Source organism: Pseudomonas sp. GW821-FHT03C07 (assembly GCF_059420925.1).
In genome coordinates this window covers 533,317-729,364 of record NZ_JBWKUQ010000001.1, presented here as the reverse complement: position 1 = coordinate 729,364, position 196,048 = coordinate 533,317, and the positions used below count along the sequence as shown (strand labels likewise).

The following is a 196,048-nucleotide window of genomic DNA, read 5'->3' as shown; positions in this document are numbered from 1 at the left end:
TAGTCATAAACATACCCGTTTGCCTATCCCTTATCTTAAGGGGGGAACGGTGTCCTGTCTTTCATGGGGCTCGTTCAGTCACATCGTTGCCCACCACCATGACCAGCTTGCCTGAAAAGGTGCCGTCATCCAGGGCCACTGCGCTCTTGCACACCAGCAGGCTCGCCGTGAGTACCAGAAAAGTGAGTTTCATTATCGGTCCTCCTGCAGAACAACACTGTGGTCATTGGGCAATCTCACCACTTGATACTCAAGACCTTGGGAGACTGCGGAGAGCACCGTGGTCCATTTCAACGTCTGCGGATCAAACCAATCGGTATCGTAGTGCCCGCCATTCGGTGCGCGGGCTTCGACGACCCAGCCTTTCATCACCAGGTCGTCGCTCACCGCAAGCACCCTGCGGTTCTGACCAAAGGCAGGCAAGCCGGTGTTCGGTTGACGCAACCAGTGCGCACCATCGAGGGAGGATATCTCCATCGGATAAGGGCCATCACTTGCCGCAAGGGGCAATGTCCCAAAGCGCACGACTCGCCCGTCCGCCAGGATAAGGGAGGTGGCCTGGGTGAAAACACTGAGGGCTGACTCGCTCCAGCGCCCATGCTGCGGGTCGAATGTCACATAGGTAGCGGTACTGTCGAAATCCCCCAGGTACTGGAATTCATCCACCGCCTCAGGCCGCTCGGAGTCCGGCGAAAACAGCGCCAGCCCATGCGGTTGGGATTCGCCGCCGACAAAGACAATTCGCCCGTCGCCTATCTGGCGGATCTGCATCGGGTCAGTGGCCGAAGGCCGGCGCAGGTGCTTGAAAGCCGGCCACGCCACCCGCTTCAGGGATGCAGGGGTAGTACTGCTATCCAGGCTGATCTCATGAATTTCGCCTGCCGCATTAACCTCCAGCAGGTTACCGTTGGCCAGGGTCGTCAGCGCATTGATAACCGAGGGCGCTGTGCCATCGACGCGCTGCCATTGCGGGGGATCGTCAGCCTTGCCGGGGGGAAGCCACTCCATCAGGTAATGCTGCGGGGGATCGCTTTTTCTGAAATTGTCCAGGTTGCCATCCATTATCAGCACGCCGCCATTGAAGCGGTACGCCCGGCCCCTGTCGTGAGCGGCCTGCATGGGCGATACCGTGCCCAGACGGCCGGAGGTGTCGATGCTATCAACCACATTCAGGCCTGAACCGCCCATCACCATTGCCGGCTCGCTTGCCGTCGCCGGCAAAAAAACCGCGCCTTGCCGGTGCAGCGACAACAACTGCGGCGGCACCGCAACGGCTTCCTGGCGAGGGAAGAGCGTCTGGCGCAATGCAACCGGATAAAGGCTCTGGTCCCCCAGGCATTGAGAGTGCTCAAAGGAGCCTGATTCAGCCCAGGCATAGAGGCGACCAGCCGCCTGAAATGGAAAAACGGCGCACCCGCCGTATTGTGAACTCATACCGGACGCCAGCACTTGCCACGTGTCACGCTCGGGTTCATACCCCAGAATGTCGCCGCTAGTGCCTGCAATCATCATCAACAGGCGGCCATCACTGCCGGGCAAAACCATCGCACGATGCCCGGTGTTGCCAGAAGGCATGGGGGCCGCCGGGACAAAGCGGCCCGTTGCGGGGTCCAGGCGCTCTACGGTCCGTGACCCGTTGCTCCCCCCCGCCAAATGCGTAAAGCCACCGGAGACAAGCACACCGCCATCGGCAAGGGCCGTGGCATTGAGCTCGGACCGTGCCTCAAGCATTCTCGGGCCGTCACTCCATTGGCCGGTCTTTACATCGAGCACGTAGGTCTGGTCACGACAGGCATTACAACCACGGTACGGGTCATCGCCGCCTCCAAGAATCATCAAATTGCCTGGGCCAACAGTGGCCAGGCCATAATCGTTTCGGTAGGCAACCGCGAGCTCGGGCATCTGCGTCACCTGCAGGGTGCCGTCGACCACGCTGATGGTCTCTACGTGCAAATGACGATCGGCCTCCGTGCGCCAGACGTGGCCCAACATGGAGGGGGACAGCACGACCTTTTGCGAAGGCGGCTGGGACTCGCGGTATTCGATGACATGACCCAGCGACTTGCCATCATTGGCGACAAACCCGAACAACGCCATCTGGCGCCCCGGGCAGGAGTCGATCCACAGCCCAACGATGCCCGTGGGCAACCGTGCCTGCCATTGCAGCAACGCATTTTCCGTAAGGCCATCCATGACAATCGGGCGCTGCGTCAACTGGCCTGTCACGGGGTTCCAACTGTCCAACGTCGTGGGGGCTGCCACACAATGGTAATCGGTGGACGACCACTTCCGGCCATCTTGCCCAAGCCACTGAAAAGCCCCGGAGGCATCCGGCGTCATGGCGCCGTCGCCGGTGATATGCACCGAAGGCAATGGCGCAAACGGCAGCGTCTGGGCAACACCTTCGGCCCCGTGGGCAAGGGCCCCCGTCAGTATGCACAACAGCAACCCCGCCAGACCAAGCGGCAGACGGACTGACAAATCCCTGATCATGGGACTTCCTTATTGAGAACGTTGGTTGATCGCGTCGATAGGACGCTGTGCCTCAGCCGGCCAGCGGTTGAGTCAGTGAAGTGTCACCGGGAGTTTCTCGCGCCCGCCCTGGGTCCAGCTGCCCGACAGGCTCCCGTCGGCCGTAACCCTGAGGTCGAACACCCCGGATCCCCCATCGGCAGGATCAAGGCGCAGTAGAATATGCCCCGTGCCCATTCGGGTGAGTGTTAGCGGAATGTGCTGTTTGTCGCGGTTGTAAAAATAGAACGGCTGCCCGTCGCCGAAGATCATCAGGCTGATCGGCAGCTTGTCACCCAGCTCGCCGACATAGAGCCCGTCATGCAAGCCCGTGGTGGCCCTCAAGTCACAATCCGTCTGGTGCGAGAGCAACAGACAGCGACCGTAAGAAGTCAGGCCGGGGGCCAGCTCGGCGTAAGTCTCGCTATACGGCAAATCCATGAGGTCATCCAGCGCCTGGATCACGTGGGGGAACTCACACCCCTGAAGCAAGGTCAGTTTGCCGCCCGCCAGGTAGAAATCATTACGGGTCAACTCGCCGCGAATCATCCGTACACGACATTCCCTGTAACTGCTGCGCTGAGTCTCAGAGTCTTCATGACCGTCATCCGATCCCGGCGAAGAGTCGGCCCTGTCCGGCCTTTTCAGGAGTTCATCGATAGCTGCCAGACGCGCACGGAGCATGCGCTTGTCCAGGCGCCCCATGGCGGCGGGGGTGAGCAGATCGACAAGTTCGATCCGCTCGCCACTCTGAAGATCGAAGACCACTGGCCGACTGCTGTAACTGGGATGAGCGCCCATATAGTAGTCATTCAATTCCAGCGACAGATAGCCCGGTGCTTGATCCAGAACGGAATAACTCAGCCCGACGGTACCAGTTTCCGGATCCTGCTTTTCAAATGGCGATCGCGTGTACTTGCCATCTATCAGGCCTAACTGACTGTATTGCAGCCAGTTATTGATGCGCAGCGCGACATTCGCTGGCGTACCGACTATCAGAGGAGTGGCAAAATCATCCGCTTTTTCCGGATAGAGACGGGATTTCAACTGCTCCACCTTGAGCGCTGAAAAAACCAAGCCAGGCCAAAAAATACTCAACAGCGCAATCAGAGCGAAGGCTCCACGCATGACTCACCACTCCCTGGGCCTGTGCGCGACAGTCTAGCAAGTATTCATGTCCGGATGGGGCCTCTGGCGGTGCCACGAACGAAGACAGTGTAAGCCGCCGGGCTATCCAACAATAGCTAGAGGTGCGACTTGACTCCCCGTTACCTGAAATACGTTCTGGATCCTTACAAACTCAAGGAGTTCGAACATTACGCCCACCTATGGATTCCCCTGGTGAGCTGGTTTGGGGGGCCACATCACGACTGCTTCCTCCACCGCGAAGGCCGTCCGTGCCAGTTCCACATTGAGTGCAGTCAGCGACTCGTGTTGATGGGTGTTGTGGTTCAACTGAGTCGTACACTACCTTGGGTTTCTTGTCTCGGTCCGAGCAGGTGTCAGGCAATTGCCTGTGGGGCTTTGAAAGTCAATTGAACGGGAAGTCTCGCTTCCCGTTCATCAAGCGTTTGAACGCGGTCAGCCGTTGACGCTGACTACCTGTCCATCCAGTACTGAGTCCATCCTCAGCTGTGCCAACTCAATCAGATGCACCACACCCATCGCCACCTTGCGGTTCGAACCGGTCTGGTTGTCGGCGTGCTCATAGGCCGTGGCCGCCGCGGATTGCAGAATTGAGTAGACGTTGGCCAGGGCGCCTTCCTGGTTCCCGGGCTCATGCAGATGATCATGCAACACGGTGACAGGCGTTGGATTGGCACCTGCCTTCGGACCGAGGTTGTAGTGAGACAGCGCCCGGTCGGCGATATGAGGGTCGATGCTTTCGATGTTTGAGGTTGCAGGCGGATTGGGGGTAGGTTTGAACATGTGGCGTGACTCCAAGTCAGTCAACGAAGTGAGCCGCAACCATCGCTACTAAACGATTTAAAGGTGGCGGCCGAACGCAGGTTAGTAGACCGGTGACTAGGCCCGGCGCGCACGAATGCGCCCTGCGCACGGCCACCATAAAGCGCAGGTCGAAAGACATCGCCTTGCTGAAGGGGGCACTTTGCGCCTAGTCAAACGGCGGGCTACTAAACCCGATCACTGATGAGCAGTGACGAGTCGAAGCCTAGCCGCGAGATCAGGCGCAAACAAGCGGTCAGGATTTTCTAGGAAATTTCACTCAAGGGAAAGAGAGTTCTCTTGCCTGCCACTGAAATTGCTTCGGTGAGAGGCCGCGAGTGCCACTGGGCATATGGTCGATCACCACAGGTGAAAGAGACCGCTAGCTGGTCGCTACCTGGAGACGTACGGACTGTCTGCTCTGGAAATCAGTTTCTGAACAGTGGCGGCCAGAAGCAAACACTCTGAACCACCGAAACCTCGCGTACAGCCGGTCGAGATCGTATTGAAGTGTACGATGAGCCAGTATGTTCCCAGTCGTGCAAAGTGGACTTCCATATCCGCCTTCCTGAACCGCCTGACCGCTGCGCCCGGACCCTGGCGAACGAGACCAGCAGAGTAGTCACACCAATCAGGGATGCGCTATCCACTATCCTTGTGACTCAAGCAAACCTTTAGGCCATTCCCAATGAACAGCTTCCTGGCGCAGGCACAAAACAACCAGTGGTCGAACCGGCGATTGCTTTCCGCATGCTTCGCGTTAAGCCACGAGGAGTACGTGGCTGCACGAACGAGCTTCTTTCCCTCTATCGAACGAACGCTGTTGCATATATTGGACGTGGATCAGTTCTACCTCGCAGCACTGGAGCTTGATCTGGAAGGACAACGTAAGGAACTCCCTTCAGATTTATCGATTCATCAGATAGCGCAGCTTCAATCGGCGATAGACATCCGACTGATAGCTTATTGCGAACGGTTGGATGAGAACTCATTGGGTCGCCAAGCAGAGGTTGTGCGGGCGGAGGGCATAGTACTGGAGCGGGTCGACCGCCTACTGCTGCACCTATTCCAGCATCAGATCCATCATCGGGGACAAGTTCACGCGATGCTGTCCGGCACCCGTGTTGCACCTCCACAGCTTGACGAATTTCACCTGGATGGTGATCTACCACTACGAGCTTTGGACGAGGATCGGCTTACCTTCCCTCCGACGAACGTTCCATTACGCCCAGCCCCTGACGTTCCCAGCTGAGAGGCCTCACCGCATATGACTGGACGGCTAAACACCTAGCACGTGAGGGGGACTGGTCGAGTCAATAGTGCCAAATTTCTCGCGGGGTATAGCGATCCGAGCGAGGGGATCGCTGGCAAAATTGTTAGTCCACTGTGGGTCGGTTGCCGCTGGCAGAAAACGGCCGACTCTGTTGAAAAAGTCGCTCGGCCGCAGAAATGGGGGCCGACTGTTTTTCAACAGCATCGGCCGCAAGCGGCCAGTCACTCGGAAGAGAGCGATTTCGTGGGATCTGGCCGATTGCGTCGTGTAGCGTCGCTCGAGCTAATGGGTAGTCTGATGATCAAAGGCTGTTCCAGTGCATGATGAACTGCGTCGAGACAGCACCGATCTTGATCCAGCAGAACCCGCCAGGGCGATAGTTACTGCACGTTTTTCAGCTTGATTACATCACCGGAGACTTTGGTGGTGTAGCCGCTCAGGACCCAGGCCCAGAACCAATTTTCCTGCACTTGCGTATTGATCATCGCATCGCCCCCCTTGGCCTCGATTGCAGCGTTCTGGGCGCGGACGAAACGGCTGTTCTGGCGGATCGGAATCACACCGAACAACATCAGGCCAGTGGCGGTTGCTTCGCTGTGACCCACCACGGTGTATTGGCTGCTGTCATAGTGCGGCGAGGTTATCGGGGCTCCGGTGCAACCCGCCAGAATCAGGCCGAAAACACCACCGGCTACAACTTTACTGAGGTACTTCACTGAACAACTCCATGGCAGAAATCCCAGGATCCAATTCCGGGGGGCGACACTCTACCCGCCCCGCTGGCCATTTGAAAACAATCGATTCGAAGCGGGCCAAAGGTCAGAGGCTGCTTCTGGCCGTTTTCTGCCTGATGCAACAGGCAGCTATGGGTCGATTGTTACCGTTACAACTTGGGCGTCCGCTCAATGTAACGGAGGCGGGGTCCCACCAAAAGATTAGGTTCTGTACGAAATTCGAGGAAACCGCCCCACGCCCCCTATGGCATTGAGATTTTGTAGAGTTGGCGGCTATTCAAGGAAAGGAATCCTGTGATGGCAAAGCGTTATGAAATCTCTGATGAAGCCTGGGATCTGGTCGCGGATCTTTTCACTGAGGGGCGCCACAGAGGTCGGCCTCGTGTTGATGATCGGCTAATGCTCGACGGTATCCTCTGGATCCTCCGCTCCGGGGCGCCCTGGCGAGATATGCCTGAATGTTTGGGCCCTTGGTCAACGGTTTATCAGCGGTTTCGAGATTGGCGCAACCGAGGAGCGTTCGACAAAATGCTCAAGCGATTACATCTCAGGCTGAATGAACAGGGCCTGATCGATTTGCAAACGTGGATGATCGATTCGACTGCAGTACGCGCAACCCGAGCCTCGTCCGGTGCGGGAAAAAAAGGGGGCTTGATGAGCCTGATGAGCATGCGCTTGGCCGCAGCCGTGGGGGACTGACGACCAAGATCCACATGCTGAGCGACGCCAATGGCGTGCCGTTGCATTTCCTACTATCAGGCGGACACGCGAGCGACATTACCTATGCTGAACCATTGCTCGACGGCGCCAGTATTCCTGGCCGGCGCGGTCGCCCCCGCACGCGCTGTCGTTGGTTGCTTGCCGATAAGGGGTACGACGCCGAGGCATTACGTCGATACTGTGATCGTTATCGGATGCAGTCTGTGATTCCGTTGCGCATCATGAAGCGCAAGCCCAAACCGGGTTTGCCGAGATTGTTTGATAGACCCAAGTACCGTCAGCGCAACATCATCGAGCGTATGTTTGGATGGCTGAAGGAAAGCCGTCGAATCGTGACACGCTTCGACAAGCTCGCAAAAAGCTACGCGGCAATGCTCTCCCTAGCCTGTGCCATGCGGTGTTTACGGCATCATTTTTTGTACAGAGCCTAGGAGTAAAACTAAAAATTAAGGATATTGAACGGCTAAAAGTAGCAGCTACTTCTATCGGCCGAACCCCGCACTGGTTGATCAAGCAAGCAACGCTGGACTGGCTGTCTCGGGTCGAGACTGGGGCTGCGGTTGCCGATTTAATAGGTATAGACCAAGTCGATGATGATAACCAAAAACATAGTGTGCGAAATAGAAGTCAAGAATAGTTTAGGTGATTTAAAGTGGGATTTGCTCTTGTGATTTGCTTCATCTCCACGTGCATAGGAGCCGGTTAATTCTATTGGCGACCAGGCTCAGAAACCAGATCACAGTAACTTGCATGAAGCCAAGCGCTTTAATAAGTTGCGGAGGCGGTAGGGTTGACCTGTCGCCTAGCATTAGTCTGCGAGAGATAACACTTTCAACGCCTGGAGCGGCAGCGCCCCGCCGGTTTTGATGGTCTTGGTGACGATATAGGTGAAATAGCGCTCGATTCCCAGGTCTTCCAGTAGTAACTGATCAATAAAACGCTGGTACTGATCAATGTCCGGCGCCTGGATCATTGCAATGTAATCCACACCGCCTCCAGTGGCGTAGCAGAACTCCACTTCGTCCGCAGCGCTCATGCGCTGTTCGAACCGGCGCATGTCGGATGCCGTGTGCCGGGCCAAGGTAATTTCCACCAGCAACCGTTGTCTTTTGAATACCTGGTTCCAGTCGATCAAGGCGCGGTAACCCTTCACCAGGCCCGCGCTTTCCAGCTTGCGCACTCGCTCCCAGGTCGGTGTCACCGACAGGTTGATGGCCTCTGCCAGATTCGACTTGGTGATACGCCCGTCCTCGGAGAGGATCCGCAGGATGTTCAGGTCATAGCGGTCTAACTTGTGCATCGTGAACGAACTCCGAAAGCGCAGGGGTGAGTGTCAGGCCGACTGCAACGCTCTCGCAACGGCTGCTTCAAACGGCGAAATCCCGGCTATCCGGGGTTTCGCCGTTTCTTTAAAACGCTCAGCGCCTTGGGAGACTCAGACCAGCACTTCACTGGCTACTTGATCGACCGCACGTTTGGTGATGTCGACGATCAGGTCGGCCTCTGCCTCGGTCAGGATCAACGGCGGGGCGAAGCCGAGAATGTCGCCATGGGGCATCGCCCGGGCGATCATGCCGAGTTCGAGACATGCCGCCGAGACTTTCGGGCCAACCTTCAGCGCGGCATCGAACGGCGTGCGCTGCTCACGATCCGCCATGAACTCGACCGCTGCCAGCATGCCGTCGCCACGCACTTCGCCCACCAGAGGATGCCCTTCGAGGGTTTCACGCAAGCGGCGATTGAGGTAGCTGCCGACTTTATCGGCGTTGGCCGTGAGGTTTTCTCGTTCGAGGATATCCAGGTTGGCCAGGGCCGCCGCCGCGCAAAGCGGATGCCCGGAATAGGTCCAGCCATGACCCATGGCGCCTTGGGATTCGGATGCCTTTTCGATGACGTCCCAGACTTTCTCGCCGACGATCACCGCCGACAACGGCGCGTAGGCGCTGGTCAGGCCTTTGGCCGTGGTGATCAGGTCCGGACGCATGCTGTAACGCTGACTGCCCATTTTCGAACCCAAGCGGCCGAACGCGCAGACCACTTCGTCGGCGATCAGCAACACATCGTATTTATTCAATACCGCCTGAATCGCCGCCCAGTAACCGGCAGGAGGAACCACGATGCCGCCGGTGCCCATGACCGGTTCGCCAATGAACGCGGCGACGGTATCGGGGCCTTCGGCGAGAATCATTTTCTCCAGCTCGTCGGCGCAATAACGGACAAAGGCGGCCTCGTCCATACCGGCGGGGGCTTTGCGGTACCAATGTGGGCAAATAGTGTGTTTGACGCCTTGCTCCGGCAGGTCGAAATGCTGATGAAACGTCGGCAATCCGGTGAGGCTGCCGGTCATGATGCCCGAGCCGTGGTAACCCCGATCGCGGGAGATGATTTTCTTTTTCTGCGGACGACCCAACACGTTGTTGTAGTAGCGCACCAGTTTGATCTGGGTTTCGTTGGCGTCGGAACCGGACAGGCCGTAATAGACCTTTTTCATGCCCTCGGGCGCCCAGTCCATGATTCGACTCGACAGCTCGATGATCGCCTCGGTCGAGTGACCGACATAGGTGTGGTAGTAGGCCAGTTCCTTGGCTTGCCTGTAGATCGCGTCGGCCACTTCGGTGCGGCCGTAGCCGATGTTCACGCAGTACAGACCGGCAAAGGCGTCGATGAATTCGCGGCCTTCATGATCACGGATGCGGATGCCCGAGGCGCTCTGGATGATGCGTCCCTTGAGCGCGCCGCTGGCGTGGTCATGGGCGTGGGTCGAAGGGTGCATGAAGTGTGCGCGGTCTTGCTCAAACAGCGTGTCGAATTCTTGGGTCATGATAAGTCTCCTTAGAACTGGCCTTGATGGTGCAGGCAAAAGTATTTGGTTTCGACAAAGGCTTCGAAGCCCTCGGTGCCGCCTTCGCGGCCCAGCCCCGAGGCTTTCATGCCACCGAACGGGATCGGGTGGCCGGTGAACTTGACGCCGTTGACCGCGATCATGGCGTGGTCGAGGCGGCGAATCAGGGGGTAGATCAGGTCCAGGCGGTTGGAACAAATGTAGGCCGCCAGACCGTATTCGGTGTCGTTGGCCATTTCGATGGCTTGCTCCAGTGTGTCGAACGGCATCACCCCTGCAATCGGCGCGAAATTTTCTTCACGGTAGATGCGCATTGGCGGCGTGACATCCGCCAGCACGGTCGGCTGGTAAAACAAGCCACCCAAGGCGTGAGCCTCGCCGCCCACCAGGCGTTGCGCGCCCAGCTTGAGTGCATCGGCCACACGTTCGGCGGTCACGTCAAAAGCGGCCTGGTGCATCAGCGGGCCGATATCGACCTGTTGTTCCTGCTCGCCGATCAGCGCCGGGCCGACCCGCAGCTCACGCACGGCGGCGGCGAAACGACTGAGGAACGCCGGGTAAATCGAGCGCTCGACCATGATCCGGTTGGCCGCGCAGCAATCCTGGCCGGAAGTCTGGAATTTGGCTTCCACCGCGACCTTCACCGCCAGTTCCAAGTCGGCATCGGCGCAGACAATGAACGGCGCATTGCCGCCCAATTCCAGCGCGACCTTCTTCACGTCCTGGGCAGCTGCTTGCAGTACCAACTTGCCGACCCGGGTCGAGCCGGTGAAGCTGACCGAGCGCACGCGGCTGTCCTGAACCAAGGTTTGCATGGCCATCTGCGGTTCGCCCAGCACCACGTTGAACACGCCCGCCGGGAACCCGGCTTCTTCCGCCAGTTGCGCCAGGGCCAGCGCCGAATACGGCGTTTCATGGGCCGGCTTGATCACCACGGTGCAACCGGCGGCGAGGGCGGCAGCGGCTTTGCGGGTGATCATTGCCGAGGGAAAGTTCCACGGTGTGAGCAGTGCACAGACGCCGACGGGTTCCTTGACGGTGCCCAGGTGCGCACCGGGAATATGGCTGGGAATATTCTGGCCGTAGAGGCGTCGCGCTTCTTCGGCGAACCAGGGGATGAAGCTCGCGGCATAGGCGATTTCACCACGGGACTCGGCCAGGGGTTTGCCTTGTTCTTGGCTGACAATGCGCGCGAGATCTTCCTGGTGCTCAAGGATCAACGCGGCCCAGCGTCGCAGAATCGTGGCGCGGGCTTCCAGGCTCAGTTCGCGCCAGCCTGCAAAGGCCCGGTGCGCCGCATCGACTGCCGCGACAATCTGCGGTTGATCGAGCAACGGCACATGGCCAATCAATTCATGGTTTGCCGGGTTGTGCACGGCGATGCTGCGACCGCTGTCACTGTGGACCCAATGCCCGTCGACGTAGCACAGGGCCTTGAACAGCAGCGGGTGTCTGTAGCTCATTGCGTTCACTCCAACTTGTCTGGGTAGGACTCATGCTAGGGCAGGGCGGGAACGGTAACTGGAGTTTTGGCGGGGGGACGGCAGCGGGTTTTTTCTGATTACAGGCCGTCAAACAGCGGTTTTTGCGGTGAGCGGGCAAACCCGCTCAGCGCAAAGTCTGCGGCGTTACTGAGCGGCTTTGGCCGTGGCCACCCAGCCATCCATCGTTGCCTTGTTTTCACTCATCCAGTCATCCGCCAGCTTGCGGATGTTACGTTCGCTGGAGCCGTCCTGGCTGATGGTTTTTTCCCAATAGCTCCAGGTGGCCTGGGGAAACGTCATCTGCTCCACCAGCGCCTTGATGGCCGGGTTGGCCGCGACAAATTGCTTGTTGCCGATGGCGTACCAGTTCCACGCGGCCATGGCCATGCGGCAAGGATCTGCACCGCCGGCGCAACCGGTCACCCCTGGGGTCAACGCCGAAACGCTGCTCGGCACATTGCCCGGCAGGGCATCGAACGGTGTCGGCAGCCAGACCACGTCCTTGCCCGGCACCATGGTGTTGGTCATCCATGACGGTGCCCAGGCATAGAAAAACACCGGCTCGCCGCGTTTCAGGCGCGCGACGTTTTCGAACATCAGCGCCTCATATTTGCCGCGCACAGGGTTGACGGTGGCCTTGAGGCCGAACTTGTCGAGTTGATAGTCGACCACATCGCCGCAGCCCCAACCTGGGTCGCAGCTAATTAGGTCAGCCTTGCCGTTCTTGCCGAACAGCCCCGCGATCTTCGGGTCCTTGAGCTGATCCAGACTGGTGATGTGGTAAGCGTCGGCGGTTTTCTTGTCGATCATGTAGCCGTTGTAGCCGGCGCCGGTGATAGAACCGCCGCCCACTACTTCGGTGCGATCCTTGACCTTGTCAAAGCTGGGTTGCAGCTGGGGCAGGGTCACGTCCATCGACAGGTCCAAGTCGCCCTGGGCCGCCGCTGGGAAAAACAGCGTGGTGTTGACCGTGCTCAACTTGGTCGCATAACCCAGGCGCTTGCTGGCTTCGATGGCGATTTTGGTGATGACGTAGTTACCGCCGGTGCTTTCCGACTGCACAAAGCGAATGGTCTTGCCTTTGCCGGGCAGGTCGTCGGCCATCACTTGCGTGCAGGCCAGACCAACCAGGGACAACGTTGCTGCAAATCCAAGCAAGGCTTTGAATGGACGCATCATAATTTCCTCTTTTTTTCTCGTTATGGTTAAGGGTTGGCAGTCAACAACGGGCATTTAGGATTTCTTTGTTGTTATGCGTTTACCGGTCGGGGATTGAGTAGGCGCTTGAACAGCGACTTGCGTTTACGCACGGACGGTTGCGCGAGTTTCTGGGTGATCCGGTCGAGCATCATCGCCAGCAACACAATGGCGATCCCGCCCACGGCGGCGCGGCCAACGTCCATGCGCCCGAGGCCCTGCAACACCACCAGGCCTAGACCTTCGGCGCCGATCATCGCCACCACCACCGACATCACCATGGCCGTGAGCACGGTCTGATTGAGGCCGCCGAGGATGGTCGGGATCGCCAGGGGCAGCTGGATTTCCCAGAGCATTTGTCGGCGGTCCGCACCAAAGGCGTGGCCGGCTTCCACCAGTTCGGTGTCCACCATGCGGATGCCCAGGTAGGTGAAGCGAATCAGCGGTGGGCAGGCGGAAATCACCACCGCCACTTCACCCGACACCGTGCCGACGCCGAACAGCATCACCACCGGCACCAGGTACACGAAGGTCGGTGTGGTCTGCATGATGTCGAGGATCGGCCGCATCGCCTGCCAGACCCGTTCGCTGCGGGCGCACCAGATGCCCATGGGAATCCCGACGACCATGCAGATCACAATCGCCGTGGTGATCAGCGACAAGGTGGTCATGGCCTCGTCCCAGACACCCAGCACGGCAATCGCCACCAGCGCCGCAGCACTGAACAGCGCCACCCCCAGGCTCGCGGCACGGTAGGCCACGAGGAACATGAGCAGCACCATGATCGGGAAGGGAATGGCGTGGATCAGCGAGTCGCTCAACGCCAGCAAGTGCTCCACCGGCCAGCGAATCGCCAGGAACATCGGCCGCAAATGAATGCCCAGCCACTCGACGCCCTGGCTGATCCATTGGTCCACGGGGAAAACCGCGATGTCTTCTGAACTAAGCATGATATGCAACCTCCGCAGCGCTCGGGCGATGGGACGCGACGCTGGCAATGCAATCGAGAATGTGGGCGCTGCTCAGGGTGCCGATAAACAGCCCCTCGCCGTCGACCACGGCCACCAGCAGGCCCGGCTTGAGTAGGCGCGCCACTTCCACCAATTTGGCGTTGCCCGGCACGCTGACAAACTGCGGCGACAGGCGTTGCAGCGCATCGGCGCCGCCACCGACGGCCAGCAATGCGGCGGAATCGAGCACGCCGACCGCTTTGCCGCTAACGTTGAGGACGAACGCACCGGCGCTGTCATTGCCGACCACCCGGGTGTCGCCCTGGACCAGCAAGGTGCCGGCGGTTTGCATGATCGACAGGGCATCGAACAACCGTGAACGGTCCACATCCCGAGTGAACGCCGCGACATAATCGCTGCCCGGATCCATAACGATTTCCTGGGGCGTGCCCTCGCGCACCACTTGGCCGTCGGCCATGATCGCGATGCGCGTACCCAGCTTGAGGGCTTCCTGGAAGTCATGGGTGATGAACAGAATGGTTTTCTTCAGGGTGCGTTGCAGGCGCAGCAACTCGTCCTGCATCTCGGTGCGGATCAGCGGATCGAGGGCGCTGAAGGCTTCGTCCATGATCAACACGTCAGCGTCGGTGGTCAGGGCACGGGCCAGGCCGACCCGCTGGCGCATGCCGCCGGACAGTTCGTGGGGATGGTGATCGGCCCACTTGGCCAGGCCCACGACTGCCAGCACTTCTTCGGCGCGCTTGCGGCGCTGGGCCAGCGGCACGCCCCGCAGCTTGAGGCCGAATTCAGTGTTCTCGATCACGGTTTTGTTCGGCAGCAGGGCGAAGTGCTGGAACACCATGGAGATGCGCGTTCGGCGCACTTCGCGTAACTGGCTTTCGTTGAGGGTCACCAGGTCCTGGCCGTCGAGCAGGATCTTGCCCGCCGTCGGTTCGTTCAAGCGATTGATGCACCGCGCCAGGGTTGATTTGCCCGAGCCGGACAGGCCCATGATCATGTAGATCGCGCCACTGGGAATGGACAGCGATACGTTATTGAGGCCGACCACTGTCGCCGTCTCGGCCAGGATCCGGTCTTTGCTGGCCCCGGCCGTTAAGAGCTGCATGGCCCTCTCTGGCGCCGAGGAAAAGACCTTGTAGAGGTTCTCAATCTTCAGTCGTTCGCTCACCAATTGCCTCCAATTGTTATTTTTCAATCTGCGGAAAACTTCATGTATAGAAATTTTTGGGCTACTGGCAGTTAAAGGTCATTCAGTCACGCAAGGGTGCAGTCTCAAAAACTTCTTGTTGTTCAATGGCACTTACAGCATGAGCGGCGTGGCGAGTGCAACGCCGAGACGCCAGTCGGTTGCCAAATCATGGCCGTTCGTCCTGGCTCATGCTTTCCCGTGCTTTGCGGGCGATGCGGAAGGCTTCGACACCCGCCGGGACGCCGCAGTACACCGCGATCTGTGTAAGGGCGGCACGCAGTTCGTCGTCACTGAGGCCGTTGCGTATTGCCCCGCAGAAGTGGGGGCCGAACTCGTCCATCCGCCCCAGCGCCGCGAGCATGCCCAGGTTCAGCAAACTGCGTTGCTTGAGATCGAGGGCGTCGTCGGTCCAGACCATGCCCCAGCAATACTCGTTGAGCACGTCCTGGAAGGGGCGGGAAAAATCATCGGCCTTGCCCAGGGCCTGATCGACATAAGCGTTGCCCAGAACTTGGCGGCGAACGGTTTCGCCTTGGGCCTGTAATGATTTATCCATGGTGTGTCTCCGAATCAGTCAGAAAATCGCGCATGAGTGCTGCCACCTGCAGTGGCGCTTCGATCAGGATGCAGTGCCGCAATCCCGGCAGTATCTTCAGCTGTGAACCCTGAATGCGTTCGTGCATCAGGTCGGCCATTCGCGGGTTGGATCCCGAGTCCTCGGCGCCCGTGGCGATCAGCGTCGGGCAGCGGATCTGCGCGAGCTGTTCACCGAAGTCCGACTCCGCCAGTACCCGATAAGCCGCTGCGTAACAGCCCGGATCGTTGGCGGCGTTTTGCTCGCGCAAACGGCTGACGACGTCGGGATGACGCGCCTGAAAGTCTTCGGTCAGCCAGCGCGACAACGACGCTTCGTAGTGGGCGACCGGTGCGCCGGCCTGCAACGCCGCCAAACGCTCCTGCACCCGCTCACGCTCTTGAGCGTTACGTCCGGCGACGGTCGACAGCAACACCAGGCGGCGGATGCGGGCCGGGTGGGTCAGGGCCATGCGCTGGGCAATCAACCCGCCCAACGAGAAACCGGCCAAGTCGAAGCGGTCGAAACCGACATGGTCGGCCAGGGCCAGGGCTTCGCCCACCAGATGATCGATTTCATAACGGCCCTGGGTGTGCGACGACTGGCCATGACCGCGCAGGTCGAAGGTCAATACGGTGAACTGGTCTTTCAAACCTTTCACCACTTCGGTCCAAGCCTCAAGGCTTGAACCGACGCCATGGATGCACACCAGCGCGCGCGGCCCCCGGCCATCGATGCGATAGTTGAGCGTCACGTTGGCCACGCTGAAACGTTGTGCGTCGCTCATGGCGCTTACCCCGCAACCTGTTCGCAACGTTTGGCGCGTTCGCGTTCGGCGAACACCGGCATCACTTCATCGATAAACAGGCGCAGGGTCTGTTTCTGCAATTCGAACGGCAGGTTGAAAGTCAGGCCCAGGCAATACTGGTCGACGCCGGCGGCTTCGTAATCGAGCAGTTTCTCGATGATTTCTTCCGGGGTGCCGAACATCAGGTTGCGCCGAATGTTTTCCGGGTTGTAGTTGTCCTTGCCTTTGACGCTTTCAAATGGCACCGGCTCGGGGAAGCCGTTGTGCACGGTGCCGATGTTCTGCATCAGGTTTTCGAAGGCGCGGCCAAAGTCCATGCTGTGCTTGACCGGACGCTCCCAATCGCTGGCGTTGGCGTAGACGCAGGTGCGGCGCTGCATCATGAAACGTGGTTGCGGCACTTCGGGGTGATCGGCCACGGCCTTGTTGAATTTCTCTCCGAGTACGGCGATTTCCGCGGCCGGTAACGAGAGAGGGGTGGAGAGGATGTTCGCGCCGATGCTCACCGCCCAGTCGAAGGTACCTGGATCCCGTGCCGCGACCCAGATGCGTGGGTGATCCTGTTGCAGGGGTTTGGGCACCGCTGCCGTCAGCGGGAATTTCCAGTAGTGGCCGTCATGGGCGTAATCCCCGGACCAAAGCTTTTGCACCGCCGGCACCAGTTCTTTCATGTAACCCACGCCTTCCTGCTGTTGCAGGCCGGGGGTCATGCGGTCGAATTCATACTGGTAGGAACCCCGGGCAATACCGAACTCAAGGCGTCCGTTGGTCAGGTGATCGCACAAAGCCGCTTCGCCCGCCAGGCGGATCGGGTGCCAATAAGCAGCGGCCAGCGTCGCGGTGCCCAGGCGAATGCGCTCGGTGTGCTGGCCGAGCCAGACCAGGGTCTGGAACGGGTTGGGCGCGATGGTGCATTCGAGGGTGTGATGCTCCGAGGTCCACAGGGTTTCGAAGCCGCCTTCATCGGCGATCTTCGCCAGTTCCAGCAGGTTGGCCATGACGGTCTGCATGGGCACGTCAGGGGAAAAGCGTTCCATGCTCAGGGATACGGCAAATTTCATAAGATGCTCCTTAATGACTTGATCAACGCAGGCGAATGACGAAGGGGTCTTGCATCTCGCCGGAGTAGTCGATGACCACGTTCTTGGCCCGGGAAAACTCGCGCATCACATCGAAGCCGCCGCGACGGCCATAACCGCTGTGCTTGAAGCCGCCATTGGCGGACATGTAGGCCGAACTGCGGTAGGTGTTGATCCACACCGTGCCGGCGTCGATCCGGCTGGCAAAACGCATGGCACGGTCGATGTTCTGGGTCCAGATGCCCGAGGCCAGGCCGTAGTGCGTGTCGTTGGCCAGGCTGAGCATTTGTTCTTCCGAGGTGAAGGGCATCACGCCGACCACCGGGCCGAACAATTCGTCGCGCATGAAGGGCATGTCATTGGTGGCGTTGGCCATTACGGTTGGTTCGAAGTACCAGCCTTCGGACAGGTTAGCGGCGTTGGGGCGCTTGCCGCCGATGGAGATCTGCGCGCCCTGTTTGGCGCCGCTGGCGATGTAGCCTTCGAGTTTTTGCAGTTGGGCTTGCAGCGCCAATGGGCCGATGTCGGTGTGTTCTTCCATCGGATGGCCAACGGTGATGCGTTGTGTGCGTGCGACGAGGGCTTCGACGAACCTGTCGTAGATCGGCGCTTCGACGAAGCAGCGCGAACCGGCGACGCAGCTTTGCCCGGCGGCGGCGAAGATGCCGGAGACCACGCCATTCACGGCCTTGTCGATATCCACATCGGCAAACACCACATGCGGTGACTTGCCGCCCAATTCCATCTGGCACGGAACCAGGTTGTTGGCGGCGTTGCCAGCGATCCGCCGACCGGTTTCGGTGCTGCCGGTGAACACGTATTTGGCGATGTCCGGATGACGGGTCAGGGCATCGCCGGTGACCGCGCCATTGCCGGTGACGACGTTGACCACACCGGCTGGGAAGCCGGCCTCGATGATCAATTCGGCCAGGGCCAGGGTAGAGGCGCTGGCGTGCTCCGACGGTTTGATCACCACGGTGTTGCCGATGGCCAGGCAGGGCGCAAGGGTCCCGGTGAGCAGCATCAGCGGCGAGTTCCATGGGGTGATCATGCCGACCACGCCGAGGGGTTCACGGCTGCTGTAGTTGAGCTGGTTGAGCTTGTTGACCGGGATTACGTCGCCTTGCAGCTTGTCGGCCATGCCCGCGAAGTAGATGTAGGCGTCGGGCAGGGCGCTCATCTGGGCGCGCATCTCGCGCAGCAGCTTGCCGTTGTCGCGGGTTTCCAGTAGGGCCAGTTCTTCGGCGTGTTCGGCCACCAGTTGCGCCAGGCGATAGAGCAATTTGCCGCGTGCAGTGGGCGTCATGTTGCGCCATTGCGGGTCGTTGAAAGTCTTGTGGGCCGAAGCGACGGCACGGGCTACGTCGGCGGCATCGGCCTGGGCAAATTGGTACCAGGATTGGCCGGTAGTGGGGTCGAAGCTGTCGAAGTAAGTGGCGCTGTCGGGGGCGACGAAGCGGCCGTCGATAAACAGGTTGAGGCGATTGCCCTCAAGGGCACTGACCGTGGTTTTCATGCAGGCGTCCTGTGCGTATGGATCAAAGGGATTCGTGGGCCAGCGCGGGTTGCGGCGGCATGGCGTTCTCGATCATCTCCACCCGGCCGCTGTCGGCGGAGCCGGTGTAGATGCCGAACTGCTGGTTCTTGCGTTCACGGGCATAGCGGCGCACCACCGAGCGCAGTTCGTTGACCGGCATCTGTTCGATGGGCAAGTCGTCCAGTGGGAAGAAACGCAGGGTGTCGGGCAACTCGAGGTCGGGGTCGAGGTTGTCGAGTTGCGCGCGGTAGATCAGGAAACCGGGATCGGTGTCATCGACGTCGAACACCGAGTACAGGAAGGTCGATTCCAGCTCGATCGACAGCGCGGTCTGGCCCGCATCGATAAAGCCCTTGCGCTTGCCGGCCACGGGCAGGGTCCAGCCACCCTTGCCATCGGCGCGGAACAGAATCGCGTCGCCGGCTTCGATCAGGTAACCGATGATCATCTTGTGCGAGGCCAGCCAACTGGCCGGCAGCGCGTCCTGGATGTTGGCGTAGCGACCGCGGCAGAAACACAGCGGCAGCTTGGGGCTGGTGCCGAAGGCGCGGACCTGGCCGATCAGCACCAGGTGGTCGCCGGCATCGATGCGCTGGTCCACGGTGCAGTCGAACCAGGTCAGGCTGTCTGTGAGGATCGGTGCGCCGGTGTGGACCTTGTCGTGATTGACGGTATGGAATTTGTCCGGCGACTTGGAGGCAAATGTCCCGGAGACATCGACCTGGCCTTCGTGCAGCAGGTTGACGGCGAAGTGCTCGGTGCTGGCGAACGAGGTGTAGCTGGCGGCGGATTTGCCGACGCACACCAACAGTAGCGGCGGGTCGAGGGACACCGAGGTGAACGAGTTGGCCGTCATGCCCCGTGGATTGCCGTCGGCATCATGGGTGGTGATGACCGTCACTCCGGTCACGAAGGTGCCGAAAGCCTGACGCAAGGCGCCCGGATCGACGGCTGCTACGTTGGCACTGACCATGGTGCTCGGCATCGGAGTACTCCTGTGTTCAAGGCGTGTTTCTTTTGTGGTTTAAAGCAAGCCTACGGGGAACAAAACGCTTGGGCTTGCATCGATCGGGAGCAACCGCAGCAAAAGTTTTGCTGCGGTTCAAAGCAGTGATCAGTCCTTAGTTCGCTCGGCTTCCATTTCCGCCATGTCCTGATAGCGGTCGGCGATGCGCGGGTGAGGGCGCGAGCCGTCGGCGGCGCCGATAGCGATCAGCACTTCGTCCGGCCCCGGGGCATCGGCGATCTGGAAATTGGCGGTGAGGAAGTGCGAGCGCTTGCCGGTTTCGCTTTTGTGCACCATCGGCAGGGAGAGCAGGGCCCCGGGTGCATTGCGGGTGTTGGTGAAGCTCAGGTAGGCGGTGCCGTCCACGGCTTCGCGGAACAGGTTGCCGAAGCGCAGGGTGTGGATCAGGCCCGAGGCGTGCTCGATTTCACCGTTGACCCCGACAGCGGCGGCCTTGCCGAAGGCTTCGACCTGGTCGCCGGGCATCAGCGCGATCAGGCGGCGTGTCATTTCGTAGCCCAGGCCCGGCGCGAGGCGCAGGATCTCCGGACGCAGGTTTTCGACGAAGCCCTGGCCGGCCCAAGGGTTTTTCAGCACGGCGGCGACGACGATCAGGGTGATTGGTTTGCCGGCGTCCTTGCCGCCCTCGATAAAGGTTTCCTCGATAAAGGTGCAGTACTTCCTGACGCCCAGATTCTCTAGATTCATGATGACTCGTTGCCTTTGTAGCGATGGGTTGTGGCCTTAGGCTAGGAGCAAAGGAAAACAGCGTCTTCCATGGTTCAGGCGTACAAATGAGCTGGACATTGCTCGTAACCGGAGCAAGTATCAGGTCGGCCTGGCACGCTAGTTTGCTGCCGTGATCTCCACGTTCAGGTGAGCGCCTTGAATCGAGAAATGCAGATACTGTCGTTGCGCGATGTGGCCAGTCAGATCAACTCTGGCGGCGATCTGCAATCGATGCTGCACCAACTGGTCTACGCAAGTTGTCGCCACACCCACTGGACCATGAGCTCGATCATGGCGATCGATATGGACGCCGGTTTTGGTCACGTCATCGCCCGCCATGACCCGACCCTGGTGCAGCGGCCGCTGGTGGATTGCTGGGAGCTGTCGTCCAGCCCGGTGATGACCGCTCTGCAACGCAATGAGCCGGTATTCATCCGCGACGTGCGCGAATGCGAGTACCCCGGTTATCGCAGCGAATCCCTGGAACGGGATTACCGCACGGTGATGGTGATGCCGATGAACTGCACCGACTTCGACGGCCGGCCCATGGTGCTCAGCGTGATCTCCCGCACGCTCATGGACGTGTCGGAGGAAGACCGGGTGTTTCTCGGCATGATCATCCACCTCGGCGCCATTGCCGTGGAGCGTCAGCGCCAACTCGAAGCCGAACGCCGCGCCGCCGAACGCATGCAGCAGGCGTTGCACGTGCACACCACGCTGCTGGAACACGTGCTGGGCGGCGGTTCGGTGACGTCGCTGTCGCTGATGGTCGGCAACCAATTGCCCAATCCGGTGATTGCCGTGGACTTCACCGCCAACCAGGTAGTGGCCGGGCGTTCACCGGACACCGCGCTGTTCGATGACAGCGCCTGGCAGGCTGCGGCCGCCGGGGTGCTGAGTGCGCAAATCTCCAAGGCCGCCCATGAAAGCCTGCGCAGTGCCCTCCGGAGCACGGTCAATTTATTTCTCGACGACGGCCAGCGACAGTTCACCCTGCGGGCGCAGATTGAGCCGCTTATGGTCGATCACGAATTGGTGGGGGCGCTGGTGCTGTTTCCGGTGGCACAGCCGCTCAACGAGCTGGACCTGATGATGCTCGAAAGCGCCAAGTTCGCCCTAAGCGTGCAGATGATGCGCAGCTTTATCCGCTTTCGCTTCGAAACCCGGACTCAGACCGAACTGCTGTTCGAAGTCCTCGAAAGCCGATGGCGCGACGCCGATGATGTCCAGCAGCGGGCGCAGCGCCTGGGCATCAGCTTCGACACCGCGCAGCAGATGATCATTGTCGACTACGGTGGCAAGGCCCGGGAAGTGAAGAACCTGCACCACAACGTCTCCCGGATACTGCAGCGGGCGGGGATGCAGGGGGCGGTGATCATCGTCGACAACGGACTGGTGTGCCTGGTGCCGGCGGAAGGAGAAAAGGGCCGGTTGGCCAAGGTCAAACGGCAGATCGCCGAGGACCTGGCGCATTACCTTGGGGTTGAGCCGATTCTGCTGGCCAGCGGGGTTTGCCGGTTGTTGGTGGATTATCCCGCTGCCTGGGAACGCTGTCGGCGGTTGATCGAGATTGCCCGTTCATTCGGTCGCAGCGGGCCGATCTCTAATCAGGATTTTGGCCCTATTCCGATGTTTGTCGCTGCGGTGGGTGGGGAAGATATTCGCACCTTTGTCAATGACAGCGTCGGCGCCATGCTGGCCCATGACCGCAAGCACCACACGCCCTACATGGAGACCCTGACCGCCTATCTGCGCGAGAGCTGCCGCAGCCAGGCGTGCGCGGATGCGATGGGGGTGCATGTGACGACGCTGCGTTATCGGCTGGCAAGGATTCAGGAGCTATTCGGCATTGATGTCGAGACACCGGAGCGGCGGTTTGCAACGGAGTTGGCGATTCACCTACAACAGGTAATTGATAACTAGTCGCGCTATCAGATGCATCGGGTAGTCGTATGCGGCCCTGTTAGTGAGCACGTATTGCATCGTGCACTTATTTGAAACACAAATGTTCCAATCGGGTAGCTCGTTCAATAACCGTCTGCCGCTCTGTGCTGCCAGCGAGCGCCGATAACCTTCAGCTTCGGAGAGTGCAGCTCAATCCAACCCTGAGTTATTAAGCCTCGGCGATGGATAGCAAGCTTTCGAATTGGCGTGGTATTTGCCTGCAGTTTCGGCATTCGTATGTCGTACTTGGGGAAGTGAATGTCGCTATCAAGCAATTCCATGCAGTTATCCTCCGCCGAAAAGCACTGGTTACCCTGGTTTGGCAAGACCGGGAAACTGGCAATGAGCTGGTCCTGCCGACTCAATCGGTCTGCCTACCCGGTGATTGAGCAGACATTCGAGGCTATTGCCGAAACCCGGGTCAAATTGCTGCACAACTGGACTCGGGAGCAGTGGGAGCACCTGGCCGAACTGGTCGCGACCCTTAGCCATGACTTCTCCCATCTCGACAATCATCCGCTGCTGGACAAGCTCGGCCAGGCCGAGGACTTTTCCGAACTCTTTGTCGTCGATACAGGTGGCGCAGTCATCGCCTCGACCTGGAGTGGCCATGGCAAAAGCAGCCCCTGCAATCCCAAAGCACTGGCCGAAGGTTTGAAAGCACCGTTTCTCCACGGCCCCTACAACGATCCTCTGACCTTGCAGATTGGTCCCTCATCATCGCGCTTTCACGATGAGGTCACGCTGATGTTCTACCAGCCCCTGAAGATTGACGGCAAAGTCCTTGGCTGTCTCTGCGGCCGCGTGCCGAATGATGTCTTGGGTGACCTGATCCAGCGTGAGGCCGGGCATATTTTTGCCGAGTCGGGGGATAACTATCTGTTCATGGTCCAGTCGCGCTTCGATCCAACGATTCAGCCGGGTATTGCCCTGTCACGTTCACGCTTCGAGGACGGTACGTTTACCCACGGCGAGAACCTCAAAACTGGTGTACGGACTCCCTGGAAGACCGTGCAGGTGCAGCGCCACACTGAACTGGAACTGCGCTTCACCGACCCGGCGACCCAGCAACTGCACCCTGGCGTGCGGGAAACCATTCGCAGCGGCTCCAATCTGTTCGTCACCTATCCCGGTTACTCGGACTATCGACACATTCCGGTGGTCGGCAAGGGCGTTACTTTCCAACTACCCGGTTCGCCTGACCGCTGGGGCATGATGTGCGAGGCCGATCTGGAGGAGGTCTATCGACGGCGCTCGCTGAGTTACGGGTTGATGAAACCTTACCTGGCAACCATGGTTGGCTTGTTCGCCTGCAATTTCCTGGTCCAGCACTACAGCGGTCTGGAGCAGAGCCTGATCGATGCTTGCGAGACTTTGAGCATGCTGGCGGCTGCGGTCTTGTTCAGCACTTTTGGCCCGAAGCGGTTGGCTGCACGCCTAAACGAAATGACCGGTGTGATCAGGACCATCGCTGAAGGCGAGGGTAATCTGCGTCAGCGCCTTGATACCACGCGGATGGCCAACGACGAGACTGGAGATATGGGCCGTTGGATCAACAGTTTTATCGACCATCTGGATGCAGTCGTCGGGCAGGTGATCAAGGCCAGCCACAGCGTTGGCAAGACCAACCAGCTGATGCTCGGCCGCAGCCAGGAAGCCAGCCTCACCTCCGGCGAAGTCGCGGATGCGGTGCATCGGATGATGATTATTGTCGAAGAGCAACTGGGCGAGATCCAACAAGCTTCGGTCAGTGCCGAACAAATGAAGCAAGCGATGGACGAAGTGGTGAGCCAAGCCCGCGAGCAATTTCTCGCGGTACAGGTGGGGACTCAGTCAATTCGCGATGTCGTGGAGCGCTCTTCTTCGAGCGTGCAGTTGCTTGACAGCCGGATGGCACAAATCGGCAATATCACCGGCCTGATCAGCGACATCACCAATCAGACCAACCTGCTGGCGCTGAACGCCGCCATAGAAGCCGCCCGCGCCGGCGAACATGGTCGGGGTTTTGCGGTGGTAGCCGATGAAGTCCGAACCTTGGCCTCGCGTACATCCCGCGCCGCCGACGACATCCGGCAGATGGTCGAAGGCCTGCAAAGCGAAACGCAAAAAGCTGTGGGTTTTATGGAAAACGGAGTCAAGGATGTTGATAACAGCCTGCGCCTGGCCGAAGAAGCATCCTCGGAAAATGTGCAACTGCATCAGGCAGTGGAAAGCATGTTCAGCATCATTCAACAGCTCAATGAACGCAGCCTCGACTATGGCAAAACGATCAAACAGGTCGACCAGTCGTCCGCAGAGATGCGCGCGACAGTGATCGTGCTGCAGACCAGTGCGGAAACGGTAAGGCTCGATGCCAATAAACTGCAAAAGTTGGTGGGACTGTTCGAGGTGAGCAGTAGTATCCGACAAAGTGCTGCTTGAGGCTTTGCAGTGTACTTCAGAGCACGACAGATCGGTGAAGAGTATGGAGTTGATCCGGGCCGCCATCGATGCGCTTGGATCATGTCTTTTGGTGAGGGATTCAACTATTAAAAACTGAAATATTGCTCACTCTCTAGCTGTGCGGCGAGTACATCGGTGCTCTAGTTAGTGTTGGGTAAGGAGCGTTTTTCAGGGGTGGGTTGCGGCGTGGCAGTTACCTCATCGCTTTCTTGCTTGTCCGGTATTGGCTTGAGGCTCTTGGCGTCGAGTGGCAGGCAGGCATGGCTTTTTGAGGGCCGCACTGGTGTGACACTTAGCCTACGCTTGCCAATCTGGCGATCACCCGGTCGCGTATCAATGCGCCGAACACACCCAGTTTTCCACTGAAAAAATGATCCGCGTCCGGTATGACCATGACCGGTGTCTTGCTCAATGCCGCCCAGCGCAGCGTGTTATACAGCGGTGCATCCTCATCCTGTTCGCCATGGATGAGGTAAGCGCCAGAAATAGTGGGTGTGTCGTAGTTGCGGCGCTCCTTTACCTCGCCATAGGGCAGGCCGCATAACACCAGGTTATCGCAAGGCTCGTCAGCGGGGCCCATTGCCAAGGCTGCTTTTGCCGCGACATAAGCGCCAAACGAGAAGCCTATCAATACCAGCGGGAGAGGCCCTTCGGTTTCACGAATGTGCTTGATCAGGCAGAGCGTATCTTGTGTTTCCAGCTCACCAGCGTCGAAGGTCCCCGCCGAATTGCCCACGCCACGAAAATTAGGGCGATACACGCAAACGCCTGCGCTGACCAATGCGCGCATGATAGTGAACGGCACCTTGTGATTCGCGTTTCCACCCAACAGAGAGTGGGGATGCAGGACCAAGGCACTGGCCCTGACCTGCTCCGGTCTATCCAGGAAAACTTCCAGATTTCCGTTGGCACCCTGCAGAAGTTGGCTCTTTGTTGTCATGCTGTCGTGCTTCCTGAAGCCGTTCGGAGCTTATGACCGTCATCGTTCAAAAATAAAGGCATGCATGTGAGAGAGGTGAGCGAGCCCTGGGAGAAATATACGAGTAGCAGGGGGAGATGTCTTGTGACTTTCATGAGCCATTTTTCCGGTATGACGCACAGGCTGATGGTGGGGCGTGCGCGCTGTCCGTGTAGGCGTCGATGTTGCAGCGCTTGCTCAGAGCGCTGCATGCCCGGGATTAACGAGTGGTTGAGGGTACCCTGAGGTTGGCTTCTGCAGGTTTGAGCAATAACCGCGCGAGAGCTGGGGTGAGGATCAAGGCTCCGAGCATGTTCCAGATAAACATGAAGGCTAGCAGGATGCCCATGTCGGCCTGGAATTTGATCGGCGACAACACCCAGGTGGCGACCGCCACGCCCAGGGTCACGCCGGTCAGCACGACCACTTTGCCGGTGGAGAGCAGGGCGGTGTAGTAGGCGTTGGACAGGCTTGCGCCTTGCCGCAGGTTGGCCAGGGTAATGCTCAGAATGTACAACGAGTAATCCACGCCGATACCGACCCCCAGGGCGATCACTGGTAGCGTGGCGACCTTCAGGCCGATATCCAGGCCGACCATCAGCGCTTCGCAGAGTATCGAGGTGAGCATCAGCGGCAGCACGGTGCAGATCACGGCGCGCCAGGAGCGGAAGGTGATCAGGCACAGCACGATCACCGCCAGGTACACCACCAGCAGCATTTGTATATTGGCGCGCTTGACCACGATGTTGGTGGCGGCCTCGATCCCGGCATTGCCGGCGGCGGACATGAATTGCAGCTCAGCCGTGTTGTGGCTCGCGGCGAAGGTTTCGACGGTGTTGGCGACGCGGGTCAGGGTGTCGGCCTTGTGATCGGAGAGGAACACGTTGACCGTCAGCAGGTCGCAGTTCTGGTTGAACAACTCCCGTGGCGCGCGGGTGATGATGGCGTTGAGCAAGCCCTGGTTGCGGGGGATTTCATACCAGCGCAGGTTGCCTTCGTTCATGCCGGCCGCCGCCTGTTTGCTCAAGGCTGCCAGGGAGCTGGTGGAGACCACGCCAGGCAATTGTTGCAGGCGCGCTTCCAGGGCATCCACGGTGACCAGGGTGTTGTAGTTGGCGCAGTAGAAAGGCGGGGTCTTGACCATGACCACGTACTTGTCGCTGCTGGCCGCATAGTTACCGACCATGAACGCGTTGTCGCGGTTGTAGCGCGAATCCGCACGCAGTTCCGGGGCGCCGGGGTTCAAGTCGCCGACCTTGACGTGCAGGCTGACGGCAAAGCCGGCGATTCCCAGCAGCGCCGCCACGGCAATCGCCCGTCGGGCCCATTTCAACTCGGTGAAGCGGTCGAGAAACGCCCACAACGGATGGCGCCGGTGCTGGAGGTCGCTCAGGGCCAGGCGTTCGGCCCGGGCTTCGCGTTCGGCGGCGCGGCGGCTGACGCCGGTGAAGGACAGCAGGATCGGCAGCAGCACCAGGTTGGTCAAAACCAGCACCATCACCCCCAGGGTGGCGGTGATCGCCAGGTCCTGGATCACCGGGATATTGATGATCATCAGCACCGCAAACCCCACGGCGTCGGCCATCAGCGCCATCAGCCCGGTGAGGAACAGCCGACGGAAGGTGAAGCGTGCGGCCACCAGCTTGTCGGCACCACGGCCGATGTCCTGCATGATGCCGTTCATCTTCTGCGCGCCATGGCTCAGGCCAATGGCAAACACCAGGAACGGCACCAGGATCGAGTAGGGGTCCAGCTGATAACCCAGGGTCGGCAACAGGCCCAGCAGCCATAGCACGGCGATCAGCGAACAGGACAGCACCAGCAGGGTACTGCGCAGGCAGCGTGTGTACCACAGCAACACCAGGGCACAGATCAGCAGGGTGCCGGCGAAGAACACCTGCATCAGCAATAGGCCGTCCATCAAGTCGCCGACCACCTTGGCGAAACCGGTGATGGCGATGGAGTAACGGTCGCTTTCGTAGTGATGGCGCAGTTGTTCCAGGCGTTGCGACAGGGCGTGGTAATCCAGCGGGGCGCTGCCTTGGCTGCTGGTGTCCTGCAGCGGCAGCAGGATCACACTGGAGTGCAGGTTCGAGGCCACCAAGCGGCCCAACTCTCCGGAGCGTTCGACGTTCTGGCGGACCTGATCGATGCTCGCCGCCGAGCCGTTATAGTCGTCGGGGATCACCGGCCCGCCGTCGAAGCCTTCTTCGGTCACGCCGATCCAGCGGGTGGCCGGGGTCCACAGGGATTTCATGTAGGGCCGGTCGACACCGTCGACGAGGAACAACTCGTCGTTGATGCGCTTGAGGGTGTCCAGGTACTCGGCATCATAGATGGTGCCCTGTTTGGCTTCGAGGGCGATACGCAGGGTGTTGCCGCCTTCGCCCAATTGGCCACGGTATTTGAAGTAGTTTTCGATATAGGGATGACCCACCGGGATCATCTTTTCGAAGGCGGCGCTGAGCTTGAGGTGGGTGGCCTGATACCCCAGCACCGCGCTGATCAGCAGACACAAGGCCACGACCAGGGCGCGATGGTTGAACAGCAGGCGCTCCATCAAGCCGCCGGAGCGTTTGTCGAACAGCAGCGGTTCAGGCGCCGTGTTGCTGTGAGGGTCGATCACTTTACTGTTCACGGGCGCTGCTCCGCTGGCTGTCTCTGAGGGAAAAGGCGATAAGCCCATGGGCACCGGCGGCCACCAAGCCACCGCCGGCGGTCTGGACCAGGCCATTGAGGGCGGTGTTCTGCCCTTGGGCGGTGGCGCTGAAGCTGCGGCCGTCATCCTGGCTGCGCAGCACCCGCCCGGTTTCGTCCACCAGCAACAGGCTGCCGTCGGCGCTGGCCAGGCCAGCGGTGAGCGTCACGGGTTGGTTGTTGGCGATGTTGCTCCAGCTGTTGCCTTGATCTTCGGAACGGTAGATCTTGCCGCGCAGGCCGAAAGCCAACAGATGGTTCTGGTGGCTGGCGAGCAGGCCGAACAAAGTGCCATTGGCCGGGATCTCGATACGACGAAAATGCCCGCCCTGGTCGGTGGAACGCAGCAGCAGGCCTTGTTCGGCAGCGATAAACAGCGTGCCTTGCAGGTCCAGGATGCCGTATAGGTGCAGCGCCGACGGGTTGTCCAGGCGCGCACTGATGGACTGCCAGTGCTGGCCGCCATCCAGGGTTTCGAAGGCCAGGCCGTAGGCGCCAACGACGAGGCCGTGCTGTGGGTTGAAGAAGTGCACGGCCAGGAAAGGTTTGTCCGGACCGTCTTCCAGCAGCCGTTGCGCGTCGTCGATGCGTTGTTGCGCCTCATCGCCCGGAGTTTCGGCCAGTGCCTGGTTGGCCGCATCCAGCGCCAGTCGGGCGGCCTGGTTACCGTCCAGTTGCAAGGTCCAGCTCAGGCCACCATCGGCACTGTGCAGGATCACCCCGGCATGCCCTACCGCCCAGCCTTGATCGGCGGAGGGAAAGGTCACCTGGGTCAGGGTCACGCTCACCGGCGAGGGCATCTGTTGCCAGGACTGGCCGTTGTCTGCGGAGCGCAGGATAAAACCGCGCTCTCCCACTGCCACCAATGATTGACCGGCTCGGGCCACGCTGAGCATCAGTGAGCGCGGAGCCAGCTCGCTGTGCAGCGCCCGACGTTGAAAGAGCTCGGCCTCGCTGGCGGATTCGGCCTGGGCCAGCGGTGCCAGGCCCAACAGCAGGGCCAGCGCAGTGCAGGGGAGGTGGGGGACAGTGCGTTTGAATAGGTGCATGGACATCTCTACCTCGACAATCCGGGAATGGGGCCCGCCAGGTGCCGGCCCCATGTGCTGCGTCACAGAGTCAGCGTGCCGAGCCCGAGGCCACGGCGTTGCCGCTGAAGAAGTTCTCCGGCTTGCGCGGCACGACTTTGTAGGTCTCGCCGTTGAGGCCCTGAACCACGCTGTAGGTCTTGGCCTGCAGGTTGTAGATGACCACTGGCTTGACCACCACGGCCGGGATCGACGGCACCACGAACGGCAGCGCCTGGGTTACGCGCCACAGCTTGTCCTGGGCGTCGTAGCCGTCGGCCAGGGCGATGGTCCAGCTGTCTTCGTCGATGTAGAAGCGCCGTTTCGGTACGGCATGGCGCTTGCCGGGGGCGACGCTGGCTTCGACTTCCCAGACCCGGTGCAGCTCCCAGCGCATCTTGCTGGAGTTGAGGGTTTTCTCGGTGAATACGTCATCCGGCTTCTCGGCGTGGAACTTGTTGAGGTTGTACGGGATGTACATTTCCTTCTTGCCGATCAGCTTCCATTGGTAGCGGTCCGGATGGCCGATAAAACCATGGACCTCGTCGAAGTAGTTGGCGCCGGAAGCGACGAAGTCGGGTGTGTCGTAACCCACGGTCGGCGCGCGGCGCACGCGGCGCTGGCCCACCAGGTACTGCCAGGCTTCACGGGGGTTGGCGGCATCGATGCTGTCGTGGGTGACGAGGGACTCACCAGCCTTGAACGGTGGTTCGTTGGTGAGAAAACGCAGCAGTACATACTGGCCGGACCACTTCTGCGTGTCGCCATCCTTGTAGTAGTACGGGTATTGCCAGTTCTCCACGCCCCGACTGGCCAGGGTCCGCGAGCCATCGGAGTTACCGATCATGTTGCGGTAGCCGTGTTCGATGGACTCGGCTTCAGTGCGCAGCAGGAAGTTCCAGATCAGCTCGTTACCGTTGGCCGGAATCGGGAACGGTACGCCACCGTAGCAGCCCTGCACCGACAGGCCGTTCTGAGTCAGTTGGCACTGTGTGGCGTTCTTCTGGGTGTTGTCATAGGTCCACTGTGGCGCGGCGGCGCTGCGGTGGCTCGGGTAGACCTCCAGGTGGAAGGTGTCCGGGTACTGCTCCAGCAGGGCGCGGGTGCCTTCGTTGAGTTTGTCGGCGTATTGCGCGGCATTCTTCGCGGTGATCTGAAACAGTGGTTTTTCACCGGGGAACGGGTCGGCCGGCACATCGCCGAACTTCGGCCCGGGCACGTCCTGGGTAAGGCCGCCGGTCCAGGCTGGGATGCTGCCATCCTTGTTGCCGGCTTTCTCGGCGCCCATCGGCGTCAGGGTGGTTTTCAGGGTCGCGGCCTGTTCGGCGGACACCGCGGCCAGGGCCTGGCCCGAGACGAGGCTGAGCAGGGCCAGGGCAGAAAGAAGGGGGGCATGCTGTTTCATAATTGTTCTCCGGAGCATGACTGGAATCAGAACGTGCGTTGAATCGAGAGCGCGACGAAGTCGCGGTCTTTCATGTTTTGTTTGAAGGTGTAAGCGTTGCTGGAGTCGATGATCGGCCCGCCGGCCCCAAAGAAATTGGTGTAGCTGAGGGAGGCATACCAGGTCTTCTGGTAGTCGGCCTTGAGCCCGAATGTGATGTCGCCACCGTGTTCCGGAGAGAAGGCTTGCGGGGTCACCGAAGAGCGGCCGTAAGGGGTGTAACCGACGTTGATCGGCAATTGCACATCGACCCCGGGCATGACCTGGAAGTACTGCGGCTCGAAGGTGAAACGCAGTGAGTAGGCGTCACGTGTGGTGTTGGGATCCAGCTGGTCGGCATTCTCCTTGATGCTCAAGCGTCGGTTGAACGCCAACTCACCGGCGAAGGACGCCGCATCCCAGATTTTATTGCCGCCGTAGACGTTGATCATCGACACCTGGGCGTGCAACGAGTTACCGATCGGGTATGCGGGATTCCTGTCGTTGTCGGCCCCCATGCCGGTGATCACTACGCCACCGGTGGCTGCCAGGGGAGTATCGACCCGCATCGACAGCTCGCCGGCGACATTCGCCTCACCGGCCTGGGTACTGAAGCTGGCGCCGAAGACCTTGATGTCCTGGGCATAGACGTCGACGTAAGTGTCGTTGTCGCCGGGGATCAGTGCAGCGGGGCGGAAGTAGAAAATCGGGGTTTTATCGTGGTACTTGGCGGCGTAGAGACCGAAGTCCCAATCGTCGACGCTGAATTTCAGCTGGGCACCGAACTGGCCCGAGTTGCGTGCATTGATACTGCCGTCATGCACCAGGACCCCGGTGGGAAAGTAGACACTTTCGGCCCCCGCGCCGACGAAATCACCGCCGCTGAAATAGCTGCCGGAGCCCGGCAGGCGGGTTTTCTTCCACTCGAATTGGTAATAGGCGCCGACGCTGACGCTATCGCTCAGTTGCCAGTTGCCGGACACCTGCTTGGTGGGCAAGAGGATTTCCTTGAACTGCGAACCGGGCACCGATTGCAGCTTGACCAGATCGACGGTGGATTGCGCATTGGCGATGCCGTTGGCGCCGAAGAACAGGCTTTCACCGTAGATCTGGGTGAATTGCCCAAGACGCCCGGAGACCCGGGTGTCACCCACATCACGGGAGCCGTAGACGAACGCATCGAGCACTTCGGCCTTGCGTCCGTGGAGGTTGCGGGTGGCGTCGGTGAAGTGATTGTTGGGCACGCTGAGGGCGTTGGCGGTGCCCGGCGAATTGTTGTCGTTGCTCTCGTTGTACACCGAGTCGTACCAGGCGGCGCCGCTCAGGCGCGCGCCGACATCCTTGTAGTGCACGTCCAGGTCCGACAGCCAATCGAGGCGGTTGGAGATCAGGCCGGTACTGAAGTTACGGTCGCCGTCATCCATGTTCGGGTTCGGGACCGAGGTGCCGGGGCCGCCAGAGACACTGCCCTCGCGACCCTTGACGCGAAAGGCGTTGCTGTACTTGAGCGTGTTGGTCCAACTGGTGGTGAGGTCGGGGATACCGGTATCGAACTGAAAAGCAACGGCGTTGACCGAGGTGCACAAGGCGATGGCAGCGCCGACGGTACCGGTGGCACGGGCGAAGTACTGTGGACGGCCCGGGCGGCTGTGGAGTGTTTTCATGGTGACCTCTTCTGCTTTTTTATTGTTGTTAAGCGAGTCGATTCAGATGTGCGGCAGCACTGAACAGCGGTCTGGCGGTGGAGCGGCTCCGGTGAAGCGCGAAAGGTGGTGATCAGGTCTCCTGAGGGGTGGGGTAACTGGCTTTTGTTGCACGGATTGTTATTTTGTGCATTATTAACTTTAATTTGCCCTAAAAATGAATTTGTGCACAAAAAATAAATCCGCTGTTTTGCAAAGTCAAGGAAAACCGCAGGCTCTACCAGGCCAGGGGCGATTTCCTTGATTCCCGTTATCTGCCCAGGAAAAACAACAATGCGAAAATTGCCCGGTGTCCTGCGCCGTCCTTTGTCCATCAGCGCCTTGCTGATCACGGGGTTCAGCCTTTTATGCGGCTTGACCGTGGTCTTGGCCGGCACGGCGGCTTATGCCTTGCGGGCGGTGGTGGAGGGGGAGGAGTGGCTGGAGCAAGTCAACGACCTGCACGCCGGAGTGCTGAGTGCCCGTGCCGCGGAAAAAACCTACCGTGTGGAGGGCGCGGACAGCGCCCGTGAGGAGGTGCTGAGCACCCTTCGGGGGATGATCAAGGTGCTTGACGGAGGATTTGCCGACAGTCAGTCATTGCTTCGGGCCAGCCAGGAATACCTTGACCAGTTCGAGCGTTTCAGCGTCACGCGTGAGCGCACGCTGGCCACCCAGGGCAGCATGCAAAGCCAGGCTGAAGCGGCCAAGGGTGGTTTTGAAGGGGTGGAGCAGGACCTACTCGAAGCCTTGGGCGAGACCATTGGTCAAGGCAAGGCCAACCTCGATCTGGTGACTCAGGCCGATAACGCCATGGCCTTGATGCGCAAGTTGATGGCCGTGCGCAGTAGTGAATGGGCCTTCGCCAGACAACCTGACGCGGTGCATTACGACCAATGGCTGTTGCTGATGAGCGACCTGCAATCCTCGACCCAATCCCTGGCCAATGGCGCCGCTGAGGTTCAACATCAGACCCTGGAAGCGGCCCTGGAGTCCTTGGGTGGCTATCGTCAGGCCTTTGAAGAGTTTCGCTTGCGGGCCCAGGAAAGCCGCGTCAGCGAACAGATCATGGACGCCCTGGCACAGCAGATGCTAGCGGATTTCACGACCTTGAAGCAGCAGGTGATGGCGCACCAGAGTGCCTTGGACAGGCAGGCCTATTCCGGGTTGCTGGGTATGACCTTGCTGGCATTGGTGTTGAGTGCCGGCGCGGCGGTATTTATTCGTCGGCGCATTGTCGCGCCGCTGCGTTACACCGCCCGGGTGGCCGGCGATGTGGCGGCGGGCAGCCTGAACCAGTCCCTGGAGGTGACACGCCGGGACGAGCTGGGTCAGGTGCTGTTGGCCATGCAGGGAATGACCCGTAGCCTGCACGAGATCATGAGTCGTATTGGCCAGGGCAGTCACCGCCTGACCCTGGCCTGTGGTGAGCTGTCCTCGGCCACCGCTGCCGCCGAGCGGGGCGCCCGGGAACAATCGCGGGAAGCCGACAGCACGGCCGCGGCCATGCAGCAGCTCAATGCCAGCCTGGTGCAAGTGGCCCGGCACACCGAGCGCACCCTGCAATCGGCGGATGCGGCCCGTAGCGGTTACGAGGCCGGTGAGCGCGACGTCGCGGCAGTGGCGCTACAGAGTCGCGAACTGGCCGGGCAAATGGAGGGGGCCAGCCAGACCATGCGGCGCCTGGATGAAGAGAGCGGGCGCATTGCCGGAGTGCTGGAGGTGATTCATGCATTGGCCGAGCAGACCAATCTGCTGGCGTTGAACGCTGCGATCGAAGCGGCGCGGGCGGGTGAGCAGGGCCGGGGTTTTTCCGTGGTGGCCGACGAAGTCCGGCATCTGGCCAATCGCACCCAGGAAGCAGCGGCGCAGATCGGCACCATGACCCAGTCCCTGCAACGCCAGACCAAGGGCGCGGTGCAGGACATTGAAATTGCCCGGGAGCAGGCCCTACTGAATCAACAACTCTCGGCCCAGGCCAGCGTCGCCCTGGCACAGGTGGCCGATAACCTGAGCATCATGCACGGCCTCAACCAGCAGATCGCCCATGCTACCCAGGAGCAATGCCAGGTGGCGCAGGGGGTGGGGTTGAGTATGCTCAAGGTTCGGGAAACCTGTGAGCGCAACCTGTCCAGCAACCAGCAGTTGGGTTCGGCGAGCAAGGACATGGAGCGACTGGGACAGGAGTTGCACGATATCCTGCAGTTTTTCCGTCTGTCCTGAGGCTTTTCAGTTCAAGAGTAAATTGCACAAAGTGTTTTTTGCGCATAAAATTGCCAACAGTGCAATATCTATCAGGTCCATGAACATGCTCAGTAATCAAAGCGGGTCGTTGATCGAAGTGGCGTTGCAGCAGATGAAGAAGTCCATCATCTGCTGCGACCTGGCTCCCGGCGAAAAGCTTAAAGTCGCCGAACTGTCCAAGTCTTACGGCTTGAGCAGTTCGCCGATCCGCGAGGCGCTCAACCGCCTTGCCCAGGAGGGCATTGTCGAAGCCAGCGAAAACAAGGGCTTTCGCGTGGCTGGGTTGTCGGTGGCGGATTTCGGTGAGATCACCCACCTGCGCTGTCTGCTGGAGCGCGAGGCCTTGGCCAACGCTATCGCCCACGGCGACGATGCCTGGGAAGCCGATGTGCTCGGCGCCTATCATCGCCTGAGCCTGGTGGAGAAGAAGCTCAGTGGCTTACCGGTGGCCCTGGATGATGATTGGTCGGAGCGGCACAAGGCGTTCCACTTCGCCTTGTTCTCCGCCTGCCAGTCGTCACTGCTGCTGCGCACCATCGATTCGTTGTTTGATCGGGCCGAACGCTACCGGCGTTTCTCGGCCCTGCGACGCAAGGTCGAGCGGCATAAGGGTAACGAGCACAAGCGCCTGATGGACGCGGTGCTGGCGCGTGATACCGACAAGGCAGTGGCCTTGCTCGACAGCCATATCACCGAAACCCTGAGTCGGGTCACCGATGCCTTGTTGGGACAGCATTCCACCCTGCAATAAATCCGGACCAAAAAAAAGAACGCCGCGCCAGTGATCCTGGCGCGGCGTTTTTCATGGGGGTTAGCGGTTCAGTTCCAGCAGCAGACGATCGATCAGGGCCCGCGCCTGATCTTCGCTGCTGGCGCTGCCGAACACATAATGGTCGGGACGCACCAGCAGCACCTTGCACTCATGCTCTGCCATCCAGCGGCCGAGCAAGCCCTCTCGCTCCTGATAGTGATTCGCTGAATCGCCGACAACGGGCGCCTTGTCCACCAGTTGGACGATCTGCAACGGCAGGCGTTTCAGGCCCTCGGGCAAGCGCCGCAGCAGGTTGTCGGCGGCGAAGTCGGCGGCCAGCACCAGGCGCAGGCTTTGCCCGGTGAAACGGTCGAGCAAACCTTGTTCGCCGTCGCGGTTGCTGACCCAGGGTTGCGGGAACAGCTCTCCGGCAGCCGGTGAGCTGTCAATCAACCCGGCATTCAGATGTGGGATCAGCGATTGGCGGATCATCCCGTCGGGGGAGGTGCGCATCTGCTCCAGCAGGCGTTCGTCACGCTCCACGGCCTTGTGTGGATCGCGCTCGCAGATGGTTTGGCCGAAGGTTTTGGCCACTTCGGTGGTACGCCGTACATGGGGCTCGCGTTCGGCCTGGTAGCTGTCGAGCAGGCCCGGGCCGGCCAGGTCACGGCCGACCAAGGCCAGTTTCCAGACCAGATTCAATGCATCGCGAATGCCCTGGCACATGCCCTGGGCCAGGAACGGCGGGGTCATGTGGGCGGCGTCGCCGAGGAAGAAGATGCGTTCGGCACGCCACTGGCGCAGGATCAGCGCATGGAAGCGGTAGCTGGAGGCGCGCCAGATCTCGTAGTCCGCCGTCGGCAGCCAGCGCGAGATTAGCTTGCGGATCGACTCGGGCTGGGCAATGTCCGCTGGTGATTCGTCAGGGTTGATCATGAACTCCCAGCGCCGATGGCGGCCCGGGCCGACCACGAAGGTGCAGGGGCGTTCGACTTCGCAGTACTGCACATTGGTTTCCGGTAGGGAGCTGCCTGCGCCCTCGTTGAGCAACACGTCCACCACCAGCCAGGGTTCATCGAAGGTCAGGTCCTCCATGCCCAGGTCGAGGCGAGTGCGAATCGGGCTGCTGCCACCGTCGCAGGCCAGCACATGGCGGGCGCTGCAGCGGTGCTCCTGGCCCTGGGCGTCACGCACCAGGACTTCGGCCTGTTGGTCCTGGGACTGCACGTCCAGTACTTCGGCCCCCAACTGCACCTTTACGTGGGCGTAGGTGTCGATCCGCGCCCGCAGCGCCCGTTCCACCGGGGGTTGCGAGAACACGTAATTGGGCGACCAGCCCAACAGGTGCGGTGGCTTGGCCGCGTCGATACGCTTGATCAGGCGCGCGCCGCTGGAAAGGTAGTGTGAGGCGCGATAGGGCATGGTGTGGCTGGCGATGGCGTCGGCCAGGCCGATATTGTCCAGGGTGCGCATGACTTCATGGTCGAAGCCCATGGCCCGCGGGTTTTCATAGATGTCGGGGGCCTTGTCCAGGACCAGGGTCTTGAGGCCCCAGAGGCCGGCCAGGTTGGCTGCCGTGGCACCCACCGGGCCCATGCCGACAATGATCAGATCGTAATCCATGTTGTGCTCCATCTTCTTGTTGTTTTACCCAGCTGAGGCCGATAGGGAAATACCTCAGGCCTGGGTGTAGGCGGTTTTGACCGTGGTGAAAAACTCGACGGCATGGCTGCCCTGTTCCCTCGGGCCGTAGCTGGAAGCCTTGCTGCCGCCGAAGGGCACGTGGTAATCCACTCCCGCAGTGGCGGTGTTGACCATCACCATGCCGCTCTGCACCTCGTGCTTGAAATGCGTGGCGTACTTCAGCGAGGTGGTGCAGATCCCTGCCGACAGACCGAAGGGTGTGTCATTGGCCAGTTGCAAGGCGTGCTCGTAGTGATCGGCAACGATCACGCAGGCGACGGGACCGAAGATTTCCTCACGGGCGATGCGCGCCTGGGGATCGGTATCGACAAACAGCGCCGGGCTCATGAAGTAGCCGTCGGTGCCACGTTGCAAGGCTTCACCGCCCCAGGCCAGGGTAGCCCCTTCGACTTTGCCGATGGCGACATATTCCAGGTTCTGACGCAGTTGCGAGCCGTCCGCCACTGGCCCGATCTGGCTGTCCGGAGACAGCGCATGGCCGACTCGCAAGCCCTTCAGGTGTTCCGTCAGCGCAGCGACAAAGGCCGGGTAGATCGCCTTCTCGACAATCAATCGCGACGACGCGGTGCAGCGTTGCCCTGTGGAGAAATAGGCGCCTTGCACCGCGCATTCAACCGCATGGGCCAGGTCGGCATCGGCCAACACCACCAGCGGGTTCTTGCCGCCCATTTCCAGTTGCAGCTTGGCAAAGCGCGCGCCGGCGACCTGCATCAGCTGGCGTCCGGTGTCCTGGGAACCGGTGAAGCTGATGGCCTGGACGTCCGGTGCTTCGAGAAGCGCCTGGCCGACAATGCTGCCTCGGCCCATCAGCAGGTTGAAGGTGCCGTCCGGCAGTCCGGCGCGGCTGATGATTTCACCCAGGGCCCAGGCACTTCCAGGCACAAGGTCGGCGGGCTTGAACACCACGCTGTTGCCGTAGGCCAGGGCCGGGGCGATTTTCCAGGCGGGTATGGCAATGGGGAAATTCCACGGGGTGATGATCCCCACCACACCTACCGGCCGACGCAGGATGTCGATCTCGATGCCGGCGCGCACCGAGGCCAGGTGCTCACCACGCAGGCGCAGGCATTCGCCAGCGAAAAACTTGAAGATCTGTCCGGCGCGCATCACTTCCGCCGTGGCTTCCGGCAGGGTTTTACCTTCTTCCCGTGCCAGCAGATGGCCGAGCTCGTCCCGGCGGGCAAGCAATTCGCTGCCGACGAAATCCAGGGCATCGGCCCGTTGCTGCGGACTTCTGGCCGCCCAGATCGGTTGCGCGACCCGCGCGGCCTGGATGGCGTTGCGCGCGTCTTCGGCGCTGGCCTGGGCATACAGCCCGACCAGATCATGGATATCCGAGGGGCTGAGGTTTTCCCTGACTCCGCAGCCTTCAATCCACTGTCCCGCTATCAGATTCTTATGCATGGCATGGCTCTGAGTGCATATGTGGGCGACCGGCCCGACGCCGGTCGCCGCCAGGAGGCTTACCAGCGCACGCGCTGTTCGGCGATTCGCTCGCTGATGGATTGCATCCACTCGGCACGGGTCTGGAATCCGGGACGACGCAGGCACATGGCGTGGGTCTGGGCGCGGATCAGCTCAGTGCTTTGCTCCAGGTCCAAAGGTTCGCGGCACGGCTGGGCGGTATAGAAGGGCGAGTCGACGTACATCTCGATCGGGTTGCCTTCCGGGTCCTTGAAGTACAGGGACCAGGCGTTGCCATGGTCAACCTGGTCAATGGGCCCGATGCCGTTGGCCTTGGCGAACTGGTAAAAACGCTGCAGGTCTTCCAGGGAGTCGAGCAGGAAGGACAGCTGGTTGATCGGGTTGAAAGGCAGGTCCACCGGCTTGCCATCGAACAGCACCAATTGATGGTGGACTTCAGGATTTTGGGTCATGAAAAACAGGCGGTGGCCGGTGGACGCCACGCCTTTGTCGCTGACGACAAAGCCCAGCTTGCTGCAATAGAAATCGACCATGTTGTCTAGGTCGGCGCAGAAGGTCCCGGTGTGGGTGAAGTTGATGCGCGGAAGGGTGTTCATGCTTTGCTCCTGATTCTTGTCATTGTTTGTGCGAAGCGGGCTTCAAGCCTCGTCGATCACCGGGTTGGACAAGGTGCCGATCTGGGTGATCACCACCTCGAAGATGTCCCCGGGCTTGAGGAAAATTGGCGGCGTACGTTTGAAACCGATGCCGCTCGGGGTGCCGGTCGCCAGGATATCGCCCGGGTTCCAAGTCAGGGCCTTGGAGACGTAGGCGATCAGCGTCGGGATATCGAACGCCAGGTCGCCCAGGGAACCCTCCTGTAGCTGTTCACCGTTGAGAATGCCGCGAACTTGCAGCGCGCGATAGTCAGCAATTTCATCGGCGGTTACCAGCCATGGGCCAAGGGCGCCAGTGCTGCGGAAGGTCTTGCCCATGCCGTACTGGTGCGTGTGGAACTGCCAGTCGCGCACGCTGGCGTCGTTGAAGCAGGTGTAGCCTGCGACGTGCTCCATGGCGTCTTCCACGGCGATATGCGCGCCGCCTTTGCCAATGACCACCGCCAACTCTGCTTCAAAGTCGAACTGCTCGGAGACGGTCGGGCGCAGTAGCGGCTCGCCATGGGCCAGCAGGGTTTCGGCGAAACGCTGAAAGATCACCGGGTACTGGCCGACCTTGCGTCCGGCTTCTTCGGCATGGGCCACATAGTTGATGCCGACGCAGATGACCTTGCCCGGAGCCGGGATCACCGGGTCCAGGTGCACGCTGGCCAGGGGATAGTCCGGCGCCACTTCAGCGACCCGGGCCCGGGCCTGCAACAGCAGTTGTGGATTGGCCAGCAGTGCCGCCAGGTTGTCGACTCCGGGGAATTGCCGGCCCAGGTCGATGACCTGGTCGTCAACCACTGCGCCAAAGCAGGCTTGCTGGTCATGGTGATAGGAGATCAGTTTCATGGAGTGCTTTTCCTTTTTGTGCATAAAACATAATTTCTTGCACCATACATTACAAAATGCATATTATGGAAGCCCGCCAAGCAACTTCTTACAGGCGGGTGCCTGCCGGAGATCAAGCATGTCGTTGGTGAAGATCCGCAAATTCAAACTGGATATAGAAGAAGTGCATCATGAGGGCGGCCCGGTGGTGGCGGAGCCGTTGTTGATCGCGGTGGCCGTGGCGGTGGTGGAGAATCCCTATGCCGGGCGTTATGAAGAAAACCTGTTGCCGTTCATGGAGCAACTGCGGGCCCTGGGCAGTGAATTGTCCCTGCGCCTGATCACCGCCCTGGGCGGCCCGGAACGGATCCAGGCCTATGGCAAGGGCGCCATCGTCGGTGAGGACGGTGAACTGGAGCATGGCGCGGTGTGGCACGAGGCGGGTGGCTGGGCCATGCGTGAAGCGTTGGGCAATCCCAAGGCCATCGTCCCGGCGGCAAAAAGCATCGCCGGGCCCGGTTCGCGGATCATGATCCCCCTTGGGCATATCCAGGCGGCGTATGTGCGCAGTCACTTCGGCGTGGCCGAGATGAGTCTGTGGGACGGTCCGCGCCGCAACGAGATCGCCTTCGGCCTGGCCATGGCCACCGGCGGGCGGATCCACGCGCGTATCGGCGGTCTCGCCGCCAGTGACGTCAAAGGCGAGGATGGCCTGCGCTGAGTCCCACGAATTCTGTATAAAAGGCGTGCCTGTCTGATTCAGGCCGCCGCCGAGAACAACAACAAAAAACGTTGGAGAAAGTCATGAGTCCGAAAATGATGCGTGCAGCACGTATGTACGAAGGCGGCCAGCCGATGCAAATCGAAGAGGTACCGGTGCCGGCCATTCGCCCCACAGAGGTGCTGGTGAAGGTCGCCGCCTGCGGCATCGTGCCCAACCTGCACAATATCCTGACCAACTGGGTCACCTGGTTCCCTCATCTGCCATTGCCGAAACTTCCGGCGATCTTTGGCCTGGACCCGGCCGGGGTGATCGAGGCCGTGGGCGATCAGGTCTACGACTTCAAGCCCGGTGATCGGGTCTATGTCAATCCGGCGCGTTACTGCGGTTCGTGCCGCGCCTGCCGTGCCGGCAATACCACCGGTTGCAGTGCCTACACCTTCAACGGTTATTTCGGCTTTACCCCGCGCAGCCCGAGGATGTTCGAGGATTACCCTTACGGTGGCCTTTGCGAATACATGCCTGCACCGCAGTACAGCCTGGTGCGGCTGCCGGATAACCTGGGCTTCGAAACCGCCGCGCGCCTGGGTTACCTGGGGACCGCCTACCGCGCCTTGATCAAGGCCAATGCCGGTCCGGGCAGTACGATCCTGATCAACGGCATCACTGGCACCCTTGGCCTGGGAGCCGTGGCGCTGGCGTTGGCGATGGGGGTACGCAAGATCCTCGGCACCGCGCGCAACGAGACGCTGTTCCAGCGGGTCAAGGACCTGGCTGCGCCGGGACGTATCGAAATCCTTTCCCTGGGTTCCTGCCCAACCCACGAGTGGACTGACCGGGTCACCGGCGGCGAAGGCCTGGATGTGGTGATCGATGCTCTTGGGCCCGGCGCTCCTGCCGCGGGCCTGGTGGACGCCATGCGCGGCCTGCGGCGCGGCGGGCATCTGGTCAATATCGGCGCGGTAGCGGGTGAAGTGCCGCTCGATCTGCACTGGATGATGGACAATGATATCCAGCTCAGCGGTTCGGCCTGGTTCACCACCGGCCAAGGGCAGAACATGGCTGATATGGTGGAGTCCGGCGCACTGGACCTGTCGTTCTTCGAGCACAGCGTGTTTGCCCTGGAAGACGTCAACCAGGCCATCAGCGGGATCGAGAATCGCCAGGGTGGTTTCGGCAACTTCGTTATTCGTCCTTGAATGGCGCGAGGGCGCGGATAGTTCCGTGCCCTCGCCATGGGCTGGGCAGGAGAAAGCACAATGCAGATACGTAGAGTGGTCACCGGTCACGATGGGCAGGGCAAGTCGGTGTTTATCAGCGACGCCTGTGCCCCCCGGGCCAAGGATTTCAGCGATATTCCGGGTTATGGCTTCAGCTTGGTCTGGCTCGCTGGGCCGGCGCTCGACGGCGATCAGAGCACACTGGGCGGCTCGTTGTTGCCGGGGGCGGGTGGTTCGTCCTTGCTGATGATCAGCCTGCCGCCGGATTCGGTGATGGCTGCGCCAGTGGACCCGCAACGGGCGTTTGGCGAGATGCTCGAAGCGTTGCCGGGGCTGATCGAGTGCTTCGAACCCGAGGTGCCGGGTATGCACCGCACCCCGACGATCGACTATGTAGTGCTGATCGAAGGTGAATTATGGCTGGAGTTGGATGACGGCCAGGAACGCCTGGTGCGCAGCGGCGAGGTGGTGATCCAGAACGGTACCCGCCATGCCTGGCGCAACAAGTCCGACAAGGTGGCCAAGGCCGCGGTCTTTATGCAGGGCCTGGGTCGTTGAGCTTTGGCTTGGGACTGGGTACAAACGATTCGCCAGGAATGCCATCCATGACAGCAACTATCAATATTCTGGGTTTATCCGGCAGTCTGCGTCGGCAATCGGCGCACACGGCGGTGCTGCGTACGGTGGCCGAAAGGTTGCCCGATTCGGTGCGACTGAGCCTGCATGGACTGCAGGATATTCCGCCCTATAACGAAGACCACGATGGCCCCCACGCGCCGCCGGCGGTGGTCGCCCTACGTGCCGCGGTGGCCGAGGCCGACGGGCTGTTGATCGGTTCGCCGGAGTACAATCACGGCATGTCGGGGTTGTTGAAAAACGCCTTGGATTGGTTGTCCCGCCCCCATGGCCATTCGGTACTGAGCGGCCGACCGGTGCTGACCTTTACCGCCTCCCCGGCCTTTACCGGTGGCGTGCGGGCTCATCAACAACTGAATGAAACCTTGTGGGCCATCCAGGCGCAACTGGTGGTCTATCCGCAGATTGTGATTGGCGGCGTGACCGGCAAGGTCCAGGACGGATTTCTGGTAGACGAAGCCGTTGAGCAGTTTTTGATGGGCGGGATTGAGCGGCTGATTCAGACAGCCCAGGCTCAATCCAGTACTTGAGCCGAGTAGGGACACTTGTTCTACGAGTGTGTTGAGAAATCGACACACGATCGTCCACCCGGTCAATTTATGGAGACGGCAGCACCGTTGGTAGGATCTCCTTCAGAAAGCATCTGTTTGAGGCATTCTCGTTCTTCGGTTCCGGGGAGCACGCCAGTTGTGGTCGCCTCCAGCACGGTGATGCCCTCTGCGTTGAGTACCCTGACTTCGGCTTTTGCATGACCACGTTCATCGATGTCAACGATCAGCCAGTGGCAGGCGATCGACTCTCCCGGGTAAACCGGCCGTTTGAATGCAAGGTTCATCCCCGTCGCCAGCCAACCGATTTGCCCGCCAATTTCAGTGATGAGACTGGCTGTGAGCAGGCCATGGGCGATGGGCGTCTTGAACCTGCGCAGTTGCGCATAGCGTGCATCACAGTGAACCGGATTGTAGTCGCGAGAAATTTGCGAAAATTGACGAATCTCCTCATCTGAAAAACAGCGGAATATCGTGAACCGGTCGCCTATCTGTAAACCTTCAGCTGCGCGTTCTCTGGGGCTCTTCATAACGATTCCCGCGCAGTTAAAATGTGTGTTCGGGACCTGGGAACGTTCCTGCCCCCACTTCAAGTGCAAAGTCCCTTGCCGCCGTGTGAAGCACTGAACGAAGGTCAGCGTACTGTTTGACGAATCGCGGCAAGCGACCGGTGCGCAGTCCTGCCATATCCTGCCAGACCAGCACCTGGGCATCGCATTGGCTACCTGCGCCAATCCCGACGGTAGGAATTGAAATGGCTTCAGTGATCGCTCGCCCCACATCTCCTGGCACCATCTCGATCAAAACAGCAAATGCACCCGCTGCTTCAAACGCTCTGGCACTGTCTATCAGGCGCTGCGCATCTTCGCCCCGACCTTGAACACGATAACCACCTAGTTGATGTTCCATCTGCGGCGTGAAGCCGATGTGAGCCATGACGGGAATGCCGGACTGAACGAGTTTCTCGACCTGAGGCAGCATTTCAACTCCTCCCTCGAGTTTGACAGCATGCGCACCGCCTTCCTTCATGAACCGGACGGCGGTATGGAAACATTGCTCCGCCGAGGCCTGATAAGAGCCGAAAGGAAGATCGGCGATCACCAGCGCCCGCCGTGTCGAACGGCTGACCGAGCGAACCAGAGGGATAAGTTCGTCGACAGTGATGGATAGGGTGGATTCATTACCATAGACATTGTTGGACGCAGAGTCGCCGACTAACAGGACGGGTATTCCCGCTTCCTCGAAGATGGCTGCGCTGTACATGTCATACGCAGTGAGCATCGCCCATTTCTGGCCCTCTACTTTCATCTGTTTTAGATGGGGGATCCGGACGCGCGGTGCCTGGGAGACGTCAGAGGTACCGCCATATGGTGAAGACTGATCGGTCATGGTGTCGCCTCGTTTAAAAATGGATTAACCCAGCATTTGCTCGGTGAGCAGAGCGATCGCGATGATGATCATCGCTGCGCCGGAGAATCGGCTGACGAAACGAGCCGCAGCTGGACGTGCCTGCAGGACCACCTGTGAGCCAAATCCGACCAGCAGATAGATCACGCCGCAACTGACCGTGTGGATGAACCCCAGTGCAATCATCTGCATCGGAACAGACCAGACAGCGGTGGCGTCGGTGAACTGAGGCAAAAGCGCCAGGAACAGCAGGAACACCTTCGGATTCAGCCCGCTCACGCAAAGACCCTTGATCGCCCAGCGCTTCCAGGACCCCGACGTCTGAACATCATCAGAGTGTGGCGTAGCGGGGCGGGCAAGCATATTTAGACCTAACCAAAGCAGATAGCCCGCCCCGGCAACGGTCAGTACGGTCAAGGCAGTGGGGTGGTTCGCAACCAGCGTGCCGATACCACCGGCAACAATCACGGTCGCGATCAAATGGCCGGACACGAGCCCGCCCACGGCGGGTATGACGACTCGGCCCTTCATACCCGCCGAAATCGCATAGGCCCAATCTGCGCCCGGCGTGATAACGAATAGAATCGACACTGCCCAAAAGGCAACAAAAACGCTCAAGGTCATGGTGCTACCCACCTCTGCTGCTGCTGACACACCGCGTGCTGCATCGTCCGGCTCCGGTAATTATTGGTGCGAGGAAGAATAATGAATTACTGTTAAAATTTACTTCCAAAGATAATCATCTGATTGCTGAAGATGGGGAGATTCTTCCAGATGGATAGGATTGATCGAAAGATTCTTTCTGAGCTGCAAAAGGACGGTCGCCTTTCGGTCACCGAATTGGCCGAGCGTGTGGGGCTGAGTCTTTCCCCTTGTCATCGACGAGTACGGGCACTGGAAGAGTCGGGTGTATTGCTCGGCTATAGAGCACAGCTGGACCCGGGTGCATTGGGCTTTAACTTTTCTGCCATGGTGTTTGCTACATTGCGTGAGGGGAACAGACAGGCTGTCGAGGCTTTCGAGGCGGCACTGGTTGACATCCCGCAGGTGGTCGATGCCCAAAGGTTATTTGGGGAACCGGACTATCTATTGCACGTCATCACTCAGGATTTGCCAGCATTTCAACGGCTTTATGATGAAAGCCTATCGACGTTGCCCAATGTGCTGCGGCTGACTTCGACACTTGTTATGAAGCGGGTTGTACAGGATAGGCCATTGCCTCTATAGCGCTGGATGCAGGCGAAAAGGTATGGGGGGATACCCGTGTGTGAGCGTGAGGTGGAAAATGTCCGCTTTTGGCCCAGGTTGTGTGAAAACATTGCCGATGGATCAAATAGCATAAGACAAACAACCTTAGGTCTTTCACACTCCATCTAAAGTGGGCCAGGAAAAAGACATGCCTTCACGTTTGGCATCCAGCTACCCAGATGTTCAACATGCATTGGACGCGATCATTCCAAGCAAAAAATTGGACGTGGCTACTCGAATTGTCCTATGCGCCGCCAGTGACGCTGCCAGTGACGCCGGGCTGGACCCAGCAGGCCCAGCGCAACGTCGAGTTGATGTGGCTGACGGGCCGTTTGGCTCCAGATTTCAAAACCATCGCCGACTTTCGTAAGGATAACGACAAGGCTATTCGCAGTGTCTGGTCTGGTAGGGGCAAGTCCACTCATAGCGCTCAGACGTGATCGCGCCTCATCTCCGCCCATTCAATCAACGCCTGGATTGACGGCCCGAGTGCATGGCCAATAGGCGTGAGCTGATACTCCACCCGAGGTGGCACCTGCGGGTACACCGTCCGGAGTACGATACCGTCCTTTTCTAGCTGCTTAAGCTGTTGGATCAGCATCTTCTGATTGATCCCCTCGATCAATTTCTCCAGATCCGAGAAGCGAAGCGCGCCCTTTGCCGCGAAAAGCTGGCACAAGATGATGATCTTCCATTTCCCTTCCAGTATGCGAAGAGTTTCAGTCGTCGCCTCAGCCCAATTTCTTCGATTTTGTGGATCGTCGCAGTTCCAGTCTCGTCCCATTTCTTTCTCGCAAGTGAGTTACCCACCTTTTGGTGTGTACTTACCATTATCTCATGAGCACCCTAAACTCGGTGCAAGGCAATCAATTAACGAGGTTTAGCCATGAAAATCGGCATCATCGGAACCGGAAATATCGGGGGTACCATCGCCCGTAAGCTTAGAGCTGCCGGTCATGAGATCCGTGTCGCAAACTCTGGAGGCGTCAACGGCGTTCGTGCGTTCGCCGAAGAAATTGGAGCGGAACCTGCAGATATTCGAGGCGCGGTAGATGGGGTGGATTTGATCGTACTGTCGATACCGCTACCTGCGTTGAGCGCACTCCCTTCTGACCTGTTTACCTCTGTGCCTGACAGCGTCCCGGTGGTGGACACCAGTAATTATTACCCTGGCTTGCGTGATCCCCACATTGCTGAAATCGATCAAGGGATGACGGAAAGCGTCTGGGTGACTAAGCAAATTGGGCGTCCTGTAATTAAAGCTTTCAACAATGTGCTGGCCTATACCTTGGCAGAGCTAGGTCTTCCGGAGGGTACTGAAGGTCGCCTGGCGGCAGCGGTAGCGGGTGACGATCACGAGGCCAAAGAGACGGTAATGTCACTGGTGAACCAAGCTGGCTTCGACCCGGTTGACGGCGGTTCTCTTGAAGAGTCTTGGAGGCAACAACCGTCCACACCGTGCTACTGCTGTGACTATGACGCTGAAACCATGCGCAGGGCTCTAGCGGTGGCAGTTAAGGGACAGGCAGCAATAAAGAGAGATGAACTGCCCCAGCACTTCGAGTGGCTCGGGCCGAACCCAAGCCATGGTGATCTTGTAGCCATGAACCGCTCCTTCAACCCGCTGGATTGACGTTCGCCAAATACGAGCGACTCAAACAACACCTGCCTCTTTGGAAGGTTAACGGCTCCAGTGCTGGGGTAACAGTAGCTCGACCTCGCTTGCTCGATGTGTAGGTAGGCGGGTCAGAACGTCCTTCAAGTAGGCATACGGATCATGCCCATTCATGCGTGCCGACTGGATCAAACTCATGATCGCTGCCGCTCGTTTGCCGCTGCGCAGCGACCCGGCGAACAGCCAGTTCGAGCGCCCAAGTGCCCACGGTCGTATCTGGTTTTCGATCTGGTTGTTATCGATGGGCACAGCCCCATCGTCCAGGTAGCGCGTCAGCGCTACCCAGCGTTTCAGGCTGTAATTGAGGGCTTTGGCAGTGGCCGAGCCGTTGGGCACCAAATCGCGCTGGGCCAACATCCAGTCATGCAGCGTGTTGATTATCGGCGCGGCCTTTTCCTGGCGTATTCGCCAACGATCCTCATCGCTCATGTCTCGGGCCTGCCGTTCAACTTCGTACAAGCCGCCAATCGAGTGCAGCGCCTGTTCCGCCAACTGACTTTTCTTGGCTACATGCAGATCGAAAAACTTGCGGCGGGCATGGGCCATGCAGCCGATTTCAGTGATGCCTTTTTCGAAACTAGCTTTGTAGCCGGCGAAGTCATCGCATACCAGCTTGCCGTTCCAGGCTCCCAGGAAGTTGCGCGCATGCTCTCCCGCCCGACTCGGGCTGAAGTCGTAAACCACGGCCCTGAGTGCCGAGAATGGCGTGGTGCCGTAGGCCCAGACGTAAGCCCGGTGAGTTTTCTTCTCGCCTGCGGGCCATTCGGGATGAACTGAAACGCCGACGCCACGAGTCTGTTCAAGTCGTGGGTCAGTGGCTTACCCGGGTGGTCACGGGATACTTCAATTACCACGCGGTGCCGGGAAACCTGATACGTCTTGGTGGTTTTCGGTTGGCGGTATGCCGTCTATGGCGGCAAGCCCTCACACGTCGCAGCCAGCGAAATCGGCTTCAATGGTCACGCTACGGACGCCTTGCCGATCTCTACATACCTAGACCCAGAAATGCACATCCTTACCCTGAGGATCGCTTCGCGTCACATACCCGAGGCAGGAGCCGTATGCGGTAGTTCCGCACGTACGGATCTGTGCGGGGGGGTGGCAGGTAACTGCCATCCCTACCGCGACCCGTGCGCCGGCTTCGGATGCCTGGAAAAACCGCTAGATGACCTTCATGCCTGCCGCCGAGCGCGGCAGGTAAACCCGACTCCTGGAAGGGCGATGGCGTCTTGAGCCCTGCTGCAGTAAAACTCAGATCTCTGGGGCTGACTGATGTATTTCAGTGACGGACATAGTGAATGTCAGCTTGGATTTACCGCCGTTTGAGTAGGCGTGTGGAAGGTCCGTTTTGGCCACCGCGGAGCAACCGGCATTAATGATCAGCTCTGTCTCGCCTACTTTGAATTGAAGGGTTCCTTTCTCTACGTGGAACAATTCAAAAGTGCCCTGCGGGTGTCCTGACGACGCAAATGACTCCCCTGGAAACATCTCCCAGCGCCATAGTTCAATCATGTTGGGCCCGGTTGTCCCGGCAAGAAGCCGCGCTGAACCTCCAAGGCTCCCGGTCCAAAGGGTCGGTATATCCTGACTTTCGATCAGGTGGGCAGAGGGGGTATCCGCCACATTCACAACATCCGCCACCGAAAGACCTAGCGCTGCGGCGATTTTGCACAGGATGCCGATGCTTGGGTTGGCGGTGCATTTCTCTATTTCGACGACCATCCCCTTACTGACACCTGAGCGACGAGAAAGCTCGTCCAAGGTGATCTTCTGCTTTTTTCGCTCATATTTGAGCTTGCGGGCTACAGCTTCGCTGACAGCCTGAGCATCAGCACCTGGCTCGGTCGATATATTGACTTTTTTGGTCATTGGTCGCTAGCATGTGATGAAATTTAGGGTTCAAGGGGATTCTCTGATGCTGTCCGTACTGCCGTCAATCGACCAAGATGTTGCCAATCTGGCCCCTGAGTTCAGAGCGTTGAGCATTGTGGTCGAAGCTGCGCCAATTACCAATCCGGACATCGCCAGGGAAGCTTTGGATCGAGCCTGTCAATCGGTCGCGGCAGGCGGCGCCAGTTGGGCGGACGCTCACCTGGCGGCCTGGGCGGATCTCTTCCGAAAATTCGGTGCCAAACCGCAGCGTACCCCTTGTTCGGCTGAAGCGCTGCGCAAGCGGGTGCTGCGTGACGGCAGCCTGCCGAGCATCGATCCGGTGGTAGACCTCTACAATGCGATCAGCATTGAGTATGCCGTCCCTGTCGGGGGGGAGAATGTCGAAGCCTATGTGGGGTCGCCACGACTTGCTGTCGCTGATGGCAGCGAACCCTTTGACACCGTGAAAGAAGGCGCCCCTGCCCATGAGTACCCTGATTCGGGTGAGGTCGTCTGGCGGGACGACAAAGGGGTGACTTGCCGCCGTTGGAATTGGCGCCAAGGCGTCAGAACACGACTGAGCGCTGATGCAAAGCACATGTGGTTCATTCTCGAAAGCCTGCCAGCCATGCCACTTGAGGCGTTGACGGAAGCCGGTGACAAGCTGATTGAAGGCTTGCAGCTGATGATGCCAGGTGCGCAGATCGAGAGCGCACTCATTGGTTCGGATGTGACGATTTAATTGCAGAGTCACACACGGGAGGCATGAACCATGTTTACCGGCCTTGGCGCATTTCCTTTGACGCCCATGAATGAGCAGGGGATAGACGAAGGAGCCTTTATTCGTCTTGTGGAGCAACTGGTGGCTGCGAAAGTGGATTCCATTGGTGCGCTCGGATCCACTGGCAGCTATGCGTATCTTTCTCGCGCTGAGCGCTCGCGAGTCACGCAACTGGCGGTAGAGGTTGCCGGGAATATCCCCGTCATGGTCAGCATCGGGGCCCTGCGCACGCGGGATGTCCTGTTACTGGCAGAGGACGCGCAAAAGGTCGGAGTCAAGGCATTGTTGCTGCCACCGGTTTCTTATCAGAAGCTATCGGCAGAAGACGTTTTCTCGTTGTACGAAACGGTCGCGGCCAATATCTCCATCCCGCTGTGCGTCTACGATAATCCTGGTACCACGCATTTCGAATTCACTGACGAGCTCCACGGGCGTATTGCCCATTTGCCGAACGTACGCTCCATCAAGATCCCTGGCGTTCCTGAAGCGCCAGATCAGGCAAAATCACGAGTCGATCGTCTTCGAGCGCTGATTCCGGAACATGTGACTATCGGGATCAGCGGTGATGCGTTTGCCGCAACGGGTTTGAATGCAGGCTGCGAAGCCTGGTACTCGGTCATGGGGGGCTTGTTCCCCAAGACCGCACTGGCGATTACCCAGGCAGCGCTGTCAGGCAATGTCCAGGAGGCGATACGTCTATCAGATCGTCTAAAGCCTCTGTGGGCGCTCTTCAGGCAATTGGGGGGGAGCTTGCGTGTTGTGGCAACTGCCGCGGAGATTCGTGGGCTTTGCACCTCCCCGAGCCTGCCTTTACCGCTCAAGGTGGTGAGTGGAGAAGGGCGTCAGCGAATTGCTTCAGTGATAGACGAGCTGGAGCTGGGTTAAGTCGGCTGCGGCGAATACGCTGGATTGGTCGAGGTGTGCCATGTGGAAAATGGCGCACCTCATCACGGCTGAGCCTTAGCGTTTCAAAAACGTAGTGAAATGGTCTTTATGATCCTTAAGCACCTCATGAGGCAGGATCGTTGCGACGCTGCCTCGATGCTGTAGCCCATGTGAAAGTACATGGGCAAGAATTTCCTCTTTACTCATGTCTCCAGACTTCCCATCGGTGAAAGTAAATACCACTCGCTCGGTCAGCTGCGGGCCAGTGATTGTACGGGTGTACTCAACAAACCACTGATTCGCCTTCGCAAAACTCTCTTCAAGCCGATGCAGGTCTTGTCTTTTTTCGGTCACTACCGAGTCAAATTCCTCGGGTTCTCCTTGCAGTCGGGCAATGAATAGCTGGTCAACAATGTTGATATGAGCCAGCCAATAAAGTGCCTTCTCCATTTCTGTTGGAAAACGCTCTGCTGCGGGAGCTTTCAAATACTTGAAAAGCTCCTCCTCGGACCATGACTTGTACTTGTAAAGCGGGTGAAGAATATTCGAGGCACTCATAACAGACTCCTGTTTTTCCCAAAGTTCTTGCTGCCCTGCGTGCGCCTGACGATAGAGCAGGTGGGTCCCCCTTGATCGTCGTGGAGGGAGGCGCAGGTGGCTAGGCGCAACTGGACAGGCGGAATAGTCACTATATTGACTTTTTTAGTCAATGGGTGATAGTTTGAATGGGCGGTGATAGGAGCTTTCAGGGCCGATGAGCAAACCCATCCAGCCTGACACGGACGGTGTGCGAGACACCGATCCATATTGCGCTTGCTGATGAGAACAACCTCGTTCAGTCCCCTCAGAAGGTCCCGGCATTGCCCGGGAAAGGCCCGCAGTAGCAGTGAATTTCAGTAGGGCACCGTCTCGGGGACAGATGGCAGTGCTCAGAGATGGCGAGAGGGTGTCTCAAATCATGAAGTACGTCAGCACACGGACGCCTGGTAAAGAGTTCGAATTCAGCGAGGTCCTGATGGGCGCTTATGCCCCGGATGGAGGGCTTTTTGTGCCACATAAGGTGCCTCGCTTCAAAAAAGAGGACCTTCTGAAGCTTGAGTGGTTGCCATTTAATGAGCTGGCACGTCATGTAATCGAGCCTTTCATGGGCAATTACATCCCTCAAGATGAGCTGTCTCGAATGCTTGAGGAAACATTTGAACGCTTCAAAAGTAAAGCGGTTGCTCCACTTTACCAAACGGCCAGCAACGAGTGGGTTTTAGAACTGTTCCATGGCCCGGCGGGCGTTTATCAAGACTTCGGTCTCCAATTGATGTCGCGCCTGGTTGAGTACACCTTGACAAAGTCAGGTAAGAACGCGCTGGTCATCGGTTGCACCGGCGGAGATACAGGGGCCGCGGCTATAAAAGCCTTCAATGGTATGGATGGCGTAACAGTGATTGTTCTGCATCCTTCCAAAGGAACCACGGAGGAGCATCGACGTCGTTTATTGACCACGGCAGAAGGGAATATCGTTAATATTTCTGTCGAGGGTGATTACTCGGATTGTCATCGACTCTGTGAAAATATCCTGCGAGGAAAAAATGAAACCGGCCAGCAACTGATTTCTTTTAACTCAATAAATTGGGTTCGGGTGCTTGCGCATCTTACATTCTATTTCTATTCGGCCCTTCAGTTGGGCGCACCCAAAAGAGAAATTGCCTTCAGCGTGCCCACCGGAAATTTTGGTGCTCTTTATTCAGGTTATATTGCGAGAGAGATGGGGCTGCCCATTAGGCAATTGATTGTCGCCACGAATGCCAACGCAGGTTTGCATAAATTTTTACAGTCCAATTTTTATAGCCGGACAGAGATCTGCAATACCAAGACGCCCAGCATGAATGTGTCGTTGGCCTCGAATTTTGAGCGGCTGCAATGGAGCATCCTCAATCGATGCGGTGACAAAGTGGCGCGGAATATGGAGCTGCTGGAGGGTAATGGCCAGATTCAATTGGAGAGGGATGAGTGGCTGGAAGCACGCAAGCTGTTTGATTCTCTGGCGGTCGAGGACGCAGAAACGTTTCGTAGTATTCATGAAGTATTTGTTCAAAATGGCTATTTGATCAGCCCTAACACGGCGATTGGATTGCGAGCGGCCCGCGTCAGCAGGCGCAGTTTGCTGATCCCCATGATCTGCCTGGCAACTACCCATCCGGCAACAGCAGCCTCAGTCCTTGCAGAAGCGGATGTGCCCCTTCCGATCAAAGGGGCGAGTGCTCAACCCCTGTCCAACGACCTATGTATTTCAATTCCCAATGATGTCGGCATCCTTATGGAAGTCATCAAGGATATATCCAAAGACACGATGTCTCGCTCGCGATAGGCCTGGAGTCAGAGATGAAGCGCGTTTTAGATAAGGTCGATGAAAAAATACTGGAAGAGTTGACGCGTAATGCGCGGCTTGCTCATAACGACATTGCGCTGAAGGTCAATTTATCTCGAAATGCCGTCAGGCTCAGAATTGAACGGTTGGAGCGGGATGGATATATAAAAGGCTATACCATTGTAAAAGGCGCGCCGACCTCCGAGGTGGGCCCTATTAATGCCCTGATCTTTGTGTATCGAAAAGACCGGATGCGTGGTGCGGATGTGGTGCGTTCAATTGTGGCAATACCTGAAATTATCTCATGCAACGTGATGAGTGGAGACCTTGATATCGTATTGACAGTCGAAGCCAGCAGTTCGGACCGTATTCACCGGGTGTGGAATGATATTTCAGCATTGCCGGGGGTTCTTAATACGGTCACGTCGTTTGTTCTGTCTTGTACCAAGTGACGCGTTAAAAGGCAAAATGCCTCGGCTGCGAGCATTTTGCTCGTAATAATGGTCGGTTTGCCATATTCGGATGAGCACAGCAGCAGCTTAATATTTCGGTACCGAAAACATAACAATGAGGCCCTTGTCGTGACTGAATATAAAATTGCTCTGCTTGGCTTTGGCGGCGTCAACCGTGCTTTAGCTCAACTCATTGCCGATAAGAACGAGCGTTGGGCTCATGAGTTGGGTTTTACGCTGAAGATTGTCGGGGTCAGTGATCTTTTCCTGGGGTCCATCATCGACAAGAACGGTTTGAATGCCAAGGAACTGGCCGCTGTTCCAGCGACCAAAGGCGCTTTCCGCACTCTGCCAACAGGGAGTGCTGAACCTGCCAATGAGACCGTAATCCGCTTCTCGGGCGCTGATCTTGTTGCTGAAGCCACCTTCACCAATCCTGTGGACGGTGAGCCCGCCACCACCTTCTGTCGCTGGGCTCTGGAAAAAGGCATCAGCGTCGTCACGACCAACAAGGGGCCAGTGGCGTTGCATGCCGAGAGTCTGAAAAAACTAGCCGAAAGCACCGGGGCGAATTTCGAATTCGAAGGCTCGGTGATGAGCGGTACTCCAGTCATCCGCCTGGCTCAGGAGTTACTCGCTGGTGCGGAAATCACCGAGTTCAAAGGGATTTTGAACGGTACATCGAATTTCGTACTGTCCAGCATGGAAACGGGTCTCGATTTCGCAGATGCCGTCGCTAAAGCCCAGGAGCTGGGTTACGCAGAAGCTGACCCAACGGCAGACGTGGAGGGGCATGATGTTCGCCTCAAAGTCGTGATTCTGGCGAACGAGTTCCTCGGTGCCAAGCTGACCCCGAGTGATGTGTCGTGCAAAGGCATCTCGCAAATCACTGCCGACGATATTGCCGAGGCCGCAAAGTCGAAGGCTCGCTGGAAACTGATTGGTAGTGCTCAAAAGTTGAAGGATGGCTCCGTTTCAGCCTCGGTGAGTCCTCAATTATTACCCCTGGATGATGCGTTGGCAGGTGTGAGTGGCGCCACCAATGCAATTACGTTCAGCACCAATATTCTCGGCCCCGTAACGGTTTCGGGGGCGGGTGCCGGTCGATATGAAACGGCCTTTGCATTGCTTTCCGACATCGTCAGCATTCATAAGAAAAAAATCAAGACAGGTAAATGATCATGAATAGCTTGAGTCTTTCGCTTGCTGCTGATTATAAAGCCATAACAGTCTTGAGCCCTTATGACGGTTCGACGGTCGGTGAGGTGACCGATATTCCGGCGTCATCGGCCACCATGATCATTGAGACAGCAAAGCTAGGCGCACAAATGGCCAGGGAGTTGCCGAGGCATGAACGTGCTCGGATCCTGGAAAAAACGGCGGCCCTGGTTGAGCTCGATAAAGAGGCATTCGCCAGTCTGATCGTTGCAGAGTCTGGAAAGACGCTTAAGCAAGCCAGGAAAGAGGTTCTGCGCTGCGTCAACACGTTGAAACTGTCTGCCGAAGAGGCCAAACGCAATGCCGGCGAAGTCATCCCATTCGACGCTTATGTTGGATCGGAGTCCCGCCAAGGCTGGTTCACCCGTGAGCCACTGGGGGTGATTGTTGCGATTACGCCGTACAACGACCCTCTTAACCTGGTAGCCCATAAGTTGGGGCCTGCGATCGCTGGCGGCAATGCTGTTGTTCTCAAACCCTCGGAACTCGCGCCGTTATCAGCCATCAAGTTGGTCGGTTGCCTCAATGCCGCGGGCCTGCCTACCGAGGTTGTTTCCATCGCCACGGGTGGGTCGGCTTTGGGCAAGGCGCTCGTCGCCCATCGTGCGGTGCGTATGGTTTCCTTCACGGGCGGTTTTGTGACCGGTGAGCAGATCTCCCGCAACGCCGGCCTCAAGAAATTGGCAATGGATCTCGGCGGCAATGCCCCAGTCATCGTGATGGCTGACTGTGACCTGAACGAAACGGTTGAGTCTTGCGTGTCAGGGGCATTCTGGGCGGCTGGCCAAAACTGCATCGGTACTCAACGAATTCTGATTGAAGCAACGATCTATGACGCCTTCAAAAAGCTCTTTGTTGAGAAGACAAGTGCTTTAGTCGTCGGGGACCCGGCTGACGAACGAACGGATGTTGGCCCAATGATCACTGAAACGTCAGCAAAACGTAGCGAAGAAGTGGTCAATGAGGCTATTGATAACGGGGCCAACTTGTTGATTGGCAACGTACGCCACGGTTCGTTGTATTCACCCACAGTTCTGGAGAATGTAAGCCAGAACTGTAAGGTGTGGTACGAAGAGGTATTCAGTCCGGTCGTTATTCTTCAACCTGTGGATTCGCTTGATGAGGCACTGGCACTGGCCAATGGCCCAGAATACAGTTTGCATGCTGGTATTTTTACCAGCAATTTAAAGGTTGCCATGAAAGCTGCCAAGCAACTTGAAGCCGGCGGCGTGATGATTAATGACTCATCCGACTATCGTTTTGATGCGATGCCGTTTGGCGGCTTCAAATACGGAAGCATGGGCCGCGAAGGCGTACGCTTTGCTTATGAGGACATGACGCAGCCAAAGGTTATTTGTTTGAACGGTGCTGCTTGATAGTCACCCGGGATAGATAGTTATCCAGAGGACGCGCTCTGATCCTCGATAAGGCCCTTCTGTCCGGAAGGGTCCGGTCAAATTTTTGTGCTCAACTTCAGAGTCAAAAACATAAAAACACAGTAACTGAAGAGGATTTAGCTATGCGTCCCGACAAGAAAAATCTGGCAACGCTATCGGTGGCTACTCTGGCTGTTCATGGCGGTAATGTCATTGATGTCACTACGGGGGCGGTCCGCACTCCGTTGGTGATGGCCAACTCTTATCTGCTTCCGGACGATCCATCAACGATGGACTGGTCCAGTCCGGACGGCCTCGTGTACACACGAAATCAGGGTCATAACCAGGTGTGTCTGGAGAAAAAGCTTGCAGCGCTTGAAGGCGGTGAAGCGGCGGTTGCATTTGCTACTGGGGTAGCGGCACTCCATTCGATATTTTTCACCTTTTTGATAAGTGGTGATCATATCCTTGTCAGCGATGTCACCTATGAGGCCGTCTGGCGTCTCTTTGCTGAGCTTCTTCCGGAGCGTTATGGCATTGAGGCCTCATTTGTCGATATGGGTGACTTGGAGGCGGTCCGCCAAGCGATCCGGCCTAATACCAAATTGATCCATACCGAGACCATTGCCAACCCGACGACAAAAGTGGCCGATGTCGCCGCGATCGTTGAGATTGCTCATGCGCATGGAGCACTGGCTTCCATTGATGCAACCTTTACCCCCCCTCCATTTTTCCAGGCCATCAAGCATGGCGCAGACCTGGTGGTCCACTCGCTGACCAAATACATCAACGGTCATGGAGACTCCATGGGCGGGGTGGTTATCGGTTCCACCGAACTGATTACTAAAATCAAGCACGAAGCTCTTGTTGATCTCGGTGCAATCATCTCTCCGTTCAACGCCTGGATGATCATGCGGGGTTCTGTCACGTTGCCTCTGCGATTGAAGCAGCATCTGAGTTCAGCCGAGAAATTGGCTGCATTTCTCGCGTCCGATGAACGTATTGCCTATGTGTACTACCCCGGTCTGCCATCCCATCCGCAGCATGAGTTAGCCCGTCGGCAGTTCGCGGGCCGCGGCTACGGAGCGATGATGGCCTTTGCTGTCAAAGGTGATCCAGACACCCAGAATCGGTTTGTTTCGAATCTGCGGATCATCACGTCCGCGGTATCCCTGGGGCACGATGAATCCTTGATCGTTCATGTGGGGGCAGAAGGCCGAGGCGGCTTTGACAAGTATCCTGAAGAGTTCCGTACCTACGGTCACCTCCGGTTTTCGGTTGGGCTCGAGGATCCGGATGACTTGATCAAAGATATTTCCATCGCCTTGGACGAGACATTCAAATGATTTGAACACCCCTACTGAGGCATCCCTCATACCGAGGGCTTCAGTTTGAGGTGTGAAGCACCGCTGAAACATGGGTCTTTATGGTTAACCCTCTTTGCCCCCCCCGTACCAGGGGGCTTTTTTTGAAGTTGATGGAATCACATCATCTGAGCTGTCCAAGAGGGGCTTAACGCGATAAATGCCAAATCCGTCCTGGTTGCACCGGACTTTTTCATTGGAGGGCCATACATGGCTTGGGTGTGTTTGATTTTTGCGGGATTGCTTGAGGTTGTTTGGGCTTTTTCGATGAAGCAATCTGAAGGCATGACGAAGCTAGGACCGACCATTGTTACCTTGGTAATGGTGGTAGCCAGTTTTGCACTTCTGTCATTTTCGATGAAAAGCCTGCCGCTCGGTACGGCCTATACAATCTGGACAGGCATTGGTGCAGTGGGTGCGTTTGCCGTCGGTATAATGCTATTGGGCGAGCCCGCCAGCCTTATGCGTGTGATCGCTGCTATTTTAATCATCAGCGGTCTTGTAATGATGAAACTGGCTTCGGCTTAAGGTTTTTCATGGTTATCTCTGATTTTCTCTAGGTCAAGCGTGAATCAGCTAGATAAGAGTTGGCCGCGCGATCTCACTATCCTTCCTGGTTATTTATTTATCGTCGGCTTTCAAAATGAGTGCATTGCGCATGTCCGATGACTCCAGTCCCTTGAAGCGTTAATAACGCTCATCATTCAATAATATTGAATCAAGCAAAATGCTCTCTGTGGTGAGCATTTTGCTCACAATATTGATCGGTTTGCCATATTTGGGCTGGCGGTGCATTGGCGTAGTATTTCAGTATCCAAACAGGAGAGTGAGGTCCTTGTCGTGACTGAATAAAAATATGACGCAATTAGTCGGCTGCTGAACGCTCAAAAAAGTGCGTGCCAACTACCTGTGAATGGGTGGGGCGCTAATAAAATACGACCGTCGTCTCACGGGCTAAAGTAGTCGCCAATAATACTATGGTCAATGCTGTCAAATTGTTAACTGCCCTTAAATCAAATTACAATATCTAGGGATTCTCATATGATTTCGCTTCGAAAGCTCTCCGTGTTAGTGCTTCTTCCTCTGTGCGCCGATGTCGCGCTGGCCAAGGAATACAAAGAACTGCGGTTTGGCGTTGATGCCTCTTACGCACCGTTCGAGTCCAAAGCGGCCGACGGCAGTCTCACGGGGTTTGATATCGATCTGGGCAACGCAATCTGCGCCGAACTGAAGGTCAAGTGCACATGGGTCGAGAGTGATTTTGACGGCACGATTCCAGGCCTGAAGGCCAACAAGTTCGACGGTGTGCTCTCTTCCATGACGGTGACCCCAGCACGCGAGAAAGTTATCGATTTCTCGACTGAGCTGTTCTCTGGGCCAACTTCTTACGTGTTCAAGAAAGGTTCGGGCCTGAGCGAGGAGGTCACTTCGCTCAAGGGCAAGAGTGTAGGCTACCTGCAAGGCAGCATCCAGGAGGCCTATGCCAAAGCCGTTCTGGACAAGGCCGGCGTGAAAACCCAGGCCTATCAGAACCAGGATCAGGTGTACTACGACCTGACTTCTGGCCGTCTCGACGCAGCGATCCAGGACATGCTGCAAGCCAAGCTGGGCTTTTTGAATTTGCCACAAGGCGTCGATTACGAAGTCAGCCCGCCAGTTGATAGTGAGCTGCTGCCAGCCAAAACAGCTATCGGTATCTCCAAGGGCAACAAGGACCTCAAGGCCTTTTTGGATAAAGGCATCCAGGCGTTACACGATGACGGTACCTACGATTCGATCCAGAAAAAGTACTTCGGCGATCTGAATCTCTACAGCGGCAAGTAAGGCCCCGGTGCCCGTCCCCCGGGACGGGCGCTTTTTTATCGCTATAGGTCACTGAATCATGTTCGAAATACTGTTACAGACGCTCGGGCTCTCCATGTATAGCCTGAAGGGTTTCGGTCCTCTGTTGCTGGAAGGCACCTGGATGACCGTCAAGTTATCGATACTATCGCTGATTTTGAGCGTTCTGCTCGGCCTGATCGGCGCCAGTGCCAAACTCTCCAGTGTCAAACTGCTGCGGATCCCGGCTCAGCTCTACACCACAATGATTCGCGGGGTGCCGGACTTGGTACTGATGCTGTTGATTTTCTACAGTCTGCAAACCGGGTTGACCGTTGTCACCGTGGCGCTGGACTGGGAATACATTGAAATCGATCCGTTCGGTGCGGGGGTCATCACCCTGGGCTTTATCTACGGAGCCTATTTCACCGAGACCTTTCGTGGGGCGATGCTCGCCTTGCCCCGTGGGCAGTTGGAGGCAGCCACTGCCTATGGCTTGAGCCGCGCTCAGCGTTTTCGCTTCGTGGTCTTCCCACAGATGATGCGTTTTGCTCTGCCAGGCATCGGCAATAACTGGATGGTGATCCTCAAGGCCACTGCGCTGGTGTCGATCATCGGCTTGGCGGATTTGGTCAAGGCTGCTCAGGACGCCGGTAAAAGCACCTATCAACTGTTCTACTTCCTGGTGCTGGCCGCGGGTGTCTATCTGCTGATCACCAGTGCATCAAACTATGTCCTGCGGTGGCTCGAACGGCATTACGCAACCGGTTCCCGGGAGGCTGTACGATGATTGAACTCTTGCACAATTACTGGAAGCCTTTCCTGTATAGCGACGGCTACCACATCACCGGCCTGGCCATGACCCTGTGGTTGCTCAGCGCCTCGATCCTCATCGGTTTTCTGGTCTCGGTGCCGCTGTCCATTGCCCGGGTTTCATCCAAGTGTTACTTGCGCTGGCCGGTGCAGTTCTATACCTATCTGTTTCGCGGTACGCCGCTCTATATCCAGTTGCTGATCTGCTACACCGGGATCTACAGCCTGGCCGCGGTCCGTGCGCAACCGGTGCTCGATATGTTCTTCCGTGATGCGATGAACTGTACCGTCCTCGCGTTTGCCCTGAACACCTGTGCCTACACCACGGAGATCTTCGCCGGAGCGATTCGCAATATGGCCCACGGCGAAGTCGAAGCCGCGAAGGCCTATGGCCTGACGGGCTGGAAGCTCTATGCCTATGTGATCATGCCTTCGGCTCTGCGCCGCTCTTTGCCCTACTACAGCAACGAAGTGATCCTGATGCTGCATTCGACCACGGTGGCCTTCACCGCAACCGTTCCGGATATCCTGAAAATCGCTCGCGACGCCAACTCGGCGACCTTTTTGACCTTTCAATCTTTTGGCGTTACCGCGCTGATCTACCTGATGGTCACCTTTGCGCTGATCGGTCTGTTCCGCATCGCCGAACGTCATTGGTTGGCTTTTCTGGGCCCGGCTCACTAGGGGCTTGGCACTCCCTATGGCTGGATCAGGCCACGGACTTTGTTGCCGGTTGTGACGCCTACGCAACCGCGACCCATTTTCCCTTAGAGGATGATTGCGCACATGTACAAATTGACCGTTGAAGACCTGCACAAAAGTTACGGTAACCACGAAGTGCTCAAGGGCGTTTCTCTGAGCGCCAAAACCGGTGATGTCATCAGCCTGATCGGCGCCAGCGGCTCGGGCAAAAGCACCTTCTTGCGTTGCATCAACTTTCTCGAAACCCCCAATGACGGAGCCATGAGCCTGGACGGCAAGTCGATTCGCATGGTCAAGGACCACCATGGCATGCACATGGCCGACGATGCCGAGCTGCAACGCCTGCGCACCCGTCTGGCGATGGTGTTCCAGCACTTCAACCTGTGGGGCCATATGACTGTGCTGGAAAACATCACCATGGCCCCGCGCCGGGTGTTGGGTGTCAGCAAAAAGGATGCTGAGGAGCGTGCTCGGCGTTATCTGGACAAAGTTGGTCTGCCGGCGCGCGTGGCGGAGCAATACCCGGCGTTCCTTTCCGGCGGCCAGCAACAGCGGGTGGCGATTGCTCGTGCACTGGCCATGGAGCCGGAGATCCTTCTGTTCGACGAACCTACTTCAGCACTGGATCCGGAGCTTGTCGGGGAAGTCCTCAAAGTCATACAGAAGCTGACTGAGGAGGGGCGCACCATGCTGATGGTCACGCACGAAATGGGTTTTGCGCGACAGGTTTCCAGCCAGATACTGTTTTTACATCAGGGCCGAGTCGAGGAGCAGGGCGGGGCAGAAATTCTGGAGAATCCACACAGCGAACGCCTCCAACAATTTCTGTCCAATGGGCTGAAGTGAGAAAAGCTGACAATGGATGCGAAGAGAAAAAATACCGCTTCGCCTCCATTAGGTCCTCGTTAACAACAGCTTAAGCCCTGCAGCTCCGAAAACCATTGCAAGCGAACCTTCAATCCATCGGCGCGCACGCCGGTAAGCACGAATCATGGGCGCAGTTGAGAAGGCCATTGCATAGCCGCAGAAGATGGTGATGCTGAGTACCGCGCAGCCCGCCAAAATGAGGGAAACTGTCCATTGCGAAGCTTCTGGGCCCAAGCCAAGCGTCATGGTGGCGACCCAGCCAAGGAGTGCCTTGGGGTTGGTCAGATGCATGAGCAGGCCACGTTGGTACAGCTTGAAGCCGGTTATTTTAGACGATTGGGTAGCAGCACCTTTCTCAAGTTGCTCATCGGTCTTGAGTGCAGAACGAGCAGCTTTGAAACCGAGGAAAAGCAGATAAGCTCCCCCCAAAACCTTCATGACAATCAGCGCTTTCGCGTACTCGGCCAGGACAGCAGATATGCCCGTGGCGGCAAGGGAGCCCCAGAACAGTGAGCCGCTCACCACTCCTGCCGCCAAGCATAGGGCGGCTTGCCTGCCTTGCTGCATGGCAACCCCCATGATGCGCATATTGCTCGGCCCTGGACTTGCCGCACCGATGACGTAGACCGTGAAAACCAGCAATAGATGATGAAAATCAGCTGACATGCATAGCCTCGTTGAAGGATGAGTGACGGCGAGGGCACTATAGATATTACCGACCTGTCTGGTCAATATAATGACCTTTGTGAGTGTTCCGTGATCGGTCGAGCCAGGTTGGTGTTGCGTTCTTCGCGACTTTTGTCGCTCTTCCAGCCGCCTCCCAATGCATTGAATGTGGCCACTGCAGCGCGAGCCGATTCGGTTTGTGCCTGTGCTCTACCGTCAGATGCCGCTAACAGGTGCTCATCGGCGTCCAGCACTTCGATCAGGCTGATAACACCTTTTTGATACGCGGCAAACGACGTCGCTCGGGCTTTCGCATAGGCAGACTCGGCCTGGGCGAGCTTTGTCGATTGCTGCTTGCGGTTGACCAGCGCCGAAAAAGCGGTTTCGACGTCCTCGGTGGCCCGTAGAGCTGACTGGCGGTAAGCGGCTAACGCTTCCGCTTCCTGGCCTTTCGCCAAGTCAATCTGGGCGTTGATGCGGCCAAAATCGAACAGTCTCCAGCGCAATCCCAATACCGTCGAGGCCTGGCTGGCGCCGTTGCTGAACAGATTTGCGCTGGAGACCGATGTGGCGCTGCCTAGCAAGGCACTCACGGAGAGTTTGGGGTAATACTCGGAAATGGCTTCGCCAATGCGGGCGCTGGATGCCGCAAGGCGGCGCTCAGCGACGATCAAGTCAGGGCGCCGGCGTAGCAGGTCGGCCGGAGAGCCCATTTTGGCGAAGCTTGGCACATCGGGTATACGCGCCGGCTCAGTCAACTGCGCGCTGTAAGTGCCCGGTGGTTTGCCCAACAATACATCCAAGGCATTCATCGCCGCGTCGAGGCTGGCTTGCAGTACCGGTACGGTTGCCTGGGCTTGATTCAGCGATCCTTGGGTCTGGTTCAATTGCAGATCAGCAACCAGTCCTTTTGCGTAGAGGTGTTCAAGGGTAGTGAGCAACTGTTGGCGAGTCTCAACTTGCTGTCGGGCAATTTCCAAGCGTGCCTGCAGGCCTCGGACGCTGAGGTAAAGGTCTGCGGTCTGCGCCACCACTGCCAGGCGTATGGCAATTGCTCCGGCTTGCGATGCCTGATAGTCGGCGAGGGCGGCCTCTTTGCCCCGGCGCAGCCCACCAAACACATCCAGCTCCCAGCCTGCATTCAAGTCCGCCTCGTAGGCACTCCCGTAGCGATCATAGGAAGGGTTTGAGTTCAGCACCTGACCTAGCGGTGTCTCTACTGACTGACGGGCCCGGGCTGCTTGAGCATTGACGGTGGCCGATGGCAAAAGGGCGGCGTTGGCTGCGCTCAGACCTGCACGAGCCTGCTTGATCCTTGCAGTTGCCTGGGCCAAGTCGAGATTCTGTTCAAGCGCTCGATTTATCAGTTGGCTCAGTACCGGGTCATTGAACGTGTTCCACCAAGCGGCTAGATCGGTTGTTGTAGCACTCGCCTGTTGTGCTTTGGGTGTTTGAGTCGAGAAATGCTCGGGCAATTCCATAATGGGTTCTGAGTAGTCGGAGCCCACTGTGCAGCCCGCAACCATACCGAAACACAGCAAGGCGGCGAAACGAAGAGGAGGGTACATGCGATACCTTCGGAATGGTTGGGTATGTGACCATATTACAATTTGGTCACTTGTTGTCAATCACCCTTTGGGTGAGTAAGCTGATCGCATGAACCCGCCATCAATATCTTCGCCCAGCGCCCGTGGCCCAGCCGATCACGACATTCGAGACCAGATTGTTGCGGCGGCCAACGAACATTTCAGTCAATACGGTTACGGTAAAACAACGGTCTCCGATCTGGCCAAGGCCATCGGTTTTTCCAAGGCTTACATCTACAAGTTCTTTGATTCCAAACAGGCGATTGGTGATGCCATCTGCGCACATTGCCTGGAGCAAATCGTCGCGACGGTGGAACAGGCGATCAATGCGGACGCCATCTCGCCGACCGAGCGCTTTCGGCGCTTGGTCAAAACCCTGATCGTTACAGGTGTGAACCTGTTTTTTAACGACCGAAAACTCTATGACATCGCAGCGTTCGCCGCGTCGGAAAGCTGGCCCAGCTCGCAGGTCTATGACGCACGTATCAAGCACTTTGTGTTGCAAATCGTGCGTCAGGGGCGAGAGCTTGGGGAGTTTGAACGCAAGACACCGTTGGATGAGACAGTCGAAGCGATACATCTCGCTCTACGGCCCTTCATCAACCCTTTGTTGTTGCAGTACAACCTCGATTTTGTTGAAGAGGCCCCTTCGCTCATCTCCAATCTTGTTCTGCGTAGCCTGATGCCTTAAGCGTTGCAGCTGGCAGATGTGTTGCGCACCCGTGTCAGCGCGCGCGTCTGAAAAATCAGATATCAAACCACTCTCGGTTGCCCTGATCTGCAGGGCGACTATCATTTGCCTGGATTGTGACTATTGACATAAATGGTCACTTGAATAAGCATGGTGCATCCGCTACCGAGAGGTCTCCATGATCCAGCGCCATTACAGATTATTTATTTTCATTGGTTTGTTGCCGTTTGCCCTGGCTGCATGCAACGAAGCCATGCCTGCAGATCCTCGTCTCCAAGTGCCCTTGGTGCGTATCGGTGTGGTTCAACCTTCCGCGCCTGCGTCACGGGTGTTCACCGGTATCGTCGCTGCCCGAGTTCAGAGTGATCTCGGTTTTCGAGTGCCAGGGAAAGTGTTGGAGCGCTTGGTGGATACCGGACAGAGTGTCAAGCGCGGGCAGCCACTCATGCGAATCGATGCTAACGATCTGACGCTGACCGCACGGGCACAGCAGGACGCCGTACTGGCGGCCTTGGCTCGGGCCCGGCAGGCCTCTGATGATGAGCTTCGCTACCGTGATCTGGTATCTGTCGGAGCGGTGTCCGCTTCCACTTACGCAGGAATTAAAGCGGCTGCCGACTCGGCGAAAGCCCAACTCAACGCGGCCCAAGCCCAGGCTGATGTGGCGAGAAACGCGACGGGTTACTCGACGTTATTGGCTGATGCCGACGGGGTTGTGGTGGACACCTTGGCGGAGCCGGGGCAGGTGATTGGCGCAGGTCAGGTGGTGGTGCGCGTTGCCCATTCAGGACAACGCGAGGCAGTGATCCAGTTACCCGAGACGCTACGTCCTTCGTTGGGTTCGTCGGCGACGGTTGAGCTCTATGGGCAGAGCCTAAGTGCAGGCAGCGCGCGTTTACGCCAACTATCCGATTCAGCTGACCGACAGACCCGAACTTTCGAAGCGCGTTATGTGTTGGAGGGGGTACTTTCCAAGGCGACGCTGGGCTCGACGATCTCAGTGGTGATAGCTGATGCGGAGGTTGCCGATGCCAGGGAGTTGCAGGTGCCCATGGGGGCCCTTTACGACGCAGGTAAAGGTCCGGGCGTCTGGGTGGTCGGGGGCGAGCCGGAGCGTGTGGCCTGGCGACCGATCACGGTTCGCAGTCTGAACAATGAAGCCAGCGTGCGCGTGATGGGTGATTTGCAGGTGGGGGATCGTGTCGTTGCATTGGGCGCTCACCTGTTGAGTGAGGGAGAGCAGGTCAGGACTGAAACGGCAATGACCCTTCAGCCACCCGTGGCCGAGGTGCGTCGATGAGCGGGTTCAATTTGTCCGCACTGGCGGTGCGCGAGCGCTCAATCACCCTGTTCTTGATCCTGCTTATTTCTGTGGGTGGGCTGTTTGTCTTCTTCAAACTGGGACGTGCGGAAGACCCCGCATTCACCATCAAGCAAATGACGGTGGTGACAGCCTGGCCTGGGGCAACGGCTCAGGAGATGCAAGACCAGGTGGCGGAAAAGCTGGAAAAACGCATGCAGGAACTGCGTTGGTACGATCGGACCGAGACCTTTACCCGGCCCGGCTTGGCCTTCACCACGGTTTACCTGCTCGATAGCACACCGCCCTCCGCTGTTCAGGAGGAGTTTTACCAGGCTCGCAAGAAAATCCTGGATGAGGAGAAAGGGTTGCCGTCCGGGGTAATCGGGCCGATGGTCAATGATGAGTATTCCGATGTCACCTTCGCTCTTTATGCGCTAAAGGCCAAGGGTGAACCGCAACGCTTGCTGGTGCGCGAAGCCGAGGGCTTGCGCCAGCGTTTGCTGCATGTAGCGGGAGTGAAGAAGGTCAATATCATCGGTGAACAGGCCGAGCGCATTTTCGTCGAGCTGTCCTACGAGCGTCTGGCGACACTGGGCATTTCCGCACGAGACATCTTCAGTGCGCTGAACACGCAGAACATGATGACTCCGGCCGGCTCGGTTGAAGCCAAGGGCCCGCAGGTTTTCATTCGTCTGGATGGTGCATTTGACGATCTGCAGAAGATTCGTGATACCCCACTGACGGTGCAGGGCAGAACCCTCAAGTTGTCCGATGTGGCCGAGGTCAAGCGCGGTTATGAGGACCCGGCGACGTTCCTGGTGCGTAACAACGGCGAGCCTGCATTGTTGCTCGGCGTGGTCATGCGCGATGGCTGGAACGGCCTGGATCTGGGGAAGTCGCTGGAAGCCGAGGCTGCAGCGATCAATGAGCAAATGCCCTTGGGCATGAGTCTGACCAAGGTCACGGACCAGGCGGTGAACATTGGGGCGTCCGTCAACGAGTTCATGCTGAAGTTCTTTGCCGCGCTGGGCGTCGTGCTGCTGGTGTGCTTCCTCAGCATGGGCTGGCGCGTCGGCATTGTGGTCGCCGCGGCAGTACCGTTGACCCTGGCCGCGGTGTTCATTGTCATGGCGGCCACAGGCAAGGATTTTGACCGAATTACCCTGGGCTCGTTGATTTTGGCGCTGGGGTTGCTGGTCGACGATGCAATCATTGCCATCGAGATGATGGTGGTGAAGATGGAGGAGGGCTACGACCGGATCAAAGCCTCGGCTTATGCCTGGAGCCACACGGCCGCTCCGATGTTGTCGGGTACGCTGGTCACGGCTATCGGCTTTATGCCCAACGGCTTTGCCAAGTCGACGGCCGGTGAGTACACCGCCAATATGTTCTGGATCGTCGGTATCGCACTCATCACCTCCTGGGTCGTGGCAGTGGTGTTTACACCCTACCTGGGCGTCAAACTGCTGCCGCAGCTCAAGGTGCCCGAGGGTGGTCACACCGCCATTTACGGTACGCCGAATTACCGGCGTTTCAGGCGCCTGCTGGGCGGCGTTATCCGCCGCAAAGGCCTGGTGGCTGTCTGCGTCGTAGGCTTGTTCATTGCTGCGATTCTGAGCATGGGCGTGGTGAAGAAGCAGTTCTTTCCAACTTCCGACCGACCCGAGGTGCTGGTTGAGGTGCAGATGCCTTACGGCACGTCGATCGAGCAGACTGATGTCGCCACAGCCAAGGTCGAGGCGTGGTTGGCAACGCAGCCGGAAGCCAAGATCGTCACCGCTTACATTGGTCAGGGTGCACCGCGCTTCTACCTGGCCATGGCACCTGAGTTGCCCGATCCTTCGTTTGCAAAAATCGTCGTACTGACCGCGAATCAGCAAGAGCGTGAGGCACTCAAGCTCCGACTCAGGCAAGCCGCCGCCGATGGCTTGGCGCCTGAAGCCCGGGTGCGTGTGACGCAGTTGGTATTTGGTCCTTATTCACCTTTTCCGGTGGCTTTTCGGGTGGTGGGTGCGGATCCGGCGGTGTTGCGTAATATCGCCGCGCAGGTGCGTGAGGTGATGACTGCCAGCCCAATGATGAGAACCGTCAACACGGACTTGGGTGAGCGCGCACCGGCACTTCATCTCACGCTGGATCAGGATCGTCTACAAGCGTTCGGCTTGACCTCGACGGATGTCGCGCAACAGCTGCAGTTCCTGCTGGTGGGGGTGCCTGTTACCGAGGTGCGTGAAGACATTCGTTCGGTTCAGGTGGTCGCACGCTCTGCCGGAGAGACGCGTCTGGATCCGTCGAAAATTTCCGCCTTCACGCTGACCGGCGCCCAGGGGCAGCGAGTGTCGTTGTCCCAGGTAGGGGCGGTCGATGTTCGGATGGAGGAGCCTATCCTGCGACGTCGCGATCGTACGCCGACCATAACCGTACGCGGTGATGTGGCCGAAGGTCTTCAGCCTCCCGATGTCTCCAATGCCGTGATGGCGCAGTTGCAGCCGCTCATTGAAAAGTTGCCCGTGGGCTACCGGATCGAGCTGGCTGGTTCCATCGAGGAATCAGACAAAGCGAACAAGGCATTGCTGCCGTTGTTCCCGATCATGATCGCGCTGATGTTGCTGACCATCATTATTCAGGTGCGTTCGATGTCGGCCATGATGATGGTTTTCGCCACGGCGCCTTTGGGTCTGATTGGTGTGGTGCCGATTCTTCTATTGTTTCAGCAGCCGTTCGGGATCAACGCCTTGGTTGGACTGATTGCGTTGTCAGGGATTCTGATGCGCAACACGCTGATCCTTATCGGACAGATTCACGCCAATGAGAAGTTCGGTCTTTCGCCTTATGACGCAGTGGTTGAAGCCACTGTTCAGCGTGCGCGGCCGGTGATTCTCACGGCGCTGGCGGCGATGCTGGCATTCATTCCGCTGACTCACTCGGTGTTCTGGGGAACGCTGGCCTACACGCTGATCGGCGGCACCTTTGCCGGCACAGTGCTGACACTGGTGTTCCTGCCGGCGATGTATTCCCTCTGGTTCAAGATCAAGCCCGAGCCTGCACATGAGCTTGCTGCGAACACTCACGTTGCTTGATGGCTGAGTACCTGGATCGCCTTCATCCGTTTCTGCTACCCACGTTCAGTGATTAATCATGGAGTCATAATAATGAAAAAATAATCCTCAAGACTTCCCTTGGCCTCGCTGCAATGCTTGCATCCGGGCATTTGTTTGCGAGTGGTTTTGCCATCAACGAACAAAGTATCAGCGGTATGGGGACTGGATTCTCAACGGTTTCGGTACTTCTGTCACCTACCGCTTCTGAGTGGTTGCGCGGTGCCGAACACCCGACAACCACGCTTGGCAAAAATTTGCACGGTGACATGCCCGCGGCGCCTATGTGCCCGAAAAACCTGCGTTACGCCGAGGAGGTGTTCAGGGCGTTCGAGCAGGGCGTGCCCCCTGACGATTTTCCTCGTGAAGATTACGAAAAGGCCTGGGAGGCGCGTTTCACCGTAGAGCGCCTGAACGCGCTGGGACGTGCCGGGGTTGGGTTAGCATTCGACGCTATTTATAATGTTGCTCAAACATGGCCACCTGTTCCGGCGTGATCAGCTGAAAGGGCACCCAGACATCCGTCTCGACCGGCTCGCCCTTGATCATTTTGATGGCCGCTTGCAGTGCGACGCTGGCTTGGGCCTTGGGGTCTTGAAAGACCGAGGCGACCAGCATCCCGCGCTTGATCGCCGCCAGTCCGTCAGGCAGGCCGTCGATGCCGACAATGGCTATTTCACCCTTGGCTTTACCGGCTTGCTGCAGTGCCATGGCGGCGCCGATGGCCATCTCGTCATTGTTGGCCACGATGGCGTCAAAGCGGGTGCCGGCCAGCAGCCAGTTGCTAGTCAGGTCCATGCCTTTGTTGCGCTGCCATTCAGCCGTTTGTTGTTCGACGATCTTGATGTCGGGATAGTCCTTGAGCACCTGTTTGACGCCTTCGGTGCGGTCATGCGTGGAGTTTTGCGCCAGGTCGCCCATGATGATCGCGAGGGTGCCCTTGCCCCCCAGCTTTTTCGCCAGATAGCGCATCTGCAGCTGTCCGGCCTCAATGTCATTGGACGCCACCGTGACCACGCCTTTGGGCAGGACACGTTCGTCCGGGTGACGGTTGACGTAGACCAGCGGGGTCTTTGCCTCGACGGCGGCGCGGGTCACGTTGGCGGTGGCGGCGGTGTCCACGGGCAAGACGATGACCGCGTCTACCTTCTGATTGAGAAAGTCCTGGACCTGATTGAGCTGGCGCACCACGTCGCCCTGGGCATCCTCGAACTGGATCTGGACGTTTTCCTTTTTGGCGGCGTCTTCCAGGCCGCTGCGCACATAGGTCATGAAGTTGTCGTCAACCCTGGCAATGCTGACGCCGATACGATAGCTGGAGGCAGCGGCCCATTGGCTGAAGAGTAATAACAGGGTGGCAAAAAGCACTGTGCAACGACGCATGATGGTTTTCCTTTTGTTGTTATGAGTTGAAGCTCATCAAGATCAACCGTGAAGGTTGGTGGCGCGCTTTGAGTCAACGTCCGAGCGCGCCGCAGGCTCCTCAATCCAGCGTGAACGCCTGTCGGAAGCGTTCCAATGCCGCTTCGCTAGCGCCGCTGGCCCAGCTCTCGAGCCCGACAACACCGGTGTATCCCATGCCGAACAAGGCTTTGGCAATGGCTGGATAATGGATTTCGCCGGTGCCGGGTTCCATGCGGCCGGGGACGTCGGCGACCTGGATTTCCCCGATGGCGCTGCCGGCGCGTCCGATCAGTTCGATCAGGTTCCCTTCGCCGATTTGGGCGTGGTAAAGATCCAGGTTCATCTTCAGATAAGGGCTGCCCACGGCCTCGATCAGTGCCAGGGTGTCGTCGGCGCGAGCAAACGGAGTGCCGGGATGGTCCACTTCGGTGTTGAGGTTTTCCAGCAGGAACACCCGGCCGGCGTCTTCGCCCAGGCGCGCGATTTTTTCCAGGGTCTTGCAGGCGCCCAACCACATGCGGCCCGTGGTCTGGGCCACGGGTTTGACCGGTAAGCCCTGGTCGCCCAGGCCAGTGCCGTGCAGGTTGAGACTCGGGCAATTCAATTGTGCGGCGACAGCCAGCGATTCCCGTGCGCTGTCAAGCAGGTGCTGGATGTCCTCGGGATCGGTCAGGTTGCCCGAGATGTAGCCGGTCATGGAGGTGAAGTCAGCGCCGGTGGCGACCAGGGCCGCCATGTCTTTCGTCGTCCAGTCCCAGATTTCGACACTGAAACCCAGTGCGTGAATCCGTTTGACGCGCTCGGTGAATGGCAGGTCGAGGAAGACCATCTCGGCGCTGACCGCCAGTTTGAACGGTGTGAAACTCATGAGCGGGCTCCTTGCACACGCACCGGTTTGCCCTGCTGGAAGGACTCGATGCAGGCGCGGGCAATCGCAAGTGCCGCTCGGGCATCTTCGCCGCTGGCCAGTGGTTTTTCGCCAGTGCGCAGACAATCGACAAAGTGGTTGAGCTCGGCCACATAGGCGTCACGCAGCAGGTCAGTGTCCAGGCGCTGGGTGTCGGCCTGGATACCATTGGCCAGATAGCGAACCAGGTCAGAGTCATTCACGCCGCCCATGGTCAGCATGCCTGCGCTGCCGAAGACTTCGCCCCGAACGTCGTAGCCATAAACTGCCTGGAAGTTGGCCTCGGCCGTGGCGATGGCGCCGTTATCAAAACGTATCGTGACCACAGCGGTGTCCAGAAATCCTTTGCTCTTGTAGTCCGGTGCAATCAGCGCATCGGCCATGACGAACACTTCGACCGCTTCGGCGCCGGGGTTCAGGTAGCGCAGGGTATCGAAGTCATGAATCAGGGTTTCAAGGAAAATCACCCACTGTGGTGAGGCGGCCGGATTGTTCAGCGCCGGGTCGCGAGTCAACGAGCGCAGCAGTTGCGGCTTGCCGATACGGCCGGCGACCACATCCAGGTGCGCAGCCCGGAAGCTTTTGGCGAAGCGGCGATTGAAGCCGACTTGCAGTGTCACTTGGGCGTCGGCAGCGGCAGCGATGGCGCGGTCGGCTTCGTCCAGGGTGATGGCCATGGGTTTTTCACAGAACACCCCTTTGCCGGCCCGGGCGGCGCTGATCACCAGTTCGGCATGGCTGCGGGCCGGGGCGGCGATCAACACGCCGTCAATGTCCGGGTCATCGAGCAGTTGCTGTGGATCGGTATAGACCCGCTGTACACCCAACTCTGCCGCCAGGCGAGAGGCCTGGCCGGGTGTCGGGTCGGCGATGGCGGCCAGACAAGCGCCAGGAATGTGCCGGGCCGCGGTCAGGCCGTGAAAGCTGCCCATGCGGCCGGCGCCGATAAGGCCGAGGCGGAGGGTCTTGGATGCACTCATGAATGACTCCCTTTTATTGTTGTTCAATGATTCGACAGCAGGAATGCCCTCGCTGGTACAAGGCAGTCAGCAAGTGCTGTGCCAATATTTAACTTATTGATATTTAACGAGTTAATTTGATGTCGTTGAAATAAGTGTTCATTCCTGTGACATGTCTATACTGACATGTCGAAAATATGAACATAGGAGCGGGACGTGAACCAGCAGCCAATGGCCTTCAGCGTGCAAGACCTCGATTACATCACCGCGCTCGGTCCTGCGTCGTTGAGCGAAGGACCGATCGCTGCGTTGGAGCAGGCCTGGCAGGCGTGTTTGATGGGGCGCACCGATCGACCCGCCGGGGTTCGGCAGGTGATCTGGGATTCCTGGCTGCGCAGCGTCAGTGCCGGCCTCGATCCTGAAGATGGCGAATATCGCTTTGTCGCCCCTGTCGATCTGGCCGCAACGCTGGCGGCCAATCGGGTGTTGATCATCGCGGCGGCGGAAGTTATGCGCGGATTGCTGGCATACAACCCCAGGGGCCATATCAACCTGACCGATGCCGAAGGCACGACGCTGTATTTCTGCGGCCTCGATCTCACGCCGGTGGGCAGCCGCTTGCTGGAGTCAGTGCAGGGCACCAATTGCACGGGGCTGGCGATTGCCGAAGACCGATTGGTATATGTGTTGGCCGAGGAAAATTTCGGGCTTGGCCTGCGCCGGCGGCGCATGCATTGTGCCGCCGCGCCGATCCGAGATGCCCAGGGCCGGACGCTGGCCATGTTGACCCTGACCGCAGAGCCGGGCTGGTTTCATTTTCACACCCTGGGCACTGTGCAGGCGGCGGCCGAGGCGGTCTCGCGGCAGATGGCGCTGCAGGCCTTGCTGGAAGAACAGCAAACCGTGCTTGAAGTGCTCAACGAGGGATTGGTGGTGCTGGATGAGCGTGGCTGCATCAAGGCACTCAACCGCTATGCACGGCAATTGTTTCGCGTGGGTCGGGACCTGCTGGGCAGTCCGTTCCAGCATCTGGGCCAGAGCGAACTGACCGACGAGATTTTGCGACGTGGCGGGGAAGGGCTGCGGGATCTGGATTGCACCTTTGAGCTGCATGATCGCAGTCACCTGGCGTGCCTGGTGTCCGTATGCTCGCTGGAGCAGGGCGGGCGCATTGTTTCGTTACGGGAGAACCGACGCATCCGGGAAATTACCCGGCGGATCATCGGCACTCAGGCCAGCTACACCTTTGAAACCATTCAGGGCAGTTCGCGAGCGATTCAGGACGCCTTGCACCTGGGGCGGATCGCCAGTCGCAGTGACTCGACCACGCTGATCCTCGGTGAAAGCGGCACTGGCAAGGAGCTGTTCGCCCAGGCGATCCATAACGCCAGCGACCGTTGCAGCGGTCCGTTTGTGGCGGTCAATTGCGGGGCGATTCCGCGAGACCTGGTGCAGAGCGAACTGTTCGGGCATGTAGAGGGCGCCTTCACCGGATCGGCCCGTGGCGGCTCGGCCGGGAAGTTCGAATTGGCCGATGGCGGAACGATCTTTCTCGATGAAATCGGTGACATGTCCTTCGATGCCCAGGTCAGCCTGCTGCGCGTCTTGCAAGAAGGCGAGGTGACGCGGGTGGGCGCGAAAAAATCCCGGCAGGTGAATGTGCGCATCATCGCCGCCACCCACCGCAACCTGAGTCAGGCGGTGGCCAATGGCGCGTTCCGCGAGGATCTTTACTACCGGCTCAACGTACTGAACTTGACGGTTCCGCCGCTAAGAATGCGCCGGGAGGATGTGCCGTTATTGGCGCGACATTTTCTCAGTCGTTGCGCTCGGTCGTTGCGCAAGTCGGTGCAAGGCTTCTCGCCAGAGGCGTTGGATATCCTGTCGGCTTACCATTGGCCAGGTAATGTTCGTGAGCTGGAAAATACCATTGAGCGCGCGACCAATCTGTCGGTGACCGAACTGATCCAGCCCGGAGATCTACCGCTCGAAATCAAGCAGGGCGTGCGGCCTTCGGCGCGGGGAGGTGTGCCTGAACCCCGGGCGGCCCTGGATCTCGGCGCCCATGAAATGAACGCGATCATCGCGGCCCTCGAGGATTCCCGCGGCAACATCCGCCTGGCCGCCAGACAGCTGAATGTTTCTCGTGGTGGGCTGTACAACAAGATGAGTCGGTACGGGCTGAGTGCTGATACTTTTCGGTCGGGGCCGGGCCTCTGACGGGCTGACTGGACCTGGCTCCCTCGCTACAGGTTCAGCTTCGAGCGTTCTCTGAGGTCAGGATTTGCAGTGGAATGTGGATTCGATGCCGCACCGGATCGAAGTCGGACGTGGTTTGCAGTTCAATCAGCAGGTCGATCAGCGCGGTTGCCAGCAATTTCGGCTGGGAGTCGATGACCAGGCTGATCAACCCCTGCGCCAGGGCCTTGCGCGACAGCTCGGTCGATTCCTGCAGGATGCAGCACAGCGACGGCCGCTTCGGCAGTTGCGACAGGGCGCTGATAATGCCGTCGCCACCACCGCCGACCACGCACAGCCCTCGCAGGTCGTCATGCCGCGCCAGCAGGTCCAGCGTCGCCTCTTCGGTGATGTCGTTGTTGTCCAGATTGATCACCGCTTCCAGCGGCCGCAACCCCGGTGCGCGTTCCGCCAGGTAACTGCGCAACCCCTCGACCCGCGCCTGATGACCGAGGAAGCGGTGGCCGCCGAGCAGCACCCCGACACTGCCTTTGCGCGCGCCACAGGTGTGAGCCATCAGCCAGCCCATGGTGCGCCCGACCTCATGATTATCCTGGCCGACGTAAGGCTCATCCGCGGCTTCATAAATGTCGGAGAGCAGCGCAATCACCGGCACGCCGGCGGCTTTGATCTGAGCGATGGCGGCCTGGATCAGCGGATGCGCGAAGCTGACCACTGCCAGGCCGTCGCACTGCACCGCCAGCTGTTCGATTTGAGCAATGATCGCGCTGGGTGTGCGATCGAAGACGTACTCGAATTGCAGGCTCAGGTTGACGCCCGCCTGGCGCTGCGCCGTCTCGGAGATGGCGGCAGCCACGTTACCGTAGAACGCCTGGGCGGTGCCAAGCAAGAGGATGCCGAAACGGTAGCTGGGACGACATTCGCGGATCCGCTGGCCGATCAGCCGGGCGGCGAAATAACCGACCGCTTCAGCGGCCTGAAACACTTGTTCGGCGGTCGCCGGGTTGACCGGCGCCCTGGCGTTGAGCACCCGGTCCACGGTGGCGACACTCAAGCCCGCGTGTTCGGCGACGGTGGCAATGGTTGGGCGTTTAGTGGTGTTCATGGCAGGCCCCGCGGCGCCTTGATAGAAAACTATCAAGCTTCAATGGGCCTGGATGATAGCTTGATAGGAAATGTATTCAAGGGCTTGAGGGTAATCAGTGGGCTCTCTATCGTTTCTCACAACGATGTGATCCCGCGTCGAAAAGTGCCCAAAACCATCAAGCTTGCGGAGAACAATAAAATGCCTGAACAACACGCAGCCTTTGAACACCCCGATAAACCCGGGCCTCGGGATTATCGATTGATCGGTCCGGAAGCCGCCAAGGCGGCGCAAAAAGGCCTGGTGTCAGCCCGCTGGTACCAATCACCGATTTCCCGTAAACGCATGAAGGAATTGATGCAGCGCCGCGACGGCCCGGCCTTGCGCGACACCGCCATCTGGTTGCTATCGATGGTCGTCACTGGATTCGGGGGGTACTGGTTCTGGGGCTCCTGGGCCTGCATTCCGTTCTTCTTCGCCTACGGGGTGCTCTATGGCACCGCATCCAATGCTCGTTGGCACGAAACGGGTCACGGCACGGCGTTCAAAACCCGCTGGATGAATGATGCGGTCTATCAACTGTCGAGCTTCATGTTCATGTTCGAACCCCATGTCTGGCGTTGGAGCCACGCCCGGCACCACACCGACACCATCATCGTCGGTCGCGATCCGGAGATCGTCGAGCCGCGTCCGCCCAGCCTGATCAATATGGTGCTGAGCCTGTTCAGGATGCCTTACGCGATCAAGACGATGTGGTCAGTCTGCCGGCATGCAAGCGGACGGATGGCGGAAGAAGAGCAGACCTTCATCCCCGAATCCGAGTGGCCCAAGGTCTTTACGGCGGCGCGTATCTGGCTGGTGATTTATGGACTCACCGTAGGCGCGGCGCTGTATCTGCAGAGCTGGTTGCCGCTGATGTTTATCGGCCTGCCAACCCTGTACGGCGGCTGGCTATCCTACCTGTTCGGCCTGACGCAGCATGTCGGCCTGGCCGAGGACGTGCTCGATCACCGCAGCAACTGCCGCACCATTTACATGAACCCGCTGCTGCGTTTTCTGTACCTCGACATGAACTATCACCTTGAGCATCACATGTATCCGATGGTGCCGTTTCATGCGCTGGCGCAGCTTCACGAAGAAATCCGTCACGACTGCCCGCCGCCGTACGCCGGCCTGTTTGAGGCTTTCAAGGAAATCCTCCCGACCATCTGGAAGCAGCGCAAAGACCCGACGTATTTCATCCGTCGCCCTTTGCCACAACGCGCAACGCCGGCCACCAGCGCCCAGTCAGAAGCTGACGCAACGCCGGCCTGACACCTTCCCGGTTTGACCACTACACGAGAAAGCACCATGACCGATCAATGGATCGACGTCTGCGCCGTGGGCGAAATAAATGAAGAAGATGTCATTCGTTTCGACCACGGTCCGCACACCTATGCCGTCTACCGCTCCGCCGCCGACGAGTTCTTCGCCACGGCGGGCCTGTGCACCCACGAATCCATCCATCTGGCAGATGGCCTGGTGATGGACCATGTCATCGAGTGCCCCAAGCACAACGGGCGTTTCGACTACCGCTCCGGCAAAGCCCTTGGCGCGCCGGTGTGCGTCAACCTCAAGACCTATCCGGTCCGGGTCGAGGCGGGGCGTGTCCTGCTCGCCATTACGGTTTAACTGCACGGAGTCTGTGCCATGAATTCTGCCAATGCTCCACTGGTCATCGTCGGCGCCGGGCATGCCGGTGGCCGCGCGGCGCTGACCCTGCGCGGCGAAGGTTATCGCGGTCGCCTGATTCTGATCGGCGATGAGTCCCACCCGCCTTATGAACGTCCGCCGCTGTCCAAGGGGCTGTTGCAGGGCACGATAGATCTGGCGGGTTGCAGCCTGTGCGACAAGGCTCGGCTCGCTGAACTGGACATCGAGCACCTGGCTGGCAACCCGGTGAAAAGCCTCGATCCGCAGCAATATCGATTACAGCTGGCCGATGGCAGTTGGTTGCATTACACCCGCCTGTTGCTCGCAACCGGGGGCAGGGCGCGACTGTTGCCCTCGGTGCCGGTGCATCTGCCCAACGTGCTTTATCTGCGAACCCATGACGAAGCCATGGCACTGCGCGCTTCGCTACGACCCGGCGCTCGATTGGTGATCATCGGCGGCGGCTTTATCGGACTCGAAGTCGCCGCGACCGCCCGTGCCCTGGGTTGCACGGTGACCTTGCTCGAAGCCGGTCCGCGCCTGGCGGGTCGAGTCCTGCCGGAGCGATTGTCCAGTGTCCTGCTGGAATTGCATCGCCGTCAGGGCGTGGATGTCCGACTGAATGTAGCCATTGAAACGGTGCTGGGCGCCACTCGCGCCGAGGTGGTGCAACTGGTCGACGGCCAGTTGTTGCCCTGCGATCTGGTCGTGGTGGGTATTGGCATGCAACCCAACACCGAGTTGGCCGTGGCTGCCGGGCTTGAGGTCGGTCAGGGCATTCGCGTCGATGCACGGTTGCGCACCAGTGCACCGGACATCTTTGCGGCAGGTGACGTCTGTGAATTTCGCCTGCATCCGCAAGGGATTTTCCAGCGTCAGGAAACCTGGCGCAACGCCGAAACCCAGGGCCGTCTTGCCGCCCTGAACTTGCTGGGTGGTGAGCAGCCCTACGACGTCATTCCCGGCTTCTGGTCTGATCAGTACAACTGGGGACTGCAAACCTCGGGCGTAATCGCAAACACTGAATCGACGACGAGTCGGACAACCCCGGAGGGCGGTTTTCTGTTGTTCTACCTCGATGCCGAGCAACGTCTGCTAGGGGCTTGCGGCTGGGGCCAGGGCAATAGCATCGCCAAGGACATCAAGTTGTGCGAGCGGCTGATCGCCAACCATAGCCCTCTCTCGGTGGTTGCTTTAGCCGATGCCGATGTATCGCTCAAACAACTGCTGAGGAACTGACATGCGCGAATTCCTGGTGTTTCAGTCCTTGTGGGCCATGCAAGATCACCGTGGCCACTGCGATCTGTCCATTGAAGCGCAGCTGGAAAAGATCGCCGCCGCCGGCTTCGACGGGATCACCGAGCATTTCTGGCTTGCGCCACAGGCTGCACGCCTGAGTGCCGCCGCCAAGGCGCAGGGCCTGCAAATCGAAGGTCAACTGTTCCCCCGAACCGTGGATGACCTGGCGACCGCGCTCGATGTGGTATCCCGCCACGGCTGCCACCACCTGACGCTGCAGGCCGATGTCCGGCCGCGCACACTGGCGCAAGCCATGGAACTGATCGAAGGCTGGCAGCGTCTGGCCGAGCAGGTGGACTTTCCGATCCTGTTGGAAACCCATCGTTATCGTCTCACCAGCGACCTGTTATTCACGCTTGATCTCCTTGCGCAAATGCCTGATCTCAAACTGTTGGCTGACTTGTCCCACTACGTCGTGGGCAGGGAGTTGCCTGAGTCGGCCAACGCCGAAGACGACGAGCAGATCCATGCCATCCTGCGCCGTAGTTGGGGTTTCCATGGTCGTGCCAGCAACGGCGAACAGGTCCAGGTGCCCTTGAGCTTTGCCCAGCATCGACCCTGGTTGGAGCGATACCTGGGCTGGTGGCGCTACGGGATCGAGGATTGGCTGGCTCGGCCGAACACACCCGCCAGCCTGTCCTTCACCTGCGAACTTGGCCCACCACCTTATGCGATCACGGGGGCTGATGGGCGTGACATTACGGATCGCTGGGAGGAGGCGTTGATGTTGAAGGCGCTGATGCGTGGGGTTTGGAGCGACTGCCAGCTGCGAACGGCTACGTCAAAAGATTGATTTTATCAGTTGGGTCCCATCGTCCAGTATCTGTTAGAGCAGATGCTTCCCGCACAACGCGACCTGTTCATGCATCGAAACGATCCGAAACTGCGGACGATCCGGACCAGGTCTGCGCGACCTATGACCGGTGCATCGATCATTTGCCCATCAGGGCCGCCAGCATCTGGCCGGTCTGTTTGTTGTCGCTGTCGATGGCCTGCTTGCCGAGGATCACCAGCTGTGGCTGTTCCTTGTTGACAACGGCTTTGAGCAGCTTGGCCACGGCCAGGGAAGTCAGCTCTTCAGCTGATTCAACCAGGATCGCGCGGTCGGCACCCAAGGCCAGCGTGGTGCGCAGTTGCTCCTGGACGGTGGACGGGCCGACGCAGACGATCTCAGTCGCCACGCCTTTTTCCTTCAGGCGTACCGCTTCTTCCACTGCGATTTCGCAGAACGGGTTCATCGACATCTTGACGTTGGCGAGGTCGACGCCGGAATTGTCCGCCTTGACGCGGACCTTGACGTTGTAGTCGACAATGCGTTTGACAGCTACCAGGATCTTCATTGGGCAGGGTTCTCTTGAAAATCTTTGATCGTTGCAGTCTGACTGCTTGTTATCAGTACGTGCTAAATCGCCCCAGCGACGCGCATTTGTTTGATTTGCCCAGTTCTCTGAGCCTGCTCGGTGTGCTGGCCAAGATCCGGAACAGCATCCATCCGGGGTTCGAACGCGTTGTTGCTGCCGGGTGGAATCAGGCTGGGAATGGGACCAGCAGAGGTTTCAACTTCCCGCCAGCGCCCTCGAGCCTGAAGTTGTGGATGGTTCCAGACACCTTGCATGTCGTTCACTCGCGCATTGGCGATTTGGGCATGGTCCAGTCGATCAATCACCGCATCGAAGCTGAGGAACGGGCCATAGGGGTAAATGGTGGCGTGCGCAGCGCCAGCGCGGGTGGTGGCGGTGCGCCGTTGTAGGCGTAATACATCGGGTAGTTCATCCACTCCACCAGGCTTTCCAGCATGGACACATCGAGTCGGCGGCCTCGATCTCGATATGCGCTTCGGCAATCGGGAACTGCACACCCTGGTTTTGCCCGATGGGCCGGCCGAACACCACCCGGTCGCGGGCATCGGCGCTGGCCTTTTCGATAAACCAGCGGCCATCGCCGATGCATTCGGCGGCGATCAGCGTGCGTTCGGCGTTCAGGCCAACGCGTCACGCACGGCATTGGCCCTGCGTGAGCGGGTTCGGGCATGGAGCAATCAGATCGGGTTGAAACCCAGCGCAGCGCGAAAGCGATTTTTGACGTAGTGACCATCACGCGGTGGCAGCACCCGTGGCGGGTTTTCCGCCTTGATCTTGATCGTCGCGAGCTTGACGCCATCGCGCGTTGCGAAGCGCTCGCGCAGGTTATGTACACCTTCCATGTCGCGGACTTCGTCGGTCCAGCTGAAGCCGCAGGTCTTCGCGACTTGATCAAGCTTGATACCGAAGCCGGCATGGCTAACCTGCATGCCGGTTTCACCGAAATGGCCGTTGTCGAGTACGGCGATGGTCAGGTTGGCGGGCTTTTGTAGCGCAACGGTGGCCAGGGCGCCAAAGCCCATCAGCAGTTCACCATCACCAGTGACCACGACCACCGACTTGTCCGGCTGGGCGTTGGCCAGGCCCAGACCGACAGTGATCGCGCTGCCCATGGCGGCCCAGAGGTAGTAATTCAGGTCGTGGTCACCGGCGGCCATGACGTCATAGGACGCTGACCCCAGGCCGGTCACGACCAGCACGTCTTTGCGGTCGGCCAGCAGAGCCTTGACCACTTCGCGACGGCACAGGGTGTGGTTTGCGCTTACTTGACCCATTTCTTTTCTCCAATCAGGCGCTGACCGAGCAGCAGGGCACAGGAAGAGTCACCGTTGAATGCCATGGTCGCCGCGCCGTGCAGCAGCGGGGCGACGTCTTTCGGATCATCGGCACGCCAGGTCATGACCTTCATCAGGTTCAGGGAGGCCTCGGTGGCCTGGCCCATGGGGTTTTGCCAAGCGTTGAATTCGGCCCAGTCGCCGCGCATGGTGACCACCATCAGCAGTGGGAAGCCGGCGCAGACCTGAAGCGCCAGGGTGTTGATGCAGTTGCCGACACCGCTGGATTGCATCAGCAGCGCACCCCGTTCACCTCCGAGCCAGGCACCGGCGAGGTAGCCGATCCCTTCTTCTTCGGTGGTCAGGACCACGGCTTTGATGTCCGGGTCGGCATACGACATGCGGATAGCGGCCGAGTGACCGGCATCCGGTACGAAGACCACGTGTTTGACGTCGTGGGCCTTGAGCACGCGGAACACGTCCTCCTGCCAATCCGTCCCTACGGTTTGTTCAGCTTCTGTTGACATGTCAGTCTCCCAAGCGGTGCTGCTTTTGTGTTTTCACACATTCTGGGAGGGATGGAAGGCAACGACGACTACCGTTTTTGTCTTTGAGATATACCCATTTTGTATAGCTGTGCGATGGAAGCGCTGGCCGTTGCACCACGGCGATAACCACGCGGCATTCGTGTATCCGAACGAAGGTGCGCGGCCAGGCAAGCTGGTTATTGGCAAAGGCTGTGCACCAGCAGGTATAAAAGCCCTCACATGGCGGTGACGTAGCGCACGGTAAAGGCCGGGCCGACGACCACTTGGCGATAGTTATCCAGGGGCATGACGCCCAGGCACTGGCCAGGCAGGCCCAGTTTGTCCAGGGCATCGGACACTCCTGGCGTATCCAGGCCTGCAAACAGCGCAACCAATTCTTTGTCTTGGGGGGACATGTATAACGCCTCGCAGTGATGACAGAATCGTTCATGCAGAAGCCGCTCAGACGAGCGGCTCGGTTTTATTCGGGGCTCGATTCAGGCAGGGGTATTCGATCGTGCCCTTGGTTCGGAAATGGTCAGCAAAATGATGAAACTCATAAATGAGCCAATCGCCAGCCAGGCAAACACATAGTTCCAGCCATAGTTGTCCAGCAGCAGTCCGGTGATAAAAGGCGTGGCCGCGGCGCCTAACTGACCGATCATATTCACGATGGCGTTGGCGATGGGGAAGGTCTTTTTGGTGGCCAAGCCCATCGGGTAGACCATGTAAGACGAGTAGCCCAGGCTGAGGACGACGCCGGTCAGCATCAGTAACAACCCATAAGGCAGCGGTTCAGCAGGCGAATTGATCAGCAGGTACATCATCAGCGATGTGCCCAGCGCTGACAGCAACATGCCGGGCTTGCGCCGTCCACCCAGCATCCGATCCGAGCAGAAACCGCCGATCAGGTTACCGAGGACGGCCCCGACCCATGGCGCTGCCGATACCAGCCCCATGTTCATGATCGAGAATTGTTTGACGGTCATCAGATAGGTCGGAATCCAGGCCAGCAAGACGCTCGATACGCCCAGTTGGAAGCAGTAGCTGGTGGCGCAGCCCCAGATGTTCCAGGAGGTGAACACCTGCTTGTTGGTTTCCAGGGGCGCTTCATGACGAGCCCGGATGAAACGATCAAGTCTATCCAGCCATGCCGGGGTCTTCTGGGGGCTGGTTTGCTGGGCCGTCTGGAGGCTGTCGGTTGCTTCGGTGATGTAGTTGAGCTCGGCTTCGTTGACGAACCGGCTGCGGGAAGGGTGATTGGTGACCATGAAATACCAGACCACCGCGAGGACGATGCCGGGTATGGCGAAAAAGTAGAAGATTTCTCGCCAGCCCCAGACCGAAATAATCACGGCACAGAGTGGCGGTACGATCACGGGGCCGAACTTGACCGCGGACAGGAAGATCCCCGACGCCGTGCCCTTTTCTTGCGGGGGAAACCAATTGTTGATGGTCGTGGTCATGCTGATCGGCAGCGGACCTTCAGCGATGCCAAGGCCCAGGCGATACAGTTTAAGGGCAAGCAGCGAGCTGGCCGTCCCCACCAGGCCGGTCAGCAATGAGGTCAGTACCATGGCGCCTGGCAGGATCTTGCTGACACCGAAACGGCCGAAGGCAAAGCCAGAAGGGACTTGTGCCAAGGCATAAGCCAGTAGAAACATGCTGACCAAGCCGCCAGCCTCAGCATTGCTCATGTCGAACTCTTTGCGAATAAACGGCAGAGCGACACCCAGGTTGGCCCTGTCGGCGGCAGCGATGGTGTAAATCAGAAAGATCAGGGCCGCAACCACCCAGCGGTAATTGCTGCGCACAACAGGTTTCATGACTTCGGGCAGGGACATGGGTAGACCTTATTTTTCTATCAGTGTTGTCCTGCCAAAGTAATGATTGTGAATCTGCAAAAAAAGCGACAAATACTCCTTCCAATAAATCACTTTTATTGATGGAAGCACCCTATTGAATGCGCGCTTTATAGAATGCACAGGTAAAAACTGGGCTGACGACCCGTCGGGATGACGCGGTGAGGCGCACGGGGAAGATCACCCTGTAGCGGGCTCCGCTCGCGCCAAAGCATCGTTTTTCTTTTTACCCCTGGCGCCGAGCTACAGCACCATGCGGCTGAAGTCACAGCACTGCGCTGCCAGTCGCGCCACTTCGACGCTCAGGCCCTGCAGGCGATCGGCACGGTGTACGGCGATGTAGTGGATGGGAGGCAACGCCGGCTCGGTTTCGATGATCTGCAGCCGACCCTGCGCCACCAGTGGCGAGAGGCATTGGCGGGGCAGGTAGCTGATACCGATGCCGGACAGGGTCAGACCCAGTTGAGCGATCAGGTAGTTGCTTTTGATTGTACGATTGACGCGGACGTCGTTCTGGGCGAGCCAGCGCTCGTAGATCAAGCCTGTACCGGAGCCTCCTCCCTGAGTCAGTACGGTGTATGAGGAAATGGCCTGCATGTTCATGATCTCATTACCCTGGTGCAATGACGGCGCACACATCCAGGCGTTCTCTACCGAGCTCAGCGGAGTACTGACGAAACGAGCATCGGCAAAAATGTCGGGCACGATGATCAGGTCGAGTTGATCGCTCTCCAATTTCGTCACCAGTTCGGTACTGAGCTCGATCGAGGGTTCCAGTACCACTTTGGGATAAGCGCTGCGTATACCCTCGACCAGTGCGGGCAGCCACGTCATGGCAGTCAGTTCGGTGACGCCGATACGAAAGCGCCTGACCAGTACCTCCTTGGAGCTGACGCGTTCAAGCAGGTAATCACGTTGGCGCAGAATCTCCGAGGCCTGCTCGAACAGCTCGGTGCCTTTTTCCGTCAGGCGTGCGCTGCGTTTGGAACGATCAAAAATGGGCATGTCAAAGGCCTCTTCCAGCTCCTGGATACGCTTGGAGATGGCGGACTGGGACATGTTCAGTTTCATGGCTGCGGATTCAAAGCTACCCAGTTCTACAATCCAGTAGATCGCTTCCAGTTGTTTGAACGTGATCATTGCTCAGGCTCGATTGAAAAAAAGTGATCCATTATTGATGAAATTCATCGAGTCTGTCTGATCAAAAAAACGAAACCCGGCGATGGCCGGGTTCGTTCAAACACACTGGGGTCAGTGTAAAGCGTTACAAAACTTGCGGATGGCTTCACAAGCCTGGCGCAAGGAGACGTCATCCAGGGCGTAGGCAATGCGAATGTATGGACCAAGGCCAAAGGCGCTGCCATGCACCACGGCGACATTCGCTTCGTCGAGGAGGGCATGGGCCACATCCTCATCTGTGAGCAGCACTCGTCCCCCCGGCGAGGTCCGGCCGATCAGCCCGGCGCAGGAGGCGAACGCGTAAAACGCCCCGGCTGGACTGACGCATTCAAGACCTGGTGTGTCGTTCAGCAGCGCCACCATCAAATCGCGACGCCCCTGGAACGCGGCGCGGCTTTCGCGGATGAAGTCCTTGGGACCTTCCAGCGCAGCCAGTGCGGCCTGTTGTGAGATCGAGCTGGCGCCTGAGGTTTGTTGACCTTGCAGCTTTTCCATGGCCTCCAGCAGCCAACGTGGCCCTGTGGCAAAGCCGATGCGCCAGCCGGTCATGGCATAGGCCTTGGACACACCATTCATGGTCAGGGTACGGGGCGCCAACCGTGGTTCAACCTGGGCCAAGGTATGGAATGGCTGATCATCGAAGATCAGGTGTTCATAAATGTCATCGGCCAGAATCAATACGTGAGGGTGGGCCAACAGTACCTCCGCCAATGCCTGGAGTTCCTCTCGGCTGTAGACCGCGCCGGTCGGGTTGGAGGGCGAATTGAGGATCAGCCAGCGGGTCTGCGGGGTGATCGCGGCGTGCAGTGCCGAGGCGCTCAACTTGAAACCGGTATCGGCATCACAGGTGACGATTCTGGCTTCACCACCGCACAGTTGAACCATTTCCGGGTAACTGACCCAGTAGGGCGCTGGCACGATGACCTGGTCGCCCTCGTTCAGGGTCGCGGCCAGGGCGTTGTAGATCACCTGTTTGCCGCCGTTGCAGACCAGCGTGTCCTGCCAACTGACGTCCAGGCCGTTCTCGCGGCGGAACTTTGCCGCCACTGCTTCGCGCAATGAACGGACACCGGCAACCTGAGTGTAACGGGTGTGACCGTGTTCGACGGCGGCAATGGCTGCCTCACGTACGTGCTTTGGGGTATCGAAGTCAGGTTCGCCGGCGCACAGGGAAATGATTTGCGCCCCTTGCGCCCGTCGTTCCGCCACGCGATCCATGATGCGATAAGTCGCCGAAGGCTGCGCACTGGCCAGGCGTTGGTTCAGACGTTGAATATCGCTGTTCATGCTTTCCTCTGCAGCGTGTGGTAACCCAGGGCTGTCCGGGCTTCTTTCAGGGTTTTGCCTTGGGCGATCAGGGCGCGAATATCCGCTTCAATGGCTTCGATCTGGCGGGCACAGGCCGCCACTTCGGCCGCTCGTTCACGCGGCACGATGACCACGCCATTGGCGTCGGCCACCACGATGTCACGGGCGCAGACTCGGGCGCTGCCGATGGACACCGGCTGGTTGACTGACTGCACCTGTACGCGGTCCTTGCCGGTGCGCATGAAACGGCCCTTGCTGAAGATCGGGTAGCCATCGCCCAGGGCCTTGTTCACGTCTCGGCAAACCCCGTCGATCACCGTGCCGGCAATCCGGCGTGTACCGGCGTACTGGGTCATGATGTCGCCCCAAACCGTGCAGTCGGTACGGCCACCGTTGTCGATGACCACCACGTCGCCGGGCGCCACGTCTTCAATGAAGTCGCCCACGGTGCCGGGTGGCACGCTCGCCGAGACGTACTGCACGGTGAATGCCGGGCCGACGATCACCTGGCGGTAATTGTCCAGTGGGGCGATCCCGAGGCATTGACCGGGCAGCCCGAGCTTGTCCATGGCATCGGAGACGCCCGGGGTGTCCAGGCCTTCAAACAAGGCGACCAGGGTTTGATCTTCAATATTCATCGAGCGTGCTCCACATGGATGGCTTCGAACTGGGTGTCATGCATCACTTCGGCCACCGAGCGACCGCTGCGCACCGCTTCGACCATGCCGTCCTGGCGGCGGGCAATACGTTCTCCGAGGTCGAGTACCTTTTCAATTTCGGCCTGGGGCACGAACACCGTGCCGCAGGTATCGGCGATCACATAGTCGTCTTCACTGACGTCGACGCCAGCCACGTTGATCGTCACTGCCGCGTCGATTTGCACCACCCGATTGCGCGCGCTGATCATCGTCACGCCACGGCCATAGACCGGGTAACCAATCGCCTCGCTGCCGTCGATATCGCGACTGAAGCCGTCGATCACCGTGCCGCGCACCTGCTTGGCGGACGCGGCATTGGCCAGGATATCGCCCCAGCAGGAAATGCCTTCGGTACCGCCGGAGATCACCAACACACGATCATTGTTGACAATCCGTTCAACCACCGGAGTGATCAGGTGCACAGTAGGGACGTTGTCGGACTTTGGGCCCAGCAGCACGGTGCTGGCCCGGCCGATGATCTTTGGGCAGTTCCACAGCGGGCGTAGCCCCACCGTGGCGCCGGGTAGGCCGAGGAAGTCGAGCGCATCGGACACGGTGTTGGTGTCCAGCGCGGCCAAGCGTTCGAGCAAACTCTTGTGGGGTATGGGGGAGCCTCTGTGGTGACGGAGGTGCCCAGTTTCGATGAGATAATTTAATAGGTATATTACTAATCACAGAAGCTTTACATACGCTAAACCTATGGATTATCCATGATTAATTTCCGTCTGATTCGTCATCTCTGGCTGTTCCTGGCGGTTGCCGAAGAGCAGAATTTTGGTCGTGCCGCCAAGCGTCTGGGCATGTCTCAGCCACCGCTGAGCGAGCAGATCCAGGTCCTGGAACAGGCGCTAAAGGTCACGCTCTTCGAACGTTCGCGGCGCGGGGCGAAGCTGACCCCGGTCGGCGCCGCGATCCTGCCGGCGGTACGCAAGTTCGCCGAACAGTTGGAGCGTCTGGAACTGGCCGTGGAGGAGGCAGTGGCGGGGCAGTCGGGCGTGTTGACCATTGGGGCGATCTCGACGGCCATGTTTGACGTGTTGCCAGGTTTGATTGAGCAACTGAAGAGCGAGTACCCGCACCTCACCGTGTCCGTGCGGGAAATCGACAGCGTTGAAGCCGTTCCGGCGCTGGAGGCCGGGGATATCGACCTGGCCTTTGCCCGTCTGGATGGTGATCTGGGGGCTTCGGTCAAGTCGCTGCCTTTGACGGAGGATCGTCTGGTGGTGGCGCTACCCAGTGATCACCCTTTGGCCTCGCGTAAGCGAATCAGTCTATCGAGCCTGGCTACCGAACCCTTGGTGATGTTCTCTCGAAAGGTCAGTCCGGTGTATTTCGACAGCTTGATTGCCACTTGCCGGGCCAGCGGTTTTTCCCCGCGCGTACTGCATGAAGTGCGTTCTGTCGCTTCGCAGATTGCCTTTGTCAGCTGTGGGCAAGGCATCGCGCTGGTACCGGCTTCGCTGAAGAAACTGGCCCCCGACAATGTGGTGTTTCGAGCGCTCAGCCAGAAGCTCAATGTTGTGATCACCGCGATGGCCTGGAATGCGGATCGACTCAATCCGCTGGTGGAGGAGGTCGTTGCCCGGCTCCGGGCCAAGGCGTGAGTTGACCAAAGGCGGGGGCGAACATCAGTCGATAGGTTTGGCGTATGAAAGCCTTTCCGAATTAGGAATTTACAGCTGGCTCGATTCCCTTGAGATTGTGTTCCTTATTGCCGGTAACCCGGGTTCGGCGCAGCCTTTTCGTTCAAGGATTCACTAACGTGCTTTCATCAGAAACGTTCACTCACGCGCAACTTCCATTGACGGTTGAAGGGGTTCAACTGAACGTCGCAGCCATTCATCGTGAGGGTGCCTTGGAGCCGATTGTGTTCCTGCATGGTTTTGGTTCGACCAAAGAGGATTACGCCGACATCGTGCAGCAGACCGCATTCGCTGGTCATCCCTTTGTCGCGTATGACGCGCCGGGGTGTGGCGAGAGCCAGTGCAGCGACCTGTCGAGGATCTCCATTCCCTTTCTGTTGCAGACGGCATTGCAGGTGCTGGAGCATTTCGGCATCGAACGCTTCCATCTGGTCGGTCACTCCATGGGCGGGCTCACCGCGCTGATATTGGCCCATCTGTGCCCGGGGCGGGTACTCAGCTTCGTCGATATCGAGGGCAATATTGCCCCGGAAGACTGCTTTCTCAGCCGACAGATCGTCGATTATCCGGCGGATGATCCCGAGGTGTTTTTCGCAGCGTTCATCGAGCGCGCCCGGCATGCGCCGGCTTATGCCAGCGCACTTTACTCGGCAAGCTTGCGGCACAAGGTTCGGGCCGGTGCTGTGCGCGGGATTTTCCAGTCGATGGTCGATCTTTCCGATAACGCCGACCTGATGGGCAAGTTCCTCGGACTGAAATGCCCGCGCCTGTTCATGTACGGTGAGCAGAACGCTTCACTGTCCTATCTTTCGTACATTCAGGCCGAAGGCGTGCGGTTGGCACCCATCGTGCGGTGTGGACACTTCCCCATGTATTCCAACCCGATCGCGATGTGGCAGCAGATCGCTGATTTCCAGGCGGAGAGCCTTGCCAGGTAAGCCCGATTTTCCTGACGGCTCCCCTTCAAGTCTCTTCAGGCTCTTGTCGCGTGCAGCCTCAAACAACCTTTGAGCCCTGCACGCTCTTCAATTTCACCTGAGCCGCTGATGTACCCATAGCGCGACAGATTCGGCATCAACATCGAGGCGATGAACGTAATGGTCACGATCGCCGCGACGTAGATGAAGAAGCACTCCTCTATACCCTGTGATCGAAGCGACAAGGCAACGTATTCGGCGGTGCCGCCGAACGCTGCGTTACCGACGGCATAGGGAAAGCCCACACCCAATGCTCGTACCGCCGGAGGGAAGAGTTCAGCTTTGACGATTCCGGCAATGGGTGTGTAGAACGAGGCAATGGCCAGACCAGCAAAGACCAGTAGGAATGCCGTAAATGGGCTATTCACCGACTGCAGCGAATAGAGCAACGGAATCACGAATAGCATGGCCAGCCCGGAAAACATCAGCATATGAGCCTTGATCCCGATGCGGTCGGCCAACAAGCCGAACAGCGGCTGGCAGAGCATGAAACAGACCAGGGCGGCCGTCATGATGAAACTGACCGTTTCTGGGCTGAACCCGGCGGAGATCACCAGGAACTTCTGCATGTAGGTGGTGAAGGTGTAGAAGTACAGCGAACCGCCGATGGTGAACGCCACCACCAGCGCGACGGCCCGTTTGTGTTTGAACATGCCGCGCAAGGAGCCGGCATCTTTGCGGGCCATGTCTTTTTTGCTGGCGGTTTCATGCATCGAGCGTCGCAGATACACCACGACGATTGAACTCAGGGCACCGATGAAGAACGGAATCCGCCAGCCCCATGTATGCAATTGCTCGGCACTGAGGGTCTGCTGGAGAATGACCACGGTCATCAAGGCCAACAGTTGACCTGCGATGATGGTGAGGTACTGGAAGGAGCCATAGAAGCAGCGACGGCCGGGTGTCGCGATTTCGCTGATGTAGGTGGCGCCGGTGCCGTACTCCGCGCCGACCGACAAACCCTGAATCAACCTGGCGACCACGAGCAGAATCGGCGCTGCGACCCCTATGGTGTCGTAGGTTGGCATGATGGCAATCAACAGTGAGCCGGCGCACATCATGAACACCGAGATGATCATCGAGGTCTTGCGGCCGCGAGTGTCAGCGAGCCAGCCGAAAATCCAGCCGCCGAGTGGGCGCATAAAAAAACCAACAGCAAAAACACCGGCGGTTGCCAGTAGTTGGCTGGTGGTGTCCCCTTTGGGGAAAAATGAAGCGGCAAAGTAGATGGCGGTATAGGCGTAAATGAAAAAGTCGTACCACTCCACCAGATTGCCTGAGCAGGCACCGATGATTGCCTTTATGCGGCTTGGGGTATCCATGGGACCGGTCTGGGCAGCGTGTTTTTTTGAGCCTGTGATTGATGTCGACATGATGTTCACCCTTTCTTCAAGGCGAGGCGTTACGAGGCGCACGCTGATGCGTGCCCGACGTGACTGACTCGATGGATTGATCGGCTTAACGAAGAGGCGTGAGTCCGCTCTCTGTCCGGCTTTCTGAAGAGAAGGGGGAGGGAGGATGCACGAGAGAGGCAAACGGTTCGTGGCCCAGAAAATTCGAATAAGCCAGGTCAGAACAAACGGTGGAAATCATGGCGCGAGCCCTCGAATCTTATTTTTGTAGTGAGTCGAGCGCTCTTTGGCGCTGACGTTGATTGCACGCTACCGCAGAGTGAGGAGGGCAATAAGCCGTCAAGCAGGCCTAACTGATATACCTAAATTCTATAGCTGCACATGCAGCCCTGGCAGGTAGCGGGATACAGCCCGATCGAAGGCCTCCAGGCCCCGCAGCACGTGGTGTGCAGGGCACTCCAAGGTTCGTAAATACGGTTACACTGATTATCACTTTCGGCGCATATCGCGCCGAGCTCGATGCTGACTGGCCCGGTAATGGATGTTGTTCAACTCAAAACCTTGATTCATGTGGCCGAGCTGGGCAGTCTCAGCAAAGCCTCGGACCGTCTTCATATCGCGCAACCGGCACTCAGCCGGCAAATCAGAATGTTGGAGAAAGAGCTCGGCGCCTACCTGTTCGAACGACACGGACGCGGGATGGAAATTACCGATGTCGGCCGCGAAGTGCTGGCTCACGCGACTCGCATCATGGAGGAAATGGAGTCGATTCGGAGTTCGGTCGTCGGTGGCAGGTCGTCTTTTCGCGGAACGGTTGTCATCGGCACAACGCCGACGGTTGCCCAGATTGTCACTGTGCCACTGGTGCGCAAGATCCGTGAGGCGCATCCCAATCTTGCCGTCAGGTTTTCCTCGGCCTTCAGTGGTTACTTGCTCGATTGGGTTCAGCGCGGTGAGTTGGAACTGGCCATTTCCTACGACCCTCAACCGCTGCATACGCTTCGAATCGTGCCGGTGATGATGGAGAATCTGCTGCTGGTTGGCCCCGCCTGTGCCAACTTGCGCATCGATACGCCGGTGTCCTTCGAGTCTTTGGCCGAGCAGCAGTTGATATTGCCCAGTGCTCGACACGGCCTTCGCGTGATCATGGATAACTGTGCGCGTGAAGTCGGGATCAAGCTCAAGACCAGTGTTGAGGCTGACTCGTTCGGCGCGATGATCGATCTTGTGCGCCATGGTTTCGGTTTGACGGCCTTGCCACTGGCGTCGATCTACTCGCAGGTCGAAGCCGGCGAGCTGTGCGCGGCGCCGTTAGTGGATCCCGTGCCCATGCGCAAACTGGTTCAGGTTTTTCCGGCGGACAGGCGCGTCAGTCCCGCGGCTAAATTTGTTGGCGATGCCTTTATCGAAATTGCCGCTGATCTGGTCGATCGAAAAATCTGGGCGGGATACATGCTTTGAGTCATTGGCTGATGTGCCTGCCCTGTGCGCCTAATCCCTGCAATAACTGACCCTCTTTGACCAACACCTTTTGAGGTGGCCCCCGTTGGCCTTCAACAATACGCCACTCGTACTCATTCCCGGATTGCTATGTGATGAGCGCCTATGGGCGCATCAAAAGGTTGCACTGGAACACGCCAGGCCCATCTGCATTCCCGATGTCTCTCTCGATGCCAGTATTGCGCAGATGGCGGAGCGAGTACTGGATGAGGCCCCTCCGTGTTTTGCGCTGGCGGCCTTGTCCATGGGCGGTTATGTGGCCATGGAAATCATGCGCCGGGCGCCTGAGCGGATGATGAAGCTGGCCCTGATAGACACCATGGTGTGACCGGATTGTGCTGGCTGAATGTGGACATCTGCCACCGCTCGAGCATCCGCAGTTGACGACGCAACTGCTGAGTCGATGGCTTGACGATAAGTCGCCCACTGGACTGTAGTTGTGAAATAGCTCAGGACTTCCCTCATGAAAGAAACGGGCTGAGTCAGGCCGGATGATTTTTTGTCGGCTTTTGAGAAGCTTATTGCGGAGGATGACAAGGTCGCCGCACGCTTTATCATGCGGGGGACTCACCTCGGTCACTTCTTCGGCCTAGCGCCCACTGCCGCCGATGCTGACGCCAGAGGTATGGTCGGTGGCGATGACGTTTTCCAGCTCCAGTAATGGTGAGCTATGCGGTGGCGGTTCCACTGCCCAGCCATCGAGTCCGGCCCCTTTTGGTCTTGCTGCTCATTCGGCTGGTGTGAAAAGAACAGCGCTGACCCAGCGACAGGATCAGCCGTGCACGCTGCTCAGGTATTCGAACAACTTGGCCGCTTCCGGGGTCAGTTGCGTCTGACTCGCAACCCCCACGAACAAGGTGCGTTGCGCCCAGTCATCGCTCAAGTCGACAGCAATCAGGCGGGTACCGAGCAATTCGGTTCGTACCGCTTGCAACGGCAGGATCCCGATACCCAGGCCGGATTCGATCATGCGGCAGATACCGTCGAAACTGCTGACCTGAATGCGCACCTTGAGGACCTTGCCCGCACCCACGGCGGCGTCGGTGATTCGACGCAGCAGTGAGCTGCCTTGGTTGAGCGCCACATAATCGAAGCCGAGCGTATCGCTGAAGGAAACACTGCGCTCATAGGCCAACTCATGACCGACGGGTACCAGCAGTACCAGACGGTCGTTGCGATAGGGCAGCGTGTACAGACCCTCAGCCGGTACGTTATCGGCAAAAATGCCGATATCGGCACGCCCGTTTTCCACTGCCTGGATGATCGGTTCACTGAGGGCTTCTTCCAGCCCGATGCGTACGTGCGGGTTGGCCTGCAGGAAATGCGCGAGGTCATCGGGCAGGAATTGGACCACGGCGGAGGTGTTGGCGCACAAGCGCACATGCCCGCGCACGCCGACCGCGTAATCACTGGCGTCTGACGCCATGCGGTTCACCCCTTCAAGAATCATGCGGGCGTGCTCTGCTATCCCTTGGCCCGCGGCCGTCAGTTCGAGTCCCCTCGGCAGGCGCACGAATAACGGACACTGGGTCGTGCGCTCCAGCTCGGCCAGGCGCTTGCTGGCCGCCGAAACCGTCATGTTGGCCTTGTCGGCGGCACGGGTCAGGTTTCCTGTCTCGGCGGCGAAGATCAGCAGGCGCAAGGAGAGCAGGTCGAAATGCAAGGGATTGATCATCAAAAGGGTCCGAGGTTTTCCAGTTTGGAAAGGGTAGTGGCGAAATATGAAATTTTCATCTGCCCGATTTGTGTCGATTATCCCTATCACAAGTACTCGACAAGAACGGTAAACGTCATGGGATTACCTCTGCAAGGTGTCAAGGTCGTGGAGCTCGGTCAACTGATTGCCGGGCCCTTTGCGGCGAAAATGCTCGGTGAGTTTGGCGCCGATGTGATCAAGATCGAGCCGCCGGTCAGCGGCGATCCGTTGCGCAAATGGCGCTTGCTACACGATGGCACCTCCGTCTGGTGGGCCGCGCAGTCGCGCAACAAACGCTCGCTGACCCTGGATTTGCGTCAGGCCGAGGCGCAACAGGTGGTGCGCCAGTTGGTGGCTGATGCCGATGTGTTGATCGAGAATTTCCGCCCGGGCACCCTGGAAAGCTGGGGCCTGGGCTGGGACACGCTGCATGCGCTGAACCCGAAACTCATCATGCTGCGGGTCTCCGGCTACGGTCAGACCGGCCCCTATCGTGATCGTCCCGGATTCGGCGTGATCGGCGAAGCCATGGGTGGCCTGCGGCATCTCTCCGGTGAGCCCGGGCGCACGCCGGTCAGGGTCGGCGTTTCCATCGGCGACTCGTTGTCGGCCCTGCACGGGGTGATCGGGATTCTCCTCGCCCTGCGTCATCGCGAGCAGAACAGCGGGGAAGGGCAGCAGATCGACGTGGCGCTGTACGAGTCGGTGTTCAACATGATGGAAAGCCTGTTGCCCGAATACTCAGTGTTCAACACCGTGCGTGAGCCCGCCGGCAGCAGTTTGCCGGGGATCGCCCCGACCAATGCCTATCGTTGCCGTGACGGTGGTTTTGCCCTGATCGCCGGCAATGGCGACAGCATCTATCAACGCCTGATGGAAGTGATCGGTCGCCGTGATCTGGGGGCTGATCCCGATCTCGCGCAAAACGACGGCCGCGTGTTGCAGGTCGAGCGCATCGATGCCGCGATCTCGCAATGGACCGCGCGGCTCGGCCTCGACGAAGTCCTGTCGATCCTGACCGAGGCACGTATCCCCGCCGGCAAGATCTACAACGCCGCCGACATCGCCCAGGACCCGCATTACCGGGCGCGCGACATGCTGCTCGACAGCCAGCTGGACGACGGCACACCCGTAACCTTGCCTGGCATCGTGCCCAAGCTGGGCACCACGCCCGGGCGCGTGATGCGCTCGGCACCGACCCTGGGCCAGCACACCGCCGAGATTCTCAGCGAGCTGGGTATCGACCCCGCGCAGCAGGCCGACTGGCGCCAACGCGGCATCATCTGAACCCGAGGAATTTTTATGAAACGTCTTTTCCTGCAGGAAGTCGCCACCCGTGACGGCTTCCAGAACGAAGCACGGTTTATCGAAACCGCCGACAAGATCGCCTTGATCGATGCCCTCAGCCAGTGTGGCTTCGCCAAGATCGAGGTCACCTCGTTCACCTCGCCCAAGGCCATTACCGCGCTGCGGGATGCCGAGGCGGTGATGCACGGCATCCGCCGCAATCCGGCGGTGGAATACACCGTGCTGGTGCCCAACGTGCGCGGCGCCGAGCGGGCCCTGGCGTGCAATATCGATGAAGCCAACCTGGTAATGTCGGTCAGCGAACCGCACAACCGCTCCAACCTGCGCATGAGTCGCGAGCAGTCGTTTGCCCAGCTCAGCGAAGTGTTTCGGGTCATAGGCCAGGGGCCAGTGGCGACCAATGTGTCGTTGTCGACAGTGTTCGGCTGTCCGATGCAGGGCGATGTGCCGGTGGGGGAGGTGCTGCACTGGGTCGAGCGCTTTGCCGAACTGGGCGCCCGTGGCGTGACCCTGTGCGACACCACCGGCATGGCCTACCCGAGCCAGGTCGAGGCGCTGTCCAGGGCGGTGCGCGAGCGTTTTCCGGCGCTGCAACTGACCCTGCATTTCCACAATACCCGTGGCATGGCCCTGGCCAACGCGCTGGCGGCCATTGATGCCGGTATTGATCGTTTCGATGCCTCTCTCGGCGGTCTGGGCGGTTGCCCTTACGCACCGGGGGCCAGCGGCAATGTCTGCACCGAAGACCTGTTACACATGCTGCAGTTGATGGGCTTCGACACCGGGGTCGACCTGGACCGCGTGCTGACGGCTGCCGCACGGTTGCCGGGGCTGGTCGGCCACGAGATTCCCAGCCAGATCCTCAAGGCCGGTAAACGCCTGGACCTGCATCCGATACCCGCCCATGTCGCCAGCCTGGAAAAACAGGTGCCGTCGACCCGAACCCAGGAGCTGCAACCATGATCGACCATCTTGACCATCTGGTGCTGACCACCATCGACCCGGTGGCCGCCGAGGATTTCTATGTGCGGGTCATGGGCATGCAGGTGCAGACCTTCGCTGGTGGGCGCAAGGCGTTCGCTTTCGGCCAGCAGAAAATCAACCTGCACGTGCGCGGCCACGAGTTCGAGCCCAAGGCGCACCTGCCGGTGCCGGGGGCGCTGGACCTGTGTTTTATCGCCTCGATCCCCCTGGACCAGGTGATTGCCCACCTGGCCCGTGTCGACTGGCCGATTATCGAAGGGCCGGTATTACGTACCGGGGCCACCGGGCCGATCCGCTCGGTGTATGTGCGTGATCCGGATCTGAACCTGATCGAGATTTCCGAGCTCGTGCAGCCGGAGCGTGCAGTATGAGGGTGGTGTTTCTCGACAGTGCCAGCCTGCCCGTGGGCATTGCACGTCCAGCTTGGGTGACGGACTGGCAGGACCGTTCCGACACGGCGCCCGATCAGGTGGTGGAAGCCGCCCGTGCTGCCGATGCCGTGATCACCAACAAGGTACGCATCGGTCGGGCCGAATTGGAGCAACTGCCGAACCTGAAATTCATCTGCGTCGCCGCCACCGGTTACGACTGCATCGACCTGGCGGCCTGCCGTGATTTCGCCGTGGTGGTGTGCAATGTCCCGGCCTACTCGGCGCAAAGCGTCGCCGAGTCGGTGATCGCGTCGATCTTCGCCTTGCGCCGGCAGCTGTTCGCCTACCAGGCCGCCGCCGTGCGCGATTGGCCGGATTCGCGGCACTTCTGCGTCCACCGCGCGCCGATCCGGGATGTGCAGGGCAGTGTGCTGGGTATCGTCGGCAAAGGTGGCATCGGCCAAGCCACGGCACGTCTGGCCAGTGCCCTGGGTATGCAGTTGCTCTATGCCGAACACCGTGGTGTGGTCCCGGTGCGCAAGGGATATCAGGCGTTTGAAACGGTGCTGGCGCAAAGCGACGTGATCTCGCTGCACTGCCCACTGACCGAGCACACCCGCCACCTGATCGGTGCCGCGGAGCTGGCGCGGATGAAACCCGGCGCCGTGCTGATCAATACCGCCCGCGGGCCGTTGGTGGATGAAGCGGCGGTGCTCGCCGCCCTCGACAGCGGCCGTCTTGGCGGCGCCGCCCTCGATGTGTTGGGCCAGGAACCGCCGGCGGCTGACCAGCCCTTGCTCCATAGCCACTATGCCAACCTGATCGTCACGCCTCATGTGGCCTGGGCCAGCCAGAGCAGCCTGCAACGGCTCGCCGACGGCATCCTTGGCAACCTGCAGGGCTACTACTCGGGGAAGCTGATCAACCTCGTGTCGTAACGGCTTCACTACCTAACAAGAAGGTCAACCATGAAAACAATAACAATAAAACAATCGCGCGATTCACGGCTACGCGGTGTGTTCCGCCATCTGTATGTGCAGGTGTTGCTGGCAATCCTGCTGGGCATCGCCTTCGGTCATTTCTACCCCAGCCTAGGCGAGGAAATGAAGCCGCTGGGCGACACGTTCATCAAGCTGATCAAGATGCTGATTGCGCCGATTATCTTCTGCACCGTGGTCAGCGGCATTGCCAGTATGCAGAGTCTCAAACGCATTGGCCGGGTCGGCTTTAAGTCGTTACTGTATTTTGAGGTGCTGACCACCCTGGCATTGGTGGTCGGACTGATCGGCGTGAATTTGATGCATCCCGGTGCGGGTATGCATATCAACCCGGCGAGCCTGGATGTCCATGCGGTCGATAGCTACAGTAAGTTGGCTCATGAACAGAGCGTGGTGGGCTTTCTCACCCATATTGTGCCTAGCACTGTACTGGGGGCATTTGCCGAGGGCGATATCCTCCAGGTACTGTTCATTTCAATCCTGTTTGCCTTTGCCTTGCAGATGCTTGGCGCTGCCGGCAAGCCGCTGCTGAACCTGATCGACCTGGTGGCCCAGGCGTTCTTCCGCATGGTCAGGATCGTCATGTATGTCTCGCCGCTGGGGGCCTTTGGCGGCATGGCCTTCACCATTGGCAAGTACGGTGTGGGCTCCCTGGGCGCCTATGGCAACTTGCTGATTTGCTACTACGTGACAGCGCTGTTTTTTGTGTTCGTGATTCTCAACCTGGTCGCGCGGCTGGCGGGTTTCAGCTTGTGGCAGTTTCTCAAGTACATCCGCGATGAGCTGTTTCTCGTGCTCGGTACTTCGTCTTCGGAGTCAGCCTTGCCGCGCTTGATGGGCAAACTGGAGCGCCTGGGCTGCGAGAAATCGGTGGTGGGGCTGGTGGTGCCGTCGGGGTACTGCTTCAACCTCGATGGTAGTTGCATCAACATGACGGTGCTGGCGATTTTCATTGCCCAGGCGCTGGATATCCACCTGGACCTGTGGCACCAGGTCACCTTGTTGTTCATTCTGCTGCTGACCTCCAAAGGCGCGGCCAGTGTCACTGGCGGTGCGTTCATCACCCTGGCGGCCACCCTCGGTAGCCTGGATGTGATCCCGGCGGCCGGACTGGTGCTCGTACTAGGGGTCTATCGATTCATTTCCGAGGGCGGGGCGCTGATCAATGTGATCGGCAACGGTGTGGCCACGCTGTTCATTGCCAAGTGGGAAGGGGCGCTGGACGAGGAGAAGCTGGCGGCCGAGTTGCACAAGGGCAGTGCCCGTGAGCTAAAGGCACAGCCCTGAAAGAGTTGTCGCAAGACGGCCCCAAGACCACTCAGTCCACGAAAGCTGGGTGGTTTTGGGTTTCTAGGGGACTTGAATACTATTTTTAGCGACATTCAAGACTCAGATAGCATCATTTTTTCCAGAGGCTGCGCTGAAAAAAAGCACCCAAACCGCAGGGCTCAACGTGCCAGCAGGTTCTCGATACTCAGGTCCTCGGGCCTGGCGACACCGAGTAGACCAAGATCGCGCTTGAGTTCATCGCCGATGAGCCTGAGTGCGTGCCGGACGCCCTCTTCGCCGGCCACGGTCGCGGCGTAGTTGAACGGCCGCCCGATAAAAACTGCCTTGGCCCCTAGCGCCATGGCTTTCATGGCATCGGTGCCCCGGCGCACACCGCTGTCGAGCATGACCGTCATATCCGGTACCGCCTCCACGATGCGCGGCAGGATCTTGAGGGGGGCCACGCTACCGTCCAGTTGCCGTCCGCCGTGGTTCGATACAATCACCGCGTCGGCGCCGATGTGTTTGGCCTTCACCGCATCCCGCGGGTTCAAGATGCCCTTGATGATCAACTTTCCTTTCCAGCGGCGGCGAATGTCGATGACATGCTCCCAGGTGAGATGGCCTCGGTCCGAAAAATCCCGAAGTACATTTTTTGAGAGGATAGGCGCGCCGCGACTCGCGTAATTGTTCTCGAAATGCGGCATCCCGTGAACGATCAAGGTCCGCAAAAATGTTCCGAGCAACCACCTGGGGTGCAGAAGCCCTTGAGCAGCCAGTCTCAGGCTCGGACGCAGCGGCGTCGAAAAACCGGCTCTGATGTTGTTTTCCCGGTTGGCGGCTACCGGCGTATCGACTGTCAGCACCAAGGTTTCAACAGGGGCTGCGGCGACCCGATCAATCAGCGCATTGATCTGTTTTCCCTCTCCAGGGAGATAGGCCTGAAACCAGGTCCCAGGCGCTTCGTCCATCACCTCTTCCAAGCGGATCAAAGAAGAACCACTCATGATGCACGGTACCTTCGCCTGAGCCGCTGCGCGGGCGAGCACGATATCGCCACGGTAGCTGGTCAGCGCGGCAATGCCCATGGGCGCAATGCCGATCGGGGAGGAGTAGGTTTCGCCCAGCAGTCTCACTGACGTATCGACGTGGGCTACATCCACCAGCACGTTTGGCAGGAAGCTGTAGTCCAGGAATGACGCCCGATTTGCCATGGCCGATAGTTCGTCTTCAACAGCGCCTGATACATAGGCGAAGAGGGGGGCGGGCAATAAGCGTCGCGCCAGAGGCTCGAAGTCCTGGAGGGAAAGGCAGCGGCGCAAGGGGGTGGGCATAGGGCACACTCCTGATGGTGGTATCGGCGGTGTGCGGGCCAGGATAGGGTTTATGTGAATAGACTTAAAGCGAATAAAATTGCATCTTTTTGTTCTCTTTTATCGACGTATTGTCCCAGCGCTTCTCTCCATGCCTATCTCATAATCCTGGAAGCGCGGGTTGTGACACGGCTTGAGCATCGTATTAATATGATTACTAAAAGAGATGATAACCCATATAAAAATATCGCTAAAAGTATTTTTTTAGGCTCCCTACTATCCGGTTGTCGTGAAAGCACACTTCTAACACCGGGGAAATCTCATGTTACTTCCAGGCATTCGTATCGAACCATCGCCCGCAGCCGCTTCTGATTACTTGATCAAAGCATTCGCTTCTGTGGTGACCCCTCATATCAGCGACAACATGGGACGCCATATCGGTGCCCGCGGCCTGACGCGCTACAACCGTACAGGCAAGCTCGTCGGTACCGCACTGACGGTCAAGACCCGTCCAGGCGACAACCTCTACATCTACAAAGCGCTGATGATGTTGAAGCCCGGCCACGTGCTGGTGGTTGATGGGCAGGGTGATACCAACAACGCCGTGATCGGTGAGTTGATCAAGTTGTATGCCCTGCAACGGGGTTGCGTCGGCTTTGTCATCGACGGCGCCATTCGTGATGTGGCGTGTTTTGAGCATACTCCCTGCTACGCGAAGGCCGTCGTGCATTGTGGCCCTTACAAGACGGGGCCGGGCGAGATCAACGTACCGGTGTCCATTGGCGGGATGATCATCAACCCCGGGGACATCATTGTCGGTGACGAAGATGGCTTGGTGGCTTTTTCCCAAGAGGCCGCCGAGGAGGTGCTGGCCAAAGCCCGTGAACACGAAGCACACGAAGAGCGTGTGAAGGCAGAGATCGCAACCCAAGCGATCGAACAATCGTGGATCACCAACGCCCTCGTCAAAGCCGGCCTGATGTGAGAAAACAATGAGTACAGCACTGCTTTCCCAGCGGGTCTTGAGCATTGCCCCTTCGCCCAGCATAGCGGCCAATGCCTTGGTCGCAACGCTACGAGCGCAAGGTCGAGACATCGTGAACTTCACCGTTGGTGAGCCTGATCTCGATACGCCAGCGCATATCATGGAGGCTGCCAAAGCGGCGATATCGGCGGGTGAAACCCACTACACCAATACGCTCGGCACGCCTGCGCTACGCAACGCGATCGTGACCAAGCTGCAGCGTGACAACGGCCTTGAATACACCCTCGATCAGGTGGTGGCGGCGGCCGGAGGCAAACAGATCATCTTCGAGGCGCTGGCGGCCACCCTCAACCCCGAAGACGAAGTGATTGTTCATACCCCTTACTGGGTCTCGTATCCGGACATCGCCAAGCTGAACGGCGGGACTCCCGTTGTTATCGTCGGCAATGAAGCCAACGGATTCAAGTTGACACCGGCGGAGCTGGACGCGGCCATTACCCCGCGCACGAAGTGGCTGATTCTCAACTCCCCGAATAACCCAAGCGGGGCTGTCTACACCCTGGAAGAGTTGCAAGCCCTGGCCCAGGTGCTTCGTGATCACCCCCATGTGCTGGTCATGGCCGATGAGATCTACGAACACTTCGTCTACACCGAAGGCGGACATGTCTCCTTTCCAAAGGTGGCTCCCGATCTAAAAGAGCGGACGCTGATCGTGAACGGGGCTTCGAAGGGTTATGCCATGACCGGTTGGCGATTGGGCTTTGGCGCCGGTCCGGCCTGGCTGATCGCAGCAATCGGCAAACTGCTCTCGCAGACCACGACGTGCCCCAGTTCGATCAGCCAGGCTGCTGCCGTGGCAGCCTTTGCCGGCGACCAGACGCCTGTTCACGCCATGGCGAGCCTTTACAGGAAGCGCCGCGATCTGATGCTGGGTCTGTTGTCCGGTACCCCCGGCCTGACATGCGTGACCCCGGACGGCGCGTTCTACGTATTTGCCAATGTGCAAGGGTTGCTCGGTCGCCAAGTCCCGCAAGGCTATGTGTTGCATACGGATGCTGATGTGGTTCGTTACTGGCTCGAAGAGGCCGGTGTTGCGACGGTGGTCGGCGATGCGTACGGCCTCAGCCCCTATGTCCGCCTCTCTTTCGCCAGCGGCGAGGCATTGATCCGGGAAGGTTGCGCACGTATCCGCAACGCCTGCGAAGCGTTGCGCTGATCGGCCGATTAGAGCCGACAACAGTCGGGGGAGGGAACTACCTCCCCTTTGAAAACAAGATCCTGCCACTGACATCACCTGTGAGACGGACATGCATAAACCTCGTATTCCTCTGGTCGTTCAGATTCTGATCGGCTTGGTCGTCGGCATTGCTGTCGGCGTAGTCCTCAACCATGCGCCCGAGATGCGTCCCTGGCTCACGGAAAATGTGCTGCAACCCGCCGGAGACCTGTTCATCAAACTAATGAAGATGATCGTCATTCCCATCGTGTTCTGTTGCATGGTGGTGGGGATCGCCGGTCATGGTGATCGCAAGGCGCTCGGTCGGATGGGGGTCAAAACCCTCCTGTACTTCTTCGCCGTGACCACCACCGCGATCATTATCGGACTGGTGATCGGGAATCTGCTACAGCCGGGAGCGGGCACTGATCTGCACAGCCTCAAGGCGGCCAATATCGCATTGCCTGCCGGCAACGGACATCAGAGCGTCGTAGCCCTGCTGCTGGGCATCGTCCCGGATAACATTGTCGACGCGATGGCCAAGGGCAATCTGCTGCCGGTACTGTTCTTTGCTGTCATGTTTGGCCTGGGGCTCTCCGGTCTGTCTGATGAGCGTAAAGCACCAGTGCTGGCCGTTTTCAAAGGGCTGAGCGATGCCATGTTCCGGGTGACGTCGATGGTGATGGCTTACTCCCCCATTGGGGTGTTCGGCATGATTGCGGTGACCGTCGCCAACTTCGGTTTCTCCTCCCTGCTGCCGTTGGCGAAGCTGATAGTGGTCGCCTACATCGCGATTGTCCTGTTTGCCGTGCTGGTGCTGGGAAGCATTGCGCGGATGGCGGGCATCTCGATTTTCGGCTTGATCCGGCACATCAAGGATGAACTGGTCCTGGCATTTTCCAGTGCCAGCTCCGCGGCGGTGATGCCACAGCTCATGGTCAAACTGGAGACGTTTGGCGTTCCCCGTGAGGTGGTTTCCTTTGTCGTACCGGTCGGGTACTCGTTCAATCTCGATGGGGCCTCTCTATTCCTCGGCATAGGGACGCTGTTTGTCGCCCAGCTCTATGGGATAGATCTGAGCCTGTCTCAGCAAGCCGTATTGGTGATCACCATGGTCCTGACCTCCAAGGGCGCGGCGGGCGTGCCCGGCTTCATGTTCGTGATTCTCTCCGCGACCCTGGCCAGCGCGGGGCTGCCGCTGGAGGGTATTGCGTTCATCGCCGGTGTCTACCGAATCATGGACATGGGCACTACCACCCTGAACGTACTCGGGAACGCGCTGGCCCCCGTGGTGATCGCTCGCTGGGAGAGAGGTCTTGAAAACAGGAGTGAGTCGGTCGATGCTTCCACGCAGGCGCTTACCCCAACGGAACACTGTGTCTACAGCAGTGAAGGTCACTGATCGGCTGCCACCTTGAACTGATGGGCACTTGCCAGCCTCAATCCCGCTGCTCATAACCTCGTTTATCAGCGAGGTTGTTGCACGACAAAGGTGTTCGTTCGGAATCAGTGGATTGCAGTGGGGCCCGGTAGCCCGTTTCGCGAGCAATTAGCGTGCTCGGAGCCCGCCAGTTGATGGCGCTAATGGGCTGAAAGGCCTTTTTCGTCTGTTGCTCGCACAAAAACAAACGCCCCGAACAAGTCGGAGCGTTTGTTGGGCTGGCCTTCAGTGCGTTTTCACACAGTCCTCGGTCGGGGATACACTGCGTGTGGTTCGGGCCAGCAGTCGAACGCCGAGCCGTGCCTCAAGTGCGCGTATTGTGTGGCTCAGGGCGGATTGCGAGACGCTCAGTTGTGCGGCGGCGCGGGTGAAGCTGCCCTCGCGGGTAATGACCACGAAGGCTTGCAGGTCGTTGAGATTGGCTCGGGACATTGATGAGATGCTCTTATGAGGATCGAGGTGACAAAGCCAGAATAGGCCGGCGTTGTTGAGTCACAAGGTCCTAGCGTAGAACGCTTTCAGTTTGCTTACGGCCGCTTCGACATACCGGGGAACCCAGCAGGTTTCGATATACGCGGCATCTGCGGTAATGGTGATATAGCCTTGTTCGGCCAGTCGCTGCGCATACAGACCGGTGACCTGTTCTTTCACTCCACCGTTCGGGTGTACAACCACCACAGGCCTTGGTTCAGCGCAGCGTTGAGCTTGGGTATGTCACTCGTAGCCATCAAAGCTGCGATCAGTGGAATGGCTCCACTTTCAGGAAAGATTCAGAGTCCAGTCATCTTCAGCGCAGACTCGGGCAGGCGATCACCTTGCACCTGGATCTGGGCAATCTGCTCATCGATCACGCGCAAATCCTCGCCGCTCAGCGCCAGCTCGAGCGCCCCAAGGTTCTCGTCCAGGCGGTGCTGCTTCGTCGTGCCAGGTATCGGGACAATCCAAGGCTTCTGCGCCAGCAGCCAGGCCAACGCCACTTGCGCGGGCGTGGCTTGTTTGCGCTGTGCGACGGCCTTCACCACCTCGACCAGCGCCAAGTTGGCCTTGCGCGCCTCTGGAGAGAAACGGGGGACGAAGTTGCGGAAGTCGGACACGTCGAACTGTGTGTTCTCGTCGATCTTACCGGTAAGGAAACCGGCGCCGAGAGGGCTGAACGGCACGAAGCCGATGCCCAGCTCCTGCAGCACCGCCAGGAGTTCGTGCTCCGGGCCACGCCAGAACAGCGAGTATTCGCTCTGTACCGCCGTCACCGGCTGGACCGCATGGGCGCGGCGAATGGTTTGCACGCCGGCCTCGGACAGGCCAAAGTGCTTCACCTTGCCCTCAGCGATCAAGTCCTTGACGGTGCCGGCGACATCCTCGATCGGCACCTCGGGGTCCACACGATGCTGGTAGAACAGGTCGATGCGGTCCGTTCGCAGACGCTTCAATGAGGCCTCTGCGACCGCCCGGATATGCTCCGGCCGGCTATTGGTGCCACTGCCCCGTTCGCCGGTGATCAGGTCGATATTGAAGCCGAACTTGGTGGCCACTACCACCTGATCGCGAATCGGCTGCAGGGCCTCACCCAGCAGAGCTTCGTTGCTGAAGGGGCCATATGCCTCTGCGGTGTCGAAGAAGGTGATGCCGCGATCATGAGCCGCGTGGATCAGCGAGACGGCCTCTTTGGTATTCGTCACCGGACCGTAGCCGTGGCTGAGGCCCATGCAGCCCAAGCCTAGGGCAGATACTTCAAGAGAGCTGTTTCCGAGTTTCCGCTTTTGCATTTCAATCATCCTGCTTTTAGCGATCAGCATTGAGTTTGTGGAGGGAAATAGGATTAGGCCGCAGTGCACGTCGGTTGAGTGCAATTGCGCCTTGGAGACTGTAAGTGGGCTTTGGGGGGAGGACTAGACGGGTAAATCGGCAAGGGTTCATGAGGTTTATTCATCAATCTGGCCGTGGCGCGTGAATTTGGCGCTTTCGAGAATGCCCATGACGAAGCTGATCAGTGCTTGCGCCAGGCGCTGCTCACTCACCTCGACCTCATGCCATTGTGCGTGTCCGTACAGCATGCCGATAACGGCATGGGTCATCAGGCCGACCTGGCTTTCCTGCCGGACCTTTTGCGCGCACTCCGTCGCAATGATGCTGCTCAGGATCGAGGCATAGCTGTCTTTCAGCGCATTGATCTGCTGCTGCTGTTCTTCGGATAGATTGACAAACTCCCTGATCACCAGCTGCAAGCGATGCTTTTCCGTCAGGCTGAAGCTGACGAAGGCCTGGACGAAGCGGCGTACACGGTCATCGGCGGTTCTTGCACCTTTCATGCGACGCCTGGTATCGAGCAGCAGATCGGCGAGGGCGGACTCGATCAGTTCGAACAGCAGGCATTGTTTGTTCTCGATATGGTGATACAGCGAACCGGCGTGCAGGCCAAGGTGACCGGCCAGGTCCCGCAGGCCAATCGCCTGGTAGCCACGGGTTGCGAACAACAGGGTCGCGGCGTCGAGCAGGCGATCGCGGATGCTGGAGGAGGGGCTGGAAACGAGAGTGGCCGCAGACATGGTCGTGTCCTGTGTGCATCTGGCCAGGCGGTGGCCCGGCGGTTGACACGCAAATTGAGTTTGACCAAATGTAAGACAACAGGCATCTTACGTAAAGACTAAATCGTGGAGGTGTTTATGGATGGCCAGACGGTCGTGATCGTAGGTGGAGCTTCGGGTCTGGGCTTGGAAACAGCCAAGTTGATGCGCAAGCGTGGGGCGCGGAAAATCGGCCTGATTGACCGTAATGAGCAACTGATGGCAGAGGCGGCAAGCCTTCTGCGGGCTGAAGGTTGCGAGGTCGCCACGGCCGTCGCCGACATCTCCCGCCAGGAAAGCGCCCATGGTGCCTTCCAGCAGATCGTCGATGCGCTCGGCCGTGTGGATTGCCTGGTCAACAGCGCCGCCATCTATCCGCGCAAGGATATTTTCGAGATCACCGATGATGAGTGGGATCTGGAAAATGCGGTCAATATCAAGGGGACCTATCACATGATGGTCGCGGCGGTCCGGCATATGCAGGCCTTTGTCGCGGCACCGGCGGTGACCGGTCGTATCGTCAATGTGACCTCCGTGGATGCATTCAAGGCTCACCCGCAAAATGCCCACTATGCGGCGACCAAGGCGGCGGTGGTCAGCCTGACCAAGTCTTTTGCCCAGGCCTGCGCCAAGGATCAGATCCTGGTCAATTCGGTGGCGCCCGCCGGTTTTGCAACCGAGCGTGCCCGGCAACTAGGCTTCCTGGGTGAACTGGCGGCGGCGAACCCGCTGGGACGTGCTGCGGAGCCTGCGGAAATTGCCGAGTGGATCGTCATGATGGGCAGCAGTCGCAACAGCTACGCCACTGGCGAAAACGTGATTGTCAGCGGAGGTTACATCTATGCCTGATTCAATGGCGCTGCCGGCGGCCTATCGTTGTGCGCTGGTCACCGGTGCTACCAGTGGTATCGGCAAGGCGATTGTCCTGGCGTTGCGCGACGCGGGCATGCAGGTCATCGCCGTCGGTCGCAGTCGTGAAGCGCTCGATGAGTTGCAGGCCGAGGAGGGGGTTGTCACGTTGCAGGCGGACGTGCGCCAGGTCGATGCCTTTGCGGGCATCCTGAAACAGTATCCGGTGGATGTGTTGGTCAACAATGCCGGCATCCTGTCCACGCGCGCGGCCTTCCAGGAGATGGATGCCGATGACATCGACAATATGCTCGATATCAATCTCAAGGCGCCGCTGCACCTGACGCGGCAGGTGTTGCCGGGAATGATCGAGCGTGGCCATGGACACTTGTTTTTCCTCGGTTCCAGTGCCGGTCGGGCGCCTCATCCGGGCGCCGCTGTGTACGGCGCCTCGAAGGCCGGTGTCAGCCTGTTCTGTGATGCCTTGCGTTGCGATTTGCTCGGTAGCGGCGTGCGAGTGACGGAAATTGCCCCGGGGCGAGTCCAAACCCAGCTGTATCGCGCGGCGATGGGGATGCAGGCTGCGGGCCGTGAGTTGTACGACGGTTATGAATCGATCATGCCGGAGCATATCGCCCAGTTGCTGTTGGCGGCTTTGCGCCTGCCCGAGCAGGTGGATGTGTCGCGTCTTGAAGTATTTCCCACGGCGCAGGCGGTGGGTGGTTCACGGATGGTCAAGACTCTCGATTGACTCCTCTGGGGTGGAAACGGCCTAAGCCTTTCCGACCCCGCTGGAAGCTACAATCCAGTGGATCGATCCTTGACTACATGTAAGACAACATATAACTTACATTTAAGTGGCCAGATGGCCCCTTGTGATGAGCTCGAGAACTTCAGGGGATACGACGATGACTGCGACTTCATGCCGGGTCGGCGTGGACATAGGTGGGACCTTTACCGATATCGCGCTGGATGTGGACGGTGTGCTGCATTCGACCAAGATTCTGACCGACTACGAGCTGCCGGAGCGGGCGATCCTCAGTGGGGTGCAGACCGTCGTCGCGGCGGCGGGCCTCAAACTCGCGGATATTGATCAGCTGATCCACGGGACGACGCTGGCGACCAACGCGCTGATCGAGCGGCGCGGGGCCAAGACCGCCTTCATCACCACCGAAGGCTTTCGCGATACCCTGGAGATGCGCACTGAAAACCGTTTTGAACAATACGACATCAATATCGCCTTGCCGCCGCCGTTGATCGAGCGCGAGCACCGCTACACCCTGCGTGAGCGTCTGGATGTGCAGGGCCATGTGCTGATCGCGCCGACCGCGGTTGACATCGACAGCTTGATCGAGCGAATTGCCGAAGGCGACTACCAGAGCGTGGCGATCGGCCTGATCCACAGCTACGTCAACGGCGCTCATGAGCGTCTGCTGCGGGATGCCTTGCAGGCCCGCCTGCCGAACCTGCTGATCTCGATCTCCAGTGAAGTGTCGCCGCAGATGCGCGAGTTCGAGCGCTTCAATACCGTGTGCGCCAACGCCTATGTCAAGCCGCTGATCAAGTCCTACCTCGATCGCCTGGTGGTCACGTTGAAGCAGGCGGGTGCCGATTGTCCGGTGTTCATGATTCACTCCGGTGGCGGCATCATCTCGGTCCAGAGCGCGGCAGAGTTCCCGGTTCGGTTGGTGGAGTCGGGGCCGGCGGGCGGCGCGATCTTTGCCGCCGACATTGCCCGTAAGTATGGTCTGGATTCAGTGGTGTCCTTCGACATGGGCGGCACCACCGCGAAGATCTGCCTGATCGAAAACCAGGTGCCGAAAACCGCCAAGACCTTCGAAGTGGCGCGCACCTACCGGTTCAAGAAAGGCAGCGGCATGCCTATTTCGATCCCGGTGGTGGAGATGGTGGAAATCGGCGCCGGCGGCGGCTCGATTGCCAGCATCGACAGCATGCGCCAGATCCGCGTGGGCCCCCACAGTGCCGGCTCCGAACCTGGTCCGGCGTGCTACGACCGTGGCGGCCAGCAGCCGACCATTACCGACGCCAACCTGCTGCTGGGACGGCTGGACGCGGATAACTTCGCCGGCGGCGCGTTGCGCCTGTCCAATGCCAATGCCGAGTCGGCGGTGGAGCAGGTGATTGGCGCGCCACTGAACATGGACGCCTTCACCGCCGCCTACGGCATCTGTGAAGTGGTCGATGAAAACATGGCCAACGCCGGGCGTGTGCATGCGGTGGAGAGCGGCAAGGACATCGCCGACTACACCATGATCACCTTCGGTGGCGGCGGCCCGCTGCACGCGGCGCGTCTGTGCGAAAAGATGGGTGTTTCGCGTTTCCTGGTGCCGGCGGGGGCGGGCGTGGGCTCGGCTATCGGCTTCCTGCGCGCGCCGTTCGGCTATGAGGCGGTGCGCAGTGCCTTCGTGCGGCTGTCGGATTTCGATGTATCCCAGGTCAATGCCCTGATCGACGATATGACGAACGAGTCCGTCAGTTTTCTGCGCCAGGGCATGCCCGAAGGTGAGCCTGAGCTGGAGTGCACCGCCTTCATGCGCTATGTCGGCCAGGGCTGGGAAATTCCGGTGAGCCTGCCGTTCAAGCCCTTCAGCAATGACGACGCGGCGCAATTCAAAGTGCTGTTCGAGGCGGCCTATACCCAGTTCTTCGGGCGCCCGATCGAGGGCCCGGATGTGGAAATCGTCAGTTGGTCGGTCAAGGCCAGTTCGCCGCTGCTGGCGGTCCTGCCGGTGACGCAGATCAAGGCGTCCTACCGGGCCGAGGAAGTGTCCCGACGCAAGGTGTTCGATGTGGTCGGCGGCGGCTTCGTCGATGCCGGTATCTACCAGCGTGAAGCGCTGCAGCTCGGTGCACTGGTCGACGGTCCGGCGATCATCGCCGAGCGCGAAACCTCGACCTTCGTGTCGTCCTCGTTCACCGCCACGGTCCAGCCTGATGGCTGCCTGCTGGTCGTCCGGCGCTAAGCGTCACTTGCATAAGAAGGCGATGTCCCATGAGTGAAACATTGATCGATATTCAGATGCAGGTGATGTGGAATCGCCTGATCTCGGTGGTTGAAGAGCAGGCTCTGACCCTGATCCGCACCGCGTTCTCCACCAGTGTGCGCGAGGCCGGCGACTTGTCCGCCGGGGTATTCGACCGCGCCGGCAACATGCTGGCCCAGGCGGTGACCGGGACCCCCGGGCACGTCAACACCATGGCCGAGGCCGTGGTGCACTTCATCAAGGACATCGGCCCGGAGAATATCTTCGAGGGTGATGTGTATGTAACCAACGACCCCTGGAAGGGCACCGGGCACTTGCATGACATCACTATTGTCTCGCCGTCGTTCTACCAGGGCCGTCTGATCGGCTACTTCGCCAGTACCGCCCATGTGGTGGATATCGGTGGTCGCGGTTTTGGTCCGGATGCTCGGGAGGTCTACGAAGAAGGCCTGTTCATTCCGGTGCTGAAGCTGTTCGAACGCGGCCAGCTCAACCGTGACTTCATCAATATCCTGCGCAACAACGTGCGTGAGAACGACCGGGTGGTGGGGGACTTCTACGCCTTGTCGGCCTGCAACGAGACCGGCCACAAGCGCCTGATGAGCATGCTTGAAGAGTTCAAGCTAGACGACCTGGAGCACATCGGGGGCTTTATTCTCGAGCACAGCCGGCGCGCCACCCTTGAATGCTTCAAGTCGCTGCCCCATGGCACTTACCAGAACAGCATGACACTCGATGGCTACGATGTGCCGGTGACCCTGGCGGTCACCCTGACCGTGGGGCCGGACGGCATCCTAACCGATTTCAGCGGTACCTCCGGCATGAGCCAGTTCGGCATCAACGTGCCGCTGGGTTATGCCAAGGCCTACGCCTGTTATGGCCTCAAATGCATCGTGGCGCCGGAAATTCCAAACAACTCCGCGTCCCTGGCGCCGTTCGAGGTAACGGCTCCTGAGGGCTGCATTCTCAACGCCAAGCATCCCGCTCCGGTGTCGGTGCGCCATGTGCTGGGGCACTTCGTGCCTGACCTGGTGCTGGGCGCGCTGCACAAGTGCCTGCCGGGGCAGGTGCCCGCCGAAGGCGCCAGTGCATTGTGGAACCTGCACTTGAGCGTGCGCCCGCTGGAGAGCAATCCAACCGGGCGTAATGCCGAAATGCTGATGTTCAACAGTGGCGGCATGGGCGCTCGCGCCGGCAAGGACGGCCTCAGTGCCACCGCGTTCCCCAGTGGCGTGCACACCATGCCGGTGGAAGCGACCGAACAGGCGGGGCCGGTGATTGTCTGGCGCAAGGAGTTGCGCAATGGCTCTGGCGGTGCGGGTTTGCTGCGCGGCGGGTTGGGCCAGGAAATCGAAATCTCGGCGGCCGAGGGTTACAGCTTCCGCTTCAGTGCGATGTTCGACCGTATCCAGTATCCGGCTCGCGGCCTGGAAGGGGGCGGCGAGGGGGCCCGGGGTTATGTCGGGCTCGACGATGGCAGCCTGCTGCGCGGCAAGGGCCAGCAGTTTGTGCCGGCCGAACGGCGCCTGGTACTGAGCTTGCCCGGTGGCGGTGGCTACGGTGATCCGCGCCAGCGTTCCCGCGAGCAAGTGGCCCGCGATCTGCGGTTTGGCTATATCAGCGCCGAGCAGGCGCGCGACGATTACGGCTATGTGCCGGAGCAGGGGAGCTGAGGTATGGAATTTCAGAGTTCGCGTGTCAGGACGGTAAAGAGTTCGCCCAGCATGGCGGTGTCGGTCCTGGCCAAGAAAATGCTCGCTGCGGGTGAGCCTGTGATCAACCTCAGCCTCGGCGAGCCTGATTTCAATACGCCGGCCCATGTGATCGAGGCGGCGCACCAGGCCATGCTCGACGGGCACAACCATTACACCGCGCCCAACGGCTATGACGAGTTGCGCCGGGCCATCGTCGGCAAGTTCGCCCGGGAAAACGACCTGACCTACGGCCTGGACGAAATCTGCGTGGCCAATGGCGCCAAACAGCTGCTGTTCAACGCCTTCCTGGCCACCCTGGAGCCCGGTGATGAAGTCATCACTCCGGCGCCGTACTGGGTGTCCTACACCGATATGGTATTGCTCAATGGTGGGGTGCCGAAAGTCATTCCCTGCGGCTCCGAGTACGGTTTCAAGCTGGACGCCGCGCGTCTGGAAGCGGCGATCACACCGAAGACCCGCTGGCTCATGCTCAATTCGCCGAACAATCCCTGTGGTGCGATCTACACCCGGGAGGAGTTCGCCGCCCTCGCTGCGGTGCTGGAAAAACACCCTCGGGTGCTGGTGATTTCCGACGAGATCTACGAGCACATCATTCTCGGCGACAAGCCCTTCGTACCCTTTGTCATTGCCTGCCCCAACCTGCGTGAACGCACGCTGCTGATCAACGGGGTGTCCAAGGCCTATGCCATGACCGGCTACCGCCTGGGTTACGCGGCGGGTCCGCGAGAATTGATCGTGGCGATGAACAAGACTCAGTCGCAGACCACCACCTGTCCGTCGGCGATTTCCCAACTGGCGGCCGCTGCTGCCCTCGACGGGCCGCAGGATTTTGTCCGAGAGGCCAATCGCGAGTATCAGGCCCGTGGTGCGCTGGTGGTCAAGGGCTTGTCGGCGATTGCCGGCCTTGAGCTGCAGATGCCGGAAGGGGCGTTCTATGCGTTTCCCAAGTGCGCGGCGTTTATCGGTAAACGTACGCCGGACGGGCAGGTGATCGAGACCGATACCGACCTGTCCGCCTACCTGCTGCGGGTTGGCAAGGTGGCCACGGTGCCGGGCTCGGCGTTTGGCCTGGAACCCTATATCCGCCTGTCGTTCGCCACCTCACGGGAACAACTTGAGCAGGCCATCGTGCAGTTGCGCGAGGCCCTGGCGGCGCTGAAGTGAGCGCCGGTCTCTTCATTCATTCGAGAGTTTCATCATGAGCAAGCCGTTCAAACGACTGTTGATCACCGGCGCCGCGGGCCGCCTCGGACGGGTGCTGCGTGCCCACCTGCACGAGTTTGCCGAGGTCCTGCGCCTGACCGATATCGCCGACATGGGGCCGGCCGCGGCTCACGAGGAGTTGGTGCGTTGCGACCTGGCCAGCATGGCCGATGTCCTGCCGCTGGCCGAAGGCGTGGATGTGATCATCCATGCCGGAGGCGTGCCGCTGGAGAACACCTTCGCGTCGATTCTCAATGGCAACATCATCGGCACCTACAACATCTACGAAGCGGCGCGCCAGCACGGGGTGAAGCGGGTGATCTACACCAGCTCCAACCATGCCATCGGTTTCTATGACCGCACCGAAACCCTGGATGCCAGCGTTCCCCATCGCCCTGACAGCCTGTACGGCGTCAGCAAATGCTTTGCCGAGGATCTGGGGCGCTACTACTGGGACAAGTTCGGCATCGAGTCGGTGAACCTGCGCATCGGTTCCTCCTTCGAGGAACCGTTGGACCGGCGCATGCTGGCGACCTGGCTGTCCTTCGCCGACTTCGCCCAACTGGTGGAGCGCTCGCTGAATGCGCCACGGGTGGGCCACATGATCGTCTACGGCATGTCCGCCAACCGCGAGTGCCTGTGGGACAACCGCATGGCCTCGTCCCTCGGCTACGTGGCCCGGGACAGCGCCGATGATTTCCGCGAGAAGGTCCTGGCCAATCATCCGCCCCTGGATCCCAACGAGCCGGCGGCCCGTTATCACGGTGGCAACTTCGCCGGTGCCGGTCATTTCGAAGATCCGAAGTAACCCTTACCCAGTATTTTTTCAGAGGTCCGAGCGATGGCTTCGACAGCAACTGAGCAACACTACGATGTGGTGATCGTGGGCGGCGCCGTGAATGGCAGCGCCACCGCGTATTTTCTCGCGAGCAATCCGGACTTCACCGGTTCGGTGCTGGTGATCGAGCGGGACTGGACCTACGCGCAGTCGGCCACGGCGCTTTCTAGCAGCTCGATCCGGCAGCAGTTCTCCAATCCGATCAATATCCAGATCTCCAAGTTCGGCGCCGAGTTCGTGCGGGCTTTTCCGGAAACCATGGCGGTCAACGGCGATAAACCCGACCTGGCGTTTCGCGAGAACGGCTACCTGTTCCTTGCCGATCAGCGCGGTTACGAGGTGCTGGAACGCTTGCACGCCACGCAAATCGAGCACGGCGCCGATGTACTGTTGCTCGACCCCGAGCAATTGGTCGCGCGCTTTCCCTGGGTTAATCCGGACAGCCTGGCCGGCGCCAGCTTTGGCCAGACCGGCGAGGGATGGTTCGACAGCTACGGCATGCTCAATGGCTTTCGCAAGAAGGCCCGCTCCCTGGGCGTCGAGTACATCGAAAACGAAGTAATCGAGGTGCTGCGCAGCGGCGACCTGATCACCGGCGTGCGGCTGGCCAGTGGCGAGCGCATCGGCTGCGACACCCTGGTCAACACCGCGGGCACCCGTGGGCCCAAGGTGGCGCGCATGGCCGGTTTGCAGATTCCGGTGGAAGCACGCCGCCGCTCGTTGTTCGTCTTCGACTGTCATACGCCGCTGGCCGGCGTAGTCCCTCTGACCATCGATCCGACCGGGGTATTTTTCCGTCCCGAGGGTCACCTGTACCTGGGCGGCACTTACCCGAAAGTCGACCCGGAAGTCGACGTCAACGACTTCGATGTCCTGCACGATGAGTTCGATGAGGAAGTGTGGCCGATCCTGGCCGAGCGCGTGCCGGCATTCGAGGCGATCAAGGTCGTCAACTCCTGGGCTGGGCACTATGACTTCTGCGTGCTCGATCACAACGCCATCGTCGGCCCCCACAGCGAGGTGCGCAATTTCCTGTTTTGCAACGGCTTCAGCGGCCATGGCCTGCAACAGGCGCCCGCCATCGGCCGCGGGCTCAGCGAGCTGATTACCTATGGCGCATACCGCAGCCTTGACCTGAGCGCCTTGTCCTACGAGCGCGTCGTGGAAAACCGGCCCTTTTTGGAAGACTCGGTCATCTGATCGAACAGCCTGATGGAGAACAAAAATATGAAAGATGCATCCACGACGCTGCGCAGTGGCGGGCAGATCCTGGTCGAGGCCTTGCGGATCAATGGTGTCGAGCGCGCTTTTTGCGTCCCGGGGGAAAGTTATCTGGCGGTGCTCGATGCGCTGCATGACGTCAAGGACGATATCGAACTGATCGTCTGTCGCCAGGAGGGTGGGGCGGCCTATATGGCGGAGGCCTACGGCAAGCTGACGGGCAAGCCGGGCATCTGCTTCGTGACCCGCGGCCCCGGGGCGACCAATGCCTCGGTAGGTGTGCACACGGCATTCCAGGACTCGACGCCGATGATCCTGTTTATCGGCCAGGTGGCACGGGATCAGGTCGAGCGTGAGGCGTTCCAGGAAATCGACTACCGGCGCATGTTCGGGCAAATGGCCAAATGGGTGGTGGAGGTGGATGACGCGGCGCGCCTGCCGGAGCTGCTCAGCCAGGCTTTCCATCGCGCCACCAACGGCCGTCCGGGACCGGTGGTGATGGCGTTGCCCGAAGACATGCTCACCGACCGGGTGGCCGTGGCTGATGCCGGCCCGGCCCAGGCCATCGAGCCGGCGGCATCCCCTGCGGCGCTGGGCAGCCTGCAACAACTGATCGGTGAGGCACAACGGCCATTGGTGGTGCTCGGCGGCGGTGGCTGGAATGCCCAGGCGGTGGCGGATATTCGGCGTTTTATCGAGACCCAGAATTTGCCGGTGGCGGCGTCCTTCCGCTGCCAGGACCTGTTCAACAATACGCTGCCGCATTATGCCGGCGACCTCGGCCTGGCGGCCGGGCCGGAGTTGGTCGAGGCGGTGAAGAGCGCCGATCTGTTGCTGGTGGTGGGCGCGCGCCTGGGGGAGATGAGCACTGGCGGCTATGCCCTGGTGGATATTCCCGTGCCGAAACAGAAGCTGGTGCATGTGCATCCGGGGATCGAGGAGCTGGGGCGGGTTTATCAGCCGGTGTTGGCGATCAATGCCGGGATGCGGATCTTCGCCGCTCAGCTCGCCGAGCTGCCGGCGGTCAAGCCTGAGGCATTCGGCGGTTGGACCGCGCAGCTCAATCGCGGCTATCGCGCCAACTTCGATTGCCCGCCGTCACCCGGGCCGGTGCAGATGAGCGAGATCATCGCCTGGCTGAACCAGCGACTGCCCGATGATGCGGTACTCACCTGCGGTGCCGGCAATTACACCGGCTGGCTGCATCGCGGTTATCAGCATCGGACATTCCGTACCCTGTTGGGGCCGACCAACGGCTCGATGGGCTACGGCGTGCCGGCGGCGGTGGCGGCGAAAATCACCGCGCCAGAACGGATGGTCGTGGCCTTTGCCGGCGACGGTTGCTTCCTGATGAATGGGCAGGAGCTGGCCACCGCGGCCAACTACGATGCCCGGTTGATTGTGGTTGTGGTCAACAATGGCATGTACGGCACCATCCGCATGCATCAGGAGCGTCACTATCCGGGGCGGGTCAGCGGCACCGAACTGCATAACCCGGATTTTGCCGCGCTGGCTCGTTCCTATGGGTTGCACGGCGAGACCGTGGTGGCGACCAGTGAATTCGCCGCGGCCTTCGAGCGTTGCGTGGCTTCCGGCAAGCCTGCGTTGATCGAGGTGCAGGTGGACCCCGAAGCGCTGACGCCGCGCATGACCTTGAGCCAGATTCGTGAAAAAGCCCTCGCGGCCCTCTGACGTTCCTTCGACGGGGTGGGGTGAAGTCCTCGGGACTGGGGCGCGAAGGTTTGCGCTACGGCATCGAGGACTATCAGGGGATCAGATACGTCTGTCTGGGCCTGGGCTGATGGGCAAGGCGGTGCAGAATTACTCTCCGCTGTCGACCAGCCGCTGATAGCGCGACAGGCTCTCTTCGAGGTGCTTGCGCAGGGCCGAGCGCGCAGCGCTGACATCGCCCATGGTGATTGCCGAGAGAATCGCGCCGTGTTCGCGGCCGATTTTCTTGATGTGGGCCAGGCGGCTTTTGCCGGTGGATTGGCCGTGCTTGAGGTGCAAATCGAAAATGATGTCCGGCCCCAGGGCTTCGAGCAGCTGCGAGAAGTGTGGGTTATTGGTGGCCCGGGCAATCGCCAGGTGAAACTCGAAGTCGGCCTTGGCTTCTTCTTCCAGGTCACTGCCGTCCAGGGCGTTGAAGCGGTCAAAGGCTTCGGTGATCTGCGCCATGCTGGTGGGGCTGCGGCGTTCGGCGGCGCGCGCGACCGATTCGGTTTCGACGCCCAGGCGCAGTTCCAGCACGTGGGCGGCTGCCCGGACATCATCGACGGCACTGCTCAACGCATAGCCGATGCGTTTTACATCCTGCTCGACCACAAATACGCCGACGCCCTGGCGGGCGATCAGGCGTCCGCCCAGACGCAACGAAGCCACGGCTTCGCGGATGACCGGGCGGCTGACGTTGAACTCCTTGCACAGCTCTTGCTCGGACGGCAGTTTCTGGCCCGGACCATAGGTGCCGACATCGATGCGGTTGGACAGCTCCTTGATCACCGTCTCCGCCAGATTGGCCCTTCGTGTACCAAGGGTCGGGTTCATATGTGTTGCTCCTGAAAACGGGGCTCGTCCAAACGTGAATGGTCGAACGGGTTATTGGGTCCAGTCAAACACGGCGAAGGCCGCTTTGAATACGTCTGGATCAAGGCAAAGACTGATTCCTCATAGGTTATCAAATAACTGACCTGTGATGGTGCGGGTGGCTGTCGGATCGCGCCGAGTCGGCATCGCAGAGGTGCACGATTTGTCATTGCCCATACCGTCACCGGCATTTTCATCTTGCCCTAGCATATACCAATTGACAGTTGCCTGCTGACTGTTATCTTACAAGTGCGCTGACAAACAGCCTGCGCACTTGCAGTGAGATGTCCCGAATAAGGTCTGGTCGCCGTGAAAGGGCCCGGATGTGGAAAAGAAGACTTGCACGCCAACGTGCTTAATTCGTTTGTCCGATGATTTCTGGGAGGGAACATGCGTAAACATAACCAGGGCTTTACAGCGCTCACCGCGGCCATGGTCGCCATCCTGAGTGTTGGGGTTGCCACTGCCGCCGACAGCGAACAGGTCAAGATCGGCTTTGCCGGTCCGCTGACAGGGCCGTCCGGTCATCAGGGGCTCGATGTCGAACATGGCATCAGTATCGCCATTGAGGAGGCCAACCAGCAGAAGCTGAAGATTGGTGGCAAGGTTGTAGAGTTCAAACTGGTCTCGGAAGACGACGTGGCCGACCCACGTACCGGTACGGCGGTCGCCCAGCGTCTGGTGGATGCGAAAGTGGCGGTGGTGATCGGTCACTACAACTCCGGCACCAGTATCCCGGCTTCAAAAATCTATGGCGATGCTGGCATCCCGCAAATCTCGCCATCGGCGACCAATCCGGCCTTGACCCTCCAGGGTATCAAGTCGGTGTTTCGCGTGGTCAACGACGATGCCACCCTGGGTCGCTACGCTGGCAACTACCTGGTCCATCAAATGAATGCCAAGCGCATTGCGATCTTCGATGACCGCACGGCCTATGGCCAGGGCCTGGCCGATGAAGTGACCAAGGCGGTGAAGGCCGCCGGCGGCAACGTGGTGGTGCGTGAGTACACCAACGACAAGGCCACGGATTTCAACGCCATCCTGACCACCGCCAAAGCTCAACAGGCCGACGCAGTGTTCTTCGCGGCGCTGGATTATCAGGCGGCGCCGATGGCCAAGCAGATGAAGAATCTCGGGCTCAAGGCCAAGTTCATGAACATCGGCAACCTGCCTAACGACGAGTTCAAGAACATGGCCGGTAGCGCCGCTGAAGGCACCTACGCCTGGAACTACGGCATGCCGTTGCAGGAAATGCCCAAGGGGGCGGCGTTCGAGCAGAAGCTCAAGGGCAAGTTCGGCGTGGGGGTCGTGCAGTCGTCACCGGCGGCCTACGACGCGACCTGGACCGCCATCAGCGCGATGGTCAAGGCCCAGTCGGCCGATCCCGCGGTATACCTGCCGGTGCTCAAGAGCTCCAGCTATGACGGCGTGACCGGCACGATTGCCTTTGACGACTACGGCAACCTGAAGAACGCCGCCGCGACGATCTTCCAGTTCACTGGCGGACAGTGGAAAACCCTTTCCGTCGAACGCGACTGAGCCCCGACGCTACCTAAAATAATAAGCGGGCCCTCAGGGTCCGCGACTATAAAAAGAAACTCTTTCCGATCTGCCCTGAATGTCACCGCGTTGCTGTTCCTGGCTTGCGCTGGTGGATACGACGCAGTTTTGAGGATTCAGCAAGTGCAAGCCAATCTCGATATTTTGTTGCAGCAGATCCTCAACGGTCTGGTGTTGGGCAGCATCTATGCGTTGGTCGCCCTGGGCTACACCATGGTCTACGGCATTATCGGCCTGATCAACTTCGCCCATGGCGAGATTGTCATGGTAGGTGCCATGGTGACGATTTCGGTCTTGACCATGCTCGCCGGTTTTGGCTTCGCACCGGGCGTCCTGACGCTGTTGTTCGCCATTATGATCGCGGCGGTGGTGTGCATGTTGATGGCCCAGGGCATGGAGAAATTTGCCTATCGCCCGTTGCGCAAGGCGCCACGTCTGACGCCGCTGATCCTGGCCATTGGCATTTCGATTTTCCTGCAGAACCTGGCCATGATGATCTGGGGGCGAGGCTACAAGACCTTTCCCGAAGTGGTCGAAACCCGCCCGATCGAGGTGTTCGGCGCCACCATCACCAATGTCCAGATGAGCATCATGATCATCTCGGTGGTGATCATGCTCGCGCTCTGGTTGCTGGTCGACAAGACCAAGCTGGGCAAGGCGATGCGTGCCACCGCCCAGAATCAGGAAGTGGCCGGGTTGATGGGGATCAATATCAATCGGGTGATTTCCGCCACTTTCGTGATCGGCGCCTCCCTGGGGGCCATCGCCGGCGTGATGCGTGCGGTCAACTACGGCCAGGCGGATGCCTACATGGGCTTGTTGCTCGGGCTCAAAGCCTTTTCCGCCGCCGTACTGGGTGGGATCGGCAACCTGTTCGGGGCCATGGCCGGCGGCATTCTGCTGGGGCTGATCGAGTCCCTGGCGGCAGGGTATACCGGGCAAATCACCGGCGGTTTTCTCGGTGCGAACTATCAGGATATCTTCGCTTTCATGGTGCTTATCCTGGTGCTGTTGTTTCGTCCCAATGGCTTGATGGGCGAGCGTCAGGCTGATCGCGCTTAGGAGGCGGCCAACATGAAAAACCACTACGCACAATACGCTTTGTTGATTCTGGCCTTTGTCGCATTGCCCTTCCTGGTGGACGCCGTACCGTTCCTCGGGCCTACCTGGGTGCGCATTCTCGGCTTCGCCATGCTCTATGTGCTGTTGGCGTTGGGGCTGAATATCGTCATTGGCTATGCCGGCCTGCTGGATATGGGGTACATCGGTTTCTATGCCATAGGCGCCTATCTGTACGCGCTACTGTCCTCGCCACACCTGAATATGGTTGGCCTGACCGCGGGCGTGCTCAACTGGCCGATCTGGATCATCATTCCGCTGGCGGCGGTGCTTGCCGCCATTTGCGGGGTGTTGGTCGGTGCGCCGGTGCTCAAGCTGCGTGGCGATTATCTGGCGATCGTCACCCTGGGGTTCGGTGAGATCATCCGTATCTTCATGAACAACCTGGACCAACCGGTAAATATCACCAACGGTCCCCAGGGCATCAGCGGAATTGCCCCCCTGCATATCGACGGCGCGGCCTGGTCCCATGCGGTGGGTGAGACGCCCCAGACCCTGCTGTCGTTGCAAGTGAAATGGAGCCTCTTCGGCTTGCAGGTCTCGCCGGTGATCAGCTATTACCTGTTCTTCCTGGCGGTGGTGATCCTGTCGATCATCCTGTCCAAGCGCCTGGAAGTCTCACGGATCGGTCGTGCCTGGATGGCGCTGCGCGAAGATGAGGTGGCCGCCGAGGCCATGGGCTTGAACAAGCGCAACCTCAAACTGCTGGCCTTTGCCATGGGCGCCACCTTCGGCGGGGTGTCCGGCGCGCTGTTTTCCGCCTACCAGGGCTTTGTCAGCCCCGAGTCCTTCACTCTGATGGAGTCGATCATGGTGTTGGCCATGGTGGTGCTGGGGGGCATGGGCTCGATTCGCGGGGTCGTGCTGGGGGCCTTGATCCTGTCGATCATGCCCGAGGTGTTCCGCGACCTGGTCAATTGGGCGCAGCCCTTCGTCATGGACCATGTCACCTTTATCGGTCGTGATGTCTTGCGCAACATCCTCGATGCCTCGACCTTGCGCATGCTGGTGTTCGGCCTGGCACTCATCCTGGTGATGCGTTTCCGTCCCGAGGGGTTGTGGCCGTCACAGCGGCGGCGGGCCGAGTTGCATGATGTTGACCCGGAGCCAGTGGTGCCTGAGATCGTGCTCGACAGCACGGCGACGCATCTGGAAGCAACCCCGCAAGATCTCATGTTCAAAGAGGCGGACAAGGTATGAGCGATGTACTGCTGGAGCTGCGTTCGGTCAGCAAATTCTTCGGTGGCCTGCAGGCGCTGCACAACATTGACTTGAGTATCAAGCGCGGTGAAATCCGCGGTTTGCTCGGTCCTAATGGCGCCGGCAAGACCACCCTGTTCAACGTGCTCACTGGTTTGTATCGCGCCGAAGAGGGCAAGGTGACGTTTGACGGCAAGCCATTGCGAATCAGCAAGCCGCACAAGGTGGTGGAGGCGGGGATCTCGCGCACCTTCCAGAACATTCGCCTGTTCCACAATATGACGGCCCTGGAAAACGTCATGATCGGCCGTCACGTACGGACCCGCAGTGGTGTGTTCGGCGCGATCCTGCGGACCCGGCGCTGTGTCCAGGAGGAGCGGGAGATACACGAGGCTGCCCACTATTGGTTGAACTATGTCGGCATCGGCCGCTTCGCTGGCGAGTTGGCGAAAAATCTTTCCTATGGCCACCAGCGTCGCCTGGAAATCGCTCGTGCGCTGGCCACCGAGCCTTTGCTGGTGGCACTCGATGAACCCGCTGCCGGCATGAATGCGTCGGAGACCGAAGGCCTGCGCCAACTGATGTGCAAAATGAAGGCGGACGGCAAGACCGTGCTGTTGATCGAACACGATGTGAAGCTGGTCATGGGCTTGTGCGACCACGTTACCGTCCTGGAGTTCGGCAAGAAGATTGCCGATGGCTTGCCGGCGCAGGTGCAGAGAGACCCTCGGGTGATCGAGGCCTATTTGGGTACGGAGACGGTGGCTTGAACATGAAACGCATTCTTGAAGTGAGCGAACTGCAGGTTTCCTATGGCGCCATCCAGGCGATCAGAGGTCTGAACTTTCATGTCGGCGAAGGCGAAATGGTGGCCTTGATCGGGGCCAATGGCGCCGGCAAGACCACCACCCTCAAGACCCTGGCGGGGCTGCTGACCCCGGTGGGCGGGCAGATCACCTTCGACGGCAAGGCGCACGCGAAGATCAAGGGCTACGACCTTATCCGCGAAGGGCTGGCGCTGGTACCGGAAGGGCGGGGTATTTTCCCCAAGCTGACGGTCTACGAGAATCTGGAAATGGGCGCCTTCTCGCGCACCGATGGCAAGACCGCGATCCAGGCCGATATCGAGCGCATGTTCGGTATTTTTCCGCGCCTCAAAGAGCGCGCGTTCCAACTGGCCGGGACCATGTCCGGTGGCGAGCAGCAGATGCTGGCAATCTCCCGTGCCCTGATGGGCAAGCCCAAGTTGTTGTTGCTCGATGAGCCGTCAATGGGGTTGGCGCCGATTATCGTGCAGAAGATCTTCGAGACTATTCGTGAGGTGGTCAAGGGCGGGGTGACCTTGTTGCTGGTCGAGCAGAATGCCAAGCTGGCCCTGCAAACCTGCCAGCGTGCCTATGTGATCGATGGCGGGCGCATTGCGCTGGAAGGTGAGTCCCAAGAGCTGCTGCACAACGAACAAGTCCAGAAAGCCTACCTGGGAGAATGACCCTCGATGATTGCCGCACTATCGGCAGACCAAGCTCACCGCCCGTGAGCTGCTGACGCTGAGCGCTTGCTCATCTAGCACCATATCGCTCTTCTGGAATTCCTGGGCCCTCTGGACTCCATAAATGTTTTGGCTAATCCGCAATAACCCGGTCCTCGTCGGAACCCATCCGGCCGCCGCCATGCTGAATGAGCAGGTTTAAGCCTTTGCCCTGTGCCGATGCGCAATGCAGAGACGAAGTCATGCGTAGTAGTGATGAAGGCCCGACGGTCTGTGTGCCGTGCTCATCGAATCTTTTTTGTGGGTAAAGCCAAAAAATATCCGTGATGGCTAAAAGACATACTATGCTCACGAGCGATGTGTAACTCACCATGGAGTGGCGAAGATGGAAGCGAAATACGACGTTCGATCCGCGTTATCGGCAATCAAGGCTTCGCAACTGTCTTTCAAAACAGACCCTGAACCACCAACCCTGCCATCTTCTTGGGCGTGCACTGCGCTTTTGCACCCCTATAGCCCGCCGCCCACTGATGAGATACAAAACACGCCTTTTTTTCAGCTTTGCGTCGCTTCGATCACCTATATAGAAGGGCAAATACTGTCTGTCCAAGTGGTTGGCATGGATGGCCAAACGTGGTGGTACAAGGTTACGCAGACCGCCACCCAGGTCTCTCAGGACGAGGGCGAAACCTGGACGGACGTTGACATGGGGTGGTCTTTGCCTAGTACGCAGTGGCTTTCCAGTGCCCAAAGCCCAACTTACTTTGCGACCAGCTATCTGAATTGGATGCAGGCGCAGGAGGTGGATTGGTGGAAGCAATCGGTACCGAATTCCAATGCTACTACCTGGATATGGTTCGATCAGTCCAGCGGGCTGCCGTTTCGAATGATGTTTGGTGCGCCGCCAGGAAATCCTGAAGTTGGTGACCCCAATCAGTTGGCATTTTTCCAGAATTTTTCATTTACCTACTTCCCAGCCTTTGCGGCGACCGATAATCCCAATGTGGATACTTGGGCCCCGCCAGTGATTCCCGGATTTCAGGTTGGCAATCCTGGTAACCAGGCGCTGCCGCTTTGGAATGACCATTTCAATATGACCACGCTCATGACACCTGTGAATTCTGCAAGCTTTCCGTTGCCGACCAGCGTGTTTTACCAGTGGAGTCTTGACGAGTCTTACCGTGTGGCATCTGACCGGGCTCAGTTGACCGCGATGTCGTACCAGTACAACCCCACAGCCGGCTATGAGACTTCTATTGCGCTACTGTTCGGCGCATCGCCCAACGGTATCGCGCCGCCGCCGAATGCCGGGTCTGGTTACATCTTCAACCAGTCGGAGATTTTAGTTCAGGGTGTTCTCACCCCTTTGGTGTTCTCTTGCCAGAATATGGGGTTGGCGCAGGAACCGCCGTACTGGGCAAGCATACCGGGAGAGGAGGGTACGATTCACGCCTCAGTGGCGGATAACCCTGCGTTGTCGCCTGGCAATCAAGTCAACATTGTCTCGGTACTGTTTCCACCCTCGGGTCAATACCCACAGGGTCGTTACCTCTGGACGTGGTATAGCCCGTTCCCTGGTTCGGATGGAAGCAACAGCCGGCCTGTGACATTCATGGAATCGGCGTCATCCATCGCAGAGGGCGGCACCAGCCTCGCGCTTGCGGATTACTTCGACTATACGATTTCACCTGATGTCTACCCGGCATATATCTTTGATCTCCCTGGGGAGTGCCTGGTGCCCAATACGGAAAAATCTTAACCGTAGACATTCGCCGCTGGGCGTTGCAGGCAACGATCTGCGTCGGTTTGTCACCCGCTGGTGTCTCCATGGCATTCGAGCAGCCTCGCGGGACAAGCTCGGATGCCACCACACCAGCGCATGAACAGGTCGCTCAATTCCCCATGCCGGACCGAGTCCATCTTCAGCTGTGCCAGCTCAATACGCACTAATGGACTATGAGTTACCCGAGCTGCCCTGCAGCCTGCTGGATAAAGTCACGCATCCATATCACCGCGGGATCAAAATGATTACGCGGATGCCAAGCCAATTGCAGGCTAAAGCTGGGGGCCATGAAAGGCAGATCGTAGAGCTCTAAATCACCACCGAATTGAATGAAATGGATGGCTGGTAATGTACAGACATAGTCACTGCTGCGCAGCAGATTGGGGATCAGTGATAGTTGCGGTAGCTTCATGACCACTCTGCGCTGGCGCCCCTGATTGGCCAGGTATTCATCCATATAGCCTTGAGCGTTGCCTGATGCGCTGGAAACCAACAGGTGTTCGAGATCGCAATAGGTATCCAGATCCAAGGCTGCGGTACCACGTGGATGGCCCGGACGTTGGGCCATGACAAAACCTCCGTCATACAGGGTTCGGGCCTTCATGCTACTGGGGATCATCCGATCCAGGTCTATAAGCAGATCCACTTCGCCGCGTTCAAGCTCGGTTGCTATATGGTCAGGCTGTGGTCTATGCATGTTCAGTCGTAATTTGTGCGGACCGAGCGCTTGCAGGCGCGCTACAAGCTTTATGCCTACGGCCAATATCGCATCGTCACTCATGGCGATGCTGAATTCACGGCTGTCCTTGCCGGGGTCGAAGGTCGGTTGAAAATTGATGACTTTCTCCAGCCCCTTGAGTGCCGCGCTCAAGGGCAGCGCCAAGGTTAATGCCAAGGCGGTGGGGGTCATGCCTCGACCATTTTCAGCGGGTAACAGCAAGGGATCGTCGAACAACGTCCGCAGTCGCCCCAATTGCGCGGACATGGCGGGTTGGCTGACATCCAGTCGTTGGGCTGCGCGGGTCACGTTGCGTTCCCGCAGCAACATTTCCAGAGAGACAAGCAGATTCAAATCAACCTGGGACAAATCCATACACACTCCTACGCAGCATCAAAGAAGCAACTGTCACCGGGGTTTTACGGCGGTGGTGTCTCGACCTATTTGATAGAATTATACCTCAAATAATTGTCATTTATTTGATCTATTGCTGTCTGTGGATTACTTTGATCGCGTCAGTCAGGTATCAGTGCGCGTTATTCAGAACGAAATGCTCTGCTATCAACGTTTAAGCCGATAACGGCATAGATAGAAACCTAATAAATTGTCGTTACAAGTCTTCGAATATATCTTGCGAATATCGTGGGGCGTGCTTGTGCGTCTAACCGTTTTAGTGACTTCCCATCCTCAGGAAAGCTGATAAATGCACCATAAGGTTATTGTTGGTAGTTGCTTTTTGATGGGTTGGTTCAGTTGTGCGGTTTATGCCGATGAAGAAATGTTTTCTTCATCTTCCCGATGGATGACCGGCGACTGGGGGGGGCTTCGCACAGCGCTACTCGATAAGGGTTACGACTTCCAACTCAGTTATCAGTCGGAAAGCGCCGCCAACCTCAGTGGCGGCTACGATCACGATCATAGCGCACGCTACACCGATCAGTTCAATGTCGGCGGCGCCCTTGATTTACAGAAGATCCTGGGCGTGCCCGCCGCGAATCTGCAACTGCAGATCACTGAACGCAGTGGTCGGGACCTGACCAATGATCGGCTGGCGGACTCACGTACCGGCACGATTGGCTCCTCCGTGCAAGAAAACTACGGGAGCGGTCAGACGTGGCGGATCACAGTTTTGGCCTATCAACAGAAATTCTTCGATGACGTGCTCGACATCAAGGCCGGTCGGTTGCCGATAGGCAGTGATTTTGATTCGACCGGCTGTGTGTTCCAAAACAACTCGATGTGTGGCGGGCTGGTCGGTCACGCGTCTACCGTGTGGTTCAACTCGCCGGTCGGGCAGTGGGGGGGACGGATCAAGGTCAATGTAACGCCTCAGGTCTATGCCCAAGTTGGCGCGTACGAGTACAACCCGACGCTGCTGGATAGCAACAACGGCTTTAAGTTGAATACCTCAGGTCGGCAAGGTACGACCTATGTCGGGGAGCTGGGCTGGACACCTTCGTTGGGCGCAGAAGGGATGGCCGGCAAGTATCTGTTTGGCGGGTATTGGAACTCAGCCGACGCGAACGATGTGCTCAAGGATGACAACGGTGTCGACAAACAACTCTCTGGTCATCCTGCCGATGTACATGATGGCCGTTACGGTTGGTACGCCTACGCACGTCAGCAAGTCACTACGGTCGACGGTGATGCCAAACGTGGTTTGAGTCTGTTCGCGCACTATTCGGGGTACGACAAGGACAGTAGCACGCTCGACTGGCAGGCTCAGGTGGGGGCTATTTATGCCGGGCCATTTGATGCGCGCCCTCAGGATTCTCTCGCTTTTGGCCTCAGCGAGCTGCATGTCAATCCGGCACTGACAAAGAACCAACGTTTGCATGATCAGGCCAACCATCTCATCGACTATGCTGACCCTGCCTATCAGCCCATCCAGCACGCGGAATACGCGGCGGAAATTCACTACGACTTCAAACTGACGAACTGGCTAATGGTGCGGCCGAACCTGCAATACCTGGCCAACCCAGGCGGCGTGTACGAGGTGGACAACGCTTTCGTTGCCGGTTTGACCGTCAACACCGTTTTCTAAAAGGTCGCATACCCAACCGAATTGGGGTGCTGACGCCCCGTCAATGACCTGTTATCGCAGGATAAAGACATGAGTAGCCTGAACACGACTAAGCGCTCCAATGCGATGAAGCCCTCCCGGCGGACACTGCTCAAGAGCCTGGTGACTGCCTACACCGCTTCGTTGATTCCGTGGGCGTTGGCCGAACCTGTAGACAGCGCCGACCAAGGTGCGTTTGTCGCCATGTCGGCGATCATTGCCGGGCGCCAGACCCTCGACGGTGAGCTGGCGAAAAACCTGTACCGGGCACTGCTTGCCGACGATCCAAACTTCGCCAGGGCTGTCAAAGACCTGCTGGCGCTGGTCAACGAACGCAAGAGCGACCCGCTGACATTGCAAAAAATGCTCGATGACGAAAAGTCGCCATTGGCAGCTGTTCCGCGAAAAATCGCCACTGCCTGGTTCATGGGCGTCGTGGGCAGTGGTGAGCATGCGCGCTGTCTTGCCTACGAAAATGCCCTGAACGCCATGATTGTCGCCGATGTGCTCAAGCCGCCGACCTATGCCTATGGTCCTTATGGCAGCTGGGCAAAAAAACCCAATGAAGAGGTGCCAAATGTCTGACCAGCTATCGGCTGATATTGTTGTTATCGGCTCGGGGATCTGTGGATCGCTGGCGGCGTTGAAACTGGTGAAGCAGGGCGTATCTGTTCTGATTCTCGAAGCAGGTGGGCCGATTGAGCGCGGACGGATTGTCGCGGCGTTCCGCAATTCCACGCGCAAAAGCGATTGGATGTCACCTTATACCTGCTCGGAATGGGCACCACATCCAGTCTACAAACCAGTCGATAACGGCTATCTGGTGCAGGCCGGGCCCTATCCGTATCCGGCGGAATACATTCGTGGCGTCGGTGGCACGACCTGGCACTGGGCTGCTCAGGCCTGGCGTTTGGTACCGGGCGATATGCGCATCCACAGCTTGTATGGCGTGGGTGTCGACTGGCCGCTGACGTATGAGGAGCTCGATCCTTTCTATCAGGAAGCGGAAGAAATCTGGGGCGTTTCGGGCGCGGAAAATACCGGCTCGCCGCGCAGCAAGCCATTTCCGATGGACCCCGTCACCGAGCCCTACGCCATGCGCCGCATTCGTGAGCGGCTTGCCCCGACTTACGCGGTGGTGGGCAATACAACCGCACGTAACAGTCGCAGCTACGCCGGGCGACCGGCCTGTTGTGGCAATAACAGTTGCCAGCCGATTTGCCCGATTGATGCGCAGTACCACGGCGGCATCGCGATTCAATCGGCGGTGGATGCGGGTGTCAAATTGCAGATCAATGCGGTGGTCTACCGCATCGAGCACGACGATAAGGGCCGCATTGTAGCGGCTCACTATTTCGACCCGGATAAAAAGTCCCATCGGGTCACTGGAAAGACCTTCATCCTCGCCGCCAATGGCATCGAGAGTCCCAAGCTTTTGCTGCTGTCTGCCAGCGACAAATACCCCAATGGCCTGGCCAATAGTTCCGGCATGGTCGGTCGCAACCTGATGGACCACCCCAGTACCTCGGTCACCTTTGATGCCGATGAGGCGTTGTGGCTGGGCCGTGGGCCACAAAGCCCCAGCTCGATCAATACGATGCGCGACGGTGACTTTCGCAAAGAGCACGCGCCTTACCGTCTGGATTTCACCAATATTTCGCGAGTCAATAGCGCAACCGACTCGTTGCTCGCCAGCGGTGTCTACGGTCCGGAGTTCGAGAAGCAACTGCGTCACCGTGCCGCGTTCGAAATGAGCCTCAAGGATGTTCTGGAAGTGTTGCCCAACCCGGAAAATCGCATCACTCTCAGCTCGCAGAAAGATGCTTTGGGCATTCCAAAACCGCAGGCGCATTACGCCATCGACGATTACACCCGGCGTGGCGCGCAGGCTTCGCACAAGGATTTTGCGCGCATCGTCGAACTCATGGGCGGTACCAATGTGCGCTATAGCGCAGAGGGCAATTTCGCCAATAACCAGCACATCACCGGCACCCTGCGCATGGGGGCCGACCCGAAAACGTCCGTATGCGATAGCTTCGGTCGGACTCACGATCATGAAAACCTGTTCATTTGCAGCACCGGCGTAATGCCGACGGCGGCGACCATGAACTCGACATTGACGGGTGTCGCCCTGGCACTGCGCACCGCGCAGCACATACTGCCCGATCGCATCATTGCTCGCGTATCGCCCTTGGGCTCATTGATCGAACAAGTGCGAGGCTGACCTTCAATGAATTGGAATAAATACCTCATTGGCCACCTGGTTATCTTGGCCACGAGCCTCGTCACCCTGCAAGCCAGCGCTTCGACGCCTGACAGCGAGCTGATACAGCGTGGCAAGTACCTTTCCACTGCCGGCGATTGTGTCGCCTGCCACAGCGCCCCTGGAGGCAGGCCATTTGCCGGTGGGTTGGGGTTGCCAACACCCATCGGCGAGATTATCGCCACCAACATCACCCCCTCAAAAACCGCCGGGATCGGCAACTACACGCTGGAGCAATTCAGTGATGCGCTGCGCAAGGGCATTCGCGCCGATGGCAAGCGTCTGTATCCGGCCATGCCTTATACCTCCTACGCCAAGATCAGCGATGAGGATGTCAAGGCGATGTACGCCTATTTCATGAACGACATCGTTGCCGTTGACACGGCAGTCAAGCCGACCCAGTTGCCATTTCCGTTCAACATTCGCTTGTCGATGGCGGGCTGGAATCTGCTGTTCCTCGATAGCCAGCCCTACGAGGCCGACCCTGCGCAAAGCGTTGAGTGGAATCGGGGCGCCTACCTGACTCAAGGCCTGACCCACTGCAGCGCCTGCCATTCGCCGCGCAACCTGATGATGGCCGAGGTTGCTTCGAAGGAGCTGGCCGGCGGTGAAGTCGGGACATGGCACGCCCCCAACATTACATCTGACCCCAACAGTGGCGTGGGTGGTTGGGATACCGATGAATTGGTCAAATACCTGAAGACCGGCGAGAGCTTGGGTAAGGGGCAAGCGGCCGGGCCGATGGCCGAAGCGGTCGACAATAGCCTGCAATACCTCACCCACTCCGATCTGAAAGCTATCGCCCTCTACATCAAGAGTGTTCCTGCGCAGCGTGAGGCTGCGGACAATAAGCCGGTCTATGCCCTGGGTCAGAAAACCGATGAGCTGAGCAGCCTGCGTGGCATTGCCTTGCCGGCTGATCCGAACAAGATGACGGGGGCGCAAATTTACGATGGCTACTGTGCTTCTTGCCACCAGGCTCAAGCCCAGGGCAGTTTCGACGGTGGCTTGCCTTCCTTGTCGCATAACACGACGGTCGGTCGCAGCAATACCCAAAACCTGGTGATGGTCATCCTCGAAGGGGTTCATCGCAAAGGCGATGGTTCGGATGTCAGGATGCCTGGTTTCGCCAGGGTGTTGACTGACCCGCAGATCGCGACGCTGGCCAATTACCTGAGCAAACATTACGGTAATCCTGATGCCAGTGTGAGCGTAGGGCAGGTCGAGCAACAACGTGTTGGCGGTGCGAAGTCCCATCTGGCGGCCTTGGCTCAGGGGGGCATTGCGCTGGGTATTGTTGTCTTTCTCGCACTGGTTTTCTGGCTGGTCCGCCGTCGCCGCCGTATTTCATAAGAGGGGGGATAACCTCGAAGATGAAGAGGTGGTGTACAGGGCCTCCTGCGGATACCGGCCTATAGTCATATCTTTCAGTACAGAAACTCCGGTTCCCGGACCTGAAAGAGGGATAGGCCATTCTCCTTGACGCTGCCATCAACCACCACCTGGCAGGAGATTGACATGCAACTCAGCCGCGCCAACTTGGCCGACTTCGTTTACTTTCTGGCCATCGCCCGCCATCAGAGCTTCAGTCGTGCAGGCCTGGAGGTGGGCATCAGCGCCTCGGCGTTGAGTCATGCTATCAAGGGGCTGGAGTCTCGACTCCGGGTGCGGCTGTTGAATAGGACTACGCGCAGCGTCACCCTGACGGCCGCCGGTGAGGAACTGCACGCACTGATCAGCAAACCCATAGACGAAATCGGCTTGGCCATGGAGGTGCTCAACCGATTTCGCGACGAGCCCGGCGGGCGTATTCGCCTGAATATCCTCAGTGATGCTGCTGATCTGCTACTGGGGCCGGTATTACCGATATTCAACGATCGTTACCCGGAAATAGAAATCGACCTGACGGTCACCAATCGAATAGTCGATGTCATTGGCACCGGCCATGATGCGGGCATCCGCTACGGTGGTACGGTGCCGGAAGATATGATCGCGCAACGGCTTTCGCCGGATATACGCTGGGTGGTGGCTGGCAGCGCTGAATACCTTGAGCGTTTTGGTGTTCCCGAGCACCCCCAGGACCTGTTGAAGCATCGTTGCTTGCGCATTCGCCTGGGTAACGATCGCATGTACGACTGGGAGTTCGAGAAAGAGCATGAGCGCGTGGCAATCGCGGTGCCTGGCGCCATAACTATAGATGAGACCCGTGTAGGGTTATCGCTGGCGCGCCATGGTGCCGGTCTCATGTACGTACCGGAGCCGGCGATCGCGCCGCTGGTGGAGAGCGGCCAAGTGATTCGGGTACTGGACGACTGGAACAGCGTGGCTCCCGGTTTTTACATGTACTACTCAAGCCATCGCCATCTGCCAGTGGGGTTGCGGTTGCTGATCGATCTGATCCGAGAACTTCAGCCATTGGGAGAGTAGAACGGGTGTTGCTCACTGACCTATCTGGCAATCCCCGAAGGTAGGCCATTTCCCCTGATTGATGAGTCTCACTCATCAGTTCATCTGCTTTTCCCCAGGTACTCATTGCTATCAGTGTTGGTTAGGGTGAGGTCTATCCACATTGTTCAGATCAAACCCGGTAGTGAGGCGTTCATCCATGAGCTTTTCGTTTGAGAATCAAGTCGCACTGGTCACAGGCGCCGCGTCCGGTATCGGATTGGCGACTGCCAGGGCCTTCGCTCAGGCCGGTGCCTGCGTCGCGTTGGTGGATGTGAATGGAGAGGCGGTACGTGCCGTGGCTGAGGCACTCGTTGCCGCCGGCCACAAGGTGATCGGTATCCGTTGCGATGTTGCTGACGTGGGCCAGGTTGAGGCAATGGTCAAGGAGACCGTCGCCACCTTCGGGCGTTTGGACGTCGCTTTCAACAATGCGGGTATTCAGAATGTGCTGGCGGAGACGGCAGACGCTACGGTTGATGATTACGACAGGGTCATGTCGGTCAATCTTCGCGGTGTATGGAGTTGCATGAAGTTTGAGTTGCAGCATATGCGCCAGCAGGGTAGCGGAACCATCGTCAACTGCTCGTCCCTTGGTGGGCTTGTTGGTGGGGCCGAGCGTGCCAATTATCATGCGGCAAAACATGGTGTGCTTGGGCTGACCAAAAGCGCGGCGCTTGAGTATGCGGCGCGGAACATCCGCATCAACGCGGTGTGCCCTGGACTGATCTGGACCCCGATGGCTGACCAGATGGTCGCCTCGGGTCAGGGTGAGGCGCTTGAGGCAATGCTCAAAAGTGTTCCGATGGGCCGGCATGGCCGAGCGGAGGAGATCGCGGACGCCGTCCTCTGGCTCAGCAGCAGCAGCTCCAGCTATGTGACGGGCCAGTCCATTTCGGTTGATGGCGGATTCATCATGCGCTAGGCATGGCCAGCCATCGATACCCTAAGAGGCCTCCTGGGGAATCAGGATCCGGGCCATGCGGGCGCTGCGTTCCAGACGGCTGGCGGCGCTGCTGTCGTCTGACAGCAGCGACAGTCCCAACTGATAGGAGTAGATCAGGAAGGCTCGATCACGGGCCTCTGTCGCCTCCAGCTCCAGCAGGATCAGCAAGCCTTCGATGTAGCTCAAACGGTGTTTGTCGACCTCATCGATGGCTTGGCGCGCCTGACGATCACCTCGCGCCCAGGCCCTTATTCCCAGTTCGACGGCTGCCGCTTCCTGTGCGGCATGGCCGTGATAGGGGAGTTCGAGCAAGCGGAGGATCTGTTGCTCGGGAGAAGTTTGGGCATTGCGCAGGTGCAGAATCACGTCTTCAGTCGCGCGAGCGCGCCAACTGGAAAGAATGCCCTGTAGCAGTTCCTCGCGGTTGCTGAAGTGGTGGTAGAAGCTGCCGCGCGTGATCTGCAACTCCTTCGCCAGGGTGTCTACGCGAACGGCATCGACGCCGCTTTTGCTCAAGACCTGCTGGGCGGCTTGAATCCAATCCTCTCGGGTCAGATTAGGTCGCGATGCCATAAATGAAAACCTTAACCCCGATGGGGTGTGACAAGAGCATGCCGCAAGCGGCGTCAGCTTTCGATTCTAGCGCCATCCGTGCCGCGATGCAGTAACGACGCTGCATGGAGCTATTTACAGGTTTTTTAAATGCATATCTGTATGTTGAAGCGCTTCAGATTCATACATTTTTAGCATGGTTTCATAGAAACAAAGACTAGATAACATGCAGAACTGTATTGACGGTTGCTGACCTCCTGCCTAGCATGGACATACGAAACTGTATGTTCACAAAAACAAGAAACGCGGAGGTCGTATGGAAGGTCTGGGCAAGACGCTGCTCGCTGCTGGGCATAGCACCAATTACCACGAATCAGGCTCGGGCAAACCGTTGTTCCTGCTGCACGGCTCGGGGCCGGGTGTTTCTGGCTGGAGTAACTGGGCCAAGAGCATGCCCGCATTCGACGATACCTGGCGGGTGATCGTGCCGGACATCGCCGGATTTGGTTTTACCCCGTACCAGGAAGGCCTCAAGTACGACATCAAGCTGTGGGTCAACCACATCGTCGGCATCATGGATACGTTGGACATTCCCAAGGCTTCCTTTATCGGCAACTCCTTCGGTGGGGCGGTTGCAATCGGCCTCGCGATATTTGCACCACAGCGCGTGGACAAGTTGGTGCTGTTGGGTACCCCCGCGGGTGAGTTCCTGCAGACACCCGGGCTCCGGGGTGCCTACACCTATGAACCGTCCTTGGAGAACATGCGCGCACTGATGACGTTGTTCCCCTACAACCCTGAGCTGATCACCGATCAACTTGTGTTAAGCCGCTATCAGGCCAGTGCGCGCCCTGGTGCCCAGGACGGCCTGCGTAAACTGCTGCCTGCGCCGGCGGCGGAAGGCGAAACGTTGGTGAAGGGTTTTCCGGCGGCTGCGCTGGCCAAAATCACCGCGCCTACCCTGGTCGTACATGGTCGCGAGGACCGTGTCGTACCGCCGGAGTGCGGTCTGTTGATCGCCAATAGCGTGCCGGATGCCGACCTGCACCTGTTCGGACGTTGTGGGCACTGGGTACAGAGCGAGCAACCGGCGCGCTTTGTATCGCTTGTTCGCCATTTTCTGAGCGAGTAAGGCCATGAGTCGCAACGTGCTGGAAAAGGTGCTGTGGCAACTGTCGGTGGACCGTTCGGCTAAAGAGCGCTTTCGCGCCGACGGTAGCCGGTTTCTCGCCCGTTTCGCCCTCAGCGACGAACACAAGCAGATGGTGCTGACGTTCGACGTAGCTGGTCTGCAGCAGGCTGGGGTCAACCCGATGTTGACCATGGGCTTCTGGCAGGAACTGGCGCCTGATCGTGACATGGCGGTCTACAAGCGTCGACTGGGCGCCACCGAAGAACACATAGCGGCGTTCAGCGCTGCACTGAAGGGTTGATCGAGCCATGGGCAAAATTGTTGGCGGCTTCTGGATGCCGCATGACCCGGTGATGTTTGTCGCGCCTGAAGCGCCCAGCCAGCCGGTCCGAGAAAAAATCTGGGGTGCCTATGAAACGTGCGCCCAACGCTTGGCCGAGCTTGATCCGACCAGCGTGATCATTGTCGGTTGTGATCACTTCATTCTGTTCGGGCCCCATTGTCTGCCCCAATACCTTATCGCCACAGGTGACCTGGATGGTCCGGTGGAGAGCCTGCCAGGGCTGAGCCGTGGCGTTATCAGCAATCATCCACAATTGGCTGAACATATCGTTGCCGATGGCGCGGCGCAGGGCATCGATTGGAGCGTGGCTCGCAGCTTCACGGTCGACCACTCCTTTTCCATTCCACAGCAACTGGTGGTACAGCCGGCGGAAAAGCTGCTGGGGCGGACGTTGCCCTGCATTCCGGTGTACCTGGCCTGTGGTGTCGACCCCTATCTCCCGCTGCCTCGGGCTGCGGACCTGGGGCGGCAGATTCAGCAGGCTGTCGCTTCGTTCGAGGCCAGTGAGCGCGTGGTGATCATCGGTAGCGGTGGCATCAGCCACTGGGTGGGTACGGCGCAGATGGGGCAGGTCAGCGAAGCGTTCGACCGTGAAATCCTCGAATTGGGCGTACGCGGTGATATCGCTGGGCTGACGGCCTACAACAATGAAGAAATCCTTGAGCGCGCTGGTAATGGCGCCATGGAGATTCGCAACTTTGCCTGCGCGATGGCCGCGGTGCCCGGTGCCCATGGCGAAGTAATCGCCTATGAGCCCGTGCCCGAATGGGTGACTGGCCTGGGCTTTGTACAGCTGCATGCAGGGGAGCGCCCGCAATGAGTAATGTTTTGCTCTGCCAACAAAACGAGTTGGCGCCTGGCTGCAAAAAGAAAGTTGCCAATGCGCAGGTCGGCGACATCTGCGTCTACAACCTTGATGGCACCTTCTACGCCACGGCGGACACCTGCACCCATGCCACCGCGTCGCTGGCCGAGGGTGATATGGAGGACGAGCTGATCACTTGCCCGGTGCATTGGGGGCAGTTCGATATCCGCACCGGGCAGGCGGTGACCTTTCCCTGCGAGCGCCATCTGCGTACCTATCGGGTGATCGTCAGCGACGGCGGCGTCTATGCCGATACGGCAAGCCAGTCGGTCGAAGCCCAGGCCGTCGCCGACAGCCCGGTCTGAATCCGTGGCTCCCCCTAACAAGAAAGACCGTGAGGCTCATATGAGCGACATCATAAAACTCAGGCCCATCGACGCCAGCGAACCCTTGCGCAACCTGGACCGAATCTGTGACATGGAAAGCGGCAGGATGTCCGGAAAAGTGTTCTGGGACAAAGATATCTACGAACAGGAGTTGGAAAAGGTCTTCGCTCGCTGCTGGCTGTTCGTCGCGCACGAGTCGCAGTTACCCAAGGCGGGTGATTATCTGACCACCACCATGGGCGAGGACGAGGTGCTGGTGGTGCGGCAAAAAGACCAGTCAATCAAGGTCATGCTCAATGCCTGCCCGCACCGCGGCAACAAGGTCTGTTTTGCCGAGGCCGGCAATGCTCGAGGCTTTATCTGCAATTACCACGGCTGGTCATTCGGCGCTGACGGTGGACGCCTGATGGGCATGCACGAGTCCAAGTGCTACGAGGACAGCGGTTTCGACAAATCTCAGCATGGTCTGCGCCAGGCCCGCGTGGCGACTTACAAAGGACTGGTGTTTGCCAACTTTGCCGCCGACGCGCCGAGCCTGGAGGAATACCTGGGGCCGATGACCTGGTACCTGGACGTCATGCTCGACATGGACGAAGGCGGCAGTGAGTTTTCTGGCGGCTGCATACGTTCGACCATCGAATGCAATTGGAAAATCGCCGCGGAAAATTTTGTCGGTGACATTCTGCACGGCGGCTGGACTCATGATTCGGCAGCCAAGGCCATGCTCGGTGGTCCGGTGCTCAATGTCGGCGAACTGCCGGAATCCTATTCGGTGAACTGGAATGGCCACGGTTATGAATTCGCCACCGATGTGGTCGGCAATGCCGCGACTCTGGGCGAAAAGGAGATCAACAAGTACCTGCATGTACTGCGGCCAAAGGTCGCCGAGCGACTGGGAGAGTTTCGCTCGAAGCTGATTGGCTCGATTTCGTCGTTTACCGTATTCCCCAATTTTTCCTTCCTGCCAGGGCAGAACACCGTGCGTGTCTGGCACCCCCGCGGCCCGGACAAGATTGAGTTGTACACCTGGGTCATTGTCAACAAAAGTGCCCCGCAAGACATCAAGGAAAAGTGGCGACGTGGGGCGATGATGACGTTTTCGCCGACTGGCGTGTTTGAAATGGATGACGGCGAGAACTGGGAGTACTGCACCAAGACGAGTCGAGGGATGGTCACGCGCTATCAGGACCTGTACGTGGGTCTTGGCATGAATACTCGAATCGACAACAGCGAACTGCCGGGCAATGTTTTCAAGGGCCAGCTCAACGAATGCAATGCCCGCGCGTTCTACCAGCGCTGGAAGGACCTGCTCCAGGCACCGACCTGGGCCGATGTGCCTGATCGTAACGGCACGATGCGCTGAGGGGGCGTCACTATGGATTTCAAAAACGAACAACCGGTGGGCCTGGAAGAGGCGCGTCAGGTGCAGGCTTTCTTGCTGCGAGAAGCCCGCTTGCTCGACAACGAGTGCTGGGATGAGTGGCTGCTGACCTTGTCCGAGGCCATCCATTACTGGATGCCCGGAATCGAGAACCGTCGACGCGAAGACAAAACCGGGCCCTATACCCTTGAGCATATGGCGTACTTCGATGACACCTTGCGTGACTTGAAGCGGCGGGTTGCTCGCTTCAAGCAGCCCTCGGCCTGGGCTGAAAACCCGCCCACCCGCAATGTGCATGTCATCAGCAACATAGAAGTGTTTGCTGGCGCCGAGCCGGGCGAGTTCATTGCCCACTCGTGTTTCATCAACGTACGCAGCCGGGGCCTGAGTGAGTCAGCCCAATTGGTGGGGCGCCGTGAGGATCTGCTTCGCCATGAGGCAGACGGCTTGAAGTTGCTCAAGCGCAAGGTGCTCATCCCCAACGCGATGTTGCTGTGCAAGAACATCAATACCTTTCTGTAGGAGACGCACATGGGTTGGCTCGAAGGGCAGGTGGCGCTGGTCACCGGTGGCACTGGCGGAATCGGTAGTGCGATTGTGCGTCGTTATGTCGAGGAAGGCGCGCGCGTGGCGGTCATGGCTCGTGACCCCGTGCAGTTGGCGGCGTTGCAGGCGGAGTTGGGTGACCGGATCATCACGATTCGGGGTGATGTTTCACGGGCGGCGGACAACCAGACGGCGGTCGCGGCAACCCTGGAGGCCTTTGGCAAACTCGATACCTTTGTCGGCAATGCCGCGGTGTTCGACTACTTCACGCGGCTTGATCGTATTGCCCCGGAAGCATTCGAAGAGGCCTTCCAGAAGTTGTTTGCGATTAACGTGCAAGGCTACCTGCTGGGCGCGCGCTGCTGCATCGATGCGTTGCGCGAGAGCCGCGGAAGCATGGTTTTTACCCTGTCCAATAGCGCGTTCTATGCAGGTGGCGGCGGCATTCTGTATGTGACGGCCAAGCATGCGCTGGTCGGCATGATTCGCCAGTTGGCCTACGAGTTGGCCCCCGATATTCGGGTCAATGGGGTGGCACCGGGTGCGACCAATACCGCGATGAAGAGCCTGGATGGGCTGAGCAAACGCAGTGTGCCACTTAATCAGATCCCCGATTTTGAGCAGGCCGCCGCCAACGCGGTTCCGCTCAAATGCATCGCCGCCCCCGAGGATCATACTGGGCATTACGTATTGCTCGCTTCGCGGCGCAATGCCAGCCAGACCACCGCTCACATCATCCATAGCGACGGCGGTTGGGAGGTCCGTACCCAGGGTTGAGCTCCACCGTGCGTGCATTGAATCCAATAATGACAACAAGAGGCCGGCCAATGAGCCTGACATATCCGAATCCGGGCGCGCCTTCGCAGTCCCGATTGCAATCGCTGTTGAACACGCTTCACCTGCCGGTGATGGCGGCCCCGATGTTCCTGGTCTCAGGGCCTGAACTATTGAAGGCCTGTTGTCGGGCCGGGGTGATCGGCAGCCTACCGGCCCCTAATGCGCGGACAGTCGAGGTGCTTGAACAGTGGCTCGAAGATATCCACGCCGACTTCGACGCCGCTCGCCAGGCGGGCATCAGCCCGGCTCCATGGCTGTTCAACATGATTGTCCACAGTACCTATGATCGCTACCCTGCCGAGCTTGAGCTGGTTCGGCGTTTTCAGCCGCCCATCGTTTCGACCGCGCTGGGCAGTCCCAAGCGGGTGATGGAGGCCGTTCACAGTTACGGTGGACAGGTCATCTCCGATGTCATTACCCCCGCCATGGCGCGCAAGGCCGTCGACGCTGGCGTCGATGGCCTGATACTGGTGTGCAATGGCGCCGGTGGGCATACCGGCCACTACAATCCGTTTGCTTTTCTGGCCGAAGTGCGTGAGTTCTGGGACGGGCCGCTGGGGCTGGCCGGGGGGCTATCCAGCGGTCGCGATATCCATGCCGCACAGGTCATGGGCGCCGACTTTGCCGTGCTGGGTACCCGTTTTATCGCGACCACTGAAAGCCTGGTCGGTGATGAGTACCGGCAAATGCTTGCGCAATGTTCCATGGACGACCTGGTGCTCACCAAGGCGGTCAGCGGTGTGCTCGCCAACTGGATGAAGCCGTCGCTGGACAAGGCCCGGATCGACCCTGAGACCCATCAGGCGGCCGCTATTGATTTTTCCGGGAATATCGCCAGTGCCAACAAGGCCTGGAAAGACGTCTGGTCTGCCGGTCAGGGTGTCGCTCAGGTCAAGCACTCGAGCACCACCCAACAACTGGTCGCCGAGCTATTCGCGGGCTACCACGCCAGCCTGGAGCGGGGCGTGGGTCATCACACACTCGACAGGAAGGTTCAGCCATGAGCGAAATAAACCAACGATTGATCGCCGCCGCCGATGCGTTGCAAATCGCGCGCGACAATGCAGTGGCCGGCGGTCGAATTTCCGAACGTTTCGATATTCACACCCTGGAGGACGCCTACGCGGTTCAGGAGCTGAACACCGAGCGTGCCTTGCGGGTCGGCCGGCGCCTTTCCGGGCGCAAGGTGGGCCTGACCTCCCTGGCGGTGCAACAGCAACTGGGGGTCGATCAACCGGATTTCGGCATGCTGTTCGCCGATATGGAGGTGCTCGATGGCGGCATCATCGATAGTAGCCGGTTGATCCAGCCCAAGGCCGAGGGCGAGATCGCATTCGTGCTCAAGCACGATCTACTGGCGGTGGACACCACCTTGGCGCAATTGCTCAGTGCAATCGACTACCTGTTGCCGGCATTGGAAATTGTCGATTCGGCCATCGAGGACTGGAAGATCACCTTGGTCGATACCGTGGCCGACAATGCCTCAAGTGCCTTGTACGTACTCGGCAAACACCCGGTAAAGCTGAGTGATCTGGACTTGAGCCTTGAGGGCATGACCCTGTCCAAAAATGGCGATCAGGTGTCCATGGGTGTCGGTGCAGCTTGCCTGGGCAACCCCCTGGATGCCTGTCTTTGGTTGGCACGCACCATGGCCAGGGCCGGGCGCCCCTTGCTCGCCGGTGATGTGGTGCTGTCCGGTGCGTTGGGCCCGATGGTGAGCGTTACCGCGGGCGACCGCCTGCATTTGCGCCTGACTCGCCTCGGTGAGGTCAGTTGCCGTTTCGTCTAGCACTGTAGGCCGTTCATTCTGACTCGCCTTGCGTGTGGCGAGTAGCACCTGACGTGACAACAAGAACAATGAAGCGCTGAAATCAAGCGCTCAGGAGACTGTAAACGTGACTGACCTATTCAATGGCCAGCTATTGGCCCCTGCACGCGTGGAATTTGAGGCTCACCGCGACGGTGGCTTCATTTTGCGCTCGCCCGAACCGTTGCAACCCTATGCTCGCTGTGTCGGCCAATGGCTTGAGCATTGGGCGGTCGCGCGCCCGGACCAGACCTTCCTGGCCGAGCGCCGGGAAGGCCAGTGGCATCGTCTGAGCTACGCCCAGGCTCGTCACCAGGTTGGCGCATTGGCGCAAAGCCTGCTTGACCTGGATCTGCCCAAGGGCGCACCGCTTGTGGTGTTGTCGGAAAACGACATCGACCACGCGCTGCTGTCCTTGGCCGCCATGCACATCGGTGTGCCCGTGTCGACGATCTCGGTGGCTTATTCCCAGTCCGCCGGGGACTGCGGCAAATTGCGCGCGATCCTGGAGACGCTTGGGCCGGCGGTCATATTCGTCAATGATGGGCAGCGCTACCGGCGTGCATTGAGCCTGACACAGCCGGGATGTCCGATCATTGCCGTGCGCAACCCGGATGCCCTTGAGGGTTGCATCGCACTCGCTGAGCTTTATGGCCGTCAGGAAACACCGGCGGTCATGGCGGCCTTTAACCGTTTGGGCCCTGACGACCACGCCCGCTATTTGCTGACGTCGGGATCTACCGGTGTGCCCAAGGTCGTGGTGACTACACAGCGGATGCTCTGCGCCAACCAGCAGGCGATTGCGCAGTGCTGGAGGTTTGTCGAGCACAGTGAAATGGTGGTGCTTGATTGGTTGCCCTGGAGCCATGTATTCGGTGGTAACCACAACTTCAACCTGGTGCTGCGTAACGGTGGCAGTCTCTACATCGACGATGGGCGGCCGATGCCCGGTGCGATAGAGCGCACGTTGGAGAATATCCGCTCAGTGCGGCCGACGCTGTTCTTCAACGTGCCCAAGGGCTATGAAGTCATGCTGCCGTACCTGGAGGCGGATAAAGAGTTGGCCCTGGCGTTCTTCGCGCGGCTGGACATGGTGTTTTACGCCGGAGCGGCATTGCCGGCCAGCCTCTGGCAGCGCCTGAAGAGCGTCGCTGCGCAGGTACGTTTGACTCCACTGTTCTTTTCGTCCGAGTGGGGCTCGACTGAAACCTCACCGGTGCTGACCAGTGTGCATTATCCCATCGACGCGCCTGGCAACATCGGCTTGCCCGTGCCGGGTGTCGAGATCAAGTTCGTACCCAGCGGCGACAAGTTCGAGATGCGCGTGCGGGGTGAGTCGGTGTTTACCGAGTACCGTCACAGCCCCGAACTGACCGCCCAAGCCTTCGACGAAGAAGGCTATTACTGCATTGGTGACGCCGGGACACTGGTTGATTCCGCGGCCCCTGAGAAGGGTATTCAGTTCAACGGACGGGTGACTGAAGACTTCAAGCTCACCAGCGGTACCTGGGTTTCTGTCGGGACTCTGCGTTTGCGCGTGCTCAGTGCGCTGTCTCCCTATGTCCAGGATTGTGTCATCACCGGGCACGATCGCGACGCCATTGGCATTCTGTTGTTTGCCGCGCCAGCGCTGCGCGCACTGGCCGGTGAGGATGGCCATTGTCTGTCTGCCGACGAGTTGGCGGCCTGTGTGGCGGTGCGTGAGGTGTTACTGACCGGTCTTGTGCGTCTGGCCGAGGAAAGCCCGGCGTCATCGCAACACGTCAACCGGCTGCTCATTCTCGATACGCCGGCCAACCTTGATGCCGGGGAAATTACCGACAAAGGTTACATCAATCAACGCCAATCACTGACCCTTCGGGCCGATCAGGTCGTGCGTCTACACGCCGAGCAACCCGATGCGGCGGTCATTCTGCTCGCCCATGCCATAGGAGCACTTTCCCATGCCAGTTAATCGTCTCTCCAAAGTCGCCATTATCGGCTCCGGCAACATCGGCACCGACCTTATGATCAAGATTCTGCGCCACGGCAAACACTTGGAAATGGCCGTCATGGTCGGTATCGACCCGGCTTCCGATGGCCTGGCCCGTGCCCAGCGCATGGGCGTGGCGACGACCCATGAAGGTGTCGAGGGGCTGACGCGGATGCCGCAGTTCGCTGACATCGATTTCGTCTTTGATGCTACCTCGGCCGGCGCCCATGTGAAGAACGATGCGTTCCTGCGCTCGATCAAACCCGGCATCCGTCTGATCGACCTGACGCCCGCGGCCATCGGCCCGTACTGCGTGCCTGTGGTCAACCTGGAGCAGAACCTCAAGCAGCTCAACGTCAACATGGTCACCTGCGGTGGCCAGGCGACCATTCCGATGGTGGCGGCGGTGTCGCGGGTGACCAAGGTCCATTACGCTGAAATCGTCGCTTCGATTGCCAGTAAATCCGCCGGCCCCGGTACCCGGGCCAATATCGACGAATTCACCGAGACCACCGCCAAGGCGATTGAGGTGATTGGTGGTGCGGCCAAGGGCAAGGCGATCATCGTGATGAATCCGGCCGAGCCGCCGCTGATGATGCGCGACACGGTGTTCGTGTTGTCCGAAGCGGTTGACCAGGCCAAGGTCGAGGCGTCCATCGTAGAGATGGCGGCTGCGGTGCAAGCCTATGTGCCGGGCTATCGCCTCAAGCAGAAGGTGCAGTTCGACGTCATCCCGGAAGACGCCCCGCTGAACATTCCGGGGCTTGGCAAATTCTCGGGCCTGAAAACCTCGGTATTCCTCGAAGTCGAAGGCGCCGCCCATTACCTGCCAGCCTACGCCGGCAACCTCGACATCATGACCTCCGCCGCACTGGCCACTGCTGAACGCATGGCCCAGTCAATCCATAACGCTGCCTGAGGAGAGCGACCATGAACGCCCACAAAAAGCTCTATATCAGCGATGTAACGCTACGCGACGGCAGCCACGCCGTACGTCACCAGTACACCTTGCAAAACGTGCAGGACATTGCCCGGGCGCTGGACAAGGCCCGGGTCGATTCCATCGAAGTGGCCCATGGTGACGGTCTGCAAGGTTCCAGCTTCAACTACGGCTTTGCCGCGCATACCGATCTGGAATGGATCGAGGCGGCGGCCGATGTGATCAGCCACGCCAAGATCACCACCTTGCTGTTGCCCGGCATTGGCACCGTTCACGATCTGAAAGCGGCCTACAACGCCGGGGCCCGGGTGGTGCGCATCGCCACCCATTGCACCGAGGCCGACGTTTCCAAACAGCACATCGAATATGCCCGTGAACTAGGCATGGACACCGTTGGTTTTCTGATGATGAGCCATATGATCCCTGCTGAGCAGTTGGCCGGGCAGGCCAAGTTGATGGAGAGCTACGGCGCCACCTGCGTATACATGGCCGACTCCGGTGGGGCGATGAACATGCAGGACATCCGCGATCGTTTCCGCGCGTTCAAAGCCGTGCTCAAGCCGGAAACCGAAACCGGTATGCACGCCCACCACAACCTGTCGCTGGGTGTCGCCAACTCCATCACCGCGGTGGAAGAAGGTTGCGACCGCATCGATGCCAGCCTTGCCGGCATGGGCGCAGGAGCTGGCAATGCGCCGCTGGAGGTGTTTATCGCCGCCGCCGAACGCCTTGGCTGGAACCACGGTACCGACCTCTACACCCTGATGGATGCCGCCGACGATATTGTTCGCCCGCTCCAGGACCGCCCTGTGCGGGTCGACCGCGAAAGCCTGGCGCTGGGTTATGCCGGGGTGTACTCCAGTTTCCTGCGGCATGCCGAAATCGCTGCGGCCAAATATGGCCTCAAAACCGTGGACATCCTGGTCGAACTGGGCAAACGCCGTATGGTCGGCGGGCAGGAAGACATGATTGTCGACGTGGCACTGGACCTGTTGAGCGCAAGCAAGGGGCGGCAAGGAGACAGATCATGAGCTTTCACGTGTCGATCCAACCCTCGGGGCAGACCTTCGAGACCAAGCTGGCACAGACGATTCTCGATGGAGCCCTGGCCGAGGGGCTAATGCTCAAGCACAGCTGCCGCGAAGGCACCTGCGGCAGTTGCAAGGGCAGGGTTGTCAGTGGGGAGATAGACCATGGCAACAGTCCGCTGGAGGTTCTTTCCCTAGCTGAACGCGAGCAGGGCCTGGCGTTGTTCTGCTGCGCCAGCGCACGCTCGGATGTGGTCATTGACGCCCCCGAGGTCACCACGATCAAAGGTATCTCGGTGCAGCAAACCGCGGGGAGGGTGGCGAACATTGAAAAAGTCAGTGACGACGTAGCCATCCTGCGCCTGATGCTGCCGCCTCAACACACCTTCAAATACCTGCCCGGCCAATACGTACAGGTACTGCTCAAGGACGGTCAGCGTCGCAGCTACTCCATGGCCACTAGTGTGTTGCACGACAACCAGTTGGAGTGGCATGTGCGACACATGCCCGACGGACTCTTCAGCGGGCACGTGTTCAATACACTTAAACTCAGAGACCTGCTGCGTTTGGAAGGGCCGTTCGGTGGCTTTTTCCTCAGGGACAGCGATCGCCCGATGGTCTTCCTGGCCAGCGGTACTGGCTTTGCGCCGATTCAGGCCTTGCTCGAGCAATTGCAGCAACAAGGCGACAACCGCCGGCCGGTCTATTTGTACTGGGGCGGGCGCAGAAGGGCCGACCTTTATCGGCACGCGGAACTGATGGAACTGGAGAAAAAATTGCCCTGGCTGCGTTATACCCCGGTGCTCTCCGAGCCTGGGCCGGCATGCGATTGGCAGGGGGCCACAGGCTTTGTGCACAAGCAGGTGATGAAGGATTTCAGCAGTCTGCGTGATTTCGAGGTCTATGCCTGCGGAGCACCGATCGTGGTGGATTCGGCGCGCAACGCCTACATCGGCGAGCGGGGGCTGGATAGCGAACGCTTCTACGCCGACGCGTTTGTCTGATACTCCACGCCGCGGCCGAAATATATAGGGGGAGGAGGGCATGCTGATCAGGTAGTGGAGCCTTGTGGGGCTATGCGCAAGCATTGCGTGGGCTCGACCTGTTCCACTATCGTGGGAGCCTTTATTTATGCAGTAAAGGTATTGGTCAGCATGGAACTTCGCCATCTTCGTTATTTTGTCTGCGTGGCCGAGGCGGGTAGTTTCACCCAGGCAGCGACGCGCCTCCACACCGTGCAGTCGTCGCTGAGCCGGCAGATCAAGGATTTGGAAAATTATCTGGGGGTGACGCTGTTCGAGCGCAGTACCCGGCAGATGTCGTTGACGCCCTCCGGAACGGTTTTCCTCGATGAGGCCCGGCTGGTTCTGTCCCAGGCTGACCGGGCGGTGGAGCGCGCACGGCAAACCGCTCGCGTGCAGTCCCAAACATTGGCGCTCGGTTTCTTGCTTGGTGTGGAGATGGAGTTGCTGGCGCGGGTCATGAGTGCACTCAGTCACGACCTGATACCCGTCACACTGACCCTGCACAACAAGTCATCCCCCGAGCTGATCAATGCGCTGCACAACCGCGAGATTGACGCCGCCTTTGTGCGGCCCTCCGAGGATTGTGCCGGGTTGACGCTCAAGCACTTGCGCCACGAGCGGCTGGCGGCTGCCGTCCCGGCGGAGCACCCTTTGGCCACCTTGGCGACCGTTACGGCGCAGCAACTGGCCCAGCAGAACTTCATCAACGTCGCCCATCAACATGCACCGGTGCTGCGTGAGCTGGTCGACCGGTATTTCGAAAGCGTGCAGGTTGCATTGACCTCGACCTACGAGGCCGAAAACCTGAGCATGGCCCTGTCGCTGATCCGCTCGATGGGTGGGGTGACGTTATTACCCGAATACGCTCAGCAGTTGTACCCCGCAGGGGTGGTATCGGTGCCCTTGAGCGGACAGGCACCGACCATCGAGCTGGCGCTGGCCTACCATCCGGAAAATCTGACGCCCGCACTGGAAGCATTTCTGCGAGTCTTTTGATCCGTCCGATCAAAAGCCATGGCCAGGGGGCTGTGCTCAATGTGCCGCGCGAAGCACGCTGGGTGCTACACCGAAGGCTTCACGGAAGGCTCGGCTGAAACTGGCGCTGTCATTGAAGCCATTTCGCAGGGCGACTTCAGTGAGACTGGGAGCATCGGCACCGTTACGCAGGACGTCTCGACGCGCATGTTCCAGGCGAATTTGCCTGATGAAACCCGCGGGTGTGGTGCCGTACTGGCGAAAGGCTTCGTACAGCGAGCGTCGTGACATTCCCAGGGCATCGGCGATCTGCGCCGGGGAGTAGCCATGGTCGTCGAGGTTCTGCTGCACCAGTTCGCGAGCACGCTCTAGTCGATTGCCGCCGCGGGCAGGCGCCAGCGGTGTGCACGCCCGCTGTTCCAGCAACGAGCGAAACATCAGATCAATGGCGTACTCCACCACCAACGACGCCGAGGCCATATGAGTGTCCTTGCGCAACAGCGAGCCGATGCTGGCGGCAGTGGCATTGAACGCGGCATCAACCCTCAGTGGTTGACCGCATAGCTCGTCCGCAAGGCCCTTCCAACGGGGCAGCCGATCAGCACCGAAAACCGCCGTGAGCGCATTGTAGTGCCCCCTTGCATGCAGCCGATAAGCGCTGGAAAAAGGCACGATCATCGCCTGGCCAGCCTGGATATCGGTATGCCCTCGGGCATTTTCGAAAAAGGCACTGCCGCCCAGTTGCCACACCAATTTGTAGTGTTCGGCCATGCCCTGCTCAGCGGCGGCACCGGCGCAAGACTCAACAATGGCGTTGGCCGTACGCACATGGGCAATGGGAAAGTGTTCGACCATACGCCAGCGAATGCGGCCCTGGATGGCGCCGGCGTCCGAGGCACTCACCGAAACGGTCGGATAAGCACGCCGACAGCCATCGAGAAAGGCCATGTCGTTTACTGCCGCGGCGGATGGGGCGGGCAAGCCACCAGGCGCGGCGACGACTGGGAGAGGCGACGAGGTTGTCATTGTTATTCCTCTATTTTGGTGTCGGCATCACCGATACGCATAAACATACATAACTGTATCTTGATAGTGGCCTAAAAATCGTATCCGTACCAGTAAAAATCTGCACCGTCAGACAAGTTACCGCACGCCTCGACAAGTTCGCCTTCTCACCCTCAGCGATCCTTGCACAAGCTACCTGCCATGGGACGTTTCATGCCCCCCTGGCGTCGTCCGTTTTACCGCAGGAACGCCTTTCCAGAAGCACCATTAAAATAAGAAGGAGAAGTACCATGACCCAAGCCCGTGCCGCCATGACCCCTTGCTGTGGGGCCGAATGGACGATGACCGATGTAGAGCTGGACACCCCCCGTGACGACGAAATTCTTGTGCGTATTGTCGCCACCGGCGTCTGCCATACAGACATAAGTGTACGTGACCAGCATCTGCCAACGCCGTTGCCCGCCGTGCTGGGCCACGAGGGTGCCGGAGTCGTGGAACGAGTGGGCAAGGCCGTGACCGAGTTGGTACCGGGGGATCATGTGGTGCTGACCGTGATCAACTGTGGCAAGTGCAACAACTGCCTCGCCGGTTTTCCCACCTACTGCGCGCAGATGATGACGTTGAATCTTTCTGGCCGTCGGGCGGATGGCAGCGCGCAGATTCGCTGGGGCACGAAGGAGGTCAGTGGCCACTTCTTTGGCCAGTCTTCATTCGCGACTTACGCACTGGCTACCGAGCGCAATGCGGTGAAGGTGCCCAAGGACATCGACCTCTCGCTACTGGGCCCATTGGGTTGCGGTATTCAGACGGGCGCCGGTACGGTGTTCAATACCTTGAAACCGCCAGTGGGCAGCAGCATCGTGGTCTTCGGTGCAGGCGCGGTGGGCCTTTCGGCAATCATGGCGGCCCGGGTCGCCGGTTGCGCCACCATTATCGCGGTGGATCTGCACGCCAATCGCCTGGAACTGGCCATGGAACTGGGGGCCACCCATGTCATCAATGCCGCGTGCGATGACCTGGTGGCAGCGGTGCGTGCGATAGGGGGCGGGGTGAATTACGCCATCGACACCACGGCTAACACCACGGTGATACGTCAGGCCGTTGAATGCCTGTTGCCCATGGGCCGTTGCACCATGGTGGGCATTTCACCACCTGGGGCCGAGGTCAGGATACCGGTCATGAGCCTGTTGTTCGGCCAGGTCCTGGGTGGTGCGGTTGAGGGTGACTCGGTGCCGAAAATACTGATTCCTCGCCTGATCGAGCTGTGGCGCCAGGGGCGCTTTCCCTTTGACCGGATGGTGAAGTTCTATGACTTCGAAGAGATCAACCAGGCGGTGGCGGACAGCACCAGCGGCAAGACCCTCAAGGCCATTTTGCGCATAGGTAGCACTCACGACTGACGCGGGTTACCGGTTTCATAACAACAATAAAAGAGAAACACCCTCCATGGTCACTTCTATTGGGTTGAAGGCGGGCGGCCTGCAGGCTCGCCCAACGAAGCGTTTTATTCTTGTCGGTTTTCCCCTGGCCTTGCTGGGGAGCGCCCAGGCTTACGGCAACGATGGCGTCATGCTGCCTGGCTATGGCGCCAAGGCCATGGGCATGGGCGGTGTGTCGATCGCGCTGCCGCAAGACTCCGCCGTGTCGGCCAACAACCCGGCGGGCATGGCGTTGGTGGGCAATCGCGTCGATTTCGACGTGACTGTCCTGAGTGCGCCGATCAAGACCGATGTGGGCGCCAATCGTTACACCGATACGGCTGATATTGTCGTCCCCACGGGCGGATTCAGTCAGGTCATCAACGATGACTTCAGCTGGGGCGTCTCGATGTTTGCCCAGGGCGTGCAGCTGGACTACAAGGAGCCGGTGTTCGGCAGTCGCAACCTGAAGTCCGATTTCAAGCAGACCGTCCTGGCACCGACATTGACTTGGCGCGTGGCGCCCGGCCATTACCTGGGTTTCTCGCCGCGCCTGGCCTATCAGCGCCTTGAAGTCGCCGGGCTCGAAGGGCTGGGATTTGCCACGCCGGGGCCGGACAAGACCTTTGGTGGCGGTTTCGCGCTGGGCTACCTCGGCCAATTGAACGAGCGCCTGAATGTCGGTCTGAGCTACGCCAGCCCGATTTGGTTTCGGAAAATGGACCGCTACGCCGGCCTGCTGCCACAAGGCCGGCTGAACATGCCGCAAATAGCCGGCGGCGGCCTGGCCTACCAGCTCACCCCGGCGGTCACCCTGGCCCTGGATTACCAGTGGATCAACTGGGCGGGCGAGAAAGGCTACGGCAACAGCATGACCGAAGGCGGCCAGCTCGGTGACAGCGATGGCCCCGGTTTCGGCTGGCGCAACCAGCGGATTGTGCGTTTCGGTTCCGCATGGAAGCTGGACTCGCATTGGACAGTACGCGCAGGTGCTTCGCTGGCCAGCGAACTGATCCCCAGAGGTGAAACCACTTTCGCCACGCTGGCGCCCTTGATGCAGCGTGACCATTACAGCATGGGCAGCACGTATGCCTTTGACAATGGCGTGGAATTGACGGGCAGCTACATCAAGGCGAGCAACGCCAGTGTCCACGGTGACAGCACGAGTACCGGCGTCAACGTGAGCGCACAGGTGAATTATGTGTTCAACCTCGGTATTGGTTACAAATTTTAAGCCCGAACGGAGCAAACCAATGAAACTGAACCCTGAAGTCGAGAGGGTCTTGCGCCAGATGGCGGCGTCTGGTGCGCCGCCACTTGAGCAACTGCCGACCGCCGACGCTCGTCATTTCTATGAGCAGCTTTCCGTCATGCTGGGCGGGCCGGTGGTGGAGATGCTGTCAGTTGAAGACCTGACCAGCGCCACTGGCGCAGCGATTCCCGTGCGCCTGTATCGTCCGGCTTCCCTGACCGCGGGGGCCGCACCTCTGGTCGTCTACCTGCACGGTGGCGGTTGGGTCGTCGGTAGCCTGCAAAGTCACGACAAGGTGTGCCGGCGAATGGCCGATTTGTCCGGTTGCGCTGTGCTCACCGTAGAGTACCGATTGGCCCCGGAACATCCTATGCCTAGCGGCGCCGACGATGTGCTCGAGGTACTGCGTTGGGTGGTCCGGGACGCCGGGATGCTGGGTATCGATACAGAGCGCCTGGCCATCGCCGGTGACAGTGCGGGGGGCGGTCTGGCGGCGATGGCCTGTCTGGCATTGCGCGCTAGTGAGGTCAAGCTGCGGGCCCAGGTACTGTTCTATCCCTCCACCGATAACACCCCGTCGGCCTGGACCCGTTTCCCGTCACGGGTGCAAAACGCTGGCGTAGCGCCGCTGACGAGCGAATTGATGAAGCATTGGACAGCGCTGTTTCTCGGGGATAGCAGCGACGCGCAGGACTGGCGTATCTCGCCGCTACTGGCCGGCGACCATCGTGATCTTCCACCTGCACTGATCTTCACCGCCGAGTACGACACCTTGCGCGACGACGGTCGCGTCTACGGCGATGTATTGAAGGCGGCCGGCAATCGGGTCGAGCATCTGGAGTTACCCGGCATGATCCACGGCTTTATCGAAATGCCGGGGGCTCTGCCCAGCACCGCCTGGACCATGGAGCGAGCTGCCGCCTTTATTCGTAACCACCTGGACCTGCCACCACAGACCGAGATTCGGGATTGAACCGAAGGACAATGGAGAACCTTATGAACGAAGAACTGCCAGCAACTTTGCTTGATCGTGCGATCTGGAGCGGCAAGCTGTTCTGTGGTGAGTGGCGCAGCGGTCACAGTGATGCCGAGATTACCGAGCCGGCGACTGGTGCCACCCTGGGGCATATCGCCATGGCCGATGCCGGGCTGATCAGCGAAGCTGCCGCCCAAGCGCGGCGGGCACAGCCGGAATGGGCCGCACTGCATCATGAGGCGCGGGCGGCGATCATCCGTCGCACGGCTGTATTGGCTGAGCGTTACCATGACGAGATCGTCGATTGGCTGATCCGCGAAAGCGGCTCGACGCTGACCAAGGCGGCGTTCGAGGCCTCGGTCAGCTGCCGCGTGTTGCATGAATGCACTGGTTTGCCGTCGCGCTCCGCAGGTGAAGTGCTGCCATCCGTACCTGGCCGCTTGAGCCTTGCACGCCGTCGGCCGCTGGGGGTGGTGGGGGTGATTTCGCCATTCAATTTCCCTCTCTGTCTGGCGATGCGCGCAGTGGCCCCGGCGCTGGCCCTGGGCAATGCGGTAGTGCTCAAGCCGGACCCGCGCACCTCGATCTGCGGTGGCTTTGTCGTCGCTCGCTTGTTCGAGTTGGCCGGGCTGCCTGCCGGGTTATTACACGTGCTGCCGGGGGACGGTGCGGCGGGCGCGGCGCTCACTGCCGATCCCAACATTGCCATGATTCAATTCACCGGCTCCACTGCTGCCGGGCGCAAGGTGGGGGAGGCGGCCGGGAGACATTTGAAGAAAGTCTCGCTGGAATTGGGGGGCAAAAACTCATTGATCGTGCTCGATGATGCCGATCTGGATATTGCCGTGGCGAACGCCGCGTGGGGTGCCTATCTGCACCAGGGACAGATATGCATGGCTTCCGGGCGAGTGCTGGTGCAGCGCAGCCTCTACCCGCAATTCATCGAAAAGCTGGTGCACAAGGTCAAGGGCATGGTCGTTGGCGATCCGGCCACGGGCAATGTGCATATCGGCCCGCTGATCAACGCCGTGCAACGCGATCATGCCGCGCGCATCGTCAAGGATGCCTGTAATGCTGGTGCACGCCTGGAAATCGGTGGTAGTTACCGTGATCTGTTCTTCGAGCCGACGGTACTCAGCGGTGTGACACCCGACAATCCCGCGTTCAATGAGGAGATCTTCGGTCCGGTGGCGGTCCTGACGCCCTTCGACACCGACGACGAGGCGGTGGCACTGGCCAATCTCACGGAGTACGGGCTGTCCATGGGCATCATTTCCCGCGACGTTGGCCGCGCCTTGCGGCTCGGCGAGCGACTGCGCACCGGCATGCTGCACATCAACGACCAGACCGTGAACGATGAAGTCATCAACCCGTTCGGCGGATTCGGCGCCTCGGGCAATGGCAGCAGTATTGGTGGACCGGCGAACTGGGAAGAGTTCACCCAGTGGCAATGGGTGACGATTAAAAGCGAGGCCCCGATGTACCCGTTCTGATTAATGGAACCGGCGACTTCACGGCGCCTGCGTTGTGAAGCCGCGTCACCTTCGAATTAACCAATGCGCGACTCATGTTTCCGGGTTTAGCGACAGTAGAGAGATGGGAAGCTGCAACTAACGGATGAGTAAGGAGTAAGTAAAACGAATCAATCAGGCAAACTTTTATGTTTGTCAGATTGGTTCGGATGGCGAAGCTTTGCCTGTAGCAATGACTTTAAAACAATAATAACGTGGGAAATGATTGAAATGAAAAAAATAACCTGTGTTGTCGTGGCGTCGATGTGTATGGCTCTGGCCGTCGGTCAAGTCTATGCACAAGAATTATGGGAAGCTCATCTTCCAGGGATTGACGAAGGGATGGCGGCAGGTGCTTTACCGCCGCCGGGTGTCTATGGCGTGCTTAATAGTTACACGGTCTCGTTCAACCAGTACGACAACAGTGGGCATAAGACGGGTGTCAAGGTTGATGGTCAGGTCGAGGTCCCCATCGTCTTATGGCAAACAGGTATCAAGGTGTTGGGTGCCGATTACGCCATGGCCCTGGCGCAACCCTTCGATTACTCCAACCTGAAAATTCCCCATGATGCGAACCTGTCCGACAATGGCCATTGGGGTACGTTCAATACTGTCTTGGTGCCCGGCATCTTGTCCTGGTCGCTGCCCAATGATTTCCATGTAAAAACTGCTCTGTTGATTTATGCGGATGATGCCAGTTCGTCTCCGGGGCACCCGCCTTCCGGCGGTGGCCTCGGTTCAGGCAACGGCTATTGGACAGTACAACCCGAGCTCGGGGTGAGCTGGCTGCATGATGGATGGAATTTGAGCATGGATGCCTTTTACTCTTACAACTTCAAAAATACCGCAACTCAGTACAAGTCAGGCCAGGAACTGGAGGTCGATTACACGGCGGCCAGGACCTTCGGCAAGTGGACGGTGGGGTTGGGGGCCAACCAGGTCACCCAGATCACCAGTGACTCCGGTGCCGGTGCTGTCGCCGCGGGTTGTCCGGAAAATGGTGGTTGCAAGGCGCTCAACTTTGGCGTTGGTCCGCTGATCGGCTATCAGTTCGGCGGCGTCCACATCATGGCGGGCTACAACCATGACATCCATACCCGAAATGACGTTGCGGGTGACAGGTTCAACCTGCGTTTTTCGGTACCCATCTCCCTTTGATTCTCTGCAACACCTGACCCCTGGGGGCAGGTGTTGCGCTGTGCTGTAAAGACCATAACTCGGGGACGCGGTATGAAGTTTCGCTCCGTACAAATATCCATCACCTTTCTGGCCGGAAGTATCCTGATCCTGGCGGTGTCGGCGTTGCTGGCGTTTACCCTTTACTCCAGTCAGCAGACCCAGGAACTGGTGCAGCAGCGGATACAGGCCCAGTTGCAGGCGAACCTGAAAAACTACCTGCTGAGCAGCGCCCGAGAGCAGGTCGGGCAGATTGCCTCGCAGCTTCGCGATGCGGCGAGTATTCCCCGTTACCTGGCGGATCTGGTGGCCTCTGAAGCCAAAGAGGCTGACGGTGTTAAACGAGAGAGTCTCACCGCCACCCTGAAGCGCCTGCTCGAGAGTAATGCCAGTTTGCTCAGCGTTTCCGTTGGTTGGGAGCCTGGTGGGGTAGACCGGCAGGATGCGGCTTACCGCGGGCAGCCTGGGCATAACGCCGAAGGGCGGTTTCTACCGGCCTGGGTACGTACTCCCGAAGGGCCGCTGCTGGTCCCGATGACCGATATGGAGAACACGACGCCGGCCCTGGAGGGTTATCGCCAAGGCGAGTATTACCTATGCCCTAAAGCCGGTCAGCCATTGTGCGTACTCGACCCCCGGGTCTATACCAGCGAGGGCCATAATATTTTGCTGCCGATTTTTTCGGTGCCCATCACCGTGCAGGGGCGATTTGTCGGAATTGCGGCCGATGCACCTTCGGTAGACTTCATCCAGGGGCTGGTTACGACGTCGAGTCAGGCGCTGTATGACGGTGCTGCCGAAGTCGCCTTGTTTGGACAGAATCAGAACCTGATCGCCTACAGCAAGAATCCGCAGATGATTACCCAACCGGCAGCCAAGCTGCTGGATGCCGACAGCCTTGCGACATTGGGACGTGTGGCAGCTGCCCCGATCTTCAACCTTGATCGCCGGCGCAACCTGGTCGAGCTCTTCCTGCCGTTTGCCGTCGGCGATAGTCGAACCCACTGGACGCTGATGATTCGTCTGCCGCTGGATATCGTCGAGCGCGACTTGAGCGCTTTGAAGAGCGATATGCAGGCCCAGCAGAAACGTGCGCTGATCCAGATGGGGCTGATCGGTTTGTTGATCGCAGTGGCGGGTGTACTGGTCATGGCAGGCGTGGGCTACGGGATCGCCCGTCCATTACGGCAGATGGTGGCGATGCTGAACGATATCTCCAAAGGCGGTGGCGATCTGACCTTGCGTTTGCGCAGCGACCGCCATGACGAGTCAGGCGCTATTGCAAAGGGGCTCAATACCTTTCTGGGGACGCTGCAAACGCTCATTCACAAGGTCGTGCAATCCGTGCATCAAGTCAACGCTTCGGCCGCTGACAGCGCGGGCATCGCTTCACGCGCGCAGGCGGTCATGCAGCAACAGACCGCGCAGATCGGCCTGGTTGTTACGGCGGTCAATGAAATGGCCGCCACGACCCATGAAATTTCCAGAAATGCCACCCAGGCTTCCAGCGCTGCCCGGCGAGCGGATCAAGAGGCGTCGGCGGGTACTCAGATCGTTGCCCACAGCACGTCCTCTGTACAAAAACTGGCATTGGACATTACCCAGGCCGTGAACGCGGTCCGGCAATTGGCCGGGGAGAGTGAAAATATCAGTGCAATCCTGGGAGTGATCCGCGGTATCGCCGAACAGACCAACCTGTTGGCCTTGAACGCGGCCATCGAAGCGGCCAGAGCAGGGGAGCAAGGCCGAGGTTTTGCGGTGGTCGCGGATGAGGTGAGAAATCTGGCGCGAAAAACCCAAAACGCCACCGGGGAAATCCAAGGGCTGATCCAACAATTGCAACGCGGCACGCAGGAGGCGGTCAATGCCATGCAATTCAGCCAGGAGAAGGCGGCACACAGTGTTGAGCAATCGACGCAGGTCAGTCAGGCGTTGGCACGGATTGTCGAGGCCGTTTCAGTCATTACCGATATGAATACGCAGATCGCCAGTGCTGTCGAGCAGCAGGCGGCCGTCGCCGAGGAGATCCAGCAGAATGTGGCGAATATCGATGCGGTGGCCACGGCGGTGACACAAGGGATGGACCAAGCCTCACAGGCCAGCACGCAACTAAGCAAACTCGCCGACCACCAGCGCGATTTGGTGTGCCTGTTTCATACGGGGTGAAGGTGGGTGAATGGATGCTGAAAGTTGCTTGTTCGGTTGATGGCGGATTCATCATGCGCTAGGCATGGCCGGCAATGGATGCTCTCGTGAATGGGGACAACTGATCGGCGTGTTTGGTCTAATCTGTAGTCCTCGGAACACCTTTCCTTGACTGGTGGCGGATATGTTCGATGTTCCCAAACCACAGCAGAACCATCTCCTGGCCGCTCTATCCGAGCAAGCGCTGGCGCGCCTGCTGCCCTATCTCGAACTCATCACCCTGCCGTTGGGCAAGGTGCTCTACGAATCCGGCGATGCCCTGCGCCATGCCTATTTCCCCACCGACGCTATCGTTTCCCTGCTGTATGTGATGGAAGACGGTGCTTCGGCGGAGATTTCAGTGGTTGGCAATGAAGGTTTGATCGGTATCGCCGTTTTCATGGGCGGCGAAAGCACCCCCAGCCGAGCCATTGTCCAGAGTGCCGGACATGCCTTCCGGTTGCCTGGCCAGCGCCTCAAGGACGAGTTCAATCGCCATGGGGAGCTGCTCCAACTGATGCTGCGCTACACCCAGGCACTGATTACACAGATGGCCCAGACCGCAGTCTGCAACCGGCACCACTCCATTGATCAGCAACTGTGCCGCTGGTTACTGCTGTCTCTCGATCGCCTGCAGGACAATCAACTGACCATGACCCAGGAGTTGATTGCCAATATGCTCGGTGTACGCCGAGAGGGCGTAACCGATGCCGCCGGTAAGCTGCAACGCCTGGGCGTAATTGAATACAGCCGCGGTCATATCAAGGTGCTGGACAGGGCCAAACTCGAGCAACTGAGCTGCGAGTGCTACGCGGTGGTCAAAAAAGAAACCGACCGCTTGATGCCCCAGGTGCCATGCAGTCCGCCCACGGATAGCCACTAAACGTTCATAGGTTGTGTCCAGATGCCCGTTCAGCTCTCCAGCGATGGGCTTTTCTACGCGCGAGGTCAATGGACTCACCTGGAAAGTGATTTTGATTTGGCTGGTTTGAACGGACTATTGAAAAAGGGGTGGGTTTACAAATCGATGACAAGGTCCGACGTCGGGCGACTGCAGCAGAGCAAGCGCAGTCCCTTGTCGATTTCACGCTGGCGGATGCCGCCGTTGTGGTTCATCTCCACCGTACCTTGCAGCACGGTTGTTTTACAGGTGCCGCAAACCCCTTGGCTGCAGGAGGAGGGGACGATGGCACCAGCCTTTTTCGCCGCCGTCAGTACCGTCTGGTTACCTGGCATGCTGAAGGTTTTACCTGAGCGGGACAGCGTGACCGTAAACAAGCCCTCCTGCTGATTGAGGACGGGTACCGGCTCAATAACAGGTGACTCGTCCAGCGCCGCGATATTGAAGCTTTCCTGGTGATAATGCTGAAAATCAAAGCTCCCCTGTTTGAGTAGCGTCCTGATCGCATCCATATAGCCTTGTGGCCCACAGGTGAAGATTTCTCGCTCCCTGAAATCGGGCACCTGTTCGCTGAGCAAGGTCAAATCCAGCCGGCCGATCGGTCCGGCCCAATCCGTGTCGACGCCACGCCCTTCGCAGATGTTGAGGACGCGCAGGCCCGGCCTGCTGGCCTGCATCCGATTCAGTTCGTCATGGAAAATGATGTCGATTGGCGTTCGCGCACTGTGTATGAAGACGATATCCAAGTCCGCCGCCAGATCGAAGCTGGCCCGTATCATGGACATCAACGGGGTCACTCCGGAACCCGCCGACAGGTACAGCAGCCGGCCCGCTGGACGGCCGACCGGCGTGAAGCTGCCCGCCGGGCCGCAAGCAAGCAGCCTGTCGCCTTCGCGCAGGTTGTCGTGCAGCCAGTTCGATACCGTGCCGCCGGGAACACGCTTGACAGTGATCGAAAGCGTAAAGGGCCGTGTCGGCGAGGAGGACAGCGTATAACAGCGTGACACGCCGTGCCCGGCGATGATCGGCGATACGGTAATGAACTGCCCTGGTTCAAAACTGACGGCGCTGAAATCCGCACTGCGAAAGATAAAGGTCTTTACGTCGTGGGTTTCGTCGCGCACAGCGCAGCAGTGCAGCGACTTTTGTTCGCCGCTGTTCCACTGTGCGCCGCAGGCGCTCCAGGTGTCAGGATGGGTGAAGACTCGCTGGGCGGATTCGGCGCCGGCGCTAACCGGCGGTTTTTCATGGCGGCTCATGCTCATTCCTCACACAGTCTGTGCGGCAAGCCGCGCGGCGTACCAGCGAGAGAACTGATCAACGTAGGACTCGGTGAACGCCGAGAAGGGCCCAGGCGAGTAGCCGGGATCCTGGGTGCCGCGGTGAACGATGGCGACAAGGTTGGCGTCCTGCTGATTGGTTGCTTTCCATACTTCGGTCAGCTTGTCGAGGTTGTAGTCCACGCCCTCAATGGCATCCGCATTCACCAGCCACTTGGTCCGCACCAGGGTTTTGTCCGGTGCGAGCGGGATGATGTATGAGATCACGGCGTGATCGCTCATCACGTGGCTCCAGGAGTTATGCGTCCACAGGTGAACGTCGCCGAGGTCGCGGCGGCTGAGCTCACCGAACAGGCGCGTACACGCCACCCGGGTGTCGAGCGTTTGCGATTCGCCATGGCCGGCGATGACCAGTCGCTGCGTGCGAAATTGGGTGACTGCGTCAACGTCCAGATGCTCTACCGCATCGCAGATAAACCCATCGTTTTCCCAGTTGCGTTTTGCCGCGGCATTGCGTTGCGCATAGGCATCCAGCGCCCGCAGCGATTCTTCGCCCAGTCCATCCGCGCAATAACCGAAGTCCTCCGGCAGGAACGAGGCGGTCAATTCCGGATGGGTCGCTGAACAGTGATAACACTCGCGATTATTTTCGATGACCAACTTCCAGTTGCCGTCTTCGATGACGTCCGCCTCATAGGCAATCTTCGAGTGGGTGAGTTGGTAGCGGGCTAACCGGGGTGCCATCGTTTCTTCCAGATAGGCAATGTCTTCCGGAGGCTGATCGCCCAGGCAAACGAACACATGCGTGCCGACAATTTTGGTATGGACAGCCATCAGACTTTTACACGTTGGATCGAACGCCTTGCCCATGTGCGCGGCGTGCTTCAGGCTACCATCAAGAGCATAAGTCCACTGATGGTAAGGGCAAACCAGCAGGCCGACCGTCGATTTGCCGGCTGGCTTCAGGCGTGCTCCGCGATGGCGGCAGACGTTGCGAAAGGCACGTATCTGCTGATCTTCGTCGCGTAGGAGGATGATTGAGGCGGGGCCTATATCGATGGTCGAAACATCCCCGGGTTCGGCAATGTCGGCGGTGACACCTAGCAGAATCCAATGTTGGCTGAAAAAAATATCGAGGTCGGTTTCGAAGATATCCTGGCGGCCAAACAATGCCCCCGGCATGCCATGACCCGCTGCGCGGGTGCTCACAAGTTCTTGTTGGGATTTTTCGCCAGTTGTCATTATGGCCTCGCGGGATCGATCTAAAGTATCGGTAGATGAGGTGGCGGCCAGTATTGAAAGAGGGTGGGTTTGCGTCAATACGCTTTATTTTCACCTGGGCATATCTAAAAGTTATGCGAAATAAACAGCCCTTGTTTTTATCCTCTAGGTCAGTGTGCTAATACCGATTCATCTTGCAGCCAATCGACCAGGGCTCGGACTAAGGGGGTTGTTTCCCGACCATTCGGGATAATCAGGTAATAAGCATCCTTGGGTTTCACCACATAGGGCGTGATACGAACCAGTTCACCACTGAGAAGCATCGGCCCCAGCAACCGGCTCCAACCCAAGGCGATGCCATAGCCCCGTAGCGCCGCCTGCACGGTGTCGTTGTAGCTGCTGCAACGCAGGCTGTAATTCATCTTTGGGCGACTCTCCCCGAGTTCCTTGAACCAGCTGTTCCAGGTCATCCAGCCTTCCAGCGTCGTTTCTGAATCGATGAGATCCAAATGCAGGAAGTCGTCAACCGACAGGGGAGCGGGATGGGCGCTCAGCCAAGCTGGCGAACAGACCGGAAAAACCTCTTCGTCAAACAGGAGAATCGACGTGCCGTCTTCCCATTTTCCATTGCCGAAGCGAATGGCGAGATCGACATCCTGCCGGCTCACCTCAGGATTGAGCGGCTGTGTAATCAGGTGCAGTTGCAGCTTGGGTTGCGACAGGCGCAACGCGGCCAACCTGGGCAGGATGCGCAGTTGCGAAAACGCCGCCGTGCAGGCAAGCACCAATTCCTGTTCGGGCATGCCCTCGGAAATCTTGTCGAAGACGCTCGCCATGCGCTGCATGGATTCGGAGACCACCAAATACAGCACGTAGCCCTCGCTGGTTAATTTGATGGCACGGTGTAGGCGATGGAATAACCGGGTACCTAAGGTTTCTTCCAGATACTTGACCTGTTTGCTGACGGCGGCCTGGGTCACGCCCAGTTCTTGTGCTGCCAGTGTGAAGCTGCTCAACCGCGCGACGGCCTCGAACTCCATCAACGCCGTCATGGACGGAATCAGCCGGCGGTAGCCCTTGATCTTCTTGCTCGTTTCTTCACTAGCCATCATGGCGAATCCTGAAAGGAGAACTGATGCCGCAAGCGCGCGACAGAGGAGCATTCGATGTGTGTCAAGCGGCGGCGCCGGGAGTCGCTCGCGTCGGCTTGGCTGATTTCGAAGGCATCGAGTTGGAGCAGGACGATACCTCTGGGCACTACAAAGATCGACCCATCCTGTTCCGGCCGATACGGCAGTAAGGTGAGTGCGGTCCTTGCGCGTTCAAAGGCATGTCGCAAACGCTGCCTGGCGTGTCGTATGGGGCCAACCGCGGCTCCACGAAAGTGCGCTTGGCAATAAGCTCTATTATCGAATGGTCTAGGAAAAAACGTTCCAAAAACGACTCGATTCTTTCCTGTAACCGACGCTGTCGTTTATTGATCGTGATTATAACTTAATGAATCTAAAGGATAATTTTCTAGAAAAGCACGAATTTATTATGTGTTTTCTGTGTATACAATAAAAATACAATCTATTGACCGTCTCTAAAACCCATGCGAGTCTCGACTCATCGGTCAGCCGCGCCTGACCCCAAAACTACCTCAGGAGGTCGTTTGTGAAAAACGGCAAAACTTGTCTCTACGAAGACCTGAAACGGCAAATTCTGACAATGGAACTGGATCCCGACGAAGCGCTGGATGAAGTCATTCTCAGCGAACGTTATGGCTTGTCCCGAACGCCCGTACGCGAAGTCTTCCGCCGCTTGGCCGGTGAAGGTTATGTCGATATTCGGGAAAACCGCGGTGCTCGGGTGATTCCAATGAATCACTCGACCCTGCGTAATTTCTTCCTGGTTGCACCGATGATGTATGCGGCCATCGGCCGCCTGGCGGTGCAAAATTTCAAGCCGCGTCAACTGATTGATCTGAAGGACACCCAGCACCGGTTCCGCCTGGCCACCACGTCAAGGGAGGCATTGGCGATGGTCGTCGAGAACAATCGTTTTCACGCGATCATGGGCGAAATGGCCGGCAACCAATATCTCCAACCCAGTTTGGAACGATTGCTCATTGATCACTCGCGAATCGGCAATACATTTTTCCGACCTCAAAACGAGGACATGGAAGAACGTCTTGAGCTGTCCGCGGGGCACCATGATTTATTTATCGAGGCCCTTGAGCGTCGTGATGAAGGCGCCGTCGTTGATCTGGTGTTTGAACATTGGGAGCTGTCCCGAGAAAACATGGAAATTTTTATCGCCCCGCAAGGCATCAAGGCGGACGCGCTCGTTGATCTTCCACGCAATTCATTTCCGGAGAAATCGTCTTGAAATTTGAAGGTATTTATACGCCAGCGATCACGCCTTACAAGCCGGATGGGGAAATAGACTGGAGTGTCTACTCGCAAGTCTTGGAGTCGCTGATCGAGGCGAAGGTCCACGGCATTATTATCGGCGGGTCGACTGGCGAATATTATGCGCAGACTTCAGAAGAGCGCACCGAACTGGCCGCTTACGCAAAAGACCTCATCGGCACGCGGGTGCAACTGATCATTAGTACCGGGGCCATTCGCACTGAAGAGGCGGTTCAGTACGCGAAGGATGCCAAAGCCATCCAAGCAGACGCCATTCTCGTCACTTCTCCGCCGTACGCGCTGCCGACTTCTCAGGAAAACGCGATACACGCACTGACTATCGATCGCGCCGCCGATTTGCCGATCATGCTTTACAACTACCCTGGTCGCATGTGCGTGTCGATGGACGAAGATTACCTCACCCGTGTGAGCCAATCGAAAAACGTGGTGGCGATCAAGGAAAGCTCCGGCGACATGGGCCGTGTTCATCTGCTGGCGCGCAAATTCCCGCAGATTGCCATGTCCTGTGGGTGGGACGATCAAGCACTGGAGTTTTTTGCATGGGGCGCCAGAAGCTGGGTGTGTGCCGGGTCTAACTTCCTGCCCAAGGAACATGTGGCACTTTATCAAGCCTGTGTGATCGAGAAAGACTTCGACAAAGGCCGCCAGATCATGTCGGCGATGATGCCGCTGATGAATGCATTGGATGCCGGCAAGTTCGTGCAGTCGATCAAGTATGGTTGCGAGCTTGACGGGCTGAACGTCGGTGACGTGCGTTTGCCGCTTCAGCCTCTCGATACAGAAGAAAAGCAAAAGCTTAAATCGGTCATCGCCGAGTTGAAACGCAACGTAGCAAGCATCGCTTCAGGAGCCAGCCATGGGTGATCTTCTGAGCAAGGCTGAATATGCCGCCATCGCCAAGGCTATTTCGTTCCCTGCCAACGCCTTCATCAATGGCGCGTTCAAACCCGCGATTTCTGGCAAGACGTTCGCCACGACCAATCCGGCGACCGGTGAGTACCTGACCGATGTCGCCGCCTGCGCGTCGGCAGATGTCGATTATGCGGTGAGTAACGCCAAAGAGGCATTTGCGGACGGGCGCTGGAGATTGATTTCTCCCCGGGAGCGAAAAGCCGTTCTCCTGAAATTCGCCAATCTGCTTGAACACCATCAACACGAACTCGCCGTGCTTGAGAGCCTCGACAGTGGCAAGCCCGTCAGTGAATGTCAGTTGGTCGATGTGCCGGATACGATTCACACCCTGCGCTGGCACGCGGAGTTGATCGACAAGATTTATGACAACACCGCTCCAGTGGGCAATGACGCACTGACCCTGGTTGTTCGCGAGCCGATTGGCGTGGTCGGCTGCGTGCTGCCCTGGAACTTCCCGCTGTTGATGCTGGCCTGGAAAATCGGCCCGGCGCTGGCCGCGGGTTGCTCGGTTATCGTCAAACCCGCGGAGCAGACCACGCTGACGACATTGCGGGTCGCGCAGCTCGCCTTTGAGGCCGGCGTCCCCGCCGGTGTGCTCAACATTGTCACGGGTACCGGCAAGGATGTCGGCGAGCCAATCGGCTTGCATCACGACGTCGACATGGTCAGCTTCACTGGCTCGACCGCCACCGGTCGGCGGTTCCTGCATTACGCGGCCGATTCGAATCTGAAACGTATCGTCCTCGAGTGCGGCGGGAAAAATCCGGCTGTGGTGATGGACGATGCGCAAGACCTGGATCTGGTTGCCCAGCATGTCGTCAACGGCGCGTTCTGGAACATGGGCGAGAACTGTTCCGCGACCTCGCGTCTGCTTGTCCACGCGTCGGTGAAGGATGAGCTGCTGCAGCGTATGGGTGCCTACATCCGCGAATGGAAAATGGGCGATCCCCTTGATCCGCAGAACCGTGTCGGAGCACTGGTCAGTCCCGAGCATTTCGCCAAAGTGAAGTCGTACCTCGAACATGCCAACGCTGGAAAACTAGAGGTTGTGTACGGCGGCGGCACTAAAGAGGGGGCCTTTGTCGAGCCGACAGTGATTGACGGTGTCGATCGCCAGAGCCGCTTGTTCCAGGAAGAGATCTTTGGCCCGATTCTTTCGGTCACCACGTTCAACACGATCGCCGAAGCGATTGCCCTGGCCAATGACACGGTCTATGGCCTGGCCGCATCGGTTTACACCGGCAGCCTGCGACGCGCAATCAAACTGTCGCGAGAGATTCGCGCCGGAATCGTCACCGTGAACTGCTTTGGCGAGGGCGATGCGTCCACGCCTTTTGGTGGCTACAAGGCGTCGGGGTTCGGCGGTCGGGACAAATCGATTTTTGCTCACGATCAATACACCGAAATCAAAACCATCTGGATCGATGTGTCTGATCGGTCGGATGAAGAGACCGAAAAATGAGCACCCACACCATCAAGCGCCTTCCGGTCGATACCGGGGTTTCAGGGTGGGAGGCGATCTCCACACGCACTGTGCCTGTCCGCATGCTTGATGGAACCGTGACGGCGGATTGGCTGATTATTGGTGCCGGTTTTGCCGGCCTCTCCGCCGCTCGCCGACTTTCACAACTGCATCCCGGCGATAGCATCGCGGTCGTGGATGCCCATGAAGTCGCGAAGGGCCCGGCAGGCAGAAACTCGGGGTTCATGATCGATGTGCCTCACAGTCTTTCATCCGGGGAGTATTCGGTGGCGGGTGAGTCTGCCAGCGCATTGGAAATCGCCCAGAACCGCTTTGCCATCGCTTTTGCAGCTGACGCGGCACGTGAATACGGAATGTCCGCGCAGACTTTTGATCCGTCTGGAAAGATCAATGCGGCGGCCACGGAGCGGGGCGTGAAGCTCAATGATAACTATGCCCAGTCGCTTAAAAGCATTGGCGAGCAATACCAACTACTTGATGCCGAACAGATGCAGGCGATCACCGGCTCACGTTATTACCACAGTGGGCTTTACACGCCTGGCGCGGTAATGATTCAGCCCGCTCAATATATTAGGGATCTGGCCTTTGGCCTGGATAAGCACATCAGTCTTTATGAGCGTTCACCGATTATTGAGCTGTCCAGGTCGGGAAATAGTTGGCGGGCGAAATCTCACCGTGGGGTGATCAGCGCGCCCAAGGTCATTCTCGCCGTCAATGGCCATATCGAGGACTTTGGCCATTTTCAAGGTCGCCTGTTGCATGTGTTTACCTATGCATCGATGACCGCGGCTTATAGTCATGAAGAGTTTGAACGACCCGTCAGCGGTAGGGATCAATGGGCGTTGTTGCCCGCCGACCCCATGGGCGCGACCGTTCGGAAAATAACCTCACAGGGTCTTTCGCGCATTGTGATCCGGACAAAGTTCACCTATGACCCGAGCATTCAGGTGACATCCAGGCGTGTGGCGGCCGTCGCTGAAGAACAGCGGCACTCCCTGGATGCGCGGTTTCCCGAGTTGAAATCGACACCGCTGGAATTTAGTTGGGCTGGACGTCTCTGTTTGAGCCGCAATAGCGCTCCTGCCTTTGGCGAAATAGAAGAAAACCTGTATTCGGCCTGTTGCGAGAACGGCTTGGGAACGGTGAAGAGCACCCTGGCGGGTGTGCTGGCCGCCGACTTGGCCACGGGTACGAATTCCAGAATGTTAGAAAGTTTTAGTCAAGCGCCGGGGCCAAGTAGGCTGCCACCCAAGTTACTCACAAAGCTGGGTGTTAATTCAGTCATTCATTGGCAGGCGCTGAGAGCAGGGCGAGAGGGCTAAAGGGTTCCAAACAACCGGCTTTTATTTCATAAAAGCCTAATCTCTAGTTTTAACCGTAGATCGGAGTACGCCATGAAAAAGATTTGGAAGGCATTCTGCGCTGTCGCTGTGGCTGGCGTTATGTGTTTGCCCGTTCACGCCGAAGAAAAAAACATCACCATGGGGACGATGACTTGGGAGGATTTGACGCCGATCACGGGAATTACCAAGAAGGTGCTGGAAGATTCTGGCTATACCGTGAAAGTTGTGGAGTTTGCCGAGTGGGGCATTGCCTATGCTGCGTTAAGTAAGGGTGACGTTCAGGTCCTGGCGTCGCAGACGGACTATGCAGCGAACGATTACTGGAACAAAAACAAGAACAAGATCGAAAAATTATCGCCCGTTTCCTTCGGCCTTTACCAAGGCCTGGCGGTACCCAGCTATGTGGACATTGATTCCATTGACCAGCTGAATGCCAATTCGGAAAAACTCGGCGGCAAGATTATCGGCATCGAGCCAGGCTCGGGGCTGATGAGCGATGCCAACAATGTGGTTAAGGCCTATGACCTCAAGCTCAAGTTGGTCGAGGGCAGTACCACCGCCATGACCGCGGCGTTGAAATCGGCCGTCGACCGTAAAGAGTGGGTAGCCGTAACGGTTTGGGATCCGTCCTGGATGACCAAGAAATTCAATCTTAAATTCCTGAAAGATCCCAAAGGCATTTTCCCGCCGTTGCAGGGCTACTACTGGATTGGCCACAAGGGCTTTGCCGAAGGCAATCCGCGTGTCCGCGAACTGATGGCCAGCGTGTATGTGCCCATTGCGGATATCACCGCGATGAATGCTGAAGTCAAGGATGGCAAGACCATGGAGCAGGCGGTCAAGGATTGGACCGATAGCCACACCGAGTTGCTCAAACGTTGGGAAAACATCAAGAACTGATTGCAACCTTTGTTTTATTGCCACTGCCGCTCTTTGATTCATTAGAGAAGCCAGAAAACTGGTTCACGGGTTACGAAAATGACAACGGCCAAAATAGACACCAACGAAGTGCTGATAGATTGCCAGTCAGTCTGGAAAATCTTCGGTAAAGCCGCACCTGCTGCGATGAATGCTGTCGTTCAGCAGGGGCTCACCAAGACCCAGATCCTGCAAAACTACGGCTGCGTGGTCGGCGTCTCCGACGTCAGTCTTCAGGTTCGCCGCGGCGAAATCTTTTGCATCATGGGCTTGTCCGGCAGTGGCAAATCCACCCTGATCAGGCTACTCAACAAGCTGATCACACCGAGCTCAGGGAAGGTCCTGGTTAAAGGCAAGGATCTGTCAGCCCTTAGCGCGGCACAGCTTCGTGAGGTGAGGGCACGTCATATCGGCATGGTCTTTCAGAGCGTCGCGTTGTTGCCCAATCGAACCGTGTTGGAGAACACCGCTTTCGGCTTGGAAGTGCAGGGCGTGGGCAAGGCAGAACGTTACAAAGTGGCCGAGCAGGCGTTGGCCAAGGTCGGTTTGAGCGATTGGTCCGCGCGTTATCCCAGCGAGCTGTCTGGCGGTATGCAGCAGCGCGTGGGGTTGGCACGAGCCATCACCGCCGATCCCGAAGTGATCTTGATGGATGAGCCGTTCAGTGCGCTTGACCCGTTGATTCGCAGGCAGTTGCAGGATGAGTTTCGCCAATTGACCAAGGAGCTGGGCAAGTCCGCCGTGTTTATCACCCACGACCTGGACGAGGCGATCCGCATCGGTGATCGCATCGCGATCATGAAGGACGGCGTGATCATCCAGGTAGGTACTGCCGAGGAGATCGTTCTCAATCCGGCTGACGACTACGTTGCGGAGTTCGTGGCGGGCATTTCCAGGCTGCATCTGGTCAGGGCTCATTCGGTTATGACACCTGTAGAGGCGTACACGGTGGCGAACCCTGGTTGCGACATCTCCAGGCTCAGCAAAACCTCTCTCGGCGCCGATATCAACGAGCTCATCGGATTGACGATGAGGTCCGAGCGCGATGCGCTTGCGGTCGTTGATAACGGTGCAGTGGTCGGGATCATTACGCCGCGCGATCTGCTGCGTGGCGTTCAAGGCATTCCGAATGAGTTCGCGGCTTTGTCCACAGCGACTGTTCTGGAGGCATCGACATGAGCATCCCGGACTTTTCCAATCAGTTCGACGCGGTCGTCGACTCGAGCCTGGAATGGCTATCGGATCACGGCGAGTTTTTGTTCGACACCGTCAACGCACTGCTGGCGGGCATTTACAAAAGCGTGCTCTGGTGTATTGCCTATCCGCCGTATTACCTCATCGCGATTGCCATTGCGTTGATAGGCTGGCGGGTGGTCGGCGTTCGGTTCGCGCTGCTCGCGGGTTTGGCGTTGTTGTTTTGCAACGTGATCGGTTTGTGGCCGGAGACGGTCAGCACCCTTGCCCTGGTGCTGACGGCCACAGTGCTCGCGCTGTTGGTCGCGATTCCATTGGGCGTGCTGGCGGGCCTTGCACCGTCAGTCGATCGTGTTGTCGACCCGGTGCTGGATCTGATCCAGACCATGCCGCCCTACATCTATCTATTGCCGGCCATCGCCTTGCTCGGTTACGGCCCGGCCACGGCGCTGTTGGCCACCTTTATCGTGGCCGTTCCGCCGGCCATACGCCTGACCTCCCTGGGGATTCGCATGACACCACGGGAGTTTATCGAGTTGGGGGAGGCCAGTGGCGTCACCGCTTGGCAGATGTTCTTCAAGATCCGCTTGCCATTCGCCAAGCCAAGCATCATGGCCGGGGTGAATCAGAGCTTGATGATGGCATTCGGCATGGTGGTGATTGCCGGCATCGTCGGCTCCGGCGGCCTGGGTGAGTCGATTTACGCAGCGGTTCGCACCCTGGATATTGCCAAATCGATCAATGCGGCCATCGCCATTGTCATTCTGACCATGATTCTGGATCGGTTGGCGCAGCACGCTGCACGCTCGCGACTGGGAGAAAGCCAATGACTACCCCTGACATCCAATTTTCCCCGGGCGAGTTCCTGGCACCTGCAGTCGACTGGTTGAACACCCATCTGCACGGTTTGTTCAAAGGGATCAGCCAGGTCATCGAGGCGGTGCTGGGGGCGGTAGAGGCCACGTTACTGGCTCCCCACCCGTATCTGTTCATCGGTATCGTCGTTGTCGGCGCGTTCTTTTTGGCCAGCAAACGCGTTGCCGTATTCGCGGCGTTGATGTTGGCTTTTTGCTTGTTCTCCGGCCTCTGGGTCGCCTCCATGCAGACCATTGCCCTGGTCTCGGTTGCGGTTCTGATATCGGTGGCCATTGCCTTTCCACTCGGCGTACTGGCCGCCCGGGTGAAGCGGGTGGATGAAGCGTTCCTGCCGATCCTCAACATTATGCAGACGGTACCGCCATGGGTTTACCTGATTCCCGCGGTGATGCTGTTCAGCTTGGGGCGGGTACCGGCCATTATCGCGACCATTGTTTATGGCATTCCGCCGATGCTCAGGCTGACAACCCTGGCGTTCAAGCAGTTGCCAAAAGATTTGCTTGAGCTGGGGCAGGCGTCCGGGGCTTCGCCCAGGGACATCCTGTTCAAGATTGAGCTGCCGACGGCCGCGCCAACGCTGTTGGTCGGTCTCAACCAATGCATCCTCATGTCCTTGGCAATGGTGGTGCTGGCAGGCCTGGTAGGGGCCGGCGGTCTCGGCGCGGAAGTGACGCGAGGTCTCTCTAGGATGGAGATGGGCCTGGGGCTGCGTGCCGGCCTGGCGATTGTCGCCGTTGCGCTGCTGCTGGATCGCCTGTCACGCGGCGCCTTGCAGCGTCACTCCCCAGGCAAGCTTCTTTGAAAGGGTTCCAGTATGAGACGCAGCTTTTTTTGCATTGACTCACATGCCTGCGGCAATCCGGTTCGAGTGGTGGCCGGCGGTGGCCCGCTGTTGCCGTCGGTCTCGATGGCCGAGCGCCGGGAGATTTTTGTTCGCGAGCATGACTGGGTGCGAACCGCGCTGATGTTTGAGCCCAGGGGGCACGACATCATGTCGGGCGTCAGGGCGCAGATTACCGGGCACAACACTATTTTTGTCGACGATAAAGACCCTCTACGTCATGGCTTTCAGCTTGCTTGAGCGGTAAAGCCCTGGTGCCGGGAACAAGGGCTTTTTCGTGTCTGGTCGACGGTATTATTTTCTCGGCCAGGGTCAGATGGCCTGGGGTTTGAAGTCGCCGGCGGCAACCGGCATCACGCCCTTGAGCAGGGCCACGGATTTTTCCAGGCCCTCAAGGCTGTTGAGCAGCACGTCCTCGTGTTCAACCGACAGCCAGCCATCGTAGCCGGCCATTTTCAGGCGGTAGCAGAACTGTCGCCACCATTGCTCGCCGTGGCCGAAACCGAGGGTGATGTAGGACCAGCTGCGCGCCGGAATATCCATCAGCGAGCCGTTTTCCAGCAGTGAATCAACGGCCTGCAGTGGGGCGTTGAGCAAGGTGTCCTTGGCGTGCACGTGATAGATCGCCTCGCCCAGTGCCTCGGCAGCCACCAACGGGTCGGCGCCCATCCAGAACAGGTGTGAAGGGTCGAGGTTGGCGCCGATCACCGGGCCGATGGCCTCGCGCAATTTCAGCAGCGCCCGCACGTTGTACACACACTGGTTGCCATGCAACTCCAGGGCGATGCGCTCCACGCCATGTGCCTGGGCCAGGTCGGCGATTTCGCTCCAGAATGGCAGCAGCCGCTCTTCCCATTGGTAGCGCAGAATGGTCTGGGTCTCCGGCGGCCAGGACGCCACCACCCAGTTGGGCATGCGGTCGCCGGCCTGGCCTTCGGGCAAACCGGACATCGCGCAGACGGTCTTGATCCCCAGTTCACCTGCCACGCGAATGGTGTCCTTCAGGCACTGGCCCTGTTCCGGTTGGGTGGGATGCAGTGGGTTGCCGTTGGCGTTGAGGGAAATGATTTCCAGGTTGTGTTCTTCAAAAGCGCGCTTGAATTCGCGCCGATTCGCGGCACTGTCGAGCATCTGCGCCAGGTTGAAATGTGGTGCGGTGGACCAGCCGCCGGTGTTCACTTCAAGGCCAGAGACCCCCAGTCGTTCTGCGTGCCTGAGCACGTCCCGAAAGGGCAGCGCGCCCAGGCTGTCGGTGACAAATCCCAGTTTCATGACAAGGCTCCTTCGCGTGACAAGTACAGGGCGGGGGTGTCTAGGGCGCGCAAGCTGACGCGGCGGCCTTCACTCAAGGCCTGAATCCCTGCCTGGGCGACCAGGGCGGCGCAGTAGCCATCCCAGGTATTGGCGGCGTGGGCCGGGAACACACCGGTATTGACGAACGCCAGGAACGCCTTGTCTTGCAGGCGGTAGGCCTCGGCGAAGCGCGGGCGCCAGTCAGCGGCATAGCGCTCTGCGGCCTGCCTCTGGGTGTTGACCCGGGTGTGAACGGGGCCGGCCAGTTGCACCGAACCTTGCTCGCCCACCAACTCGCCGCGTACGTCGTAGCCGTAATGGGCGTTGTTGTTGATTTCGATGTTCACCAAGTGGCCGTCGCGAGTTTCCAGCACCATGAACACCGGGGCGCCCACGCCGAGAGTCGACCGCCGCGCGGGTTGGAACACCGAAATGGCGCTGTACTCGGTGTCGAGCACATGGCGCACCACGTCGAATTCATGGGGTGCGGAATTGCTGATTGCCATCTGCCCGCTGAAGTTGGCTGGCGCTTCGACGTTGCGATGGAAGTTGTGCATCATCACCGCGCGGCCGATAACACCGTCCTGCAAGGCGCTTTTCATTTCCCGGTAAGCCGGGTCAAAGCGGCGCATAAAGCCCAGTTGCACGAACTGGCGGCCCAGGGATGTCTCCTTGTCGATCACGGCCAGGCATTCTTCCGGACTTTGCGACAGTGGCTTTTCACACAGGGCGGGCTTGCCGGCATTGATCGCGGCCATCGACAGTACGGCATGGGTCTCGTCGGGGCTGGCAATGATGATCGCATCCACATCGGCCCGCGCCAGGGTCTGCATCGGGTCGCTGGAAACGTCTGCGGCGCCGTAACGCTCGGCGATTTCCCGGGCGCGCTCCGGGGACGCGTCACAGATCACCTGCAAGGTGGCGCCCGGCAGGTCCTGGGCGATGATACGGGCGTGATCCGCCCCCATGATGCCGGCGCCGATGACGGCAATTCGTATGCTCATGATGTGGGGCGATCCTTGCAAAGTTTGTTTTGGTTGTTGTGGGGCGATTATCTGCAGCGCGAAATCATCCTTCAACGACTACCATCGCCTGTTTCTGATGTGATTCCAATCAAATGAGCCTGATGCTGGATCTGGATATAAACGGCGTATCTTGGTTATCTTTGATTGGAATTCCATCATTGTCAGGAGTGACTGGTATGGCTCGTGAAGCACTGGGACATGTATGGAAGGGGCCTACCGTCAACGAGATAGCCAGGATCGCAAGGGTGGGGCCAGCCACGGTCGACCGGGTGCTGAACAACCGTCCCGGGGTGCGCGACGGCACCCGCCTGAAAGTGCTGGCGGCGCTGGACAAGCTCAAGCGGGACCTGGCCGATGGCAAGGGGACGTTGCACATCAGCCTGTTCTGCGACTCGGGGGAAACCTTCAATGCCACCCTGGCCAGCGCCGAGGCGCAGGTGAACAGCTCTACGCCAGGGGTCGTGGTGCACGGTCATTATGTGCCGACCAATCAGGTCGACCCCGGCGCGTTTGCCGATCAGGTCCAGGCGCAGGGCGCGTCGGCCGATGGCGTGATTGTGGTGTCACGCGAACACCCGGCGATCAATCGGGCCATTCGCAAGCTTTGCAGTCTGGGCATTCCGGTGGTCTGCCTGACTACCGACCTTCCCAATTCGGGGCGCAGCGCCTACGTGGGAAACGACCAATACGCGGCAGGCAGTGTCGCCGGCCTGTTGATCGGCAATGCCCTGCCCAAGGAACCTGCCAAGATACTGCTGGTGACCAGTGTGCCGTTTCGCTGCCAGCAAGAGCGGGAGATGGGCTTCAGGCGGGTGCTTCGCGGCGAGTTTGCCTACCTCAAGATCGATGAGCGGGTGATGTCTGATGATCGCCCGCAAACCACCCGCGATCAGCTCACGCGCTATTTCAACAAGTATGGTTATCCGGCGGCCATCTACAACGTTGCGGGCGCCAACCGAGGGGTTGCCCAGGCCATCGATAGTCTTGCGGCGGAACAGCGGCCCATGTTCGTCGGCCACGAACTGACCGTTCACACGCGGGCGATGCTGGAGGCAGGTGTCATGAATTACGTGATTTCCCACGATTTCGTGGGCGAGACCGCAGCGGCGGTGCGCTGGATAAAAGGGGCGACCGAAGGCGTGGCGGCAGTGCCGGCCCCGACACCCATTCTGGTCCACACCAAGTTCAATTGCGCTGGTTGAGGCTACCCGTCACGGCGGCGGAACGATATGGGGTCGGCTTGGCCGGAACGGGTATTGACTCATCGCGCGTCGCTTAGAGAGCTAGCTTCGCTTCGGGCGTGGGCGGCCCGTACTGGTAAGCGCCCCACACCGACTGGTCGAAGTTGACCACCGATCCGGTCATCATCCCCGACTCTTCGCAGCCCAGGAACGCCACTGCTTTGGCCACTTCCTCAGGGGCGAGCAGACGCCCGAACGGTTGCTGCGCCGCGACTTCGGCCAGCCAATTATCATCGGCACCGTGGAATTCACGCTGGATACGATCTTCGCCATCGGACGCCATCCAGCCGATGTTCAGCTGGTTCACGCGAATCCGGTTGCGCATGGCGGCGAACGCCGTATTGCGGGTCAGGGTGGCTAGCGCCGCCTTGGAACCGCAGTACGAGGCATTGAAGGGTTGGCCCGCGTGGGCAACGATCGAACCGATGTTAATGATTGAGCCTTCGATGTCGTCGCGGATCATGCGCTTGATCACTTCCTGCATCAGGAAGAACGGTGCTCGGGTGTTCACCGCGAACATGCGGTCGAACAAGTCTTCATCGGTGCTCAGGATGTCCCCGCGCTCGGTCAGGCCTGCTGCGTTGACCAGCACATCGATGCGCTGAAAGATCTCGTCTGCGGTTTTGATGACGTTGCGGCAATCGGCCACCTTTGCGAGGTCGGCCTGGACGAAATGCACCGCGCAACCTGTTTGCTCGCGAATGCTGCGGGCGACGGCCTCACCTTTAGTGGTGCTACGGCCGCAGGTCACGATACCGGCTGCGCCTTCGTTAGCCAGATGCTTGGCGACGGCAGCCCCCAGCCCCTGAGTCCCGCCGGTCACGACAACGATCTTGCCTTCAAATCGTTTCATCTGAAATTCTCCTCTGCAATGAAAATTGCGTTTTTTGTTGGTGTGGAATTTATATTGACATCGATGTGAGGATGCAAGATATTTCGCTTCACTCAAGAACAAAAAACAGATGCAGAGATGCATCACGTCAGGAGAAACCTATGCTACGCATTGCCGTTTTGGGTTGTGGTCGTATCGGCCAGATGCACGCTGATAACGTTGCCAAACACCCCCGAGCTCAATTGGTCGCTGTCTATGACGTTCATCGCCCTTCGGCCGAAAAGGTCGCGCTGGCGCTTGGCGTTCCTGCTGCACAAACGGCCGAGGAAATCTTCTCCTCCTCGGAAGTGGACGCGGTACTGATTGCCACCGCCACCCCTACCCACGCGGATTACATCGAGAAAGCCATCGCCGCGGGCAAGGCTGTGCTGTGCGAAAAACCTATCGATTTGAGCCTTGAGCGGGTAAATGCCTGTGCCGCGAAAATCGGCAATACCCGGCTGCCGATCCAGATCGGTTTCAACCGCCGTTACGACCCAGGTCACAGTGCCGCTCGTACTGCCTTGCTCAACGGCGAAATCGGCGACCTGCACCAGGTCATCATTACCTCCCGTGACCCAGGCCTGCCACCGCGTGCCTATCTGGAAGCGGCGGGTGGCCTGTTCCGCGACATGACCATCCATGACTTCGACCTTGCCCGCTTCATGCTCGGCGAAGAGCCGACCGAAGTCTTTGCGCTGGCCAATGCGCTGGTCGATCCGGCGTTGGGTGCAGAGCTCAATGAAGTGGACAGCGCGATGTTCATCCTGCGCACCGACTCGGGCAAGCAATGCATCATCAACAATTCGCGCGCCGCGGTGTATGGCTACGACCAGCGCGTAGAGCTGTTGGGCAACAAGGGCATGCTGATTTCCGATAACCGCAAGCCCCATGAACTGCGCCGCTTCACCAGCACCACGGTGGAAACCAGCGAGCCTTACCAGTTCTTCTTCCTGGAGCGCTACCACGAGGCGTTTATGGCTGAGATCGACGGCTTTGTCGACTGCGTGGAGAAAGGCGCTGCACCGCTGGCCAGCTTCGAGGACGGTCGCAAGGCGTTGATCCTTGCTGAAGCGGCGTATCTCTCGTTGCACGAGCGTCGCTTGGTGCGAGTGGCCGAAATATCGGATTGATCAGGACGTCAGTCTGCGTTCACTTTCACGATAAAACGCTGGCGATGCCAACCGGGAAAACCGGGTGCGCGTCGCGGCGGCTTCCAATAACAATAAAGAGTAGGAAGAATATGAAATTGTCCACGAAGCATAAGCACGCGGTATCTACACTGGTCGCCAGTGCATTGGTACTGGCCATGGGGGTAGGCACGAGCCAAGCCCAAAGCAATCCTGAAGTCAGGGTAGGTTTTACCCCGAAATTCCTCAAAGACGACTTCCAGACGCTGATGCTGGACCTTTCCAAGAAGGCGTTCCAGGCCAAAGGGTTCACGCTGTTGGGCGCCCCTGATCCGAACGGCGATGTGACCGCCCAGGTGGATGCCTTGCAAAACCTGATTGCCAACGGCGCCAACGCCATTGTCTTTGCCCCGATCGACGCCGCTGGCATTGTGCCGGTGATCAAGCAGGCCAATGCCGCGAATGTGCTGGTGTTCTCCATCGACGATGTGCCTTCGGGGGGCAAAGTCACCGCTTCGATCCGTGCCGATAACGTCGATGCCGGTGCCCAGGCGGCCAAGGAAATGGTCAACCGCCTGAGCAGCAAAAAGTGCTGGGCGGCCCACACCTGCACGGTTCTTGAGTTGCAAGGCGGGTTGACCACGCCCAATGGCCTGGATCGCTCCAAAGGCTTCGCGCAGACAATGCAAGGGCTGGCGCCTGCGGTGAAACTGATCCAGCGGCCCACCGACTGGACGGCCGACATGGCTGCCGATGCCACCCAGAACGTCTTGACCCAGGTTCCTTCCCTGAGCGGCATTTTCATGGCTTCCGAGTTGATGGCCACGGCGGTCAACGCGCAGGTCAATGCCGCCGGCAAAGGCGCGTCGGTGGGTAGCCCTGATTCGATTATTCGCATCGCCGTGGATGGCACCCCTCAGGGCCTGCAGTTGATCCGCGGCAAGGCACTGGATGCGACGATCTCCCAGCCGCTCAATGCCTATGCGACGAAAACCGCCGAGTTGATCAACCTGGTCTCCAAGGGTGGCAAGATCGAAATCGGGCCGCGTGACGATGGCCAAATCGTTGATACCCCCGTGGGGCCTCAGTATCAGCTCAAGGCCACGCTGGTGACGTTGGCCAACGTGGAGTCGCCCCAGTTGTGGGCCAACATGGTCAACAAGTAAGCCGCACACAGGGTTGAAACCATGAATCTGAATAGCAACGACGCCCCGCGCGCCATCGTCGAAATGCGCAATATCGCCAAGACCTTTGGCTCTACCCGCGCTTTGCGCGGGGTGGACTTCACTCTCATGCGCGGAGAAGTCCATGCGCTGCTGGGGCGTAATGGCGCAGGAAAAAGCACGCTGGTTTCCACGATGAGCGGGTTCACGCCCGCGGACTCGGGCACGATCAGAATCGCCGGTACCCAGGTCACGGCCAACGCCCAGAATTACGCGGCAAAAATCCGCGAGGGCATCGCCCATGTGCAGCAGACGCCGCAGCTGTTCAACCTGCTGACGGTGGCCGAAAACCTGTTTCTGGAAAACCCCAGGGTCCGCGGCAAGTTCGGCACGGTCAGCCGTGCCCGCACGCTGGCATTGGCCGAGGAACTGCTGAATAACTGGGCCATCGACATTCGTGCCGATGCGCTTGTAGGCGAGTTGGACGCAGGCACCCGGCAATTGCTGGAAATCATCAAGGCGCTCAGCCGTGGTGTGCCGGTGATGATTCTCGACGAGCCAACCGCGGCACTGAGCAACGCCGAGAAAAAGATCCTCTTCGAACAGGTGCGGGCACTCAAGGCCCAAGGGGTGTCGTTCATCTATATTTCCCATCACCTGGATGAGATTTTCGAGATCGCCGACGTCGTTACCATTCTTCGTGACGGCCAGGTCGTGCGCGAGCGTGAGCCTGTGGGCGGCCTCGATGTGGACACCATCGCTGATTTGATGATGGGCAAGAAGACGCTACGCAGCATTCGCGAAGACTACACCCGCGAGCGGCAGCCGAGCCTGATCCAGGCCAAGGGCATTCGTATCGGTCCTCGCTCGGAAAATGTCATCGATTTTGAAGTGCGCGCCGGTGAGATTGTCGCCCTGGCCGGGCCGGTTGGTGGCGGCAAGGAGGCGTTGGCGATGATTCTGGCAGGCCAGCGCAAACCCGAGCAGGGACACATCAGTAATCCACGCGGTCCATTGCCCAAGATCGGGCTGGTGCCCACCGACCGGCATGTGAGCGGGTACGTGGGGCTGCTGGGGGTGCGCGAAAACGTGGTGATCGGTGGGCTGGACATCTTGTCCAACCGCTTCGGCTTTATCAGCAAGCAGGGCGAAACCGAACACGTCGAGCGGTTGGCGCAACAGACCCACGTAGTTGCCTCGACCCTCGAGCAGCCTGTCAGCCAACTGAGCGGCGGCAACCAGCAGAAGGTCGTCTTTGCCCGAGCGCTGTGCCGCAGCCCTGACATCGTCGTGGCGCTGAGCCCCACGCGCGGTGTTGACGTCGGTGCCAAGGAGCAACTCTATGCGCTGCTCCGGAACCTGGCTCGCGAGGGGCTGGGTGTCGTGGTGGTGTCGGACGAAGAAGATGAAATCGCCCAGTTGGCGAATCGAGTCGTCATCGTCTTTGACGACGAGGTCAAAGACCAGCTCGTGGGCGACTACACAATAAAAGATCTGGTATTACGGATGGAAGGTGTCCTATGAGCACAGATATGGTTAGCAACTCCAAACTCACAAAGCCGGCCGAAGGCCGTTCCAGGTTGGCGGCATTCGGCACGTCTTTTGTCGCCGACGGTTATACGATGTACCCCGTCATCCTGCTGTTGGTGATCATCGGTGCGATCGTCGCGCCGCGCTTCGCGACCGCCACCAACCTGGTGAACATTCTCGAGCAGATCAGTGTGCTGGGGCTGACCACCATTGGCCTGACATTCGTGGTCCTCATCGGTCGTCTGGATCTGTCGCTGGAAGGCGTGGTCGGTTTCGCCCCGATGTTTGCCGCCGTGACGCTGGTGCCTGCCGCGGTCGGCGGATTGGGCCTGGAACTGCCGGCGTGGATGGGCCTGGTGGTGGCGCTCGGGGTCGCCGGTGCGATCGGCTGGTTCAACGGTTTCATGGTGGTCAAGGTCGGACTGAACCCGTTCATTTCGACTTTGGGTCTGCTGGTACTGCTGCGCGGCGGCGTATTGATCATCTCCAATGGTCGCTCGATCTATTCCCCAGGCAAGGCACTGACGTTCCTGGGCTCGGAAAAAGTCCTTGGCGTTCCGCTGTCGGTGCTGGTGTTTATTGCCATCGCGGCGGTGGTTGGGGTGATCTTCAAATACCATCGCTACGGCCGGGCGCTGTACGCCATTGGCGGTAATGAAGAAGCGGCCAGGGCTGCGGGTATCAATGTCGATAAAGTCATCTGGTCGGCGTTTATCTTTGCCGCACTGCTGGCCGGGCTGGCCGGGGTGATGATGACCGGACGCCTGGATTCGGCGGTCACCACCCAGGGGCAGGGCATCATCTTCTCGGCGTTCGCGGCGGCGGTGATCGGTGGGGTGAGCCTTGGGGGAGGGCGGGGGACCATCGTCGGTGTGGTCAGCGGCGTGTTGCTGATTGGCGTCATCAATAACTTGCTGACCCTGGCCCAGGTGCCTTCGTTTTATGTACAGGCTTCCACGGGGGCGGTGATCATCATTGCCGCCGTACTGACCACCATCGCCAGCCGGCGTTCCAGCGGAGTCAAGACCAGGACTTGATGGTTTAACCCACGCAAAAGCCCCTGCCATGCAGCCTGCTTCATTCAGGTTTCAGGGCCGGGGCTCTCTTGTTAACGGCCAGACCAAACCGATGGCTGGTCACGCCTCTGTGACGGTGGGAATGCGCGGTGGGACGGATTTTTTCAGGCGTGACGCGACCGCCACGGTCAGCGCCTGGACCAGGCACATGGGCGCCGCCAGCGAGCGGGAGAAGGTGTAGTCCGGCTCGGGCACGGCGAACAGCACCGAGGCGCTCTTGGCGATGGGCGACAAGGTGCTGTCGGAGATGGCCACGATCGGCACGCCCGCCGCTTTGGCTTCCTCGGCGACGTTGACCACCTCCGTCGCGTAGAAGCGGAAAGACACGGCAATCAGCAGATCCTGCGGGCGCATCGTGCGGGCAATGTGCGTGGCCAGCCCACCGCCAGCGTCCAACAGCAGGCAGCGCTTGCCCAGCATGGTGAGGCCATAGCGCAATAGCTCAACCACCGGCGAGGAGCGCAGCTGGCCGATAAGATAGACGGTGTCGGCTTTTTCGATCAGGTCTACTGCGTCGGACAGATCCGCAGTGGGGGTGCGTTCCAGCATGTCCTGCAGTGAAGCGATATCGCGCAGCACCAGCTCGTGCAGGAAACCATATTCAGAGGTGTCCTGGCGGTTCTGCAATTCGCTGCTCAGCGCCCGCAGGCGTGCTTCGAATCCTGGGGCGGCGGTTTCCAGGCGGCGCTGAAACAGTACCTGGAGATCTTTGAAACCCGTGTAACCCAATGCCTGCGCGAAGCGTACGAAGCTGGATGCGTGAATATTGCAGCGCTCGGCAATGTTGTTGACCGAATGCACGGCCACTTCATTTGGATTCTGCGTCAGGTATACGGAAATGCGCTGATAGGTCTTGCTCATCTGATCATGACGTTCATGGATCAGACGAATCAGATCTTCATAATCCCTGGGTGGATCGGTGGGTTGCATGTGTTGCCTCATTCCTGGTTCGTACACGGCGCTCACATTATAGCGTGCGCCCTGAAATTCAAGTGCGGCAACCTGTTTGCCCACAACGACGAACGCCCGGCAGCAGCACCGGGCGAGTCGCAAGCAGGCCTCGTCGAGGAAGCCGAATTTCCCGTTGCGTCAGGCCGACAAGGGCGGCTGGAGCGGGTCGAGGTGAGCACTATTGATGACCAGTGTCGGGTCCACCGTGCCGGCGAGGAAGTTCATCGCATTCTCGATGGACGAGATTGCCATGCGCTCGCTGCACTCAGCGGTCAGGCCGGCGATGTGAGGGGACAGGATCGCGGTATCTTGAGTGAGCAGGACCGATTGCCGTGTCGGTGGCTCATCGTCGAATACGTCCACGCCCGCGGCCCCCACGTGGCCGCTGGCCAGTCCCTCGGCCAGGGCCTGTTCACAGACCACCCCACCACGCGCGGTGTTGGCGATGATGACCCCTGGCTTCATGAGCGCAAACTCTTGCGGGCCAAGTGTCGGCCGCTCGCCCCGTGGCGTATGGACCGAGATGAAGTCAGCCCATGCCAAGCCTTCTTCCAGCGATATCGGGCGCACGGTCCCCTCAGGCCAGCCGGCGCGCTCCAGGAACGGATCGAAGGCGCGTACTTGCATGTTGAATCCGCTGGACATGGTTGCCAGGTGACGGCCGATGCGCCCGTAACCGATGATCAACAGGTTCTTGCCGGAAATCTCCTGCTGTTCCAGGCCATTGCGCCACCCCCAATCGCCGATCTTGCGCACCGAGCGATCGGCTCGGACGGCGCGTTTGGCGCCCGCCAGCAATTGCATCATGGCGTGCTCGGCCACGGAGATGGAGTTCACGTCACCGACCACGGTCAGACCGATCCCCCGGGCGTTCAACGCCTGCAGGTCGACCGAGTCGTAGCCAACCCCGTGCCGTGACACCACCTTGAGCTTTTTGGCTTTGGCGATGGTAGCCGCCGACAACGGTTGAGTGCGGATCACCAGGGCGTCGGCCTCGCCAATCAGTTGCGCGCAGGATGCTTCGGAAACTTCCTCGACATAATCTACGATCACCCCGCGCCGCTCGTACTCTTTGAGTAATGCCACGCCGGTAGGATGGAGTTTTCCAGCGACCAGAAGACGAGCCATCAGTAGCCCTCCTTTTTAACGTTCTGTTCGGTTTGCCCGGCTGTCAGCTTGCGCCAGGAGGCCACGGATTGCGCACTGGCCGCGGCCAGCAACCGGGTGTCGCCCGAAACGGTGGTCATGTCAAAGCCCCATTCAACGGCCCGCGCGGCATATTCAGCCGTGCCGCAGTGCAGCGCGGCTTTCTTGCCGTGACGCTTGCAGGTGGCGAGGATGGTTTTGATGGCCTCGATGACCTCGGGTTCTTCGCGATCAAACGCAGGTGTCAACTCGCCCCGCGAGAGCGAAAAGGCCAGGTCGGCCGGCCCCACGTAGATACCGTCGAGCCCTGGAGTGGAGACGATTTCCTCAAGGTTGCCCATGGCCTCGGCGGTCTCGATCATGGCGAAGGCGAGGATTTCGCCGTTGGCCTCGGCGGCGTAGTTCGCACCGGCGGGGTAGGCGGCACGGGTAGGGCCGAAGCTGCGATCGCCCAGCGGCGGATAACGCATGTAGCGTACGAACTGTTCGGCCTGGGCGCGGCTGTTGATCATCGGGCAGATGATGCCGTAGGCCCCGGCATCCAGGATTTTCATGATCCAGCTGGGATCCAGCCATGGCACTCGGGCCATGATCACCGCGTCGGAGGCGCGCATCGCCTGGAACATACCGAGCACGTCCTTGTAGTCCACCGCTCCGTGCTGGATGTCGATGGAGATGGCATCGTAATCCTGGGCCGCCATGATCTCGGCGCTGAAACTGCAAGGAAGCGACAACCAGCCATGCAGCACAGGTTTTCCTTGAGCCCAGATTTGGTGCAATTTATTTTTTTTCATTTAGGGCCTCTCTTAGAAAACCAGTTGAGCAAGCTTGGTATCGAGGTAGTCGGCGATGCCTTCGCTGCCGCCTTCGCGACCCATGCCGGAGTGGTTGGTGCCGCCAAAGGGGGCTTCCGCAGCGGCGAGGGCAAAGCTGTTGATGCCGACCATGCCGGCGTTCAAGGCCGCCACGGTGCGCCGTGCGCGGTCAGGCGAGCGGGTGAAGGCGTAAGCCGACAGGCCCATGTTCGAGGCATTGGCGCGGGCGAATACTTCTTCCTCGGTGGAGAAGCGGCTGATGGCGGCAATGGGGCCGAAGTTTTCTTCGCTGAATACACGCATGTCATCACGCACATCCACCAGCACGGTGGGCTCGAAGAAAAATCCGCTCTGCAGATGGGCAGGGCGCTTGCCTCCGTGGACGACTTTGGCACCGTCGTTCACCGCCGCGGCGACGATGGATTCGATCTCGTCCAGGCGGCTGGCATTGATCAGCGGGCCCATACCGGTGTCGGCTTGCAGCCCGTCGCCGAGCTTGATCCTGGCCGTGCGGCTGACGAAGCCCTGGACGAAGGCGTCGTACAGGCTGTCATGCACGAAAATCCGGTCGGGCGTGACGCAGACCTGACCGCAGTTGGCGAATTTGGTCCCGACCGTCAGGTCCAGGGCAGCTTCGATGTCGGCATCCTCGAAGATGATCAGCGGTGCGTTGCCGCCCAGCTCCATCGAGACCTTTTTCACCGTGTCAGCCGCATCGCGAATCATCTGCTGGCCGATGCGGGTGGAGCCAGTAAGGGAGACTTTGCGCACCCGCGAATCGGCCATGATGGGAGCATAGGTATTGCCCGTCGAACCAATGACCAGGTTCACCGCGCCATCGGGCAGGCCGCCGGCCCGCAGGCAGTCGACCATCACCATGGCCACGCCCGGGGTCTGCGACGACGGGCGCAGCACCACCGGGCAGCCGGCCGCCAGTGCCGGGGCCAGTTTGCGGGCCGGCAACGCCGCCGGAAAATTCCAGGCTGAAAAAGCCCCGACAACCCCGACGGGCTCGTGGGTGATCTCAAAGCGTCCGCCCGGCACGCGACTGTCGACGATGCGCCCATAGATGCGTCGGGCTTCTTCCGCGCACCAACGAAACTGTTCACAGGCGAGCATCCATTCACGCCCGGCCTGCGCGATGGGTTTGCCCGTCTCCGCGCAGATCATGCGTGCCGCCTCGTCGCTGCGCCTGATCATTTCGTCGGCGGCTTTATGCAGCGCCTCAGCGCGGCCAAAACCGCCCAGTTCACGCATTTTTGCCAGGGCGCCGTGGGCCGCGTCGAGTGCTTCGCCGGTTTCGGCCGCCGTCGCCATGGGTACACGTCCCAGAGGCCGCTCGGTGACCGGTGAGATGACCTCGGCGCTCGCGGAGCCGGGGATCCAGCGCCCATTGATGAAAAATCCGTATTGTTCGTACATGGTTTTTATTCGACTTTGCTGGTTTCGTGGTACGCCCCTCAGTAAGGGACCCGTGTTGCCAAACAGGATGAACGAGGTTGAGCGCAGCGCTTGCGGCGTCCCCTCGTTCATTGACCCCGGCGGCGCCGATGCCAGCCCTGGAAAAGATTCCAGCATCGGTATTCCCTGTTGAATATCTGTTTGCAATAATCATTGCGAAATGATCATATTGTCAATATGTATTCCTAAAACAACAATGGCAGTGCTTCCGGAGGAAATAAAATGACCCGCAAAACTGTGCGCATGACCATGGCGCAAGCCCTGGTTCGCTATCTTTGCAATCAGTTCACCGAGATCGACGGGCAGCGCGTACCGCTGTTCGCTGGTGTATTCGGGATCTTTGGGCACGGCAACGTAACCTGTCTTTCGGAGGCACTGGAGACGGTCCAGGACGTGTTGCCCACATGGCGGGGGCAGAACGAGCAATCGATGGCGCTGGCGGCCATTGGCTTCGCCAAAGCCAAGCGCCGGCGCCAGATCATGGTGGCGGCGACGTCCATCGGCCCGGGCGCGCTGAACATGGTGACCGCCGCGGGTGTAGCGATGGCCAACCGGCTACCGGTCTTGCTGATTGCCGGCGATACCTTCGCCAGCCGTCTGCCCGACCCGGTCCTTCAGCAGGTCGAACACTTCAACGATCCGTCGCTGACCGCCAATGACTGCTTTAAAGCCGTGGTGCGTTACTGGGACCGCATCGTGTTGCCGGAGCAACTCTTGCAATCCCTGCCGCAGGCCGTGGCAGCCTTGCTCGACCCGGCCGATTGCGGGCCGGCCTTCATCGGCTTGGCGCAGGACACCCAGGAGATCGCCTACGATTACCCTGAGGTGTTCTTCGAACCCAAGGTGTGGAAGATCCCTCGCCCGCGCGCTGATCGCGACGCTATTGCTGCCGCGGCGGCCTTGCTGAAAACCGCCAAGCGTCCCTTGATCATCTCCGGTGGCGGCGTGCGTTACTCCGGTGCCGAGGAGGCGTTGGCGGAATTCGCGGCCAAACGCGGTATTCCCGTGGTCGAAACCATCGCCGGCAAGGGCGCACTGACCCATGACCATCCGGTGCATGCCGGCCCGATCGGGATCGTGGGGTCGACCTCGGCCAACAGCCTGGCGAAAGAGGCGGATGTGATCCTGGCCATCGGCACGCGGTTGCAGGATTTCACCACCGGCTCGTGGACCGCCTTTGCCCATGACGCGCAGTTCATCTCGATCAACGCCGCGCGCTACGACGCGATCAAGCATCGTGCGCTCTCGGTCGTCGGTGATGCGCTGGAAAGCGTTGGCGAGCTGGATGCCGCCTTGGGAGGCTACAAGGCTGATGCCCAATTGATGGCGCGTGCCCGTGCGCTGTTCGTTGAATGGAACGCGCTGCTCGACCACTACCAGCAGGCCAGTGACGCACCGGTGCCGTCCTATGCCCAGGTGGTTGGGGTGTTGAACAAGGTCGCGGCTCCGGGCGATACCTTGATTGCCGCGGCTGGCGGTACGCCGGGCGAAGTCACCAAGGGCTGGCGGGTGAAGAACCCGCACACCTTCGATTGCGAGTTTGGTTTCTCCTGCATGGGCTACGAGATCGCCGCCGGCTGGGGCTGCGCCATGGCGCAGGACGGTCCGGGCGCCGCCGGTGGCACGCCGATCGTGATGCTCGGCGACGGCACCTACATGATGATGAACTCAGATATCTACTCCGCGGCTCTTACCGGCCACAAGATGATCGTGGTGGTCTGCGACAACGGCGGTTATGCCGTTATCAATCGCCTGCAACAGGCCAAGGGCGTACCGGGCTTCAATAACCTGCTTACCGATTGTCGAATCCAGAATCGCCATGATCCGTTGCACGTTGACTTCGTCAAACATGCCGAATCCATGGGCGCCAAGGCGCGTCACGTGGCTGATCTTGCAGAGCTCGAGCAAGCCATGATCTGGGCCCGGGGCAACGAGGGCGTGACCTTGATTTCCATCGTCTCCGACGCCTGGAAGTGGGTGCCTGGTGATGCTGATTGGGATGTGGGTGTCCCCGAGGTCTCGACCTTTGAAAGTGTCCGCGCTGCTCGTGCCGCGCAGGAAAAAATTCGTGAAGCTCAACGGTTGGGTGTGTGAGATGAAAGCAAAACTTGGTATTGCGCCAATTGCCTGGTGGAACGACGACCTCGAAGAACTTTCCGATGACGTCAGCCTCGAAGAGTGCCTGCGCCAGGCCTCCGTGGCCGGTTTCACCGGCATGGAAACCGGGCGTCGTTTTCCGATGAACATGACGGAGCTGGGTCCGATCCTGTCGCGCTATGGCATGTCGGTGTGTGGCGGCTGGTTCTCGGGACTGCTGCTGGACGGCGACCTCGAGGCGGAAAAAGATCGTATCTCGCAGCAGTTGGACTTCTTTGTTGCGGCGCAGGCGCCGTGCCTGGTGTATGGCGAGACCGCCAGTTCGATCCAGGGCGTGCGCAGCGCGCCGCTGGTGACAAAACCGAAAATTTCCGAGGTCGAGATGGCCGCCTATGGCCGCAAGGTTTCCGACTTTGCCGACTGGTGCGCCAGGCAGGGCATGCCGCTGGCGTACCACCACCATATGGGCGCCGTGGTCGAAACAGAGGCGGAATTGGACCTGCTGATGAAGCACTCCACGGTTGCGTTGCTGTTCGATGCGGGACATATGTCTTTCGCCGGCGGTGACTTGCTGCGCGTGATCGAAAACCACCATGCGCGGATTATCCACGTGCACACCAAGGATGTTCGTAGTCCGGTGGTGAACGGCCTCAATCGCACTCGGGAGAGCTTTCTCGATGCGGTGATCCAGGGCGCGTTCACTGTGCCAGGTGACGGCAGTCTGGACTTCGAAGCCCTCGTCAAGGCCCTGGCCAGCAAGGGTTACGAAGGCTGGTTCGTGGTGGAGGCCGAACAGGATCCTCGCCTCAACCCGCCACTGGAAATGGCCCGCAAAGGCCACGCCGAATTGCTCAGGGTCATGGCGGCGGCGGGTTATCAAGTCGTGAAGTAAGCGTTGCCAATCCGCCACTCGCAGCGGGTGGCGGATCGCTTGCGAACAAACACCTCATTTTTCAACAGGGACATTTCAATGTCTCCAGGAGCGTGCATCTCTAAAAAGACCGATCCGACAGTCATTCAATAAATCAGGCATGAAAATAACAATAATCTGGAGTGCAGTTGATGTTGAAATCCCTAGTCAAGCGGGACCCCTTCGTTCGTCCAAAAATCAGCCTTGCGCTTTGTCTGGTCAGCGGCTTCGGTGTGCAAGTAGCATCGGCTGCCGATACCTTCGACCCGTCGCAATACGCATTGGGCGATTGGGGCGGAGTGCGTTCCGGGCTATACCAGAAAGGCTATGACTTTTCCGTCGAATATGTGGGCGAAGCCGCCGCCAACCTGCGTGGTGGATACGATAAAGACCATACGGCACGTTATGCCGATCAACTGGCGCTGGGGACCAAGCTCGACCTGCAGAAAATTGCCGGTTGGGACGACGCTTTATTCCAGCTGACTGTCACCGAACGCAGTGGCCGCAACCTGGCCAATGATCGCATCAGCGATCCCCGCGCCGGGATGCTCAGTACGCCTCAGGAAGTCTATGGCCGTGGCCAGACCTGGCGGTTGACGCAGATGTGGTTGAGCAAAGGGCTGCTGGATGGTGCGCTGAACGTCAAGGCGGGTCGGTTTGGTGAAGGGGAGGACTTCAATACCTTCCCTTGTGACTTCCAGAACAACGCTTTCTGTGGTCCACAGGCCGCTAACTGGGCGGGATCGGTCTGGTACAACTGGCCGGTCTCGCAATGGGGGTTGCGCGTGAAGTACGCGCTGTCGTCTGAAGTCTACGCGCAGATTGGCGCCTTCGAAGTCAATCCATCGAACCTTGAGGTCGGCAACGGCTTCAAGCTCAGCGGCAGTGGCAGCAAAGGCGCACTCATACCGGCGGAAGTGGTCTGGTCGCCTAAGGTCAATGGGCTGCCGGGCGAATACCGGTTGGGTGGTTACTACAGCTCGGCCAAGGCCGATGATGTCTACGAGGGCGCGGATGGGCAGCCGCAGCCGGTGTCAGGTGGCGCTTTCCGCCGCCGTAGCAACAAACACGGGGCCTGGGTGGTGGCCCAGCAACAACTCACCAGCCGTGGTGGGGACCCGGCGCGGGGGCTGAGTGTGTTCTTCAACGCCACGGTGCACGATAAGGCGACCAACCTGGTGGACAATTTCCTCCAAGCGGGCTTCGTCTATAAGGGGTTTTTCGACACTCGGCCAAACGATGACTTTGGTGTTGGCGTAGCCAGGATCCACGTCAACGAAAATGTGACCAAAGAGGCACAGCTGACCAATGAATTGGCAGGCATCAATGATTATGACAACCCCGCCTACATGCCCGTGCGCCACAGCGAATGGGACGCCGAGATTCACTATGGGTTTGCCTTGGCGCCGTGGTTTACCATCCGTCCCAACCTTCAGTATGTCGTTCACCCAGGCGGCGTGGATGAAGTGGACAACGCCCTGATTGCGGGGGTGAAGTTCATCACCAAGTTCTGACATCTGCCATTTGCGTCGAAGTGACAATATGTGCGCGTTTGGCCCTGTGGAGCCGGGCTTGGTCCGGTTCCACAGGTGCCCAATCGCCGACGCGATCATGCGGTTTGAAATCCGCCTGACAGCTTCTGCTTCAAATAACTGACCAATGCCGTCACCGATTTAGGGACATGGGGCGAGTAGGGGCGAATGAGATAAATCTCGTCGGCGAAGGCCCCCGTCAACGTCCAGTCCTTGAGCACCTGCACCAGCTTGCCGCTGGCAAGCGCGGCATGGGCGCTGAAGTCAGGTAGCAGGGCAATGCCCAGATGGCTGAGCGCCGAGTCGCGCAACGCTTCGCTGTTGTTGGTGGCAAAGCTGCCGGCGATGGGCACCGTGATGCGTTCTACATTTTTTGCACCTCGTTTGGTTCGTTCGAAGGTCCAGGCGGGTTGATCAGTGCCGCGCGGGTAATAAAGACAATTGTGGGTGGGGAGCTCTCCAGGCTCTCGGGGTTCACCCTCGCGCTGCAGGTATTGCCGGGTGGCGACGAGTACGGAAGCGGTGTCGCAGAGTTTCCAGGCCACGTGTGTTTCCGGCACCTGGAAACCATGCCTGACTGCCAGGTCATATCCCTCGGCGGCCAGTGAACTCAGGGCATCGGAAACATCCAGTTGAATGCGCACCTGCGGATACTGCTGGAGGAATTCAGCGAGGTGAGGCACCAGTTGCTGCCGGGCGAAGGCAACGGGCGCGGTCAGGCGCACCAGGCCGCGGATTTCCCCGGCCGAGTCCCGCACCGAGGAAAAACTGCGGGCAATGTGCTCATAGGCGCTGCGCACTTCGCGGGTCAATGACAGCCCGGCATCGGTAAGCCGCACGCTGCGTGTGGTGCGGGTCACCAGACGCGTGCCGGTGGCCTTTTCAAGATCGCTGATGCGTTGGCTGACTGCGGATTTACTGACACCCAGGCGTGCCGCGGCCGCAGTATAGGTGCCTTGTTCCTCTAGCACCGATAGCCAGTGGATATGGCTCCAGAGTCCTTCGATTTCAGATTTTTCCACGAGTTTATTGTTCTCATAAATGCACAATCAGTTCTGGATTCTGCTCTGGTTTGGAACAAACTGAAAGCCTATCGTGAGTTTCACCGCTGGCTTGCAACGCTGCCAGCCCAACTCTCAACCTGGATCAACTGCCATGACTACCTCGATCGAGCATTTCATCAATGATCAACGCGTTTCCCGCGATGATCGCTATCAGGACGTCTACAACCCTGCCACGGGTGAGGTGACCGGGCGCGTTGCGCTGGCGAGCCGCCAGACCGTTTCCGAAGCTGTCGAGGCGGCCAAGACCGCGTTCCCCGCCTGGAGCGATACTCCACCCATCCGCCGTGCGCGGGTGCTTTTTCAGTATCTGCACCTGCTGCGCATGCGCAAGGACGATCTGGCACGCATTATCGTCGCTGAGCACGGCAAGGTCTTCACTGACGCCCAGGGTGAAGTGGACCGTGGCATCGATATTCTGGAATTCGCCTGTGGTATTCCGAACCTGCTCAAAGGTGATCATTCCGACCAGGTATCCCGAGGCATGGATAACTGGACCATGCGCCAGCCTCTGGGCGTTGTCGCCGGCATCACGCCCTTCAACTTCCCGGTGATGGTGCCCATGTGGATGTACCCGGTCGCCATCGCTGCCGGTAATACCTTCATTCTCAAACCGAGCCCGACTGATCCGAGCGCGGCCCTGTTCATGGCTGAGCTGCTTCGCGAAGCCGGGCTGCCCAAAGGTGTATTCAACGTTGTTCAGGGCGACAAGGAATCGGTTGATGCACTGATCGAGCACCCCGACGTCAAGGCGATCAGCTTCGTGGGCTCCACGCCCATCGCCCAATACATCTACGAAACCGGTGCGCGCCACGGTAAACGTGTGCAAGGCCTGGGCGGCGCGAAAAACCATATGGTCGTCATGCCCGATGCGGATATCGAGCGTACCGTCGATGCGCTGATCGGTGCCGCGTTTGGCAGCGCCGGCGAACGTTGCATGGCCATCTCGGTGGCGGTCCTGGTCGGTGACGTGGCGGACCAGGTGGTCGCGGCACTGACCCGGCGCGGTCGTGAGTTGAACATCACCGACGGCCGCGACCTGAAGGCGGAGATGGGACCGATCGTTTCGCGGGCCGCCCGTGAGCGAATCAGCGGTTACATCGCTCAAGGCGTGGAGGCGGGTGCGCAGTTGCTGCTCGATGGTCGTGACTTTGTACCGGCCGAGCCAGGCCTGGAGAACGGGTTCTGGTTGGGGGCGACACTGTTCGACCATGTCACCGCCGAGATGAGCATCTACCGCGAAGAGATCTTTGGCCCGGTCCTGGCCTGCGTGCGCGTACCTGACTTCGCCGCAGCGTTGAAACTGGTCAACGAGCATGAGTTTGGCAATGGCGTCAGTTGTTTCACCCGCGATGGTAATGTCGCCCGCGAATTTGCCCGTCGTATCGAAGTGGGCATGGTCGGCATCAACGTGCCAATTCCAGTGCCGATGGCCTGGCATGGTTTCGGCGGCTGGAAGAAAAGCCTGTTCGGTGACATGCATGCCTATGGGGAGGAGGGCGTGCGCTTCTACACCAAGCAGAAATCGATCATGCAGCGCTGGTCGGAGAGCATTGAACAGGGGGCCGAGTTCGCGATGCCTGTCTCCAAATAACCTGAGTTTCAAGCGTTACCGCCTGCGCCGGGAGTGGGCTTTGCCCTTCTCGGCGCAGGGTAAAACAAGAATAAAAAAAGGACGTGCCATGAGCGCTGACATTGAAAAACAAGTGACGAACAAAATCTTCTGGCGGCTGTTGCCGTTGCTGATTTTGCTCTACATCGTTTCGTATCTCGACCGTGTCAACGTCGGTTTCGCGGCGCTGACCATGAACACCGATATCGGTCTGAGCAGCGCGGTCTTTGGATGGGGGGCCGGGTTGTTTTTCATTGGCTATTGCCTGTTCGAAGTGCCCAGCAACCTGATGATGATCAGGGTCGGTGCGCGGCGCTGGATTGCCCGTATCCTTTTTACCTGGGGGCTGATTGCCACCTGCATGGTGTTTGTCGAGGGGCCCAGAAGCTTCCTGACACTGAGGTTTTTGCTGGGGGTGGCGGAAGCCGGATTCTTCCCTGCGGTCATTCTTTACCTGACCTTGTGGTTCCCGGCACGTTATCGAGCCCGCATTATCTCGACCTTCATGTTGTCGATCCCGATTTCCCTGGCAGTCGGCGCGCCGATTTCAACCTTGCTGCTGGAGCTCGATGGCCTCCTGGGCCTCAAGGGCTGGCAGTGGTTGTATATCGTCGAGGGGACCCCGGGCATTCTGTTGGTGGGTGTAGTGCTCAAGTACCTACCGGATTCGCCACGGCAGGTGCATTGGTTGAATGATACGCAGCGTGAATGGCTGGCCGGTGAACTGGCAAACGATATCAAGGCCAATCCCCCCAGGCTCGATAGTAAGAGTTCACTGTGGGAGGTGTTTCGCAGTCCCGCCATCCTGGTGTTGTGCGCCCTGTATTTTTGCGTCGCCGCAACCAACCTCGGGCTTTCGATGTTTTTGCCGCAGATCATCAAACAGCAAGGCTACAACGGCATGGCGATTGGTTTCGTCGCGGCCATTCCTTATGTCGTGGGCTGCATCGGCATGGTCACCATCGGCCTGCTTTCCGACCGTCTCAACAAACGCAAACGGTTTCTGATCATCGCGCTGCTGTTCCTCGCCGGTGGCCTGGCAATGGCGGGGTGGATGCCCGGCAACTATCTGGCAATCCTCGGCATGTGTGCCGCAACCATTGGCATGATGGGCTTCAAAGGACCGTTCTGGCCGTTGCCGTCGCTGTACCTGAGTGGCAGCAGCGCGGCAGCCGGTATCGCATTGATCAACTCCGTGGGCAACCTCGGTGGTTTCTTCGGCCCCGGGCTGGTCGGCATGGCCAAGGACATGACGGGTAATTTCGAGAGCGGGCTCTACCTGCTGGCGGGGCTGGCGCTGTGCGCCTTGTTTCTGACCGTTGTTTTTGTCTCGGACCCTGATGAAGTCGCGCGACAGAAGGCCTCTGCCGAGTTGGTCTTGCCCAAGCCGTGAGTGTGGCGGCGATGCGGGTGGAGAAATACCCAATAAGCGCGGTGTAGGCCTCATTTGGCGGTCAGGTCAGCGCCGGCCAGCCCCGCAGATATGGGCAACAGGACTCTGAAATATTTACTGGATCACCGCGCTGAGCAGCTATTTGATCTAACCTCTTGATGCCACCGTATGAGGACAGCTCTACCACGCTCGGTCTTCTTAGCGTTGCGGTTCCTACCGAAGGTGGGCAAATCTGTCTAATAGAATCGGCTGCTTGACGGGCTGCATTTGTTTTTACTCCGAGCGGTTTAACGTGGATGGGTTATTGCAATGATGCCGGTTAACGATCAAGGAGATTTCAGATGCCTCAAGTAAAAGCAATCGGCAGTCACGCGGTGGCATTGGTAAAGGATGACGTTGTTTTTGAGGACGTCTCAATATTTTTTATTATTGCCCACGGCATAAAAGTTGAAGGAAAGTTTATCAGTAATTTCAGTATTTATTTTCCATGGGGGGTTGATAATTTTGGCTGGTATGACACGGACAATGGGTTCCCCTTGCAAGAGATCTATAGAAATCTGCGTCAAGGTCGGCCGCAGGGGCTAACACCGAACCTGAGTTTAAAGTCGGAGCTGGCACCGACTCAAAGTCCACTCGACATCTTATTGTCAGGCATCTTGCCGACAAAGACATCTGTTCGTGCCTCATGGGAAGAACCCTTGCTGACAAGAACGATCTGTGAAGTACCTAATATTAATTTGACGCCAAAGGATCTCACACCGGTTTTTTGCGAAAAAATGTTGTTGAAGTATTATCTGGATGGTGGGACGGAGGACGTCGGTATTGTCTGCCTTAAAAAAGATGAAAAATTAGATGACGTATTAAGGCTTCTCGGCGTAGCGCTGAAAATGGACAAGTACTCGGACGTGTTGGCGATTTGCCTGTGTTGTAGTGTGGCGTCTGGCGACGAGGGTAATGCCCACAACAGAGCAGATGGTTATGTCCAGGTTCTTGATTAAACACGATCAGCGCCATGGCAGCCCCCCGCCCAAATGGCAACCAAACCTTGCGAGAGCCAATCGGACCCCGGCGGCTTGCTGCTTTGTGGCGCGCGGCCAGATCGGCACGTAGTTGTGGTGTGCCGATGGCGCTCATGCGGGGGCAACTTTGCCTGTCGGTCGTTGAGTTTCAGTCGTTCAAGGGCTGAGGAAGTCCTGATAATTGGCCTTGGTAATGAGCTGATAAGGAATGGTCAACTGTGCTGTATAGGGTTCTTTGCGGACCATCTTCAGTGCTAAATCAATGGATCCGACGGCCTGGCGTTTGTTGTCCTGGTAGACGGTTACCACCAGTTGATCCCTCTTGATTGCATCGAGGCCGGCGGGGCCGCCATCGCTACCACCCACCAGGATGTCCTTGCCCGGGCGCATGCCGGCTTGTTTGATGGCCATCGCCGCGCCAATGGCCATTTCGTCGGCATTGGCGGCCACGGCATCTATTTTTTTCCCCGACAGAATCCAGTTATTCATCAGGTCCATGGCCTTGCCACGCTGCCATTCGGCGCTTTGTTCCTCGACCACGTGGATGTCCGGATAGCTTTTAAGCACCTCCTTTACGCCTTGGGTGCGGCTATGGGTGGCGTCATTGGAGAGCAGGCCGAGCATGATCGCCAGATTGCCTTTGCCGCCCATTTTTTCCGCCAGGTAGCGCATTTGTATTTCGCCGGCCTTGATTTCATCCGAGCCCACATAGCCGACGCCGGGCGGCAGTTCAGCCAGGTCGGGGCGGCGGTTGACATAGACCAGGGGGACACTGGTCTTGCGCGCCTCGTCGGTTATTTTTTGTGTGGCGGCGGTATCCACCGGATTGACAATGATCGCGTCCATGCTCTGGGCGGTGAAGTTCTGTACCTGATTGAGCTGGCGTACCACATCGCCCTGGGCGTCTTCGAATTGCAGGGTGACGCCGGGCAGTTCCTTGGCGTGGGCGGCCATGTAGTCGCGCATCTGCGCCAGGAATACATCATCGACCTGGGCAATGCTGACGCCGATACGGATATCGGCCAGTGCCAGCGGTGTGAAGACAGTGGCAAGCAGGAGGGTCAGAAGTCGTTTTTTCATGGTCGCACTCCGGTTTTGTTGTTGTTTTTGGATCGTTTGGAAACAGGGTCAGGCCTGGCGTTTGGCATGCATTTGCGCCACGCGCTCGGCAAAGGTCGCGTAGGGCCAGCGTTCGTTCAGCGCTTGCCACATCAGTTGTTGCCCGGTCTGCGGGGCCAGGCCGTGCAGGGGTGGGTCGGTGTCGAGGTTGCTGGGAAAGGAATAACCGTCGGCGCAGCTGGCGATCACCGCGGCCAGTCCGGGTGCGTCCAGTACCTGATCCGCCCACTGCTGCAGCAAGCAGGGGTAGAGCGCGAGCATCATGCGTTCGCGGTTCACGGTTTCCATGGGCTTGCCGAAGGCCGAGGAAATCTGCAGCAGGTTGGCCATGCGTTGGCGATCTGGCGTGAGGTTGCTACCAGCGGCGTGGAACAGCGCGGGATTGAAGAACAGCAGGTCACCCTTGCTCAGCGGCAGTTGCACCGCCTGCTTTTGGAAGTAGTCGATGAACTCGGCGCGGCGCCAGGCCAGGTAACCCAGCGCGTACTGTTGGGAAAACGGCAACAGCAGGGTCGGGCCGGTGTCCAGCGGCATGTCGGAGTGGGCCACGGCGCCCTGCAATGTCAGGTACTGGGACAGCACCTGCAAGGGCAGAGGAAAACGCTCGACTTCAGCGACCGTCTGGAACCCCAGGTGGTAATCACGGTGGGGCTGCTGGGCCTGGCCACCGGGGTGCACCACGTTGACCTGGGCCGTGACTTGGAAGTGCGGGCCCAGCCAGGCTTCGGCAATCAGCCCCAGCAGCGGGTTGGCGTAGTACTCGATAAACGACGATGGCGAGTGCAGGGCGGCTTTCTGCAATGAATTCCAGATCCTCCCGTTGCTGCCGGCCTTGGCGAAGTGGTCGGCGGCCACGCCCTCGGCGGCTTCCTGGGCGA

At 59.0% G+C, this 196,048-nt stretch carries 176 protein-coding genes and 13 pseudogenes (1 of these 189 cut by a window edge); 113 read left to right on the top strand and 76 right to left on the bottom strand.

Annotation, left to right across the window (positions count from 1 at the left end; genetic code table 11):
• Window positions 1–61 precede the first annotated feature (61 nt).
• The 3 genes from AC07VG_RS03220 to AC07VG_RS03210 form a co-directional block, all read right to left on the bottom strand.
• Window positions 62–193 (bottom strand): hypothetical protein, encoded by a 132-nt coding sequence (locus AC07VG_RS03220; protein WP_495020453.1) that lies wholly within the window; start codon window positions 191–193, stop codon window positions 62–64.
• A complete protein-coding gene (locus AC07VG_RS03215; RefSeq protein ID WP_495004846.1) occupies window positions 193–2,493 on the bottom strand; it encodes a Kelch repeat-containing protein in 2,301 nt (766 codons plus the stop codon). Before AC07VG_RS03215 ends, AC07VG_RS03220 begins: the two co-directional genes overlap by 1 nt.
• A gap of 72 nt (window positions 2,494–2,565) precedes the next feature.
• Window positions 2,566–3,639 carry a hypothetical protein gene (locus AC07VG_RS03210; protein ID WP_495004847.1) on the bottom strand — a complete coding sequence of 358 codons (1,074 nt, stop codon included), beginning with the start codon at window positions 3,637–3,639 and terminating at the stop codon, window positions 2,566–2,568.
• Window positions 3,640–3,768: 129 nt separating this feature from the next.
• On the opposite strand from AC07VG_RS03210, the pseudogene AC07VG_RS03205 reads away from it, so the two are divergent.
• Window positions 3,769–3,903: pseudogene (locus AC07VG_RS03205) on the top strand (NIPSNAP family protein); the annotation flags it as partial.
• 189 nt (window positions 3,904–4,092) lie between these two features.
• Here AC07VG_RS03205 and AC07VG_RS03200 read toward each other — a convergent pair.
• Window positions 4,093–4,440 (bottom strand): DUF6124 family protein, encoded by a 348-nt coding sequence (locus AC07VG_RS03200; RefSeq protein WP_495004848.1) that lies wholly within the window; start codon window positions 4,438–4,440, stop codon window positions 4,093–4,095.
• 706 nt (window positions 4,441–5,146) lie between these two features.
• Between AC07VG_RS03200 and AC07VG_RS03195 the strand changes: the two genes are divergently transcribed.
• Complete coding sequence (locus AC07VG_RS03195) at window positions 5,147–5,710, top strand: DinB family protein (RefSeq protein ID WP_495004849.1); 564 nt, start codon at window positions 5,147–5,149, stop codon at window positions 5,708–5,710.
• 401 nt (window positions 5,711–6,111) lie between these two features.
• Here AC07VG_RS03195 and AC07VG_RS03190 read toward each other — a convergent pair whose 3' ends face one another.
• Window positions 6,112–6,447 carry a hypothetical protein gene (locus AC07VG_RS03190; RefSeq protein WP_103499541.1) on the bottom strand — a complete coding sequence of 112 codons (336 nt, stop codon included), beginning with the start codon at window positions 6,445–6,447 and terminating at the stop codon, window positions 6,112–6,114.
• Between the two features lie 315 nt (window positions 6,448–6,762).
• Between AC07VG_RS03190 and AC07VG_RS03185 the strand changes: the two genes are divergently transcribed.
• Window positions 6,763–7,616 (top strand): IS5 family transposase gene (locus AC07VG_RS03185; RefSeq protein WP_495003427.1). Its coding sequence is split into 2 segments (ribosomal slippage): window positions 6,763–7,104 and window positions 7,107–7,616, totalling 852 coding nucleotides; the frame shifts between segments, so codons are not numbered across the junction.
• On the top strand, window positions 7,583–7,822 hold the full coding sequence (locus AC07VG_RS03180; RefSeq protein WP_495003428.1) for a transcriptional regulator: 240 nt from the start codon (window positions 7,583–7,585) through the stop codon (window positions 7,820–7,822). The genes AC07VG_RS03185 and AC07VG_RS03180 overlap by 34 nt, the downstream gene beginning before the upstream one ends.
• A 171-nt stretch (window positions 7,823–7,993) precedes the next feature.
• On the opposite strand, the gene AC07VG_RS03175 is transcribed toward AC07VG_RS03180, so the two are convergent.
• The 12 genes from AC07VG_RS03175 to AC07VG_RS03120 form a co-directional block, all read right to left on the bottom strand.
• A complete protein-coding gene (locus AC07VG_RS03175) occupies window positions 7,994–8,485 on the bottom strand; it encodes an Lrp/AsnC family transcriptional regulator (protein ID WP_495003429.1) in 492 nt (163 codons plus the stop codon).
• Window positions 8,486–8,620: 135 nt separating this feature from the next.
• Window positions 8,621–10,006 (bottom strand): aspartate aminotransferase family protein, encoded by a 1,386-nt coding sequence (locus tag AC07VG_RS03170; RefSeq protein ID WP_495003430.1) that lies wholly within the window; start codon window positions 10,004–10,006, stop codon window positions 8,621–8,623.
• Window positions 10,007–10,017: 11 nt separating this feature from the next.
• Window positions 10,018–11,490 (bottom strand): NAD-dependent succinate-semialdehyde dehydrogenase, encoded by a 1,473-nt coding sequence (locus tag AC07VG_RS03165; RefSeq protein ID WP_495020452.1) that lies wholly within the window; start codon window positions 11,488–11,490, stop codon window positions 10,018–10,020.
• 165 nt (window positions 11,491–11,655) lie between these two features.
• The gene (gene proX, locus AC07VG_RS03160) at window positions 11,656–12,690 is read right to left on the bottom strand and encodes a glycine betaine/L-proline ABC transporter substrate-binding protein ProX (RefSeq protein ID WP_495003432.1); all 1,035 of its coding nucleotides are present in this window, start codon (window positions 12,688–12,690) and stop codon (window positions 11,656–11,658) included.
• Between the two features lie 71 nt (window positions 12,691–12,761).
• Window positions 12,762–13,658, bottom strand: a complete 897-nt coding sequence (locus AC07VG_RS03155) for an ABC transporter permease (RefSeq protein ID WP_495003433.1) — start codon at window positions 13,656–13,658, stop codon at window positions 12,762–12,764.
• Entirely contained in the window at window positions 13,651–14,784 is a 1,134-nt protein-coding gene (locus AC07VG_RS03150) for a quaternary amine ABC transporter ATP-binding protein (protein ID WP_495020451.1), read from the bottom strand. Before AC07VG_RS03150 ends, AC07VG_RS03155 begins: the two co-directional genes overlap by 8 nt.
• Before the next feature lie 250 nt (window positions 14,785–15,034).
• Complete coding sequence (locus AC07VG_RS03145) at window positions 15,035–15,424, bottom strand: carboxymuconolactone decarboxylase family protein (RefSeq protein WP_495020450.1); 390 nt, start codon at window positions 15,422–15,424, stop codon at window positions 15,035–15,037.
• Window positions 15,417–16,229 carry an alpha/beta fold hydrolase gene (locus tag AC07VG_RS03140; protein ID WP_495020449.1) on the bottom strand — a complete coding sequence of 271 codons (813 nt, stop codon included), beginning with the start codon at window positions 16,227–16,229 and terminating at the stop codon, window positions 15,417–15,419. Before AC07VG_RS03140 ends, AC07VG_RS03145 begins: the two co-directional genes overlap by 8 nt.
• A 5-nt stretch (window positions 16,230–16,234) precedes the next feature.
• Entirely contained in the window at window positions 16,235–17,311 is a 1,077-nt protein-coding gene (locus tag AC07VG_RS03135; protein ID WP_495003437.1) for an LLM class flavin-dependent oxidoreductase, read from the bottom strand.
• Between the two features lie 22 nt (window positions 17,312–17,333).
• Window positions 17,334–18,845 (bottom strand): aldehyde dehydrogenase, encoded by a 1,512-nt coding sequence (locus tag AC07VG_RS03130; protein WP_495003438.1) that lies wholly within the window; start codon window positions 18,843–18,845, stop codon window positions 17,334–17,336.
• Between the two features lie 22 nt (window positions 18,846–18,867).
• Window positions 18,868–19,851: a flavin reductase gene (locus tag AC07VG_RS03125; RefSeq protein WP_495003439.1), complete on the bottom strand. Its 984-nt coding sequence runs from the start codon at window positions 19,849–19,851 to the stop codon at window positions 18,868–18,870.
• A gap of 129 nt (window positions 19,852–19,980) precedes the next feature.
• Window positions 19,981–20,580 (bottom strand): amino acid synthesis family protein, encoded by a 600-nt coding sequence (locus tag AC07VG_RS03120; RefSeq protein WP_495003440.1) that lies wholly within the window; start codon window positions 20,578–20,580, stop codon window positions 19,981–19,983.
• A 168-nt stretch (window positions 20,581–20,748) separates the two neighbouring features.
• On the opposite strand from AC07VG_RS03120, the gene AC07VG_RS03115 reads away from it, so the two are divergent.
• Window positions 20,749–22,524, top strand: a complete 1,776-nt coding sequence (locus AC07VG_RS03115) for a helix-turn-helix domain-containing protein (RefSeq protein ID WP_495020448.1) — start codon at window positions 20,749–20,751, stop codon at window positions 22,522–22,524.
• Window positions 22,525–22,628: 104 nt separating this feature from the next.
• Here the strand turns inward: AC07VG_RS03115 and AC07VG_RS03110 are convergent, their stop codons facing one another.
• A complete protein-coding gene (locus AC07VG_RS03110) occupies window positions 22,629–22,826 on the bottom strand; it encodes a hypothetical protein (protein ID WP_495003442.1) in 198 nt (65 codons plus the stop codon).
• On the opposite strand from AC07VG_RS03110, the gene AC07VG_RS03105 reads away from it, so the two are divergent.
• Window positions 22,804–24,966, top strand: a complete 2,163-nt coding sequence (locus tag AC07VG_RS03105; protein WP_495020447.1) for a methyl-accepting chemotaxis protein — start codon at window positions 22,804–22,806, stop codon at window positions 24,964–24,966. The two genes, AC07VG_RS03110 and AC07VG_RS03105, sit on opposite strands and share 23 nt — an antisense overlap.
• 313 nt (window positions 24,967–25,279) lie before the next feature.
• Here AC07VG_RS03105 and AC07VG_RS03100 read toward each other — a convergent pair whose 3' ends face one another.
• The 5 genes from AC07VG_RS03100 to AC07VG_RS03080 form a co-directional block, all read right to left on the bottom strand.
• Window positions 25,280–25,927: an alpha/beta hydrolase gene (locus AC07VG_RS03100; protein ID WP_495020446.1), complete on the bottom strand. Its 648-nt coding sequence runs from the start codon at window positions 25,925–25,927 to the stop codon at window positions 25,280–25,282.
• 238 nt (window positions 25,928–26,165) lie between these two features.
• Window positions 26,166–28,505, bottom strand: a complete 2,340-nt coding sequence (locus AC07VG_RS03095; RefSeq protein WP_495003506.1) for an efflux RND transporter permease subunit — start codon at window positions 28,503–28,505, stop codon at window positions 26,166–26,168.
• A 67-nt stretch (window positions 28,506–28,572) separates the two neighbouring features.
• Window positions 28,573–29,691, bottom strand: coding sequence for a WD40/YVTN/BNR-like repeat-containing protein (locus AC07VG_RS03090; RefSeq protein ID WP_495003444.1), 1,119 nt, complete (start codon window positions 29,689–29,691; stop codon window positions 28,573–28,575).
• Between the two features lie 70 nt (window positions 29,692–29,761).
• Window positions 29,762–31,114 (bottom strand): DUF1329 domain-containing protein, encoded by a 1,353-nt coding sequence (locus AC07VG_RS03085; protein ID WP_495003445.1) that lies wholly within the window; start codon window positions 31,112–31,114, stop codon window positions 29,762–29,764.
• Window positions 31,115–31,140: 26 nt separating this feature from the next.
• On the bottom strand, window positions 31,141–32,796 hold the full coding sequence (locus tag AC07VG_RS03080) for a DUF1302 domain-containing protein (protein ID WP_495020445.1): 1,656 nt from the start codon (window positions 32,794–32,796) through the stop codon (window positions 31,141–31,143).
• A 312-nt stretch (window positions 32,797–33,108) separates the two neighbouring features.
• Between AC07VG_RS03080 and AC07VG_RS03075 the strand changes: the two are divergent.
• From AC07VG_RS03075 to AC07VG_RS03065, 3 genes and pseudogenes are all read left to right on the top strand, one after another.
• Window positions 33,109–34,179, top strand: a pseudogene (locus AC07VG_RS03075) (HAMP domain-containing protein); the annotation flags it as partial.
• A complete protein-coding gene (locus AC07VG_RS03070) occupies window positions 34,162–35,037 on the top strand; it encodes a methyl-accepting chemotaxis protein (RefSeq protein WP_495020472.1) in 876 nt (291 codons plus the stop codon). The pseudogene AC07VG_RS03075 and the gene AC07VG_RS03070, both read left to right, overlap by 18 nt.
• Before the next feature lie 85 nt (window positions 35,038–35,122).
• Window positions 35,123–35,809, top strand: a complete 687-nt coding sequence (locus AC07VG_RS03065; protein WP_495003447.1) for a GntR family transcriptional regulator — start codon at window positions 35,123–35,125, stop codon at window positions 35,807–35,809.
• A gap of 60 nt (window positions 35,810–35,869) precedes the next feature.
• Here AC07VG_RS03065 and AC07VG_RS03060 read toward each other — a convergent pair whose 3' ends face one another.
• The 4 genes from AC07VG_RS03060 to AC07VG_RS03045 are packed head-to-tail and all read right to left on the bottom strand — an operon-like array spanning window position 35,870 to window position 40,428.
• Window positions 35,870–37,432 carry a bifunctional 3-(3-hydroxy-phenyl)propionate/3-hydroxycinnamic acid hydroxylase gene (locus AC07VG_RS03060; RefSeq protein ID WP_495003448.1) on the bottom strand — a complete coding sequence of 521 codons (1,563 nt, stop codon included), beginning with the start codon at window positions 37,430–37,432 and terminating at the stop codon, window positions 35,870–35,872.
• A gap of 54 nt (window positions 37,433–37,486) precedes the next feature.
• Window positions 37,487–38,917 (bottom strand): aldehyde dehydrogenase family protein, encoded by a 1,431-nt coding sequence (locus tag AC07VG_RS03055; RefSeq protein ID WP_495003449.1) that lies wholly within the window; start codon window positions 38,915–38,917, stop codon window positions 37,487–37,489.
• Window positions 38,918–38,976: 59 nt separating this feature from the next.
• The gene (locus AC07VG_RS03050; RefSeq protein ID WP_495003450.1) at window positions 38,977–39,534 is read right to left on the bottom strand and encodes a VOC family protein; all 558 of its coding nucleotides are present in this window, start codon (window positions 39,532–39,534) and stop codon (window positions 38,977–38,979) included.
• A 42-nt stretch (window positions 39,535–39,576) separates the two neighbouring features.
• On the bottom strand, window positions 39,577–40,428 hold the full coding sequence (locus AC07VG_RS03045; RefSeq protein ID WP_495003451.1) for a fumarylacetoacetate hydrolase family protein: 852 nt from the start codon (window positions 40,426–40,428) through the stop codon (window positions 39,577–39,579).
• Window positions 40,429–40,546: 118 nt separating this feature from the next.
• Between AC07VG_RS03045 and AC07VG_RS03040 the strand changes: the two genes are divergently transcribed.
• The 4 genes from AC07VG_RS03040 (at window position 40,547) to AC07VG_RS03025 (ending at window position 43,514) form a co-directional block, all read left to right on the top strand.
• Window positions 40,547–41,128: an amino acid synthesis family protein gene (locus AC07VG_RS03040; RefSeq protein ID WP_495003452.1), complete on the top strand. Its 582-nt coding sequence runs from the start codon at window positions 40,547–40,549 to the stop codon at window positions 41,126–41,128.
• Window positions 41,129–41,211: 83 nt separating this feature from the next.
• A complete protein-coding gene (locus AC07VG_RS03035; protein ID WP_495003453.1) occupies window positions 41,212–42,327 on the top strand; it encodes an alcohol dehydrogenase catalytic domain-containing protein in 1,116 nt (371 codons plus the stop codon).
• Between the two features lie 60 nt (window positions 42,328–42,387).
• Window positions 42,388–42,906: a cupin domain-containing protein gene (locus AC07VG_RS03030; RefSeq protein ID WP_495003454.1), complete on the top strand. Its 519-nt coding sequence runs from the start codon at window positions 42,388–42,390 to the stop codon at window positions 42,904–42,906.
• Between the two features lie 47 nt (window positions 42,907–42,953).
• Window positions 42,954–43,514 carry an NADPH-dependent FMN reductase gene (locus tag AC07VG_RS03025; protein ID WP_495003455.1) on the top strand — a complete coding sequence of 187 codons (561 nt, stop codon included), beginning with the start codon at window positions 42,954–42,956 and terminating at the stop codon, window positions 43,512–43,514.
• A gap of 62 nt (window positions 43,515–43,576) precedes the next feature.
• Here AC07VG_RS03025 and AC07VG_RS03020 read toward each other — a convergent pair whose 3' ends face one another.
• Genes AC07VG_RS03020 through AC07VG_RS03010 form a run of 3 tightly spaced genes read right to left on the bottom strand, consistent with a single transcriptional unit; the run spans window position 43,577 to window position 45,563 of the window.
• Window positions 43,577–44,062 (bottom strand): MaoC family dehydratase, encoded by a 486-nt coding sequence (locus AC07VG_RS03020; protein ID WP_495003456.1) that lies wholly within the window; start codon window positions 44,060–44,062, stop codon window positions 43,577–43,579.
• Window positions 44,063–44,078: 16 nt separating this feature from the next.
• On the bottom strand, window positions 44,079–44,921 hold the full coding sequence (gene panB, locus AC07VG_RS03015; RefSeq protein ID WP_495003457.1) for a 3-methyl-2-oxobutanoate hydroxymethyltransferase: 843 nt from the start codon (window positions 44,919–44,921) through the stop codon (window positions 44,079–44,081).
• A 24-nt stretch (window positions 44,922–44,945) separates the two neighbouring features.
• A complete protein-coding gene (locus tag AC07VG_RS03010) occupies window positions 44,946–45,563 on the bottom strand; it encodes a LysE family translocator (RefSeq protein WP_495020444.1) in 618 nt (205 codons plus the stop codon).
• A 150-nt stretch (window positions 45,564–45,713) separates the two neighbouring features.
• On the opposite strand from AC07VG_RS03010, the gene AC07VG_RS03005 reads away from it, so the two are divergent.
• Complete coding sequence (locus AC07VG_RS03005; RefSeq protein WP_495003459.1) at window positions 45,714–46,166, top strand: Lrp/AsnC family transcriptional regulator; 453 nt, start codon at window positions 45,714–45,716, stop codon at window positions 46,164–46,166.
• Window positions 46,167–46,474: 308 nt separating this feature from the next.
• Window positions 46,475–46,585 (top strand): annotated as a pseudogene (locus AC07VG_RS03000) (hypothetical protein); the annotation flags it as partial.
• A gap of 32 nt (window positions 46,586–46,617) precedes the next feature.
• Here the strand turns inward: AC07VG_RS03000 and AC07VG_RS02995 are convergent.
• The gene (locus tag AC07VG_RS02995) at window positions 46,618–46,971 is read right to left on the bottom strand and encodes a winged helix-turn-helix transcriptional regulator (RefSeq protein WP_495003460.1); all 354 of its coding nucleotides are present in this window, start codon (window positions 46,969–46,971) and stop codon (window positions 46,618–46,620) included.
• A gap of 102 nt (window positions 46,972–47,073) precedes the next feature.
• On the opposite strand from AC07VG_RS02995, the gene AC07VG_RS02990 reads away from it, so the two are divergent.
• Window positions 47,074–47,820, top strand: a complete 747-nt coding sequence (locus tag AC07VG_RS02990) for an NADPH-dependent F420 reductase (RefSeq protein WP_495003461.1) — start codon at window positions 47,074–47,076, stop codon at window positions 47,818–47,820.
• Between the two features lie 48 nt (window positions 47,821–47,868).
• Here AC07VG_RS02990 and tnpC read toward each other — a convergent pair.
• Window positions 47,869–48,615: pseudogene (gene tnpC, locus AC07VG_RS02985) on the bottom strand (IS66 family transposase); the annotation flags it as partial.
• Between the two features lie 498 nt (window positions 48,616–49,113).
• Complete coding sequence (locus tag AC07VG_RS02980) at window positions 49,114–49,731, bottom strand: XRE family transcriptional regulator (protein ID WP_121131710.1); 618 nt, start codon at window positions 49,729–49,731, stop codon at window positions 49,114–49,116.
• Window positions 49,732–49,777: 46 nt separating this feature from the next.
• On the opposite strand from AC07VG_RS02980, the gene AC07VG_RS02975 reads away from it, so the two are divergent.
• Together AC07VG_RS02975 and AC07VG_RS02970 are read left to right on the top strand one after the other, a co-directional pair.
• Window positions 49,778–50,476 (top strand): B3/B4 domain-containing protein, encoded by a 699-nt coding sequence (locus AC07VG_RS02975; protein WP_495020443.1) that lies wholly within the window; start codon window positions 49,778–49,780, stop codon window positions 50,474–50,476.
• Window positions 50,477–50,506: 30 nt separating this feature from the next.
• Window positions 50,507–51,400: a dihydrodipicolinate synthase family protein gene (locus tag AC07VG_RS02970; RefSeq protein ID WP_495020442.1), complete on the top strand. Its 894-nt coding sequence runs from the start codon at window positions 50,507–50,509 to the stop codon at window positions 51,398–51,400.
• A gap of 75 nt (window positions 51,401–51,475) precedes the next feature.
• Here the strand turns inward: AC07VG_RS02970 and AC07VG_RS02965 are convergent, their stop codons facing one another.
• Window positions 51,476–51,958 carry a DinB family protein gene (locus AC07VG_RS02965; RefSeq protein WP_495020441.1) on the bottom strand — a complete coding sequence of 161 codons (483 nt, stop codon included), beginning with the start codon at window positions 51,956–51,958 and terminating at the stop codon, window positions 51,476–51,478.
• A 400-nt stretch (window positions 51,959–52,358) separates the two neighbouring features.
• Between AC07VG_RS02965 and thrC the strand changes: the two genes are divergently transcribed.
• The 10 genes from thrC to AC07VG_RS02915 all read left to right on the top strand — a co-directional run bounded on the left by thrC (window position 52,359) and on the right by AC07VG_RS02915 (window position 62,354).
• Window positions 52,359–53,762 (top strand): threonine synthase, encoded by a 1,404-nt coding sequence (thrC, locus tag AC07VG_RS02960; protein ID WP_495020440.1) that lies wholly within the window; start codon window positions 52,359–52,361, stop codon window positions 53,760–53,762.
• Between the two features lie 14 nt (window positions 53,763–53,776).
• Complete coding sequence (locus AC07VG_RS02955; protein WP_495020439.1) at window positions 53,777–54,214, top strand: Lrp/AsnC family transcriptional regulator; 438 nt, start codon at window positions 53,777–53,779, stop codon at window positions 54,212–54,214.
• A 129-nt stretch (window positions 54,215–54,343) separates the two neighbouring features.
• On the top strand, window positions 54,344–55,393 hold the full coding sequence (locus tag AC07VG_RS02950; RefSeq protein ID WP_495020438.1) for a homoserine dehydrogenase: 1,050 nt from the start codon (window positions 54,344–54,346) through the stop codon (window positions 55,391–55,393).
• A 2-nt stretch (window positions 55,394–55,395) separates the two neighbouring features.
• Window positions 55,396–56,808: an aldehyde dehydrogenase family protein gene (locus tag AC07VG_RS02945; protein ID WP_495020437.1), complete on the top strand. Its 1,413-nt coding sequence runs from the start codon at window positions 55,396–55,398 to the stop codon at window positions 56,806–56,808.
• Window positions 56,809–56,951: 143 nt separating this feature from the next.
• Window positions 56,952–58,154 (top strand): trans-sulfuration enzyme family protein, encoded by a 1,203-nt coding sequence (locus AC07VG_RS02940; protein WP_495020436.1) that lies wholly within the window; start codon window positions 56,952–56,954, stop codon window positions 58,152–58,154.
• A 228-nt stretch (window positions 58,155–58,382) separates the two neighbouring features.
• Window positions 58,383–58,700, top strand: a complete 318-nt coding sequence (locus AC07VG_RS02935; protein ID WP_495020435.1) for a DMT family transporter — start codon at window positions 58,383–58,385, stop codon at window positions 58,698–58,700.
• Window positions 58,701–59,213: 513 nt separating this feature from the next.
• The gene (locus tag AC07VG_RS02930) at window positions 59,214–59,996 is read left to right on the top strand and encodes a transporter substrate-binding domain-containing protein (protein ID WP_495020434.1); all 783 of its coding nucleotides are present in this window, start codon (window positions 59,214–59,216) and stop codon (window positions 59,994–59,996) included.
• 58 nt (window positions 59,997–60,054) lie between these two features.
• Entirely contained in the window at window positions 60,055–60,783 is a 729-nt protein-coding gene (locus AC07VG_RS02925) for an ABC transporter permease (protein WP_495020433.1), read from the top strand.
• The gene (locus tag AC07VG_RS02920; protein WP_495020432.1) at window positions 60,780–61,490 is read left to right on the top strand and encodes an ABC transporter permease; all 711 of its coding nucleotides are present in this window, start codon (window positions 60,780–60,782) and stop codon (window positions 61,488–61,490) included. Before AC07VG_RS02925 ends, AC07VG_RS02920 begins: the two co-directional genes overlap by 4 nt.
• Before the next feature lie 102 nt (window positions 61,491–61,592).
• On the top strand, window positions 61,593–62,354 hold the full coding sequence (locus AC07VG_RS02915; RefSeq protein ID WP_495020431.1) for an ABC transporter ATP-binding protein: 762 nt from the start codon (window positions 61,593–61,595) through the stop codon (window positions 62,352–62,354).
• A gap of 48 nt (window positions 62,355–62,402) precedes the next feature.
• Here the strand turns inward: AC07VG_RS02915 and AC07VG_RS02910 are convergent, their stop codons facing one another.
• Together AC07VG_RS02910 and AC07VG_RS02905 are read right to left on the bottom strand one after the other, a co-directional pair.
• Entirely contained in the window at window positions 62,403–63,041 is a 639-nt protein-coding gene (locus AC07VG_RS02910) for a LysE family translocator (protein ID WP_495020430.1), read from the bottom strand.
• Between the two features lie 62 nt (window positions 63,042–63,103).
• A complete protein-coding gene (locus AC07VG_RS02905) occupies window positions 63,104–64,609 on the bottom strand; it encodes an efflux transporter outer membrane subunit (protein ID WP_495020429.1) in 1,506 nt (501 codons plus the stop codon).
• 88 nt (window positions 64,610–64,697) lie between these two features.
• Here AC07VG_RS02905 and AC07VG_RS02900 point away from each other — a divergent pair, with 88 nt between their 5' ends.
• The 4 genes from AC07VG_RS02900 (at window position 64,698) to AC07VG_RS02885 (ending at window position 70,216) form a co-directional block, all read left to right on the top strand.
• The gene (locus tag AC07VG_RS02900; protein WP_495003465.1) at window positions 64,698–65,318 is read left to right on the top strand and encodes a TetR/AcrR family transcriptional regulator; all 621 of its coding nucleotides are present in this window, start codon (window positions 64,698–64,700) and stop codon (window positions 65,316–65,318) included.
• Between the two features lie 178 nt (window positions 65,319–65,496).
• Entirely contained in the window at window positions 65,497–66,618 is a 1,122-nt protein-coding gene (locus tag AC07VG_RS02895) for an efflux RND transporter periplasmic adaptor subunit (protein WP_495020428.1), read from the top strand.
• Entirely contained in the window at window positions 66,615–69,701 is a 3,087-nt protein-coding gene (locus tag AC07VG_RS02890; protein WP_495020427.1) for an efflux RND transporter permease subunit, read from the top strand. Before AC07VG_RS02895 ends, AC07VG_RS02890 begins: the two co-directional genes overlap by 4 nt.
• Window positions 69,702–69,877: 176 nt before the next feature.
• A complete protein-coding gene (locus AC07VG_RS02885) occupies window positions 69,878–70,216 on the top strand; it encodes a YbiU family protein (RefSeq protein ID WP_495020471.1) in 339 nt (112 codons plus the stop codon).
• Here the strand turns inward: AC07VG_RS02885 and AC07VG_RS02880 are convergent.
• The 3 genes from AC07VG_RS02880 to AC07VG_RS02870 all read right to left on the bottom strand — a co-directional run bounded on the left by AC07VG_RS02880 (window position 70,173) and on the right by AC07VG_RS02870 (window position 73,010).
• Window positions 70,173–71,102 (bottom strand): sugar ABC transporter substrate-binding protein, encoded by a 930-nt coding sequence (locus tag AC07VG_RS02880; RefSeq protein ID WP_495003468.1) that lies wholly within the window; start codon window positions 71,100–71,102, stop codon window positions 70,173–70,175. The two genes, AC07VG_RS02885 and AC07VG_RS02880, sit on opposite strands and share 44 nt — an antisense overlap.
• A gap of 100 nt (window positions 71,103–71,202) precedes the next feature.
• Window positions 71,203–71,991: a TIM barrel protein gene (locus AC07VG_RS02875; protein ID WP_495020426.1), complete on the bottom strand. Its 789-nt coding sequence runs from the start codon at window positions 71,989–71,991 to the stop codon at window positions 71,203–71,205.
• Entirely contained in the window at window positions 71,988–73,010 is a 1,023-nt protein-coding gene (locus tag AC07VG_RS02870) for a Gfo/Idh/MocA family oxidoreductase (protein ID WP_495003470.1), read from the bottom strand. The genes AC07VG_RS02875 and AC07VG_RS02870 overlap by 4 nt, the downstream gene beginning before the upstream one ends.
• 210 nt (window positions 73,011–73,220) lie before the next feature.
• Between AC07VG_RS02870 and AC07VG_RS02865 the strand changes: the two genes are divergently transcribed.
• Entirely contained in the window at window positions 73,221–75,209 is a 1,989-nt protein-coding gene (locus tag AC07VG_RS02865; protein WP_495020470.1) for a sigma-54 interaction domain-containing protein, read from the top strand.
• A 34-nt stretch (window positions 75,210–75,243) separates the two neighbouring features.
• Here the strand turns inward: AC07VG_RS02865 and AC07VG_RS02860 are convergent, their stop codons facing one another.
• A complete protein-coding gene (locus AC07VG_RS02860; protein WP_495003471.1) occupies window positions 75,244–76,293 on the bottom strand; it encodes a substrate-binding domain-containing protein in 1,050 nt (349 codons plus the stop codon).
• A 180-nt stretch (window positions 76,294–76,473) separates the two neighbouring features.
• Between AC07VG_RS02860 and AC07VG_RS02855 the strand changes: the two genes are divergently transcribed.
• Genes AC07VG_RS02855 through AC07VG_RS02840 form a run of 4 tightly spaced genes read left to right on the top strand, consistent with a single transcriptional unit; the run spans window position 76,474 to window position 80,056 of the window.
• Entirely contained in the window at window positions 76,474–77,586 is a 1,113-nt protein-coding gene (locus AC07VG_RS02855; RefSeq protein WP_495020469.1) for a fatty acid desaturase family protein, read from the top strand.
• 36 nt (window positions 77,587–77,622) lie between these two features.
• Complete coding sequence (locus AC07VG_RS02850; protein ID WP_495003472.1) at window positions 77,623–77,943, top strand: MocE family 2Fe-2S type ferredoxin; 321 nt, start codon at window positions 77,623–77,625, stop codon at window positions 77,941–77,943.
• 18 nt (window positions 77,944–77,961) lie between these two features.
• Complete coding sequence (locus tag AC07VG_RS02845) at window positions 77,962–79,203, top strand: NAD(P)/FAD-dependent oxidoreductase (protein WP_495020425.1); 1,242 nt, start codon at window positions 77,962–77,964, stop codon at window positions 79,201–79,203.
• Window position 79,204: 1 nt separating this feature from the next.
• Window positions 79,205–80,056, top strand: coding sequence for a sugar phosphate isomerase/epimerase (locus tag AC07VG_RS02840; protein WP_495003474.1), 852 nt, complete (start codon window positions 79,205–79,207; stop codon window positions 80,054–80,056).
• A 145-nt stretch (window positions 80,057–80,201) separates the two neighbouring features.
• Here AC07VG_RS02840 and AC07VG_RS02835 read toward each other — a convergent pair.
• The 11 genes and pseudogenes from AC07VG_RS02835 to AC07VG_RS02785 form a co-directional block, all read right to left on the bottom strand.
• Window positions 80,202–80,603 (bottom strand): annotated as a pseudogene (locus AC07VG_RS02835) (electron transfer flavoprotein subunit beta/FixA family protein); the annotation flags it as partial.
• Window positions 80,604–80,665: 62 nt separating this feature from the next.
• The gene (locus AC07VG_RS02830; protein WP_495020424.1) at window positions 80,666–81,040 is read right to left on the bottom strand and encodes a CoA transferase; all 375 of its coding nucleotides are present in this window, start codon (window positions 81,038–81,040) and stop codon (window positions 80,666–80,668) included.
• A gap of 7 nt (window positions 81,041–81,047) precedes the next feature.
• Window positions 81,048–81,248, bottom strand: a pseudogene (locus AC07VG_RS02825) (acyl-CoA dehydrogenase family protein); the annotation flags it as partial.
• 53 nt (window positions 81,249–81,301) lie between these two features.
• Window positions 81,302–81,898 carry a thiamine pyrophosphate-dependent enzyme gene (locus AC07VG_RS02820; protein ID WP_495000311.1) on the bottom strand — a complete coding sequence of 199 codons (597 nt, stop codon included), beginning with the start codon at window positions 81,896–81,898 and terminating at the stop codon, window positions 81,302–81,304.
• Window positions 81,886–82,425 carry a thiamine pyrophosphate-binding protein gene (locus tag AC07VG_RS02815; protein ID WP_177104764.1) on the bottom strand — a complete coding sequence of 180 codons (540 nt, stop codon included), beginning with the start codon at window positions 82,423–82,425 and terminating at the stop codon, window positions 81,886–81,888. Before AC07VG_RS02815 ends, AC07VG_RS02820 begins: the two co-directional genes overlap by 13 nt.
• A 242-nt stretch (window positions 82,426–82,667) precedes the next feature.
• Window positions 82,668–82,841 (bottom strand): annotated as a pseudogene (locus AC07VG_RS02810) (RraA family protein); the annotation flags it as partial.
• An 81-nt stretch (window positions 82,842–82,922) separates the two neighbouring features.
• Window positions 82,923–84,269 (bottom strand): MFS transporter, encoded by a 1,347-nt coding sequence (locus AC07VG_RS02805; RefSeq protein WP_495000313.1) that lies wholly within the window; start codon window positions 84,267–84,269, stop codon window positions 82,923–82,925.
• 261 nt (window positions 84,270–84,530) lie between these two features.
• Entirely contained in the window at window positions 84,531–85,427 is an 897-nt protein-coding gene (locus tag AC07VG_RS02800; RefSeq protein WP_495000314.1) for a LysR family transcriptional regulator, read from the bottom strand.
• A gap of 111 nt (window positions 85,428–85,538) precedes the next feature.
• Window positions 85,539–86,753: a pyridoxal phosphate-dependent aminotransferase gene (locus tag AC07VG_RS02795; RefSeq protein WP_495020423.1), complete on the bottom strand. Its 1,215-nt coding sequence runs from the start codon at window positions 86,751–86,753 to the stop codon at window positions 85,539–85,541.
• On the bottom strand, window positions 86,750–87,412 hold the full coding sequence (locus tag AC07VG_RS02790) for an RraA family protein (RefSeq protein ID WP_495000316.1): 663 nt from the start codon (window positions 87,410–87,412) through the stop codon (window positions 86,750–86,752). Before AC07VG_RS02790 ends, AC07VG_RS02795 begins: the two co-directional genes overlap by 4 nt.
• The gene (locus tag AC07VG_RS02785; protein ID WP_495020468.1) at window positions 87,409–88,077 is read right to left on the bottom strand and encodes an RraA family protein; all 669 of its coding nucleotides are present in this window, start codon (window positions 88,075–88,077) and stop codon (window positions 87,409–87,411) included. The genes AC07VG_RS02790 and AC07VG_RS02785 overlap by 4 nt, the downstream gene beginning before the upstream one ends.
• Before the next feature lie 105 nt (window positions 88,078–88,182).
• Between AC07VG_RS02785 and AC07VG_RS02780 the strand changes: the two genes are divergently transcribed.
• Both AC07VG_RS02780 and AC07VG_RS02775 read left to right on the top strand, forming a co-directional pair.
• Window positions 88,183–89,076: a LysR family transcriptional regulator gene (locus AC07VG_RS02780; RefSeq protein ID WP_495000317.1), complete on the top strand. Its 894-nt coding sequence runs from the start codon at window positions 88,183–88,185 to the stop codon at window positions 89,074–89,076.
• Window positions 89,077–89,234: 158 nt separating this feature from the next.
• Entirely contained in the window at window positions 89,235–90,053 is an 819-nt protein-coding gene (locus AC07VG_RS02775) for an alpha/beta fold hydrolase (RefSeq protein WP_495020467.1), read from the top strand.
• Between the two features lie 35 nt (window positions 90,054–90,088).
• On the opposite strand, the gene AC07VG_RS02770 is transcribed toward AC07VG_RS02775, so the two are convergent.
• Window positions 90,089–91,465 carry an MFS family transporter gene (locus tag AC07VG_RS02770; RefSeq protein ID WP_495020422.1) on the bottom strand — a complete coding sequence of 459 codons (1,377 nt, stop codon included), beginning with the start codon at window positions 91,463–91,465 and terminating at the stop codon, window positions 90,089–90,091.
• Between the two features lie 498 nt (window positions 91,466–91,963).
• Between AC07VG_RS02770 and AC07VG_RS02765 the strand changes: the two genes are divergently transcribed.
• The 3 genes from AC07VG_RS02765 to AC07VG_RS02755 all read left to right on the top strand — a co-directional run bounded on the left by AC07VG_RS02765 (window position 91,964) and on the right by AC07VG_RS02755 (window position 93,605).
• Entirely contained in the window at window positions 91,964–92,905 is a 942-nt protein-coding gene (locus AC07VG_RS02765) for a LysR family transcriptional regulator (RefSeq protein ID WP_495020421.1), read from the top strand.
• A gap of 85 nt (window positions 92,906–92,990) precedes the next feature.
• On the top strand, window positions 92,991–93,272 hold the full coding sequence (locus AC07VG_RS02760; protein ID WP_495020420.1) for an alpha/beta fold hydrolase: 282 nt from the start codon (window positions 92,991–92,993) through the stop codon (window positions 93,270–93,272).
• Window positions 93,273–93,443: 171 nt separating this feature from the next.
• Window positions 93,444–93,605, top strand: a complete 162-nt coding sequence (locus AC07VG_RS02755; RefSeq protein WP_495020419.1) for an ester cyclase — start codon at window positions 93,444–93,446, stop codon at window positions 93,603–93,605.
• Here the strand turns inward: AC07VG_RS02755 and AC07VG_RS02750 are convergent.
• Window positions 93,576–93,647 (bottom strand): annotated as a pseudogene (locus AC07VG_RS02750) (hypothetical protein); the annotation flags it as partial. The gene AC07VG_RS02755 and the pseudogene AC07VG_RS02750 overlap by 30 nt on opposite strands.
• A gap of 69 nt (window positions 93,648–93,716) precedes the next feature.
• Complete coding sequence (locus tag AC07VG_RS02745; RefSeq protein ID WP_495020418.1) at window positions 93,717–94,619, bottom strand: LysR family transcriptional regulator; 903 nt, start codon at window positions 94,617–94,619, stop codon at window positions 93,717–93,719.
• A 117-nt stretch (window positions 94,620–94,736) separates the two neighbouring features.
• Here AC07VG_RS02745 and AC07VG_RS02740 point away from each other — a divergent pair, with 117 nt between their 5' ends.
• From AC07VG_RS02740 to AC07VG_RS02720, 5 genes are read left to right on the top strand one after another with little or no spacing between them, the layout of a single operon-like run.
• Window positions 94,737–95,927: a CaiB/BaiF CoA transferase family protein gene (locus tag AC07VG_RS02740; protein ID WP_495000327.1), complete on the top strand. Its 1,191-nt coding sequence runs from the start codon at window positions 94,737–94,739 to the stop codon at window positions 95,925–95,927.
• Window positions 95,928–95,942: 15 nt separating this feature from the next.
• Window positions 95,943–96,911 (top strand): hydroxymethylglutaryl-CoA lyase, encoded by a 969-nt coding sequence (locus AC07VG_RS02735; RefSeq protein WP_495000328.1) that lies wholly within the window; start codon window positions 95,943–95,945, stop codon window positions 96,909–96,911.
• The gene (locus AC07VG_RS02730; protein ID WP_103494366.1) at window positions 96,908–97,303 is read left to right on the top strand and encodes a VOC family protein; all 396 of its coding nucleotides are present in this window, start codon (window positions 96,908–96,910) and stop codon (window positions 97,301–97,303) included. Before AC07VG_RS02735 ends, AC07VG_RS02730 begins: the two co-directional genes overlap by 4 nt.
• A complete protein-coding gene (locus AC07VG_RS02725; RefSeq protein WP_495020417.1) occupies window positions 97,300–98,241 on the top strand; it encodes a D-2-hydroxyacid dehydrogenase in 942 nt (313 codons plus the stop codon). Before AC07VG_RS02730 ends, AC07VG_RS02725 begins: the two co-directional genes overlap by 4 nt.
• 30 nt (window positions 98,242–98,271) lie before the next feature.
• Window positions 98,272–99,588 (top strand): dicarboxylate/amino acid:cation symporter, encoded by a 1,317-nt coding sequence (locus tag AC07VG_RS02720; RefSeq protein WP_495020416.1) that lies wholly within the window; start codon window positions 98,272–98,274, stop codon window positions 99,586–99,588.
• A gap of 161 nt (window positions 99,589–99,749) precedes the next feature.
• Here AC07VG_RS02720 and AC07VG_RS02715 read toward each other — a convergent pair whose 3' ends face one another.
• Window positions 99,750–100,904: an alpha-hydroxy acid oxidase gene (locus AC07VG_RS02715; RefSeq protein ID WP_495020415.1), complete on the bottom strand. Its 1,155-nt coding sequence runs from the start codon at window positions 100,902–100,904 to the stop codon at window positions 99,750–99,752.
• A gap of 301 nt (window positions 100,905–101,205) precedes the next feature.
• Between AC07VG_RS02715 and AC07VG_RS02710 the strand changes: the two genes are divergently transcribed.
• From AC07VG_RS02710 to AC07VG_RS02700, 3 genes are all read left to right on the top strand, one after another.
• Window positions 101,206–101,868: an RraA family protein gene (locus AC07VG_RS02710; RefSeq protein ID WP_495000350.1), complete on the top strand. Its 663-nt coding sequence runs from the start codon at window positions 101,206–101,208 to the stop codon at window positions 101,866–101,868.
• Between the two features lie 7 nt (window positions 101,869–101,875).
• A complete protein-coding gene (locus tag AC07VG_RS02705; protein ID WP_495020414.1) occupies window positions 101,876–103,084 on the top strand; it encodes a pyridoxal phosphate-dependent aminotransferase in 1,209 nt (402 codons plus the stop codon).
• A 91-nt stretch (window positions 103,085–103,175) separates the two neighbouring features.
• Window positions 103,176–104,486 carry a cation:dicarboxylate symporter family transporter gene (locus tag AC07VG_RS02700; RefSeq protein ID WP_495000352.1) on the top strand — a complete coding sequence of 437 codons (1,311 nt, stop codon included), beginning with the start codon at window positions 103,176–103,178 and terminating at the stop codon, window positions 104,484–104,486.
• 285 nt (window positions 104,487–104,771) lie between these two features.
• Here AC07VG_RS02700 and AC07VG_RS02695 read toward each other — a convergent pair.
• The 4 genes and pseudogenes from AC07VG_RS02695 to AC07VG_RS02680 all read right to left on the bottom strand — a co-directional run.
• Window positions 104,772–104,957, bottom strand: a pseudogene (locus AC07VG_RS02695) (LysR family transcriptional regulator); the annotation flags it as partial.
• 138 nt (window positions 104,958–105,095) lie between these two features.
• Window positions 105,096–105,203: pseudogene (locus AC07VG_RS02690) on the bottom strand (alpha/beta hydrolase); the annotation flags it as partial.
• A 92-nt stretch (window positions 105,204–105,295) separates the two neighbouring features.
• Window positions 105,296–106,291 carry an aldo/keto reductase gene (locus tag AC07VG_RS02685; protein WP_495000353.1) on the bottom strand — a complete coding sequence of 332 codons (996 nt, stop codon included), beginning with the start codon at window positions 106,289–106,291 and terminating at the stop codon, window positions 105,296–105,298.
• A gap of 156 nt (window positions 106,292–106,447) precedes the next feature.
• The gene (locus tag AC07VG_RS02680; RefSeq protein ID WP_495000354.1) at window positions 106,448–107,071 is read right to left on the bottom strand and encodes a TetR/AcrR family transcriptional regulator; all 624 of its coding nucleotides are present in this window, start codon (window positions 107,069–107,071) and stop codon (window positions 106,448–106,450) included.
• Window positions 107,072–107,188: 117 nt separating this feature from the next.
• Between AC07VG_RS02680 and AC07VG_RS02675 the strand changes: the two genes are divergently transcribed.
• The 9 genes and pseudogenes from AC07VG_RS02675 to AC07VG_RS02635 all read left to right on the top strand — a co-directional run.
• Window positions 107,189–107,938 carry an SDR family NAD(P)-dependent oxidoreductase gene (locus AC07VG_RS02675; RefSeq protein WP_495000355.1) on the top strand — a complete coding sequence of 250 codons (750 nt, stop codon included), beginning with the start codon at window positions 107,189–107,191 and terminating at the stop codon, window positions 107,936–107,938.
• The gene (locus tag AC07VG_RS02670) at window positions 107,931–108,689 is read left to right on the top strand and encodes an SDR family oxidoreductase (protein ID WP_495020413.1); all 759 of its coding nucleotides are present in this window, start codon (window positions 107,931–107,933) and stop codon (window positions 108,687–108,689) included. Before AC07VG_RS02675 ends, AC07VG_RS02670 begins: the two co-directional genes overlap by 8 nt.
• Window positions 108,690–108,846: 157 nt before the next feature.
• Entirely contained in the window at window positions 108,847–110,922 is a 2,076-nt protein-coding gene (locus AC07VG_RS02665; protein WP_495020412.1) for a hydantoinase/oxoprolinase family protein, read from the top strand.
• Between the two features lie 29 nt (window positions 110,923–110,951).
• Window positions 110,952–112,616, top strand: a complete 1,665-nt coding sequence (locus AC07VG_RS02660) for a hydantoinase B/oxoprolinase family protein (RefSeq protein ID WP_495000358.1) — start codon at window positions 110,952–110,954, stop codon at window positions 112,614–112,616.
• A 3-nt stretch (window positions 112,617–112,619) separates the two neighbouring features.
• Window positions 112,620–113,822, top strand: a complete 1,203-nt coding sequence (locus AC07VG_RS02655; RefSeq protein WP_495020411.1) for a pyridoxal phosphate-dependent aminotransferase — start codon at window positions 112,620–112,622, stop codon at window positions 113,820–113,822.
• Window positions 113,823–113,856: 34 nt separating this feature from the next.
• Complete coding sequence (locus AC07VG_RS02650; protein ID WP_495000360.1) at window positions 113,857–114,669, top strand: NAD-dependent epimerase/dehydratase family protein; 813 nt, start codon at window positions 113,857–113,859, stop codon at window positions 114,667–114,669.
• 33 nt (window positions 114,670–114,702) lie between these two features.
• Entirely contained in the window at window positions 114,703–115,899 is a 1,197-nt protein-coding gene (locus AC07VG_RS02645; protein WP_495000361.1) for an NAD(P)/FAD-dependent oxidoreductase, read from the top strand.
• Window positions 115,900–115,926: 27 nt separating this feature from the next.
• Window positions 115,927–117,612, top strand: a complete 1,686-nt coding sequence (locus AC07VG_RS02640) for a thiamine pyrophosphate-binding protein (RefSeq protein ID WP_495020410.1) — start codon at window positions 115,927–115,929, stop codon at window positions 117,610–117,612.
• A gap of 14 nt (window positions 117,613–117,626) precedes the next feature.
• Window positions 117,627–117,722 (top strand): annotated as a pseudogene (locus AC07VG_RS02635) (hypothetical protein); the annotation flags it as partial.
• Window positions 117,723–117,741: 19 nt separating this feature from the next.
• Here the strand turns inward: AC07VG_RS02635 and AC07VG_RS02630 are convergent.
• The gene (locus AC07VG_RS02630) at window positions 117,742–118,467 is read right to left on the bottom strand and encodes a FadR/GntR family transcriptional regulator (protein ID WP_495000363.1); all 726 of its coding nucleotides are present in this window, start codon (window positions 118,465–118,467) and stop codon (window positions 117,742–117,744) included.
• A 429-nt stretch (window positions 118,468–118,896) separates the two neighbouring features.
• Here AC07VG_RS02630 and AC07VG_RS02625 point away from each other — a divergent pair, with 429 nt between their 5' ends.
• The 6 genes from AC07VG_RS02625 to AC07VG_RS02600 all read left to right on the top strand — a co-directional run bounded on the left by AC07VG_RS02625 (window position 118,897) and on the right by AC07VG_RS02600 (window position 125,633).
• Window positions 118,897–120,045 (top strand): branched-chain amino acid ABC transporter substrate-binding protein, encoded by a 1,149-nt coding sequence (locus AC07VG_RS02625; RefSeq protein WP_495000364.1) that lies wholly within the window; start codon window positions 118,897–118,899, stop codon window positions 120,043–120,045.
• 144 nt (window positions 120,046–120,189) lie between these two features.
• Complete coding sequence (locus AC07VG_RS02620) at window positions 120,190–121,128, top strand: branched-chain amino acid ABC transporter permease (protein ID WP_495000365.1); 939 nt, start codon at window positions 120,190–120,192, stop codon at window positions 121,126–121,128.
• 12 nt (window positions 121,129–121,140) lie between these two features.
• Window positions 121,141–122,385 (top strand): ABC transporter permease subunit, encoded by a 1,245-nt coding sequence (locus AC07VG_RS02615; protein WP_495020409.1) that lies wholly within the window; start codon window positions 121,141–121,143, stop codon window positions 122,383–122,385.
• The gene (locus tag AC07VG_RS02610; protein WP_495000367.1) at window positions 122,382–123,155 is read left to right on the top strand and encodes an ABC transporter ATP-binding protein; all 774 of its coding nucleotides are present in this window, start codon (window positions 122,382–122,384) and stop codon (window positions 123,153–123,155) included. The genes AC07VG_RS02615 and AC07VG_RS02610 overlap by 4 nt, the downstream gene beginning before the upstream one ends.
• A gap of 2 nt (window positions 123,156–123,157) precedes the next feature.
• Window positions 123,158–123,874 carry an ABC transporter ATP-binding protein gene (locus AC07VG_RS02605; RefSeq protein ID WP_495000368.1) on the top strand — a complete coding sequence of 239 codons (717 nt, stop codon included), beginning with the start codon at window positions 123,158–123,160 and terminating at the stop codon, window positions 123,872–123,874.
• A 385-nt stretch (window positions 123,875–124,259) separates the two neighbouring features.
• A complete protein-coding gene (locus AC07VG_RS02600) occupies window positions 124,260–125,633 on the top strand; it encodes a hypothetical protein (protein ID WP_495000369.1) in 1,374 nt (457 codons plus the stop codon).
• A gap of 202 nt (window positions 125,634–125,835) precedes the next feature.
• Here the strand turns inward: AC07VG_RS02600 and AC07VG_RS02595 are convergent, their stop codons facing one another.
• On the bottom strand, window positions 125,836–126,750 hold the full coding sequence (locus AC07VG_RS02595) for a LysR family transcriptional regulator (RefSeq protein WP_495020408.1): 915 nt from the start codon (window positions 126,748–126,750) through the stop codon (window positions 125,836–125,838).
• A gap of 328 nt (window positions 126,751–127,078) precedes the next feature.
• Here AC07VG_RS02595 and AC07VG_RS02590 point away from each other — a divergent pair, with 328 nt between their 5' ends.
• From AC07VG_RS02590 to AC07VG_RS02565, 6 genes are all read left to right on the top strand, one after another.
• The gene (locus AC07VG_RS02590) at window positions 127,079–128,419 is read left to right on the top strand and encodes a carbohydrate porin (protein ID WP_495020407.1); all 1,341 of its coding nucleotides are present in this window, start codon (window positions 127,079–127,081) and stop codon (window positions 128,417–128,419) included.
• A gap of 69 nt (window positions 128,420–128,488) precedes the next feature.
• Window positions 128,489–129,022, top strand: a complete 534-nt coding sequence (locus AC07VG_RS02585; protein WP_495000372.1) for a sugar dehydrogenase complex small subunit — start codon at window positions 128,489–128,491, stop codon at window positions 129,020–129,022.
• On the top strand, window positions 129,015–130,661 hold the full coding sequence (locus AC07VG_RS02580) for a GMC family oxidoreductase (protein WP_495000549.1): 1,647 nt from the start codon (window positions 129,015–129,017) through the stop codon (window positions 130,659–130,661). Before AC07VG_RS02585 ends, AC07VG_RS02580 begins: the two co-directional genes overlap by 8 nt.
• Window positions 130,662–130,667: 6 nt before the next feature.
• Window positions 130,668–132,053 carry a c-type cytochrome gene (locus AC07VG_RS02575; protein WP_495000373.1) on the top strand — a complete coding sequence of 462 codons (1,386 nt, stop codon included), beginning with the start codon at window positions 130,668–130,670 and terminating at the stop codon, window positions 132,051–132,053.
• 165 nt (window positions 132,054–132,218) lie between these two features.
• Complete coding sequence (locus AC07VG_RS02570; RefSeq protein WP_495020406.1) at window positions 132,219–133,127, top strand: LysR family transcriptional regulator; 909 nt, start codon at window positions 132,219–132,221, stop codon at window positions 133,125–133,127.
• A 178-nt stretch (window positions 133,128–133,305) separates the two neighbouring features.
• Entirely contained in the window at window positions 133,306–134,070 is a 765-nt protein-coding gene (locus tag AC07VG_RS02565; RefSeq protein ID WP_495020405.1) for an SDR family NAD(P)-dependent oxidoreductase, read from the top strand.
• A 21-nt stretch (window positions 134,071–134,091) separates the two neighbouring features.
• Here AC07VG_RS02565 and AC07VG_RS02560 read toward each other — a convergent pair whose 3' ends face one another.
• Window positions 134,092–134,664 (bottom strand): TetR/AcrR family transcriptional regulator, encoded by a 573-nt coding sequence (locus AC07VG_RS02560; protein ID WP_495020404.1) that lies wholly within the window; start codon window positions 134,662–134,664, stop codon window positions 134,092–134,094.
• Between the two features lie 295 nt (window positions 134,665–134,959).
• Between AC07VG_RS02560 and AC07VG_RS02555 the strand changes: the two genes are divergently transcribed.
• From AC07VG_RS02555 to AC07VG_RS02490, 14 genes are all read left to right on the top strand, one after another.
• Window positions 134,960–135,775, top strand: coding sequence for an alpha/beta fold hydrolase (locus AC07VG_RS02555; RefSeq protein ID WP_495020403.1), 816 nt, complete (start codon window positions 134,960–134,962; stop codon window positions 135,773–135,775).
• 4 nt (window positions 135,776–135,779) lie between these two features.
• Window positions 135,780–136,076, top strand: coding sequence for an extradiol ring-cleavage dioxygenase (locus AC07VG_RS02550; RefSeq protein ID WP_495020402.1), 297 nt, complete (start codon window positions 135,780–135,782; stop codon window positions 136,074–136,076).
• Window positions 136,077–136,083: 7 nt separating this feature from the next.
• Complete coding sequence (locus tag AC07VG_RS02545; RefSeq protein WP_495020401.1) at window positions 136,084–136,938, top strand: DODA-type extradiol aromatic ring-opening family dioxygenase; 855 nt, start codon at window positions 136,084–136,086, stop codon at window positions 136,936–136,938.
• A complete protein-coding gene (locus AC07VG_RS02540; RefSeq protein ID WP_495020400.1) occupies window positions 136,935–137,288 on the top strand; it encodes a non-heme iron oxygenase ferredoxin subunit in 354 nt (117 codons plus the stop codon). The genes AC07VG_RS02545 and AC07VG_RS02540 overlap by 4 nt, the downstream gene beginning before the upstream one ends.
• Before the next feature lie 40 nt (window positions 137,289–137,328).
• Window positions 137,329–138,672 carry an aromatic ring-hydroxylating oxygenase subunit alpha gene (locus AC07VG_RS02535; protein ID WP_495020399.1) on the top strand — a complete coding sequence of 448 codons (1,344 nt, stop codon included), beginning with the start codon at window positions 137,329–137,331 and terminating at the stop codon, window positions 138,670–138,672.
• A 12-nt stretch (window positions 138,673–138,684) separates the two neighbouring features.
• Window positions 138,685–139,212 (top strand): 3-phenylpropionate/cinnamic acid dioxygenase subunit beta, encoded by a 528-nt coding sequence (locus tag AC07VG_RS02530; protein WP_495020398.1) that lies wholly within the window; start codon window positions 138,685–138,687, stop codon window positions 139,210–139,212.
• A 9-nt stretch (window positions 139,213–139,221) separates the two neighbouring features.
• The gene (gene hcaB, locus AC07VG_RS02525) at window positions 139,222–140,013 is read left to right on the top strand and encodes a 3-(cis-5,6-dihydroxycyclohexa-1,3-dien-1-yl)propanoate dehydrogenase (protein ID WP_495020397.1); all 792 of its coding nucleotides are present in this window, start codon (window positions 139,222–139,224) and stop codon (window positions 140,011–140,013) included.
• A 56-nt stretch (window positions 140,014–140,069) separates the two neighbouring features.
• Entirely contained in the window at window positions 140,070–141,077 is a 1,008-nt protein-coding gene (locus tag AC07VG_RS02520) for an NAD(P)H-dependent flavin oxidoreductase (RefSeq protein ID WP_495020466.1), read from the top strand.
• A complete protein-coding gene (locus AC07VG_RS02515) occupies window positions 141,074–141,862 on the top strand; it encodes a 2-keto-4-pentenoate hydratase (RefSeq protein ID WP_495020396.1) in 789 nt (262 codons plus the stop codon). The genes AC07VG_RS02520 and AC07VG_RS02515 overlap by 4 nt, the downstream gene beginning before the upstream one ends.
• A gap of 106 nt (window positions 141,863–141,968) precedes the next feature.
• On the top strand, window positions 141,969–143,834 hold the full coding sequence (locus AC07VG_RS02510; RefSeq protein ID WP_495020395.1) for a feruloyl-CoA synthase: 1,866 nt from the start codon (window positions 141,969–141,971) through the stop codon (window positions 143,832–143,834).
• Complete coding sequence (locus AC07VG_RS02505) at window positions 143,824–144,771, top strand: acetaldehyde dehydrogenase (acetylating) (RefSeq protein ID WP_495020394.1); 948 nt, start codon at window positions 143,824–143,826, stop codon at window positions 144,769–144,771. The genes AC07VG_RS02510 and AC07VG_RS02505 overlap by 11 nt, the downstream gene beginning before the upstream one ends.
• An 11-nt stretch (window positions 144,772–144,782) precedes the next feature.
• The gene (dmpG, locus tag AC07VG_RS02500; protein WP_495020393.1) at window positions 144,783–145,823 is read left to right on the top strand and encodes a 4-hydroxy-2-oxovalerate aldolase; all 1,041 of its coding nucleotides are present in this window, start codon (window positions 144,783–144,785) and stop codon (window positions 145,821–145,823) included.
• On the top strand, window positions 145,820–146,824 hold the full coding sequence (locus AC07VG_RS02495; RefSeq protein ID WP_495020392.1) for a CDP-6-deoxy-delta-3,4-glucoseen reductase: 1,005 nt from the start codon (window positions 145,820–145,822) through the stop codon (window positions 146,822–146,824). The genes dmpG and AC07VG_RS02495 overlap by 4 nt, the downstream gene beginning before the upstream one ends.
• Before the next feature lie 150 nt (window positions 146,825–146,974).
• Window positions 146,975–147,841, top strand: a complete 867-nt coding sequence (locus tag AC07VG_RS02490; protein WP_495020391.1) for a LysR substrate-binding domain-containing protein — start codon at window positions 146,975–146,977, stop codon at window positions 147,839–147,841.
• Window positions 147,842–147,877: 36 nt separating this feature from the next.
• Here AC07VG_RS02490 and AC07VG_RS02485 read toward each other — a convergent pair whose 3' ends face one another.
• On the bottom strand, window positions 147,878–148,846 hold the full coding sequence (locus AC07VG_RS02485; protein WP_495020390.1) for an AraC family transcriptional regulator: 969 nt from the start codon (window positions 148,844–148,846) through the stop codon (window positions 147,878–147,880).
• A 269-nt stretch (window positions 148,847–149,115) separates the two neighbouring features.
• On the opposite strand from AC07VG_RS02485, the gene AC07VG_RS02480 reads away from it, so the two are divergent.
• The 8 genes and pseudogenes from AC07VG_RS02480 (at window position 149,116) to AC07VG_RS02445 (ending at window position 158,225) form a co-directional block, all read left to right on the top strand.
• Window positions 149,116–150,225 carry an NAD(P)-dependent alcohol dehydrogenase gene (locus tag AC07VG_RS02480; RefSeq protein ID WP_495020389.1) on the top strand — a complete coding sequence of 370 codons (1,110 nt, stop codon included), beginning with the start codon at window positions 149,116–149,118 and terminating at the stop codon, window positions 150,223–150,225.
• A 46-nt stretch (window positions 150,226–150,271) separates the two neighbouring features.
• Window positions 150,272–151,477: an OmpP1/FadL family transporter gene (locus AC07VG_RS02475; RefSeq protein ID WP_495020388.1), complete on the top strand. Its 1,206-nt coding sequence runs from the start codon at window positions 150,272–150,274 to the stop codon at window positions 151,475–151,477.
• A gap of 19 nt (window positions 151,478–151,496) precedes the next feature.
• Window positions 151,497–152,468: an alpha/beta hydrolase gene (locus tag AC07VG_RS02470; RefSeq protein WP_495020387.1), complete on the top strand. Its 972-nt coding sequence runs from the start codon at window positions 151,497–151,499 to the stop codon at window positions 152,466–152,468.
• A gap of 23 nt (window positions 152,469–152,491) precedes the next feature.
• Window positions 152,492–153,964, top strand: a complete 1,473-nt coding sequence (locus AC07VG_RS02465; RefSeq protein ID WP_495020386.1) for a benzaldehyde dehydrogenase — start codon at window positions 152,492–152,494, stop codon at window positions 153,962–153,964.
• Window positions 153,965–154,204: 240 nt separating this feature from the next.
• Window positions 154,205–155,140: a SphA family protein gene (locus tag AC07VG_RS02460; protein WP_495020385.1), complete on the top strand. Its 936-nt coding sequence runs from the start codon at window positions 154,205–154,207 to the stop codon at window positions 155,138–155,140.
• 72 nt (window positions 155,141–155,212) lie between these two features.
• A pseudogene (locus tag AC07VG_RS02455) lies at window positions 155,213–156,463 on the top strand (methyl-accepting chemotaxis protein); the annotation flags it as partial.
• 102 nt (window positions 156,464–156,565) lie between these two features.
• Complete coding sequence (locus tag AC07VG_RS02450) at window positions 156,566–157,324, top strand: methyl-accepting chemotaxis protein (RefSeq protein WP_495020465.1); 759 nt, start codon at window positions 156,566–156,568, stop codon at window positions 157,322–157,324.
• A gap of 163 nt (window positions 157,325–157,487) precedes the next feature.
• A complete protein-coding gene (locus AC07VG_RS02445) occupies window positions 157,488–158,225 on the top strand; it encodes a Crp/Fnr family transcriptional regulator (protein ID WP_495000374.1) in 738 nt (245 codons plus the stop codon).
• Window positions 158,226–158,359: 134 nt separating this feature from the next.
• On the opposite strand, the gene AC07VG_RS02440 is transcribed toward AC07VG_RS02445, so the two are convergent.
• The 3 genes from AC07VG_RS02440 to AC07VG_RS02430 form a co-directional block, all read right to left on the bottom strand.
• Window positions 158,360–159,502 (bottom strand): FAD-binding oxidoreductase, encoded by a 1,143-nt coding sequence (locus AC07VG_RS02440; RefSeq protein ID WP_495020384.1) that lies wholly within the window; start codon window positions 159,500–159,502, stop codon window positions 158,360–158,362.
• 9 nt (window positions 159,503–159,511) lie between these two features.
• The gene (locus AC07VG_RS02435; RefSeq protein ID WP_495020383.1) at window positions 159,512–160,765 is read right to left on the bottom strand and encodes an aromatic ring-hydroxylating oxygenase subunit alpha; all 1,254 of its coding nucleotides are present in this window, start codon (window positions 160,763–160,765) and stop codon (window positions 159,512–159,514) included.
• Between the two features lie 149 nt (window positions 160,766–160,914).
• The gene (locus AC07VG_RS02430) at window positions 160,915–161,853 is read right to left on the bottom strand and encodes a LysR substrate-binding domain-containing protein (protein WP_495020464.1); all 939 of its coding nucleotides are present in this window, start codon (window positions 161,851–161,853) and stop codon (window positions 160,915–160,917) included.
• Window positions 161,854–162,400: 547 nt separating this feature from the next.
• Between AC07VG_RS02430 and AC07VG_RS02425 the strand changes: the two genes are divergently transcribed.
• The 9 genes and pseudogenes from AC07VG_RS02425 to AC07VG_RS02385 form a co-directional block, all read left to right on the top strand.
• On the top strand, window positions 162,401–163,114 hold the full coding sequence (locus tag AC07VG_RS02425; RefSeq protein ID WP_177103715.1) for an FCD domain-containing protein: 714 nt from the start codon (window positions 162,401–162,403) through the stop codon (window positions 163,112–163,114).
• Entirely contained in the window at window positions 163,111–164,022 is a 912-nt protein-coding gene (locus AC07VG_RS02420; RefSeq protein ID WP_495020382.1) for a dihydrodipicolinate synthase family protein, read from the top strand. Before AC07VG_RS02425 ends, AC07VG_RS02420 begins: the two co-directional genes overlap by 4 nt.
• Window positions 164,015–165,532: an aldehyde dehydrogenase gene (locus tag AC07VG_RS02415; RefSeq protein WP_495020381.1), complete on the top strand. Its 1,518-nt coding sequence runs from the start codon at window positions 164,015–164,017 to the stop codon at window positions 165,530–165,532. The genes AC07VG_RS02420 and AC07VG_RS02415 overlap by 8 nt, the downstream gene beginning before the upstream one ends.
• Window positions 165,529–166,875 carry an NAD(P)/FAD-dependent oxidoreductase gene (locus AC07VG_RS02410; protein WP_495000378.1) on the top strand — a complete coding sequence of 449 codons (1,347 nt, stop codon included), beginning with the start codon at window positions 165,529–165,531 and terminating at the stop codon, window positions 166,873–166,875. Before AC07VG_RS02415 ends, AC07VG_RS02410 begins: the two co-directional genes overlap by 4 nt.
• Window positions 166,876–166,947: 72 nt before the next feature.
• A complete protein-coding gene (locus AC07VG_RS02405) occupies window positions 166,948–167,796 on the top strand; it encodes a glycine betaine ABC transporter substrate-binding protein (protein WP_495000379.1) in 849 nt (282 codons plus the stop codon).
• Between the two features lie 78 nt (window positions 167,797–167,874).
• Entirely contained in the window at window positions 167,875–168,993 is a 1,119-nt protein-coding gene (locus tag AC07VG_RS02400) for a quaternary amine ABC transporter ATP-binding protein (protein ID WP_495000380.1), read from the top strand.
• Entirely contained in the window at window positions 168,990–169,838 is an 849-nt protein-coding gene (locus AC07VG_RS02395; RefSeq protein ID WP_495000381.1) for an ABC transporter permease, read from the top strand. Before AC07VG_RS02400 ends, AC07VG_RS02395 begins: the two co-directional genes overlap by 4 nt.
• On the top strand, window positions 169,835–170,686 hold the full coding sequence (locus AC07VG_RS02390) for an ABC transporter permease (protein ID WP_495020380.1): 852 nt from the start codon (window positions 169,835–169,837) through the stop codon (window positions 170,684–170,686). The genes AC07VG_RS02395 and AC07VG_RS02390 overlap by 4 nt, the downstream gene beginning before the upstream one ends.
• 12 nt (window positions 170,687–170,698) lie before the next feature.
• Window positions 170,699–170,887, top strand: a pseudogene (locus AC07VG_RS02385) (proline racemase family protein); the annotation flags it as partial.
• Window positions 170,888–171,037: 150 nt separating this feature from the next.
• Here AC07VG_RS02385 and AC07VG_RS02380 read toward each other — a convergent pair.
• Both AC07VG_RS02380 and AC07VG_RS02375 read right to left on the bottom strand, forming a co-directional pair.
• Entirely contained in the window at window positions 171,038–171,997 is a 960-nt protein-coding gene (locus AC07VG_RS02380; protein ID WP_152739845.1) for a sugar phosphate isomerase/epimerase family protein, read from the bottom strand.
• On the bottom strand, window positions 171,994–173,022 hold the full coding sequence (locus tag AC07VG_RS02375) for a Gfo/Idh/MocA family oxidoreductase (protein ID WP_152739846.1): 1,029 nt from the start codon (window positions 173,020–173,022) through the stop codon (window positions 171,994–171,996). Before AC07VG_RS02375 ends, AC07VG_RS02380 begins: the two co-directional genes overlap by 4 nt.
• Before the next feature lie 197 nt (window positions 173,023–173,219).
• On the opposite strand from AC07VG_RS02375, the gene AC07VG_RS02370 reads away from it, so the two are divergent.
• Window positions 173,220–174,245: a LacI family DNA-binding transcriptional regulator gene (locus AC07VG_RS02370; RefSeq protein ID WP_495020379.1), complete on the top strand. Its 1,026-nt coding sequence runs from the start codon at window positions 173,220–173,222 to the stop codon at window positions 174,243–174,245.
• Between the two features lie 73 nt (window positions 174,246–174,318).
• Here AC07VG_RS02370 and AC07VG_RS02365 read toward each other — a convergent pair whose 3' ends face one another.
• The gene (locus AC07VG_RS02365) at window positions 174,319–175,137 is read right to left on the bottom strand and encodes an SDR family oxidoreductase (protein WP_495000385.1); all 819 of its coding nucleotides are present in this window, start codon (window positions 175,135–175,137) and stop codon (window positions 174,319–174,321) included.
• A gap of 140 nt (window positions 175,138–175,277) precedes the next feature.
• On the opposite strand from AC07VG_RS02365, the gene iolG reads away from it, so the two are divergent.
• The 4 genes from iolG (at window position 175,278) to AC07VG_RS02345 (ending at window position 180,015) form a co-directional block, all read left to right on the top strand.
• The gene (gene iolG / locus AC07VG_RS02360; protein WP_152739849.1) at window positions 175,278–176,288 is read left to right on the top strand and encodes an inositol 2-dehydrogenase; all 1,011 of its coding nucleotides are present in this window, start codon (window positions 175,278–175,280) and stop codon (window positions 176,286–176,288) included.
• A 110-nt stretch (window positions 176,289–176,398) separates the two neighbouring features.
• Window positions 176,399–177,451 (top strand): sugar ABC transporter substrate-binding protein, encoded by a 1,053-nt coding sequence (locus tag AC07VG_RS02355; protein WP_495020378.1) that lies wholly within the window; start codon window positions 176,399–176,401, stop codon window positions 177,449–177,451.
• A gap of 21 nt (window positions 177,452–177,472) precedes the next feature.
• The gene (locus AC07VG_RS02350) at window positions 177,473–178,972 is read left to right on the top strand and encodes a sugar ABC transporter ATP-binding protein (protein ID WP_152739851.1); all 1,500 of its coding nucleotides are present in this window, start codon (window positions 177,473–177,475) and stop codon (window positions 178,970–178,972) included.
• Window positions 178,969–180,015: an ABC transporter permease gene (locus AC07VG_RS02345; RefSeq protein WP_277378071.1), complete on the top strand. Its 1,047-nt coding sequence runs from the start codon at window positions 178,969–178,971 to the stop codon at window positions 180,013–180,015. Before AC07VG_RS02350 ends, AC07VG_RS02345 begins: the two co-directional genes overlap by 4 nt.
• 99 nt (window positions 180,016–180,114) lie before the next feature.
• Here AC07VG_RS02345 and AC07VG_RS02340 read toward each other — a convergent pair whose 3' ends face one another.
• The 4 genes from AC07VG_RS02340 to AC07VG_RS02325 all read right to left on the bottom strand — a co-directional run bounded on the left by AC07VG_RS02340 (window position 180,115) and on the right by AC07VG_RS02325 (window position 184,388).
• On the bottom strand, window positions 180,115–181,068 hold the full coding sequence (locus AC07VG_RS02340; RefSeq protein ID WP_495000387.1) for a MurR/RpiR family transcriptional regulator: 954 nt from the start codon (window positions 181,066–181,068) through the stop codon (window positions 180,115–180,117).
• A 75-nt stretch (window positions 181,069–181,143) separates the two neighbouring features.
• Window positions 181,144–182,133, bottom strand: coding sequence for a hydroxyacid dehydrogenase (locus AC07VG_RS02335; protein WP_495020377.1), 990 nt, complete (start codon window positions 182,131–182,133; stop codon window positions 181,144–181,146).
• Window positions 182,133–182,945, bottom strand: coding sequence for an HpcH/HpaI aldolase family protein (locus AC07VG_RS02330; RefSeq protein ID WP_495020376.1), 813 nt, complete (start codon window positions 182,943–182,945; stop codon window positions 182,133–182,135). The genes AC07VG_RS02335 and AC07VG_RS02330 overlap by 1 nt, the downstream gene beginning before the upstream one ends.
• 12 nt (window positions 182,946–182,957) lie before the next feature.
• Window positions 182,958–184,388, bottom strand: a complete 1,431-nt coding sequence (locus AC07VG_RS02325) for an NAD-dependent succinate-semialdehyde dehydrogenase (RefSeq protein ID WP_495020375.1) — start codon at window positions 184,386–184,388, stop codon at window positions 182,958–182,960.
• Between the two features lie 261 nt (window positions 184,389–184,649).
• Between AC07VG_RS02325 and iolD the strand changes: the two genes are divergently transcribed.
• From iolD to AC07VG_RS02310, 3 genes are all read left to right on the top strand, one after another.
• A complete protein-coding gene (gene iolD, locus AC07VG_RS02320; protein ID WP_152739856.1) occupies window positions 184,650–186,521 on the top strand; it encodes a 3D-(3,5/4)-trihydroxycyclohexane-1,2-dione acylhydrolase (decyclizing) in 1,872 nt (623 codons plus the stop codon).
• Window position 186,522: 1 nt separating this feature from the next.
• Entirely contained in the window at window positions 186,523–187,416 is an 894-nt protein-coding gene (gene iolE / locus AC07VG_RS02315) for a myo-inosose-2 dehydratase (protein ID WP_495020374.1), read from the top strand.
• 170 nt (window positions 187,417–187,586) lie between these two features.
• On the top strand, window positions 187,587–188,948 hold the full coding sequence (locus tag AC07VG_RS02310; RefSeq protein ID WP_152739983.1) for a carbohydrate porin: 1,362 nt from the start codon (window positions 187,587–187,589) through the stop codon (window positions 188,946–188,948).
• 95 nt (window positions 188,949–189,043) lie between these two features.
• Here the strand turns inward: AC07VG_RS02310 and AC07VG_RS02305 are convergent, their stop codons facing one another.
• Entirely contained in the window at window positions 189,044–189,988 is a 945-nt protein-coding gene (locus tag AC07VG_RS02305) for a LysR family transcriptional regulator (RefSeq protein WP_177103698.1), read from the bottom strand.
• 133 nt (window positions 189,989–190,121) lie between these two features.
• On the opposite strand from AC07VG_RS02305, the gene AC07VG_RS02300 reads away from it, so the two are divergent.
• The 3 genes from AC07VG_RS02300 (at window position 190,122) to AC07VG_RS02290 (ending at window position 194,030) form a co-directional block, all read left to right on the top strand.
• Window positions 190,122–191,621: a CoA-acylating methylmalonate-semialdehyde dehydrogenase gene (locus AC07VG_RS02300; protein ID WP_495000391.1), complete on the top strand. Its 1,500-nt coding sequence runs from the start codon at window positions 190,122–190,124 to the stop codon at window positions 191,619–191,621.
• 88 nt (window positions 191,622–191,709) lie between these two features.
• A complete protein-coding gene (locus AC07VG_RS02295; RefSeq protein WP_495000392.1) occupies window positions 191,710–193,032 on the top strand; it encodes an MFS transporter in 1,323 nt (440 codons plus the stop codon).
• Between the two features lie 341 nt (window positions 193,033–193,373).
• Window positions 193,374–194,030, top strand: a complete 657-nt coding sequence (locus AC07VG_RS02290) for a hypothetical protein (protein ID WP_152739861.1) — start codon at window positions 193,374–193,376, stop codon at window positions 194,028–194,030.
• A gap of 177 nt (window positions 194,031–194,207) precedes the next feature.
• Here AC07VG_RS02290 and AC07VG_RS02285 read toward each other — a convergent pair whose 3' ends face one another.
• Together AC07VG_RS02285 and AC07VG_RS02280 are read right to left on the bottom strand one after the other, a co-directional pair.
• Window positions 194,208–195,131 carry a sugar ABC transporter substrate-binding protein gene (locus AC07VG_RS02285; protein WP_277378060.1) on the bottom strand — a complete coding sequence of 308 codons (924 nt, stop codon included), beginning with the start codon at window positions 195,129–195,131 and terminating at the stop codon, window positions 194,208–194,210.
• Window positions 195,132–195,179: 48 nt separating this feature from the next.
• Window positions 195,180–196,048 carry the 3' portion of a phytanoyl-CoA dioxygenase family protein gene (locus AC07VG_RS02280; RefSeq protein ID WP_495020373.1) on the bottom strand. The gene runs 286 nt beyond the window's last position, so 869 of the gene's 1,155 nt are visible here — the last part of the coding sequence; its start codon lies off the right edge, out of view — the gene reads right to left on this strand; its stop codon occupies window positions 195,180–195,182.

Coding starts and splice junctions, on each gene's coding strand:
- AC07VG_RS03220 (WP_495020453.1), bottom strand. CDS start 193: ATGAAACTCACTTTTCTGGTACTCACGGCGAGCCTGCTGGTGTGCAAG.
- AC07VG_RS03215 (WP_495004846.1), bottom strand. CDS start 2,493: ATGATCAGGGATTTGTCAGTCCGTCTGCCGCTTGGTCTGGCGGGGTTG.
- AC07VG_RS03210 (WP_495004847.1), bottom strand. CDS start 3,639: ATGCGTGGAGCCTTCGCTCTGATTGCGCTGTTGAGTATTTTTTGGCCT.
- AC07VG_RS03200 (WP_495004848.1), bottom strand. CDS start 4,440: ATGTTCAAACCTACCCCCAATCCGCCTGCAACCTCAAACATCGAAAGC.
- AC07VG_RS03195 (WP_495004849.1), top strand. CDS start 5,147: ATGAACAGCTTCCTGGCGCAGGCACAAAACAACCAGTGGTCGAACCGG.
- AC07VG_RS03175 (WP_495003429.1), bottom strand. CDS start 8,485: ATGCACAAGTTAGACCGCTATGACCTGAACATCCTGCGGATCCTCTCC.
- AC07VG_RS03170 (WP_495003430.1), bottom strand. CDS start 10,006: ATGACCCAAGAATTCGACACGCTGTTTGAGCAAGACCGCGCACACTTC.
- AC07VG_RS03165 (WP_495020452.1), bottom strand. CDS start 11,490: ATGAGCTACAGACACCCGCTGCTGTTCAAGGCCCTGTGCTACGTCGAC.
- proX (WP_495003432.1), bottom strand. CDS start 12,690: ATGATGCGTCCATTCAAAGCCTTGCTTGGATTTGCAGCAACGTTGTCC.
- AC07VG_RS03155 (WP_495003433.1), bottom strand. CDS start 13,658: ATGCTTAGTTCAGAAGACATCGCGGTTTTCCCCGTGGACCAATGGATC.
- AC07VG_RS03150 (WP_495020451.1), bottom strand. CDS start 14,784: ATGCAGCTCTTAACGGCCGGGGCCAGCAAAGACCGGATCCTGGCCGAG.
- AC07VG_RS03145 (WP_495020450.1), bottom strand. CDS start 15,424: ATGGATAAATCATTACAGGCCCAAGGCGAAACCGTTCGCCGCCAAGTT.
- AC07VG_RS03140 (WP_495020449.1), bottom strand. CDS start 16,229: ATGAGCGACGCACAACGTTTCAGCGTGGCCAACGTGACGCTCAACTAT.
- AC07VG_RS03135 (WP_495003437.1), bottom strand. CDS start 17,311: ATGAAATTTGCCGTATCCCTGAGCATGGAACGCTTTTCCCCTGACGTG.
- AC07VG_RS03130 (WP_495003438.1), bottom strand. CDS start 18,845: ATGAAAACCACGGTCAGTGCCCTTGAGGGCAATCGCCTCAACCTGTTT.
- AC07VG_RS03125 (WP_495003439.1), bottom strand. CDS start 19,851: ATGCCGAGCACCATGGTCAGTGCCAACGTAGCAGCCGTCGATCCGGGC.
- AC07VG_RS03120 (WP_495003440.1), bottom strand. CDS start 20,580: ATGAATCTAGAGAATCTGGGCGTCAGGAAGTACTGCACCTTTATCGAG.
- AC07VG_RS03105 (WP_495020447.1), top strand. CDS start 22,804: ATGTCGCTATCAAGCAATTCCATGCAGTTATCCTCCGCCGAAAAGCAC.
- AC07VG_RS03110 (WP_495003442.1), bottom strand. CDS start 22,826: ATGGAATTGCTTGATAGCGACATTCACTTCCCCAAGTACGACATACGA.
- AC07VG_RS03100 (WP_495020446.1), bottom strand. CDS start 25,927: ATGACAACAAAGAGCCAACTTCTGCAGGGTGCCAACGGAAATCTGGAA.
- AC07VG_RS03095 (WP_495003506.1), bottom strand. CDS start 28,505: ATGGAGCGCCTGCTGTTCAACCATCGCGCCCTGGTCGTGGCCTTGTGT.
- AC07VG_RS03090 (WP_495003444.1), bottom strand. CDS start 29,691: ATGCACCTATTCAAACGCACTGTCCCCCACCTCCCCTGCACTGCGCTG.
- AC07VG_RS03085 (WP_495003445.1), bottom strand. CDS start 31,114: ATGAAACAGCATGCCCCCCTTCTTTCTGCCCTGGCCCTGCTCAGCCTC.
- AC07VG_RS03080 (WP_495020445.1), bottom strand. CDS start 32,796: ATGAAAACACTCCACAGCCGCCCGGGCCGTCCACAGTACTTCGCCCGT.
- AC07VG_RS03070 (WP_495020472.1), top strand. CDS start 34,162: ATGCAGGGAATGACCCGTAGCCTGCACGAGATCATGAGTCGTATTGGC.
- AC07VG_RS03065 (WP_495003447.1), top strand. CDS start 35,123: ATGCTCAGTAATCAAAGCGGGTCGTTGATCGAAGTGGCGTTGCAGCAG.
- AC07VG_RS03060 (WP_495003448.1), bottom strand. CDS start 37,432: ATGGATTACGATCTGATCATTGTCGGCATGGGCCCGGTGGGTGCCACG.
- AC07VG_RS03055 (WP_495003449.1), bottom strand. CDS start 38,917: ATGCATAAGAATCTGATAGCGGGACAGTGGATTGAAGGCTGCGGAGTC.
- AC07VG_RS03050 (WP_495003450.1), bottom strand. CDS start 39,534: ATGAACACCCTTCCGCGCATCAACTTCACCCACACCGGGACCTTCTGC.
- AC07VG_RS03045 (WP_495003451.1), bottom strand. CDS start 40,428: ATGAAACTGATCTCCTATCACCATGACCAGCAAGCCTGCTTTGGCGCA.
- AC07VG_RS03040 (WP_495003452.1), top strand. CDS start 40,547: ATGTCGTTGGTGAAGATCCGCAAATTCAAACTGGATATAGAAGAAGTG.
- AC07VG_RS03035 (WP_495003453.1), top strand. CDS start 41,212: ATGAGTCCGAAAATGATGCGTGCAGCACGTATGTACGAAGGCGGCCAG.
- AC07VG_RS03030 (WP_495003454.1), top strand. CDS start 42,388: ATGCAGATACGTAGAGTGGTCACCGGTCACGATGGGCAGGGCAAGTCG.
- AC07VG_RS03025 (WP_495003455.1), top strand. CDS start 42,954: ATGACAGCAACTATCAATATTCTGGGTTTATCCGGCAGTCTGCGTCGG.
- AC07VG_RS03020 (WP_495003456.1), bottom strand. CDS start 44,062: ATGAAGAGCCCCAGAGAACGCGCAGCTGAAGGTTTACAGATAGGCGAC.
- panB (WP_495003457.1), bottom strand. CDS start 44,921: ATGACCGATCAGTCTTCACCATATGGCGGTACCTCTGACGTCTCCCAG.
- AC07VG_RS03010 (WP_495020444.1), bottom strand. CDS start 45,563: ATGACCTTGAGCGTTTTTGTTGCCTTTTGGGCAGTGTCGATTCTATTC.
- AC07VG_RS03005 (WP_495003459.1), top strand. CDS start 45,714: ATGGATAGGATTGATCGAAAGATTCTTTCTGAGCTGCAAAAGGACGGT.
- AC07VG_RS02995 (WP_495003460.1), bottom strand. CDS start 46,971: ATGGGACGAGACTGGAACTGCGACGATCCACAAAATCGAAGAAATTGG.
- AC07VG_RS02990 (WP_495003461.1), top strand. CDS start 47,074: ATGAAAATCGGCATCATCGGAACCGGAAATATCGGGGGTACCATCGCC.
- AC07VG_RS02980 (WP_121131710.1), bottom strand. CDS start 49,731: ATGACCAAAAAAGTCAATATATCGACCGAGCCAGGTGCTGATGCTCAG.
- AC07VG_RS02975 (WP_495020443.1), top strand. CDS start 49,778: ATGCTGTCCGTACTGCCGTCAATCGACCAAGATGTTGCCAATCTGGCC.
- AC07VG_RS02970 (WP_495020442.1), top strand. CDS start 50,507: ATGTTTACCGGCCTTGGCGCATTTCCTTTGACGCCCATGAATGAGCAG.
- AC07VG_RS02965 (WP_495020441.1), bottom strand. CDS start 51,958: ATGAGTGCCTCGAATATTCTTCACCCGCTTTACAAGTACAAGTCATGG.
- thrC (WP_495020440.1), top strand. CDS start 52,359: ATGAAGTACGTCAGCACACGGACGCCTGGTAAAGAGTTCGAATTCAGC.
- AC07VG_RS02955 (WP_495020439.1), top strand. CDS start 53,777: ATGAAGCGCGTTTTAGATAAGGTCGATGAAAAAATACTGGAAGAGTTG.
- AC07VG_RS02945 (WP_495020437.1), top strand. CDS start 55,396: ATGAATAGCTTGAGTCTTTCGCTTGCTGCTGATTATAAAGCCATAACA.
- AC07VG_RS02940 (WP_495020436.1), top strand. CDS start 56,952: ATGCGTCCCGACAAGAAAAATCTGGCAACGCTATCGGTGGCTACTCTG.
- AC07VG_RS02935 (WP_495020435.1), top strand. CDS start 58,383: ATGGCTTGGGTGTGTTTGATTTTTGCGGGATTGCTTGAGGTTGTTTGG.
- AC07VG_RS02930 (WP_495020434.1), top strand. CDS start 59,214: ATGATTTCGCTTCGAAAGCTCTCCGTGTTAGTGCTTCTTCCTCTGTGC.
- AC07VG_RS02925 (WP_495020433.1), top strand. CDS start 60,055: ATGTTCGAAATACTGTTACAGACGCTCGGGCTCTCCATGTATAGCCTG.
- AC07VG_RS02920 (WP_495020432.1), top strand. CDS start 60,780: ATGATTGAACTCTTGCACAATTACTGGAAGCCTTTCCTGTATAGCGAC.
- AC07VG_RS02915 (WP_495020431.1), top strand. CDS start 61,593: ATGTACAAATTGACCGTTGAAGACCTGCACAAAAGTTACGGTAACCAC.
- AC07VG_RS02910 (WP_495020430.1), bottom strand. CDS start 63,041: ATGTCAGCTGATTTTCATCATCTATTGCTGGTTTTCACGGTCTACGTC.
- AC07VG_RS02905 (WP_495020429.1), bottom strand. CDS start 64,609: ATGTACCCTCCTCTTCGTTTCGCCGCCTTGCTGTGTTTCGGTATGGTT.
- AC07VG_RS02900 (WP_495003465.1), top strand. CDS start 64,698: ATGAACCCGCCATCAATATCTTCGCCCAGCGCCCGTGGCCCAGCCGAT.
- AC07VG_RS02895 (WP_495020428.1), top strand. CDS start 65,497: ATGATCCAGCGCCATTACAGATTATTTATTTTCATTGGTTTGTTGCCG.
- AC07VG_RS02890 (WP_495020427.1), top strand. CDS start 66,615: ATGAGCGGGTTCAATTTGTCCGCACTGGCGGTGCGCGAGCGCTCAATC.
- AC07VG_RS02885 (WP_495020471.1), top strand. CDS start 69,878: ATGGGGACTGGATTCTCAACGGTTTCGGTACTTCTGTCACCTACCGCT.
- AC07VG_RS02880 (WP_495003468.1), bottom strand. CDS start 71,102: ATGCGTCGTTGCACAGTGCTTTTTGCCACCCTGTTATTACTCTTCAGC.
- AC07VG_RS02875 (WP_495020426.1), bottom strand. CDS start 71,991: ATGAGTTTCACACCGTTCAAACTGGCGGTCAGCGCCGAGATGGTCTTC.
- AC07VG_RS02870 (WP_495003470.1), bottom strand. CDS start 73,010: ATGAGTGCATCCAAGACCCTCCGCCTCGGCCTTATCGGCGCCGGCCGC.
- AC07VG_RS02865 (WP_495020470.1), top strand. CDS start 73,221: ATGGCCTTCAGCGTGCAAGACCTCGATTACATCACCGCGCTCGGTCCT.
- AC07VG_RS02860 (WP_495003471.1), bottom strand. CDS start 76,293: ATGAACACCACTAAACGCCCAACCATTGCCACCGTCGCCGAACACGCG.
- AC07VG_RS02855 (WP_495020469.1), top strand. CDS start 76,474: ATGCCTGAACAACACGCAGCCTTTGAACACCCCGATAAACCCGGGCCT.
- AC07VG_RS02850 (WP_495003472.1), top strand. CDS start 77,623: ATGACCGATCAATGGATCGACGTCTGCGCCGTGGGCGAAATAAATGAA.
- AC07VG_RS02845 (WP_495020425.1), top strand. CDS start 77,962: ATGAATTCTGCCAATGCTCCACTGGTCATCGTCGGCGCCGGGCATGCC.
- AC07VG_RS02840 (WP_495003474.1), top strand. CDS start 79,205: ATGCGCGAATTCCTGGTGTTTCAGTCCTTGTGGGCCATGCAAGATCAC.
- AC07VG_RS02820 (WP_495000311.1), bottom strand. CDS start 81,898: ATGGGTCAAGTAAGCGCAAACCACACCCTGTGCCGTCGCGAAGTGGTC.
- AC07VG_RS02815 (WP_177104764.1), bottom strand. CDS start 82,425: ATGTCAACAGAAGCTGAACAAACCGTAGGGACGGATTGGCAGGAGGAC.
- AC07VG_RS02805 (WP_495000313.1), bottom strand. CDS start 84,269: ATGTCCCTGCCCGAAGTCATGAAACCTGTTGTGCGCAGCAATTACCGC.
- AC07VG_RS02800 (WP_495000314.1), bottom strand. CDS start 85,427: ATGATCACGTTCAAACAACTGGAAGCGATCTACTGGATTGTAGAACTG.
- AC07VG_RS02795 (WP_495020423.1), bottom strand. CDS start 86,753: ATGAACAGCGATATTCAACGTCTGAACCAACGCCTGGCCAGTGCGCAG.
- AC07VG_RS02790 (WP_495000316.1), bottom strand. CDS start 87,412: ATGAATATTGAAGATCAAACCCTGGTCGCCTTGTTTGAAGGCCTGGAC.
- AC07VG_RS02780 (WP_495000317.1), top strand. CDS start 88,183: ATGATTAATTTCCGTCTGATTCGTCATCTCTGGCTGTTCCTGGCGGTT.
- AC07VG_RS02770 (WP_495020422.1), bottom strand. CDS start 91,465: ATGTCGACATCAATCACAGGCTCAAAAAAACACGCTGCCCAGACCGGT.
- AC07VG_RS02765 (WP_495020421.1), top strand. CDS start 91,964: ATGCTGACTGGCCCGGTAATGGATGTTGTTCAACTCAAAACCTTGATT.
- AC07VG_RS02745 (WP_495020418.1), bottom strand. CDS start 94,619: ATGATCAATCCCTTGCATTTCGACCTGCTCTCCTTGCGCCTGCTGATC.
- AC07VG_RS02740 (WP_495000327.1), top strand. CDS start 94,737: ATGGGATTACCTCTGCAAGGTGTCAAGGTCGTGGAGCTCGGTCAACTG.
- AC07VG_RS02735 (WP_495000328.1), top strand. CDS start 95,943: ATGAAACGTCTTTTCCTGCAGGAAGTCGCCACCCGTGACGGCTTCCAG.
- AC07VG_RS02730 (WP_103494366.1), top strand. CDS start 96,908: ATGATCGACCATCTTGACCATCTGGTGCTGACCACCATCGACCCGGTG.
- AC07VG_RS02725 (WP_495020417.1), top strand. CDS start 97,300: ATGAGGGTGGTGTTTCTCGACAGTGCCAGCCTGCCCGTGGGCATTGCA.
- AC07VG_RS02720 (WP_495020416.1), top strand. CDS start 98,272: ATGAAAACAATAACAATAAAACAATCGCGCGATTCACGGCTACGCGGT.
- AC07VG_RS02715 (WP_495020415.1), bottom strand. CDS start 100,904: ATGCCCACCCCCTTGCGCCGCTGCCTTTCCCTCCAGGACTTCGAGCCT.
- AC07VG_RS02710 (WP_495000350.1), top strand. CDS start 101,206: ATGTTACTTCCAGGCATTCGTATCGAACCATCGCCCGCAGCCGCTTCT.
- AC07VG_RS02705 (WP_495020414.1), top strand. CDS start 101,876: ATGAGTACAGCACTGCTTTCCCAGCGGGTCTTGAGCATTGCCCCTTCG.
- AC07VG_RS02700 (WP_495000352.1), top strand. CDS start 103,176: ATGCATAAACCTCGTATTCCTCTGGTCGTTCAGATTCTGATCGGCTTG.
- AC07VG_RS02685 (WP_495000353.1), bottom strand. CDS start 106,291: ATGCAAAAGCGGAAACTCGGAAACAGCTCTCTTGAAGTATCTGCCCTA.
- AC07VG_RS02680 (WP_495000354.1), bottom strand. CDS start 107,071: ATGTCTGCGGCCACTCTCGTTTCCAGCCCCTCCTCCAGCATCCGCGAT.
- AC07VG_RS02675 (WP_495000355.1), top strand. CDS start 107,189: ATGGATGGCCAGACGGTCGTGATCGTAGGTGGAGCTTCGGGTCTGGGC.
- AC07VG_RS02670 (WP_495020413.1), top strand. CDS start 107,931: ATGCCTGATTCAATGGCGCTGCCGGCGGCCTATCGTTGTGCGCTGGTC.
- AC07VG_RS02665 (WP_495020412.1), top strand. CDS start 108,847: ATGACTGCGACTTCATGCCGGGTCGGCGTGGACATAGGTGGGACCTTT.
- AC07VG_RS02660 (WP_495000358.1), top strand. CDS start 110,952: ATGAGTGAAACATTGATCGATATTCAGATGCAGGTGATGTGGAATCGC.
- AC07VG_RS02655 (WP_495020411.1), top strand. CDS start 112,620: ATGGAATTTCAGAGTTCGCGTGTCAGGACGGTAAAGAGTTCGCCCAGC.
- AC07VG_RS02650 (WP_495000360.1), top strand. CDS start 113,857: ATGAGCAAGCCGTTCAAACGACTGTTGATCACCGGCGCCGCGGGCCGC.
- AC07VG_RS02645 (WP_495000361.1), top strand. CDS start 114,703: ATGGCTTCGACAGCAACTGAGCAACACTACGATGTGGTGATCGTGGGC.
- AC07VG_RS02640 (WP_495020410.1), top strand. CDS start 115,927: ATGAAAGATGCATCCACGACGCTGCGCAGTGGCGGGCAGATCCTGGTC.
- AC07VG_RS02630 (WP_495000363.1), bottom strand. CDS start 118,467: ATGAACCCGACCCTTGGTACACGAAGGGCCAATCTGGCGGAGACGGTG.
- AC07VG_RS02625 (WP_495000364.1), top strand. CDS start 118,897: ATGCGTAAACATAACCAGGGCTTTACAGCGCTCACCGCGGCCATGGTC.
- AC07VG_RS02615 (WP_495020409.1), top strand. CDS start 121,141: ATGAAAAACCACTACGCACAATACGCTTTGTTGATTCTGGCCTTTGTC.
- AC07VG_RS02610 (WP_495000367.1), top strand. CDS start 122,382: ATGAGCGATGTACTGCTGGAGCTGCGTTCGGTCAGCAAATTCTTCGGT.
- AC07VG_RS02605 (WP_495000368.1), top strand. CDS start 123,158: ATGAAACGCATTCTTGAAGTGAGCGAACTGCAGGTTTCCTATGGCGCC.
- AC07VG_RS02600 (WP_495000369.1), top strand. CDS start 124,260: ATGGAAGCGAAATACGACGTTCGATCCGCGTTATCGGCAATCAAGGCT.
- AC07VG_RS02595 (WP_495020408.1), bottom strand. CDS start 126,750: ATGGATTTGTCCCAGGTTGATTTGAATCTGCTTGTCTCTCTGGAAATG.
- AC07VG_RS02590 (WP_495020407.1), top strand. CDS start 127,079: ATGCACCATAAGGTTATTGTTGGTAGTTGCTTTTTGATGGGTTGGTTC.
- AC07VG_RS02585 (WP_495000372.1), top strand. CDS start 128,489: ATGAGTAGCCTGAACACGACTAAGCGCTCCAATGCGATGAAGCCCTCC.
- AC07VG_RS02580 (WP_495000549.1), top strand. CDS start 129,015: ATGTCTGACCAGCTATCGGCTGATATTGTTGTTATCGGCTCGGGGATC.
- AC07VG_RS02575 (WP_495000373.1), top strand. CDS start 130,668: ATGAATTGGAATAAATACCTCATTGGCCACCTGGTTATCTTGGCCACG.
- AC07VG_RS02570 (WP_495020406.1), top strand. CDS start 132,219: ATGCAACTCAGCCGCGCCAACTTGGCCGACTTCGTTTACTTTCTGGCC.
- AC07VG_RS02565 (WP_495020405.1), top strand. CDS start 133,306: ATGAGCTTTTCGTTTGAGAATCAAGTCGCACTGGTCACAGGCGCCGCG.
- AC07VG_RS02560 (WP_495020404.1), bottom strand. CDS start 134,664: ATGGCATCGCGACCTAATCTGACCCGAGAGGATTGGATTCAAGCCGCC.
- AC07VG_RS02555 (WP_495020403.1), top strand. CDS start 134,960: ATGGAAGGTCTGGGCAAGACGCTGCTCGCTGCTGGGCATAGCACCAAT.
- AC07VG_RS02550 (WP_495020402.1), top strand. CDS start 135,780: ATGAGTCGCAACGTGCTGGAAAAGGTGCTGTGGCAACTGTCGGTGGAC.
- AC07VG_RS02545 (WP_495020401.1), top strand. CDS start 136,084: ATGGGCAAAATTGTTGGCGGCTTCTGGATGCCGCATGACCCGGTGATG.
- AC07VG_RS02540 (WP_495020400.1), top strand. CDS start 136,935: ATGAGTAATGTTTTGCTCTGCCAACAAAACGAGTTGGCGCCTGGCTGC.
- AC07VG_RS02535 (WP_495020399.1), top strand. CDS start 137,329: ATGAGCGACATCATAAAACTCAGGCCCATCGACGCCAGCGAACCCTTG.
- AC07VG_RS02530 (WP_495020398.1), top strand. CDS start 138,685: ATGGATTTCAAAAACGAACAACCGGTGGGCCTGGAAGAGGCGCGTCAG.
- hcaB (WP_495020397.1), top strand. CDS start 139,222: ATGGGTTGGCTCGAAGGGCAGGTGGCGCTGGTCACCGGTGGCACTGGC.
- AC07VG_RS02515 (WP_495020396.1), top strand. CDS start 141,074: ATGAGCGAAATAAACCAACGATTGATCGCCGCCGCCGATGCGTTGCAA.
- AC07VG_RS02505 (WP_495020394.1), top strand. CDS start 143,824: ATGCCAGTTAATCGTCTCTCCAAAGTCGCCATTATCGGCTCCGGCAAC.
- dmpG (WP_495020393.1), top strand. CDS start 144,783: ATGAACGCCCACAAAAAGCTCTATATCAGCGATGTAACGCTACGCGAC.
- AC07VG_RS02495 (WP_495020392.1), top strand. CDS start 145,820: ATGAGCTTTCACGTGTCGATCCAACCCTCGGGGCAGACCTTCGAGACC.
- AC07VG_RS02490 (WP_495020391.1), top strand. CDS start 146,975: ATGGAACTTCGCCATCTTCGTTATTTTGTCTGCGTGGCCGAGGCGGGT.
- AC07VG_RS02485 (WP_495020390.1), bottom strand. CDS start 148,846: ATGACAACCTCGTCGCCTCTCCCAGTCGTCGCCGCGCCTGGTGGCTTG.
- AC07VG_RS02480 (WP_495020389.1), top strand. CDS start 149,116: ATGACCCAAGCCCGTGCCGCCATGACCCCTTGCTGTGGGGCCGAATGG.
- AC07VG_RS02475 (WP_495020388.1), top strand. CDS start 150,272: ATGGTCACTTCTATTGGGTTGAAGGCGGGCGGCCTGCAGGCTCGCCCA.
- AC07VG_RS02470 (WP_495020387.1), top strand. CDS start 151,497: ATGAAACTGAACCCTGAAGTCGAGAGGGTCTTGCGCCAGATGGCGGCG.
- AC07VG_RS02465 (WP_495020386.1), top strand. CDS start 152,492: ATGAACGAAGAACTGCCAGCAACTTTGCTTGATCGTGCGATCTGGAGC.
- AC07VG_RS02460 (WP_495020385.1), top strand. CDS start 154,205: ATGATTGAAATGAAAAAAATAACCTGTGTTGTCGTGGCGTCGATGTGT.
- AC07VG_RS02450 (WP_495020465.1), top strand. CDS start 156,566: ATGCAGCAACAGACCGCGCAGATCGGCCTGGTTGTTACGGCGGTCAAT.
- AC07VG_RS02445 (WP_495000374.1), top strand. CDS start 157,488: ATGTTCGATGTTCCCAAACCACAGCAGAACCATCTCCTGGCCGCTCTA.
- AC07VG_RS02440 (WP_495020384.1), bottom strand. CDS start 159,502: ATGAGCCGCCATGAAAAACCGCCGGTTAGCGCCGGCGCCGAATCCGCC.
- AC07VG_RS02435 (WP_495020383.1), bottom strand. CDS start 160,765: ATGACAACTGGCGAAAAATCCCAACAAGAACTTGTGAGCACCCGCGCA.
- AC07VG_RS02430 (WP_495020464.1), bottom strand. CDS start 161,853: ATGGCTAGTGAAGAAACGAGCAAGAAGATCAAGGGCTACCGCCGGCTG.
- AC07VG_RS02415 (WP_495020381.1), top strand. CDS start 164,015: ATGGGTGATCTTCTGAGCAAGGCTGAATATGCCGCCATCGCCAAGGCT.
- AC07VG_RS02410 (WP_495000378.1), top strand. CDS start 165,529: ATGAGCACCCACACCATCAAGCGCCTTCCGGTCGATACCGGGGTTTCA.
- AC07VG_RS02405 (WP_495000379.1), top strand. CDS start 166,948: ATGAAAAAGATTTGGAAGGCATTCTGCGCTGTCGCTGTGGCTGGCGTT.
- AC07VG_RS02400 (WP_495000380.1), top strand. CDS start 167,875: ATGACAACGGCCAAAATAGACACCAACGAAGTGCTGATAGATTGCCAG.
- AC07VG_RS02395 (WP_495000381.1), top strand. CDS start 168,990: ATGAGCATCCCGGACTTTTCCAATCAGTTCGACGCGGTCGTCGACTCG.
- AC07VG_RS02390 (WP_495020380.1), top strand. CDS start 169,835: ATGACTACCCCTGACATCCAATTTTCCCCGGGCGAGTTCCTGGCACCT.
- AC07VG_RS02380 (WP_152739845.1), bottom strand. CDS start 171,997: ATGAAACTGGGATTTGTCACCGACAGCCTGGGCGCGCTGCCCTTTCGG.
- AC07VG_RS02375 (WP_152739846.1), bottom strand. CDS start 173,022: ATGAGCATACGAATTGCCGTCATCGGCGCCGGCATCATGGGGGCGGAT.
- AC07VG_RS02370 (WP_495020379.1), top strand. CDS start 173,220: ATGGCTCGTGAAGCACTGGGACATGTATGGAAGGGGCCTACCGTCAAC.
- AC07VG_RS02365 (WP_495000385.1), bottom strand. CDS start 175,137: ATGAAACGATTTGAAGGCAAGATCGTTGTCGTGACCGGCGGGACTCAG.
- iolG (WP_152739849.1), top strand. CDS start 175,278: ATGCTACGCATTGCCGTTTTGGGTTGTGGTCGTATCGGCCAGATGCAC.
- AC07VG_RS02355 (WP_495020378.1), top strand. CDS start 176,399: ATGAAATTGTCCACGAAGCATAAGCACGCGGTATCTACACTGGTCGCC.
- AC07VG_RS02350 (WP_152739851.1), top strand. CDS start 177,473: ATGAATCTGAATAGCAACGACGCCCCGCGCGCCATCGTCGAAATGCGC.
- AC07VG_RS02345 (WP_277378071.1), top strand. CDS start 178,969: ATGAGCACAGATATGGTTAGCAACTCCAAACTCACAAAGCCGGCCGAA.
- AC07VG_RS02335 (WP_495020377.1), bottom strand. CDS start 182,133: ATGGCTCGTCTTCTGGTCGCTGGAAAACTCCATCCTACCGGCGTGGCA.
- AC07VG_RS02330 (WP_495020376.1), bottom strand. CDS start 182,945: ATGAAAAAAAATAAATTGCACCAAATCTGGGCTCAAGGAAAACCTGTG.
- AC07VG_RS02325 (WP_495020375.1), bottom strand. CDS start 184,388: ATGTACGAACAATACGGATTTTTCATCAATGGGCGCTGGATCCCCGGC.
- iolD (WP_152739856.1), top strand. CDS start 184,650: ATGACCCGCAAAACTGTGCGCATGACCATGGCGCAAGCCCTGGTTCGC.
- iolE (WP_495020374.1), top strand. CDS start 186,523: ATGAAAGCAAAACTTGGTATTGCGCCAATTGCCTGGTGGAACGACGAC.
- AC07VG_RS02310 (WP_152739983.1), top strand. CDS start 187,587: ATGTTGAAATCCCTAGTCAAGCGGGACCCCTTCGTTCGTCCAAAAATC.
- AC07VG_RS02300 (WP_495000391.1), top strand. CDS start 190,122: ATGACTACCTCGATCGAGCATTTCATCAATGATCAACGCGTTTCCCGC.
- AC07VG_RS02295 (WP_495000392.1), top strand. CDS start 191,710: ATGAGCGCTGACATTGAAAAACAAGTGACGAACAAAATCTTCTGGCGG.
- AC07VG_RS02290 (WP_152739861.1), top strand. CDS start 193,374: ATGCCTCAAGTAAAAGCAATCGGCAGTCACGCGGTGGCATTGGTAAAG.
- AC07VG_RS02285 (WP_277378060.1), bottom strand. CDS start 195,131: ATGAAAAAACGACTTCTGACCCTCCTGCTTGCCACTGTCTTCACACCG.